This window comes from Klebsiella sp. WP8-S18-ESBL-06 (genome assembly GCF_014169755.1).
Lineage (GTDB): Bacteria > Pseudomonadota > Gammaproteobacteria > Enterobacterales > Enterobacteriaceae > Kluyvera > Kluyvera ascorbata_B.
The window spans coordinates 4584635-4815320 of the sequence record NZ_AP022256.1 but is presented as its reverse complement, the minus strand read 5'-3'; the positions used below and the strand labels follow the sequence as shown (position 1 = coordinate 4815320).

Here is a 230686-nt window from a genome sequence, read left to right as displayed (position 1 = left end):
GCGGGCGAATTCGGCGCAGAAGTGGTTGGTGCTCTCGACAATGGCCTGTGCGCAGCTTAGGCCGCCGTTAACGCCCGCCAACAGGTGTTGGCGCAGCGAGGCGTCGGTCGCCAGCGAACGGTGTGCTTCAAGAATGGCGCTGGCGGTGCTGTCGCTGTCCAACAGGCGCAGTTCCAGCGTTCTGACCAGCCGGGTCAGCCCGGCGTCCAGCGCAGATTGCTCCTGTTCCGGACTTTGAGCCGATGGCAGATCGCTGAGGTTATTGAGATCCAGCGCGGCCAGGCGGGTTAAGGTACCGCCCGCGCTGCCGCTGCAAACGGGCTGAGCGCGGAACAGCGTTGGGTTCAGCCGGGTTAACGATTCTGGCAGGGGGGCCTGCTCAATGCTGTCAGCCTGCGCCAGCGGTGCGTCGCACAGCGGGAACTCGTCTTTTAGCCAGACGGAAAGGCGCTGGTGGGCGGCCTGTTCATCGCTGCCGTGAATGATGAGCTGGCAGCTATCGCCCGCCAGGGTATCGGTGCCAATCAGCGCCAGTGCGCTTTTGGCGTTGCCTTTACGGTCGGTGCGCAGGTTATGCCATTCAATATCACAGCGAAACGTGTTGCACAGCGTCTCAACATGGCTGGCCGGACGGGCGTGAACGCCGTTCGGTAATTCACAGACAAATTCAATAACCAACGCCATAGCCTTCTCTCCCAATCATTCGTTATAGGCAACAGAATAGGGGGCTTGCCATCGGCATCGCTATCTGACAATTATGCCAAAAACTGGACAAATGTATGGTCTGCTGGAAAATGAGAGCAACCTCACAGGTTGCTCTCTTCCCCTATAAAGAAGGGAAGCGGGTGAACTTTTGAGGTCGCTCGCATTTTTCTTCTGACATTACAAAAATCCAGTAAATGCACTTTTTATCCACTGTCTGCCCCGTCGCCAATTGCCTATTGTTTGTCACAACACCTTAATGGACATGGGCCAAAGAAGCCCAGGAGCGACTGATGAAAGAATTGGTGCACATACTCAAAAACACCCGTCAGCACTTAATGACTGGCGTGTCGCATATGATCCCGTTTGTGGTTGCGGGCGGCATTTTGCTGGCGGTCTCCGTCATGCTGTACGGCAAGGGGGCCGTACCGGATGCTGCTACCGATCCTAACCTGAAAAAGTTGTTTGATATTGGCGTCGCGGGCCTGACGCTGATGGTGCCATTCCTCGCGGCCTATATCGGTTACTCCATCGCCGAGCGCTCCGCGCTGGCACCGTGCGCCATCGGCGCATGGGTGGGCAACAGCTTTGGCGCGGGCTTCTTTGGCGCGCTGATCGCCGGGATTATCGGCGGTATCGTCGTCTACTACCTGAAGAAAATTCCGGTGCACAAAGTGTTGCGCTCGGTGATGCCTATCTTCGTGATTCCTATTGCCGGCACCTTCATTACCGCAGGGGTCATGATGTGGGGGCTGGGTGAACCGGTTGGTCTGCTGACCACCAGTCTGACCCACTGGCTGCAAGGGATGCAGCAGGGCAGTATCGTCGTGCTGGCGGTGATCATGGGCCTGATGCTGGCGTTCGATATGGGCGGCCCGGTGAATAAAGTCGCCTACGCCTTCATGCTGATCTGCGTGTCGCAGGGGGTGTATACCGTGGTGGCGATTGCCGCGGTGGGGATCTGCGTGCCGCCGCTGGGTCTGGGGCTGGCGACGCTGATTAACCGTAAGAATTTCAATAATGAAGAACGTGAAGCCGGTAAAGCGGCGCTGGTGATGGGCTGCGTGGGCGTGACCGAAGGGGCGATTCCGTTCGCCGCCGCCGACCCGCTGCGCGTTATCCCGTCAATCATGCTGGGCTCCGTTTGTGGTGCGGTAACCGCGGCGTTAATGGGTGCGCAGTGCTACGCCGGCTGGGGCGGTTTGATTGTCCTGCCAGTGGTGGAGGGCAAGCTGGGTTATCTGCTGGCAATTGTGGTAGGGGCGGTCGTCACCGCCGTCAGCGTCAACCTGCTGAAGAGTCTGGCACGTAAGAACAAAAAAGCGACGGTCGAAAAAGAAGACGACCTGGATTTAGATTTCGAAATTAACTGATTGAGAAGGTAGAGATTATGACCAATATTATTGCGGTAACGGCCTGTCCTTCCGGCGTAGCACACACGTACATGGCCGCAGAAGCGCTGGAAAGCGCGGCGAAATCAAAGGGCTGGAACGTGAAGGTCGAAACACAGGGGTCGATTGGTCAGGAAAATGAGCTGACGCAGAGCGATGTGGCGGCAGCAGATATGGTGATTCTGACCAAGGATATCGGCATTAAGTTTGAAGAGCGCTTTGCCGGTAAAACCATTGTGCGGGTGAATATTAGCGACGCAGTGAAGCGTGCTGACGCTATTATGAATAAAATTGAGGCACACTTAGCGCAGAGCGCCTAAGCATAACCTCGATACCATAGGTACCGACAGACTGGCGGGCGCGAAAGATTTTTGCGCCCGCCAGCGTTTATTTTCTGCAAGGAGGGGACGATGGCGGCAACGAGCGGACGAATGTTAGTGGCGGTAACCGCCTGCGTAAGCGGCGTGGCCCATACCTATATGGCGGCTGAACGTCTGGAAAAGCTCTGTCAGCAGGAAAAGTGGACGATAAAAATTGAAACCCAGGGCGCGCTGGGGATTGAAAATGCGCTTACGGAAGAGGATATCCGCCGCGCCGATGCCGTGCTGTTGATTACCGATATTGAACTGAACGGCAGCGATCGTTTTACGCAAAGCCGCTATGTACAATCAGGCATCAGCGCCTTTTTACGCGAGCCGCAGAAGGTCATGAGCGCGGTGCGTAAGCTGCTTTCCGCGCCGCAGCAGACGCATATTATTCTGACATAGTCAGTTGGCTGTGGTACTGGCGGCGGTACTCCGACGGCGAGCGCGCGGTGTTTTTGCGAAACAGTCGGCAGAAGTAATTGCTGTCTATAAATCCGCAGGCGTGGGCAATCTCTTTGACCTTTAAATCATACCCCTTCAATAGCCGCCTGGCGTGCTCCAGGCGGGTATGATTGAGGTATTCATTAAACCCCATAATGCCGCTTTTCTGGAACAGGTGTGACAGATAGTTTGGCGAAATATAGAACGCTTGCGCTACCGATTCACGGGTGAGCGGCTCGGCAAAATGGGTATCAATATACTCGCGAATCGCATCGAATAGCGCCTGGCTGCGTGAGGCAGTTTGGATCTGGCTGCTGAGCAGGTCGGCACAGTGGCTGACCAGGCTGGTGGCAATCAGCCGGGCGGTTTGCTGTTCCTGCGGCTGCATCTGGATTTCGCTCATGGTTTGCAGAAGGAAAGAGCCAATGCGTGGCCCGCGACGGGCGACGTGCTGTTTTGCGAGGTTTTGCAACCGCATGCCGTCCCACTGCTGAACGCTAAAGCCCAGCTGTTGCTTGCCAAACAGGATGCTGAGGGTGGTGGCGGAGGACTGCCACTGGGGAAAGTTCCAGCCGCCCGCAGGTACGTAAAGCGCCTCGAGCGCGTTCATGCAGGGGGCGTCATCACCCAGCCCTGCGTCGGCGAGCTGCCCCTCCAGCAGGATCTCCAGACGCGGAAAATCGACCTTAAACGCCATTTCTGGCAAAGGCGTGTGGTTAACCGCGAAATGAATTTTTTGCAGTGGCGTAATGCCGGAAGCAATCTGGGAAAGCAGCGGATTGATGTCGTAAAACATGAGGCTCCCTGTCGTGATGAACAACGAAGAAACCTTAACCGAGGGGATAAAAAAAGGCCACAAAGAATGTGGCCTTTTCAGATTGCTGACAAACCTGTTGGCGCGGTGCCGGATGGCGTCGCAAGCGACTTATCCGGCCTACAAAGGATGTCGGCAATCCACGTAGGCCCGATAAGCGCAGCGCCTTCCGGCAACGTACGCGGAATTAACCGGTGTTACGCATACCCGCCGCGACGCCGGCGATGGTGACCATCAGCGCCTGTTCGACGTTATGGTCTGGTTCCAGACCTGCTTCTTCCGCTTTACGCGAGCGATGCAGCAGTTCGGCCTGCAGGACGTTCAGCGGGTCGGTATAGATGTTACGTAGCTGGATAGATTCGGCGATCCATGGCAGATCGGCCATCAGGTGTGCATCGTTAGCGATATCCAGTACCACTTTGATATCGGCTTCCAGCTGCTCGCGCAGCTCGGCGCCCAGCGCCCACAGCTCAGGTTTCACCAGACGCTGATCGTAGTATTCCGCCAGCCACAGGTCCGCCTTCGAGTAGACCATTTCCAGCATACCCAGACGGGTAGAGAAGAACGGCCAGTCGCGGCACATCGTTTCCAGCGCGTTTTGCTTACCGTCTTCCACCACTTTTTGCAGCGCGGCACCGGCACCCAGCCAGGCGGGCAGCATCAGGCGGTTTTGCGTCCAGGCAAAGATCCACGGAATGGCTCGCAGAGATTCAACGCCGCCGGTCGGACGTCGTTTGGCCGGACGAGAACCCAGCGGCAGTTTACCCAGCTCTTGCTCCGGCGTAGCGGAACGGAAGTAAGGCACGAAATCTTTGTTTTCACGCACGTAGCCGCGGTACATCTCGCACGAGATGTCGGACAGCTCGTCCATAATGCCGCGCCATTCTTCTTTTGGCTCCGGCGGCGGCAGCAGGTTTGCTTCCAGAATAGCGCTGGTATACAGCGACAGGCTGCTGACGGTGACTTCCGGCAGACCGTATTTGAAACGGATCATTTCGCCCTGTTCCGTCACGCGCAGGCCGCCTTTCAGGCTCCCCGGCGGCTGTGACAGCAGCGCGGCATGGGCCGGCGCGCCGCCGCGCCCGATAGAACCGCCGCGGCCGTGGAACAGCGTCAGCTCAATGCCTGCTTTTTCGCAGGTTTTGATCAATGCGTCCTGTGCCTGATATTGCGCCCAGGAGGCTGCCATTACGCCCGCATCTTTTGCTGAGTCGGAATAGCCAATCATCACCATCTGTTTGCCCTGAATGAAGCCGCGATACCAGTCGATGTTGAGCAACTGGGTCATCACGTCATCGGCGTTGTTCAGGTCGTCCAGCGTTTCGAACAGCGGAGCGACCGGCAGTGCGAAGGTGATCCCGGCTTCTTTCAGCAGCAGATGAACCGCCAGCACGTCGGACGGCGTTTTGGCCATTGAGATCACGTAAGCGGCGACGGAACCCTGCGGCGCGTCGACGATCGCTTTACAGGTTTTGAGCACTTCGAGGGTATCGTTGCTCGGCTCCCAGCTGCGTGGCAGCAGCGGACGCTTAGAATTCAGTTCACGGATCAGGAATGCCTGTTTGTCGGCTTCAGACCAGCTTTCATAGTCGCCAATGCCGAGGTAGCGGGTGAGCTCGCCCAGCGCTTCGGTATGACGGGTGCTTTCCTGGCGGACGTCAATACGTACCAGCGGGACGCCAAAACACTTCACACGACGCAGGGTGTCGAGCAGTTCGCCGTTGGCGATAATGCCCATACCGCAGGCCTGTAGTGATTTATAACAGGCGTACAGCGGGTCCCACAGCTGTTCGTTCTGGCTGATCAGTCCCGCCGGTTTTGGCAGACGCTGGCCTTTGAGACGCGCTTCCAGCCAGGCCTGGGTGGCCATCAACTGACTGCGCAGGGTTTTCATCAGGTAGCGGTACGGTTCGGTTGCGCCTTCTTCGCCAACCAGCTCGCGCAGCTCGTCGGTGCATTCCACCATCGACAGCTCGGAGATCAGCACCTGAATATCTTTCAGGAACAGGTCGGTGGCTTTCCAGCGACTTAACAGCAGGACGTGACGGGTAATTTCTGCGGTGACGTTCGGGTTGCCGTCGCGGTCGCCGCCCATCCAGGAGGTAAAGCGTACCGGAACGAAGTCGACCGGCAGGCGATAGCCAAGGTTCTCTTCGAGCTGTTCGTTAAGTTCGCGCAGATAGTTAGGCACGCCTTCCCATAGGCTGTTTTCAACCACCGCAAAGCCCCATTTTGCTTCATCAACCGGGCTTGGACGATGCTTACGAATTTCATCCGTATGCCATGACTGGGCAATCAGCTGGCGCAGGCGGCGCATAATCTGGTTGCGTTCGTAGTCGGCAATATCGTTATTATCGAGCTGTTTCAAGCAGTTGTTGATTTCACCCATCTTGTGAATCAGCGTACGACGCGTGATTTCGGTTGGGTGGGCAGTCAGCACCAGCTCCAGTGACAGGGATTCAACCGCCTGTTTAATGGTGGTTTCGTTGAGATCGGGTTGGTCTTTGAGTTTGCGTAGAGTGCGGGCAATCACTTCCGGGTTGCTTGCCGCTTCGCCTTTCGGCGAAATGCTGTGGTACTGTTCGGCGGTGTTGGCCAGGTTAAGGAACTGGCTGAACGCGCGGGCGACCGGCAGCAGTTCATCGTTAGACAGGTTCTGCAGCGTGCTGAGCAGCTCCTGGCGATTGGCTTCGTTGCCCGCACGAGAAGATTTGGACAACTTACGGATCGTTTCTACACGGTCAAGAATGTTCTCACCAAGCGCATCCTTGATGGTATCGCCTAGCACTTTACCGAGCATACTGACATTACTACGCAACGCGGAATATTGTTCGTTCATTAACCCAGACACCCCATCTCATTTTATTTTGTTATATCCCGCCCTTTGGAACGAAAGGCCGGAATAAAGACACCTCTTTTATAAAGCCACGTAAAAACCCTTACGTCAATTGCTGCGAAATCGCTTCAGCAAACGAATAAATCGCGGCAATTTACGAAAGTTAATTCGCTTCGTGCCAGATAAGAAATGCTTATGAAAATGTGAGGGAGATCGCGGCTTAGAGATGCCGGATGGCGCTGCGCTTATCCGGCCTACGGGCGGGGGTAGGCCCGGTTGGCGTAGCGCCACCGGGCAAGATTCATTAGTGCCAGCAGAAGTGATGCACCACCTGGGTAATTAACTCGCGCGTCGGCTTAATAAAGCGGGTTTCCAGGTATTCGTCCGGTTGGTGTGCCTGGTTGATCGAGCCCGGGCCGAGGACGATTGTCGGGCACAGGGTCTGGATAAACGGCGCTTCGGTGCAGTAGTTCACGACGTCGGTTTTGGTACCGAGCAGTTTTTCCAGCACTTCAACCAGCTGGTGATCCGGCGGGCATTCGTAGCCAGGGATAGGCGCGTGCAGTTCGCTGACCGTCAGGCGCCCAGGCCACTGCGCGCTGACCGGCTCGAGCGCTTCATCCAGCAGACCGTTGAGATCGCCCAGCGTCATGCCCGGCAGCGGACGGATATCCATGTGCAGCTCACAGCAGGCGCAGATGCGGTTGGAGGCATCGCCACCATGAATGCTGCCGAGGTTTAGTGTTGGGTATGGCACGGTGAAGGCATCATAGTGATAGCGTTCTTTTAGCGAATCGCGCAGCTGCATCACGCGGCCAATGGCGTCATGCATGATTTCAATAGCGTTGACGCCGCGCGCCGGATCGCTGGAGTGGCCAGACTGGCCCATCACGCGAATGGCGTTCGACATATGGCCTTTGTGTGCGCGCACCGGCTGTAAGGACGTCGGCTCGCCGATGATGGCGCAGTCAGGACGGAGCTCGGTGGACTCGGAGAAGTAACGCGCCCCCGCCATGCTGGTCTCTTCATCTGCCGTTGCCAGAATGTACAGCGGTTTTTTCAGCGTCGTCACATCCACATCACGCAGCGCATCGAGAATAAAAGCGAAGAAACCTTTCATGTCGGCGGTGCCGAGGCCGTAGAGCTTGTTGTCGTGTTCGGTCAGGGTGAACGGATCGCGAGTCCAGCGCCCGTCATCAAACGGTACCGTGTCGGTATGACCGGCGAGCAGCAGCCCACCCGCGCCGTGGCCGGTGCTGGCCAGCAGGTTGAATTTATTGCGCGTGCCGGGGACCGGCTGCACCTCAACATTGAAGCCTAAAGAGGAGAACCAGTCTGCCAGCAGAGTGATTAAAGACGCATTACTCTGATCGAGCGCTTCTTCGGTTGCGCTGATGGACGGGGTGGCGATCAACGCACGGTAAATCTCGATAAATGGTGGTAAATTGTTTTTCATTGTTGACACACCTCGGGTCGTGATAGTATCAATATTCATGCAGTATTTGTGAATAAAAATACATTATCATTAGGCGTAAGAAAACCCACCAACGGTAGGGTGAAGTGACGACGCTTAATCAGGCAAACAGACATAAGAAGGTAAACGGCCCCGATGTTGAATACGCTGATTGTGGGCGCGAGCGGCTACGCTGGCGCAGAGCTTGTGACCTATGTGAATCGCCATCCTCATATGAACATAACCGCTTTGACGGTCTCAGCGCAAAGCAATGATGCAGGAAAGTTAATCTCAGATTTGCATCCACAGTTAAAAGGGATTGTCGATCTGCCGCTGCAGCCGATGTCCGATATCAGCGAATTTAGCGCGGGCGTAGACGTGGTGTTTCTCGCCACCGCGCATGAAGTCAGCCACGATCTGGCGCCGCAGTTCCTCGCGGCGGGCTGCGTGGTGTTCGACCTCTCCGGGGCGTTCCGCGTCAATGACGGTGCCTTCTACGAAAAATATTACGGTTTTACCCATCAGTACCCCGAACTGCTGGAGCAGGCGGTGTACGGTCTGGCGGAGTGGAACGCGGATAAACTGAAAGAGGCAACGCTTATCGCGGTGCCGGGCTGCTACCCCACGGCGGCGCAGCTTTCCCTGAAACCGTTGATTGATGCCGATCTGCTGGATCTCTCTCAGTGGCCGGTGATCAATGCGACCAGCGGCGTGAGCGGTGCTGGGCGTAAAGCAGCGATCTCCAACAGCTTCTGCGAAGTTAGCCTGCAGCCGTACGGCGTATTTACCCACCGCCATCAGCCGGAAATTGCCAGCCATTTAGGCGCCGAGGTGATTTTTACCCCGCATCTGGGCAACTTCCCGCGTGGGATTCTGGAAACCATTACCTGCCGTCTGAAACCGGGCGTAAGCCAGGCGCAGGTGGCGGACGCTTTACAACAGGCCTACGGCGACAAGCCGATGGTGCGTTTATACGAGAAGGGCGTTCCGGCGCTGAAAAACGTGGTGGGCCTGCCGTTCTGCGACATCGGTTTTGCCGTTCAGGGCGAACACCTGATCGTGGTAGCAACCGAAGATAACTTATTGAAAGGCGCCGCCGCACAGGCCGTGCAGTGTGCCAATATCCGTTTCGGCTTTGCTGAGACGCAGTCTCTTATTTAAGGTGTGACGATGATGAATCCATTAATTATCAAACTGGGCGGCGTGTTACTGGATAGCGAAGAGGCGCTGGAGCGTCTGTTTACCGCGCTGGTTAACTACCGCGAGTCGCATCAACGCCCGCTGGTGATTGTTCACGGCGGCGGCTGCGTGGTGGACGAACTGATGAAACAGCTCAACCTGCCGGTAAAAAAGAAAAATGGCCTGCGCGTCACGCCAGCCGACCAGATTGACATCATCACCGGCGCACTGGCGGGTACCGCCAACAAAACGCTGCTGGCATGGGCGAAGAAACATGATATCGCCTCCGTTGGCCTGTTCCTCGGCGACGGCGACAGCGTGAAGGTCAGCAAACTGGATGAAGAGCTGGGCCACGTGGGCCTGGCGCAGCCGGGTTCGCCGAAGCTGATTAATCTGCTGCTGGAAGGCGGTTTCCTGCCGGTGGTGAGCTCAATTGGCGTGACCGACGAAGGGCAACTAATGAACGTCAACGCTGACCAGGCGGCAACCGCGCTGGCGGCAACGCTGGGCGCCGACTTGATTCTGCTCTCCGATGTGAGCGGTATTCTCGACGGTAAAGGCCAGCGTATTGCCGAAATGACGGCGGCGAAGGCTGAACAGCTGATCGACCAGGGCATTATTACCGATGGAATGATTGTGAAGGTGAACGCGGCGCTTGATGCGGCGCGTACGCTGGGTCGCCCGGTGGATATCGCTTCATGGCGTCACGCGGAGCAATTGCCGGCGCTGTTTAACGGCACGCCGATTGGTACGCGTATTCTGGCTTAAACATTTGTGTGCCGGATGGCGGCGTAAACGCCTTATCCGGCCTGCGTGAACAGAACCTGTAGGCCGGATAAGCGTAGCGCCATCCGGCAGTGAAATCGAAGAAATTAAGGAAGCATGTTATGGCACTTTGGGGTGGGCGTTTTACTCAGGCAGCGGATCAGCGGTTCAAACAGTTCAATGACTCTTTACGCTTTGATTATCGCCTGGCGGAGCAGGATATCGTTGGCTCTGTTGCCTGGTCCAAAGCGCTGGTGACGGTTGGCGTGCTGACCGCTGACGAACAGTCTCAGCTGGAAAGCGCGCTGGGCGTGCTGCTGGAAGAGGTTCGCGCCAATCCGCAGCAGATTCTGGAAAGCGATGCTGAAGATATCCATAGCTGGGTAGAAGGCAAGCTGATCGACAAAGTGGGTCAGCTGGGTAAAAAGCTGCACACCGGCCGTAGCCGTAACGATCAGGTGGCGACTGACCTGAAGCTGTGGTGCAAAGATACCGTTGCAGAGCTGCTGGTGGCTAACCGTCAGCTGCAAAGTGCGCTGGTTGAGACGGCGCAGGCGAATCAGGACGCAGTGATGCCGGGCTATACTCACCTGCAGCGCGCGCAGCCGGTGACGTTTGCCCACTGGTGCCTGGCCTACGTTGAGATGTTGGCCCGTGACGAGAGCCGTCTTCAGGATACCCTGAAGCGTCTGGACGTTAGCCCGCTGGGCTGCGGCGCGCTGGCGGGGACCGCGTATGAAATCGACCGTGAACAGCTGGCCGGCTGGCTGGGCTTTGCTTCTGCAACCCGCAACAGCCTGGACAGCGTTTCCGACCGTGACCACGTGCTGGAGCTGCTTTCCAACGCCTCTATCGGCATGGTGCACCTGTCACGCTTCGCCGAAGATCTGATCTTCTTTAATACCGGGGAAGCCGGTTTTGTTGAGCTGTCCGATCGCGTGACCTCAGGCTCTTCTCTGATGCCGCAGAAGAAAAACCCGGACGCGCTGGAGCTGATCCGCGGTAAATGCGGACGCGTGCAGGGTGCGCTGACCGGCATGATGATGACCCTTAAAGGGCTGCCGCTGGCCTATAACAAAGACATGCAGGAAGACAAAGAAGGCGTGTTCGATGCGCTGGATACCTGGATGGACTGTCTGCACATGGCGGCGCTGGTGCTGGACGGCATTCAGGTGAAACGCCCGCGCTGCCAGGAAGCCGCGCAGCAGGGTTATGCTAACGCGACTGAACTGGCGGATTATCTGGTTGCCAAGGGCGTCCCGTTCCGTGAAGCACACCATATTGTGGGTGAAGCCGTCGTCGAAGCCATTGCACAGGGTAAACCGCTGGAAGATCTGGCGCTGGCTGATTTGCAAAAATTCAGCGCGGTGATTGGCGAAGATGTCTATCCGATTCTGTCGCTGCAATCCTGCCTCGATAAGCGTGCGGCGAAAGGCGGCGTATCACCGAAACAGGTGGCGCAGGCGATTAGCGACGCAAAGGCTCGCCTTGCGTAGCCATGTTTTGTAGGCCTGATAAGCGTAGCGCCATCAGGCACTAATATCAGTAGCCCGGCCAAGCGTAAGCAACGCCGGGTTTTTTATGCGTAAAAAAAGCGGGCCACGGGGCCCGCAAACGTTCATGTTGGCTTTATTTAGTCGAGTTTTGAGAGAAACTCAGAAATCGGCGCGATGACTTCAAGGGTTAAACAAGGACCGCGCGGTTTCTGTGGTTTATTATTAAACAGAATCCTTGATAGGGATAATCATTAATTGCTATTCTATCTATCGCCATGAACTATCGTGGCGATGGAGGATGAATAATGAATATTCGCGATCTTGAATACCTGGTGGCGTTAGCTGAACACCGGCATTTCCGCCGGGCGGCAGATTCCTGCCACGTCAGCCAGCCAACTCTGAGCGGGCAGATTCGAAAACTGGAAGATGAACTGGGCGTGATGCTGCTGGAGCGTACCAGCCGCAAGGTGCTGTTTACCCAGGCCGGACTGCTGCTGGTGGACCAGGCGCGTACGGTGTTACGCGAGGTCAAAGTGCTGAAGGAGATGGCTAGCCAACAGGGGGAGACGATGTCCGGCCCGCTGCATATCGGCCTGATCCCGACCGTTGGCCCGTACCTGCTGCCCCACATAATCCCGATGCTGCACCAGACGTTCCCGAAGCTCGAAATGTATCTGCATGAAGCGCAAACCCATCAGCTGCTGGCGCAGCTCGATAGCGGTAAGCTGGATTGCGCCATTCTGGCGCTGGTCAAAGAGAGCGAAGCCTTTATTGAGGTGCCGCTGTTTGATGAGCCGATGCTGCTGGCGATCTATGAAGATCACCCGTGGGCCGAGCGCGATCGCGTGCCGATGTCGGATCTGGCCGGTGAGAAACTGCTGATGCTGGAAGATGGCCACTGCCTGCGCGATCAGGCCATGGGCTTCTGTTTTGAAGCCGGTGCGGATGAAGATACTCACTTCCGCGCGACCAGTCTGGAAACCCTGCGCAATATGGTGGCGGCAGGCAGCGGGATTACCCTACTGCCGGCGTTGGCCGTGCCGCCGGAGCGGAAACGCGATGGTGTGGTCTACCTGCCGTGCATTAAGCCGGAACCGCGCCGCACCGTGGGGCTGGTGTATCGACCGGGTTCGCCGCTGCGCAGCCGCTATGAGCAGCTGGCAGAGGCCGTCCGTGAGACGATGGACGGCCATTTCGAAAAGACGTTAAAAAAGGCGATTTAAGCCGTTTAGCGCAGCGACCCGATAGGCTTCTGCCATGGTCGGGTAGTTAAAGGTGGTGTTAACGAAGTACTCAATGGTGTTACCGCCACCTTTCTGCTCCATAATCGCCTGGCCGATGTGAATAATTTCGGCCGCGCGTTCCCCAAAGCAATGAATGCCGAGGATTTCTTTCGTCTCCCGATGGAACAGGATCTTCAGGCTTCCTACGCTCATGCCCACGATTTGCGCTCGCGCCAGATGTTTAAACTGGGCGCGGCCCACTTCATACGGCACCTTCATCGCGGTCAGCTGCTGTTCGGTTTTGCCGACGGAGCTGATTTCAGGAATGGTATAGATCCCGGTCGGGATATCTTCAATCAGGTGAGCGGTCGCTTCGCCTTTCATCAGCGCCTGTGCAGCAATACGTCCCTGATCGTAGGCGGCGGAGGCCAGGCTTGGATAGCCGATGACGTCGCCGACGGCGTAAACGTGCGGCAGCGCGGTCTGGTACAGGCTATTGACCTTCAACTGACCGCGGCCATCGGCCTGCAGGCCGATGTTTTCCAGCGACAGCGAGTCGGTGTTGCCGGTACGGCCGTTGGCGAACAGCAGACAGTCGGCTTTTAGCTTTTTGCCGGACTTCAGGTGCATAATCACGCCGTCGTCCACGCCTTCAATTTTCTCGTACTCTTCGTTGTGGCGAATGACCACACCGCTATTCCAGAAGTGGTAAGACAACGAGTCTGACATCTCCTGGTCGAGAAACGCCAGCAGGCGGTCGCGGGTGTTGATCAGGTCAACCTTCACGTCCATACCGCGGAAGATAGACGCGTATTCGCAGCCGATAACCCCGGCGCCATAAATAATGACGTGGCGAGGTTCATGGTGCAAGCTCAGGATAGAGTCGCTGTCATAAATGCGCGGGTGAGTGAAATCGACATCGGCCGGACGATACGGGCGCGAGCCGCAGGCGATCACGAACTTGTCAGCGGTTAATGTTTCAACCGACCCATCCGGGCATTCCAGCGCGATGGTATGTTCGTCGACGAAACGGGCGTCGCCCTGCAGCATTTCGCAGTGATTGCGCTCATAAAAACCCTGACGCATACGAGTCTGCTGATTGATTACGCTATCGGCATGATTCAGGATGTCGGCAAAGGAAGAGCGGAGAAGTCGGCTGTGGTCGCTGTAGAGAGGGTTCTGGTTGAATTCGATAATACGGCTGACGGCGTGGCGAAGGGCTTTGGAAGGAATGGTACCCCAGTGGGTACAGCCGCCGCCGACATTATGATAACGCTCAATAACGGCGACACGGGCTCCCTGCTTCACCAGACCCATAGCAGCACCTTCGCCGCCGGGGCCGGAACCAATTACTATTGCATCATAATCGTAGGAATGTGGCATGGTAAGGCTTACCTGTTCTTATACATAAAAGCAACAGAATCATAACATCATCGAAGTAATAACCCAATTATCGTTGGGCTTTTTTCATACGAAATAGCATAAATAGCATGTAAACAATCATTAACAAAGCTGCGTAAGTCGATTCGTTTTAATCTCTGGTATAGTGCCAGCAGGTCATGTGGAAGGATTCAGTCATCGTGATGGGTGTTAGAGCGCAACAAAAAGAAAAAACCCGGCGGTCGCTGGTAGAAGCGGCATTCAGTCAACTTAGTGCCGAACGTAGTTTTGCCAGCCTGAGCCTGCGCGAAGTCGCGCGTGAGGCAGGAATTGCGCCAACCTCTTTTTATCGCCACTTCCGCGATGTGGATGAGCTGGGGCTGACGATGGTCGATGAAAGCGGCCTGATGCTGCGTCAGCTGATGCGTCAGGCGCGCCAGCGGATTGCCAAAGGCGGTAGCGTTATTCGTACCTCCGTTTCGACTTTTATGGAATTTATCGGCAATAATCCAAACGCCTTCCGCCTGCTTCTGCGCGAACGTTCAGGAACGTCCGCTGCATTTCGCGCGGCGGTAGCGCGTGAAATTCAGCATTTCATTGCGGAACTTGCTGACTATCTGGAAATCGAAAACCATATGCCGCGTGCCTTCACGGAAGCGCAGGCCGAGGCGATGGTAACCATTGTATTTAGCGCAGGGGCCGAGGCGCTGGACGTGAGCCCTGAACAGCGCCGGCAGTTGGAAGAACGGCTGGTGCTGCAATTACGGATGATCTCAAAAGGCGCGTACTACTGGTATCGCCGTGAACAAGAGAAGACGACACATCAGTCCGAATAAGGTGGTAAACGAGCAATGAAACTGTCAGGTCAAGAAAAGGGTACGCTGCTGCTGGCGCTGTTGGCTGGCTTATCGATTAACGGCACGTTTGCAGCCCTGTTTAGCTCCATCGTACCTTTCTCCGTTTTTCCCATTATCTCGCTGGTGCTGACGGTTTACTGTCTGCATCAACGCTATCAGAACCGTACGATGCCGGTGGGGTTGCCAGGCCTTGCTGCTGCCTGCTTCATTCTGGGCGTGCTGCTGTATAGCACCGTGGTGCGTGCCGAGTATCCGGACATCGGGTCTAACTTCTTCCCGGCGGTACTGTCGGTAGCGATGGTCTTCTGGATCGGTTACCGGATGCGTAACCGCAAACACGAGTCCTAATCAGTAGGCCGGATAAGCGCAGCGTCATCAGGCGCTGACGGAGCAGATTGCCGGATGGCGGCTTCGCTTATCCGGCCTACGTTAAGTCTTACTTCTTCGTGAGCAGTACGCCGCATTCCATATGGTGGGTGTATGGGAACTGGTCGAACAGCGCCAGGCGGCTAACGTTATGCGTCTGGCTCAAGGTTTCCAGGTTCTGGCATAGCGTCTGCGGGTTACAGGAGATGTACAGAATATTCGGGTACCCCTGCACCATTTTCTCGGTTTCACTATCCAGCCCGCTGCGCGGTGGGTCGACGAAAATCGTTTCGCACTGATAGCTTTTCAGATCGATGCCCTGCAGGCGGTTAAACTCACGCACGCCGTTCATCGCCTGCGTAAACTCCTCTGCCGCCATGCGGATAATCTGCACGTTGTCGATCTGGTTGGCGGCGATATTGTACTGCGCGGCCGCAACCGACGGCTTGGCGATTTCAGTGGCCAGCACGCGGTTGAAGTTGCGCGCCAGCGCCAGCGAGAAGTTACCGTTACCGCAGTACAGTTCCAGCAGGTCGCCGCGTGAATTTTGCGTGGCGTTGAGTGCCCACTCCAGCATGTGAATGTTCATCGCAGCATTCGGCTGCGTGAAGCTATTCTCCACCTGACGGTAGATCATTTCTTTGCCTGCCACCGGCAGGCGTTCATCGATATAGTCCTGATCCAGTTCGATTTTTGTTTTCGTCGCGCGGCCAATCAGATGCATGTTAAGCCCTTTGGCCCGCAGCGCGTCACGTAGCGCTTCAGCCTCTTCACGCCACTCGTCATCCAGCTTTTTATGGTACAGCAGCGAGACTACCGCCTGATGGCTTAGGGTGGTGAGGTAGTCAATCTGGAACAGCTTATGGCGAAGCGCGTGGTTGCCGCGCACGCCCTCGAGCATGGCGGTCATCAGCGTGTTAATCAGCTCGCTGGCCGCCGGGAACGTGTCGACGCGAATACGGCTTTTGCTCTGCTGGTCGAACATGATGTGATACAGGTCATCACCATCGTGCCAGATGCGGAATTCGGCGCGCATGCGGTAGTGGCTGACCGGCGAGCGGAACACCTCCGGCGCGGGCGCGCTAAACGGCGCCATCATCGTTTGCAGGCGAGTGACTTTCTCGGCGAGCTGAGCGTCGTACTGTTCGGTAGGGAGGTGTTCGGGGGTCATGATGCATCCTGAATAATAAAAGTACGCGGGGATTGTAGGGCCTGCTCAGGGGATGTCCAGTACCGAGACAGGTGAAAATCATAAATAGCAGTCTGGACATCTATATGTAACTAAATGTAGCATCCCCGTACCGGTCCTGTGAGTTAAAAGGGAATCCAGTGTGAATCTGGGGCTGACGCGCAGCGGTAAGGAAGGTGGGAAACGAATGCACCCGATGCAGACACTGCGGCTTGCCGTGGGAAGTCCTCGTTTTCCGATGTCGCCTCCAAGCCCGAAGACCTGCCGGATGACGTCGCATGGGGTTTTATCGTCGCGAACAACGTATAAAGCCTGCGGCATCCTTTTTATGTTTCGGATGCTTTAAAAATGATTAAAAAAGCTTCGCTGCTGACGGCGTTATCCGTCACGGCATTTTCTGGCTGGGCGCAAGACAGCAATTCAGACACGCTGGTGGTGACCGCCAACCGCTTCCAACAACCTGTTAATACCGTTCTGGCTCCTACGGATATTGTTACGCGTGATGATATTCAGCGCTGGCAATCTAAAGATCTGAACGACGTTATGCGCCGCCTGCCGGGCGTTGATATCGCTCAGAATGGCGGTATCGGGCAGAGCGCTTCTCTTTATGTCCGCGGTACCGAAGGACGCCACGTGCTGGTGCTGATTGACGGCGTGCCTATGGCGCGTGCGGGCATTTCCAATGGCATTGATATTGGGCAGATTCCGGTATCGCTGGTGCAGCGCATTGAGTATATCCGTGGGCCGCGTTCAGCGGTGTACGGGTCTGGCGCGATCGGCGGTGTCGTCAACATTATTACCTTGACCGACGATGAGCACGCTCAGATTAATGCCGGTGCGGGTACTAACGGCTATCAGACTTATGATGGCGCGGTGAACAAACGCTTTGGCGACACGCTGGTGACGGCGGCTGGGGCTTACCAGACGACTCACGGCTTCAACGTTCAGCCGGATTCCCCTTACAGCGGTGATAGCGACCGTGACGGCTATCGCAATAAACTGTTCTGGGGCGGCGTACAGCATAAGTTCGACGATAACTTCTCCGGCTTTTTCCGTGGCTATGGCTATACCGCTAACAGCGATTACGATCAGGGTTCTTATGGGTATGCGGGCGGTAACGACGAGGCGCAGAACTATACGCAGTCCTGGGATACGGGCCTGCGCTACAGCTCGGGTATTTACTCTTCCCAGTTGATTGCGAACTACCAACACCTGAAAAATTACAACTACAGCAACGATCTCGGCCGCTATGCCGGGGATGCGACGCTGGACAATATGGAACAGCGTTATATCCAGTGGGGGAATAACGTTGAAGTTGGGCACGGGGCGATTAGCGGCGGCGTCGACTGGAAACAGGAAAAACTGACGTCCAGCAGCACCACGTTATCGGATGTCTATAAGCGCGATACGACCGGGCTATACCTGACCGGGCAGCAGCAGCTTGGCGACGTCACCTTAGAAGCTTCCGGACGTGAAGATCATGATGAGCAGTTCGGCTGGCACGGCACCTGGCAAACGGCCGCAGGCTGGCAGTTTGTCGATGGCTATCGGGCCACGCTCTCTTATGGTACTGGCTTCCTGGCACCTTCTCTGGGGCAACAGTTTGGGGCGACGCGCTTTGCTTCATCCTATGGGCCGGGCATTGCCGCTAACCCTGACCTGAAACCGGAAGAGTCTAAGCAATGGGAAGCGGGTCTTGAAGGGTTAACCGGTCCGCTGGACTGGCGTCTGTCGGCTTATCATTACGAAATCCAGAACCTGATTGACTACAAAAACAATCAGTACATCAACGTGAAGTCGGCCACCATTAAGGGGCTTGAATGGACGGGGAATATCGCCACCGGTCCAGTGGAGCATCATCTGACGCTGCAATTCGTCGATCCACGTGATGACCAAACTGACAAGGTGCTTTATCGCCGCGCTAAGCAGCAGGTGAAGTATGAGCTGACTGGACAGGTTTACGATCTTGGCTGGAATGTCATGTATCAGTACCTGGGTGAGCGCTACGATAATGATTATGACAATAATCGTGATGTAAAAATGGGCGGCGTGAGCTTATGGGACATCGGATTATCGTATCCGGTCACCTCACACCTGACAGTTCGTGGTAAAATAGCCAACCTGTTCGATAAAGATTACGAGACAGTTTATGGCTACCAAACTGCAGGACGGGAATACACCTTGTCTGGCAGCTACACCTTCTGAACCACGTCCCACCGTGCTGGTATTTGATTCCGGCGTAGGTGGGCTGTCGGTCTACGATGAGATCCGGCATCTCTTGCCGGATCTTCATTACATCTATGCGTTCGATAACGTCGCTTTCCCGTATGGCGAGAAGAGTGAAGAGTTTATCGTTGAGCGCGTTGTTGAAATCGTCACTGCGGTACAGCAGCGTTATCCATTAGCGCTGGCCGTCATCGCCTGTAACACGGCGAGCACGGTATCGCTGCCCGCGCTGCGTGAGCGCTTCGGCTTCCCCGTTGTGGGCGTAGTCCCGGCCATTAAACCGGCGGCGCGTCTTTCGGCGAACCGTATCGTCGGGCTGCTGGCAACGCGAGGGACGGTGAAGCGTCCTTATACGCATGAGCTGATCGCCCGCTTTGCTAACGAATGCCGTATAGAGATGCTCGGTTCTGCAGAGCTGGTGGAGCTGGCTGAAGCGAAGCTGCACGGCGAACCGGTGCCACTCGACGAGTTGAAGCGCATTCTTCGCCCATGGCTTCGTATGCCGGAGCCGCCGGATACCGTCGTGCTCGGCTGCACCCACTTCCCGCTATTACAAGAGGAACTGCTGCAGGTGTTGCCGGAGGGTACCCGACTGGTGGATTCCGGTGCGGCGATTGCGCGTCGAACGGCTTGGTTGCTTGAGCATGAGGCACCGGATGCGAAATCCAGTGAACCGAATCTGGCCTACTGCATGGCGCTCACGGCGGAAACTGAGCAACTTTTACCCGTTTTACGCCGTTATGGCTTTGAAACGCTCGAAAAACTGCCTGTTTCATCCTGATTTGTTCAAAAAAGAGACGCTTGAAAAGTTTTTTTAAAACAGGGCTTGTCAACGTCTCAGAACTCCCTATAATGCGCCTCCACTGACACGGAACAACGGATTATAAGCCGCCGGGTCAGCGAGGTTCTCTTGAGAATCTCAACAGAGAAAAGCGAAATTAAATGCTTGACTCTGAAGCGGGAAAGCGTAATATGCACATCCCGCGCCGCTGAGAAAAGCGAAGCGGCACTGCTCTTTAACAATTTATCAGACAATCTGTGTGGGCACTCGAAGATACGGATTCTTAACGTCGCAAGACGAAAAATGAATACCAAGTCTCTGAGTGAACACGTAATTCATTACGAAGTTTAATTCACGAGCATCAAACTTAAATTGAAGAGTTTGATCATGGCTCAGATTGAACGCTGGCGGCAGGCCTAACACATGCAAGTCGAACGGTAGCACAGAGAGCTTGCTCTTGGGTGACGAGTGGCGGACGGGTGAGTAATGTCTGGGAAACTGCCCGATGGAGGGGGATAACTACTGGAAACGGTAGCTAATACCGCATAACGTCGCAAGACCAAAGTGGGGGACCTTCGGGCCTCACACCATCGGATGTGCCCAGATGGGATTAGCTAGTAGGTGGGGTAACGGCTCACCTAGGCGACGATCCCTAGCTGGTCTGAGAGGATGACCAGCCACACTGGAACTGAGACACGGTTCAGACTCCTACGGGAGGCAGCAGTGGGGAATATTGCACAATGGGCGCAAGCCTGATGCAGCCATGCCGCGTGTATGAAGAAGGCCTTCGGGTTGTAAAGTACTTTCAGCGAGGAGGAAGGCATTAAGGTTAATAACCTTAGTGATTGACGTTACTCGCAGAAGAAGCACCGGCTAACTCCGTGCCAGCAGCCGCGGTAATACGGAGGGTGCAAGCGTTAATCGGAATTACTGGGCGTAAAGCGCACGCAGGCGGTTTGTTAAGTCAGATGTGAAATCCCCGGGCTCAACCTGGGAACTGCATTTGAAACTGGCAAGCTTGAGTCTCGTAGAGGGGGGTAGAATTCCAGGTGTAGCGGTGAAATGCGTAGAGATCTGGAGGAATACCGGTGGCGAAGGCGGCCCCCTGGACGAAGACTGACGCTCAGGTGCGAAAGCGTGGGGAGCAAACAGGATTAGATACCCTGGTAGTCCACGCCGTAAACGATGTCTATTTGGAGGTTGTTCCCTTGAGGAGTGGCTTCCGGAGCTAACGCGTTAAATAGACCGCCTGGGGAGTACGGCCGCAAGGTTAAAACTCAAATGAATTGACGGGGGCCCGCACAAGCGGTGGAGCATGTGGTTTAATTCGATGCAACGCGAAGAACCTTACCTACTCTTGACATCCAGAGAACTTAGCAGAGATGCTTTGGTGCCTTCGGGAACTCTGAGACAGGTGCTGCATGGCTGTCGTCAGCTCGTGTTGTGAAATGTTGGGTTAAGTCCCGCAACGAGCGCAACCCTTATCCTTTGTTGCCAGCGGTCCGGCCGGGAACTCAAAGGAGACTGCCAGTGATAAACTGGAGGAAGGTGGGGATGACGTCAAGTCATCATGGCCCTTACGAGTAGGGCTACACACGTGCTACAATGGCATATACAAAGAGAAGCGACCTCGCGAGAGCAAGCGGACCTCATAAAGTATGTCGTAGTCCGGATTGGAGTCTGCAACTCGACTCCATGAAGTCGGAATCGCTAGTAATCGTAGATCAGAATGCTACGGTGAATACGTTCCCGGGCCTTGTACACACCGCCCGTCACACCATGGGAGTGGGTTGCAAAAGAAGTAGGTAGCTTAACCTTCGGGAGGGCGCTTACCACTTTGTGATTCATGACTGGGGTGAAGTCGTAACAAGGTAACCGTAGGGGAACCTGCGGTTGGATCACCTCCTTACCTTAAAGAAACGTTCTTTGAAGTGCTCACACAGATTGTCTGATGAAAAATAGCAGTAAAGAATCTCTGCAGGCTTGTAGCTCAGGTGGTTAGAGCGCACCCCTGATAAGGGTGAGGTCGGTGGTTCAAGTCCACTCAGGCCTACCAAATTCGTCCCGCGAATTTGAGGGAGATTCATAAACGATGGGGCTATAGCTCAGCTGGGAGAGCGCCTGCTTTGCACGCAGGAGGTCTGCGGTTCGATCCCGCATAGCTCCACCATCTTTACTGCAACAATACAAGAAAACTTCAGAGTGTACCTGAAAAGGTTCACTGCGAAGTTTTGCTCTTTAAAAATCTGGATCAAGCTGAAAATTGAAACGACACACTGTGTCTGTTCTCCGTAATAAGAACAGATAAGCGGTGTGTTCGAGTCTCTCAAATTTTCGCAACACGGTGGTGTTTTACGAAACATCTTCGGGTTGTGAGGTTAAGCGACTAAGCGTACACGGTGGATGCCCTGGCAGTCAGAGGCGATGAAGGACGTGCTAATCTGCGATAAGCGTCGGTAAGGTGATATGAACCGTTATAACCGGCGATTTCCGAATGGGGAAACCCAGTGTGATTCGTCACACTATCATTACGTGAATACATAGCGTAATGAAGCGAACCGGGGGAACTGAAACATCTAAGTACCCGAGGAAAAGAAATCAACCGAGATTCCCCCAGTAGCGGCGAGCGAACGGGGAACAGCCCAGAGTCTGAATCAGCTTGTGTGTTAGTGGAACGGTCTGGAAAGTCCGACGGTACAGGGTGATAGTCCCGTACACCAAAATGCACAGGTTGTGAACTCGAAGAGTAGGGCGGGACACGTGGTATCCTGTCTGAATATGGGGGGACCATCCTCCAAGGCTAAATACTCCTGACTGACCGATAGTGAACCAGTACCGTGAGGGAAAGGCGAAAAGAACCCCGGCGAGGGGAGTGAAAAAGAACCTGAAACCGTGTACGTACAAGCAGTGGGAGCCTCTTTATGGGGTGACTGCGTACCTTTTGTATAATGGGTCAGCGACTTATATTCTGTAGCAAGGTTAACCGAATAGGGGAGCCGAAGGGAAACCGAGTCTTAACTGGGCGTTAAGTTGCAGGGTATAGACCCGAAACCCGGTGATCTAGCCATGGGCAGGTTGAAGGTTGGGTAACACTAACTGGAGGACCGAACCGACTAATGTTGAAAAATTAGCGGATGACTTGTGGCTGGGGGTGAAAGGCCAATCAAACCGGGAGATAGCTGGTTCTCCCCGAAAGCTATTTAGGTAGCGCCTCGTGAACTCATCTTCGGGGGTAGAGCACTGTTTCGGCTAGGGGGTCATCCCGACTTACCAACCCGATGCAAACTGCGAATACCGAAGAATGTTATCACGGGAGACACACGGCGGGTGCTAACGTCCGTCGTGAAGAGGGAAACAACCCAGACCGCCAGCTAAGGTCCCAAAGTCACAGTTAAGTGGGAAACGATGTGGGAAGGCTCAGACAGCCAGGATGTTGGCTTAGAAGCAGCCATCATTTAAAGAAAGCGTAATAGCTCACTGGTCGAGTCGGCCTGCGCGGAAGATGTAACGGGGCTAAACTGTGCACCGAAGCTGCGGCAGCGACACTCTGTGTTGTTGGGTAGGGGAGCGTTCTGTAAGCCGTTGAAGGTGTCCTGTGAGGGGTGCTGGAGGTATCAGAAGTGCGAATGCTGACATAAGTAACGATAATGCGGGTGAAAAACCCGCACGCCGGAAGACCAAGGGTTCCTGTCCAACGTTAATCGGGGCAGGGTGAGTCGACCCCTAAGGCGAGGCCGAAAGGCGTAGTCGATGGGAAACAGGTTAATATTCCTGTACTTGGTGTTACTGCGAAGGGGGGACGGAGAAGGCTATGTTAGCCGGGCGACGGTTGTCCCGGTTTAAGCATGTAGGCGGGAAGTTTAGGTAAATCCGGACTTCTTTTAACGCTGAGGTGTGATGACGAGGTACTACGGTACTGAAGTAACAAATGCCCTGCTTCCAGGAAAAGCCTCTAAGCATCAGGTAACATCAAATCGTACCCCAAACCGACACAGGTGGTCAGGTAGAGAATACCAAGGCGCTTGAGAGAACTCGGGTGAAGGAACTAGGCAAAATGGTGCCGTAACTTCGGGAGAAGGCACGCTGATATGTAGGTGAAGTGGTTTACCCATGGAGCTGAAATCAGTCGAAGATACCAGCTGGCTGCAACTGTTTATTAAAAACACAGCACTGTGCAAACACGAAAGTGGACGTATACGGTGTGACGCCTGCCCGGTGCCGGAAGGTTAATTGATGGGGTTAGCGGCAACGCGAAGCTCTTGATCGAAGCCCCGGTAAACGGCGGCCGTAACTATAACGGTCCTAAGGTAGCGAAATTCCTTGTCGGGTAAGTTCCGACCTGCACGAATGGCGTAATGATGGCCAGGCTGTCTCCACCCGAGACTCAGTGAAATTGAACTCGCTGTGAAGATGCAGTGTACCCGCGGCAAGACGGAAAGACCCCGTGAACCTTTACTATAGCTTGACACTGAACACTGGTCCTTGATGTGTAGGATAGGTGGGAGGCTTTGAAGCGCGGACGCCAGTTCGTGTGGAGCCAACCTTGAAATACCACCCTTTAATGGCTGGTGTTCTAACGTAGACCCGTAATCCGGGTTGCGGACAGTGTCTGGTGGGTAGTTTGACTGGGGCGGTCTCCTCCTAAAGAGTAACGGAGGAGCACGAAGGTTAGCTAATCCTGGTCGGACATCAGGAGGTTAGTGCAAAGGCATAAGCTAGCTTGACTGCGAGAGTGACGGCTCGAGCAGGTGCGAAAGCAGGTCTTAGTGATCCGGTGGTTCTGAATGGAAGGGCCATCGCTCAACGGATAAAAGGTACTCCGGGGATAACAGGCTGATACCGCCCAAGAGTTCATATCGACGGCGGTGTTTGGCACCTCGATGTCGGCTCATCACATCCTGGGGCTGAAGTAGGTCCCAAGGGTATGGCTGTTCGCCATTTAAAGTGGTACGCGAGCTGGGTTTAGAACGTCGTGAGACAGTTCGGTCCCTATCTGCCGTGGGCGCTGGAGAATTGAGGGGGGCTGCTCCTAGTACGAGAGGACCGGAGTGGACGCATCACTGGTGTTCGGGTTGTCATGCCAATGGCATTGCCCGGTAGCTAAATGCGGAAGAGATAAGTGCTGAAAGCATCTAAGCACGAAACTTGCCCCGAGATGAGTTCTCCCTGACCCTTTAAGGGTCCTGAAGGAACGTTAAAGACGATGACGTTGATAGGCTGGGTGTGTAAGTGTAGCGATACATTGAGCTAACCAGTACTAATGAACCGTGAGGCTTAACCTTACAACGCCGAAGATGTTTTGGCGAAATTGAGACGATTTTCAGCATTGATTACAGATTAGATTAACCGGCGAAAAGCGGGTTAATAACAGAATTTGCCTGGCGGCCGTAGCGCGGTGGTCCCACCTGACCCCATGCCGAACTCAGAAGTGAAACGCCGTAGCGCCGATGGTAGTGTGGGGTCTCCCCATGCGAGAGTAGGGAACTGCCAGGCATCAAATTGCAGTAAACCGGGATGAATAATCCGGGTAGTGACAAAGAAATTCGGTGGAGCGGTAGTTCAGTCGGTTAGAATACCTGCCTGTCACGCAGGGGGTCGCGGGTTCGAGTCCCGTCCGTTCCGCCACTTATTCAACGTTAAGCCTGCTAAATTAGCAGGCTTAATGATAAGAAAATTTAGGGGCGTAGCTCAGTTGGTAGAGCACCGGTCTCCAAAACCGGGTGTCGCGAGTTCGAGTCTCTCCGCCCCTGCCATATATAATCCTTTGCTTAGGCAAAGGATTTTTTTTGCCAAAAATTTACCTTCCTGACGGGCCCATCGTTCTCCTCCGGGCCACCTATTCAGTCTTTACTTAAAATACATTGGTTTTCAATATGTCGCGAATTTGCGCCTGTTTGTCGCTATTTTGCAGCCATATCGCATATAAAGGTCGTAGAATGGCCGTACCATCGGTAACGGGATAGAGATCGTTCTGCTCCTGTGCCCACGACACGGGCAACCAGGTGCAACCTTTTAACGGTAATAGCTGGAGTCGGGCCAGGCTTGCCGAACTGGTGGTCAGCAGCGGGATATCGTCACTGCTAATTAGCCCTGCTTCGTGCTGCTGGAAATCTGCGCCCCACTCCAGACGCAGGTAGTTCAGATCTGCCCTGGTTGTCTCCGGCGTTGCACAGTACAGCTCAAGTGCAAAATGTCCCAGCAGCTGGCTGCTGAATTCATCCATTTTTGGCGCTTCGGTGGTCAGTAACAGATCGAGCTGGCGCTCGTGTAGCTGTTTAACCAGCGACTGGCGTTGGGCGATCCGCGCTTCAAACTGTAGCGTACCGTCGGCCTGATAAAGCCGGGATAGCCAGGCGTTAAGCATACACTCCCATAGCGAAGCGCTAGCACCAATGGAAAACTCATTGTGCCGCGAGGTGTTAGCCACCTCCTTACGCGCGGCCTGCCACGTGCTCATCAGCGTTTCTGCGTAGGGAAGGAGTTTTTCTCCCGCCGCGGTCAAACGAATATTATTGCGATGGCGGGTAAACAGATTGACCCCAAGCTGATTTTCTAACTGACGGATTCGAAAGCTCACCGCAGATTGTGTCAGATAGAGCGCTTCTGCGGCTCGCCCGAAGTGGCGAGTTCTGCTCACTTCGAGGAAAGTTTTCAGCAATTCGGTATCCACAGCTTTCTCCGCAAAATTTTTTGTCGTAATGATTTAAATCTTTTGTTTTACACTCTGTCAAGCGTATCTAATACTCCGCGCCATAAATAGCTCGGCCAAAGAATTAGGAGCGTGTAGGATGGCGGAAAGCTTTACGACGACTAATCGTTTTTTCGATAATAAAAATTATCCGCGCGGGTTCTCTCGTCATGGTGATTTCACCATCAAAGAGGCGCAGCTGCTTGAGCGTTATGGCTTTGCCTTTAACGAACTCGATCTTGGCAAACGCGAGCCGGCAACCGAAGAAGAGCAGCAGTTTGTCTCGGTCTGCCGTGGTGAACGTGAGCCGGCAACGGATGCTGAACGCGTATGGACCAAGTATGTCACGCGCATCAAGCGTCCGAAGCGTTTCCACACCCTGTCCGGCGGTAAGCCGCAGGTGGAAGGCGCTGAAGACTACACTGACAGCGACGATTAATAAAAAAGGGGCCTGGGCCCCTTTTTTATTGTAGTAAAGTTTGAAGATGGGCGAGCATTCTGTCGATGCCGCGATAGCTCAACGCTTCCTGCAAATGATGTCTGGCAATATCCTCTGCCCCCTCCATATCCGCCAGCGTGCGCGAAACCTTTAACAGACGCTGCCAGGCGCGGATCGACAGCCCAAGCTGTGTCAACGTCTGCTCTAGCCACAGAGCGTCCGCTTCTACCAGCGCACAGTATTGCCGGATCTCGCTGCCGCTGAGCTGCGCATTTAGCTTCCCTTGTCGCGCATTCTGACGCTGCTGCGCTGTGATGACCCGCTGTTGTACCGTCAGGCTGCTTTCCCCTACGCGGGCCGATTGGCTCAGTAAGCCCGGCGGCGGTAGTGGAATTTCCAGGGAGAGATCGAACCGGTCGAGAAACGGACCAGACAGCCGATTGAGGTAGCGCAGCGTCTGTTCTGGCGTGCAGCGGTTATGCTGCCCCTCATAGTGACCGGTAGGGCTAGGATTCATCGCAGCAATCAGTTGAAAGCGAGCAGGATAGGTAATTTTGGCCCGCGTACGTGAAATGTGGATTTTGCCAGACTCAATCGGCTCGCGCAGCGCATCCAGCACCCGGCGCTCAAATTCCGGTAGCTCATCGAGGAACAGAATCCCGTTGTGGGCCAGCGAAATCTCTCCCGGGGCGGGAATCGACCCGCCGCCAACCATAGCCGTCAGCGATGCGCTATGGTGAGGTGCACGAAAGGGGCGATGGCGCCATTCACGCTGAATGCGATAGGCATTTTCCAGACTGATAATTGCCGCGCTCTCAAGCGCCTCGCTGTCGCTAAGCGGCGGGAGTAGCCCGCGCAGACGGGTGGCAAGCATGGTTTTACCCGTACCAGGTGGGCCAACGAGCAGCAAATTGTGACCGCCCGACGCGGTGATCTCCAGCGCCCGTTTCCCCTGCTGCTGGCCGATCACATCGCTTAAATCTTCGCAGCTGGCGGGGGCCATCATGCCCTCTGGTGGAGGCTGCCTGAGCGTTTGTTTTCCTTCAAGAAATGCGCAGACTTCAAGAAGGTGGCTGGCAATCAGGCAATCGCTGCCGCCAAGCAGGCCGACCAACGGCGCGTTATCCTCGGCAAGCACAATCTGGCGACCTGAATGTATGGCTTCCATCGCCGCCGATAGCGCCCCAGGAATACCGCGTAGCGCGCCCGTGAGCGCCAGTTCACCCACAAACTCATACTGCCCTAGTTTCTGGCTATTAAGCTGCTCAGAGGCCGCCAGAAGCGCAATAGCGATAGGTAAATCATACCGCCCTCCTTCTTTAGGAAGATCGGCCGGCGCGAGGTTAATGGTGATCTTCTTCGCCGGAAAGGTATAACCGCTGTTGATGATGGCGCTGCGAACCCGGTCGCGCGCCTCTTTGACGGTGGTTTCCGGCAGCCCGACCATGACCAGGCCCGGCAGACCCTGGCTGATATGCACTTCGATAGTAATCAGCGGTGCGCTGACGCCCAGCGCGGCGCGCGTATAGACAACGGATAGCGACATAATTCCTCCCTGAAGATCGCTATTATGTGCGATGCAGTCGTTCCATTAATCTGCTTAATTTGATTATTACGTGGCGTATTCCATAATTTTCACCGACATTCAGCGCATTTCATTAATTTTGGAATCGAGTCCGAATGTTGCTCATATGACGTCAACTTCGCCTCTGCTCAGTCGTTGCGTAGGGAGCAAAAGGTGAAATATTTTCATTTCATAAATTCTCTATATAAAACAAATTGTTTTCATTAAATCCTTAGCGCGGTAAGCAATGCCGTCATAAAAAAAACTTGTGCTTTTTGTGATGTCTGTGGTAACTCTGTAGGTATTCCTTCGAACAAGATGCAAGAACAGACAAAAATGAAAGCCCTTCTACGAGTGATTAGCCTGGTCGTGATTAGCGTGGTGGTGATTATTATCCCACCGTGCGGGGCTGCACTTGGACGAGGAAAGGCTTAGAAATCAAGCCTTAACGAACTAAGACCCCCGCACCGAAAGGTTCGGGGGTTTTTTTATGACCTAAAAACAATAACGGGAGGCAGAACGTGACACGTAGCATAAAATTCTGTTTCTCACGATCTACGGCGGGGAACTAACTATGAATGGCGCACAGTGGGTGGTACATGCGTTGCGAGCGCAGGGTGTTGAAACGGTATTTGGTTATCCTGGTGGAGCCATCATGCCGGTTTACGACGCACTGTATGACGGCGGCGTAGAGCACCTGCTGTGTCGACACGAACAGGGCGCGGCAATGGCGGCCATCGGCTATGCGCGTGCTACCGGTAAAACCGGCGTTTGCATCGCCACTTCCGGCCCGGGCGCAACCAACCTGATCACCGGTCTGGCCGATGCGTTACTCGATTCCGTGCCCGTTGTGGCCATCACCGGTCAGGTCGCCGCACCGTTAATCGGTACGGATGCTTTTCAGGAAGTGGACGTTCTCGGTTTGTCGCTGGCCTGCACCAAACACAGTTTCCTGGTGCAATCCCTGGAAGAGCTGCCGCGCGTAATGGCAGAGGCGTTCCAGGTGGCAAACTCAGGCCGTCCTGGCCCGGTTCTGGTCGACATTCCGAAGGACGTGCAGGTGGCACAGGGCGATCTGGAACCGTTCTTCTCCACCGTAGAAAGCGACGATGCTTTCCCTCACGCCGAAATGGCGCAGGCCCAGCAGATGCTGGCGCAGGCGCATAAACCGATGCTGTATGTCGGCGGCGGCGTGGGAATGGCGCAGGCGGTACCGGCGCTGCGCGAATTTATGGCCGTCACACAAATGCCAGCGACCTGTACCCTGAAGGGATTGGGCGCAGTGCCAGCCGATTACCCGTTCTACCTCGGTATGTTGGGTATGCACGGTACCAAGGCGGCAAACCTGGCGGTGCAGGAATGCGACCTGCTGATCGCCGTTGGTGCCCGCTTTGACGATCGCGTGACCGGCAAGCTGAATACCTTCGCGCCGCACGCCAGGGTTATCCATATGGATATCGACCCGGCGGAAATGAACAAGCTGCGCCAGACGCATGTGGCATTACAGGGCGACCTGAATGCGCTGCTGCCTGCGCTGCAACAGCCGCTGGCTATCGACGCATGGCGCCAGCACAACGCGGCGATGCGCGCCGAGCACGCCTGGCGTTACGACCATCCTGGTGAGGCAATCTATGCGCCGCTGCTGCTCAAGCAGCTGTCGGACCGTAAACCGGCCGATAGCGTGGTGACCACCGACGTTGGGCAGCACCAGATGTGGTCGGCTCAACATATGACCTACACCCGCCCGGAGAATTTCATCACTTCAAGCGGTTTAGGCACCATGGGCTTCGGTCTGCCGGCCGCCGTTGGCGCACAGGTGGCGCGACCTGACGACACGGTTATCTGTATCTCCGGTGACGGCTCCTTCATGATGAACGTGCAAGAGCTGGGCACCGTGAAACGTAAGCAGTTACCGCTGAAGATAGTCTTACTCGACAACCAGCGTTTAGGGATGGTTCGACAATGGCAGCAGCTGTTCTTCCAGGAACGTTACAGTGAAACCACCCTGACCGATAACCCCGATTTCCTCATGCTGGCCAGCGCCTTCGGCATCCCTGGTCAACACATCACCCGTAAAGACCAGGTTGAAGCGGCACTCGACACCATGCTGGCAAGCGAAGGCCCGTACCTGCTTCATGTCTCAATCGACGAACTTGAGAACGTCTGGCCTCTGGTGCCGCCTGGCGCCAGTAACTCACAAATGCTGGAGAAATTATCATGATGCAACATCAGGTCAACGTGCAGGCCCGCTTCAACCCGGAAACCTTAGAACGCGTGTTACGTGTGGTCCGTCATCGCGGTTTTCAGATTTGCTCGATGAATATGGAGGCGGCCAGCGATGCGCAGAATATAAATATCGAATTGACCGTTGCCAGCCCGCGGTCAGTCGACTTACTGTTTAGTCAATTAAATAAACTGGTGGACGTGGCTTCGGTTGCCGTTCAGCAGTGTACAAGCACATCACAACAACAGATTCGCGCCTGAGCGCAATAGGAAGAGAAATGACGACGAAAAAAGCGGATTACATCTGGTTCAACGGTGAGATGGTTCGTTGGGAAGACGCGAAGGTTCACGTGATGTCCCACGCGCTGCACTACGGTACCTCTGTATTCGAAGGCATCCGTTGCTACGACTCCCACAAAGGCCCGGTTGTTTTCCGCCACCGTGAGCACATGCAGCGCCTGCGTGATTCCGCCAAAATCTATCGCTTCCCGGTCTCTCAGAGCGTGGATGAACTGATGGAAGCCTGCCGCGCCGTACTGCGCAAAAATAATCTGACCAGCGCCTATATCCGTCCGCTGGTGTTTGTCGGCGATGTCGGTATGGGCGTTAACCCGCCGGACGGCTACAGCACCGACGTGATCATCGCGGCGTTCCCGTGGGGCGCCTATCTGGGCGCTGAAGCGCTGGATCAAGGGATCGATGCGATGGTTTCTTCCTGGAACCGCGCTGCGCCGAACACCATTCCAACTGCCGCGAAAGCAGGCGGCAACTACCTTTCCTCACTGTTGGTCGGTAGCGAAGCGCGCCGCCACGGCTATCAGGAAGGGATCGCGCTGGATGTGAACGGCTATCTGTCTGAAGGCGCGGGTGAAAACCTGTTTGAAGTGAAAGACGGCATTCTGTTTACGCCACCGTTTACCTCTTCGGCGCTGCCGGGTATTACCCGCGATGCGATCATCAAGCTGGCGAAGGATATCGGAATTGAAGTTCGCGAGCAGGTGCTGTCTCGTGAATCGCTGTACCTGGCGGATGAAGTCTTTATGTCCGGCACCGCCGCTGAAATCACCCCGGTGCGCAGCGTTGACGGTATCCAGGTCGGCGAAGGCCGCTGTGGCCCGGTCACTAAACGTATTCAGCAAGCATTCTTTGGCCTCTTTACCGGTGAAACCGAAGATAAATGGGGCTGGTTGGATCAGGTTAATCAATAAGATAAATAATGGGGCGGCACGCACCGCCTCATTAACGAGACAGAGACTGGGAGTACAAAAGCATGCCTAAATATCGTTCCGCCACTACCACTCACGGCCGCAATATGGCGGGCGCCCGCGCGCTGTGGCGCGCCACCGGGATGACGGATGCCGACTTCGGTAAGCCGATTATCGCCGTCGTGAACTCGTTTACCCAGTTCGTGCCGGGCCACGTTCACCTGCGCGACCTTGGTAAACTGGTTGCCGAGCAGATCGAAGCTGCCGGCGGCGTGGCTAAAGAATTCAATACCATTGCGGTGGATGACGGTATCGCCATGGGCCACGGGGGTATGCTTTATTCACTGCCGTCCCGCGAGCTGATTGCCGACTCCGTTGAGTACATGGTTAACGCCCACTGTGCCGATGCAATGGTCTGCATCTCGAACTGCGACAAAATCACCCCGGGGATGCTGATGGCCTCCCTGCGCCTGAATATTCCGGTGATCTTCGTTTCCGGCGGCCCGATGGAGGCCGGTAAAACCAAATTATCCGACAAAATCATCAAGCTCGACCTGGTCGATGCGATGATTCAGGGCGCGGATCCGAAAGTTTCCGACTCGCAGAGCGAGCAGGTTGAACGTTCCGCCTGCCCAACCTGCGGCTCCTGCTCCGGGATGTTTACCGCCAACTCGATGAACTGCCTGACCGAAGCGCTGGGACTGTCTCAGCCGGGCAACGGTTCGCTGCTGGCCACCCACGCTGACCGTAAAGAACTGTTCCTCACTGCAGGCCAGCGCATCGTTGAGCTGACCAAACGCTACTACGAACAGGATGATGCCTCCGCGCTGCCGCGCAACATCGCATGCAAAGCGGCATTCGAAAATGCCATGACGCTGGATATCGCCATGGGCGGTTCCACCAACACCGTTCTGCACCTGCTGGCAGCGGCGCAGGAAGCCGAAATCGACTTCACCATGAGCGATATCGACAAGCTGTCCCGCAAGGTTCCGCAGCTGTGTAAAGTGGCGCCAAGCACTCAGAAATACCATATGGAAGATGTGCACCGCGCCGGTGGCGTGCTGGGGATCCTCGGCGAACTGGACCGCGCCGGCCTGTTGAACCGTGACGTGAAAAACGTGCTCGGTCTGACCCTGCCGCAGACGCTGGAACAGTACGACATCACCGTTACCCAGAATGAAGCGGTGAAAAAAATGTTCCGTGCTGGCCCGGCGGGCATCCGTACCACCCAGGCGTTCTCGCAGGACTGCCGTTGGGACACGCTGGATGACGATCGCGCCGAAGGCTGCATCCGCTCGCTGGAACATGCCTACAGCAAAGACGGCGGTCTGGCGGTACTCTACGGTAATTTCGCGGAAAACGGCTGCATCGTGAAAACGGCGGGCGTGGATGACAGCATCCTCAAATTCACCGGCCCGGCAAAAGTGTACGAAAGCCAGGACGACGCGGTTGAGGCCATCCTCGGCGGCAAAGTGGTTGAAGGCGACGTTGTTGTCATTCGTTACGAAGGGCCGAAAGGTGGGCCGGGCATGCAGGAAATGCTCTACCCGACCACCTTCTTGAAATCCATGGGTCTCGGCAAAGCCTGTGCGTTGATCACCGACGGGCGTTTCTCCGGCGGCACATCTGGCCTGTCTATCGGCCACGTTTCCCCGGAAGCGGCCAGCGGCGGCAACATCGCGATCATTGAAGATGGCGACATGATTGCTATCGATATCCCGAACCGTGGCATTCAGCTGCAGCTGAGCGATGCGGAAATTGCCGCGCGTCGTGAAGCGCAGGAAGCTCGCGGTGACCAGGCGTGGACGCCGAAAAATCGTGAACGTCAGGTCTCCTTTGCCCTTCGCGCTTATGCCAGCCTGGCAACCAGCGCCGACAAAGGTGCGGTACGCGATAAATCGAAACTGGGGGGTTAATCACCATGGCGGAATCTCAGCCCCTATCCGGCACCCCTGAGGGTGCCGAGTATCTCAGAGCGGTGCTGCGCGCACCGGTCTACGAAGCCGTGCAGGTCACGCCGCTGGAGAAAATGGACAAACTCTCTTCGCGGCTTGATAACGTAATTCTGGTCAAGCGTGAAGACCGTCAGCCTGTGCACAGCTTTAAGCTGCGCGGTGCTTACGCGATGATGGCAGGACTGACGGCGGAACAGAAGGCGCACGGCGTGATTACCGCGTCTGCGGGTAACCATGCGCAGGGCGTAGCGTTTTCTTCCGCTCGTCTGGGCCTGAAGTCGCTGATCGTTATGCCGGTGGCCACTGCCGATATCAAAGTCGATGCCGTGCGCGGTTTCGGCGGTGAGGTGCTGCTGCACGGTGCCAACTTTGATGAAGCCAAAGCGAAAGCGATTGAACTGGCGCAGCAGCAGGGCTTCACCTGGGTGCCGCCTTTCGATCACCCGATGGTGATTGCCGGGCAGGGCACGCTGGCGCTTGAACTGCTGCAGCAGGATGCCCACCTCGATCGCGTGTTTGTCCCGGTGGGCGGCGGCGGGCTGGCGGCGGGCGTTGCGGTGCTGATCAAACAGCTGATGCCGCAGATCAAAGTGATCGCCGTGGAAGCAGAAGATTCGGCCTGCCTGAAGGCGGCGCTGGACGCGGGGCATCCGGTGGATCTGCCGCGCGTGGGTCTGTTTGCGGAAGGCGTGGCGGTGAAGCGTATTGGCGATGAAACCTTCCGCCTGTGTCAGGAATACCTCGACGACATCATTACCGTTGATAGCGATGCTATCTGCGCGGCGATGAAAGACCTCTTCGAAGATGTCCGTGCGGTAGCCGAGCCTTCCGGGGCGCTGGCGCTGGCGGGGATGAAGAAATACATCGCCCAGCACAATATTCGCGGTGAACGTCTGGCGCACGTGTTGTCCGGTGCGAACGTTAACTTCCACGGTCTGCGCTATGTCTCCGAACGTTGCGAGCTGGGGGAACAACGTGAAGCCTTGCTGGCGGTGACCATCCCGGAAGAGAAGGGAAGTTTCCTTAAATTCTGCCAGCTGTTGGGTGGCCGTTCGGTAACGGAGTTTAACTACCGCTTTGCCGATGCCAAAGACGCCTGCATTTTTGTCGGCGTACGCCTGAGCCGTGGTCTGGAAGAGCGCAAGGAAATCCTTAGCTTGCTGCACGATGGTGGCTACAGCGTGGTGGACCTGTCCGACGACGAAATGGCGAAGCTGCACGTGCGGTATATGGTTGGCGGTCGTCCCTCCAAACCACTGAAGGAGAGATTGTTCAGCTTCGAGTTTCCGGAATCGCCGGGGGCACTGCTGAAGTTCCTCTACACGCTGGGCACGCACTGGAATATCTCACTGTTCCACTATCGTAGCCATGGTACCGACTACGGACGCGTGCTGGCCGCCTTTGAGCTGGGCGACAATGAGCCGGACTTTGAAACCCGACTCAATGAACTGGGCTATGAGTGTCACGACGAGACAAATAACCCGGCATTCCGCTTCTTCCTGGCGGGCTAATAGCTGCTTAACAGGAGATAACCTGCCAGGGTTATCTCCTTTTTTCTGCTTTATTTATCGTGACCTGCCGAATTATTTTTCTGTCAACGCATCCTATCCATAAAAATGTGACCTAATTCATAATAAAAAGCTCACCGCGTTGCGCCAGCCTGCGCACATCTTTTGGGAGCAATATTTGTCGCTCGCTGACTACACCTGAATTAACATTGGCTGTAGTTAATTCTTAGTGGTTGGAGAGGATATTCGGATGAGAACGGATATAATTGATGCCCAGAATGAAAGTGCGCAAGGATGTGAATATTTTACGTCTCAGCTCACATTTCTGGATAAACACTATAATAATTCCACAGACTTTTTTTCTTCGATATTTTTGCTGCTGAAAGAGCAAGGCTACGTCCGGGACTCTTTTCTTGACGCCATCATCGCCCGTGAAAAGGCGTACCCTACCGCGCTGCCCACGCTGCCGGTGGCTCTTGCGCTTCCTCATACCGATCCTCAGCACGTTATTCACCCCTTCATCTCCGTAACACGGTTGTCTACGCCTATTGCATGGCAGGAGATGGGCAATGATGACAACACGCTTTATGTTCATTTTATTGTTTTACTAGGTTTTGTTGACCACAGCAGCCACCTGACAGCGCTGCAAAAGCTTATGGACTGCCTTGCGGATGAAGAGGTCGTTCAGGCCCTACGCGAAATAGACGATGTAGAAACCTTTCTCTGTACCCTCACATCAAGACTGCAATTAGATAAGGATTTATAAGATGAAAAAAGTCATTGTTGCATGTGGAAGCGGCGTTGCTACCTCACAAACGGTTGCCAGTAAAGTAACCCGCTTATTGAATGAACGTCAGCAGTCGCATATCAAAGTTGAAGTCATCGACCTGAAATCGCTTGATAGTCATATAAAAGATAGTGCGGCTTATATCGCTATCACCAAAGTTGATAAGCAATATCCTATCCCGGTAATTAACGGAATTGCCTTTCTGACCGGCATGGGGATGGAGCAGGAATTACAAAAGGTCATTGATGCCTGTAAATAAGGTGTAGCTCTTTAATCCGTATGACCTGCTCCCCGTTGATTAGTACACCCCGATGTTAGTAATGTCTTCATAAGCCACATGAGGACATCCCCATGAAGAAGCGTTTTTCCGACGAACAGATCATCAGTATTCTCCGCGAAGCCGAAGCTGGGGTACCCGCCCGTGAACTCTGCCGCAAGCATGCCATTTCCGATGCCACGTTTTACATCTGGCGTAAGAAGTATGGCGGTATGGAGGTGCCTGAAGTTAAGCGCCTGAAGTCGCTTGAGGAAGAGAACGCCAGACTCAAGAAGCTGCTTGCCGAAGCCATGCTGGATAAAGAGGCGCTTCAGGTGGCTCTTGGGCGAAAGTACTGACGACAGACCAGAAGCGGGAAGCCGTGATGTTGATGTGTGATGCGACCGGTCTGTCGCAACGTCGTGCCTGCAGGCTTACAGGTTTATCCCTGTCGACCTGCCGCTATGAGGCTCACCGTCCGGCTGCTGATGCGCATTTATCAGGGCGCATCACTGAGCTGGCACTGGAGCGCAGGCGTTTTGGCTACCGTCGTATTTGGCAGTTGCTGCGCCGTGAAGGGCTTCATGTTAATCATAAGCGCGTGTACCGGCTTTATCACCTCAGTGGCCTGGGCGTAAAACGCAGAAGACGTCGTAAAGGGCTGGCAACAGAACGTCTGCCGCTGCTCCGTCCGGCGGCGCCCAATCTGACCTGGTCGATGGATTTCGTCATGGATGCACTTTCCACCGGTCGCAGGATCAAGTGTCTTACCTGCGTCGATGATTTCACAAAGGAATGCCTGACGGTCACTGTTGCCTTTGGGATTTCAGGCGTTCAGGTCACGCGTATTCTGGACAGCATTGCACTGTTTCGAGGCTATCCGGCGACGATAAGAACTGACCAGGGGCCGGAGTTCACTTGCCGTGCACTGGATCAATGGGCCTTTGAGCATGGTGTTGAGTTGCGCTTAATCCAGCCGGGCAAGCCAACGCAGAACGGATTTATTGAGAGCTTTAACGGACGATTTCGCGATGAATGTTTGAATGAGCACTGGTTCAGCGATATCGTTCATGCCAGGAAAATTATTAATGACTGGCGGCAGGATTATAACGAATGCCGCCCGCACTCCACGCTGAATTATCAGACACCGTCTGAATTTGCAGCGGGCTGGAGAAAGGGTCATTCTGAGAATGAAGATTCCGACGTTACTAACTGAGTGTTGTATCTAATCGTGGGGGCAGGTCACGTATACTCGTCGTCTTTCAAGCCGCGGGGGCGTTGGCTGCGTTCTTTCACCCGAATCACTTACTAAAGTAAGCTCATCGGGATTCTCTCACTTGCCGCCTTCCCGCAACTCGAAAGCCATAGAGTATATAATTATTTTAGTGGAGAAGTGCTATGGACTTTCTTGGTGTAGTCATAAATTATATTCTGAATTTAGGCGCGCCGGTTTTTGTGCCCTTTATTATGTTATTAGCCGGGCTGGTGGTGCGGATGAAATTCCGCGATGCGGCCTCGGCGGCTATCACACTGGGCGTCGCCTTCGTTGGGATGAGCATGCTGATTGGCTTTATGGTCGACGCCATCGGTGTTGCCGCACAGACCATGATGAACCGTACCGGCCTTGAGTTAAGCATCGTCGATGGCGGCTGGACGACGATGGCGAATATCTCCTGGGCCTGGCCTTATGCGTTCGCCATGTTCCCGCTTCAGGTTGGCGTCAACATCGTGATGTTGATGCTGAACAAGACCAATACCTTCAACGCCGACCTCTGGAACGTGTGGGGGAAAATCTTTACCGCGTTTATCGTGGTGAGCGTCACCACCCCATTGTTTGGCCCGGTCTGGAGTCTGGTACTGGCGTTCCTCGTTGCCGCCTTCCAGATCATTATGGAATTGAACGCGGGGGATATTCACCAGCATCGTATCGAGAAACTCACGGGGATCCCGGGAGTGACCTGTACGCACCGTATGGTCTTCTTTGGTGCCATCTATTACCCGTTCGATCTGCTGCTGCGCAAAATACCGGTCTGCAATAAACCAATGGATGCCAGCGCGCTGCGCGCCAAAGTCGGGGTCTTTGCCGAAAACCACATCATTGGTTTTATTCTGGGGATCCTGTTTGGCGTGATTGCGGGCTACAGTGTTGCCAAAACGCTGATGCTGGGCGTACAGGCTTCGACGGCGCTGGTGCTGTTCCCGATGATTTCCAAGCTCTTTATGCAGGCCCTGTCGCCGATCTCTGAGGCCATCAGCGACTATATGAACAAGAAATTCTCCGGGCGTAAGCTGTTCGTGGGTATTGACTGGCCGTTTATGGGCGGTGCGAGCGAAATCTGGTTTGCTATTATCGTCGCCATCCCGTTCACCCTGCTGTGGGCGCTGATTCTGCCGGGAAATAAGATCCTGCCGTTTGCTGGCATCATCAATATTGCGCTGATTGTTCCGGCCTATCTGGTGACACGCGGTAACACGCTGCGCATGGTTATCCTGAGCATTATTGGCGTGCCATTCTTCCTGTTTGTTGGCACGCAGTTCGCACCAATGATTACCGACCTTGGGCTGGCCACTAAAGCTATCACCATCCCGGCAGGGCAGCTGATTTCGAACAGCTCGATTGATGCCCCGGTCTTCACCTATGCCTTCTCCTTCCTGTTCAAATTCCTGGAAGGCAACTTCATCCCGCTGGTGTTCGCGCTGTGGTGGGGCTGCGGCTACTTCTTTTACTCCCGCGAATTGCGTCGTGAAAGCAATCTTGCGCAGCAGGAAGCCGAACAGCAGGCGAAGGTTCAGCAGGCGTAACTCTGGGTTTCATGTTCACGTCTGGCGGCAGGTGCCGCCGCCAGGCTTTTCATTGCAGGAGAGTTAGCATGGCTATGGATAAACGCGTGGTTGCAGTGCTGGATGCCATTGTGAACGATCCCGGTATCACAGGGACGAAGCTTGAAGCGCAGTTTTGCCTGACGCGCAAACAGTTGAGCTATACGTTGAAAAAGGTGAATGACTACCTGGAGTCGAACCACTTCGACCGGATCAACCGCCTGAAAACCGGGAAGCTGAATATCCCACGCCATGTGATTGAGCATTTTCGTCAGAATCAGACCTCGGAAACCGAGCATCGCTACCTCTACTCGGAAGAAGAACGTGGGCAGATGATTATCTTTATGCTGCTGACCCGCAACGAACGGCTGTCATTGTTGCATCTCTCTTCTTCACTTAGCGTTAGCCAGAATACGATTATCAACGATCTGAAAAAAGTGCGTACCGAGGTTATTGAGCACGGGCTGGAGATAAGCTACGACCGAGGCAACGGCTACCATATTCTGGGTGAGGAGCTGGAAAAACGCTATCTGCTGCTGAATTGTTTACGCCGGGTTCTGGAAATTCCGGTTGCCAAAAATATCCTCGCTCAATACAACAACGTTATGAGCGATTATCTGGAAAAGGTCGGCAACGTTTTCAGTGAAATTGAAAAGCGTTTTAAAATTCAGTTTACCGACCGCCAGCTTCAGGAGCTTATTTATTTTATCTGCTTTGTCCTGCATCGTATTGATTCAGGGAAAAGCCTGGTCAATATTCCGATCAGCTACGCTGATATTATTGGCAGCAGAGAATTTACCCTGATGCAGAGCGTTATCAGTAAAATCAATATCAATAGCGAAAATGAACTGGTTTTCCTGACGGCACTGATCCAAAGCTCAAATATTCAAAGTATTGCCGATAAATATTTTCACCTCGATACGCTACTGCTTGAAAGCGTAGTCGCGGTGGTCGACAGCTTTGAAAAAATAAGCTGCGTCACGATCAAAGAGAAAAATGAGCTGATTGAGAAAATCTATCAGCATTGGAAACCGGCCTATTACCGTATTCGCTATCATCTGAGCAACACCAGCAGCGTTTACGATCTGGTGGTGAAAGAGTTCAGCCATCTGCATGAGATGGTTCGCCGCGCGGCGGTGCCGTTTGAGACGGTACTGCACTGCGAAATTCCTGATGAAGAGATGGCGTTTTTAACGGTGCTCTTTGGCGGTTGGTTGACCCGCGAGGGGGTTATCCATCAGATTAAAATCCAGAAAACGGCGGTCGTGGTGTGTGAAAATAGCGCGACCATTTCCACTTATCTCTTCCTGACGTTGCAGGTACTTTTCCCGGAGCTGCACTTTACCGAAGTGATGTCACGACGCGAGTTTGAGCGCTATACCGGGCACTACGATGTGGTTTTCTCGACCACGCACCTGAACACCAGCAAGATGGTGTTTGTGGTGAATCCGTCCATCAGCAGCATTCATAAAAGTGCGTTCCGCAATCATGTGATCGGCGCGCTACAGGGTGTGGACCCGAATATCATTCAGATAGAGCAACTGCTGCTTATCTTCGAACGCTTCGGCAATATTATCGATCATAAAGGGCTACAGCGTGCGCTCGCTAGCTATATCTATGATGAGAACAGCGCCGTGAGTGCGGCAGGCAGCATTGAGCCGCCGACGCCATCGCTGACGGACCTACTGCAGCGCGAGCACGTTCAGTTCGTCACCTCGCTGCCGGACAGCTGGCAGCAGGCTATTACTCAGGCGTCGTCATCGCTGCTGGTGTGTGGCGTGATTGAACCACGCTATCTGCAAATCATGCTCAATAAAATCGCCGATGAACAGCCCTATATCATGCTGGCCGATGGCGTGATTATTGCTCACGCTGGTGTTGATGATGGCGCGCTGGATACGGGTATGGCGTTATTACGCTTACCTTCTAAGATTGATTTTGCGGGTTATATGCAGGCCGATATTATTATTGTTCTGGCGACCAACAACCCACAAAAACATCTTAAGGCATTGGCGCAATTAAATGAATTTCTCGAGTTTTATGACGGCGGCAATGTTATTCGCCGCGCGCAGGATGAATATGCGCTGATAAACAAACTTTTCCATCATCAGTAATTATTAATTAAAAATCGTTGCAGTCAGAAAACGGCAACGTTATTTCCCGGCAATGATTGTCGCGACATCGCTCGCCCCTATAATCGTATACAGGATAAATATTATGTTAGACATTCAGAAAAAACACGTCGTTGAAATGGCCAGAACCGCTCAGCAATGGGGACTGTGTAAACATAAAGCAGGTAATTCCAGCGTACGGGATAAAGAGACGGGATTTATTCTGGTAACCCCAACTACGATCGACAAAATGGATTTAACGCCGCGCGATATTGTGGTGATGGACGTTGAAGCTAATGTCATTGAAAGTGAAGCTGGATTGCGTCCTACCAGCGAATGCCTGATGCATATCGAAATTTATAAGGCGCGTCCTGACGTTTTCGCCATCTCCCACACGCACTCTCTCTATGCCACCTCATTTGCCGTGTTGAATAAACCGATCCCGGCGGTGGTGTACGAATGCGCGATCCTCAACCTGAAAGACGGGGTGATTCCGGTTGCGCCTTATGGCCGCCCAGGTACGCCCGCGCTGTCGAACAGCGTCATCGAACCTATCCAGCGCGCCGACGCCATTCTGATGGAAAAACATGGCGCAATCGGCGTGGATAAAGATCCGTACGAAGCGGTGCTGAAGTCTGCCTATCTGGAAGAGATGGCGCAGATTTACTACCACGCGCTGGTCATTAACGGCGGTAAGGAGCCCGAATCTTTCGCGCCGGAAGAGCTGCAGCGCTGGGCCTACCCGTCACAAATCAAATTTGCCCGCTAATTGAGATGCCCGCCCGTGCGGGCGGGACATTCATGGAGAGAACGCATGAAAAAATTTTTGAATCAGGCGGAGGACTTTATCCCGGAGATGCTGGAAGGCATCTATCTGGCGCACCCCGATGCTTTTCGTTTGGTGAACGATGATCCGCACTGCCTGGTGGCCGCACGCCCGGTACCTGGCAAGGTCGGAATTGTCACCGGCGGTGGCTCGGGGCATCTGCCGCTGTTTCTGGGCTATGTGGGGCAGGGCATGCTGGACGGCTGCGCGATTGGCGATGTGTTTCAGTCGCCCTCGCCGGCGCAAATTTTGGCCGTCACCCAAGCGGTGGACCGCGGGGCTGGCGTGCTCTATCTGTACGGCAACTACAACGGCGATATTTTTAATTTTGATATGGCCGCGGAAATGGCCGATATGGAGTGCGATATTCGCACCGCGACGGTAGTCGCTGCCGATGATTCGGCGGGCGCCGTGCCTGGGGGTGGAGAGGCGGCAACCCGACGTGGCGTCGCGGGTATTTTCTTTGTCTACAAATGCGCGGGGGCGTCGGCGGCCAGAATGGATGATCTGGAAACCGTCCAGCGCATTGCGCAAAAGGCGGGCGAGCGCGTGCGTACGTTGGGCGTGGCGCTGTCGCCGTGCATCGTACCGCGTATCGGCAAGCCGGGGTTTCATATTGGCGATCGCGAAATGGAGATTGGCATGGGCATTCATGGTGAAAGTGGTATTCGCCGTGGCCCACAGCTAAACGCAGAATCGATCGCCGAAGAGATGATGTCCTGGCTGCTGGCGGATTCGCCCTGCCAGCAGGGGGATGAAGTGGCCGTCTTGATCAATGGCCTTGGTGCTACGCCGCTGGAAGAGTTGTATCTGATGTATCGCCACGTGCACCAGATTCTGGCAGAAAGCCACATGCGCGTTTTCCGCGTATGGATTGGCGAGTTTGCTACGGCGATGGAGATGACCGGTATGTCTATCAGTCTGATGCCGGTGGATGAAGAGCTGAAAACACTGCTCAATGCCGGGGCCGATACGCCGATGTTTCGGCAGTTTTCGGCTTAAGGAGGCGTGATGACCATAGATACGCAGAGTCTGCGGCCGCTTTTTACTGAATGGGCCCGAATCATGGAGGCTAACAAAACGGTGCTGACCGAGTTGGATAGCGTGGTTGGCGACGGTGATTTGGGGCTGACCATGAGCGATGGTTTCGCGGCGGCGGCGCGCTACGCGCAGCAGAGCGACGAACGTGACGTAGGGCGATTTTTCTATATGGCGGGCAAGGTGATGGCTTCGGCGGTGCCGTCGACCATGGGCACGCTAATGGCTTCCGGACTGATGCAGGCAGGTAAGTCGTTTAAAGGTCGGGAGGTGCTGGGCTTTACGGATGCCGGCGCGCTGTTTCAGGCCTGGTACGATGGCGTGCAGCAGCGTGGTAAAGCGCAGCCGGGAGAAAAAACTTTTCTTGATGGTATGGCCCCTGCGCTGGTGGCGCTGCACGCCAGCGATGAACCGCAGACGGCAGCGAGGAAAGCACTGTTGCTGGCGCAGCAGGGCGTGCAGCAGACGACGGGCATGCTGGCAAAGCATGGCCGTGCGGCGATTCACGGTGAACGGTCGCGCGCATTTGTCGACCCTGGTGCAATGGTCGCGCAGCTCCTGATCCAGGGCTATTTTAACTTCGTACAGGCTATGTGTCCGTCAGACGGACTGTAAGTAAGGAGCCAAAATTATGTTGAAAGAAGTGGTGAAAATCAGCAATCAGCACGGCATTCACGCGCGTCCAGCTGGGGTGCTGGCCAAAGTCTGCGCGCAGTATCAATCGCGGATCGAGATGATCTACGACGGTAAGGTTATCAAGGGAAAAAGCATTATGAGTATTTTGGGGGCCGGTATTAAAGGTAAAGGATCGCTGGAGATCATCTGTAGCGGCAGCGATGAGCGAGAAGCGATGGCGAAGCTGAAAGTGCTGTTTGCGGAAGGTTTCGGTTTTGACTAGGCACGGGGCGGTGAAAAAAGGGTTCATGTTTTCACATGAACCCAGCGCCTGATGGCGCTTCGCTTATCAGGCCTACAAATTTCAATGTGTAGGCCGGGTAAGGCGTAGCCACCACCCGGCATCAGTGAACTACAGCGTGATGACGTCGAATTCGACTTCGGTATTCACGTCAGCATCGTAATCCACTTCGTCGAGGCCAAAACCGAACAGGTTCAGGAATTCCTGCTTGTACCCTGCATAGTCAGTTTCTTGCGCCAGGTTTTCGGTGGTGATCAGCGGCCACAGGTCGCGACATGCCTGCTGAATGTCTTCGCGCAGTTCCCAGTCATCCATACGGATACGCTGGTTGTCATCAAGCGCCACTTTGTCGCCATACAGGCTGGTGGTCATCAGACGGTTGATCTGCTCGATACAGCCTTCATGAATCCCCTGTGCTTTCATCAGTTTGAAGACCATGGAGATGTACAACGGCATTACCGGAATGGCGGAAGACGCCTGAGTGATAACGGACTTCAGTACGGCAACGTTCGCGGAACCGTGCAGCGGAGCCAGCTGGTTACGCAGTTCGCCCGCGGCGCGATCGAGGTCTTCTTTTGCTTTGCCCAGCGCGCCGTGCCAGTAGATTGGCCAGGTCAGGTCGGTACCGATGTAGGAGTAGGCTACGGTTTTCACGCCGTCAGCCAGCACACCGGCTTCGCTCAGCGCGCCCATCCACAGTTCCCAGTCTTCGCCGCCCATAACGGTGACGGTGTTCTGCACTTCTTCTTCGGTTGCCGGCTCAATGCTGGCGGTGATGATCTGATCTTTGTTGGTATCGATCGCTTTAGAGGTGTAAACCTCACCGATTGGCTTCAGCGCAGAACGGACGATTTCACCGGTTTTCGGCATTTTACGCACCGGGGAAGCCAGTGAGTAAACCACCAGGTCAATCTGACCCAGGTCTTCTTTGATCAGTTTGATGACTTCATCGCGGCATTCATCAGAGAACGCGTCGCCGTTGATGCTCTTGGCATACAGGCCTTCACGTTTTGCTGCCTCATCGAAGGCAGCAGAGTTATACCAGCCCGCGGAACCCGGTTTGGTTTCCGTGCCTGGTTTTTCGAAAAATACGCCGATAGTGGCGGCACCGCTGCCAAACGCGGCGGAAATTCTGGACGCCAGGCCATAACCGGTGGAAGCACCGATGACCAGCACGCGGGAAGGGCCGTTAGCGATTTTCCCGTTTTTCTTCACATAATCGATCTGTTTTTCCACATTGACTTTGCAGCCAGTCGGATGGGTCGTTGTACAGATGAATCCACGAATTTTTGGTTTGATTATCATAATGATGGCTAATTAAGTTTGTATTTTCGCTGTCAAGTGCGCAATGACACCGTCTGTTCTGGCTTGCTTAACATAATGGTTAACAAGCCCCCCACTGCACCTCTGTTTTCAGCACCTTAAAACTCAATGAGGAGGAGGTCTGACAAACATCGGCCACGGAACCGGCTGATCCGCCGGGCATTCTCAGTCATGCAAATTCCGCTTATCTATTATGGCACGGGGCATTATACAGAAAAGGAGCGTCAATACTGAATCTACCACTGATTTTCGCCGTCCGGCGCTGTGTCCAATGGCGCAACGGGATGCATGTAAGAACATGCACCCCGTTGAATGATGGCGATAATCAGTTAGCCCCGCTGGGCAAATTCGGCCATAAACTGCAGGATCAGCGCCATGGAGACGGCGCCGGGATCGCAGTGCCCGATGGCCCGCTCGCCCAGATTCTTTGCCCGTCCGAAGCGGGCAACCATGGCCGCGGTTTTTTCCGATCCCACCATAGCCGCCTGTGCGCAGTGGGATAGCGATTCAGACAACGGTAGCGCAACGTCAGCGTTGGCTCGCTCAGACGCTGCGGCCAGTGCATCGACCATCGTTTTATCACCGGGCTTTGCGCCGCCGCGTTGGTGGATGGCCTGCATGCCTATCGCCAGCCACTCGGCCAGCGCGGCAGCATCAAAGTCAGTCTGGCCCATCATCCCTTTTCCTCCAGTGCGGAAGAGGGTGCCGAAAATGGCCCCGGAAGCGCCGCCCATGCTGGTCATCAGCCGCGTCCCGCTATGCAAAAGACAGTCGCCGATATCGGCGGGTGCAAAATCGGCGGATGTGAGTAAAGCGTGTAGCGCGGTAAAGCCGCGCTTGATGCCAATACCGTGGTCGCCATCGCCAATGACCTGATCGAGCGCGGTCAGGCGTGGTTCACTGGCGATCATTCCCTCACAGACATACCGTAGGCAAGCGGTGAATTGCGTTACATTCATCTTATTTTCTCCAGCCGAGCGTATTAATGGGGTAGTCATACAGACGCTGCATTTCCGCATCTAGCCGCAGCAGGCTGAGTGAGAAGCCAGACATCTCCAGCGAGGTACAGAAATGTCCCACCTGCACGTCATAGGTGGTGATGTCACGTTCTGCCAACGCCATACCGACTTTACGGGCTACCACCATCAGCTCGGTGTTGCTCAGCGCCCCCAGATTATTGATGCTGACGCAGACCTTATCGCCCCGATCAAACGGCAGGTCATCGCCCAGTCGTGCGATCATCATCTCCACCAGTTCATCGGTCTGCGGCAGGGGAATGCGGCACAGCCCGGGCTCGCCGTGTATACCAATTCCCAGTTCGATCTCATTTTCTGCCAGGCTAAAATTAAAGGTGTCGGACTGCGGTAAAGCGCAGCCGCTGAGCGCCACGCCGAGGGTACGCGTATTGTGGTTGGCTTTCCGCGCCAGCGCTTCCAGCGCGGGCAGCGTGTAATGCTCAAACTGTGCTGCCGCCCCCGCCAGCTTGTATAAAAATGCCAGCCCGCCGACGCCACGACGGTCAAACATTCTTTCTGGCGGTGCAGAGGCAATATCATCGGTGGCGCGAACGGTACGGCATTCAATGCCTTCTTCCGCGAGGATCTCGGTGGCGATATCAAAATTCATGCCGTCGCCGGAGTAGTTCCCGTAAAGAAACAGTACGCCGTTGCCCTGATGAACGGCGCGGCTGGCCTCAATAATCTGATCGGGAGAGGGCGAGGTGAAAACCTCGCCGAGCGCGCAGGCGTCGATCCCGCCTTCACCGACAAACCCGGCGAAGGTGGGTTCATGGCCGCTGCCACCGCCGCTGACGATAACGGTCTGCGCCGCTGATTCTACCGTTCGATAGACCGCGCAGTATTCCGCCAGAGGGTGGAGTTTCCCCATCCCCGCATATACGAGCCCCTGCATGATTTCGCTGCGGATATTATCGGTGTTGTTGAACAGCTTTTTGGGTTTCTGCATTGTTACTCCCTCTCGTAAGGTACTGTTTCTTTACAGACGATTTTACCTGCGACGCTCGTTTTCCCCTGGCACCTTTGATACCAATTAATCTCCCGACGAAGGGGCATTATTTCAGGTTGCGCTTAGCGGGAATTGGCGATAGTTATGAAGCGAGTGATGACACTATTCAGCGAGGCAGGCAGATGGCGGGACGCTTTCAGGGATTTGCACAAGAAGGGCTCGATTTTCTTCAGCAGGTGCGAATAGAGAACGATAAAACATGGTTTGAAGAGCACCGATTTATCTACGAACGCAGCATTCTCACGCCTTTTCGCGCGCTGGTGGACGATTTAGCACCGACGATGCTGGAGATAGACCCGCAGCTTGAGACGCGGTCGGCGATTGGCAAAACGCTGTCGCGCATTCATCGTGACACGCGTTTCTCGCACGATAAATCGCTGTACCGCAGCCGGATGTGGCTCACTTTCAAACGTTCGGCGAAAAACTGGACCGATGCGCCAGCATACTTTTTTGAAATCAGTCCAGATACCTTGCGCTATGGGCTGGGCTACTACAGCGCCAGCAGGCCGACCATGGATCTGTTCCGTCATACGCTGCAACAACGTCCGCAGCAGTTTTTGTCGGTGGCCGAGTGCTGCGGCGCGCCGTTTGAGCTGGTGGGTGAAAGTTACAAACGGCTGCGGGCTAAGGGCCTCGATCCGACGATTTCCGACTGGTATCACCGCAAATCCTTTGCTGCAATGGCGACGGATACCGACGTGGAAAAACTGTTCCACGCCGATCTGGTCACGCAGTTAGCCGACGGCTTTCGCCAGCTGGAGCCGCTGTACCAGTGGCTGATGACGGTAGAAACGATGAAGCAGATTGACCCGGAAGACCTGTAGTCATCACTTTCCGTCGTCGATTTTTCTCTCGAGGACGATCTTCCAGAACGCATCGATCAGCGGTTCATGCAGCCGCTTTTTCGGCGCGCAGACGCCCAGCTCGAACGGCGTTTTCTCGTCGCTGCGCTCTAAAATCATCACGCGGTTACGTACCGGCTCCGGGCTGTTTTCCAGCACCACTTCCGGCAGTAGCGCCACGCCGCAGCCCAGCGCCACCATTGAAACCATCGCCTCGTGGCCGCCCACCGTAGCGTAAATCGATGGGTTGCTGATTTTATGACGGCGGAACCACAGCTCAATGCGGCGGCGTACCGGCCCCTGATCGGCCATGATAAACGGTACCGTCGACCAGTCGGGTTTCTCGACGGAAACCTGATTACGCACCGGGCAAGGCAGCGCCGGGGCAATCAGGACGACCGCCAGATTCTCTAACATGGAAAACGCTACCGCGCCGGGCAGCGTCTCGGGCTTACCGGCAATCGCCAGATCGGCCTCGCCGGTGACCACTTTGTCCATCGCATCGGCGGCGTCGCCGGTGGTGAGCTTGATTTCCACCGACGGATGTTCGGCGCGGAAGCGGTCGAGGATTGGCGGCAGATGGCTGTACGCGGCGGTCACCGAACAGAAAATATGTAATTCACCCGACAGCGACGGCCCTTGTTGGTCAAGCGTGTGGCGCAGCTGCTGGTATTGCAGCAGCGTCTGCTGGGCGAATACGCGCAGCTCTTCGCCCGCTTCGGTCAGCGTGACCGTACGGTTATCGCGTACAAACAGCGGCTGACCGAGGTCTTCTTCCAGGCGCTGAATTTGTCGGGAGAGCGTGGAGGGGCTGACGTGCATCGCCCGCGCGCTGCGGCCAAAGTGGCGGCTATCCGCCAGATGCAGGAACATTTTCAGATCGCGTAAATCCACGAATTCTACTCCCTCTTTTAACGTTGCAGAAATTGCAATGTGACGTTGTGAATATATCAATTTCCGCAATAAATTTCCTGTTGTAATGTGGGTACATTCTCGCTGAAACGCGAACCGAACAATAAGACAGTACAACATCACGAGGTACCACCATGGCTAACTACTTTAATACACTGAACCTGCGCCAGCAGCTGGCGCAGCTGGGCAAATGTCGCTTTATGGGTCGCGACGAATTCGCCGATGGCGCAAGCTACCTTCAGGGTAAAAAAGTGGTCATCGTCGGCTGTGGCGCACAGGGTCTGAACCAGGGCCTGAACATGCGTGACTCCGGTCTGGATATCTCCTACGCTCTGCGTAAAGAAGCCATTGCTGAGAAGCGTGCTTCCTGGCGTAAAGCGACTGAAAACGGCTTCAAAGTGGGCACCTACGAAGATCTGATCCCGCAGGCTGACCTGGTGGTTAACCTGACCCCGGACAAGCAGCACTCTGACGTAGTACGTTCCGTACAGCCGCTGATGAAAGACGGCGCGGCGCTGGGTTACTCCCACGGCTTCAACATCGTGGAAGTGGGCGAGCAGATCCGTAAAGACATCACCGTTGTGATGGTGGCGCCGAAGTGTCCGGGTACTGAAGTGCGTGAAGAATACAAACGTGGTTTCGGCGTTCCAACCCTGATCGCCGTTCACCCGGAAAACGATCCGAAAGGCGAAGGCATGGCTATCGCCAAAGCGTGGGCCGCAGCTACCGGCGGTCACCGTGCGGGTGTACTGGAATCCTCCTTCGTGGCAGAAGTGAAATCTGACCTGATGGGCGAGCAGACTATCCTGTGCGGTATGCTGCAGGCCGGTTCTCTGCTGTGCTTCGACAAGCTGGTGGCAGAAGGCACCGACCCGGCTTATGCGGAAAAACTGATTCAGTTCGGCTGGGAAACCATCACCGAAGCGCTGAAGCAGGGCGGCATCACCCTGATGATGGACCGTCTGTCTAACCCGGCGAAACTGCGTGCTTACGCGCTGTCCGAACAGCTGAAAGAGATTATGGCGCCGCTGTTCCAGAAACACATGGACGACATCATTTCCGGCGAATTCTCCTCCGGCATGATGGCTGACTGGGCCAACGATGATAAGAAACTGCTGACCTGGCGTGAAGAGACCGGCAAAACCGCGTTCGAAACCGCTCCGCAGTTTGAAGGTAAAATCGGTGAGCAGGAGTACTTCGATAAAGGCGTTCTGATGATTGCGATGGTGAAAGCGGGCGTTGAGCTGGCGTTCGAAACCATGGTTGATTCCGGCATCATCGAAGAATCTGCTTACTACGAATCACTGCATGAACTGCCGCTGATCGCCAACACCATTGCCCGTAAGCGTCTGTACGAAATGAACGTGGTTATCTCTGATACCGCAGAATACGGTAACTACCTGTTCTCTTATGCTTGCGTACCGCTGCTGAAAGAGTTCATGACCACTCTGCAGACCGGCGATCTGGGCAAAGCGATTGCCGAAGGTGCGGTAGACAACGCGCAACTGCGCGACGTGAACGAAGCGATTCGCAGCCACGCTATCGAGCAGGTTGGTAAGAAACTGCGCGGTTACATGACCGATATGAAACGCATTGCCGTTGCTGGCTAAATAGGATGTCGGGTGGCGCTTGCGCTTACCCGACCTACGCACAGCAGATGTAGGCCGGGTAAGGCGTAGCCGCCATCCGGCAAAAAAATCCCGGCGCCTGAACGCTCCGGGATTTTTTATTAGTTACGGTACAGCACCTTAATGATGTGATAACCGAACTGGGTATGCAGCGGGCCGGTCGGCTCCAGCACCGGGCAGGAGAAGACGACTTTATCGAACGCCGGAACCATCTGGCCCTGACGGAATTCACCTAAATCACCGCCGCGTTTGCCTGATGGGCAGATGGAATGCTTTTTCGCCAGCTTGCCGAAGTCTGCGCCGTTTTTAATCTGCTCCAGCAGATCCAGGGCCAGTTTCTCTTCTTTAACAAGGATATGCAGTGCTGCTGCTGTTTTCGCCATGATTGTGCCTTCAAAAGGGGGTCAATGAGGCTGGCGATTTTAGCATGGCTTATCGGCGATACAGCACTTTGATGATGTGGTAGCCAAATTTGGTCTTGACCGGTCCGTAGGGTTTCAGCAGCGGACAGCTGAAAACGGCGGCATCAAATGGTCCCACCATCATCCCCTGTTTAAATTCACCCAGATCGCCGCCGTTGCGCCCGGAAGGGCAGCGAGAGTAGCGTTTCGCCAGATGATCGAAGCTGATACCACGATCCAGTTTGCTCAGGATCTCCAGAGCCAGTTTTTCTTCTTTTACCAGGATATGCAGGGCTGCCGCGCTCTTTGTCATGGGCTCTATCTCGTCGTGGGGGGCTATCCAATACTTTACCATCTGGCGGGTAAATCTCCGCCTGACTTTCTGCTACAATCCACACCCCCGTGTTTACAGATTGAGCAATCCCTTTATGCGTTTGAACCCCGGACAACAACAAGCCGTCGAATTCGTCACCGGACCTTGCCTGGTGCTGGCGGGGGCGGGTTCCGGTAAAACTCGCGTTATCACCAATAAAATCGCCCATCTGATCCACGCCTGTGGCTATCAGGCGCGGCACATTGCCGCGGTGACCTTTACCAATAAGGCCGCGCGCGAGATGAAAGAGCGCGTAGCGCAAACGCTGGGGCGCAAAGAAGCGCGTGGGCTGATGATTTCCACGTTCCACACCCTGGGGCTGGATATCATCAAGCGTGAATATGCCGCGTTGGGAATGAAGTCGAACTTCTCGCTGTTTGACGATACTGACCAGACCGCGCTGCTCAAAGAGCTGACCGAAGGGCTGATCGAAGATGACAAGGTGGTGTTTCAGCAGCTGATCTCGACGATCTCCAACTGGAAAAACGATCTGATGACGCCAGCGCAGGCGGCGGCCAGTGCGAAAGGCGAGCGCGATCGTATCTTTGCCCACTGCTATAGCCTGTACGATGCGCATATGAAGGCGTGCAACGTGCTGGACTTTGACGATCTGATCCTGCTGCCGACGCTGCTATTGCAGCGCAATGAAGAAGTGCGCGAGCGCTGGCAAAACAAAATTCGCTACCTGCTGGTGGATGAGTACCAGGACACTAACACCAGCCAGTATGAGCTGGTGAAACTGCTGGTGGGGCAGCGCGCCCGTTTTACCGTGGTGGGTGATGACGATCAGTCTATCTACTCGTGGCGCGGCGCGCGTCCGCAGAACCTGGTGCTGTTGAGCCAGGATTTCCCGGCGCTGCGGGTCATCAAGCTGGAGCAGAACTACCGTTCGTCCGGGCGTATTCTGAAGGCGGCCAACATTCTGATCGCGAACAACCCACACGTGTTTGAAAAGCGTCTGTTCTCCGAACTGGGCTACGGACCGGAGCTGAAGGTACTGAGCGCTAATCATGAAGAGCACGAGGCGGAGCGCGTCACCGGTGAGCTGATCGCCCACCACTTTGTGAACAAAACGCAGTATAAGGATTACGCCATCCTTTACCGTGGCAACCACCAGTCGCGGGTGTTTGAAAAATTCCTGATGCAGAACCGCATCCCGTACAAAATTTCCGGCGGCACGTCGTTTTTCTCGCGCCCGGAAATTAAAGATCTGCTGGCTTATCTGCGCGTGCTGAGCAACCCGGATGACGACAGCGCGTTCCTGCGTATCGTCAACACGCCGAAACGCGAGATCGGCCCCGCGACGCTGCAAAAGCTCGGCGAATGGGCGATGACCCGTAACAAAAGCCTGTTTACCGCCAGCTTCGATATGGGGCTGAGTCAGACGCTCAGCGGGCGTGGCTATGAATCGCTGACCCGCTTTACCCAGTGGCTGGGGGAAATTCAGCGCCTGGCAGAGCGTGAGCCGATTGCCGCCGTACGCGATCTTATTCACGGCATTGATTACGAATCCTGGTTGTTTGAAACCTCGCCTAGCCCGAAAGCCGCCGAAATGCGTATGAAAAACGTCAACACGCTGTTCAGCTGGATGACGGAGATGCTCGAAGGCAGCGAGCTGGAAGAGCCGATGACCCTCACGCAGGTGGTTACCCGCTTTACCCTGCGCGATATGATGGAGCGCGGTGAAAGTGAGGAAGAGCTGGACCAGGTACAGCTAATGACCCTGCACGCCTCAAAAGGGCTGGAGTTTCCTTATGTCTTCCTGGTTGGCATGGAGGAGGGGCTGTTGCCGCACCAGAGCAGCATCGATGAAGATAACGTCGACGAAGAGCGTCGCCTGGCCTATGTGGGCATTACCCGCGCGCAGAAAGAGCTGATTTTTACCCTGTGCAAAGAGCGCCGTCAGTATGGTGAGCTGGTGCGTCCGGAGCCGAGCCGTTTCCTGCTGGAACTGCCGCAGGATGATGTCATTTGGGAGCAGGAGCGGAAGGTCATTACCGCCGAAGAGCGGATGCAGAAAGGGCAGAGCCATCTGGCAAACCTGAAAGCCATGATGGCGGCAAAGAAAGCGAAATCGTAGGCCGGATAAGCGTCAGTGCCATCCGGCAATGCGATGAACTTTAGCGTACTTCCAGCGGCCAGTGGATATAGCTTTGCCACTGGCGCTCTTGTTCCACCATCTCACGCCCGAGCGGGTGCGCGTCCAGCCAGCCATCCGGCAGGGTGACCGTCAGATTGTCGCCGTCGGCGGTAAGCGTAATGTCTGGCAGAAGGTCGTCGCGGCGACGGCTGGCAAACAGAATCGCCAGGCGCAGCAGACGACAGAGGTGCTCGGCTACGCGCGGCGGTACGGCGTTCTGCTGGTGCAGCGACGGCAGGTTGACGGCGCTGGTCTGGTTAAGCAGCAGCGTCGCAAGCAGCTTTTTCTGTGCAGGCGTGAAGCCCGGCAGATCGAGGTTACGCACCAGATAGGCGGCGTGCTGCGGCGCTTGTTTGAAATCGACGCTGAGGCCAATCTCGTGCAACGCACAGGCGCTGAGCAGAAGTTCGCGGCTCAGCGGCTCCAGTTCCCAGCTTTTAGCGACCTGATCGGCAAAATTCGCTGCCAGATGTTCCACACGGCTGGCCTGTTCAATATCAACCATAAAACGGCGCTGAATATTGCGCAGCGTGCGGCTGCGGATATCTTCATCGACCGCCAGATGCAGCATGCCGTAGACCAGCCCTTCGCGCAGTGCGCCGCCGGCTAGCGTCATGCACTGGATATTCAGTTCGGTGAAAATGGCAATAAGGATGGCTAGCCCGCTTGGGAAAACCAGCGCCCGCTCCAGCGTCAGCCCTTCAATTTCCAGCTCTTCCAGACGGCCGCATTGAATCGCGCGCTGTTTCAGCTGCTGCAGCTTAGCGAGGGTGATGCGTTCATCCATTCCCTGCGCCATCATAATTTCTTGTAATGCCTGAACCGTACCGGAGGCACCAACGCAGACCTTCCAGCCGTGATGACGCAGCTCATCGGCGACCGGTTTCAGCACGTCGCGGGCGGCGCGTTCGGCTTCATCGAAATGTTCCTGCGCGAGGTTGCGGTCGGTGAAGTAGCGCTCAAGCCAGGTCACGCAGCCCATCGACAGGCTGAACAGCGAGGTGGTTTGCGCGCCGGTGCCGGTGACCAGTTCGGTGCTGGCACCGCCGATATCGACCACTAAACGACGATCGTCGCCGCCGGTGGTGTGCGCCACGCCCTGATAAATCAGGCGCGCTTCTTCTTCGCCGCGGATAACCTGCACCGGGCAACCGAGAATGTCCTGCGCTTTGGCAATGAAGACATCGGCATTAACGGCCAGACGCAGCGTTGCGGTTGCGACGATGCGGATTTGCGTCGGGGGAATATCCTGTAGCCGTTCGGCGAACAGGCGCAGGCACTGCCAGCCCCGCTCCATGGCTTCCGTCGACAGGATGTTATCCTGGCTCAGCCCGGCGGCCAGACGCACTTTACGCTTGATGCGGGTGAGCGTCTGGATGCTTCCCGCCACCTCGCGCACAATCAGCATATGAAAACTATTGGAACCGAGATCGATAGCTGCATATAGCGAGGTGGAAGTGAGCATAGCGTTTCTTTAACCTGAACGACGACGATTACGTGGCGCGCCTGAACGACGCGGGCCGTTACCCTGACGAACGCGCGTCAGACGCAGCGGCTTCGGCAGTTCGGTTAACAGCGCATCCGGATTGTACTTACTGACCGGAATAGAATGACCGGTGTAGGCTTCAATGGCCGGCAGGTTCAGCGCATACTCTTCACATGCGAGGCTGATCGAGTGACCGCTAGCGCCCGCGCGACCGGTACGGCCGATACGGTGAACGTAATCTTCGCAATCATCCGGCAGGTCGTAGTTAAAGACGTGCGTTACGGCTGGGATGTGCAGACCACGCGCTGCGACGTCGGTTGCGACCAGAATATCGAGATCGCCACGGGTGAATTCTTCGAGAATACGCAGGCGTTTTTTCTGTGCAACGTCACCGGTCAGCAGACCAACGCGGTGACCATCGGCTGCCAGGTGGCCCCAGATGTCTTCACAGCGGTGCTTGGTGTTGGCGAAGATGATCGCGCGGTCAGGCCACTCTTCTTCCAGCAGCGTTTGCAGTAAACGCATTTTCTCTTCGTTGGAAGGGTAGAACAGCTCTTCTTTAATACGGTGACCCGTTTTCTGCTCTGGTTCGACTTCCACGTATTCGGCGTTGTTCATTTGCTCGAACGCCAGTTCACGTACGCGATAGGACAGGGTGGCAGAGAACAGCATATTCAGGCGTTGGGTAGCCGGCGGCATGCGGCGGAATAGCCAACGAATGTCTTTAATAAAGCCGAGATCGTACATGCGATCGGCTTCGTCCAGCACCACCACCTGAATCGCGCCCAGGTTGATGTGGTTCTGTTTTGCATAATCAATCAGACGACCGGTGGTGCCGATAAGAATATCGACGCCGCTTTCCAGCACTTTCAGCTGTTTGTCATAGCCGTCACCGCCGTAGGCCAGGCCCAGTTTCAGGCCGGTTGCCTGAGCCAGCGGCTCGGCATCAGCGTGAATCTGTACCGCCAGCTCACGGGTTGGCGCCATAATTAAGGCGCGCGGTTGATTCACCTGGCGGTCAGCAACTGCCGGGTGAGAAAGAAGATAATGAAACGTTGACGTCAGGAACGCCATCGTTTTTCCGGTACCGGTTTGCGCCTGTCCAGCCACATCACGTCCAGCAAGCGTCAGCGGCAAAGCCAGCGCCTGAATGGGCGTGCAATTATAAAACCCTTTGGTTTCAAGGGCTTCAACCACTTTAGGGTGCAGGGCGAAGTCGGAAAACTTCTGTTCAGTTAAATGTGTTTTGCTCATAGTGTGGTAGAATATCAGCTTACTATTGCATTAAGAAAGCGTATCCGGTGAAATAACGTCAACCTTTGTTGGCGAAGTCAACATCAACACCTCGTTGGTTAATGCTACACCAACACACCAGGCTTATTCCTGTGGAGTTAAATATGAGCGATAAAATTATTCACCTGACTGACGACAGTTTTGACACGGACGTACTCAAGGCTGACGGGCTGACACTCGTCGATTTCTGGGCAGAGTGGTGCGGTCCGTGCAAAATGATCGCCCCGATTCTGGATGAAATCGCTACGGAGTATCAGGGTAAACTGACCGTTGCGAAACTGAACATCGATCAGAACCCGGGCACTGCACCGAAGTATGGCATCCGCGGTATCCCTACGCTGCTGCTGTTCAAGAATGGCGAAGTGGCTGCAACCAAAGTTGGCGCGCTGTCTAAAGGCCAGCTGAAAGAGTTCCTCGACGCCAACCTGGCGTAAGTTATTCTCCTCGGGCGTCCCGTGTTCTTAATTTAAGCAGAACTCTGGACGCCCGGCTTTAGTCGTGCTAAGTTAAGTTTGACTTCGTTTTAAACATACCTTGTTTGAATCTTGTTTGACCCAAACCTCCCGTCGCGTTTAGCCACGTTCAGAGGTTGAAAAATTCCAGGCTTGTCACTCTTTCCGTCTTGTCGTTTCAGTTCTGCGTACTTTCCTGTGACCAGGCAGCGAACAGACATGAGTTGATGGCCGTAAACAGGCACGGATGACCCTGCCATACCATTCACAAATTAAGTTCGAGATTTACCCCGAGTTTAAGAACCCACACCATTATGAATCTTACCGAATTAAAGAATACGCCGGTTTCTGAGCTGATCACTCTCGGCGAAAATATGGGGCTGGAAAACCAGGCTCGTATGCGCAAGCAGGACATTATTTTTGCCATCCTGAAGCAGCACGCGAAGAGTGGCGAAGATATCTTTGGCGACGGTGTGCTGGAGATACTGCAGGATGGATTTGGTTTCCTCCGCTCCGCAGACAGCTCCTACCTCGCCGGCCCTGATGATATCTACGTTTCCCCCAGCCAAATCCGTCGTTTCAACCTCCGCACTGGTGACACCATCTCTGGTAAGATTCGTCCTCCGAAAGAGGGTGAGCGTTACTTTGCGCTGTTGAAAGTTAATGAAGTTAACTACGACAAGCCGGAAAACTCGCGCAACAAGATCCTGTTCGAGAACTTAACCCCGCTGCACGCAAACTCTCGTCTGCGTATGGAGCGCGGCAACGGTTCTACCGAAGACTTAACCGCTCGCGTACTGGATCTGGCCTCGCCGATCGGTCGCGGCCAGCGTGGTCTGATCGTGGCACCGCCGAAAGCCGGTAAAACCATGCTGCTGCAGAACATCGCGCAGAGCATCGCTTACAACCACCCAGACTGCGTGCTGATGGTGCTGCTGATTGACGAACGTCCGGAAGAAGTGACCGAGATGCAGCGTCTGGTGAAAGGTGAAGTTGTCGCTTCTACCTTCGACGAACCCGCATCTCGCCACGTTCAGGTTGCGGAAATGGTTATCGAGAAAGCGAAACGTCTGGTTGAACACAAGAAAGACGTTATCATTCTGCTCGACTCCATCACCCGTCTGGCACGTGCGTACAACACCGTCGTTCCGGCTTCAGGTAAAGTCCTGACCGGTGGTGTGGACGCCAACGCCCTGCACCGTCCGAAACGTTTCTTCGGTGCGGCACGTAACGTGGAAGAGGGCGGCAGCCTGACCATCATCGCGACGGCGCTGATCGATACCGGCTCTAAAATGGATGAAGTTATCTATGAAGAGTTTAAAGGTACCGGCAACATGGAACTGCACCTCTCTCGTAAGATTGCGGAAAAACGCGTCTTCCCGGCTATCGACTACAACCGTTCTGGTACCCGTAAAGAAGAGCTGCTCACCACGCCTGAAGAGCTGCAGAAAATGTGGATCCTGCGCAAAATCATCCATCCAATGGGCGAGATCGATGCGATGGAGTTCCTCATCAACAAACTGGCAATGACCAAAACCAACGACGATTTCTTCGATATGATGAAACGCTCGTAAGATTCGGTTTTTTGCCGACAAACGCCACACAATTGTGTGGCGTTTTTGTTTTTAGGAGTTTCGCCGATAGGGCTACGCTTTTTTTTCACGGACAATTGCGGTTTACGGCTACAATAATAGCTAGTTCGCAAAATCGGTTATAAATCAGGCGAGTTTCCCCAATATTCGTCAGCCTTGCTCTTCTGATGAGTTGCTATCGTGGGTATACTTTCGCTACTAATATTCGCAGCGAGTATAAATTGTGAGTTTACTGACCGTCGGTACTGACTTGCTCAGTATCTTTTTGTTCACCACCGTGTTTCTTTTTTTCGCCCGTCGGGTGGCAAAAAAGATCGGTTTGGTGGATAGACCTAATTTTCGTAAACGTCACCAGGGGATTATCCCGCTTGTGGGCGGCATCTCTGTGTATGCCGGGATCTGCTTAACTTTTGCGATTGCCAATTACTATATACCTCACGCCTCACTGTATCTCGCCTGTGCTGGCGTGCTGGTACTGGTGGGGGCGCTAGACGACCGCTACGATATCAGTGTCAAAATTCGCGCCACCATCCAGGCGCTGATTGGCATCATCATGATGACCGCTGGCGGCCTCTATTTGCGCAGCCTGGGCTACATCTTTGGCTCATGGGAGCTGGTGCTCGGCCCGTTTGGCTTCTTCCTGACGCTGTTTGCGGTGTGGGCCATCATCAATGCATTCAACATGGTTGACGGTATCGACGGGCTGCTTGGCGGCCTGTCGAGCGTCAGCTTTGGCGCAATTGGTCTTATTCTGTGGTTTGATGGGCAGACGAGCCTGGCGATGTGGTGTTTCGCGATGATTGCCGCCATTCTGCCTTATATCATGCTGAACCTGGGCGTACTGGGGCGTCGCTATAAAGTGTTTATGGGCGATGCCGGCAGTACGCTGATCGGCTTCACGGTCATCTGGATCCTGCTGGAAACTACCCAGGGTACGCATCACCCGATTAGCCCGGTGACTGCGCTGTGGATTGTGGCGATCCCGCTAATGGATATGGTCGCCATCATGTACCGCCGACTGCGTAAAGGCATGAGCCCGTTCTCGGCTGACCGTCAGCACATCCACCATCTGATCATGCGTGCAGGCTTTACCTCTCGTCAGGCTCTGGTCCTGATCACGCTTGCCGCTGCGCTGCTTGCGGGTATCGGCGTGGCCGCCGAATACACGCGCGTTGTGCCAGAATGGGCCATGCTGATACTGTTCCTGATGGCTTTCGGTCTTTATGGCTACTGCATCAAGCGAGCCTGGAAAGTGGCGCGCTTTATTAAACGCGTGAAGCGCAGAATGCGCCGGAACAGTGAAAAAAATCCAAAATTAACCAAGTAAAACTGGGGTAGTAATGACACAACCATTACCGGAAGCACAGTCAGCAAGTGCGGAGAATGAACTGGATATTCGTGGCCTGTTTCGCGCGTTGTGGTCGGGGAAACATTGGATTGTCGGCCTTGCGGTGCTGTTTGCCGCCGTGGTGCTGATTTATACCTTTTTTGCCCGGCAGGAATGGAGCACCACGGCGATCACCGATCGGCCAACGGTCAATATGCTGGGTGGCTACTATTCTCAGCAGCAGTTCCTGCGCAATCTGGACGCGAAGGTCAACCCGACGACCGCGACGCCGCCTTCGGTGATGGATGAAGTCTACAAAGAGTTCATCATGCAGCTGGCCTCCTGGGACACCCGCCGTGACTTCTGGTCGCAGACCGACTATTACAAACAGCGGATGGTGGGGAATTCCCGCGCCGATGCGGCGCAGCTGGATGACCTGATTAACGATATTCAGTTTACTCCCGGCGATGCACAAAAGAGCGTGAGCGACAGCATTAAGCTGACGGCGGAAACCGCCGCAGATGCCAATAACCTGCTGCGCCAGTACATCGCGTTTGCCAGCGAACGTGCAGCAGGACATCTGAACGATGAACTCAACGGCGCCTGGGCTGCGAGAACGATTCAAGTGAAAGCGCAGGTGAAGCGTCAGGAAGAGGTTGCCCAGGCGATTTTCAACCGCCGTCTGCATAGCATTGAAGCGGCGCTGAAAATTGCGCAGCAGCACAATATTAACCGCAGCGTGACGGACGTTCCGGCCGATGAGTTACCGGATTCCGAGCTCTCTTTACTGGGTCGTCCAATGCTGCAGGCGCGTCTGGAAAACCTGCAGGCCGTGGGGCCGACGTTTGACCTCGATTACGATCAGGGCCGGGCGATGCTGACGACCCTCAACGTAGGGCCGACGCTGTCGAAAAGTTTCCAGACTTACCGGTATTTGCGTACGCCTGAGGAGCCGGTAAAACGTACCAGCCCGCGGCGCGTATTCCTGATGGTCATGTGGGGCATCGTCGGCGCATTGGTGGGTGCCGGGGTGGCATTGGCGCGTCGTCGCACGTAGTAAATACCCATCAATGATGAAGGGCGATGGGCCTGGTTCATCTATAGAAGAGAATCGATGTGAAAGTTCTGACTGTATTTGGCACACGTCCGGAGGCGATCAAAATGGCGCCTCTGGTCCATGCGCTAGCAAAGGATCCTCATTTTGAGGCAAAAGTATGCGTCACCGCACAGCATAGGGAAATGCTTGATCAGGTGCTACACCTCTTCTCCATCGTTCCGGACTATGACCTCAACATCATGAGTCCAGGACAGGGTTTGACCGAAATAACCTGTCGTATTCTGCAGGGGTTAAAGCCGGTTCTGGAATCCTTTAAGCCGGACGTCGTGTTAGTGCACGGTGACACGACGACCACGGCCGCCGCTAGCCTGGCGGCCTTTTATCAGCGTATTCCCGTTGGTCATGTGGAAGCGGGCCTGCGCACCGGCGATCTTTACTCGCCGTGGCCGGAAGAAGCCAACCGTACGCTTACCGGGCATCTGGCGATGTATCACTTTGCGCCAACTGAAAACTCGCGCCAGAACCTGCTGCGAGAGAATCTGTCGGACACGCGTATTTTCGTCACCGGCAATACGGTGATTGATGCCCTGTTCTGGGTGCGCGATCGGGTGATGGGCGACGAGGCGCTGCGCGCCGATCTCGAGCAGCGCTACCCGTTCCTGAACAATGGCAAAAAGATGATTCTGGTTACCGGCCATCGCCGCGAAAGCTTTGGCCAGGGCTTTGAACAAATCTGTCACGCGCTGGCTGAAGTCGCGGCGTCGAACCCGGACGTGCAGATTGTTTATCCGGTACACCTGAACCCGAACGTCAGTGAACCGGTGAACCGCATTCTGGGCCATATTGATAATGTGATACTGATCGAACCGCAGGACTATCTGCCGTTCGTCTGGCTGATGAATCACGCCTGGCTCATTCTGACCGACTCTGGCGGTATTCAGGAGGAAGCCCCGTCGTTGGGCAAGCCGGTACTGGTAATGCGCGAAACCACCGAACGGCCGGAGGCGATTGATGCCGGTACGGTGCGCCTGGTGGGCACGGATAGCCAACGCATTGTGGACGAAGTCACGCGCCTGCTGCGCGATGATGAAGAATATCAAAGGATGAGCCGGGCCCATAACCCCTACGGGGATGGCCGGGCATGCGAACGTATTTTAGCTGCATTAAAAAATAATCAGGTAACGCTATGAGTTTTTCAATCCTCTCGGTGATCGGTCTGGGCTATATCGGCCTCCCTACTGCGGCAGCCTTTGCCTCGCGGCAAAAACAGGTGGTGGGCGTAGACATTAATCAGCACGCGGTGGACACCATCAACCGCGGTGAAATTCATATTGTCGAACCCGATCTCGACAGGGTCGTTAAAACGGCGGTGGCCGACGGATATTTGCGTGCGACCACCGTACCAGAAGCCGCCGATGCTTACCTGATTGCCGTGCCGACGCCGTTTAAAGGCGACCACGAGCCGGATATGGTTTACGTGGAGGCCGCCGCGCGCTCCATTGCGCCGGTGCTGAAAAAAGGGGCGCTGGTTATTCTCGAGTCGACCTCTCCGGTAGGCGCAACCGAGCAGATGGCCGGTTGGCTGGCTGACATGCGCCCTGACCTGACTTTCCCACAGCAGGTGGGCGAGCAGGCGGATATCAACATCGCCTATTGTCCGGAGCGCGTGCTGCCGGGTCAGGTGATGGTCGAACTGATTAAAAATGACCGCGTGATCGGCGGGATGACGCCGGTGTGTTCCGCGCGCGCCAGCGAGTTGTATAACATTTTCCTTGAAGGTGAATGCGTGGTGACCAACGCCCGCACCGCCGAGATGTGCAAACTGACGGAAAACAGCTTCCGCGACGTTAACATCGCTTTTGCTAACGAACTGTCGCTGATTTGCGCCGATCAGGGGATTAACGTCTGGGAATTGATTCGCCTTGCTAACCGCCACCCGCGCGTCAATATCCTCCAGCCGGGCCCGGGCGTGGGCGGCCACTGTATCGCCGTCGACCCCTGGTTTATCGTGGCGCAGAACCCGGACCAGGCGCGCCTGATCCGCACCGCGCGCGAAGTGAACGATCACAAGCCGTTTTGGGTTATCGACAAGGTCAAAGCCAACGTCGCCGACTGCCTGGCCGCCAGCGACAAACGCGCCAGCGAATTGAAAATTGCCTGCTTCGGGCTGGCCTTTAAACCCAATATTGACGACCTGCGCGAGAGCCCGGCCATGGAGATCGCCGAGCTGATCGCCCAGTGGCACAGCGGCGAAACGCTGGTGGTGGAGCCGAATATTCATCAACTGCCGAAAAAGCTCGAGGGACTGTGCTCGCTGGTATCGCTAGAACGCGCGCTGGCCAGCGCCGACGTGATCGTCATGCTGGTTGACCATACCCAGTTTAAAGCGATCGGTAGCGAAGCGATTACCCAGCAGTACATCGTTGATACGAAAGGAGTCTGGCGTTGAAACGGATTCTGGTTACCGGCGGCGCGGGCTTTATTGGCTCCGCAGTCGTTCGCCATATCATTAGCCAGACGTCGGACAGCGTGGTGGTGGTGGATAAGCTCACCTATGCTGGCAATCTGGCCTCGTTGGCACCGGTGGCGCAGGATGCGCGCTTTGCCTTTGAACAGGTTGATATCTGCGATCGCCCGGCGCTGGACCGTATTTTTGCGCACTACCGCCCGGACGTCGTGATGCACCTGGCGGCGGAGAGCCACGTCGATCGGTCTATCGATGGCCCGGCGGCGTTTATTGAAACCAATATTGTCGGCACCTACACGCTGCTGGAAGCCGCACGTGGCTGGTGGTCGACGTTGGATGACGCGGGCAAGTCGGCGTTCCGTTTCCACCATATTTCCACCGATGAAGTGTATGGCGATCTGCATTCAACGGATGATTTCTTTACCGAAACCACGCCGTATGCGCCTAGCAGCCCTTACTCCGCATCAAAAGCCAGCAGTGACCATCTGGTGCGCGCCTGGCTGCGTACCTACGGCCTGCCGACGCTGATTACCAACTGCTCAAATAACTACGGCCCGTATCACTTCCCGGAAAAACTGATCCCGCTGACGATTCTTAATGCGCTGGCCGGCAAGCCGCTGCCGGTGTACGGCAACGGACAGCAGATTCGCGACTGGCTGTACGTCGACGATCACGCGCGCGCGCTTTACCTTGTCGCCACCGAAGGCGGCATCGGTGAAACCTACAATATCGGCGGTCACAACGAGCGTAAAAATATTGAGGTGGTCGAGACCATCTGCACGCTGCTGGAAGAGCTGGTGCCGAACAAGCCGCAGGGTATTGCGCATTACTATGACCTGATTACCTTTGTCGCCGATCGTCCCGGCCACGATTTACGCTACGCCATCGATGCGGCGAAAATCGCCCGCGAACTGGGCTGGATGCCGGAAGAGACGTTTGAAAGCGGCATGCGTAAAACGGTGCAGTGGTATCTCGCTAATGAAAGCTGGTGGCAGCAGGTACTGGACGGCAGCTACCAGGGCGAGCGTTTAGGTCTGAAGGGCTAATCTCCCCAAGGAGGACAAGCAATGAAAGGCATTATTCTTGCCGGCGGCTCAGGCACGCGCCTGCATCCGATCACCCGCGGCGTGTCGAAACAGCTGCTGCCGATTTACGATAAGCCCATGATTTACTACCCGCTGTCGGTGCTGATGCTGGCGGGTATTCGTGAGATTCTGATCATCACCACGCCGGAAGATAAGAGCTACTTCCAGCGCCTGCTGGGCGACGGGAGCGAGTTTGGCATTTCGTTACAGTATGCTGAACAACCAAGCCCCGACGGTCTGGCGCAGGCGTTTATCATTGGCGAAACCTTCCTGAACGGCGAGCCGTCTTGCCTGGTGCTTGGCGATAATATCTTTTTCGGCCAGGGCTTCAGCCCGAAGCTGCGTAACGTGGCAGCGCGCAGCGAAGGCGCGACGGTGTTTGGCTACCAGGTCATGGACCCGGAACGTTTTGGCGTGGTGGAGTTTGACGATAACTTTCAGGCACTGTCGCTGGAAGAGAAACCGAAGCAGCCGAAATCAAACTGGGCGGTGACCGGGCTCTATTTCTACGATAGCAACGTGGTGGAGTACGCCAAACGCGTGAAGCCTTCTGAGCGCGGTGAACTCGAGATCACCTCGATTAATCAGATGTATCTGGATGACGGCAAGCTGACCGTGGAACTGCTGGGCCGTGGTTTTGCCTGGCTGGATACCGGCACGCACGACAGCCTGATTGAAGCGAGTATGTTCGTACAGACGGTCGAAAAGCGGCAGGGTTTTAAAATTGCCTGTCTGGAAGAGATCGCCTGGCGCAACGGCTGGCTCGACGATGAAGGCGTAAAACGCGCCGCCGCCGGGCTGGCGAAAACCGGTTATGGCCAATACCTGCTGGAGCTGCTCCGTGCCCGTCCGCGCCAATATTGACCCCCTTGTGTGGGAAAATCAGTTTTTCGGCGTGAACAGCGCCATTGTTCGCTTTGCCGATGACGCGCCGTCGCTGACCGCCGAACGGCTGGCGGGCTGGTCGCGCGTGCAGGCCAAAATTGCCGCGCACCAGGTGGCGCAGCTGGATGCGCTGCAGGCGCTGGGCTTTCAACTGGTGGAAGGTGAAGTCGATTTGGCGCTGCCCGTCACGCCGGTGACCTGCCCGCAGGCGCAGGTGGCCAGCGAGTCGGATATCCCGGAATTACGGGCGCTGGCGGCACAGGCGTTTGCGTTAAGCCGCTTTCGTGCGCCGTGGTACGCCGCCGACGCCAGCGGCCGTTTCTACGCGCAGTGGATAGAAAATGCGGTCAAAGGCACCTTTGATAATCAGTGTCTGGTGTTTCGCGATGAACAGGGTGCTATCCGCGCCTTCGTTTCCCTACGAGAATTAAACGCCTGCGACGCGAGAATCGGCCTGCTGGCCGGGCGCGGCGCGGGCGCAGAATTGATGCAGGCCGCAATACGCTGGGCGTATACTCGCGGCCTGACGACGCTTCGGGTGGCCACGCAGGCCGGCAATACCGCAGCACTTCAACGCTATATTCACAGCGGCGCTAACGTGGTTAGCACCGCGTACTGGCTATACAGGTGACACCATGATTCCATTTAACGCCCCACCGGTTGTGGGTACTGAACTCGATTACATGCAATCCGCGATGGGCAGCGGCAAACTGTGCGGCGATGGCGGCTTTACCCGCCGCTGCCAGCAGTGGATGGAGCAGCGCTTCGGTAGCGCCAAAGTCCTGCTGACGCCGTCCTGCACTGCGTCGCTGGAGATGGCAGCAATCCTGCTGGATATCCAACCGGGCGATGAAGTGATTATGCCGAGCTACACCTTCGTCTCTACCGCCAACGCCTTCGTGCTGCGCGGGGCGAAGATTGTGTTCGTGGATGTGCATAAAGAGACGATGAACATCGATGAGACGCTGATTGAAGCGGCGATCACCGACAAAACGCGCGCCATTGTGCCGGTGCACTACGCGGGCGTGGCCTGTGAAATGGACACCATCATGGCGCTGGCGAAGAAGTACAATCTGTTCGTCGTTGAAGATGCCGCGCAGGGCGTGATGTCGACCTACAAAGGTCGCGCGCTGGGTTCCATTGGCCATATTGGCTGCTTTAGCTTCCACGAAACCAAAAACTACACCGCGGGCGGTGAAGGCGGCGCGACGCTGATTAACGATCGCGCACTGGTTGAACGGGCGGAAATCATTCGTGAGAAGGGCACTAACCGTAGCCAGTTTTTCCGTGGGCTGGTGGACAAATACACCTGGCGCGATATCGGTTCCAGCTATCTGATGTCTGACTTGCAGGCCGCCTATCTGTGGGCGCAGCTGGAAGCCGCAGACCGTATCAACAAACAGCGTCTCTCCCTTTGGCAGCGCTACTACGACGCGCTGCTGCCGCTGGCACACGCCGGGCGTATTGACCTGCCGGTTGTGCCGCAGGAGTGTGGCCATAACGCGCACATGTTTTACATCAAGCTGCGCGATGTTGAAGATCGCGGTGCGCTGATTAACTGGCTGAAGGAGGCGGAGATTCTGGCAGTGTTCCACTACATTCCGCTGCACTCCTGCCCGGCGGGCGAGAAATTCGGTGAGTTCCACGGCGAAGATCGCTACACCACGAAAGAAAGTGAGCGGTTACTACGCTTACCGCTGTTCTACAACCTGTCGCCGGTCGATCAGCGCACGGTTATCAATACGCTACTGAGCTATTTCGCCTGATATGTCGTTGGCAAAAGCTTCGATGTGGACCGCCGCGTCCACGCTGGTCAAAATTGGCGTTGGCCTGCTGGTAGTCAAGCTGCTGGCGGTATCGTTTGGCCCTTCGGGCGTGGGTCAGGCGGGTAACTTCCGCCAACTGGTGACCGTGCTTGGCGTGCTCGCCGGAGCGGGTATTTTCAACGGGGTGACGAAACTGGTCGCCCAGCATCACGACGAGCCGACGCGTTTGCGTCAGGTCGTGGGCACCTCCTCGGCGATGGTGCTGGCTTTCTCCACGCTGCTGGCCGTGATTTTTCTGCTGGCGGCCGCGCCGATAAGCCGCGGTCTTTTCGGCCATGCGGACTATCAGGGGCTGGTGCGTCTGGTGGCGCTGGTGCAGATGGGGATCGCCTGGGCGAACCTGCTGCTGGCGCTGATGAAAGGCTTTCGCGATGCGGCCGGTAATGCGCTGTCGCTGATTGCCGGTAGCCTGATTGGCGTGGTGGCGTACTATGCCTGCTATCGGCTTGGCGGCTATCAGGGCGCGCTGTTGGGGCTGGCGCTGGTGCCGGCGCTGATTGTCATTCCGGCGGCGATCATGCTGACCCGACGCCGTGCCATCCCGTGGGGCTATCTCAAGCCACAGTGGGACACCGCGCTGGCCAGTCAGTTGGGTAAGTTTACCCTGATGGCGCTGATGACGTCGGTCACCATGCCGGTGGCCTACGTGATGATGCGAAACCTGATGGCAGCGCACTACAGCTGGGATGAAGTCGGTATCTGGCAGGGCGTCAGCAGTATCTCAGATGCCTATTTGCAGTTTATTACCGCCTCATTCAGCGTTTATCTGCTGCCGACGCTGTCGCGCCTGACGGCCAAAGCAGAAATCTCGCGGGAAATCGGCCGATCGCTGAAATTTGTCCTGCCCGCCGTGGCTGCCGCGAGCCTGACCGTCTGGCTGCTGCGTGATTTTGCCATCTGGCTGCTGTTCTCGTCGAAGTTTGTTGCCATGCGTGACCTGTTCGCGTGGCAGCTGGTGGGCGATGTATTGAAAGTAGGCGCTTACGTTTTTGGTTATTTAGTCATCGCGAAGGCATCGCTGCGTTTCTACATTCTGGCCGAGCTGAGCCAATTTGCGCTGCTGACGGCGTTTTCCCAGTGGTTGATTCCGGTACACGGCGCGCTGGGGGCGGCACAGGCTTACATGGCGACCTATATTGTTTATTTCACGCTGTGTTGCAGCGTATTTTTAATTTGGCGTAAACGGCAATGACCGAACTGATACATGTCCTGGGATCGGATATCCCTCATCACAACCAGACGGTGCTGCGGTTTTTTGCCGATGAACTGGCCGCAGAGCCCGCGCACGCCCGTCAGTTTATGGTGGTGAGCAAGGACGACGGCCTGGCGGCCGCATTTCCTTCGCTGATGATTGAACGCTACGCCGATAAATCGGCGCTGGCGAAAGCCGTGGTGACGAAGGCGAAAGCCAATCGCCAGCAGCGGTTTTTCTTCCACGGGCAGTTTAATACTGGCATCTGGCTGGCGCTGTTGAGCGGGGGCCTGAAGCCGTCGCAGGTGAGCTGGCATATCTGGGGGGCCGATCTTTATGAAGTCTCCCGCGGCCTGAAGTTCCGCCTGTTTTATCCGCTGCGGCGCATGGCGCAAGGGCGCGTAGGGCGCGTAGGGCGCGTGTTTGCTACCTGCGGCGATCTGAGCTATTTCGGCAATATGCATCCGCAGGTGCCCGGTGAACGGCTCTATTTCCCGACGCGTATGGACCCGACGCTCAATGCGCTGGCCGATCCTACGCCGCGAGAAGGTAAGCTGACCATTCTGGTGGGCAACTCTGGCGATCGCAGCAATGAACACATTGCCGCCCTGAAGGCCGTGCATCAGCAGTTTGGCGATACGGTTAACGTCATTGTGCCGATGGGCTACCCGGCGAATAACGACGTCTATATTGCTGAAGTAGACAGCGCCGCTCAGGCATTGTTTAGTCAGGAAAATGTACAGATTCTGCGCGAAAAGCTGGAATTTGATGCCTACCTTGCGCTGTTACGCCGCTGCGATCTGGGCTATTTTATTTTTGCGCGCCAGCAGGGCATCGGCACGCTGTGTCTGCTGATTCAGGCGGGGATCCCCTGCGTGCTGAACCGGCAGAATCCGTTCTGGCTGGATATGGCCGAGCAAAATATCCCGGTGCTGTTTACCGACGACGCGCTGACCGTACCGGTGGTGCGCGAAGCCCAGCGTCAGCTGTCGCTGGTGGATAAAAATGCGATTGCCTTTTTCAAACCGAATTATCTGGCGCCGTGGCATCGGGCGCTGCAACTGGCGGCGGGGGAAGCGGTATGAGCGAAATGCAGTTTACCGGGCTGTTTGTCGTCTGGCTGCTGTCGACGCTGTTTATCGGCACGTTGACCTGGTTTGAGTTCCGCCGCGTGCGCTTTAACTTCAACGTCTTTTTTTCGTTGTTGTTCCTGCTGACCTTTTTCTTCGGCTTCCCGCTGACCTGTACGCTGGTGTTCCGTTTCGGCGTGGGCGTTTCACCACCCGATGTGCTGTTGCAAACGCTGCTGATCTCCGTGTGTTTCTACGCGGTGTATTACGTCACCTACAAAACCCGGCTGCGCTCTGCCCATTCACAGGTGCCGCGTCGCCCGCTGTTCACGATGAACCGCGTTGAGACGCATATTACTTGGGTGCTGCTGATGGGGATCGCGCTGTTCACCGTCGGCACTTTCTTCCTGCATAACGGCTTCCTGCTGTTTAAGCTGCATTCGTACAGCCAGATTTTTTCCAGCGAGGTGTCCGGCGTCGCGCTTAAACGTTTCTTTTACTTCTTTATTCCAGCGATGCTGGTGGTCTATTTCCTCAAGCCCAGCTGGAAGCGGTGGATTGGCTTCCTGATTGCTACCGTCGCCTTCGGGCTGCTGACCTACGCCATTGTCGGCGGTACGCGGGCAAATATTATTATCGCTTTTGCCATCTTCCTGTTTATCGGCATCATTCGCGGCTGGATTTCACTGTGGATGCTGGCGGCGGCCGGGGTAATGGGTATTGTCGGCATGTTCTGGCTGGCGCTGAAGCGCTACGGTATGAACGTGAGCGGCGATGAAGCGTTTTATACCTTCCTCTACCTGACGCGCGATACCTTCTCGCCGTGGGAAAACCTGGCACTGCTGCTGCAAAACTACGACAAAATCGATTTTCAGGGGCTGGCACCGATGGTGCGCGACTTCTATGTGTTCATTCCCAGCTGGCTGTGGCCGTCGCGTCCGAGCATTGTGCTGAACACGGCGAACTACTTTACGTGGGAGGTTCTTAACAACCACTCCGGGCTGGCGATTTCCCCCACGCTGATTGGTTCGCTGGTGGTGATGGGCGGCATGTGGTTTGTCCCACTGGGCGCCGTGGCGGTAGGGCTGATAATCAAGTGGTTCGACTGGCTTTATATGCTCGGCAATCGGGAAAACAACCGCTATAAGTCGGCTATTTTGCACAGCTTTTGCTTCGGCGCGATCTTCAACATGATTGTGCTGGCGCGTGAAGGCCTGGATGCCTTCGGTTCTCGCGTCGTTTTCTTTATGGTGATTTTTGGATTCTGTTTGCTGGTGGCAAAACTGTTGTACTGGTTGTTTGAGCGCGCGGGGCTGATTCATCAGCGGTTAAGACGCCCTTCGCACGTTGGAGAAGCATAAGATGGCTGAATCACAGACCGCACCGACCTACGCCGTGCGTGGGATAAACCTGATCGGCTGGCGCAATATGCAGCACGCGCTGGACTATCTGTATGCGGGCGGTACCCTGAAGCAAGGAACGCTGGTGGCGATTAATGCCGAGAAGATCCTGACGCTGGAAGATAACCCTGAAGTACGGGCGCTGATTAACGCCGCCGAGTTTAAGTATGCCGACGGTATTTCCGTGGTGCGTTCAATCCGCAAGAAATATGCGCAGGCCAACGTGTCGCGCGTGGCGGGCGCCGACCTGTGGGAAGCACTGATGGCACGCGCGGGAGCGGAAGGCACGCCGGTATTTTTAGTCGGCGGCAAGCCGGACGTGCTGGCCGAAACGGCGCAAAAACTACGACAGCAGTGGAACGTGAATTTGGTCGGGACGCAGGACGGCTACTTTACCGCCGACCAGCGCCAGGCGCTGTTTGCGCGTATTCGCGACAGCGGGGCGAAGATCGTGACCGTGGCAATGGGGTCTCCTAAGCAGGAGCTTCTGATGCGCGACTGCCGTCAGGTGCATCCGGACGCGCTTTATATGGGCGTTGGCGGCACCTATGACGTTTTTACCGGCCACGTGAAGCGTGCGCCGAAGGTGTGGCAGAACCTGGGGCTGGAGTGGCTGTACCGCCTGCTGTCTCAGCCAAGCCGCATCAAGCGTCAGCTGCGGCTGCTGCGCTACTTACGCTGGCATTACACCAATAATCTCTGAATTTTCTGCGCGTTACCGTGAATGTATTGCGTATTTTCTGCGTAATACATTCACAAGCCCGATACTTTATCCCTCATTTATATTTGCCATTTAATCGAATTTGTTAAACCATTCCCATGCCCTGACGATGTATCCGTATTTTTACTGATACGTCCGCATCCGAAAGACATCTTTTTTTATAAAAATAAAACCGGCATCGACCGGACACATGCAAACACAAGAGGATTTATGGCAGAGAAGAAACCGGAGCTCCAGCGCGGTCTGGAAGCCCGTCATATCGAATTGATTGCCCTTGGCGGCACCATCGGCGTGGGCCTGTTTATGGGCTCGGCAAGCACCCTGAAGTGGGCCGGACCGTCGGTGCTGCTGGCCTATATTCTGGCGGGGGTTTTTGTCTTCTTCATTATGCGGTCGATGGGCGAAATGCTGTTCATTGAGCCGGTAACCGGCTCGTTCGCCGTTTATGCGCACCGTTATATGAGCCCGTTCTTTGGTTATCTTACCGCCTGGTCATACTGGTTTATGTGGATGGCGGTGGGGATCTCGGAAATTACCGCCATTGGGGTGTACGTCCAGTTCTGGTTCCCGGAAATGGCGCAGTGGATCCCGGCGCTCATTGCCGTGGGGCTGGTGGCGCTGGCGAACCTGGCCGCGGTGCGCCTGTACGGTGAAATCGAGTTCTGGTTCGCGATGATCAAGGTGACCACCATCATCGTCATGATCGTGATTGGCCTCGGCGTCATTTTCTTTGGCTTCGGCAACGGCGGCCACTCAATTGGTTTCAGCAACCTGACCGAACACGGAGGCTTCTTTGCGGGCGGCTGGAAGGGCTTCCTGACGGCGCTGTGCATCGTGGTGGCGTCATACCAGGGCGTGGAGCTTATCGGCATGACCGCCGGTGAAGCGAAGAACCCGCAGGTGACGCTGCGCAGTGCGGTTGGCAAAGTGCTGTGGCGTATCCTGATTTTTTACGTGGGTGCGATTTTCGTTATCGTTACCATCTTCCCATGGAATGAAATTGGCACCAACGGCAGCCCATTCGTGCTGACCTTTGCCAAAATTGGTATCACCGCTGCGGCCGGTATCATCAACTTTGTGGTGTTGACGGCCGCGCTGTCCGGCTGTAACAGCGGGATGTACAGCTGCGGGCGTATGCTCTATGCGCTGGCGAAAAACCGTCAGCTGCCAGCGGCGATGGCGAAAGTCAGCAAAAGCGGCGTACCGGCGGCCGGGGTGAGCGTATCCATTGTGGTTCTGCTGATTGGCTCCTGTCTGAACTACGTCATTCCGAATCCGCAGCGCGTCTTCGTGTACGTGTATAGCGCCAGCGTGCTGCCGGGGATGGTGCCGTGGTTTGTGATTCTGATTAGCCAGCTGCGCTTCCGTCGTGCGCACAAGGCGGCGATTGCCAGCCACCCGTTCCGCTCGATTATGTTCCCGTGGGCCAACTACTTGACCATGGCGTTCCTGATTTGCGTGCTGATCGGCATGGGCTTCAATGACGATACCCGTATGTCGCTGTTTGTGGGCGCGCTGTTTTTGGCCATCGTTACCGTGGTTTATAAGGTTTTTGGTATGGGCAAGGGCGTTGACGTGCAAAAATTGCAGAAATAAGCAACAAAACGCACAAACCATGAGCAAACGATAATTTTCTTTAAAAAGGCACTAGACAGCGGGGTAGGAAGTCCGTATTATCCGACCCCGCAACGGCGCTAAGCGCCCGTAGCTCAGCTGGATAGAGCGCTGCCCTCCGGAGGCAGAGGTCTCAGGTTCGAATCCTGTCGGGCGCACCATTTACCCGGTGCTGGAGCTGCGGTGGTTTTTATAACCGCGTAAAAGATTTGCAGTGGTGGCTATAGCTCAGTTGGTAGAGCCCTGGATTGTGATTCCAGTTGTCGTGGGTTCGAATCCCATTAGCCACCCCATTATTTGATAGAGTTGTGAATTTGCGAAGGTGGCGGAATTGGTAGACGCGCTAGCTTCAGGTGTTAGTGTCCTTTGGATGTGGGGGTTCGAGTCCCCCCCCTCGCACCACGACTTTAACGAATTGAACTAAAAATTCAAAAAGCAGTATTTCGGCGAGTAGCGCAGCTTGGTAGCGCAACTGGTTTGGGACCAGTGGGTCGGAGGTTCGAATCCTCTCTCGCCGACCAATTTTGAACCCCGCTTCGGCGGGGTTTTTTGTTTTCTGCTATCTCATGCACTTTCTGCCGCAATAAACGTTCTGTCGACATCATTCCTGGTAAATACAATAACGTCAGGCGTCTCACTTTTTTGTCTTATCACCCATTCTTTGCTGTGTGCCTTTATTTTGTGCCAGCGGCATAGGTTTCATATTATCTTTCAGACGAGTTTTCCCTGGCCGTGTGAAAGCCAATAGTGCCGTGATGGCGCCCCTGGAGAGTCGTTGCCGGGAAAACGATGGCCCCCCTATTCAAATATCATGCTAAGACATGCTTCGTGTTTCCCAGCGTTCTTTATCTATGCTTTTTATTATTGGCGAGATATGTATTCATTAGATAAAAATAATGAAGGCGACGTATTTATGTGCGCTATTTATATGCCGCGACGGCGAAAAAAAACGTTCATTTTTCTGTAACGGAAGGTGTCATCGCCGAAGATCCTGTGACATAATGCGCCGCGTAGATGCTCATTCCATCTCTTATGTTCGCCTTGTGCCTCATAAACTCAGGAATGACGCAGAGCCATTGACGGTGCTTATCGTCCACTGACAGATGTCGCGTATGCCTCATCAGACACCATGGACATAACGTTGAGTGAAGCACCCATTAGTTGTCGAATTAAACCTGTTTAACGCCTGCTCCCAAAAGAGCAGGCGTTTTTTTATGGCAAAAGGCAAATCGGTCGAAAAAAAAGGGGCCAGATGGCCCCTTTTGAGATAGGTAAGCGTTACGCCGGCGGATTGTTTTGCAGCGTCAGCATCAGACCGTCGCGGCGCATGGCGGCGGCTTCTTCCGGCTGCTTCAAGCGGTCGAGCGTATCGGCAAGCCATGCATAGTCGAAGGCGTCAGGGCGCTGTTTGAGCGCGGCGCGGAAGGCCAGGCTCGCTTCTTGCCATTCGCCGTGCTTCATCAGCGATTGCCCCAGCGTACTCCACAGCAGTGGGCGGTCGCCCACGGTTTTGATCTGCTGGCGCAGCAGTTTTTCCATCTGCTCCGGATTATTGGTGCGCAGACGCGGGATCAGCATCACCAGACGATCGTCATATTGACGTTTCAGCCCATCGATGATGATCTGCTGGGCGGTGTCATGATCGTCACACTCAATCAGATGATCCGCCATGGCCACCTGCAGGGCAACCTGATGACGGGTTTTACGGCTCTGATTTTTCCACCACTCGCGCAACCCTTCGCTGCCGCCATCGGCGCGGGCTTGATCCATCAGGCCAATCCACGCCTGCTGCTCCAGCGCCGCACGGTGGGCGTCATCTCCGACGTTGGCTTTCGCCATCGATGGGATGATATCCAACAGCGAACTCCATGCACCGGTTTCAATATAGGCCTGCTCGGCCAGACGCAGCACTTCCGGATGGCGCGGCGCGACCTCCAGCAGCTTATCAATGCCGTGGCGTGCGGCGTGGGTTTCATGGCGCGCCAGCTGCAAGCGTACGCGGGTAATTTCCACGGGAATCAGGTCATTACCGGCGTTTTCAGCGGCGCGCTGCAGATGTTGGTTCGCACGGGCTTCATCACCACGCTGCTGCGCAGCTTCGGCCGCCAGCAGGTAGTTCACCACCGGTTGCTCAGCGTGATCGGCATTTTTCGACATCAGCTTTTCAACCTGCTGATAGTCGCCTTCCGCCAGCTTCAGCAGGGCTTGTTCCGTTTGTTTACGCGCCCGACGGCGTTTACGGCCAACGAACCAGCCGCGGGTGTGGGCGCTGGTGCGGAAGATGCGGCGTAAAATCCACTCTATGGCGAACAGCACGACCATCATCAGAATCATGATGATAACCAGACCGGTAACGCTGGTTTCAATATTGTAGTTATCGGTCTGAATCAGCACGTAGCCCTGGTGGCCTGCGATCATCGGGCCTATCACCACGCCGGCGATCAGCAGCGCAAAGAGCAAAAGAACTTTAAGCATCGATTACTCTCCTTGCGGTGCGGCAGGGGTGGGCGGCACGGGCGCGGCCTGGGCGGCGGCAGGTGGCTCTGCCGACGGCTGCTCGACGGCGGGCTGCGCCATCAGATTACGCACGCGGGTCTGCATCAGTTTTTCCAGAATCGGCTGGCTTTGCAGCGTTTCCGGTACGTCCATCGCGATGCTCTGCTGGCTGAGCTGGTCTATCTCGCTCAGGAAGGTTTTCGTCGCCGCGTCTTCGGTATCGTAGTACGCGCGTACCCAGGTGGAGACGTTATCCAGCGCCTGCTTGTAGGTTTCTTGCTGATGGCGCGGTACCGCCTGCGCGGCGGCCAGCAGCTGCGCGCGGATATTTTCGCGCAGATAGATATCCTGGTTTGGCGCCAGCAGCGGGACGGCGGTTTCATCGCGGCGGCGAATGGTAATAAAGCTGTCCATAAAGTTCTGCCAGCTTTTTTGCAGATTGACGCGCCATTCGCTCAGCGACGCCGACAGCTCGCTGTCATCGCTGTCCATCGGGGAGTCGTCGGTATTGTTGTCCGCAAGGCGCAGATTATCGACCTGGTTTGCCAGCTGGTTCACTTTCAGAATAATGCCATCGAAGTCGACCTGTGAAACGGCCGAAAGGCTGGCGATGTCTTCAGTGATGGCGCGGCGCGCGGTAATCAGGCTGGGATCGTTCATGTCCGCCAGGCTGGCATCAGCGCTTTTCAGCAGCGCAGCGGCGGTGGTCACGTCCTGGTCGCTCCACAGCTTACGCCCGGCCAGCTTCACGAGGAAATCGGCCTGGGCCAGTAGCCAGGTTTTTGAATCGGTGCCGGAGATGGCGGCCACTTTTTGCTGCACTTCATCCAGCTGTTTGGCCATCGCGCTCTGCTGGGCTTTTGCCTCTTCCAACTGCGTGGCCTGCTGTTTAAGGGTGGTTTCCAGCGCCTCTTTTTGCGCGTCCTGCGTTTTTTGCAGGGCGATAAGCTGATTGGCGAGCGTATCGCTGGCGGTGGATTGATTGACGGCCTGCTGTTTGCCCCAGCCGTACAGGCCGACGCCGGCAGCCAGCGCGATGGCAATGGCAACGGCGCTCAGCACCAGACTGGTTTTCCCGCCGGTATTTTTCTTCTCAGCATTTTCTGGCTTACGAGTCTCGGGCTGCGGCGTGGTGGTCACGACGTCTTCGGACTCTTCAACCACGGCGGAGTTTTCTTTTTGTTCCGTCATTATGGCTTCCAATTTTGAGAGTTATTGTAATGCGCGCAGCAGCGCATCGTTGTCTGCGCTATCGGCAACCTGAATATCCTGCCAGCCCATTTCCCGGGCCAGTTTTGCAATGCGCTCACTCACCACCAGTAACCGGCACTTGAGCAACCAGCTTTCCCGGTACCAGAGGGGAATCAGCGACCAAAGTTGTTGCAGCATTTCGCCGCTGGTCACCACGAGGGTCGAGACTTCCCGCGACTGCCAGCGCATGGCTTCTTCCGCGCCGTCATAGTGAATGGCGCTGCGCTGATAACATTCACATAAGGTGACGTCGGCGCCGCGGGCGGTCAGCGTTTCGGCTAACAGCTCCCGGCCGCCATTGCCGCGAAGAATCAGCGCTTTCTTCCCGGCAATATTTTGTAATTCAGGTAATTGTAGCAACACTTCGCTGATTTCCCGATCTAAAGGGTATCGTACGTCAATGCCGATAGCCTGATGCAGGGCCAGCGCGGTGGTGCGACCAATCGCAAAATAGCGTGGCGCGGTGGGCCAGCTAAGACGCTGCTGCTGCAGATGCGCATGGGCGAAACTCACCGCATGCTGTGAGAGCACGAACGCGAGATCTCCGTTGCCGAGCGCGCCGAGCGCCTGGCCGAGCTGGTTCAGCTCGCGACCGGGAGTAAACTCAATCAGCGGGAAGCTCCAGGCAACTCGCCCCAGCGCGCGCAAACGGCTCACGAGCTCTTCACTTTGCGGGGAGGGACGGGTCACCAGAATGGTCATTCGGCGGTGTCTCCGTCGTAGACGGCGGCAAGGATGGCGCGCGCGCCGTTATTGAGCAGTTCGTCGGCCAGCTCAATGCCCATCCGCTCGGCGTCTTCGGGTTTACCGCGACGTTCACCGCATACCATCTGGCTGCCGTCGGGCGCACCGACCAGCGCACGTAGCCACAGCTCGCCGTCAAGCAGTTCGGCATAGCTGCCGATAGGTACCTGACAGCCGCCTTCCAGTCGGGTGTTCATGGCGCGCTCGGCGCAGACGCGCACGGCCGTTTCTGTGTGGTTCAGAGGCGCGAGCAGCGCGCGGGTTTCGGCGTCGTCGAGGCGGCATTCGATACCGACGGCGCCCTGACCAACCGCCGGTAATGATTCTTCCGGCGACATTGGCTGGCGAATACGTGACTCGAGAGCAAGGCGTTTCAGGCCGGCGACAGCGAGGATAATGGCATCGTAGTCGCCGTTATCGAGTTTACTCAGGCGCGTGCCCACGTTACCGCGCAGCGAGCGAATAACCAGGTCCGGGCGACGCCGTGCGAGCTGGCACTGGCGGCGCAGGCTGGAGGTGCCGACAATGCTGCCTGCCGGGAGATCGTCCATGCAGGCGTAATGGTTAGAGACAAAGGCATCGCGGGGGTCGTCACGCTCACAGATGGTGACCAGGCCAAGCCCTTCAGGGAACTCGACCGGAACGTCTTTCATCGAATGCACGGCAATATCGGCGCGGTTTTCAAGCAGGGCGAGCTCAAGCTCTTTGACAAAAAGTCCTTTACCGCCCACCTTCGCCAGCGGGGTATCAAGGATAATATCGCCGCGGGTCACCATTGGCACGAGCGTCACCGTTAGCCCAGGATGGCTGGCCTCCAGGCGTTCTTTTACATAGTGCGCTTGCCAGAGCGCGAGCGGGCTTTGGCGTGTGGCAATTCTCAAAACTTTGTCTAACATGCTTGTTACCGTCATCTATCGTCCGTTGTTCATCCTAACATTGTTGCCTTAATGATGTTAGTTTTCAGGGATTCATACCCTGAACAATTCGCGATGCAGGAAACGTGCCTTCCGCATAAATGAAGAGGTGCATAAACGGGGTTGTGTTTACCGTTTATTACTGGCACTGTCTTGATCGTATGCCGGGGTTTACAGCAGCATTCAATGCTACACTGGTTGTAGTGCAACATTCTTTACGGTCAACCGGCAAGGTGTTAAATTGATCACGTTTTAAACCATTTTTTGTCCAGAATTCGATAATCACAACGGCGGACAAAAACGGTAACGGTTCTTCTTGTTGAAATATTAAAGCCTCCGTATCGGTACCCATCTAAGATGCACCGGGGCTTTGAACATCAGGCGATATGTCTTGTACCTCTATATTGAGACACTGAAACAGAGACTGGATGCCATCAATCAACTGCGTGTGGATCGCGCGCTTGCTGCCATGGGCCCTGCTTTCCAGCAGGTATACAGTCTGCTGCCGACATTACTACATTATCATCATCCGCTGATGCCGGGTTACCTTGACGGTAACGTTCCCAAGGGCATCTGCCTCTACACGCCTGATGAAACCCAACGCCATTATCTTGACGAGCTCGAACTGCATCGCGGTATGCCGCCGCAGACCACCGCGAAAGGCGAACTGCCGATTACCGGCGTGTACTCGATGGGCAGCACCTCGTCCGTCGGCCAGAGCTGTTCCTCCGACCTCGACATCTGGGTCTGCCACCAATCGTGGCTCGATAATGACGAACGCCAATTGTTACAGCGCAAATGCAGCCTGCTGGAAAGCTGGGCGGCATCGCTGGGCGTTGAAGTCAGCTTCTTCCTGATCGACGAAAACCGCTTCCGCCATAACGAGAGCGGCAGCCTGGGTGGGGAAGACTGCGGTTCAACGCAGCATATTTTACTGCTCGACGAATTCTACCGTACGGCGGTACGCCTGGCGGGCAAGCGTATTCTGTGGAATATGGTGCCGTGCGAAGAAGAAGATCATTACGACGACTACGTGATGACCCTCTACGCCCAGGGCGTGTTGACGCCGAACGAATGGCTTGACCTCGGTGGATTGAGCTCGCTCTCTGCCGAAGAGTACTTTGGTGCCAGCCTGTGGCAGCTGTATAAGAGTATCGACTCGCCGTATAAAGCGGTGCTGAAAACCCTGCTGCTGGAAGCCTACTCCTGGGAATACCCCAATACGCGCCTGCTGGCGAAAGACATCAAGCAGCGTCTGCACGACGGCGAGATCGTCTCCTTCGGTCTTGATGCCTACTGCATGATGCTGGAGCGCGTGACCGAATACCTGAAGGCGATCGACGACGAAACCCGTCTCGATCTCGTCCGCCGTTGCTTCTACCTCAAAGTGTGCGAAAAGCTTAGCCGCGAGCGCGCCTGCGTCGGCTGGCGTCGTGAGGTGGTTGGGCAATTGGTGAAAGAGTGGGGCTGGAGCGAAGAACGCCTGGCGATGCTCGACAACCGCGCCAACTGGAAAATCGATCAGGTGCGTGAAGCGCACAACGAGCTGCTCGATGCCATGATGCAGAGCTACCGTAATCTGATCCGCTTTGCGCGCCGTAACAACCTCAGCGTTTCCGCCAGCCCGCAGGATATCGGCGTGCTGACGCGTAAACTGTACGCCGCGTTTGAAGCGCTGCCGGGTAAAGTGACGCTGGTGAACCCACAGATCTCCCCGGATCTTTCCGAGCCGAATCTGACCTTTATCTATGTGCCGCCGGGGCGCGCCAACCGTACGGGCTGGTATCTTTATAACCGCGCGCCGAACATGGAATCGATCGTCAGCCATCAGCCGCTCGAATATAACCGCTATCTCAACAAGCTGGTGGCCTGGGCCTGGTTTAACGGACTGTTGACCTCGCGTATGCGCCTGTTTATTAAGGGCAACGGTATTGTTGATCTGGCGAAACTGCAGGAAATGGTTGCTGACGTGTCGCACCACTTCCCGCTGCGTCTGCCGGCGCCAACGCCGAAAGCGTTGTACAGCCCGTGCGAAATTCGCCATCTGGCGATTATCGTCAACCTCGAGTACGACCCGACGGCGGCCTTCCGCAATCAGGTGGTGCATTTCGACTTCCGTAAGCTCGACACCTTTAGCTTTGGCGAAGACCAGAAATGCCTGGTTGGCAGCGTCGATCTGCTGTACCGCAACTCGTGGAACGAAGTGCGTACCCTGCACTTCAACGGCGAGCAGGCGATGATTGAAGCGCTGAAAACCATTCTGGGCAAAATGCACCAGGACGCCGCGCCGCCGGATAGCGTGGAAGTGTTCTGCTACAGCCAGCATCTGCGCGGTCTTATTCGTACTCGCGTACAGCAGCTGGTGTCAGAATGCATTGAACTGCGCCTCTCCAGCACCCGTCAGGAAACCGGGCGTTTTAAAGCGCTGCGCGTCTCCGGCCAGACCTGGGGCCTGTTCTTTGAACGTCTGAACGTGTCGGTGCAGAAGCTGGAAAACGCCATCGAGTTCTACGGCGCCATTTCGCACAACAAGCTTCACGGCCTGTCGGTACAGGTTGAGACTAACCATGTGGAATTACCGCCGGTGGTCGACGGTTTTGCCAGCGAAGGGATTATCCAGTTCTTCTTTGAAGAGTCGGGTGAGGACCAGGGCTTTAATATCTATATTCTCGACGAAAGCAACCGTGCCGAGGTGTATCACCACTGCGAGGGCAGCAAAGAGGAGTTGGTGCGCGATGTCAGCCGCTTCTACTCGTCGTCGCACGATCGCTTTACCTACGGCTCAAGCTTTATCAACTTTAACCTGCCGCAGTTCTATCAGATTGTGAAGGTCGACGGCCGCGCGCAGGTGATTCCGTTCCGCAGTCAGGCGGTTGTGCCACCGCCGTCGAACCACGATAGCGATAACGCCCCGCTGTTACAGCAGTATTTCTCGTGAGAGTCATGCCGGATGGCGTCTTCGCCTTATCCGGCCTACTCGGTTTGTGCTTTTTGTTGGCCGGATAAGGTGTTTACACCGCCATCCGGCAATCCACCTTAGCGGAAGCTCACCTCTTCGCCCGCCTGCTGTGTCGCCGCCTGTTCCAGCAGGTCCCAGAACGTTTCGCCGCTGCGATCGCACACCCATTCGTCACCCTTCAGGTCAAAATGGTAGCCGCCCTGCTTGGTTGCTAACCACACCTGGTGCAGCGGCTCCTGACGGTTAATAATGATCTTGCTGCCGTTTTCAAAGCTGATGGTTAGCACGCCGCCGTTGATTTCGCAGTCGATATCGCTGTCGCCGTCCCAGTCGTCCAGACGCTCTTCGATGGTCAGCCACAGGGTGTCTGCAAGGCGATGGAATTCACTGTCGTTCATTGTTGTTTCCCGTTATTTAGTGATGGCGGCAGTATAGCGTGAAACAAATCACGTTGCAGTCAGGTGCTTAACGCTTGCTTTTGCGCCTTCTCCTGCGATGATAGAAAATAGAAAGCATTGAACTACAGGCATCCTCAGAATGAATAAGATTTTTCGACCGCTGGCATTGTTACTCGCACTGTTTAGCCTTGCTGGCTGCGGCCTGAAAGGCCCGCTCTATTTTCCTCCGGCCGATAAGACGGCGGCACCGCCGACCAAATCCGCCACGCCTCCAGTGCAAAGCGCGACGCCGGACCGTAACGATCGCGCCAATAGCGGCGGCCCAACGCAGGTTAATAACTAATATCATCGTGCTGTACCGCGCAACTGGAGTAGATGATGCAGTTCTCTAAAATGCATGGCCTCGGCAACGATTTCATGGTCGTCGACGCGGTAACGCAGAACGTTTTTTTCTCGCCTGAGCTGATCCGCCGTCTGGCGGACCGGCATCTTGGCGTGGGTTTCGATCAGCTGTTGATCGTCGAGCCGCCTTACGATCCGGACCTGGATTTCCACTACCGCATCTTCAACGCTGACGGTAGCGAAGTTTCCCAGTGCGGCAACGGCGCGCGCTGCTTTGCGCGCTTTGTGCGCCTGAAAGGCCTGACCAATAAACGTGATATCCGCGTCAGTACCGCTAACGGGCGCATGGTATTAAGCGTAACGGAAGACGATCTGGTGCGCGTGAATATGGGTGAGCCCAACTTCGAGCCTGCACAGGTGCCGTTCCGCGCGAACAAAGCGGAAAAGACCTATATTATGCGGGCGGCCGAACAGACAGTATTGTGCGGCGTGGTCTCCATGGGGAACCCACACTGCGTGATTCAGGTCGACGATGTTGAGACGGCGGCGGTTGAAACGCTGGGGCCGGTGATGGAAAGCCATGAACGTTTTCCAGAACGCGCTAACATTGGTTTCATGCAGGTTGTGCAGCGGGATCATATTCGTCTGCGCGTTTACGAACGCGGGGCGGGTGAAACCCAGGCCTGCGGAAGCGGCGCGTGTGCGGCTGTGGCCGTCGGCATTCAGCAAGGTCTGCTGGCGGAAGAAGTGCGCGTGGAATTGCCGGGCGGGCGTCTTGATATCGCCTGGAAAGGACCGGGCCAACCGTTGTTTATGACTGGCCCGGCGGCACATGTCTATGACGGATTTATTCACCTATGAAACAGGTTGGGGAAGAACAGCAGGACGCTATCGCCGCGCTAAACGACAGCGCGGTGGTGGACTATCTGCTGCAACATCCTGAATTCTTTATTCGTAATGCTGCAGCCGTTGAGCAAATGCGTGTCCCGCACCCGGTGCGGGGCATGGTCTCGCTGGTCGAGTGGCATATGGCGCGTTCGCGTAACTATATCGCGATGCTTGAAGAGAACATGGGCCAGCTGATGGAGCAGGCAACGGCTAACGAAGGCCTGTTTTATCGTCTGCTGCATTTGCAAAACCGGCTGGCCTGCGCGGAAAGCCTGGATGATTTGCTGCTGCGCTTTCACCGATGGGCGCGTGAGCTCGGGCTGGCAGGCGCATCTATCCGGCTGTTTTCCGATCGCTGGCGGCTTGGCGCACCGTCGAAATATACCGATCTCGTCCTTTCCCGTCAGGCATTTGAGCCACTGCGTATCCAGCGTTTAGGCCAGGGCAACCATTATCTGGGAACCCTCAATGGTCCGGAGCTGTTGCTGGTATTACCGGATGCCAAGGCGGTGGGATCGGTGGCCATGTCGATGATGGGCAGCGACGGCGATCTGGGCGTTATCCTCTTCAGCAGCCGCGACCCGCACCACTATCAGCCGGGGCAAGGCACACAGCTATTACAGGAGATCGCCCTGATGCTGCCCGGGCTGCTGGAACGCTGGATAGAACGCGTATGACGGACTCCGAACTGGGGCTCTCTGTCGCCCGTTTCCTCCGCTATCTGGGCGTAGAACGGCAGCTCAGCCCGATTACCCTACTTAACTACCAGCGTCAGCTTGATGCCATTATTGAACTGGCCGCAGAGATGGGCCTGCAGAATTGGCAACAATGTGATGCTGCGATGGTGCGTAGTTTTGCGACCCGCAGTCGCCGTAAAGGGCTGGGCGCGGCAAGCCTGGCGCTACGCCTGTCTGCCTTACGCAGCTTCTTTGACTGGATGGTCAGCCAGGGCGTACTGCCCGCCAACCCGGCAAAAGGCATCGCCGCGCCAAAAGCGCCGCGCCACCTGCCGAAGAATATCGACGTCGACGACGTTAATCGTCTATTGGACATCGATCTTAATGATCCGCTGGCGGTGCGCGACCGCGCAATGCTGGAGGTCATGTACGGCGCAGGCCTGCGTCTGTCCGAGCTGGTGAATCTGGATATCAAACATCTGGACCTCGACACCGGCGAAGTGTGGGTCATGGGCAAAGGCAGCAAAGAGCGCCGTCTGCCGATTGGCCGCAACGCCGTCGCGTGGATAGAACACTGGCTCGATCTACGGGGCCTGTTTGGCAGCGACGAGGACGCGCTATTCCTCTCTAAGCTCGGCAAGCGAATTTCGGCGCGTAACGTGCAAAAACGCTTTGCCGAATGGGGCGTGAAGCAGGGGCTGAATAGCCACGTGCACCCGCACAAGCTGCGCCACTCGTTCGCTACCCATATGCTTGAATCGAGCGGCGATCTGCGCGGCGTACAGGAACTGCTGGGCCACGCCAACCTGTCGACCACCCAAATCTATACCCATCTTGATTTTCAACACCTTGCATCGGTGTACGATGCGGCGCATCCGCGCGCCAAACGGGAGAAATAATGCGTTTTTATCGACCGCTGGGCACGATTGCCGCGTTGACGTTTGACCTTGACGATACCCTGTATGATAACCGTCCGGTGATTGACCGTACGATGCAGGAGTCGCTGAATTTTGTGCGCGGCTACCATCCGGCGCTGGCGCACTTTGATGCCATAATGCTCCAGCGGTGGCGCGATGCGCTGTTGCAAACCGAACCGGAAATTTATCACGACGTCACCGAATGGCGCTGGCGTGCGCTGGAGTCCGGCATGCGCCAACTGGGGCTAACGGCGGCGGAAGCCAAAGCCGGTGCCGATGCGGCGATGGCTAACTTTGCGCAGTGGCGTAGCCGGGTTGACGTACCTCAGGAGACTCACGACACGCTGAAAAAGCTGGGCGAAAAATGGCCGCTGGTGGCGATCACCAACGGTAACGCTCAGCCCGAGCTGTTTGGCCTGAGCGACTATTTTGAATTTGTACTGCGCGCTGGCCCGGACGGGCGGTCGAAGCCGTTTGCCGATATGTACCATCTGGCCGCCGAGCGCCTAAACGTGCCGCTTGGCGCTATTTTGCACGTGGGCGATGATCTCACCACCGACGTGGCGGGCGCCGTGCGCTGCGGGATGCAGGCCTGCTGGATTAAGCCAGAAAACGCCGACCTGATGCAGACCGCCGATAGCCGTTTATTGCCGCATGTCGAGATTTCCCGGTTGGCATCTCTGACCTCGCTGATATAATCATCAGCAACTCTGTATAAAATTCCAGGGGTCTGACGGGACCCCGATTCTTTCCGGCGGTGCCAATGGACGTTTCTTACCTGCTCGACAGCCTCAACGATAAACAGCGCGAAGCCGTCGCGGCGGAGCGGACCAACATGCTGGTGCTCGCCGGCGCTGGCAGCGGCAAGACGCGCGTGCTGGTGCATCGTATCGCCTGGCTGCAGAGCGTTGAAAACTGCTCACCGTACTCGATCATGGCCGTCACCTTTACCAACAAAGCGGCGGCGGAAATGCGCCACCGTATTGGCGAGCTGATGGGTACCTCGCAGGGCGGCATGTGGGTGGGCACTTTCCACGGGCTGGCGCACCGTCTGCTGCGCGCCCATCATCTGGACGCCAACCTGCCGCAGGACTTTCAGATCCTCGACAGTGAAGATCAGCTGCGCCTGCTTAAGCGCCTGATTAAAGCCATGAATCTGGATGAGAAGCAGTGGCCGCCGCGTCAGGCGATGTGGTTTATCAACAGCCAGAAAGACGAAGGGCTACGTCCGCACCATCTGCAAAGCTACGGTAACCCGGTCGAGCAAACCTGGCAGAAGGTGTACCAGGCCTATCAGGAAGCCTGCGATCGCGCCGGGCTGGTGGATTTTGCCGAGCTGCTGCTGCGCGCCCATGAGCTGTGGCTTAACAAGCCACATATTCTTCAGCACTATCGAGAACGTTTTACCAATATCCTGGTGGACGAATTCCAGGATACCAACAACATTCAGTACGCGTGGATCCGCCTGCTGGCGGGCGATACCGGCAAAGTGATGATCGTTGGCGACGATGACCAGTCGATCTACGGCTGGCGCGGCGCGCAGGTGGAGAACATCCAGCGCTTCCTCAACGATTTCCCCGGCGCGGAAACCATCCGCCTGGAGCAGAACTACCGTTCGACCAGCAATATCCTCAGCGCGGCGAACGCCCTGATTGAGAACAACAACGGGCGTCTGGGCAAAAAGCTGTGGACCGACGGCGCCGACGGTGAACCGATCTCCCTCTACTGCGCGTTCAACGAACTCGATGAAGCCCGCTTTGTGGTCAACCGGATTAAAACCTGGCAGGACAACGGCGGCGCGCTGACCGAATGCGCCATTCTTTACCGCAGCAACGCCCAATCGCGCGTGCTGGAAGAGGCGTTGTTACAGGCCAGTATGCCGTACCGTATTTACGGCGGCATGCGCTTCTTCGAACGCCAGGAAATCAAAGATGCGCTTTCTTATTTGCGCCTGATTGCCAACCGTAACGACGACGCAGCGTTTGAGCGCGTGGTCAATACGCCGACGCGCGGTATCGGCGATCGCACGCTGGACGTGGTGCGTCAGACTTCCCGCGACCGCCAGCTGACGTTGTGGCAGGCGTGCCGCGAGCTGCTGCAGGAGAAAGCGCTGGCGGGCCGTGCGGCGAGCGCATTACAGCGTTTTATGGAGCTGATTGACGCGCTGGCGCAGGAAACTGCCGATATGCCGCTGCATGTGCAGACCGATCGCGTGGTGAAAGACTCCGGCCTGCGCACAATGTACGAGCAGGAAAAAGGCGAGAAGGGCCAGACCCGCATCGAAAACTTAGATGAACTGGTGACGGCTACGCGCCAGTTCAGCTACAACGAAGAAGACGAAGATTTAATGCCGCTGCAGGCATTCCTTTCCCACGCGGCGCTGGAAGCCGGGGAAGGGCAGGCCGATACCTGGCAGGACGCCGTGCAGCTGATGACCCTGCACTCGGCGAAAGGTCTGGAATTCCCGCAGGTGTTTATCGTCGGTATGGAAGAGGGGATGTTCCCCAGCCAGATGTCGCTGGATGAAGGCGGCCGCCTGGAAGAGGAACGTCGTCTGGCCTACGTCGGCGTGACGCGTGCGATGCAGAAGCTGACGCTGACCTACGCTGAAACCCGCCGTCTGTATGGCAAAGAGGTGTATCATCGTCCGTCGCGCTTTATTGGTGAACTGCCGGAAGCGTGCGTTGAAGAGGTACGCCTGCGCGCCACCGTGAGCCGCCCGGTGAGCCATCAGCGGATGGGTACGCCGATGGCGGAAAACGACACCGGCTACAAGCTCGGCCAGCGCGTACGCCATGCGAAATTTGGCGAGGGTACCATCGTTAACCTGGAAGGCAGCGGCGAACACAGCCGCCTGCAAGTTGCGTTCCAGGGGCAGGGAATTAAATGGCTGGTCGCGGCCTACGCCCGGCTGGAAACGGTATAACTTTCAGAAAAATATAATCATTTTGTAACGATCTGCTAGCCTTACGGAAGAGAAGGTAATTAATCCCGGTTAGCGTTTCGTTGCGTGTTGACGTCGTTTTTTTGCTGGCGTAACATGCGCGCACGATTACGCTAAGAGGACAAAGCCTTGGACACACCCAGTAGATGCTGGCTCACCTTCCTGTCATCCAGGAACAACTCCTAAGGCTATCCTCTTATGCTGATAGCCTTAGCGGTTGTCAGCGACCTGTATTTTATCCCGTCGCATTGAGTCAGGCTGTTTAATGGTCTGAAACCCCTGTAGTTTCTGTGTGCCCACCGGCTGTCCGATAATTTTTTGCATTGGGAGTCCCGGTCATGCTGAGCGCATTTCAACTGGAAAACAATCGTTTAACGCGTCTTGAGGCGGATGAGATCGATCACCTCGCCAGCTCGGTTTGGGTAGATTTGGTCGAGCCGGACGACGATGAACGAAACCGTGTGCAAAAGGATTTGGGCCAGAACCTGGCTACGCGCCCCGAACTGGAAGACATCGAAGCATCCGCACGTTTTTTTGAAGACGAAGACGGCCTGCATATTCACTCCTTCTTCTTCTATGAAGATGCGGACGATCACGCAGGTAACTCCACCGTCGCATTCACCATCCGCGAAGGGCGTCTGTTTACGCTGCGCGAGCGCGAGCTGCCGGCATTCCGCCTGTATCGTATGCGTGCGCGTAACCAGTCGATGGTTGATGGCAACGCCTACGAGCTGCTGCTTGACCTGTTCGAAACCAAAATCGAACAGCTGGCGGATGAAATTGAAAACATCTACAGCGATCTGGAAAAGCTGAGCCGCGTCATTATGGAAGGGCATCAGGGCGATGAGTATGACGAAGCGCTCTCGACGCTGGCGGAGCTGGAAGATATCGGCTGGAAGGTTCGCCTGTGTCTGATGGATACCCAGCGCGCGCTGAACTTTCTCGTGCGTAAGGCGCGTTTACCGGCCAGTCAGCTCGAACAGGCGCGCGAAATTTTGCGCGATATCGAGTCGCTGTTGCCACACAACGAATCGCTGTTCCAGAAGGTTAACTTCCTGATGCAGGCGGCGATGGGCTTCATCAACATCGAACAGAACCGCATTATCAAGATCTTCTCGGTGGTGTCCGTGGTGTTCCTGCCGCCGACGCTGGTGGCTTCAAGCTATGGGATGAACTTTGAGTTTATGCCAGAGCTGCGCTGGAGCTTTGGCTATCCGGGGGCGATTATCTTTATGATTCTGGCGGGGCTTGCGCCGTACCTGTACTTCAAACGTAAGAACTGGCTGTAAATGTCGTGCCGGATAAGCGCATCGCCATCCGGCAACGTCTTAGCCCTGACGCCCTCGTCTTTGCGTATAAATTGCATCCATCACGAAAATCGCCAGCGCGACCCAGATAAACGCGAAGGTGACCATCTTGTCCGCCCCCGGTACTTCACCGTAGAACGTGACCGCCAGCAGGAACATCAGCGTAGGGCCAATGTACTGGAAGAACCCCAGCGTCGACAGGCGCAGGCGGGTTGCGGCGCCGGTAAAGCACAGCAGTGGAATGGTTGTCACCACGCCTGCGGCAATCAGCAGCAGGTTCAGAGACCACGGGTTATTGCCCATATGGCTGGTTGCGCTGTCGGCGATACCAAACAGATAAATCGCCGCCACCGGCAGTAGCCAGAGCGTTTCAAACAGCATACCCGTCTGCGCATCGACGGCGATTTTCTTACGCACCAGGCCGTAAAAGGCGAAGCTGAACGCCAGGCCCAGGGCGATAATAGGCAGCGAGCCGAAGGTCCACAGCTGCACCAGTACGCCGCAGATGGCCAAAATGACCGCCAGCCACTGCATACGGCGGAAGCGCTCGCCGAGGAAAATCATCCCCAGCAGGATATTCACCAGCGGGTTAATGAAGTAGCCGAGGCTGGCTTCCAGCATGTGATGATTGTTAACTGACCAGATAAACAGCAGCCAGTTACCGCCGATCAGCACCGCAGAGAGCGCCAGCAGAAAGACCTTTTTGGGCGTTTTCAGCAGCGTTCTCACCTGTGACCACTGACGGCTGATGCTAATCAAGGCCACCATAAAGAAAAATGACCAGATGACGCGGTGCGTCAGGATTTCATCGGCAGGGACATAGTAAATCAGCTTAAAATAGGCGGGCGCAATGCCCCAGATAAAATAGGCGGCAAGGGCGAGCAGTACGCCCTGCCGCGTCTGTTTGGGATCCATGTGAAACATCCATTACGAAAAAGTCGCGCAATTTTACGCGATTCTGGCGGTTATCCCACCATATAAGTCGCCGTAGCGCTGGCGATATGCGTTTTCTCTTCGTTGTGCAACTCGACGCGGGCAACCGCCACTTTGTTTCCGGCGCGCAGCAGCGTGCTGCTGGCGGTAAAGCGCGTGCCGCGGCCCGGGCGCAGGTAGTCGACCCGCAGGTCAATGGTGCCCATCTTCGACAGCCGCTGGCGCAGCTCGTCTTCGTTGATGGTATCGTGGCGCGTTAACGTACTGCCTACGCACACCAGACCGGCGGCGACGTCCAGCGCCGAGGCGATGACCCCGCCGTGCAAAATGCTTTGCGCCCAGTTCCCTACCATCATCGGCTGATTATTAAAGCTCAGCTGTGCGAAGGCTTTTTCATAGACCTCCAGCTCCAGATTCAAAGCGCGATTGAACGGCATATGGTAGACAAAGATTTCCCCAACCAGCTTGAGCGCGTCGGCGGCGGTGAGTTCAGCAGACATAATGACCTTATTTTGTTTGTTAATAAAATGTTGATTTTATGCCCTTCGGGTGTTGATTTCTACTTTCAGAAAGGTTTGATGAGCAAGAACCGTGTAAAAAGGTAGAATGCGTGTCATTTTATTATTCATTATTTTTATATATCTCAGGGGAAAGTGACTGATGCGACTCTCAAGGAGTGGGTTATTGGCGCTGCTGCTGCCTGTTTCGGCGTTGGCGCAGGAAGCGACAATTAAAGAAGTTCATGATGTTCCGGCGGTGCGCGGCAGCATTATTGCTAATCTTTTGCAGGAGCATGAAAATCCATTCACGCTCTACCCCTATGAAAGTAACTATCTGCTGTACACCTGGACCAGCGATCTCAACAAAGAAGCCATTCGCTCGTACGACTGGGCTGAAAACGCACGTAAGGATGAGGTGAAGTTTCAACTGAGTATGGCCTTCCCGCTGTGGCGCGGCATTCTGGGCGATAACTCGGTGCTGGCGGGTTCCTATACCCAGCGCTCCTGGTGGCAGCTTTCCAACAGCGGCGAGTCTGCACCGTTTCGCGAAACCAACTATGAGCCGCAGCTTTTCCTCGGCTTTGCCACCGACTACCGCTTTGCCGGCTGGACCCTGCGTGACGTCGAGTTTGGCTTCAACCATGACTCTAACGGCCGCTCTGATCCTACCTCGCGTAGCTGGAACCGACTATACACGCGTCTGATGGCGCAAAACGGCAACTGGCTGGTGGAAGTGAAGCCCTGGTACGTGGTTGGCGATACCGACGATAACCCAGATATCACCAAATACATGGGCTACTACCGGCTGAAAATTGGCTATCAGCTGGGCGATGCGGTGCTGAGCGCACAGGGACAATATAACTGGAACACCGGCTACGGCGGCGCGGAGCTGGGCGTGAGCTACCCCATCAGCAAACACGTGCGCCTGTACACACAGGTCTATAGCGGCTACGGTGAATCACTGATCGACTATAACTTTAATCAGACCCGCGTGGGCGTGGGTGTGATGCTTAACGATCTGTTTTAACTGCATATCCGCCGGTTTGTTGCGAGCACGGCCGAAGGAATTCGTCTAAAACATTGCAGTTTGGCACGCAGGCGCTGAAAATAGCGCCTGTTTTTATTTTCAGGTGAATGGGGTCAACGTGGCACAGGCGGAAGTTTTAAATCAGGAATCGCTGGCTAAACAGGTTTTGCAGGAGACCTTTGGCTATCAGCAATTCCGCCCGGGCCAGGAAACCATCATCGATACCGTACTGAGCGGGCGCGACTGTCTGGTCGTGATGCCTACCGGTGGCGGTAAATCCCTGTGTTATCAGATTCCTGCGCTGGTAATGGATGGCCTCACGGTGGTGGTTTCGCCGTTGATTTCGCTGATGAAAGATCAGGTCGATCAGCTGCTGGCCAACGGGGTAGCGGCGGCGTGCATTAACTCCACGCAAACCCGCGAGCAGCAGCAAGAGGTGATGGCCGGCTGCCGTAACGGGCAGGTTCGTCTGCTCTACATTGCCCCGGAACGCCTGATGCTGGATAACTTCCTCGATCACCTGGCGCACTGGAATCCGTCGATGCTGGCGGTGGATGAAGCCCACTGTATCTCCCAATGGGGGCATGATTTCCGCCCGGAATACGCTGCGCTGGGCCAGCTGCGACAGCGCTTCCCCGCGCTACCGTTTATGGCGTTGACCGCCACCGCTGATGACACGACCCGCAGCGACATCGTTCGGCTGCTCGGGCTTAACGACCCGCTGATTCAAATCAGCAGCTTTGATCGGCCGAATATTCGCTATATGTTGATGGAGAAGTTTAAACCGCTCGATCAACTGATGCGCTACGTGCAGGAGCAGCGCGGTAAGTCCGGCATTATCTACTGCAACAGCCGCTCGAAGGTAGAAGACACCGCCGCGCGTCTGCAAAGCCGCGGTATCAGCGCGGGTGCCTATCATGCCGGGCTGGAAAACGACGTACGTGCCGACGTGCAGGAAAAATTCCAGCGCGACGATCTGCAAATTGTCGTGGCGACCGTTGCGTTCGGCATGGGTATCAACAAGCCCAACGTGCGGTTTGTGGTGCATTTTGATATTCCACGCAATATCGAATCCTACTACCAGGAGACCGGCCGTGCCGGACGAGACGGTCTGCCTGCGGAAGCGATGCTGTTTTACGATCCGGCGGATATGGCGTGGCTGCGCCGTTGCCTGGAAGAAAAACCCGAGGGCATGCTGCAAGACATTGAGCGCCATAAGCTTAATGCCATGGGAGCCTTTGCTGAGGCGCAGACCTGCCGACGCCTGGTGTTGCTCAACTACTTCGGTGAAGGGCGCCAGGAGCCGTGCGGCAACTGCGATATCTGTCTCGACCCGCCGAAACAGTACGACGGCGTACAGGACGCACAGATTGCTCTGTCAACGATTGGCCGGGTTAACCAGCGCTTTGGTATGGGCTATGTGGTTGAAGTGATTCGCGGCGCCAACAGCCAGCGTATCCGCGAGTTCGGCCACGATAAGCTTAAAGTCTACGGTATGGGGCGTGATAAAAGCCATGAACACTGGGTCAGCGTCATTCGTCAGCTGATTCACCTCGGCTTCGTCACCCAAAATATCGCCCAGCATTCAGCCCTTCAGCTTACCGATGCGGCACGCCCGGTGCTGCGCGGTGAAGCGCCGCTCCAGCTTGCGGTGCCGCGTATTGTGGCGCTGAAGCCGCGCGTCATGCAGAAAGCGGCGGTCGGTAACTACGACAAGCAGCTGTTTGCCAAGCTGCGTAAGCTACGTAAAGCCATCGCTGATGAAGAAAACATCCCGCCGTACGTGGTCTTTAACGACGCGACGCTGATTGAAATGGCCGAACAGATGCCGATATCACCGAGTGATATGCTGAGCGTTAACGGCGTGGGGACACGCAAACTGGAGCGCTTTGGTCGGGAGTTCCTGGCGCTGATTCGCGCTCACGTCGACGGCGATGATGAAGAGTAGTCAGGCGGCGGAAAAAGTGTCAGGATAGTTACCCACTGTACTATTTTCCGCGAATGTATCGCCCCGTTTGGTAGGTCTATCATGATAACGCTGTTTCTCACCGTCGCGCTGGTGCACATCATTGCCTTGATGAGCCCGGGGCCAGATTTCTTTTTTGTTTCCCAAACAGCCGTCAGCCGCTCGCGAAAAGAAGCGATGATGGGCGTACTGGGAATTACCTGCGGCGTGATGGTTTGGGCTGGCGTGGCGCTGCTCGGTCTGCATCTGATTATCGAAAAAATGGCGTGGCTGCATACCATTATTATGGTCGGTGGCGGCCTGTATCTATGCTGGATGGGCTATCAGATGCTGCGCGGGGCGTTAAAGAAAGAAAAAGTATCGGCGGAAGCTGAACCGCTGGTTGAACTGGCGCAGGGTGGGCGAAGCTTTATGAAGGGGCTGCTGACCAATCTGGCTAACCCAAAAGCGATTATCTACTTTGGCTCGGTGTTCTCGCTATTCGTTGGCGACAGCGTTGGCGCAGGCGCGCGTTGGGGGATTTTCGCGTTGATTATCATTGAAACGCTGGCCTGGTTCACGATTGTCGCCAGCCTGTTCGCACTGCCCGCAATGCGTCGCGGCTATCAGCGTGCGGCGAAGTGGATTGACGGCGTGGCGGGCACCCTGTTTGCGGGCTTTGGCATTCACCTGATTATTTCGCGCTAACCGCGTTGTCCCACCCGACGACGTGTTTCCGGGTGGGCTGCGTTATTTCAGCGAGTGAGCTGCTGTAGTTCATCGGCTGAAAGGCCGGTGATTTCCATAATCATGCTATTGTCGAGACCTTTAGCCAGCATTGCTTTCGCAACATCCTGCATGGCGGCAAATTTACCTTCCTGAATACCTTCCTTTCGCCCAATCAGCTTCAACTCTTCTGCCATGGTCATAAATTTATCTCCATGCTCCGGCACGCGCTGTGCCAGCCCATACAATAATTTCTGAACGTTTCGAGCTTGTCCCGCCTGTACCATGTAGTTTATCAGGATGGTTATTTGTTGTCCGCTCAACAGTCCTGATATGAACAGTTTGGCGAGTTTATCCTCTAGCTGTGCCATATCACGGAGACGGATATGCTTTTGTACCAGCGTAAGCGCGGCCATACTGCGATGTTGCATAATTTCTTCATCAGGAATAGTGGTGATATCGACGAGCGGAAAAGCATGGCTGTAAAGCTGGAGCGCCGCATTCGGATCGTGAAATTCATCCAGCCAGTTCAGCGTCCAGGGGTAGGGGCTGCGCTTGCCGTGATAGAACAGAATAGGGATTACTAGCGGCAGTTTCTTATGACCCGCATTGAGATGCTGCTGCATCGCCGCTACGGCGTAGCGTAGCAAGCGGAAAGCCATATGTTTGTCCGGCGAGCTCTGGTGCTCAATAAGAACATGGATATAGCCGCACCCGGTCATTGTTTGTAGGGAATAGATAATATCGTTGTAATAAGGACGCAGGTCGTCCTCAATAAAACTCCCTGACTCTAAGCGCAGCGTCTCCAGTTTGCACCGTTTTATTAGCGCCGGCGGTAGGTGAATCTCGATAAAATCCCGCGCGGTTTCCACGCGGGACAGGAAGGTTTTGAAGACCGCGTCATGCGGTGAAGCAGCTTCCGCCATCGTCCGTCATCCTTGAATTAGAAGGTCTGGCGGTATTCTGGCACCGACGTGTCCGCGTCAATAACGGAAATTTAAAACCGTTTCCGGCTATGCGTGCGGCCTCGTACCAATTTGGCGGCCAGCAACGCTGGTGACAAAAAAACTGCGAGCCGCGTTCACGCGTGCCGTGCCGACGCCAGCAGCGCCCCTACCAGCATAAACAGTGAACCAAACGCCTTATTCAACGCTTTCATCTGCTTCGGCCCTTTAATCCACGCCGAAATACGCTGCGCCAGCGTAGCGTAGCCAATCATCACGATGATATCGACCACGATGGTGGTCACGCCGAGTACCAGATACTGCATGACCTGCGGCTGATGCGGCACGATAAACTGCGGGAACAGCGCGGCAAGAAATACGATGCTTTTCGGGTTAGTCAGATTTACGAATATCGCGCGCTGGAACAGCTTGCCCCGCGACTGTGTTTTCGCCAGCGTTTTCAAGTCGATAGCGCCCGCTGCCCGCCACTGTTGGATACCGAGCCAAATCAGGTATGCCGCGCCCGCCCACTTCAGCACTTCAAACGCCAGCACCGAGCGGGAAAACAGCGTCCCCAGTCCTACGCCAACCAGCACGATATGAATCGCCAGACCGGTCTGCAGCCCGGCAATTGACGCCGCTGCGCCGCGGTAGCCGTGGTTGATGGAGGTTGTCATGGTATTGATCGCACCTGAGCCCGGTGACAGGCTGAGAATTATGGATGTTAGCAGGTAGGCGAACCACCATTCGAAGGTCATGAGAAACTCCCTGATTGTCTGTTTTTATGCCACAATACGCTAATGTGCAGACGTTGTGTTATACGTCACAAAAAAACAATTTTCAGCGGTTAACAGGGGTGGAAGCCCGATGTTTCAACAGCAAAAGGATTGGAATACCAGAGAAAACGCGTTCGCTGCGTTTACCACCGGGCCGTTAATGGATTTCTGGCGCGGGCGGGAAGAGGCAGAGTTTAGCGGCGTCGATTGCGTTCCGGTACGATTTGTTCGCTTCAGTTCGGACCAGCATGACCGGGTTATCGTGGTTTGCCCTGGGCGAATTGAAAGCTATGTGAAGTATGCGGAACTGGCGTACGATCTCTTCCACAGCGGTTTTGATGTACTGATTATTGACCATCGCGGTCAGGGGCGTTCCGGGCGTATGCTTTCGGATCCTCATCGTGGGCACGTGGCGAACTTTAGCGACTACGTCGACGATCTGGCCGCCTTCTGGCAGCAAGAGGTGCTGCCCGGGCGCTGGCGCCAGCGGTTTATTCTGGCTCACTCCATGGGGGGCGCGATTGCAACGCAGTTTTTGCAACGCTATCCGCAGGGCTGTGATGCCGTCGCGCTTTGCGCGCCGATGTTCGGTATTATCATGCGTCTGCCGGAATGGGTGGTACGGCCGCTTCTCGATTGGGCTGAGGGCCATCAGCGTCTTCGGGAAGGGTATGCCATGGGTACGGGTCGCTGGCATGCGCTGCCGTTCGGTCTCAACGTGCTGACCCATAGCCGCGAACGCTATCGGCGCAACGTGCGTTTTTACGCCGATGAACCCCGGCTACGCGTAGGCGGGCCGACGTACCACTGGGTCAGAGAAGGCATTCTGGCCGGGGAGCAAATCCTTGCCAACGCGGTGAACGACACGTTCCCGGTGCTGCTGATTCAGGCAGAAGAAGAACGCGTTGTGGATAACCGTATGCACGACCGTTATTGCGCACTTCGCGCCGAAGCGGGCCATCCCTGCGAGGGGGGTAAACCGCTGGTGATCGAAGGTGCCTACCATGAGATCCTTTTTGAAAAGGACACTATGCGCTCAGTCGCGCTCAATGCCATCGTCGATTTTTTCCATCGGCACCCTTAATTCGGCGTCAGCGCCGCACTTTTTAGAGGTTAAATTCGTTTATGTACCAGGTAGTCGCGTCCGATCTAGATGGCACCTTACTCTCCCCTGACCACCACTTAACGCCGTACGCCAAAGAGACGTTGCAGCTGCTGACCGAGCGCGGTCTGAACTTTGTGTTCGCCACCGGGCGTCACTATATCGACGTCGGGCAAATCCGCGATAACCTGGGGATCAAATCTTACATGATCACCTCCAACGGCGCGCGCGTGCACGACGCCGACGGCAAACAGGTTTTCGCCCACAACCTCGATCGCGATATTGCCGCCGATCTGTTTGGTATCGTCCACGGCAACCCGGATATCGTGACCAACGTCTATCGTGAAGACGAATGGTTTATGAATCGCCATCGTCCGGAAGAGATGCGTTTTTTCAAAGAAGCGGTGTTCAACTACACCCTCTATGAGCCGGGTATGCTGGAACCGGAAGGCGTGAGCAAGGTCTTCTTTACCTGCAACGATCACGAAACGCTGCTGCCGCTGGAACAGGCGATCAACGCTCGCTGGGGCGACCGCGTCAACGTCAGCTTCTCCACCCTGACCTGTCTGGAAGTAATGGCCGGCGGTGTCTCAAAAGGCCATGCGCTGGAAGCCGTTGCAAAAGCGATGGGCTATACGCTGAAAGACTGCATCGCGTTTGGCGATGGTATGAACGATGCGGAAATGCTGTCGATGGCCGGTAAAGGCTGCATTATGGAAGGGGCGCACCAGCGTCTGAAAGATCTGCATCCAGACCTTGAGGTCATTGGTTCGAATGCCGATGACGCGGTGCCGCACTATCTGCGTAAGCTGTATCTCGATTAATTATTGACGAGTGTCTGTTTTGTAGCCAGTTGTCAACTTCCATCTCCGCTACAATGAATGTTCATTTTCCAATCGGACATTCATTGTGGCGCTCCTGATTATTACCACGATTCTGTGGGCTTTCTCGTTTAGCTTTTACGGCGAATATCTTGCCGGGCATGTTGATAGCTACTTTGCGGTGCTGGTGCGCGTGGGGCTGGCGGCGCTGGTGTTTCTGCCGTTCCTGCGTACGCGCGGGCACAGTCTGAAAACCGTGGGGCTGTATATGCTGGTGGGCGCGATGCAGCTTGGCATTATGTATATGCTGAGTTTCCGCGCATACCTGTATCTGACCGTATCGGAGCTGCTGCTGTTTACCGTGCTAACGCCGCTCTATATCACGCTGATTTATGACCTGATGAGCGGTCGTCGCCTGCGCTGGAGCTACGCTTTTAGCGCGCTGCTGGCGGTGATTGGCGCGGGGATTATCCGCTACGACCATGTCACCCACCATTTCTGGACCGGCCTGGTGCTGGTGCAGCTCTCTAATATCGTTTTCGCTATCGGTATGGTGGGCTACAAACGGCTGATGGAAACCCGCCCGATGCCGCAGCATAACGCATTTGCCTGGTTCTATCTTGGCGCGTTTCTGGTGGCGGTGGTGGCCTGGACGCTGCTTGGCAATGCGCAGAAAATGCCGCAGACGCTACCGCAGTGGGGCATCCTGGTGTTTCTTGGCGTGGTGGCGTCGGGAATTGGCTACTTCATGTGGAACTACGGTGCTACGCAGGTAGATGCAGGCACCCTCGGCATCATGAACAATATGCACGTACCTGCGGGCTTGCTGGTGAATCTGGCTATCTGGCACCAGCAGCCCCACTGGCCGACCTTCCTTACAGGCGCTGCTGTGATCCTGGCCTCGCTATGGGTGCATCGGCACTGGATCGTTCGGCATTCTTCACAAACGGCAGATGATCGCAAGCGTGGTTCCGCGCTGAGCGAATAAACGCGTCCACGACCGGCTGACGCTGTTCGCCGTCGCGCACGGCGGCGTATAGCCGGCTCCACAGCCCTTCACCCAGGGTTTTGGTGACCACCAGACCCTGGCGCTCGAAGCTTTCCACCACCCAGTGCGGCAGGGCGGCAATGCCCATCCGCGCGGCCACCATCTGAATCAACAGCAGCGTGTTATCGACGCTTTTCAACTGCGGGCTGATCCCCGCTGGCTGCAGGAAGTGACGCCAGATATCCAGGCGCTGACGCTGCACCGGGTAAATCAGCAGCGTTTCCGCCGCCAGGTCTTCCGGCGTCACGCGTGCTTTGGTCGCCAGAGGGTGATCCGGTGAGAGAATCAGGCGCACTTCATAATCAAACATCGGTGAATAGTGCAGGCCGCTGCGTGGCAGAATATCGGATGTCAGGACAATATCGAGCTCGCTTTGCTGTAACGCTGGCTGCGGGTCGAAGGTGACGCCGGACTTAAAGTCCATCTCCACCTGCGGCCACTGTTTGCGGAAATTCTCAAGTGCAGGCGTCAGCCACTGAATACAGCTGTGGCATTCGATAGCAATACGCAGCGTTGCCTGCTGCGGCTCGTGGCAGGCCTGCAGCGCCTGCGCGATTTGCGGCAGCACCTGATTAGCCAGCTGCAACAGAATCTCGCCCTGCGGCGTGAAGCGCAGCGGCTGACTCTTGCGGACAAACAGTCGAAAGCCGAGGCGCTGCTCCAGATCGCTGAACTGGTGAGAAAGGGCGGATTGCGTCTGATGCAGCGTTGCCGCGGCAGCCGCGAGCGATCCGCTGTTTCGCAACGCCTGGAGCGTTTTCAGATGTTTAATTTCAATCATGAAAGTCCTTCACTTCGGCATGAACAATTTGCGCTTGAGGATTATACAGTACCTGTCGATTATGGATGTGTAAACATCTGGATGGCTAAATACTGAAAATTCCATGAGAGGCATATGATGACTATTCAAAACCACACCCTCGGTTTTCCTCGCGTTGGCCTGCATCGCGAGCTGAAAAAAGCGCAAGAGAGCTACTGGGCGGGGAACGCCTCCCGTGAAGATCTGCTGACCGTGGGCCGCGAACTGCGGGCCCGTCACTGGGAGCAGCAAAAACAGGCGGGCGTTGACCTGCTGCCGGTCGGCGATTTTGCCTGGTACGATCACGTACTGACGACCAGCCTGCTGCTGGGCAATGTCCCGGCTCGCCACCAGAACAAAGACGGCTCCGTTGATATTGATACGCTCTTCCGCATTGGGCGCGGCCGCGCGCCAACCGGCGAGCCTGCTGCGGCGGCCGAAATGACCAAATGGTTTAACACCAACTACCACTACATGGTGCCGGAATTCACCAAAGGCCAGCAGTTCAAGCTGACCTGGACTCAACTGCTGGATGAAGTGGACGAAGCGCTGGCGCTCGGCCACAAGGTGAAGCCTGTGCTGCTGGGGCCGATAACCTACCTGTGGCTGGGCAAAGTAAAGGGCGAGCCATTCAACCGCCTGAGCCTGCTGAACGATATTCTGCCGGTTTACCAGCAGGTGCTGGCCGAGCTGGCAAAACGCGGTATTGAGTGGGTGCAAATCGATGAACCAGCGCTGGTGCTGGAGCTGCCGCAGGCGTGGCTGAATGCCTTCAAACCGGCATACGATGCGCTTGCCGGGCAGCTGAAGCTACTGTTGACGACCTACTTTGAAGGCGTCACGCCGAACCTGGACACCATCGCCGCGCTGCCGGTTCAGGGGCTGCACGTCGACTTTGTCCACGGCAACGATGATGTGGGCGAACTGCATCAACGCCTGCCTGCAGACTGGCTGCTCTCCGCTGGCCTGATCAATGGTCGTAACGTCTGGCGCGCCGATCTCAGCGAAAAATACGCGCAAATTAAAGATATCGTCGGCAAGCGAGCGCTGTGGGTTGCCTCTTCTTGCTCGCTGTTGCATAGCCCCATCGATCTGAGTGTGGAAACCCGACTGGATGCGGAAGTGAAGAGCTGGTTTGCCTTCGCCCTGCAAAAATGTGGCGAACTGGCACTGCTGCGTGATGCGCTGAACAGCGGTGACACGACGGGTATTGTTGAGTGGAGCGCGCCGATTCAGGCTCGTCGTCACTCGACCCGCGTGCATAACCCGGCGGTTGAAAAACGGCTGGCGGCAATTACCGCACAGGATAGCCAGCGAACCAGTGCGTACCCGACCCGTGCGGCCGCGCAGCGTGAGCGCTTTAATTTACCCGCGTGGCCGACCACCACAATTGGTTCGTTCCCGCAAACGACCGAGATACGCGGCCTGCGTCTGGACTTTAAAAAGGGCAATCTCGATGCAAACCGCTATCGCACCGGAATTGCTGAACACATTAAGCAGGCGATTATTGAACAAGAGCGTCTGGGCCTCGACGTACTGGTGCACGGCGAAGCCGAGCGTAATGACATGGTGGAGTACTTTGGGGAGCACCTGGACGGCTTCGTCTTCACCCAGAATGGCTGGGTGCAGAGCTATGGCTCCCGCTGCGTGAAGCCGCCAGTGGTGATTGGCGACGTAAGCCGCCCGGAACCGATAACCGTGGAGTGGGCGAAGTACGCGCAGACGCTGACCGACAAACCGGTAAAAGGGATGTTGACTGGCCCAGTGACCATTCTTTGCTGGTCGTTCCCACGCGAAGATGTGACCCGCGAAACCATCGCCAAACAAATTGCGCTGGCGCTGCGCGACGAAGTGGCAGATCTCGAGGCGGCGGGGATTGGTATTATCCAGATTGATGAACCGGCGCTGCGTGAAGGGCTGCCGCTGCGTCGCAGTGATTGGGCTGCCTATCTGGCGTGGGGCGTGGAGGCCTTCCGTATCAACGCCGCAGTGGCGAAGGATGAAACCCAGATCCACACCCATATGTGTTACTGCGAGTTCAACGACATTATGGATTCCATTGCCGCGCTTGATGCTGATGTGATTACTATCGAAACCTCGCGTTCCGACATGGAGCTGCTGGAGTCGTTTGAGGCGTTCGATTATCCAAACGAGATCGGGCCGGGTGTCTACGATATTCACTCGCCGAACGTCCCGAGCGTGGAGTGGATTGAAGCGCTGTTGAAGAAAGCGGCGCAGCGTATTCCGGCGGAGCGCTTGTGGGTAAACCCGGACTGCGGCCTGAAGACGCGCGGCTGGCCGGAAACGCGAGCGGCGTTGGCAAATATGGTGAAGGCGGCGCAGAATTTGCGTCAGGGATAAAAAAACGGAGGCGGTTGCCTCCGTTTTCTTTTTACTGAAATGTTAGCCTTTCTTGCCGTTGTACTGTGCGAACCACGCCAGCATGCGCTGCCAGCCGTCTTTCGCCGACTCCTCGTGATAGCTCGGGCGGTAGTCAGCGTTGAAGGCATGGCCCGCATCTGGATAAACCACGATTTCCGCTTTGGCGTTTGCTGCCCGCAGCGCCTGACGCATGGTTTCCACCGAATCGAGTGAAATACCGGTATCTTCACCGCCGTACAGACCTAGCACCGGCGCATTGAGATCGACGGCGATATCGACCGGATGTTTAGGGCTATTCAGCGTTTTGTCTCCCGTCAGACGACCGTACCAGGCGACGGCCGCTTTCAACTGCGGGTTGTGCGCGGCGTACAGCCACGTAATGCGCCCGCCCCAGCAGAAGCCGGTGATCGCCAGGCGGTTGGCATCGCCGCCGTTGCGGGCCGCCCAGCTGGCGACGTGGTCGAGATCGGCCAGCACCTGCGCATCGGGAACTTTGGTCACCAGGCCGCTGAACAGCGAGGGGATGTCATCATAATCATTCGGATCGCCCTCGCGGAAATAGAGCTCCGGGGCGATGGCCAGATACCCTTCCAGCGCCAGCCGGCGGCAGATATCGCGGATGTGTTCATGGACGCCAAAAATCTCCTGCACTACGATGATTACCGGTAGCGGCGCATCGCTGTGCTTTGGCCGCGCGTGATAGGCTGGCAGCATATCGCCCTGTGACGGAATAGAGGTTTCACCCGCCGTAATGGCCTCTCCGGGCGTATGAACGGTTGTTGAGGCATGAGGTGAAGCAGCAGGGGCAAATCCAGGTTGTTTGTTGGTTGTCATGGCATTCTCCGTACCCTTTTAAATAAACGCATAGCCAAATAACAGTGCCTCAATGCGACGTATTTTTGTGCAGCAGGAATTAACAATAACTTGTTAATGTGATGTAAATCACTAATTAAGTGGAATTGAATGTAATAATTTTAGTTCTTAGTGATGGTAGTCACGAAAAAGAGTCATGGTCTTCTATAAAGTACATTTTTGCTTCTTCTGACAAAACTGAACCACAGAGGAGTTCTTTATGTCCAAGTCTGATGTTTTTCATCTCGGCCTCACTAAAAACGACCTACAAGGGGCGACGTTAGCTATCGTCCCCGGTGACCCGGAGCGTGTGGAAAAGATCGCCGCGCTGATGGAAAAGCCGGTCAAACTGGCATCGCATCGTGAATTTACCTCCTGGCGTGCTGAACTCGACGGCAAGCCGGTTATCGTGTGCTCAACCGGTATCGGTGGCCCATCAACCTCTATCGCCGTAGAAGAGCTGGCACAGCTCGGTATTCGTACCTTCCTGCGTGTCGGTACAACGGGCGCTATCCAGCCAAATATCAACGTCGGTGACGTTCTGGTCACCACCGCATCGGTCCGTCTGGACGGTGCAAGCCTGCACTTTGCGCCGATGGAATACCCGGCGGTTGCCGATTTCGCCTGTACTACCGCGCTGGTTGAAGCCGCAAAAGCCGTTGGCGCGACCACCCACGTGGGCGTAACGGCGTCTTCTGATACCTTCTATCCTGGCCAGGAGCGCTATGACACCTTCTCTGGCCGCGTAGTAAGAAACTTCAAAGGCTCCATGGAAGAGTGGCAGTCAATGGGCGTGATGAACTACGAAATGGAATCCGCTACGCTGCTGACCATGTGTTCAAGCCAGGGTCTGCGTGCCGGGATGGTGGCGGGCGTTATCGTCAACCGCACCCAGCAGGAAATTCCGAATGCAGAGACCATGAAGCAGACCGAAAGCCACGCGGTGAAAATCGTGGTGGAAGCGGCGCGCCGTCTGCTGTAATTCTGGTTTTCCCCCGACAAAAGGCCGACTCGTTCGGCCTTTTTCTTTTTGCGTGGACGCTCGCAGGAAACTGCTTTAAAACTGGACGTTTATACAGCACAATTCTATTTTTTGCAGATAACCGGTTTAGGCAGGGGGCATTGTGGATATTGCCGTGGTGATTTATGCGCTGGTAGCGCTTGCGGGCATGGTGATTGGCTGGCTGGCGGCGAGCTATCGCGTGGCGCAGCAGCGGGCAGAACGGCTGGCGGAAGAGCGTGATATTTACGGCGAACTGAGCGCGGCGAAACAGCAGATAGCCCAGAATGCCCACTGGCGCGAAGAGTGCGAGCTGCTGAATAACGAGCTACGCAACCTGCGGGAAATCAACTCGTCGCTAGAGGTCGACCTGCGCGAGGTGACCACGCTGCTGGAAACCACCCGCCAGCACGGCGATGAAAAATATCGCCTGATGCTTAACAGCGAGCAGCGACTGAGCGAGCAGTTTGAAAACCTTGCCAACCGTATCTTCGAGCAAAGCAACCGCCGCGTGGATGAACAGAACCGGCAGAGTCTGCACGGCCTGCTCACGCCGCTGCGCGAGCAGCTCGATGGTTTTCGCCGTCAGGTGCAGGAAAGCTTCGGCCAGGAGGCGCGCGAGCGTCATACCCTGGCGCATGAAATTCGCAATCTTCAGCAGTTGAACGCGCAGATGGCGCAGGAAGCGGTCAATCTGACGCGGGCGCTGAAAGGCGACAATAAAACCCAGGGCAACTGGGGTGAGGTGGTGCTGATCCGCGTGCTGGAGGCCTCTGGCCTGCGCGAAGGGCACGAATACGAAACCCAGGTGAGTATCGCGACCGATAGTCATTCACGCATGCAGCCGGACGTGATCGTCCGCCTGCCGCACCGTAAAGACGTGGTGGTGGATGCCAAAATGACCCTGGTGGCCTACGAGCGCTACTTTAACGCCGACGATGACTACACCCGCGAAGCGGCGCTGCAGGAGCATATCGCAGCGGTACGTAATCATATCCGCCAGCTGGGGCGTAAAGATTATCAGCAACTGCCGGGTCTGCGTTCGCTGGACTATGTGCTGATGTTTATCCCCGTTGAGCCGGCGTTTCTGTTGGCCCTGGATCGCCAGCCCGAACTTATCAGCGAGGCGCTGAAAAATAACATTATGCTGGTTAGCCCCACCACGCTGCTGGTGGCGCTGCGTACGATTGCCAACCTGTGGCGCTATGAACATCAGAGCCGCAATGCGCAACATATTGCTGAACGCGCCAGCCGCTTATATGACAAAATGCGGCTCTTCGTGGATGACATGTCGGCTATTGGCCAGAGTCTCGATAAAGCGCAGGATAACTACCGCCAGGCGATGAAAAAACTCACTACCGGGCGCGGCAATCTGCTCACGCAGGCGGAAGCCTTCCGCCATCTTGGCGTTGAGGTGAAGCGCGAGATTAATCCGGATTTGGTCGAGCAGGCTACGGCGCAGGACGATGATTTTCGTCTGCGCGACGACACGGACTCCAATGATGACAATTCGTTAGCCGCAGAACGCCGCTAACCCGGCCGCGCAGCGGATTTCGTAACGGGGTGGAATCGTAGGGCAATTGCGCCCAATCTGTTACACTCCATGAACATTTTCTTGATAAGCAGGCATAGAGATGGTTGAGGATTCACAAGAAACGACGCACTTTGGCTTTCAGACAATCGCCAAATCTCAGAAAGAAGACATGGTGGCGCATGTATTCCATTCTGTCGCCGCAAAATACGATGTCATGAATGACCTGATGTCATTCGGTATTCATCGTCTATGGAAGCGTTTTACCATTGATTGCAGCGGCGTGCGCCGTGGACAGACGGTCCTCGATCTGGCGGGCGGTACCGGCGACCTGACGGCAAAATTCTCGCGTATGGTCGGTGAAACCGGCCGCGTTGTGCTGGCGGATATTAACGACTCCATGCTGAAAATGGGGCGCGAAAAGCTGCGTAACATCGGCGTGGTGGGCAACGTGGAATATGTTCAGGCGAACGCAGAAGCGCTGCCGTTCCCGGATAACACCTTCGATCTGATCACTATCTCCTTCGGCCTGCGCAACGTCACCGACAAAGACAAAGCGCTGCGCTCTATGTACCGCGTGCTGAAACCGGGTGGACGCCTGCTGGTGCTCGAGTTCTCCAAACCGGTTTTCGACCCGCTGAGTAAGGCCTACGATGCCTATTCGTTCCACATTCTGCCGCGTATCGGTGAAGCGGTGGCCAATGACGCAGACAGCTATCGCTATCTGGCGGAGTCTATTCGTATGCATCCGGATCAGGACACACTGAAAGCGATGATGCAGAACGCCGGGCTGGAAAACGTTGACTACTACAACCTGACGGCAGGGATTGTCGCGCTGCACCGCGGCTATAAATTCTGATAAGTGGGGGGCCGTATGCCTTTAAAACCCTTAATGACCGGCAGCATCGAGACCGCTATTAACGCGCTGCTGTGGCGCGAAAAAGCGTTAAAGCCTGCCCGTCAGCGCCTTATCGGGAAAGTACTGCGCATTGAGCTCAAAGAATTTTCCTCGCCGCTGGTGCTGGTCTTCAGCGAGCGTCAGGTCGACGTGCTGGGCGCGTGGGAAGGCGAGGCTGATTGCACCGTCATCACCCGCCTCAGCGTGTTACCACAGCTGCGCAATCGCCAGCAGTTGACCGCTCTTATCCGCAATAACGATTTGGAAGTGCAGGGCGATCTCCAGGTGGTACAAAACCTGGTATCGCTGGCCGATCTTGCCGAGTTTGACCCGGCCGAGCTGCTTGCGCCCTATACCGGCGATATCGCCGCCGAGGGCGTCAGCAAACTGCTGCGCGGCGGGGCGAAGTGCTTACAGCACGGTCTGGCGCGTCAGCAGCGCTATGTGGCTGAAACGCTGACCGAAGAGTGGCGTCTGGCGCCGGGTGCCCTGGAAGTTGCCTGGTTTGCGGAAGAGACGGCGGCGGTCGAGCGTGAGCTTGCGGCGCTGACCAAACGGTTGGAAAAACTGGAGGGGAAATGACGCCAGGAGAATTACGGCGCCTGTACTTTATCATCCGCACCTTTTTGAGCTACGGGCTTGATGAGCTCATACCCAAAATGCGCATCACGCTGCCGCTGCGTATGGGGCGTCGGCTGCTGTTCTGGATGCCGAACCGCCACAAGGATAAGCCGCTGGGCGAGCGTCTGCGCCTGGCGCTACAGGAGCTTGGCCCGGTATGGATTAAATTCGGGCAAATGCTCTCTACCCGCCGCGACCTTTTCCCTCCTCAGATTGCCGATCAGCTCATCATGCTGCAGGACCGCGTGGCGCCGTTTGACGGAAAGCTGGCAAAACAGCAGATTGAAAGATCCATGGGCGATATTCCTGTGGAAAGCTGGTTTGACGATTTTGATATTGAGCCGCTGGCCTCTGCCTCCATTGCCCAGGTGCATACCGCGCGTTTAAAAGAAAACGGCAAAGAGGTGGTGATTAAGGTTATCCGCCCGGATATCCTGCCGGTGATTAAAGCGGACATGAAGCTGATTTACCGCCTGGCGCGCTGGGTTCCCCGCCTGCTGCCGGACGGCCGTCGCCTGCGCCCGTTAGAAGTGGTGCGCGACTATGAAAAAACGCTGATCGACGAGCTGAACCTGCTGCGTGAAGCGGCAAACGCCATCCAGCTAAGGCGTAACTTTGAAAACAGCCCGATGCTGTACGTGCCGGAAGTGTATTCAGATTATTGTCGTGTCGACATGCTGGTGATGGAGCGTATCTACGGCATCCCGGTGTCGGATATCGAAACGCTTGAGAAGCAGAATACCAACATGAAGCTGCTTGCCGAGCGCGGCGTGCAGGTGTTTTTCACCCAGGTATTCCGCGACAGCTTCTTCCATGCCGACATGCATCCAGGCAATATTTTTGTCAGCTATGAACATCCGGAAGACCCGCAGTATATTGGCATCGATTGCGGCATCGTTGGTTCATTGAATAAAGACGATAAACGCTATCTGGCTGAAAACTTTATCGCTTTCTTTAATCGCGACTACCGTAAAGTGGCCGAGCTGCACGTTGATTCCGGCTGGGTACCGCCGGACACGAACGTTGAGGAGTTCGAGTTTGCCATTCGTACCGTCTGCGAACCCATCTTTGAAAAGCCGCTGGCAGAAATCTCTTTTGGTCACGTGTTGCTGAACCTGTTTAACACCGCGCGGCGCTTCAACATGGAAGTACAGCCACAGCTTGTGTTACTGCAAAAGACATTACTTTACGTAGAAGGGGTAGGACGTCAGCTCTATCCTCAGTTAGATTTATGGAAGACGGCAAAACCATTCCTTGAGTCGTGGATCAAAGATCAGGTCGGTATTCCGGCACTGTTCCGCGCGCTGAAGGATAAAGCGCCGTTCTGGATCGAAAAAATGCCGGAGCTGCCTGAACTGGTGTACGACAGCCTGCGTCAGAGCAAGCAGGTACAGGTGAGCCTGGAGAAGCTTTCTCAGGAAATGGCGACGCACCGTACCCGTCAGGGGCAGTCGCGCTATCTCTTTGGTATAGGCGCGGTTTTACTCCTGAGCGGTACAGTATTACTGATTCAACGCCCGGAATGGGGGCTGACACCCGCGTGGCTTATGGCTGGAGGGCTGGTGGTATGGCTCGCAGGGTGGCGGAAGACGCGCTGAATTATGCGTCGCTAACAGGGCGCTGCATAACGTATAATGCGCGCTGATTATTTCATCATCTATCAGAGGAACTTGTATGGGTGGTATTAGTATTTGGCAGTTGCTGATTATCGTCGTTATCGTGGTTCTGCTTTTCGGGACTAAAAAGCTGAGCTCGCTGGGATCTGACTTAGGTGCGTCCATCAAAGGCTTTAAGAAAGCGATGAGTGATGAAGACGATAGCAAGCCTAAAGCAGACCAGGATGCAGATTTCACTGCAAAATCAATTACTGATAAGCAGGAAAGTGCGAAGAAAGACGAAGCGAAACGCCACGACAACGAGCAGGTGTAATGCGTGTTTGATATTGGTTTCAGTGAACTGCTGCTGGTGTTCGTGATTGGCCTGATTGTTTTAGGGCCAAAACGTTTACCGGTGGCGGTGAAAACGGTGGTGGGCTGGATTCGGGCGCTGCGCTCGCTGGCGACCACCGTGCAAAACGAACTGACGCAGGAGCTTAAACTCCAGGAGTTTCAGGACAGCCTGAAAAAAGTGGAGAAAGCGAGTCTGGATAGCCTGACGCCTGAGCTGAAGGCTTCCATGGACGAACTGCGTGAAGCGGCAGAGTCGATGAAGCGGTCTTACTCGATTAACGACCCTGAAAAGGCGAGTGACGAGGCCAATACCATTCATAACCCAGTGGCAAAGGATAAGACTGCCGAGCCTCCGCAGGCCGCTGAGTCTCAGCCGGCGTCCACTGAGGGCGCGACGGCGAAGCCTGTCGACGCACCGGCCGAGGAAGCCGAGCGGGTTAAACCGGCAGAGAAAGAGCACATTTCTGCGGCCGCTGCGCCTGAATCCACCCCCGCATCGAGTGATAAATCGTAAACATGAGCGTAGAAGATACCCAACCGCTGATCGCTCATTTGATTGAGCTGCGCAAGCGCCTGCTCAACTGCATTATTGCGGTCATCGTCATTTTTCTGGCGTTGGTTTACTTCGCCAATGATATCTATCAGCTGGTTTCCGCACCGCTGATCAAACAAATGCCGGTCGGCGCGACGATGATCGCCACCGACGTCGCATCGCCGTTCTTCACCCCGATCAAGCTGACCTTTATGGTTTCGCTGATCCTTTCTGCGCCGGTGATTTTGTACCAGGTCTGGGCGTTCGTGGCGCCAGCGTTGTACAAACATGAGCGCCGTCTGGTGGTGCCGCTGCTGATTTCCAGCACCCTGCTGTTTTACATCGGCATGGCGTTTGCGTACTTTGTGGTGTTTCCGCTGGCCTTTGGCTTCCTGACGCACACGGCGCCGGAGGGCGTGCTCGTCTCCACCGACATTAAGAGCTACCTCGACTTCGTCATGTCGCTGTTCATTGCCTTCGGCGTGTCGTTTGAGGTGCCGGTCGCTATCGTACTGCTCTGCTGGGTTGGCGTGACCACGCCGGATGACCTGCGTAAGAAGCGCCCGTACGTGCTGGTCGGCGCGTTCGTGGTCGGTATGCTGTTGACGCCGCCGGACGTATTCTCGCAGACGCTGCTGGCTATCCCGATGTACTGCCTGTTTGAAGTGGGCGTGTTCTTCTCCCGCTTCTACGCCGGGAAGCGGCTCACGCGTGATGAAGACGCGGAAGCGGAACACACTGAAGAATAATCACCAACCGCCCGCCAGGGCGGTTGTCGTATGGGAGCCATGATGTTTGATATCGGGGTCAATCTGACCAGTTCACAGTTCGCCCGCGATCGCGATGAGGTCGTCGCCCGAGCGCTCGCCGCCGGCGTGCATGGCATGCTGCTGACCGGCACCAACCGTCACGAGAGCGAAGAGGCGCAGCGGCTGGCAGAACGCTTTACGGGCTGTTGGTCAACCGCAGGCGTGCATCCGCATGATAGCAGCAGCTGGTCGCCGGCGGTGGCAGAGGTTATTTATGCGCTGCTGAACAAGCCTCAAGTCGTGGCGGTGGGGGAGTGTGGTCTGGACTTTAACCGCAACTTCTCAACGCCCGCGGAGCAGGAAGTCGCCTTTAGCGCCCAGCTAGCGATAGCCGCCGAACTGGGAATGCCAGTTTTTCTGCACTGTCGTGACGCCCATGAACGTTTTCTGACGCTGCTGGAACCGTGGCTCGACCATCTGCCGGGTGCGGTGCTGCACTGCTTCACCGGCACGCGCGAGGAAGCACAGGCCTGCCTGGATCGCGGGCTGCTGATCGGTATTACCGGTTGGGTTTGCGACGAGCGCCGCGGGCTGGAGCTGCGCGAGCTGTTGCCGATGATTCCGGCCGATCGCCTGCTGCTGGAGACCGATGCGCCGTACCTGCTGCCGCGTGACATGGCACCGAAACCGGCTTCACGCCGTAACGAGCCTGCGTTTGTCACCCATATTCTGGCGCGCGTGGCCGAGTGGCGTGCAGAAGAGGCACAATGGCTGGAAGCCGTCACCGACAACAACGCCAGAAGGCTGTTTAATATCGATTTTTAGTTCAGGCTTTACGGAAGTCAGTATTTTTGACGCTTTGCTTAACCTGTTTATTCAGCAGGTTCAGCAACAGCATTGAGCGTGCTTCGCCGTCGGGCTCGGCAAAAATAGCCTTCAGCCCTTCGAACGCGCCTTCGGTAATCACCACGCAATCGCCGGGATAAGGCGTTTCCGGGTCAGTGATATCTTCAGGCTGGTAGATAGAAAGCTGATGGATCACCGATGATGGTACCGTGGCCGGGCGCGCGCCAAAACGGACAAAATGGCTAACGCCGCGGGTGGCGTTAATCGTGGTGGTGTGGATGACTTCCGGGTCAAACTCCACGAACAGATAGTTCGGGAACAGCGGCTCACTGACTGACGTGCGCTTACCGCGCACCATTTTTTCCAGGGTGATCATCGGCGTCAGGCAGTTGACCGCCTGTCTCTCAAGATGTTCCTGGGCACGCTGAAGTTGCCCGCGTTTGCAGTACAGTAAATACCAGGCTTGCATAATCACTCTTTCCACTTGTTAGCGCGGAAGCATAACAAAAGTGCAGCCAGATCGCGATGTTGATTGTTACAGCTTTAATTCACGCTAATTTAACAAAAATACAGCATCAAAGGACCATTCGCCGTATACTAGGGCGCTTACCAGGAGGCCAATAATTACCCCATGAAATACCATGACCTACGCGACTTTCTGACGTTACTCGAACAGCAGGGCGAACTAAAACGTATTAGCCTCCCGGTTGATCCCCATCTGGAAATGACCGAAATTGCTGACCGCACGCTGCGTGCCGGTGGGCCTGCGCTCCTGTTTGAGAATCCCAAAGGTTATGACATGCCGGTGCTTTGCAACCTGTTCGGCACGCCGCGTCGCGTGGCGATGGGGATGGGGCAGGAAGATGTCAGCGCGCTGCGTGAAGTGGGTAAGCTATTAGCCTTTCTGAAAGAGCCGGAGCCGCCTAAGGGCTTCCGCGATCTGTTTGACAAGCTGCCGCAGTTCAAGCAGGTGCTGAATATGCCAACCAAACGCCTGCGGGGCGCACCTTGTCAGCAAAAAATTATGACCGGCGACGATGTCGATCTCTCGCGCATACCGGTGATGACCTGTTGGCCGGAAGATGCGGCACCGCTGATTACCTGGGGGCTGACGGTTACCCGCGGCCCGCACAAAGAACGGCAGAATCTGGGCATTTATCGCCAACAGGTGATTGGCAAAAACAAACTGATTATGCGCTGGCTGTCGCATCGCGGCGGCGCGTTAGATTTCCAGGAGTGGTGTGCTGCGCACCCCGGTGAACGTTATCCGGTGTCAGTAGCGTTGGGAGCCGATCCGGCCACGATTCTGGGGGCTGTGACCCCGGTGCCGGATACGCTTTCTGAATATGCGTTTGCCGGGCTGCTGCGCGGCACAAAAACTGAAGTTGTGAAGTGTGTGTCTAACGATCTGGAAGTGCCGGCCAGCGCCGAAATTGTGCTGGAAGGCTACATTGAACCGGGCGAGATGGCACCAGAAGGCCCGTATGGTGATCATACTGGCTACTATAACGAGGTGGATAACTTCCCGGTCTTTACCGTCACCCATATTACTCAGCGCGAAGACGCTATCTACCACTCCACGTATACTGGACGCCCACCGGATGAGCCAGCGGTGCTGGGCGTAGCGCTGAACGAAGTTTTCGTTCCGATTCTGCAAAAACAGTTCCCGGAGATTGTCGATTTCTACCTGCCGCCGGAAGGGTGTTCTTATCGCCTTGCCGTTGTCACCATGAAAAAACAGTATGCGGGGCACGCAAAACGCGTAATGATGGGCGTATGGTCGTTTTTACGCCAGTTTATGTACACAAAATTCGTGATTGTCTGCGATGATGACGTTAACGCACGCGACTGGAACGATGTGATATGGGCGATCACTACCCGCATGGATCCCGCGCGGGATACGGTGCTGGTAGAGAACACGCCGATCGATTATCTGGACTTCGCCTCGCCGGTTTCCGGCCTGGGGTCGAAAATGGGGCTGGACGCCACCAACAAATGGCCTGGGGAAACCCAGCGCGAATGGGGCCGTCCAATCAAGAAAGATCCCGCCGTTACGGCGCGTATTGATGAGATCTGGGACGAGCTGGCCATTTTTCCCGACAATAAATGATAACCCACCCCGGAAGGCTTATGCCGTGGCCCTCGTGGCGACAGCATGAGTGAGGATGGGGAAGAAGACCCGACAGAGGGAGCGCATGACAACCTTAAGCTGTAAAGTGACCTCGGTGGATGCCATTACTGATACGGTATACCGCGTTCGTTTAGTACCCGAAGCTGCCTTCTCATTTCGTGCCGGGCAGTATCTGATGGTGGTGATGGATGAGCGCGACAAGCGTCCGTTCTCTATGGCCTCTACGCCGGATGAACAGGCGTTTATCGAGCTGCACATCGGCGCTTCTGAGCTGAACCTGTACGCCATGGCCGTTATGGACCGCATTCTGAAAGACCGCGAAGTGGTGGTGGATATTCCGCACGGCGAAGCCTGGCTGCGTGAGGAAGACGATCGCCCGCTGGTGCTGATTGCCGGCGGTACCGGCTTCTCCTACGTGCGTTCTATTCTGCTGACCGCGCTGGCGCGTAATCCGAATCGCGACGTCGCTATCTATTGGGGTGGTCGTGAAGAGAAGCATCTCTACGACCTGTCCGAGCTGGAGGCGTTGTCGGTTAATCATCCGAACCTGCGCGTGGTGCCGGTGGTGGAGCAGCCGGAAGAGGAGTGGCGCGGGCGTTCTGGCACCGTGCTCACGGCGGTGCTTCAGGATTATGGCACGCTGGCCGAACACGATATCTATATTGCCGGGCGTTTTGAAATGGCGAAAATCGCCCGTGACCTGTTCTGCAACGAGCGTCAGGCGCGTGAAGATCGTCTGTTTGGCGATGCGTTTGCCTTTATCTGATAGGCAATAAAAAACCCGCCCCTGACAGGCGGGAAGAACGGCAACTAAACTGTGTTGTTGGTTATTGTCGGCCGGGCAAGCGAAGCGCCCCCGGCAAAGACGCCGGATGGTGACGCGGGCGCGTTCTATCCGGCCTACAGTATGGTTCGCCCCGGCCTTGTTCGCCGGGGCGTTCTTTTATACGCGCTCGATAACCGTCGCGATCCCCTGACCTAAGCCAATGCACATCGTCGCCAGACCAAACTGCACGTCTTTGCGCTCCATCAGATTAAGCAGCGTGGTGCTGATACGCGTACCGGAACAGCCTAACGGGTGGCCCAGTGCGATCGCGCCGCCGTTGAGGTTGATCTTCTCGTCAATTTGCTCCATCAGCCCCAGATCCTTAATACACGGTAGGATCTGCGCGGCAAACGCTTCGTTCATCTCAAACAAACCGATATCGCTGGTGCTCAGGCCCGCTTTTTTCAGCGCCAGCTTCGACGCCGGAACCGGACCATAGCCCATGATCGACGGGTCGCAGCCAACGACCGCCATTGAGCGAATACGCGCACGCGGCGTTAACCCCAGTTCGCGGGCGCGGCTTTCGCTCATCACCAGCATGGCGGATGCGCCGTCGGAGAGTGCGGATGACGAACCCGCGGTGACCGTGCCGGTGACCGGGTCAAATGCCGGTTTCAGCGTCGCGAGCGCTTCAACGGTCGTTTCCGGACGGATCACTTCATCGTAGTTAAACTGCTTCAGCACGCCGTCTGCGTCGTGACCGCCGGTGGGAATGATTTCATTCTTAAAGGCGCCGGACTGTGTGGCGGCCCAGGCGCGCGCGTGGGAGCGTGCGGCGAAGGCATCCTGCATTTCACGGCTGATGCCGTGCATGCGTGAGAGCATCTCAGCGGTCAGGCCCATCATCCCCGCCGCTTTCGCCACGTTGCGGCTCATGCCCGGATGGAAATCAACGCCGTGGCTCATCGGCACGTGGCCCATATGTTCTACGCCGCCCACCAGGCAGACCTGCGCATCGCCGGTCATAATCATGCGCGCAGCGTCGTGTAGCGCCTGCATCGAAGAACCACACAGACGGTTCACGGTGACAGCCGGAACCGAATGCGGGATTTCTGCCAGCAGCGACGCGTTGCGGGCAATGTTGAAGCCCTGCTCCAGCGTCTGCTGTACGCAGCCCCAGTAAATGTCGTCGAGAGCCGCCGCTTCCAGCGCCGGGTTGCGCGCCAGCAGGCTGCGCATCAGATGCGCGGAGAGATCCTCGGCGCGCACGTTGCGGAATGCGCCCCCTTTGGAACGGCCCATCGGGGTACGAATTGCATCAACAATAACAACCTGTTCCATCGTGACTCCTTAAGCCGTTTTCAGCTCACCAGCCGGGCGGGCTGGCTCAACCGGGGGATAATACGCTTCGTTATGGCGCGCTTTATCGCGCAAGCCTGCCGGAACTTCATACAGCGGCCCAAGATGCTGATACTGCTGCGCCATATCGAGATACTTCGCGCTGCCGAGCGTATCCAGCCAGCGGAACGCACCGCCGTGGAACGGAGGGAAGCCCAGGCCATAGACCAGCGCCATATCCGCTTCTGCCGGACTGGCGATAATGCCTTCTTCCAGACAACGCACCACTTCGTTGACCATCGGGATCATCATACGGGCGATAATCTCTTCATCGCTGAAGTCGCGCTTCGGCTGGCTGACATCGGCCAGCAGGCTGTCTACTACGGCATCTTCTTCTTTCTTCGGTTTACCCTTGCTGTCGGCTTTATAGCGCCAGAAACCAAGACCGTTTTTCTGACCAAAACGGCTGGCTTCAAATAGCGCATCGATGGCGTCACGGTAATCTTTCTGCATCCGCTGCGGGAAACCGGCGGCCATTACCGCTTGTGCATGGTGCGCGGTATCAATCCCGACCACATCGAGCAGATAGGCCGGCCCCATTGGCCAGCCGAACTGTTTCTCCATGACCTTATCCACTTTGCGGAAGTCGGCGCCATCGCGCAGCAGCTGGCTGAAGCCGGCAAAGTACGGGAACAGTACGCGGTTGACGAAGAACCCCGGGCAGTCGTTAACCACGATCGGCGTTTTGCCCATTTTGCTGGCCCAGGCGACTACTTTCGCAATGGTGCTGTCGGTGGTTTTCTTGCCGCGAATGATCTCGACCAGCGGCATACGGTGCACCGGGTTAAAGAAGTGCATACCGCAGAAGTTTTCCGGGCGCTCCAGCGCGTCGGCCAGCTCGCTGATAGGAATGGTCGAGGTGTTCGATGCCAGCACGGTGTCCGGGCGCACCTTCTGCTCGGTTTCCGCGAGCACCGCTTTTTTTACCTTCGGGTTTTCCACCACGGCTTCGACAACGACATCAACGCGATCGAAACCGGCGTAGTCCAGCGTGGGCTGAATAGTGGCGATGACGCCAGCCAGCTTCAGGCCGTCAATTTTGCCGCGTTCGAGCTGTTTGTTGAGCAGCTTGCTGGCTTCTGTCATGCCGAGAGTCAGCGATTTTTCGCTGATATCCTTCATGATCACCGGCACGCCCTTCCAGGCGGACTGGTAAGCGATCCCGCCACCCATGATGCCTGCGCCAATCACGGCGGCATGTTTCGGCGGTTCGGTGTTTTTGGTCAGTTTCTTCGCCTGACCTTTGACGAATTGGTCGTTGAGGAAAATACCGACCAGCGCACGGGCTTCATTAGAATGGGCCAGTGGAACAAAACTTTTGTTTTCAAGATTCAGCGCTTCTTCGCGGCCAAAGCGTGCTGCCGCTTCAATGGTTTTCACCGCAGTGATCGGCGCCGGATAGTGTTTACCCGCCGTTTGCATCACCATGCCCTTGGCGATGGTAAAGCTCATGGTGGCTTCAATCTTGCTGAGCTTGAGCGGCTCAAGCTTCGGCTGACGCTTCGCTTTCCAGTCCAGGTCGCCGTTGATAGCCTGACGCAGTACTGCCAGCGCGCCATCGAACAGTTTTTCGGGTTTAACGACGCCGTCAACCAGGCCAATTTTCAGCGCCTGTTCTGCGCTGACGTCTTTACCGGCGGCAATGATTTCCAGCGCGCTATCAGCGCCCAGTAGGCGCGGCAGACGAACGGAGCCGCCGAAGCCAGGCATAATACCGAGCTTGGTTTCCGGCAGACCGATGCGCAGATCCAGGGTCGCCAGGCGATAGTCGGTGGCCAGCACGCATTCGCAGCCGCCGCCCAGCGCATAGCCGTTGACGGCGGAAATCGTCGGTACCGGCAGGTCTTCCAGACGGTTAAATACGCTGTTCGCGAAATGCAGCCACTGGCTGAACTGTTCTTCAGGTACCAGGAACAGCGAAAGGAATTCGGTGATATCCGCGCCGACAATAAAGGCCGCCTTCTCGGAGCGCAGCAGCAGCCCCTTCAGCTCTTTTTGTTTTTCGAGGACGTCGAGCGCCTTGCCGAGGCTGGCTACGGTTGCGGTATCGAGTTTGTTCACTGAGCCAGGGGCATCGAACACCAGTTCGGCAATGCCATCTTCTAGCCAGTTGAGGTACAGGGTGTCGCCTTTGTAGAGCATGTCAGTCTCCTGAATCCAGCAATATGATCTGGTCATACCAGATAAACTCGAGTGTGTATTTTGTGTTAAATAAATGCAAATAAGACTTTAAATATTTGCTGGTCGGATCACGTCCGGGGGAAATCACGCAGGGTGGGTGAGGTGTGCTACTATGCGGAGACTAAAGGGCAATAAATTCAGAAGGGTAAATAATGGAATCACTGGCCGCACTCTATAAAAATCATATTGTTACCTTACAAGAGCGGGCGCGTAACGCACTTGAGCGTTTTAAGCTTGATGCGCTGCTTATCCACTCTGGCGAGCTGATGAATGTTTTTCTGGATGACCACCCGTACCCGTTTAAAGTCAACCCGCAGTTCAAAGCATGGGTACCGGTGACCCAGGTGCCAAACTGCTGGCTGCTGGTGGATGGGGTGAATAAACCCAAGCTGTGGTTTTACCTGCCGGTAGACTACTGGCACAACGTAGAGCCGCTGCCAACGTCGTTCTGGACGGAAGACGTTGAGGTGATCGCGCTGCCGAAAGCGGATGGCATTGGCAGCCAGCTGCCGGCGGCCCGCGGCAATATTGGCTATATCGGTCCGGTTCCGGAGCGTGCGCTGGGGCTCGGCATTGCGGCAAACAACATCAACCCGAAAGGGGTGATTGATTACCTGCACTACTATCGCGCCTATAAAACCGATTACGAGCTGGCGTGCATGCGTGAAGCGCAGAAGATGGCGGTTAACGGCCACCGTGCGGCGGAAGAGGCATTCCGTTCAGGCATGAGCGAGTTTGATATCAATCTGGCGTATCTGACGGCGACGGGCCATCGCGATACCGATGTTCCATACAGCAACATTGTGGCGCTGAATGAACATGCTTCCGTACTGCACTACACCAAGCTGGATCACCGCGTGCCGTCAGAAATACGCAGCTTCCTGCTGGATGCGGGGGCGGAGTACAACGGTTATGCGGCCGACCTGACCCGCACCTGGTCGGCACACAGCGATAACGACTATGCGCATCTGGTAAAAGATGTGAATGCCGAGCAGCTGGCGCTGATTGCGACCATGAAGGCCGGCACCAGCTATGTTGATTATCACATTCAGTTCCATCAGCGGATTGCCAAACTGCTGCGTAAGCACCAGATCGTCACTGATATGAGCGAAGAAGCGATGGTTGAGAACGATCTGACCGGGCCGTTTATGCCGCACGGTATTGGTCACCCTCTGGGCCTGCAGGTGCACGACGTCGCCGGCTTTATGCAGGATGATAGCGGGACGCATCTGGCTGCACCGTCTAAATACCCGTACCTGCGCTGTACTCGCGTACTGCAGCCGGGCATGGTCTTGACCATCGAGCCGGGCTTCTACTTTATTGAGTCCCTGCTGGCGCCGTGGCGCGAAGGCCAGTACAGCAAACATTTCAACTGGAAGAAAATTGAAGCGTTGAAGCCGTTCGGCGGTATTCGTATTGAAGATAACGTGGTGATCCACGAGAACAATATCGAAAACATGACGCGCGATCTGAAACTGGCGTAATGGAAAGCTGGCGAATACCGGCCGAGCCGGTCACCTTCGTTGAAGAGATCAAAAAGAGTCGTTTTATCACGCTGTTGGCACATACCGACGGCGTGGAAGCGGCCAAAGCATTTGTTGAGTCGATTCGCGCCGAGCACCCTGATGCCCGCCACCACTGCGTGGCGTGGGTCGCGGGCAGGCCGGACGATTCGCAGCAGCTAGGTTTCTCTGATGATGGTGAACCCGCTGGCACGGCCGGTAAGCCGATGCTGGCGCAGCTGATGGGCAGCGGCGTTGGCGAAATTACCGCCGTGGTGGTGCGCTACTACGGCGGTATCCTTTTAGGCACCGGAGGGTTGGTGAAGGCCTACGGTGGCGGAGTTCAGCAGGCGCTTAATCTACTGACTACGCAGATCAAAACGCCGCTAACCGAATATACTCTGTTATGCGAATACGGGCAGTTGGCGGGCGTTGAGGCGCTGGTTGGGCAGTATGCCGGCCAGATCGTGGACAGCGACTATCAGGCGTCCGTTATGCTCCGTGTGGCGCTTCCGCAGGCAAAAGTGCCTGATTTTTCCGCAAAGCTGGCGGATTTTAGTCGTGGTTCATTGCATTTGTTAGCGATTGACGAATAATCCCCCTCCTGACTTTTTAGATTATCAAAGGACGCGCCGGAAATGCATTTTCGTGCCATTACTCGAATTGTTGGACTTCTGGTCATCTTATTCTCGGGGACGATGATCCTGCCGGGTTTAGTGGCTCTGATTTACCGCGATGGCGCCGGGCGCGCATTTACCCAGACATTCTTCGTGGCGCTAGCGATTGGTTCGCTGCTGTGGTGGCCGAACCGCCGGGAGAAGGGCGAACTGAAATCGCGTGAAGGATTTCTGATTGTTGTCCTGTTCTGGACCGTGCTGGGCAGCGTGGGTGCGCTGCCGTTTATCTTCTCTGAACAGCCTAACCTCACGGTAACCGATGCGTTCTTTGAATCGTTCTCGGGGTTAACCACGACCGGTGCGACCACGTTGGTGGGGCTGGACTCATTGCCTCACGCGATACTCTTCTACCGGCAGATGCTGCAGTGGTTTGGTGGGATGGGGATCATTGTGCTGGCGGTGGCGATTCTCCCTATCCTCGGCGTCGGTGGGATGCAGCTGTATCGGGCGGAAATGCCCGGGCCGCTGAAAGATAATAAAATGCGCCCGCGTATTGCCGAAACGGCGAAAACCCTATGGCTTATGTATGTGCTGCTCACCGTTGCCTGCGCGCTGGCCCTCTGGTTCGCCGGAATGCCGGCGTTTGACGCCATCGGCCATAGCTTTGCTACCATCGCCATCGGCGGCTTCTCTACCCATGACGCGAGCGTGGGCTTCTTTAATAGTCCAACCATCAATACCATTATTGCGGTCTTCCTGCTGATCTCCGGCTGTAACTACGGCCTGCACTTCTCTTTATTAAGCGGACGTAGCCTGAAGGTGTACTGGCGCGATCCGGAGTTCCGCATGTTTATCGGCGTGCAGCTGACGCTGGTGGTGATCTGTACGCTGGTGCTGTGGTTCCACAATATTTATGCATCGGCGGTGACCACGCTTAACCAGGCGTTCTTTCAGGTGGTATCAATGGCGACGACCGCAGGGTTCACCACCGACAGTATCGCGCGCTGGCCGTTATTCCTGCCGGTACTGCTGCTGTGTTCCGCCTTTATTGGCGGCTGCGCCGGTTCCACCGGTGGTGGCCTGAAGGTCATTCGTATTCTGCTGCTGTTCAAACAGGGGAACCGTGAGCTGAAGCGTCTGGTCCACCCGAACGCGGTGTATAGCATCAAGCTCGGCAACCGTGCGCTGCCGGAACGTATTCTTGAAGCGGTATGGGGATTCTTCTCTGCCTATGCGCTGGTGTTTATTGTCAGCATGCTGGCGATTATCGCCACCGGCGTGGATGACTTCTCGGCGTTTGCCTCGGTTGTGGCGACGCTGAACAACCTCGGGCCAGGGCTGGGCGTGGTAGCGGATAACTTTGCCAGCATGAACCCGGTGGCGAAGTGGATCCTGATCGCGAACATGCTGTTTGGTCGTCTGGAGGTCTTCACCTTGCTGGTGCTTTTTACCCCGACATTCTGGCGCGAATAACAGGAGTTAGCGTTGAAAACATTAATGCTCTTTTCTACCCGTGATGGGCAGACGCGCGAAATTGCCGCCCATCTTTGCTCGCAGCTGAGCGAGCTTGATGTCGAGACGGCGATGGTGGACTTACACCGTACGGATAGCGTGGACTGGGCGCAGTATGACCGGGTGATTATCGGCGCTTCCATTCGCTATGGGCATTTTCATCCAGCGCTTGACCGTTTTGTGAAAAAGCATGCGGCCGCGCTGCAGGCGATCCCTGGCGCATTCTTTGCGGTAAACCTGGTTGCGCGTAAGCCAGAGAAGCGTTCGCCGCAGACCAATAGCTACACGCGTAAGTTCCTGCTGCGTTCTCCATGGCAGCCGGATGCCTGTGCGGTATTTGCGGGCGCCTTACGTTATCCGCGCTACGGCTGGTTCGACCGCTTTATGATCCGTTTGATAATGAAGATGACCGGCGGGGAAACGGATACACGCAAAGAAGTGGTATATACCGACTGGGAGCAGGTGTCCGCGTTTGCTAAGGAAATCGCGCAACTTTCGCGCAAATAGGGCGCTAATTCGGCTGATTGCCTGGAAAGTGAGCGAACAAAAAGTTTTTTAATATTTATGCTTGCGGGTTCTCATTTTCTCCCTATAATGCGGCCCCACTGAGACGGAACAACGGCAAACAAGCCGCCGGGTCAGCGAGGTTCTCCTGAGAATCTCGGCAGAGAAAAGCGAAATTAAACGCTTGACTCTGAAAGAGGAAAGCGTAGTATACGCCACCTCAGCGACAGGCGCTAAAGCGCGTCGCAACTGCTCTTTAACAATTTATCAGACAATCTGTGTGGGCACTCGAAGATACGGATTCTTAACGTCGCAAGACGAAAAATGAATACCAAGTCTCTGAGTGAACACGTAATTCATTACGAAGTTTAATTCACGAGCATCAAACTTAAATTGAAGAGTTTGATCATGGCTCAGATTGAACGCTGGCGGCAGGCCTAACACATGCAAGTCGAACGGTAGCACAGAGAGCTTGCTCTCGGGTGACGAGTGGCGGACGGGTGAGTAATGTCTGGGAAACTGCCCGATGGAGGGGGATAACTACTGGAAACGGTAGCTAATACCGCATAACGTCGCAAGACCAAAGTGGGGGACCTTCGGGCCTCACACCATCGGATGTGCCCAGATGGGATTAGCTAGTAGGTGGGGTAACGGCTCACCTAGGCGACGATCCCTAGCTGGTCTGAGAGGATGACCAGCCACACTGGAACTGAGACACGGTCCAGACTCCTACGGGAGGCAGCAGTGGGGAATATTGCACAATGGGCGCAAGCCTGATGCAGCCATGCCGCGTGTATGAAGAAGGCCTTCGGGTTGTAAAGTACTTTCAGCGAGGAGGAAGGCGTTAAGGTTAATAAACTTAGCGATTGACGTTACTCGCAGAAGAAGCACCGGCTAACTCCGTGCCAGCAGCCGCGGTAATACGGAGGGTGCAAGCGTTAATCGGAATTACTGGGCGTAAAGCGCACGCAGGCGGTTTGTTAAGTCAGATGTGAAATCCCCGGGCTCAACCTGGGAACTGCATTTGAAACTGGCAAGCTTGAGTCTCGTAGAGGGGGGTAGAATTCCAGGTGTAGCGGTGAAATGCGTAGAGATCTGGAGGAATACCGGTGGCGAAGGCGGCCCCCTGGACGAAGACTGACGCTCAGGTGCGAAAGCGTGGGGAGCAAACAGGATTAGATACCCTGGTAGTCCACGCCGTAAACGATGTCTATTTGGAGGTTGTTCCCTTGAGGAGTGGCTTCCGGAGCTAACGCGTTAAATAGACCGCCTGGGGAGTACGGCCGCAAGGTTAAAACTCAAATGAATTGACGGGGGCCCGCACAAGCGGTGGAGCATGTGGTTTAATTCGATGCAACGCGAAGAACCTTACCTACTCTTGACATCCAGAGAACTTAGCAGAGATGCTTTGGTGCCTTCGGGAACTCTGAGACAGGTGCTGCATGGCTGTCGTCAGCTCGTGTTGTGAAATGTTGGGTTAAGTCCCGCAACGAGCGCAACCCTTATCCTTTGTTGCCAGCGGTCCGGCCGGGAACTCAAAGGAGACTGCCAGTGATAAACTGGAGGAAGGTGGGGATGACGTCAAGTCATCATGGCCCTTACGAGTAGGGCTACACACGTGCTACAATGGCATATACAAAGAGAAGCGACCTCGCGAGAGCAAGCGGACCTCATAAAGTATGTCGTAGTCCGGATTGGAGTCTGCAACTCGACTCCATGAAGTCGGAATCGCTAGTAATCGTAGATCAGAATGCTACGGTGAATACGTTCCCGGGCCTTGTACACACCGCCCGTCACACCATGGGAGTGGGTTGCAAAAGAAGTAGGTAGCTTAACCTTCGGGAGGGCGCTTACCACTTTGTGATTCATGACTGGGGTGAAGTCGTAACAAGGTAACCGTAGGGGAACCTGCGGTTGGATCACCTCCTTACCTTAAAGAAACGTTCTTTGAAGTGCTCACACAGATTGTCTGATGAAAAGTAAATAGCAAGGCGTCTTGCGATTGAGACTTCAGTGTCCCCTTCGTCTAGAGGCCCAGGACACCGCCCTTTCACGGCGGTAACAGGGGTTCGAATCCCCTAGGGGACGCCACTTGCTGGTTAGTGTGAGTGAAAGTCGCCGACCCCAATATCTCAAAACTTACCTTCGGGTGACGTTTGAGATATTTGCTCTTTAAAAATCTGGATCAAGCTGAAAATTGAAACGACACACTGTGTCTGTTCTCCGTAATAAGAACAGATAAGCGGTGTGTTCGAGTCTCTCAAATTTTCGCAACACGGTGGTGTTTTACGAAACATCTTCGGGTTGTGAGGTTAAGCGACTAAGCGTACACGGTGGATGCCCTGGCAGTCAGAGGCGATGAAGGACGTGCTAATCTGCGATAAGCGTCGGTAAGGTGATATGAACCGTTATAACCGGCGATTTCCGAATGGGGAAACCCAGTGTGATTCGTCACACTATCATTACGTGAATACATAGCGTAATGAAGCGAACCGGGGGAACTGAAACATCTAAGTACCCCGAGGAAAAGAAATCAACCGAGATTCCCCCAGTAGCGGCGAGCGAACGGGGAACAGCCCAGAGTCTGAATCAGCTTGTGTGTTAGTGGAACGGTCTGGAAAGTCCGACGGTACAGGGTGATAGTCCCGTACACCAAAATGCACAGGTTGTGAACTCGAAGAGTAGGGCGGGACACGTGGTATCCTGTCTGAATATGGGGGGACCATCCTCCAAGGCTAAATACTCCTGACTGACCGATAGTGAACCAGTACCGTGAGGGAAAGGCGAAAAGAACCCCGGCGAGGGGAGTGAAAAAGAACCTGAAACCGTGTACGTACAAGCAGTGGGAGCCTCTTTATGGGGTGACTGCGTACCTTTTGTATAATGGGTCAGCGACTTATATTCTGTAGCAAGGTTAACCGAATAGGGGAGCCGAAGGGAAACCGAGTCTTAACTGGGCGTTAAGTTGCAGGGTATAGACCCGAAACCCGGTGATCTAGCCATGGGCAGGTTGAAGGTTGGGTAACACTAACTGGAGGACCGAACCGACTAATGTTGAAAAATTAGCGGATGACTTGTGGCTGGGGGTGAAAGGCCAATCAAACCGGGAGATAGCTGGTTCTCCCCGAAAGCTATTTAGGTAGCGCCTCGTGAATTCATCTTCGGGGGTAGAGCACTGTTTCGGCTAGGGGGTCATCCCGACTTACCAACCCGATGCAAACTGCGAATACCGAAGAATGTTATCACGGGAGACACACGGCGGGTGCTAACGTCCGTCGTGAAGAGGGAAACAACCCAGACCGCCAGCTAAGGTCCCAAAGTCACAGTTAAGTGGGAAACGATGTGGGAAGGCTCAGACAGCCAGGATGTTGGCTTAGAAGCAGCCATCATTTAAAGAAAGCGTAATAGCTCACTGGTCGAGTCGGCCTGCGCGGAAGATGTAACGGGGCTAAACTGTGCACCGAAGCTGCGGCAGCGACCTCTGTGTTGTTGGGTAGGGGAGCGTTCTGTAAGCCGTTGAAGGTGTCCTGTGAGGGGTGCTGGAGGTATCAGAAGTGCGAATGCTGACATAAGTAACGATAATGCGGGTGAAAAACCCGCACGCCGGAAGACCAAGGGTTCCTGTCCAACGTTAATCGGGGCAGGGTGAGTCGACCCCTAAGGCGAGGCCGAAAGGCGTAGTCGATGGGAAACAGGTTAATATTCCTGTACTTGGTGTTACTGCGAAGGGGGGACGGAGAAGGCTATGTTAGCCGGGCGACGGTTGTCCCGGTTTAAGCATGTAGGCGGGAAGTTTAGGTAAATCCGGACTTCTTTTAACGCTGAGGTGTGATGACGAGGTACTACGGTACTGAAGTAACAAATGCCCTGCTTCCAGGAAAAGCCTCTAAGCATCAGGTAACATCAAATCGTACCCCAAACCGACACAGGTGGTCAGGTAGAGAATACCAAGGCGCTTGAGAGAACTCGGGTGAAGGAACTAGGCAAAATGGTGCCGTAACTTCGGGAGAAGGCACGCTGATATGTAGGTGAAGTGGTTTACCCATGGAGCTGAAATCAGTCGAAGATACCAGCTGGCTGCAACTGTTTATTAAAAACACAGCACTGTGCAAACACGAAAGTGGACGTATACGGTGTGACGCCTGCCCGGTGCCGGAAGGTTAATTGATGGGGTTAGCGGCAACGCGAAGCTCTTGATCGAAGCCCCGGTAAACGGCGGCCGTAACTATAACGGTCCTAAGGTAGCGAAATTCCTTGTCGGGTAAGTTCCGACCTGCACGAATGGCGTAATGATGGCCAGGCTGTCTCCACCCGAGACTCAGTGAAATTGAACTCGCTGTGAAGATGCAGTGTACCCGCGGCAAGACGGAAAGACCCCGTGAACCTTTACTATAGCTTGACACTGAACACTGGTCCTTGATGTGTAGGATAGGTGGGAGGCTTTGAAGCGCGGACGCCAGTTCGTGTGGAGCCAACCTTGAAATACCACCCTTTAATGGCTGGTGTTCTAACGTAGACCCGTAATCCGGGTTGCGGACAGTGTCTGGTGGGTAGTTTGACTGGGGCGGTCTCCTCCTAAAGAGTAACGGAGGAGCACGAAGGTTAGCTAATCCTGGTCGGACATCAGGAGGTTAGTGCAAAGGCATAAGCTAGCTTGACTGCGAGAGTGACGGCTCGAGCAGGTGCGAAAGCAGGTCTTAGTGATCCGGTGGTTCTGAATGGAAGGGCCATCGCTCAACGGATAAAAGGTACTCCGGGGATAACAGGCTGATACCGCCCAAGAGTTCATATCGACGGCGGTGTTTGGCACCTCGATGTCGGCTCATCACATCCTGGGGCTGAAGTAGGTCCCAAGGGTATGGCTGTTCGCCATTTAAAGTGGTACGCGAGCTGGGTTTAGAACGTCGTGAGACAGTTCGGTCCCTATCTGCCGTGGGCGCTGGAGAATTGAGGGGGGCTGCTCCTAGTACGAGAGGACCGGAGTGGACGCATCACTGGTGTTCGGGTTGTCATGCCAATGGCATTGCCCGGTAGCTAAATGCGGAAGAGATAAGTGCTGAAAGCATCTAAGCACGAAACTTGCCCCGAGATGAGTTCTCCCTGACTCCTTGAGAGTCCTGAAGGAACGTTGAAGACGACGACGTTGATAGGTCGGGTGTGTAAGTGTAGCGATACATTGAGCTAACCGATACTAATGAACCGTGAGGCTTAACCTTACAACGCCGAAGATGTTTTGGCGAAATTGAGACGATTTTCAGCATTGATTACAGATTACATCAGAACGCAGAAGCGGTCTGATAACAGAATTTGCCTGGCGGCCGTAGCGCGGTGGTCCCACCTGACCCCATGCCGAACTCAGAAGTGAAACGCCGTAGCGCCGATGGTAGTGTGGGGTCTCCCCATGCGAGAGTAGGGAACTGCCAGGCATCAATTAAGTGAAGAAGCCCATCCTGACGGATGGGCTTTTTTGCGTCTGTGTTTTATGGGATGCGGCATTGTGGATATTGCCGGATGGCGGCTTCGCCTTATCCGGCCTACGCTTTCTACATTGCCAGATGTCCTCCTGCTCCATATAACCGCAAGCCTTCCCCACGCAGATACGGTAAACTATCGCCGATTTAGCATCAGGAAAGCAGCCATGACCTACTCCTTAAAACCCTGGAATACCTTCGGCATTGACCATTGTGCAAAGCACATCGTAAGCGCTGAAAATGAACAACAACTACTCAGCGCCTGGCAGCAAGCAACCCGCGACGGGCTGCCGGTGATGATCCTGGGTGAAGGAAGCAACGTCCTGTTTCTGGAAGATTATTCTGGTACCGTGATCCTTAATCGCCTGAAAGGTATCGACGTCAGTGAAACCGCTGATGCCTGGCATCTGCATGTAGGTGCCGGCGAAAACTGGCATCAGTTGGTTCGCTACGCGCTGGATAACGATATGCCCGGGCTGGAAAATCTGGCGCTGATCCCCGGTTGCGCAGGCTCGTCCCCCATTCAGAACATCGGCGCTTATGGCGTCGAGTTGCGGCACGTTTGCGAATACGTCGACTGCATTGAGCTGGCCACCGGTGAGCATAGACGCCTCACCGCTGAAGAGTGTCAGTTTGGCTACCGCGATAGCATCTTTAAACATGCTTATCAGGACCGCTTCGCAATTGTTGCCGTTGGCTTCCGCCTGGCTAAAGAGTGGCAGCCGGTATTAACCTACGGCGATCTTACCCGCCTGGATCCGCAAACCGTCACCCCGCGTGAGGTTTTCGATTCAGTCTGTCATATGCGTATGACCAAGCTGCCGGATCCCAAAGTGAATGGTAATGCGGGTAGCTTCTTTAAAAACCCGGTTGTCAGCGCGGAATATGCACAAACGCTGTTGGCAAACTTCCCTAAGGCACCTCATTATCCGCAGACGGATGGCAGCGTTAAGTTGGCTGCCGGCTGGCTTATCGATCAGTGTCAGCTAAAAGGCCACGTTGAGGGAGGCGCTGCGGTTCACCAGCAGCAGGCGCTGGTACTGGTCAATATCGACAATGCGCAAAGTGATGATGTCGTAAAACTGGCACACTATGTCCGTCATCAGGTAGGTGACAAATTTAACGTCTGGCTGGAGCCAGAGGTACGCTTTATTGGCCACGCGGGTGAAGTGAACGCAGTTGAGGTGATTCAATGAAAGATAATACGGTGCCATTAACCCTTATCTCTTTGCTGGCCGACGGTGATTTTCACTCCGGAGAGCAGCTGGGTGAGATGCTGGGAATGAGCCGCGCGGCGATTAATAAACATATCCAGACCCTGCGCGATTGGGGCGTTGATGTTTTTACCGTGCCTGGTAAAGGCTATAGTCTGCCGGAACCGATCCAACTGCTGGATACGCAGCGTATTCGCAGCGCGGTTGATTATGGCGACGTTGCCGTTCTTCCGGTGATTGATTCAACCAACCAGTATCTGCTGGATCGCATCGGCGAGCTGAAGTCCGGCGATGCCTGCGTGGCTGAATACCAGCAGGCAGGCCGCGGCCGCCGTGGACGTAAGTGGTTCTCGCCGTTTGGTGCTAACCTCTATCTCTCTATGTACTGGCGATTAGAGCAGGGGCCAGCCGCCGCGATTGGTCTGAGTCTGGTAATTGGCATTGTGATGGCGGAAGTGCTTCAGGATCTTGGTGCGGATAAAGTCCGAGTGAAATGGCCGAACGACCTTTATCTGAATGACCGTAAATTATCGGGGATACTCGTTGAACTAACGGGGAAAACCGGCGATGCTGCACAAATCGTTATTGGCGCGGGCATCAACCTTGTCATGCGTCAGGTTGAAAATGATGTGATTAACCAGGGCTGGATCAACTTGCAGGAAGCGGGGATCACCATCGATCGTAACGTGCTGGCCGCGCGCCTGATTAACGAACTGCATCATGCGCTGCAGGTCTTTGAACAGGAAGGTCTGGCACCTTATCTCTCACGTTGGGATAAGTTAGATAACTTTATTAATCGACCGGTAAAACTCATTATTGGTGATAAAGAAATCTTCGGTATTTCTCGAGGCATCGATGCTCAGGGGGCATTATTACTTGAGCAGGATGGGGTGATAAAACCCTGGATGGGCGGCGAAATATCGCTACGCAGCGCAGAATAAAAAAGGGAGCTTCGGCTCCCTATTTTTTATTCGATTTATTTCCGCAAACGTACCTGCTCAACGGAATGGTTCGCGCTTTTTGTCAAAATAAGACTTGCTCGCTCGCGCGTTGGAAGAATATTTTCGTTTAAATTCCGAAGGTTAATTTCGTTCCACAGCGAGGTGGCAACGTTAATTGCCTCTTCTTTTGAAAGCTGTGCGTAATTGTGGAAATAAGAATCCGGATCGGTAAAGGCCCCTTCACGGAATTTCAGGAAACGATTGATGTACCACGACTGTAATAATTTTTCCGGAGCGTCAACATATATAGAAAAATCAACGAAGTCGGAAACAAATACATGATGTGGATCGTGCGGATAATCCATCCCGCTTTGCAGTACATTTAACCCTTCGAGAATTAAAATATCCGGGTGGGTGACCGTCTTATCGCCATCGGGGATCACATCATAGATCAGATGTGAATAGACCGGGGCGGTGACGTTCGGCACGCCTGACTTCAGGTCAGAAACGAACTTGACCAGTCGATGCATATCATATGACTGCGGAAAACCCTTTTTCTTCATCAGCCCACGTTCTTTCAGCACTTCGTTAGGGTGCAGGAAACCGTCGGTGGTGATCAGCTCAACGCGACGATGCTCGGGCCAGCGGCTGAGCAGCGCCTGCAGTACGCGGGCGGTCGTGCTTTTACCTACCGCCACGCTGCCGGCGATGCTAATGATGTAGGGAATGCGTTGGCCGTTGGTGCCGAGGAACTGTTCCAGCACCGCCTGGCGGCGCAGGTTAGAACTAATATAGAAGTTCAGTAGACGTGACAAAGGCAAATAGATCTCCGCCACTTCCTCCAGCGACAGATCTTCGTTGATACCTTTTAAGCGCGTAATTTCGCCCTCAGTCAGGGTCATTGGCACTGAATCGCGCAGCGCCGCCCACTGGCTACGATTGAACTGTAGATAAGGTGTCATTAACGTTTGCTCTTGTTTTCTCATAAGCATGTTCTGGCTACCACGCTGACTGCACGCGACGCTTCACATTCAGTTAATCAGGACAATGGGCAGGAGGTTAACACCAGGTGGAAGAGAAAAAGAAGAAAAAATCCAAATTAGTCGTGCTTTCGTGAGAAAACACCGCTCTTTGTTACGGATGCTGTTTTCCTGAGTAAGGTTGAAGTGACAATGAAGAAGCGTAGGTGATATCGCTTTATTGCTATGAAGCGGCCGCTGACCGAAGTCTCGACGCTGTGTGGCTCCCGAAATAGGGGCTAACGGTACGAATAGGGGCGAATTATTGTGCTATTTTTAGCCGGCAAAACGCCATTTTGCTGAGTTTTTACGCGCGAACGCACAAAACGTGAGCGATAGAACATTTTATGCAAATTTTTAGTTGCATGTCGCCGCATGTCTCCCTAGAATGCGCGCTACTTGATGCCGACTTAGCTCAGTAGGTAGAGCAACTGACTTGTAATCAGTAGGTCACCAGTTCGATTCCGGTAGTCGGCACCATCAGGTGGGGTTCCCGAGCGGCCAAAGGGAGCAGACTGTAAATCTGCCGTCACAGACTTCGAAGGTTCGAATCCTTCCCCCACCACCACTTTCAGGCTAAGCATTGCGAGGCCAGAGTTGGTTGGTAAAATAACTAACTCAAACAAAGGAAAGGGAGAAATCTCTTTCCTTTGGCACAGAAAGAACTGGGTAGCCGAGTTTTAGGATGCGGGCATCGTATAATGGCTATTACCTCAGCCTTCCAAGCTGATGATGCGGGTTCGATTCCCGCTGCCCGCTCCAGACGTGCTGATATGGCTCAGTTGGTAGAGCGCACCCTTGGTAAGGGTGAGGTCCCCAGTTCGACTCTGGGTATCAGCACCACTTCTCTTCTCCCTCCCGTTTCTCTCTGTTCAAATTCAAGCATTCAACAATTCAGGCGTTTTGTCTGGTTGATGTGGTGATATCACCGATTTATCCGTGTATTAGAGGGACTATCGATGTCTAAAGAAAAATTTGAACGTACCAAACCGCACGTCAACGTCGGTACTATCGGCCACGTTGACCATGGTAAAACTACCCTGACCGCTGCAATCACTACCGTACTGGCTAAAACCTACGGCGGTGCTGCTCGTGCATTCGACCAGATCGATAACGCGCCGGAAGAAAAAGCGCGTGGTATCACCATCAACACTTCTCACGTTGAATATGACACCCCGACTCGTCACTACGCACACGTAGACTGCCCGGGCCACGCCGACTATGTTAAAAACATGATCACCGGTGCTGCGCAGATGGATGGCGCGATCCTGGTTGTTGCTGCGACTGACGGCCCGATGCCGCAGACTCGTGAGCACATCCTGCTGGGTCGTCAGGTAGGCGTTCCGTACATCATCGTGTTCCTGAACAAATGCGACATGGTTGATGACGAAGAGCTGCTGGAACTGGTAGAAATGGAAGTTCGTGAACTTCTGTCTCAGTACGATTTCCCGGGCGACGACACGCCGATCGTTCGTGGTTCTGCTCTGAAAGCGCTGGAAGGCGACGCTGAGTGGGAAGCGAAAATCATCGAACTGGCTGGCTTCCTGGATTCTTACATTCCGGAACCAGAACGTGCTATCGATAAGCCGTTCCTGCTGCCGATCGAAGACGTATTCTCCATCTCCGGTCGTGGTACCGTTGTTACCGGTCGTGTAGAACGCGGTATCATCAAAGTTGGCGAAGAAGTTGAAATCGTTGGTATCAAAGACACCGCTAAGTCTACCTGTACCGGCGTTGAAATGTTCCGCAAACTGCTGGACGAAGGCCGTGCGGGTGAGAACGTTGGTGTTCTGCTGCGTGGTATCAAACGTGAAGAAATCGAACGTGGTCAGGTACTGGCTAAGCCGGGTTCTATCAAGCCGCACACCAAGTTCGAATCTGAAGTGTACATCCTGTCCAAAGACGAAGGCGGCCGTCATACTCCGTTCTTCAAAGGCTACCGTCCGCAGTTCTACTTCCGTACGACTGACGTGACTGGCACCATCGAACTGCCGGAAGGCGTAGAGATGGTCATGCCGGGCGACAACATCAAAATGGTTGTTACCCTGATCCACCCGATCGCGATGGACGATGGTCTGCGTTTCGCAATCCGTGAAGGCGGTCGTACCGTTGGCGCGGGCGTTGTTGCCAAAGTAATGAGCTAATTGCTGATAACATTTGACGCAATGCGCAATAAAAGGGCATCATTTGATGCCCTTTTTGTACGCTGTCGAACCAGAACCTGGCTCATCAGTGATTATCTTTGCCATAATCATTGCTGAGACAGGCTCTGTAGAGGGCGTTTAGTCCGAAACTTATTTCGGTTTGGATCGCCTCGCAATCGCGGGGTGGAAATGTTTGTAGAATACTTCTGACAGGTTGGTTTATGAGTGCGAATACCGAAGCTCAAGGGAGCGGGCGCGGCCTGGAAGCGATGAAGTGGGTCGTTGTTGCCGTATTGCTGATTGTAGCAATTGTGGGTAACTACCTTTATCGCGACATGATGCTGCCGCTGCGTGCGCTGGCCGTAGTAATTATTATTGCTGCAGCGGGTGGTGTCGCGCTGTTGACGACGAAAGGCAAAGCGACCGTTGCGTTTGCTCGTGAAGCGAGAACGGAAGTTCGTAAGGTGATTTGGCCGACTCGCCAGGAAACGCTGCACACTACGCTGATCGTTGCTGCGGTCACTGCGGTAATGTCACTGATCCTGTGGGGACTGGATGGTATTCTGGTTCGCCTGGTATCCTTTATCACTGGCCTGAGGTTCTAAGATGTCTGAAGCACCTAAAAAGCGTTGGTACGTCGTTCAGGCGTTTTCCGGTTTTGAAGGTCGTGTAGCGACTTCGCTGCGCGAGCATATCAAATTACATAATATGGAAGAGCTGTTTGGCGAAGTCATGGTGCCGACCGAAGAAGTGGTCGAAATCCGTGGCGGCCAGCGTCGCAAAAGCGAACGTAAATTCTTCCCGGGCTACGTGCTCGTTCAGATGGTGATGAACGACGCAAGCTGGCACCTGGTGCGCAGCGTTCCGCGCGTCATGGGCTTCATCGGCGGTACCTCTGACCGTCCGGCGCCAATCAGCGATAAAGAAGTCGATGCCATCATGAACCGTCTGCAGCAGGTTGGCGATAAGCCGCGTCCGAAAACACTGTTTGAGCCGGGTGAAATGGTTCGCGTTAACGACGGTCCGTTTGCTGACTTCAACGGCGTGGTCGAAGAAGTGGATTACGAGAAGTCCCGCCTGAAAGTGTCCGTTTCTATCTTCGGTCGTGCGACCCCGGTAGAGCTGGACTTCGCTCAGGTTGAGAAAGCGTAAGACTGCGATCAAAAAAGCATCGATCTAATCGTTGCATAGGGCGCGAAATTGACATACAATTTCGCGCCTTTTGTTTTTATGGGCCACGGCCTGTAAAGCGATTTTTATTCACGGGGAGCCTCCTTGAGGCGCTATTACCCAATTAGAGGATTTTAGAATGGCTAAGAAAGTCCAGGCCTACGTCAAGCTGCAGGTTGCAGCTGGTATGGCAAACCCGAGTCCGCCGGTTGGTCCTGCTCTGGGTCAACAGGGTGTTAACATCATGGAATTCTGCAAAGCGTTCAACGCGAAGACTGATTCCATCGAAAAAGGTCTGCCGATCCCGGTTGTTATCACCGTTTACGCTGACCGTTCTTTCACCTTCATTACCAAAACGCCTCCGGCAGCAGTACTGCTGAAGAAAGCGGCTGGTATTAAGTCTGGTTCCGGTAAGCCGAACAAAGACAAAGTAGGTAAAATTTCCCGCGCTCAGCTGCAGGAAATCGCGCAGACCAAAGCTGCCGACATGACTGGTGCCGACATTGAAGCGATGACTCGCTCCATCGAAGGTACTGCACGTTCCATGGGCCTGGTAGTGGAGGACTAAGAAATGGCTAAACTGACCAAGCGCATGCGTGTGATCCGTGAGAAAGTTGATGCGACCAAACAGTACGACATCAACGAAGCTATCTCTCTGCTGAAAGAACTGGCTACTGCTAAATTCAACGAAAGCGTTGACGTTGCCGTTAACCTCGGCATCGACGCTCGTAAATCTGACCAGAACGTACGTGGTGCAACTGTACTGCCGCACGGTACTGGCCGTTCTGTTCGCGTTGCCGTATTTACCCAGGGCCCGAACGCTGAAGCAGCTAAAGCTGCTGGCGCTGAGCTGGTAGGTATGGAAGATCTGGCTGACCTGATCAAAAAAGGCGAAATGAACTTCGACGTTGTTATTGCTTCCCCGGATGCAATGCGCGTTGTTGGCCAGCTGGGCCAGGTTCTGGGCCCGCGCGGCCTGATGCCAAACCCGAAAGTTGGTACCGTAACCCCTAACGTTGCTGAAGCGGTTAAGAACGCTAAAGCAGGTCAGGTTCGTTATCGTAACGACAAAAACGGCATCATCCACACCACCATCGGTAAAGTGGACTTTGACGCTGACAAACTGAAAGAAAACCTGGAAGCTCTGCTGGTTGCGCTGAAAAAAGCAAAACCGACTCAGGCGAAAGGCGTGTACATCAAGAAAGTTAGCATCTCCACCACCATGGGTGCAGGTGTTGCAGTTGACCAGGCTGGCCTGAGCGCTGCTGCAAACTAATGCCTTTACGTGGGCGGTGATTTTGTCTACAATCTTACCCCCACGTTTGCTAACAAAAGTTAGCGGCTAAAAGATTTGTTCGTTGGAGCCTGGCCTATCCAGGCCTCCGTCGAAGACCGCAGGTGTTTCGCAAGAAACTTAATCCCCTGCGTAGACGGTGACAGAACGCTAAGATTATTTTTTTAAAGTACTCTTTGGCTTGTTTCTGCTCACCGTATTAAGACGCTCTTCTCGTTGAGTAGAGTGAAGTGAGTTCCAGAGCATAAGCTCTGGCAAACATCCAGGAGCAAAGCTAATGGCTTTAAATCTTCAAGACAAACAAGCGATTGTTGCTGAAGTCAGCGAAGTAGCCAAAGGCGCGCTGTCTGCAGTAGTTGCGGATTCCCGTGGCGTAACTGTAGACAAAATGACTGAACTGCGTAAAGCAGGTCGTGAAGCTGGCGTATACATGCGTGTTGTTCGTAACACCCTGCTGCGCCGCGTCGTTGAAGGTACTCAGTTCGAGTGCCTGAAAGACACGTTTGTTGGTCCGACCCTGATTGCATACTCTATGGAACACCCGGGCGCTGCTGCTCGTCTGTTCAAAGAGTTCGCGAAAGCGAATGCAAAATTTGAGGTCAAAGCCGCAGCCTTTGAAGGTGAGTTAATCCCGGCATCGCAGATCGATCGCCTGGCAACTCTGCCGACCTACGAAGAAGCAATTGCACGCCTGATGGCAACCATGAAAGAAGCTTCGGCTGGCAAACTGGTTCGCACTCTGGCTGCTGTACGCGATGCGAAAGAAGCTGCTTAATCGCAGTTGTCTTTGTAAAGTATTTGCTTACGTATAAACTTATTCTGATTTTCAGGAACAATTTAAATGTCTATCACTAAAGATCAAATCATTGAAGCAGTTGCAGCTATGTCCGTAATGGACGTTGTAGAACTGATTTCTGCAATGGAAGAAAAATTCGGTGTTTCTGCTGCTGCTGCTGTAGCTGTAGCTGCTGGCCCGGCTGAAGCTGCTGAAGAAAAAACTGAATTCGACGTAATTCTGAAAGCTGCTGGCGCTAACAAAGTTGCTGTCATCAAAGCAGTACGTGGCGCAACTGGCCTGGGTCTGAAAGAAGCTAAAGACCTGGTAGAATCTGCTCCGGCCGCTCTGAAAGAAGGCGTGAGCAAAGATGACGCTGAAGCACTGAAAAAATCTCTGGAAGAAGCTGGCGCTGAAGTTGAAGTTAAATAAGCCAACTTTTCTAGTTGAAGCCTGAGAAATCAGGCCGATGGCTGGTGACTTTTTAGTCACCAGCCATTTTGCGCTGTATGGCGCCAGTAGCATTTCACACTGTTTGACTACTGGTTGTCCTGACAATGCACGTTTCTATCGACGACTTAATATATTGCGACAGGGTGCTCGCTCTGTGTAAATCGCAATGAAATGGTTTAAGCGTGATAGCAACAGGTATTGCGGAAAGTGTTCCATTTTCCGGTCAACAAAATAGTGTTGCACAAACTGTCTGCCCATGGACAGATGCGTCGACTTGTCAGCGAGCTGAGGAACCCTATGGTTTACTCCTATACCGAGAAAAAACGTATTCGTAAGGATTTTGGTAAACGTCCGCAAGTACTGGATGTCCCATATCTCCTTTCTATCCAGCTTGACTCGTTCCAGAAGTTTATCGAGCAAGATCCTGAAGGCCAGTATGGTCTGGAAGCGGCTTTCCGTTCCGTATTCCCGATTAAAAGCTACAGCGGTAATTCCGAGCTGCAATACGTCAGCTACCGTCTGGGCGAGCCTGTCTTTGACGTTCAGGAATGTCAGATCCGTGGCGTGACCTATTCCGCACCGCTGCGCGTCAAACTGCGTCTGGTGATCTACGAGCGCGAAGCGCCGGAAGGCACCGTAAAAGACATTAAAGAACAAGAAGTCTACATGGGCGAAATTCCGCTCATGACCGACAACGGTACCTTTGTTATCAACGGTACTGAGCGTGTTATCGTTTCTCAGCTGCACCGTAGCCCAGGCGTCTTCTTTGACTCCGATAAAGGTAAAACCCACTCTTCGGGTAAAGTGCTGTATAACGCGCGCATCATTCCTTACCGTGGTTCCTGGCTGGACTTCGAATTCGATCCGAAGGACAACCTGTTCGTACGTATCGACCGTCGCCGTAAACTGCCTGCGACCATCATTCTGCGTGCGCTGAACTACACCACTGAGCAGATCCTTGACCTGTTCTTTGAGAAAGTCGTTTTCGAGATTCGCGACAACAAGCTGCAGATGGAGCTGATTCCAGAGCGTCTGCGTGGCGAAACTGCGTCGTTTGATATCGAAGCCAACGGTAAAGTGTACGTTGAAAAAGGTCGCCGTATTACCGCGCGCCACATTCGCCAGCTGGAAAAAGACGATATCAAACATATCGAAGTTCCGGTTGAGTACATCGCTGGCAAAGTCGCTTCTAAAGACTACGTTGACGAATCCACCGGCGAGCTGATCTGCCCGGCGAACATGGAGCTGAGCCTGGATCTGCTGGCTAAGCTGAGCCAGTCTGGCCACAAGCGTATCGAAACGCTGTTCACCAACGATCTGGACCACGGTGCGTACATTTCTGAAACGATTCGTGTCGACCCAACTAACGATCGCCTGAGCGCGCTGGTAGAAATCTACCGTATGATGCGCCCGGGTGAGCCGCCGACTCGTGAAGCGGCTGAAAGCCTGTTTGAGAACCTGTTCTTCTCCGAAGACCGCTATGACCTGTCTGCGGTTGGTCGTATGAAGTTCAACCGTTCTCTGCTGCGTGACGAGATCGAAGGTTCCGGTATCCTGAGCAAAGACGACATCATCGAAGTGATGAAGAAGCTCATCGATATCCGTAACGGTAAAGGCGAAGTCGATGATATCGACCACCTCGGCAACCGTCGTATCCGTTCCGTAGGCGAAATGGCGGAAAACCAATTCCGCGTTGGCCTGGTACGTGTTGAGCGTGCGGTGAAAGAGCGTCTGTCTCTGGGCGATCTCGATACCCTGATGCCTCAGGATATGATCAACGCTAAGCCGATTTCCGCAGCAGTGAAAGAGTTCTTCGGCTCCAGCCAGCTGTCTCAGTTTATGGACCAGAACAACCCGCTGTCTGAGATTACGCACAAACGTCGTATCTCCGCACTCGGCCCGGGCGGTCTGACCCGTGAACGCGCAGGCTTCGAAGTTCGAGACGTACACCCGACTCACTACGGTCGCGTATGTCCAATCGAAACGCCTGAAGGTCCGAACATCGGTCTGATCAACTCCCTGTCCGTGTACGCACAGACTAACGAATACGGCTTCCTTGAGACTCCGTACCGTAAAGTGACCGACGGTGTTGTCACCGACGAAATTCATTACCTGTCTGCTATCGAAGAAGGCAACTACGTTATCGCTCAGGCGAACTCCAACCTGGATGACGAAGGCCACTTTGTAGAAGACCTGGTAACTTGCCGTAGCAAAGGCGAATCCAGCCTGTTCAGCCGTGACCAGGTTGACTACATGGACGTATCCACCCAGCAGGTGGTATCCGTCGGTGCGTCCCTGATCCCGTTCCTGGAACACGATGACGCCAACCGTGCATTGATGGGTGCGAACATGCAACGTCAGGCCGTTCCAACTCTGCGTGCTGATAAGCCGCTGGTTGGTACCGGTATGGAACGTGCTGTTGCCGTTGACTCCGGTGTTACTGCAGTTGCTAAGCGTGGCGGTACCGTTCAGTACGTCGACGCATCCCGTATCGTTATCAAAGTTAACGAAGACGAGATGTATCCGGGCGAAGCGGGTATCGACATCTACAACCTGACCAAATACACCCGTTCTAACCAGAACACCTGTATTAACCAGATGCCTTGCGTGTCTCTGGGTGAGCCAATCGAGCGCGGCGACGTGCTGGCAGATGGCCCGTCCACCGACTTGGGTGAACTGGCGCTGGGTCAGAACATGCGCGTGGCATTCATGCCATGGAACGGTTACAACTTCGAAGACTCCATCCTCGTATCCGAGCGTGTTGTTCAGGAAGACCGTTTCACCACCATCCACATTCAGGAACTGGCGTGTGTGTCCCGTGACACCAAGCTGGGGCCAGAAGAGATCACCGCTGACATCCCTAACGTGGGTGAAGCTGCGCTCTCCAAACTGGATGAATCCGGTATCGTTTACATTGGTGCAGAAGTCACCGGTGGCGACATTCTGGTTGGTAAGGTAACGCCGAAAGGTGAAACCCAGCTGACCCCAGAAGAGAAGCTGCTGCGTGCAATCTTCGGTGAGAAAGCGTCTGACGTTAAAGACTCTTCCCTGCGCGTACCAAACAGCGTTTCCGGTACTGTTATCGACGTTCAGGTCTTTACTCGCGATGGCGTAGAAAAAGACAAACGTGCGCTGGAAATCGAAGAGATGCAGCTGAAGCAGGCTAAGAAAGACCTGTCTGAAGAACTGCAGATCCTCGAAGCTGGCCTGTTCAGCCGTATCTACGCTGTGCTGGTTGCCGGTGGTGTTGAAGCTGAGAAGCTCGACAAGCTGCCGCGCGATCGCTGGTTAGAACTCGGCCTGACCGACGAAGAGAAACAGAATCAGCTGGAACAGCTGGCTGAACAGTACGACGAACTGAAGCACGAGTTTGAGAAAAAACTCGAAGCGAAACGCCGCAAAATCACCCAAGGCGACGATCTGGCACCGGGTGTGCTGAAGATTGTTAAGGTATACCTGGCCGTTAAACGCCGTATCCAGCCTGGTGACAAAATGGCAGGTCGTCACGGTAACAAGGGTGTAATTTCTAAGATCAACCCGATCGAAGATATGCCGCACGATGCTAACGGTACGCCGGTAGATATCGTACTGAACCCGCTGGGCGTACCATCGCGTATGAACATCGGTCAGATCCTTGAAACCCACCTGGGTATGGCTGCGAAAGGTATCGGCGATAAGATCAACGCCATGCTGAAACAGCAGCAGGAAGTCGCGAAACTGCGCGAATTCATCCAGCGTGCTTACGATCTGGGTACCGACGTTCGTCAGAAAGTCGACCTGAACACCTTCACCGATGATGAAGTGCTGCGTCTGGCTGAAAACCTGAAGAAAGGTATGCCAATCGCAACGCCGGTATTCGACGGTGCGAAAGAAGCGGAAATTAAAGAACTGCTGCAACTGGGTGGTCTGCCATCTTCTGGTCAGATTACCCTGTTCGACGGCCGTACCGGTGAACAGTTCGAGCGTCAGGTAACCGTAGGTTACATGTACATGCTGAAACTGAACCACCTGGTCGACGACAAAATGCACGCGCGTTCTACCGGTTCTTACAGCCTGGTTACTCAGCAGCCGCTGGGTGGTAAGGCGCAGTTCGGTGGTCAGCGCTTCGGGGAGATGGAAGTGTGGGCGCTGGAAGCATACGGCGCCGCCTACACCCTGCAGGAAATGCTCACCGTTAAGTCTGATGACGTGAACGGCCGTACTAAGATGTATAAGAACATCGTAGATGGCAACCATCAGATGGAACCGGGCATGCCGGAATCCTTCAACGTACTGTTGAAAGAAATCCGCTCGCTGGGCATCAACATCGAACTGGAAGACGAGTAATCCTCGCTCAAACAGGTCACTGCTGCCGGGGTAACCCCCGGCAGTGGATTGTGCTAACTCCGACGGGAGCAAATCCGTGAAAGATTTATTAAAGTTTCTGAAAGCGCAGACTAAAACCGAAGAGTTTGATGCGATCAAAATTGCTCTGGCTTCGCCAGACATGATCCGTTCATGGTCTTTCGGTGAAGTTAAAAAGCCGGAAACCATCAACTACCGTACGTTCAAACCTGAGCGTGACGGCCTTTTCTGCGCCCGTATCTTTGGGCCGGTAAAAGATTACGAGTGCCTGTGCGGTAAGTACAAGCGCCTGAAACACCGCGGTGTGATCTGTGAGAAGTGCGGCGTTGAAGTGACCCAAACCAAAGTGCGTCGTGAGCGCATGGGCCACATCGAGCTGGCATGTCCGACTGCCCACATCTGGTTCCTGAAATCGCTGCCGTCCCGTATCGGTCTGCTGCTCGATATGCCACTGCGTGATATCGAACGCGTACTGTACTTCGAATCTTATGTGGTTATCGAAGGCGGTATGACCAACCTGGAACGTCAACAGATCCTGACTGAAGAGCAGTATCTGGACGCGCTGGAAGAGTTCGGTGACGAATTCGACGCGAAGATGGGTGCGGAAGCTATCCAGGCCCTGCTGAAAAGCATGGATCTGGAGCAAGAGTGTGAAACTCTGCGCGAAGAGCTGAACGAAACCAACTCCGAAACCAAGCGTAAAAAGCTGACCAAGCGTATCAAGCTGCTGGAAGCGTTCGTACAGTCTGGTAACAAACCAGAGTGGATGATCCTGACCGTTCTGCCGGTTCTGCCGCCAGATCTGCGTCCGCTGGTTCCGCTGGATGGTGGTCGTTTCGCAACGTCGGATCTGAACGATCTGTATCGTCGCGTCATTAACCGTAACAACCGTCTGAAGCGTCTGCTGGATCTGGCTGCGCCGGACATCATCGTTCGCAACGAAAAACGTATGCTGCAGGAAGCGGTCGACGCCCTGCTGGATAACGGTCGTCGCGGTCGTGCGATCACCGGTTCTAACAAACGTCCTCTGAAATCTTTGGCCGACATGATCAAAGGTAAACAGGGTCGTTTCCGTCAGAACCTGCTCGGTAAGCGTGTTGACTACTCCGGTCGTTCTGTCATCACCGTAGGTCCATACCTGCGTCTGCATCAGTGCGGTCTGCCTAAGAAAATGGCACTGGAGCTGTTCAAACCATTCATCTACGGCAAACTGGAACTGCGTGGCCTGGCCACCACCATCAAAGCCGCGAAGAAAATGGTTGAGCGCGAAGAAGCTGTCGTTTGGGATATCCTGGACGAAGTGATCCGCGAACACCCGGTCATGCTGAACCGTGCACCAACACTGCACCGTCTGGGCATCCAGGCGTTTGAACCGGTACTGATCGAAGGTAAAGCTATCCAGCTGCACCCGCTGGTTTGTGCGGCATATAACGCCGACTTCGATGGTGACCAGATGGCTGTTCACGTACCGCTGACGCTGGAAGCCCAGCTGGAAGCGCGTGCGCTGATGATGTCTACCAACAACATCTTGTCTCCAGCGAACGGCGAGCCAATCATCGTTCCGTCTCAGGACGTGGTATTGGGTCTGTACTACATGACCCGTGACAAAATCAATGCCAAAGGCGAAGGCATGGTGCTGACTGGCCCGAAAGAAGCGGAACGTCTGTACCGCTCTGGCCAGGCTGAACTGCACGCTCGCGTTAAAGTTCGTATCACTGAATACGAAAAAGACGAGAACGGCGAGTTCGTAGCCAAAACCACGCTGAAAGACACTACCGTTGGTCGTGCCATTCTGTGGATGATCGTACCTAAAGGTCTGCCGTTCACTATCGTGAACCAGCCGCTGGGTAAAAAAGCGATCTCCAAAATGCTGAACACCTGTTACCGCATTCTGGGCCTGAAACCGACCGTTATCTTTGCTGACCAGACCATGTACACCGGCTTTGCGTATGCAGCCCGTTCTGGTGCGTCTGTTGGTATCGATGACATGGTTATCCCAGAGAAGAAATACGAGATCATCTCTGAAGCGGAAGCCGAAGTTGCTGAGATCCAGGAGCAGTTCCAGTCTGGTCTGGTTACCGCGGGCGAACGCTATAACAAAGTTATCGATATCTGGGCCGCGGCGAACGATCGTGTATCCAAAGCGATGATGGACAACCTGCAAACTGAAACCGTGATTAACCGTAACGGCGAAGAAGAGCAGCAGGTTTCCTTTAACAGCATCTACATGATGGCCGACTCCGGTGCGCGTGGTTCTGCAGCACAGATTCGTCAGCTGGCAGGTATGCGTGGTCTGATGGCGAAGCCGGATGGCTCCATCATCGAAACGCCAATCACCGCGAACTTCCGTGAAGGTCTGAACGTACTCCAGTACTTCATCTCCACCCACGGTGCGCGTAAAGGTCTGGCGGATACCGCACTGAAAACAGCGAACTCCGGTTATCTGACGCGTCGTCTGGTTGACGTGGCACAGGACCTGGTTGTTACTGAAGACGATTGCGGCACGCTGGAAGGCATCACCATGACCCCGGTTATCGAGGGTGGTGACGTTAAAGAGCCGCTGCGCGATCGCGTACTGGGTCGTGTAACCGCTGAAGACGTTCTGAAGCCGGGTACGGCGGATATCCTGGTTCCACGCAACACCCTGCTGAACGAACAGTGGTGTGACCTGCTAGAAACCAACTCCGTTGACTCCGTCAAAGTACGTTCCGTTGTATCCTGTGACACCGACTTTGGTGTATGTGCGCACTGCTACGGTCGTGACCTGGCGCGTGGCCACATCATCAACAAAGGTGAGGCTATCGGCGTTATCGCGGCACAGTCCATCGGTGAGCCGGGTACACAGCTGACGATGCGTACGTTCCACATCGGTGGTGCGGCATCTCGTGCGGCTGCTGAATCCAGCATCCAGGTGAAAAACAAAGGTAGCATTAAGCTCAGCAACGCGAAGTCGGTTGTGAACTCCAGCGGTAAACTGGTTATCACTTCCCGTAACACCGAGCTGAAGCTGATCGACGAATTCGGTCGTACCAAAGAGAGCTATAAAGTGCCTTACGGCTCTGTTATGGCGAAAGGTGATGGCGAACAGGTTGCCGGCGGCGAAACCGTTGCAAACTGGGATCCGCACACCATGCCGGTTATCACCGAAGTAAGCGGTTTTGTTCGCTTCACTGACATGATCGACGGCCAGACCATTACTCGTCAGACCGACGAGCTGACCGGCCTGTCTTCTCTGGTGGTTCTGGATTCTGCAGAGCGTACTGCCGGTGGTAAAGACCTGCGTCCGGCGCTGAAAATTGTTGATGCCCAGGGCAACGACGTTCTGATCCCAGGCACCGATATGCCTGCTCAGTACTTCCTGCCGGGCAAAGCGATTGTTCAGCTGGACGATGGCGTTCAGATCAGTTCTGGTGACACCCTGGCCCGTGTTCCGCAGGAATCCGGCGGTACCAAGGACATCACCGGTGGTCTGCCGCGCGTTGCCGACCTGTTCGAAGCACGTCGTCCGAAAGAGCCGGCAATCCTGGCTGAAATCAGCGGTATCATTTCCTTCGGTAAAGAAACCAAAGGTAAACGTCGTCTGGTTATCACCCCGGTAGACGGTAGCGATCCGTACGAAGAGATGATTCCGAAATGGCGTCAGCTCAACGTGTTCGAAGGTGAACGTGTAGAACGTGGTGACGTGGTTTCCGACGGTCCGGAAGCACCGCACGACATCCTGCGTCTGCGTGGCGTACATGCTGTAACTCGTTACATCGTTAACGAAGTGCAGGACGTATACCGTCTGCAAGGCGTTAAGATTAACGATAAGCACATCGAAGTTATCGTTCGTCAGATGCTGCGTAAAGCCACCATCGAAAGCGCGGGTAGCTCCGACTTCCTGGAAGGCGAGCAGGTTGAATACTCCCGCGTCAAGATTGCTAACCGCGAACTGGAAGCGAACGGCAAAGTGGGTGCAACCTTCTCCCGCGATCTGCTGGGTATTACCAAAGCGTCTCTGGCAACCGAGTCGTTCATCTCTGCGGCCTCGTTCCAGGAGACCACTCGCGTGCTGACCGAAGCAGCCGTTGCGGGCAAACGCGACGAACTGCGCGGTCTGAAAGAGAACGTTATCGTGGGTCGTCTGATCCCGGCCGGTACCGGTTATGCGTACCACCAGGATCGCATCCGTCGCCGCGCGGCGGGTGAAGTTTCTGTCGCGCCGCAGGTTAGCGCTGAAGAAGCGACCGCGAGCCTGGCAGAGCTGCTGAACGCAGGTCTGGGCGGTTCCGACAACGACTAATCGTTCACGCTAGTGCGATAAGTTGAAAAGGCCACTCTTCGGAGTGGCCTTTTTTATTGCTGCTCCGTAATTGCCGGATGGCGGCTTCGCCTTATCCGGCCTACAAATGCTACAAATGCAAAAGGCACCCTGGTGGGTGCCTTTTTTATTCCGTCATCGTGCGTTTAGCTCACCAGAGGAATACGGCGGTACAGTTCAATCATGTCGGTGGCCAGATCCTGGATAACCATCGCATTCATCAGGTGATCCTGAGAATGAACGGTAATCAGGTTAACCGGCAGCTTGCCCGTGCCTTCGTCGATGCCGATCAGCTGCGTCTGGATACCGTGTGCCAGCTTCACGAACTCGCGGGACTCTTCCATCGCTTTTTCTGCGCCTTCGAAGTCACCCTTACGCGCGAGCTGCAGCGCGGTTAATGTGGAGCTACGTGCGGCACCGGCGTTCACCAGCAGTTCCATGATGATTGATTCTAAATCTTCCACGTCTTCCTCACTCCATTAACTTAAGGGCTTTCTCAAGCACGACATCGCCTTTCATCATGCCGTAATCCATCATATCGATGACCGCGACTTTCTTGCCCAGCGGGTCGGCCAGCGCCTGTAGCTTAGCCTGCTCATACTTGACCTGTGGGCCGAGCAGAACGATGTCTGCCTCGTTGATATTCGCTTTGAATTCGGCCACCGGTACGGCTTTAATTGAGACTTCAACCCCTTTTTTCTGAGCTGCGTCCTTCATGCGTTGAACCAGCATGCTGGTGGACATACCTGCAGCGCAGCATAAAACGATATTCTTCATAATGCTCCCTCATGACCCGTGATTAACCATGTTTATCGCGAGCTGAAACGATCAACAACCGCTTTGCAGCGATTGTGTGTAAGGCATCACAAAGATTGTCGCAAAAGTCTGAAACCGGTTACATTTTTTAGCGTGGCGCAAAGACAAAAAAAACCGCAGCGCGGGTCTTTCGTTATCGAGGGGGAAAGTCAGGAGGTTGAGGTACGTTCGATGCGATTTTTCCCCTGGCGTTTGGCGCGATAAAGCGCTTCGTCAACGCTCGAGACCAGGTGATCCAACGTCTCCATATGCCATTCGCCCAGCCCGGCGCTGAAAGTGACATGCAGGCCTTCTTCACGCCATGACCGGTTAGCCACGTTCAACCGCCATAGCTCCAGCAGGGCGGCGGCTTCGGCAACGTGTTCGGCGGTGAAAATAACCGCAAACTCTTCGCCACCGTAGCGATACAACGATAGACCATGCGCCTGCAGGATAGCGATCCCTTCACGGGCAACGCTGCGCAGGACAATATCCCCGCTCAGATGACCCCAGGCATCGTTAATGGATTTGAAGTTATCGATATCGACCAGCGCGAGTGCGAACGACTGTCGCTCGTTCATCAGCTTAGCGATGTCGGTATCGAAGGCCCAGCGGTTCTTACAGCCGGTCAGCGAGTCGACGGTCGCCTGGCGCACGTAGGCCCGCTCGCGCGCTTTATTCGTCTCAATCGCTTTATGCAGCATCACCTCCAGGCCCGGCGCTCGTTGGGTATCACCTGTCTTGATGGCGTTAATGATATTCATCAGGATGCCGCGTGAGGCGTGCCGCAGGTACAGGCCGAAGGTAATGATAATCAGACCTGCCAGCGCGAAGCCCCACGAGATGATGATACTTTCATGCTGCGCCAGCATGCTGAGGGTATGGCCGGAAACTTTATAGATCACAAACCAGTCAGGGTTGGTGAAGGAATAGTAGTAATACCAGGTACGACTAGGTTTATCGAACACTTCTCCTTCGCCAGCGGTCATGCCGTTAAGCAGTTGTTCAGACACGACCGTCTGGAACAGCTTGCCGCTGTCCGGATGCAGCAGCGCCTGTCCCTGGCGGTTGACGATGAAGAACTCGCCTTGCACCGGCGAGCGCATCTGCCGCAGCGTATGGCTCATGGCGGTGAGATCAAAGTGGAACGCCAGCGTGCCTTTTAGTTTGCCGTCGGTCGAAATAACCGGTTTTGCCAGCGTCACGGTCTGTTGCTGCGTGAAGAAATCGGTGTAGGGCTGGGTATAGCGGCTGAAGATCCCGACATCGCCCTGATGCACGAACCACGGGCGGGTTGAGGCATCAAAAACCGGCGCATTCGGGCGCTCAATCGCCTGCGGTGCGCGCAGGTAATGGCCTTGCGTATCGGCGATCGACAGCGAAGAGACGGTGGGCATCATGGACAGCAGCTGCATCATGGATTGCAGCCCTTGCTCGGGGTCGATATTGACGAGTCTGTTCAGCTCATCATTACGGGCTAAAAAGGTTGTCGCACGCCCCAGAATATAATCGTTTTCATGCAGAATGGATTCCGTGTAATTGACCGCAAGGTTATGGGTGAAATTGCGGTTAATACTGTGATAATCACGAATAATATCATTGCGTTGAATGATAGTGACCAGCGTGGCAATAATCACAAAGCACAGGATAATGCCGGCAAAACTGATAAAAATAGGCGCTGTAAACGACAGCCGCCTGCTGTGAGAACTCATCATGGTTTCCATTCCCGGAGTGAATTGCAGAAAACCAGAGAGAGCAGGTACCGCAATCGTATACACATATTTATGACTCAATAATTATACTTTATCGATGTAAACATGAGTATTTAATCTATATGTATAGATTAAATTGCTAGTAAATACCGTTTTTTATGAAATATTCGTTTGTTGAGGTTGGGTGAAGGGCGGCGCTTGAAGCACGTCGCCCTGAATCAGTGTAGCTCACTTTTAGCGCGGTGCGCTTCGTCCGAGCCAACTGTCCCAGTCTTTCCATACCGGCTGTAGCCCGCGCGCGGTTAACGCGTTGGCGACTTCGGCAGGGGTTCTGGCATCGTGCGGCGAGAACTGTTCCAGTTCCGGGCGATCGTCGGCGTAGCCGCCGGGCTGGGTTTTGGAAAAGGCGCTGACGTTATTGATGGCTAGCGGGATCACGCGGTCACGGAACCAGGGAGACTCGCGGGTGGACAGCGATAGTTCGGTATCCGGTGAGAACAGACGAAAGGCGCAAATCGTCTGTACCAGCTGCCGTTCATCCATCAGCGATGCCGGCTCGATGCCGCCCGCGCAGGGCCGCAGACGCGGGAAGGAGATTGAATAGCGGCTTTTCCAGTAGCGCTGCTGAAGCCACATCAGGTGCTCGGCGACCATAAAACAGTCGACCCGCCAGCTGTCAGACAGGCCTATCAGCGCACCGAGGCCAATTTTATCCATGCCTGCCTGGCCCAAACGGTCCGGCGTATCGAGACGCCAGAAAAAGTCCTGCTTTTTGCCTTTCAGGTGATGCTGAGCGTACATTCCTTCGTGATAGGTCTCCTGATAAACCATCACGCCATCCAGCCCCAGCGCCTTCAGCTCGGCGTATTCCTCGGTCGCCAGCGGCTGAACTTCCATGTGCAGTGACGCAAACTGTCGGCGAATAGCCGGAAGGTGGCGGCGAAAATAGTCCATCCCGACTTTTGCCTGATGTTCACCGGTGACCAGCAGCAGATGCTCAAAACCCAGCTCACGGATGGCCGTGCACTCCCGAGCAATTTCTGCGTTATCCAGCGTTTTACGCTTGATACGGTTGCTCATTGAGAAACCGCAGTAGGTGCAGTCGTTGGCGCAGAGATTTGAGAGATACAGCGGAACGTAAAAGCTCACGGTGTTGCCAAAGCGCTGACGGGTGAGCTTCTGCGCCCGCTGTGCCAGCGGCTCCAGATAGTCGGCGGCGGCAGGCGAGAGCAGCGCCATCAAATCATCGCGGCTAAGCTGCGAAGCGTTGAGGGCGCGTTCCACGTCAGCGGCGGTTTTCCCGTTGATACGCAGGCGGATGTCGTCCCACTCCAGCTGTCGCCAGCGGTCGGTGAAGGTATTCATGCCAGTGCCTCCAGAAATCCCGTCAACGGGCTGGTGGCCTGCGCGAGCGAGCTTTTGCTGCCGGGGACGGCCTGGCGCGCCAGAAGGCCCGCTTCAACCGCCAGACGGAAAGCGGTGGCCATCATCACCGGATCGTCCGCCACGGCAATCGCCGTGTTGACCAGCACCGCGTCGGCGCCCATTTCCAGCGCCTGCGTGGCGTGGCTGGGGACGCCGATGCCTGCATCAACCACCACCGGCACGGTCGCCTGTTGGATAATAATCTCCAGCATCGCTTTGGTTTCCAGCCCCTGGTTGGAGCCGATAGGCGCGCCGAGCGGCATCACCGCCGCGCAGCCCACGTCTTCCAGCCGCTTGCACAGTACCGGATCCGCACCGCAGTAGGGCAGCACCACAAAGCCCTGTTTCACCAGCGCTTCGGCAGCTTTTAGCGTTTCAATCGGATCCGGCAATAGCCAGCGGGCATCCGGGTGGATTTCTAATTTGAGCCAGTTTGTGCCCAGCGCTTCACGCGCCAGTTGGGCGGCGAAAATCGCCTCTTCAGCGGTTTTCGCTCCGGAGGTGTTAGGCAGCAGCGTCACGCCCGCGTCGATAAGCGGGGCCAGAATGGCATCGTTATGCTGGCGCAAATCCACGCGCTTCATCGCCAGCGTCACCAGCTGGCTGCCGGAGGCGCGAATCGCCTCGACCATCAGCTGCGATGAGGCAAATTTTCCGGTACCGGTGAACAGATGTGAATCAAACGTTTTGTCGGCAATACGTAACATATCAACCCCCTGCAATAACCTGAAAAAGCAGGATCTGGTCGCCTTCCTGCACGATTTGCTGCTGCCACTGCTCGCGCGGCAGGATCTGCTGATTGAGCGCCAGCGCCGCGCCCGGTTTGAGCTGATTAAGCTCGGTGAGCAGCCCGCTGACGGTTTGTCCCTCGGCGCACTGCATCGGCTCATCATTGAACTGAATCTGCATGTTGCCCTCCGCATACCGGGCAGCCATTGGCCCGACGCAGCGCAAGGCTGCGCCATTGGCTGGTTTTACCGTCAAACAGGCGTAACTCGCCGCTGGGCGTCGCAATGCCGCTAAGCAGTTTGATGGCTTCCAGCGCCTGCAAGGTGCCCATCACGCCGACAACCGGGCCGACGATACCGGCGGTACGGCAGTTGCGCTCAGGTTCGACATCATCCGGCCACAGGCAGCGGTAACAACCTTGTTCCCACGGTGGCGTGAGCACCATCAACTGGCCGCCGAAACCGACGGCGCTGGCGGTCACCAAAGGCGTATTCAGCGACACGCAGGCGGCGTTAATTTCCTGACGCGTGGCCATGTTGTCGGTACAGTCGAGCACCACGTCGGCCCGCTCGACAGCGTGCCGCAGCGCATCGCCCGTCAGCCGCTGCTCAAGGACGACCAGCTCGCTGTCCGGGTTAAGACGCGCCAGATGGCGTTCCGCCGCCAGCGCTTTCGGGCGAGCAATGTCGTCGGTGGTGAACAATATTTGCCGTTGCAGATTGCTCAGATGAACGTCGTCATCGTCCGCCAGCGTCAGCGTACCGACGCCCGCTCCCGCCAGATATAGCGCGGCAGGCGAGCCTAATCCGCCCAGACCGACAATCAGCACATGGCTGTCGAGCAGTTTTTGTTGGCCCTCAATAGCGATATCGCCGAGCAGGATCTGCCGGCTGTAGCGCATAAAGTCGCGGTCATTCATCGCCGACTCCCGCTATGTCGAGCAGCTGCGCTGTGGCTGCCTGCCAGTCAGCCGCCTGGGTAATGGCGCTGACCACGGCAATGCTGCCGACGCCGGTTGCCAGCACTGCGGGCGCACGTTCCAGGCTGATGCCGCCAATGGCGACGGTCGGGTAATCTGCCAGTCGTTCAATATGACTTGCCAGCTGCGTCAGCCCCTGCGGGGCGGAAGGCATCTGCTTGGTTTGCGTGGGGAAGACGTGGCCGAGTGCGATATAAGAAGGCTTAGCCGCCAGCGCGACGTCGATCTCCATATCATCGTGAGTGGAGACACCCAGGCGCAGCCCCGCCGCCTGAATCGCCGTCAGATCGGTGGTTTCAAGATCTTCTTGGCCCAGATGCACGCCGTAAGCGTTGTGCTTAATCGCCAGCCGCCAGTAGTCGTTGATAAACAGACGGGCGTCATAGCGACGCCCCAGTTCAATGGCGGCCATGACGTCGGCTTCGACCTCTTCATCACGCTTATCTTTAATGCGCAGTTGGATCGTGCGCACGCCCGCCTGCAGCAGGCGTTCAATCCACGCCACGCTGTCCACCACCGGGTAAAGCCCGAGGCGGAACGGCACGGTCGGGAAATCAGGCTGGTACATTATGCCTCCTCTTTTTTGAGGTAGATTTCACCGCCTTTGGCGCGGAAGTTCTCCGACATATCTGCCATTCCCACTTCAATAGTCTGCGCGGCGGCGTAGTCGCGTACTTCCTGGCTGATTTTCATTGAGCAGAACTTCGGCCCGCACATTGAGCAGAAATGGGCGACTTTGCCGGACTCCTGCGGCAGGGTTTCATCGTGATAAGCGCGGGCAGTGAACGGGTCGAGCGCGAGGTTAAACTGGTCTTCCCAGCGGAATTCGAAGCGCGCTTTCGACATCGCGTTGTCGCGGATCTGCGCACCCGGGTGCCCCTTCGCCAGGTCGGCGGCGTGGGCGGCAATCTTGTAGGTAATCAGCCCTTGCTTCACGTCTTCTTTGTTCGGCAGGCCGAGGTGCTCTTTTGGCGTCACGTAGCACAGCATCGCGCAGCCAAACCAGCCGATCATCGCCGCGCCAATGCCGGAGGTGAAGTGGTCATAGCCCGGCGCGATATCTGTCGTCAACGGCCCTAAGGTGTAGAACGGCGCTTCGTGGCAGCTCTCCAGCTCTTCGGTCATGTTGCGTTGGATCATATGCATCGGCACATGCCCTGGGCCTTCAATCATCACCTGCACGTCGTATTCCCAGGCGATTTTGGTCAGCTCGCCCAGCGTATGCAGTTCGGAGAACTGCGCTTCGTCGTTGGCATCCTGAATCGAACCCGGGCGCAGGCCGTCACCGAGAGAGAGCGAGACGTCGTAGGCGGCGCAGATTTCACAAATTTCGCGGAAATGTTCAAACAGGAAGTTTTCTTTGTGATGCGAGAGGCACCATTTCGCCATAATTGAACCGCCGCGCGAGACAATTCCGGTCAGGCGTTTAGCGGTCATCGGCACGTAGCGCAGCAGTACGCCGGCATGGATAGTGAAGTAGTCGACGCCCTGTTCGGCCTGTTCCAGCAACGTATCGCGGAACGCTTCCCAGGTGAGATCTTCGGCGATCCCGTTGACCTTCTCCAACGCCTGGTAGATCGGTACGGTGCCGATCGGCACCGGGCTGTTACGCAGGATCCACTCGCGGGTTTCGTGAATATAGCGACCGGTGGAGAGGTCCATCACCGTATCTGCGCCCCAGCGGGTCGACCACACCAGTTTTTCGACCTCTTCTTCGATAGAGGAAGTGACCGCCGAGTTACCGATGTTGGCATTCACCTTCACCAGGAAGTTGCGGCCGATGATCATCGGCTCGGATTCCGGGTGGTTGATGTTGGCGGGAATAATCGCCCGGCCCGCAGCGACTTCATCACGCACGAATTCCGGGGTGATATTTTCCGGTAGACGAGCGCCAAAGTTCATCCCCGGATGCTGGTGGCGCAGTACTTCACTACGAATACGCTCGCGGCCCATGTTTTCACGGATGGCGATAAACTCCATCTCCGGCGTGACGATCCCCTGACGGGCGTAGTGCAACTGGGTCACGCGCTTTCCGGCTTTGGCGCGCTTTGGCGTCAGCAGGCCGCTGAAACGCAGCCCGTCCAGGCCATCGTCGGCCAGGCGCTCTTTGGTGTAAGCGGAGCTGCGGTCGTCTAATTCTTCGCTGTCGTTACGCGCCGCAATCCACGGCTGGCGCAGTTTCGCCAGGCCCTGCTGGACGTTAATCGCCACGTCAGGATCGCCATACGGCCCGGAGGTGTCGTACACCGGCACGGCTTCGTTGTCTTCAAATTGCGGGTTGTCTTTGCTGCCGCCAATCAGCGTCGGGCTCAGCTGGATTTCGCGCATCGGAATGCGGATATCCGGCTGCGAACCGGTAATATAAATGCGTTTTGAGTTAGGGAAGGCGGTCCCTTCCAGGGTATCGATAAAGTGTTGGGCTTGCGCGCGCTGTTCGCGGCGTGATGGTTTAGTAGTGGCAGACATAGCTCATTCCAAAAAAGTAAGGACGTGGCTTGTCAGACGACGGATGAAGCAAGAGAGGCGATCGCCCAGGGGCGATACGGTTGTAGATTGACTCTTGTTCCCTTCGCAGGTCTTAACCTGATCAGGTTCCGCGGATCCCGAATTAACGGTCTCAGCCCGTGCTTGCGCACTGGGCACTCCGACAAGAAGTAACCTCAGATGAGAGGTAATGAATGTAAACTACTCGTTAATGCAGTAAATCTCAAGCCGGGCGTTTCATTTCGCCCCCATCGAGCACATTAAACGTCAGCATGATGAGCTGATCTTCCAGTAAAAAACGTGCCTCCAGCGCTTCGCCAATATCAGACAGCGCCTGCTGGAAGGCATAAACGTTATCCTGGTCGATGGCGTTTTCCAGCGTGGAATCGTAGTAGTCCATAATTTGCTGGGTGTTAGCATCCAGCAGCGGCCAGATTTTTCCGGCGTTTAAAAGCGGACTCTCGCCTTCCATTTTATGGATAATGCGTTCATAAATACTGAAATGACCGGCAGAAAGATAATCGACCAGACGCTGACAAAAGTCATCCAGCGCTTTCTCGTTAAGACGCATGAACGATTCTTTGCCAGGCTTAAGGCCAACCAGATTGTAGTAAGCCACGAGCAGGTGCTTACGAATATTCAGCCAGCGGTCGACCAGTCTATGGTGTCCTTTTACACGCTCTGTCAGGCTCTCTAACTGGTTTAACATAGGTTGACTCCCGCATCGGTAAGTGAAAATCTGCTCACGTCAATATGTAAATATTATGTTAATAACATGCCTGTGAAGCAAAGGTAGCGCAAGAGATATGGATCGTATAATTGAAAAATCGGATCGCGGCTGGTGGATCGTTAGTCACGAACAAAAATTATGGCTGCCGGCAGGCGAATTACCATATGGCGAAGCGGTAAATTTCGATCTTGTGGGTCAGCGCGCACTGCGGATTGGTGAATGGCAAGGGGAGCCGGTCTGGCTGGTTCAGCAGGCGCGCCGTCATGATATGGGGTCGGTTCGCCAGGTGTTGGATCAGGACGTTGGGCTGTTCCAGTTGGCCGGGCGCGGCGTGCAGCTGGCGGAGTTTTACCGCTCGCATAAATTCTGCGGCTACTGCGGTCACACAATGCACCCAAGTAAAACAGAATGGGCGATGCTGTGCAGCCACTGCCGCGAACGCTACTACCCGCAAATCGCCCCCTGCATTATTGTTGCTATTCGTCGTGATGATTCCATTCTGCTGGCCCAGCACGTTCGCCATCGCAACGGCGTGCATACCGTGCTGGCCGGTTTTGTTGAAGTGGGCGAAACCTTAGAGCAGGCGGTTGCGCGTGAAGTGATGGAAGAGAGCGGCATCACGGTGAAAAACCTGCGCTACATTACCTCGCAGCCGTGGCCGTTCCCGCAGTCGCTGATGACGGCGTTTATGGCGGAATACGACAGCGGCGACATCGTCATCGACCCGAAAGAGCTGCTCAATGCCAACTGGTATCGCTATGACGACCTTCCGCTTTTACCGCCGCCGGGCACCGTGGCGCGTCGGCTGATTGAAGATACGGTGGCAATGTGTCGGGCCGACTACGACTGACATGTTACAATGGGCGCATCAACGCTAAAGGAATGTAAAAATGACCGAACTGAAGAACGATCGTTATCTGCGTGCGCTGCTGCGCCAGCCCGTTGATGTGACCCCGGTATGGATGATGCGCCAGGCGGGCCGCTATTTACCGGAGTACAAAGCTACGCGCGCGCAGGCAGGGGACTTTATGTCGCTGTGTAAAAACGCAGAGCTGGCCTGCGAGGTGACGCTGCAGCCGCTGCGCCGCTTCCCGCTGGATGCGGCGATCCTCTTCTCGGATATTCTGACCATTCCCGATGCAATGGGGCTGGGGCTGTACTTCGAAGCCGGGGAAGGTCCGCGCTTTACCTCGCCCATCACCCGCAAAGCTGATGTGGAAAAGCTGCCGATTCCGGATCCGGAGGGTGAGCTGGGCTACGTCATGAACGCGGTGCGCACCATCCGCCGTGAGCTGAAGGGTGAAGTCCCGCTGATCGGCTTTTCCGGCAGCCCGTGGACGCTGGCGACCTACATGGTGGAAGGCGGTAGCAGCAAAGCCTTCACCGTGATTAAAAAGATGATGTATGCCGATCCGCAGGCGCTGCATCTGCTGCTGGATAAGCTGGCGCAGAGCGTCACGCTGTACCTGAACGCGCAGATCAAAGCTGGCGCGCAGTCGGTGATGATTTTTGACACCTGGGGCGGGGTGTTGACCGGCCGCGATTATCAGCAGTTCTCTCTGTACTACATGCACAAAATTGTCGATGGCTTACTGCGTGAAAACGACGGCCGCCGCGTGCCGGTGACGCTGTTCACCAAGGGCGGCGGTCAGTGGCTGGAAGCGATGGCGGAAACCGGCTGTGACGCACTGGGCCTCGACTGGACGACCGATATCGCCGATGCGCGTCGCCGCGTAGGCCACAAAGTGGCGCTGCAGGGCAATATGGACCCGTCTATGCTGTATGCGCCAGCGGCGCGCATTGAAGAAGAAGTGGCGACGATTCTGGCCGGTTTTGGTCAAGGCGAAGGCCACGTCTTCAATCTGGGCCACGGCATTCATCAGGACGTGCCGCCGGAACACGCGGGCGTCTTTGTTGAAGCGGTGCACCGTCTGTCGGCGCCGTATCATCGCTAATGGATCTCGTGTCGCTGTGCGCGCAGCAGCTTGAACTGGCCTCTTCAGCGATCCGCGAGGATCGCCTGCAAAACGATCCGCCGGATCTGATCGGCGGGGCGGACGTGGGCTTTGAGCAGGGCGGCGAAGTGACGCGGGCCGCGATGGTTTTACTGAAATACCCTTCGCTGGAGCTGGTTGAATACCAGGTGGCGCGCATCGCCACGACCATGCCTTACATTCCAGGCTTTCTCTCCTTTCGTGAAACTCCCGCGTTGATGGCCGCCTGGCAGCAGCTCTCGCACAAGCCCGATCTGCTGTTCGTTGACGGTCACGGCATCTCTCACCCGCGCCGTCTGGGCGTCGCCAGCCATTTTGGCCTGCTGGTGGATGTGCCGACGATTGGCGTGGCGAAGAAACGCTTGTGCGGCCAGTTTGAGCCGCTCGCTGCCGAACCCGGAGCGTTAGCGCCGTTGCTGGATAAAGGCGAACAGCTGGCATGGGTCTGGCGCAGCAAAGCGCGCTGTAACCCGTTGTTTATCTCCACGGGCCACCGCGTGAGTCTGGATAGCGCGCTGGCGTGGGTACAACGCTGCATGAACGGCTATCGCCTGCCGGAACCTACGCGCTGGGCAGATGCGGTGGCATCTGAACGCCCGGCTTTTACGCGGCTTGCAGCAAAAATGCCCCATATCGGGTAAACTGCGTCTAATTTCCGTATTTGAGAGCTCATCATGTTACAAAACCCGATTCATCTGCGTCTGGAGAAGCTGGAAAGCTGGCAGCACGTCACCTTTATGGCTTGCCTGTGCGAACGCATGTACCCGAACTACGCCATGTTCTGCAAAGAGTCGGAATTTGGTGAGCCACAGCTGTACCGCCGCATTCTCGATCTCATCTGGGAAACCCTGACGGTCAAAGACGCGAAGGTAAACTTCGACAGCCAGCTTGAAAAGCTGGAAGAGGCGATTCCGGCGGCAGACGACTACGACATGTACGGCGTCTATCCGGCGATCGATGCCTGTGTTGCATTGAGCGAATTAATACATTCGCGTCTGAGCGGTGAAACGCTCGAACATGCGATTGAAGTCAGTAAGAGTTCGATTACCACCGTCGCCATGCTGGAAATGACCCAGGCCGGTCGCGAAATGACCGATGAAGAGCTGCGTTTGAACCCCGCTGTAGAGCAGGAATGGGACATTCAGTGGGAGATTTTCCGCCTTTTGGCCGAATGTGAAGAACGCGATATTGAACTGATTAAAGGGCTGCGCGCAGACCTCCGAGAGGCCGCTGAAAGCAATATTGGTATAATTTTTCAGCAATGAGACAATAAAACGTGATTTACCGCCTGAATTGTCACGCCTGAAGGCTTCACATCTGCCCCCCGTCTGGTCTACATTTGGAGGGCGAAAAAAAGTGGCTATCGGTGCGTGTATGCAGGAGAGTGCTTTTCTGGCATTTTCGTCGCACTCGATGCTTAGCAAGCGATAAACACATTGTAAGGATAACTTATGAACAAGACTCAACTGATTGATGTAATTGCGGACAAGGCTGAACTGTCTAAAACCCAGGCTAAAGCTGCTCTGGAATCCACCCTGGCTGCTATTACTGAGTCTCTGAAAGAAGGCGATGCTGTACAACTGGTTGGTTTCGGTACCTTCAAAGTGAACCACCGCGCTGAGCGTACTGGCCGCAACCCGCAGACCGGTAAAGAAATCAAAATCGCTGCAGCTAACGTGCCGGCATTTGTTTCTGGCAAAGCACTGAAAGACGCTGTTAAGTAAGACTGCGTGGCAGTGAACAGTTTTAAAGAAGGGGCGGTTTCGCCCCTTTCGTTCATCTGGCGCCGTTTTGCGGGGCTTGCGGGTGTCTTATTGCTGACCGCCTGTAGCCACAACAGCGCGCTGCCTCCCTTTACCGCTAGCGGCTATGCGGATACCCAGGGCGCGGTGCGCATCTGGCGTAAAGATAGCGGCGGCGAAACGCACCTGCTTGCCGCATTTAGCCCGTGGCACAGTGGCAGCACCTCAACCAGCGAGTACCGTTGGCAGAACGACATGCTGCAGCTGATTGAACTGAACATCTACGGCAAACCTGCCGAACATATTCGCGCCCGCTTCGACCGTAACGGCGAACTGAGCTTTATGCAGCGTGAAGTCGACGGGCAGAAGCAGCAGCTCTCCAGCGACCAGGTGGCGCTCTATCGCTATCGCGCCGAACAGATCCGCCAGACCAGCGACGCGCTGCGGCTGGGGAAAGTGGTGCTGCGTCAGGGGCGTTGGCACGCCGATTTATCGGTAACGACCTGCGAAGGCGAGACGGTAAAACCCGACTTCGATGCCCGCGCGTTAGGGCATATTGCCAGCCGTCAGAGCCGCTCTTCCGCCGAGGTCAGCATCGCCTGGCTGGAAGCCCCGGAAGGCTCCCAGCTGCTGCTGGTGGCGAATGAAGACTACTGTACCTGGCAGCCGACAGAAAAAAGCTTCTGAGCCTTACCCGCGGTGCATGCCACCCCTATGCCCGCCGCCGCTGTACCCGCCGCCCCGGCAGCCATCGCCTGCGCCGCCGTGGCGGGGAATACCGGCCTGTGCCATCGCAACATCAAACTTCACCCGCTGCTGATCCAGCTTCTGGCTTAAGCCTTCCATCTCCTGCGCGACCGCTTCAATTTTCGCGCTATCGGGTTTCTCTGCCGTCAGCAGCGCGTTGTACTCATAGCGCTTTGAGGTCAACTGCTGGCGCAGCGCGCTGGTCTGGTTGTAGAAATCGTTGTGCAGCTTCTGGGCGGTCGCCTGCTGCGCATCGGTTAGTTGACTGTAGCCACCGCCGTTGCCGGCATTATTGTTCCAGTGATGGGGGCCCGCGAGCGCCGCGCCGCTGGTGAAGGTCAGTGCGGCAAAAGCGAAGAGTGCAAAAGCCAGATTCTTGTTCCGTTTCATGGTGAATTCTCCTGTAGTGTGGTCATCTTAGTCATTGCATCTTCTGTGCCAGCTTGTCATCGCCCGCACACTGCGGCGCGGGCCTCGATGGCTTGCGATCGGCGAGTAAAAATGACCCGCATTGTGTATCCAGGCGAGTCATTTTTACCCGTTTAACTCGCCCATTTGTGCGCGCGGGCCGGGCTGCGGGCGCGGAAAGATGGCATGATTTCTGCTGAGGGATAGCAACGCAAAAACCAAGGAAGCCCCATGAACCCAATACGATTATCCAGGGATACGATTGCTACGGGCCTGAGCTGGCTGCTGACCGGCGTGATTGTGCTGGTGGTATGTCTGTTCTCCGCGCTGATCGTGCGTGACTATGGCCGCGAGAACGCCGCCGCCCAGCAAACGCTGCTGGAAAAAGGCAGCGTGCTGATTCGTGCGCTGGAGTCCGGCACCCGCGTTGGCATGGGAATGCGTATGCATCACGCCCAACTGCAGGCCATGCTGGAGGAGATGGCCTGGCAGCCTGGGGTGCTGTGGTTTGCCGTTGTCGACGAGCAGGGGAAGGTGATGGCCCATAGCGATCCCGAGCAGGTGGGGAAAATTCGCTATACCCCGGATGAGATGCGCGCGCTGCAGGCGGGTGAGCAGACACGCTGGCGACGCATTGCGGCGCCGGAGCCCGCGCTGGAAATTTATCGCCAGTTTCGCCCGCTCGATCCGGCCCGTGGCCATCATATGCGCATGATGACGCGCCGGGAGTCGGCCGAAGTGCCGCAGATTATTTTTATCGCTTTTGATGCCCGCGAGCTCGACGCCGAGCGCGCGCGCGGGCTGCGTAATATGGTCGTGATGCTGTGCGCCGCCGCGCTGGTGATGCTGGCGACGCTTCTTGCCCGCTTCTGGTTTCGTCGTTATCAGCGTTCGCAGCGGCTGCTACAGGACGCCACCCACCGTCGAGAAAAGCTGGTGGCGCTGGGGCATCTGGCGGCCGGGGTCGCGCATGAAATTCGTAACCCGCTTTCATCCATTAAAGGGTTAGCGAAGTATTTTGCCGAGCGAACCCCGGCAGGCGGCGAGTCGCACGAGCTGGCGCAGGTGATGGCGAAAGAGGCCGATCGCCTGAATCGGGTGGTGAGCGAGCTGCTGGAGCTGGTGAAGCCTGCACATTTAAAATGGCAGCCAGTGGATTTAAATGAAGTGGTTGCCCATTCGCTTCAGCTGGTCAGCCAGGATGCGCTAAGCCGGGCGGTAACGCTGAATTTTAGCGCTCAACCTGGCTTGTGCCGTATTCAGGCCGACCCGGACAGGCTCAACCAGGTGCTGCTGAACCTTTATCTTAACGCCATTCAGTCCATTGGCCGCGATGGCTCGATTACGGTAGCGCTCAGCGAGGCGGGCGACGGGCGGGTGATGTTGAGCGTCACGGACAGCGGCAAAGGGATGACGGAAGAACAAAAACAGGCCATTTTCACGCCATACTTCACGACCAAAGCCGACGGTACCGGGCTCGGGCTGGCGGTGGTACAGAATATTGTTGAGCAACACGGCGGAACGATTCAGGTGACGAGCGCGCCAGGCAAGGGCGCAACGTTTACCCTCTACCTGCCGGCCAACGGGCAACAAAAGGATGAACAAGGATGACGGCAGAGAACGTGACGATTCTGGTGGTCGATGACGACACCAGTCACTGCACAATCTTACAGGCGCTGCTGCGGGGCTGGGGATATGAAGTGTCGCTGGCCCATAACGGGCGACAGGCGTTTGAACAGGTACGCGAGCGGGTGTTCGATCTGGTGCTCTGCGACATCCGCATGGCGGAAATGGACGGCATTGAAACGCTGAAAGAGATTAAAGCCTACAACCCGTCGATTCCGGTGCTGATCATGACCGCCTACTCTAGCGTGGGGACAGCGGTTGAGGCGCTCAAGTCCGGTGCGCTGGATTACCTGGTGAAACCGCTCGATTTCGATAGCCTGCAGCAGACGCTGGTGGCGGCTTTAGCACACACACGCCAGCCGGAAAGCGCGGCGGTGGAATCTGCGCCGCAGTCTGGCATGGTGGGCGATAGCCCGGCCATGCGGGCGCTGTTACACAATATTGCGCTGGTGGCGCCGTCGGATGCGACGGTGCTCATTCACGGCGAATCGGGCACCGGTAAAGAGCTGGTGGCGCGCGCGCTGCATGCCCTCAGCCTGCGCGGCGATAAGCCGCTGGTGACGCTGAACTGCGCGGCGCTCAATGAGGCGCTGCTGGAATCGGAACTGTTTGGCCACGAGAAGGGCGCATTTACCGGCGCTGATAAACGCCGGGAAGGGCGTTTTGTCGAAGCCGACGGTGGCACGCTGTTTCTTGATGAGATTGGCGATATTTCGCCGCTGATGCAGGTGCGCCTGCTGCGGGCTATCCAGGAGCGTGAGGTGCAGCGCGTTGGCAGCAATCAGACCCTTTCCGTCGATGTACGGCTGATTGCCGCTACCCATCGAGACCTGGCTGAAGAGGTGAATGCCGGGCGCTTTCGCCAGGATCTCTACTACCGCCTGAACGTGGTCGCCATCGAGATGCCGCCGCTGCGCCTGCGCCGTGAGGATATTCCTCAGCTGGCACATCATTTTCTGCGGCGCTACGGCGAACGAAACCGTAAGTCGGTACAGGGCTTTACCCCGCAGGCGATGGATTTGCTGATTCACTATGACTGGCCGGGAAATATCCGCGAGCTGGAAAACGCGGTGGAACGGGCGGTTGTGCTGCTGACGGGAGAGTATATTTCTGAGCGCGAGCTGCCGCTGGCGATTGTCGGGACGCCGGTTCCGGCATGCTCATCGGCTGATGACGTCATTCAGCCGCTGGTGGAAGTTGAAAAAGAGGTGATTCTGGCGGCGCTGGAAAAAACGGGCGGCAATAAAACCGAAGCCGCCCGTCAGTTAGGTATTACGCGCAAAACGCTGCTGGCTAAGCTCAGCCGTTAGTTTTGCTCACGTTCGATGGCGCGCCAGCCGATGTCGTTACGGCTGAAGCTGCCGTCCCAGCGGATGTCGGTCATCAGGGCGTAGGCGCGTTTCTGCGCTTCCGCCACGGTGTTGCCCAGCGCGGTGGCGCACAGCACGCGACCGCCGTTGGTCAGCACGCGATCGTCAGCAGACAGTTTGGTACCCGCGTGGAACACTTTACCGTCAGCGACGTCTTCCAGCGGCAGACCGTGGATCTCATCGCCGGTATTGTAATTACCCGGATAACCTCCGGCGGCAATGACCACGCCCAGCGAGGCGCGTTCGTCCCACTCGGAGGTTTTCTCATCCAGCTTGCCGTCACAGGCGGCGAGGCACAGCTCCACCAGATCGGACTTCATGCGCAGCATGATCGGCTGGGTTTCCGGATCGCCGAAGCGGCAGTTAAACTCGATAACCTTCGGGTTGCCCTGATTGTCGATCATCAGGCCCGCGTACAGGAAGCCGGTATAGGTGTTACCTTCCGCTGCCATGCCTTTCACCGTTGGCCAGATGATGCGTTCCATGGTGCGCTGGTGGACTTCGTCAGTCACTACCGGAGCAGGGGAGTAGGCACCCATCCCGCCGGTGTTCGGGCCGGTGTCGCCATTGCCCACGCGCTTGTGGTCCTGGCTGGTGGCCATCGGCAGCACGTGCTCACCGTCGACCATGACAATAAAGCTCGCTTCTTCACCGTCGAGGAACTCTTCAATCACGATGCGGTGGCCCGCGTCGCCAAACGCGTTGCCGGCCAGCATGTCATGAACCGCGGCTTCGGCTTCCTCCAGCGTCATCGCCACGATAACGCCTTTCCCGGCAGCCAGGCCATCGGCTTTGATAACGATCGGCGCGCCTTTCTCGCGCAGGTAAGCCAGCGCAGGTTCGATTTCGGTGAAGTTCTGGTACTCCGCCGTTGGGATCTGGTGGCGCGCGAGGAAATCTTTGGTGAAGGCTTTAGAGCCTTCCAGCTGCGCGGCGCCTTCGGTTGGGCCGAAGATTTTCAGACCGGCGGCGCGGAAGGCATCAACCACGCCAATCACCAGCGGCGCTTCCGGGCCAACGATGGTCAGATCGATCTTCTCGTTCTGGGCAAAGGCCAGCAGCGCTGGAATATCGGTTACGCCGATGGCCACGTTTTGCAGCGTGGGTTCCAGCGCGGTGCCCGCATTGCCCGGGGCGACAAATACTGTTTCGACTTTTGGCGACTGCGCCGCTTTCCACGCCAGGGCGTGCTCGCGCCCGCCGTTGCCAATCACTAATACTTTCATCGTCTGCTCCGTGGATTAATGGCGGAAGTGGCGCATATCGGTAAATACCATCGCAATGCCGTGTTCATTGGCGGCGGCAATCACTTCGTCATCGCGAATAGAACCACCCGGCTGGATCACGCAGGTCACACCGGCGGCAGCAGCGGCATCAATCCCGTCGCGGAACGGGAAGAAAGCGTCAGAAGCCATTGCAGAACCTTTCACTTCCAGGCCTTCGTCGGCCGCTTTGATCCCGGCGATTTTCGCGGAGTAAACGCGGCTCATCTGGCCTGCGCCAATACCGATGGTCATATTGCCTTTGGCATAAACGATGGCGTTGGATTTCACGAACTTCGCCACTTTCCAGCAGAACAGCGCATCGCGCAGCTCCTGCTCGGTCGGCTGGCGTTTGGTCACTACGCGCAGTTCAGCTTCGCTCACCATACCCAGGTCACGGTCCTGAACCAGCAGGCCGCCGTTTACGCGCTTGAAGTCCAGGCCCGGAACGCGCTGCGCCCATTGGCCGCAGACCAGCACGCGAACGTTCTGCTTGGCAGCGGTAATGTTCAGTGCTTCTTCGGTGGCGGACGGGGCGATGATCACTTCCACGAACTGGCGGGAGATGATCGCCTGCGCGGTTTCAGCATCCAGTTCGCGGTTGAAGGCGATGATGCCGCCGAACGCGGAGGTCGGGTCGGTTTTATACGCACGGTCGTAAGCGTCGAGAATAGAAGTGCTTACCGCCACGCCGCACGGGTTGGCGTGTTTGACGATCACACAGGCTGGCTCGTTGAATTCCTTCACGCACTCCAGCGCCGCATCGGTATCAGCGATGTTGTTGTAGGAAAGTGCTTTGCCCTGTACCTGCTGCGCGGTGGCAACGGAGGCTTCTTTGACGTTCTCTTCTATATAGAAGGCAGCCTGCTGGTGGCTGTTCTCGCCGTAGCGCATATCCTGCTTCTTAATGAAGTTCAGGTTCAGCGTACGTGGGAAGCGACCGGCGGCTTCTTTGCTTTCGCCGTGGTAAGCCGGAACCATGCTGCCGAAGTAGTTGGCAATCATGCTGTCGTAAGCGGCAGTGTGTTCGAAGGCTTTAATCGCGAGATCGAAACGGGTGTCGAGGGTCAGAGAACCGTCGTTGGCATCCATCTCTTTAATAATGGCGTCGTAGTCGCTGCTCTTCACAACGATAGCCACATCTTTATGGTTCTTCGCGGCGGAGCGCACCATGGTCGGGCCGCCGATATCGATGTTCTCTACTGCATCTTCCAGCGAGCAGCCTTCGCGTGCGACGGTCTCGGCGAACGGATACAGGTTAACGACAACCATATCGATAGGAGCAATGTGGTGTTGTTCCATAATGGCATCATCCTGGCCGCGACGACCGAGGATGCCGCCGTGGACCTTCGGATGCAGGGTCTTCACGCGTCCATCCATCATTTCCGGGAAACCGGTGTAATCGGAAACTTCGGTTACCGGCAGACCTTTCTCTGCTAACAGGCGCGCAGTGCCACCTGTAGACAGCAGCTCCACACCACGTGCGGAAAGTGCCTGGGCGAATTCGATGATACCGGCCTTGTCAGAAACACTGAGCAGAGCGCGGCGGACTGGACGACGTTGTTGCATGGTAAATCCCCTGGATTTGACTATTACAGAGAGCGTTAGGTGAATTCTTGGCTAAAAACTCAGCTAACGCCCCTTACGGGGCATCCTTGTTTTGCGGGGGCATTGTAACGAAAACGTTTGCGCAACGCTCGCGAATTTTTCTCTTTACCTCAATTCCATTATTTCATCTCTATAGATGAGGGATAAAACCAGGTGACTCTCGACAGAGATCCTTATTTTTGTGGATAACTCTGTGTGTAAATGGGTATAAGGCGGGGTTCTGCTGTGGAATGCAGCAGTCAGTCATTTTTCTGCAATTTAAGGGTTGCGGCCTCAGGGAAACTCCCTATAATGCGCCTCCATCGACACGGCGGATGTGAATCACTTCACAGCAACTAGCCGGTTAGGTTGAAGAGAAAAAATCCTGAAAATCAGGGTTGACTCTGAAAGAGGAAAGCGTAATATACGCCACCTCGCAACAGTGAGCGAAAGCCGTGTTGCACTGCTCTTTAACAATTTATCAGACAATCTGTGTGGGCACTCGAAGATACGGATTCTTAACGTCGCAAGACGAAAAATGAATACCAAGTCTCTGAGTGAACACGTAATTCATTACGAAGTTTAATTCACGAGCATCAAACTTAAATTGAAGAGTTTGATCATGGCTCAGATTGAACGCTGGCGGCAGGCCTAACACATGCAAGTCGAACGGTAGCACAGAGAGCTTGCTCTTGGGTGACGAGTGGCGGACGGGTGAGTAATGTCTGGGAAACTGCCCGATGGAGGGGGATAACTACTGGAAACGGTAGCTAATACCGCATAACGTCGCAAGACCAAAGTGGGGGACCTTAGGGCCTCACACCATCGGATGTGCCCAGATGGGATTAGCTAGTAGGTGGGGTAACGGCTCACCTAGGCGACGATCCCTAGCTGGTCTGAGAGGATGACCAGCCACACTGGAACTGAGACACGGTCCAGACTCCTACGGGAGGCAGCAGTGGGGAATATTGCACAATGGGCGCAAGCCTGATGCAGCCATGCCGCGTGTATGAAGAAGGCCTTCGGGTTGTAAAGTACTTTCAGCGAGGAGGAAGGCGTTAAGGTTAATAACCTTAGCGATTGACGTTACTCGCAGAAGAAGCACCGGCTAACTCCGTGCCAGCAGCCGCGGTAATACGGAGGGTGCAAGCGTTAATCGGAATTACTGGGCGTAAAGCGCACGCAGGCGGTTTGTTAAGTCAGATGTGAAATCCCCGGGCTCAACCTGGGAACTGCATTTGAAACTGGCAAGCTTGAGTCTCGTAGAGGGGGTAGAATTCCAGGTGTAGCGGTGAAATGCGTAGAGATCTGGAGGAATACCGGTGGCGAAGGCGGCCCCCTGGACGAAGACTGACGCTCAGGTGCGAAAGCGTGGGGAGCAAACAGGATTAGATACCCTGGTAGTCCACGCCGTAAACGATGTCTATTTGGAGGTTGTTCCCTTGAGGAGTGGCTTCCGGAGCTAACGCGTTAAATAGACCGCCTGGGGAGTACGGCCGCAAGGTTAAAACTCAAATGAATTGACGGGGGCCCGCACAAGCGGTGGAGCATGTGGTTTAATTCGATGCAACGCGAAGAACCTTACCTACTCTTGACATCCAGAGAACTTAGCAGAGATGCTTTGGTGCCTTCGGGAACTCTGAGACAGGTGCTGCATGGCTGTCGTCAGCTCGTGTTGTGAAATGTTGGGTTAAGTCCCGCAACGAGCGCAACCCTTATCCTTTGTTGCCAGCGGTCCGGCCGGGAACTCAAAGGAGACTGCCAGTGATAAACTGGAGGAAGGTGGGGATGACGTCAAGTCATCATGGCCCTTACGAGTAGGGCTACACACGTGCTACAATGGCATATACAAAGAGAAGCGACCTCGCGAGAGCAAGCGGACCTCATAAAGTATGTCGTAGTCCGGATTGGAGTCTGCAACTCGACTCCATGAAGTCGGAATCGCTAGTAATCGTAGATCAGAATGCTACGGTGAATACGTTCCCGGGCCTTGTACACACCGCCCGTCACACCATGGGAGTGGGTTGCAAAAGAAGTAGGTAGCTTAACCTTCGGGAGGGCGCTTACCACTTTGTGATTCATGACTGGGGTGAAGTCGTAACAAGGTAACCGTAGGGGAACCTGCGGTTGGATCACCTCCTTACCTTAAAGAAACGTTCTTTGAAGTGCTCACACAGATTGTCTGATGAAAAGTAAATAGCAAGGCGTCTTGCGATTGAGACTTCAGTGTCCCCTTCGTCTAGAGGCCCAGGACACCGCCCTTTCACGGCGGTAACAGGGGTTCGAATCCCCTAGGGGACGCCACTTGCTGGTTAGTGTGAGTGAAAGTCGCCGACCCCAATATCTCAAAACTTACCTTCGGGTGACGTTTGAGATATTTGCTCTTTAAAAATCTGGATCAAGCTGAAAATTGAAACGACACACTGTGTCTGTTCTCCGTAATAAGAACAGATAAGCGGTGTGTTCGAGTCTCTCAAATTTTCGCAACACGGTGGTGTTTTACGAAACATCTTCGGGTTGTGAGGTTAAGCGACTAAGCGTACACGGTGGATGCCCTGGCAGTCAGAGGCGATGAAGGACGTGCTAATCTGCGATAAGCGTCGGTAAGGTGATATGAACCGTTATAACCGGCGATTTCCGAATGGGGAAACCCAGTGTGATTCGTCACACTATCATTACGTGAATACATAGCGTAATGAAGCGAACCGGGGGAACTGAAACATCTAAGTACCCCGAGGAAAAGAAATCAACCGAGATTCCCCCAGTAGCGGCGAGCGAACGGGGAACAGCCCAGAGTCTGAATCAGCTTGTGTGTTAGTGGAACGGTCTGGAAAGTCCGACGGTACAGGGTGATAGTCCCGTACACCAAAATGCACAGGTTGTGAACTCGAAGAGTAGGGCGGGACACGTGGTATCCTGTCTGAATATGGGGGGACCATCCTCCAAGGCTAAATACTCCTGACTGACCGATAGTGAACCAGTACCGTGAGGGAAAGGCGAAAAGAACCCCGGCGAGGGGAGTGAAAAAGAACCTGAAACCGTGTACGTACAAGCAGTGGGAGCCTCTTTATGGGGTGACTGCGTACCTTTTGTATAATGGGTCAGCGACTTATATTCTGTAGCAAGGTTAACCGAATAGGGGAGCCGAAGGGAAACCGAGTCTTAACTGGGCGTTAAGTTGCAGGGTATAGACCCGAAACCCGGTGATCTAGCCATGGGCAGGTTGAAGGTTGGGTAACACTAACTGGAGGACCGAACCGACTAATGTTGAAAAATTAGCGGATGACTTGTGGCTGGGGGTGAAAGGCCAATCAAACCGGGAGATAGCTGGTTCTCCCCGAAAGCTATTTAGGTAGCGCCTCGTGAATTCATCTTCGGGGGTAGAGCACTGTTTCGGCTAGGGGGTCATCCCGACTTACCAACCCGATGCAAACTGCGAATACCGAAGAATGTTATCACGGGAGACACACGGCGGGTGCTAACGTCCGTCGTGAAGAGGGAAACAACCCAGACCGCCAGCTAAGGTCCCAAAGTCACAGTTAAGTGGGAAACGATGTGGGAAGGCTCAGACAGCCAGGATGTTGGCTTAGAAGCAGCCATCATTTAAAGAAAGCGTAATAGCTCACTGGTCGAGTCGGCCTGCGCGGAAGATGTAACGGGGCTAAACTGTGCACCGAAGCTGCGGCAGCGACACTCTGTGTTGTTGGGTAGGGGAGCGTTCTGTAAGCCGTTGAAGGTGTCCTGTGAGGGGTGCTGGAGGTATCAGAAGTGCGAATGCTGACATAAGTAACGATAATGCGGGTGAAAAACCCGCACGCCGGAAGACCAAGGGTTCCTGTCCAACGTTAATCGGGGCAGGGTGAGTCGACCCCTAAGGCGAGGCCGAAAGGCGTAGTCGATGGGAAACAGGTTAATATTCCTGTACTTGGTGTTACTGCGAAGGGGGGACGGAGAAGGCTATGTTAGCCGGGCGACGGTTGTCCCGGTTTAAGCATGTAGGCGGGAAGTTTAGGTAAATCCGGACTTCTTTTAACGCTGAGGTGTGATGACGAGGTACTACGGTACTGAAGTAACAAATGCCCTGCTTCCAGGAAAAGCCTCTAAGCATCAGGTAACATCAAATCGTACCCCAAACCGACACAGGTGGTCAGGTAGAGAATACCAAGGCGCTTGAGAGAACTCGGGTGAAGGAACTAGGCAAAATGGTGCCGTAACTTCGGGAGAAGGCACGCTGATATGTAGGTGAAGTGGTTTACCCATGGAGCTGAAATCAGTCGAAGATACCAGCTGGCTGCAACTGTTTATTAAAAACACAGCACTGTGCAAACACGAAAGTGGACGTATACGGTGTGACGCCTGCCCGGTGCCGGAAGGTTAATTGATGGGGTTAGCGGCAACGCGAAGCTCTTGATCGAAGCCCCGGTAAACGGCGGCCGTAACTATAACGGTCCTAAGGTAGCGAAATTCCTTGTCGGGTAAGTTCCGACCTGCACGAATGGCGTAATGATGGCCAGGCTGTCTCCACCCGAGACTCAGTGAAATTGAACTCGCTGTGAAGATGCAGTGTACCCGCGGCAAGACGGAAAGACCCCGTGAACCTTTACTATAGCTTGACACTGAACACTGGTCCTTGATGTGTAGGATAGGTGGGAGGCTTTGAAGCGCGGACGCCAGTTCGTGTGGAGCCAACCTTGAAATACCACCCTTTAATGGCTGGTGTTCTAACGTAGACCCGTAATCCGGGTTGCGGACAGTGTCTGGTGGGTAGTTTGACTGGGGCGGTCTCCTCCTAAAGAGTAACGGAGGAGCACGAAGGTTAGCTAATCCTGGTCGGACATCAGGAGGTTAGTGCAAAGGCATAAGCTAGCTTGACTGCGAGAGTGACGGCTCGAGCAGGTGCGAAAGCAGGTCTTAGTGATCCGGTGGTTCTGAATGGAAGGGCCATCGCTCAACGGATAAAAGGTACTCCGGGGATAACAGGCTGATACCGCCCAAGAGTTCATATCGACGGCGGTGTTTGGCACCTCGATGTCGGCTCATCACATCCTGGGGCTGAAGTAGGTCCCAAGGGTATGGCTGTTCGCCATTTAAAGTGGTACGCGAGCTGGGTTTAGAACGTCGTGAGACAGTTCGGTCCCTATCTGCCGTGGGCGCTGGAGAATTGAGGGGGGCTGCTCCTAGTACGAGAGGACCGGAGTGGACGCATCACTGGTGTTCGGGTTGTCATGCCAATGGCATTGCCCGGTAGCTAAATGCGGAAGAGATAAGTGCTGAAAGCATCTAAGCACGAAACTTGCCCCGAGATGAGTTCTCCCTGACTCCTTGAGAGTCCTGAAGGAACGTTGAAGACGACGACGTTGATAGGTCGGGTGTGTAAGTGTAGCGATACATTGAGCTAACCGATACTAATGAACCGTGAGGCTTAACCTTACAACGCCGAAGATGTTTTGGCGAAATTGAGACGATTTTCAGCATTGATTACAGATTAGATTAACCGGCGAAAAGCGGGTTAATAACAGAATTTGCCTGGCGGCCGTAGCGCGGTGGTCCCACCTGACCCCATGCCGAACTCAGAAGTGAAACGCCGTAGCGCCGATGGTAGTGTGGGGTCTCCCCATGCGAGAGTAGGGAACTGCCAGGCATCAATTAAGTGAAGAAGCCCATCCTGACGGATGGGCTTTTTTGCGTCTGTGTTTTATGGGATGCGGCATTGTGGATATTGCCGGATGGCGGCTTCGCCTTATCCGGCCTACGGACCTACAGTTTGTGACGCAAATGCAGTAGCGGATAAGGCCGGCCATGGTCATCCGTCTCCGATCGCCCGGTAACATCAAATCCCATCCTCTGATAGAACCCTAAGGCCTGCGCATTCTGCTCGTTCACATCCGTCGTTAAATCGGCAATCAGCGACAGCGCATGTTCAACCAGTTGACGCCCAACACCGCTACCACGCACATCAGGATCGACAAACAGCGCCTCCAGGTGATGCTCTGACAGCAGCATAAATGCTACCGGCGTATCATTAGCATTCGCAGCCACCCATAGCGGGGCACCGGGCAAAAACGCGCGTACCTGTGTTTCAATCGCTGTTCTGTCCTGCGCGGAAAGAAAATGATGCGTGGCATCAACCGAACGGCACCAGATCGCGATCAGCTGTTCGCCTTCATGGTGCACTGAACGTCGTATAATCACTTTAATATCCCTCTCAGAATCGTTTCCGCATTCTACCGCAGGGTAATTGAAACTTTCTCACCTTGAACATGCAGGCTCGACATTTTGTTGAATTCTGGGTATCGTTAGCTGTCTGGATGTCTAAACGTTTATACGTATGCTGTGAGGTAATAAGGTTATGCCGATTCGGGTGCAGGACGAGCTACCAGCCGTCAATTTCTTGCGTGATGAGAACGTCTTTGTAATGACGACATCGCGTGCTACAGGTCAGGAAATTCGTCCTCTGAAGGTGCTGATCCTGAACCTGATGCCGAAGAAGATAGAGACAGAAAACCAGTTCTTACGCTTGCTATCAAACTCGCCGCTACAGTTGGACATCCAGCTGCTGCGCATCGATGCGCGTGAATCGCGTAATACGCCAACCGAGCATTTGAACAACTTTTACTGTAATTTCGACGACATTCGCGACCAGAATTTCGATGGTCTGATCGTCACCGGCGCGCCGCTCGGCCTGGTTGAGTTTAACGACGTCGCCTACTGGCCGCAGATCCAGCAGGTGCTGGAGTGGGCAAAAGATCACGTCACCTCGACGCTCTTTGTCTGTTGGGCGGTACAGGCCGCACTCAATATTCTCTACGGAATACCAAAGCAAACTCGCGACGATAAACTTTCCGGCGTCTATGAGCATCATATTCTTCATCCACATGCCCTGCTGACTCGCGGATTTGATGATACTTTCCTGGCGCCGCATTCTCGCTACGCGGACTTCCCGGCGAAACTGATTCGCGATTTTACCGACCTGGAAATTCTTGCAGAAACTGCGGAGGGTGATGCTTACCTGTTTGCCAGTAAAGATAAACGTATTGCCTTCGTTACCGGTCATCCGGAGTACGACGCACATACGCTGGCGAGCGAGTTTTTCCGCGACGTGGATGCGGGTCTGGACCCACAGGTCCCCTATAACTACTTTCCGAAAGATGACCCGCAAAACAAACCGCATGCCACCTGGCGCAGCCATGGCAATTTGCTGTTTGCGAACTGGCTCAACTACTACGTCTACCAGATCACACCGTACGATCTGCGGAATATGAACCCCACGCTGGATTGATCCGCTACTCTTCACGATCCTAAAGCGTTTCAGCATTCTTAAACAGGCACCTTCGGGTGCCTTTTTTATTTTCGAAAACTACCCCACATAAATATGAATTTTTAAATTCAATCCAATCAATACGTTGCGATTAATTTTAATTAAAAATGGAAATCGTTTTTGATTTTTTATTTTTTGCGATTAGGCTTAAAAACATTGAGCGAAAACGACGCAACGATCGTCCGTTCATCAGTCGGGGAAACTATTCGGATCACTAATGAGGAGCTGCACCATGACACAACAGGCCACAACAACCGATGAACTGGCTTTTCTGAAGCCTTCTGGCGAGCAGGAAAAGCAGGTTTTGACGGCGGAAGCGGTGGAGTTTCTGACCGAACTGGTGACCCGATTTACGCCAAAGCGCAATAAACTGCTGGCCGCACGTATTCAGCAGCAGCAGGATATTGACGACGGCAAACTTCCTGATTTTATTTCGGAAACAGCTTCCATTCGTGAAGGTAACTGGCAGGTGCGCGGCATTCCTGCCGACCTGCAGGATCGTCGCGTTGAAATTACCGGGCCCGTTGAACGCAAAATGGTGATCAATGCCCTGAACGCCAACGTGAAAGTGTTCATGGCTGATTTTGAAGACTCGCTGGCTCCGGACTGGAACAAGGTGATTGAAGGGCAGATCAACCTGCGCGACGCCGTCAACGGCACCATCAGCTATACCAACGAAGCGGGCAAAATCTATCAGCTTCAACCGAACCCGGCGGTGCTGGTTTGCCGCGTGCGTGGCCTTCACCTGCCCGAAAAGCACGTGACCTGGCGCGGCGAAGCGATCCCGGGCAGCCTGTTCGATTTTGCGCTGTATTTCTTCCACAACCACAAAGCGCTACTGGCAAAAGGCAGTGGCCCTTATTTCTACCTGCCGAAAACGCAGGCCTGGCAGGAAGCCGCCTGGTGGAATGATGTCTTCTGCTATACCGAAGACCGTTTCAACCTGCCGCGCGGCACCATCAAGGCTACGCTGCTGATTGAAACGCTGCCTGCCGTCTTCCAGATGGACGAAATTCTGCACGCCCTGCGTGACCATATTGTTGGTCTGAACTGCGGGCGCTGGGACTACATCTTCAGCTACATCAAAACGCTGAAGAACCACCCGGATCGCGTGCTGCCGGACCGCCAGGTGGTCACGATGGATAAACCCTTCCTCAGCGCCTATTCACGACTGCTGATTAAAACCTGCCACAAGCGCGGCGCGTTTGCGATGGGCGGCATGGCGGCGTTTATCCCGAACAAAGACGCTGAGCGTAATGCGCAGGTGCTGAATAAAGTCAAAGCCGATAAAGCGCTGGAGGCCAACAACGGTCACGACGGCACCTGGGTGGCCCACCCGGGGCTGGCGGATACCGCCATGGCTGTGTTTAACGAGGTGCTGGGCAATCGTCAAAATCAGCTCAGCGTTTCCCGCGCCGATGATGCGCCGATAACCGCTGAACAGCTGCTGGCGCCGTGCGACGGTGAGCGAACCGAAGAGGGGATGCGCGCCAATATTCGCGTTGCGGTGCAGTACATCGAAGCGTGGATTTCTGGCAACGGCTGCGTACCGATTTATGGCCTGATGGAAGATGCGGCGACCGCTGAAATCTCGCGTACCTCCATCTGGCAGTGGATCCATCATCAGAAAACGCTCAGCAACGGCAAACCGGTGACCAAGCCGCTGTTCCGCCAGATGCTGGCGGAAGAACTGCAGGTGATTAAAGACGAACTGGGCGAAGCCCGCTTCAACGGCGGACGCTTCGACGATGCGGCGCGCCTGATGGAGCAGATCACCACCTCTGATGAACTCATCGACTTCTTAACTCTGCCGGGCTACCGCCTGCTGGCGTAACTCATTCACCACATAACAATATGGAGCATCTGCACATGAAAACCCGTACTCAACAAATCGAAGAATTACAACAAGAATGGACACAGCCGCGTTGGGAAGGCATCAAGCGCCCGTACAGCGCAGAAGAAGTGGTGAAGCTGCGCGGTTCCGTTAATCCGGAATGTACGCTGGCACAGCTAGGCGCGGCCAGAATGTGGCGTCTGCTGCACGGTGAATCGAAGAAAGGCTATGTGAACAGCCTCGGCGCGCTGACCGGTGGTCAGGCCTTACAGCAGGCGAAGGCCGGTATTGAAGCCGTGTATCTTTCCGGCTGGCAGGTGGCGGCAGATGCGAACCTCGCTTCCAGCATGTACCCGGATCAATCGCTCTACCCGGCCAACTCGGTGCCCGCGGTGGTCGATCGGATCAATAACACTTTTCGTCGTGCGGATCAGATCCAGTGGGCAAACGGTATTGAGCCGAACGATCCGCGCTATGTGGATTACTTTCTGCCGATCGTCGCCGATGCAGAAGCGGGTTTTGGCGGCGTGCTGAACGCCTTTGAACTGATGAAATCGATGATTGCGGCCGGTGCAGCGGCAGTGCACTTCGAAGATCAGCTGGCGTCAGTGAAGAAATGCGGTCATATGGGCGGCAAGGTGCTGGTCCCCACGCAGGAAGCGATTCAGAAACTGGTGGCCGCGCGCCTGGCCGCCGACGTGATGGGGGTTCCGACGCTGCTGATTGCGCGTACCGATGCTGATGCGGCGGATTTGATTACCTCCGACTGCGACCCGTACGACAGCGGTTTCATCACCGGCGAACGGACCAGCGAAGGTTTCTACCGTACCCAGGCGGGTATTGAGCAGGCCATTAGCCGTGGTCTGGCCTACGCGCCGTACGCTGACCTGGTGTGGTGCGAAACCTCGACGCCGGATCTTGAGCTGGCCAAACGCTTCGCGGATGCCATCCACGCGAAGTACCCGGGCAAGCTGCTGGCCTACAACTGCTCGCCATCGTTTAACTGGCAGAAAAAACTGGATGATAAGACCATCGCCAGCTTCCAGCAGCAGTTGTCTGAGATGGGCTACAAATACCAGTTCATTACCCTGGCCGGCATCCACAGCATGTGGTTCAACATGTTCGACCTGGCGCACGCCTACGCGCAGGGCGAAGGGATGAAGCACTACGTTGAAAAGGTTCAGCAGGCAGAGTTCGCGGCGGCGAAAGATGGCTACACCTTTGTTTCTCACCAGCAGGAGGTGGGCACCGGCTACTTCGATAATGTCACCACCATTATTCAGGGCGGAACCTCCTCGGTGACCGCGCTGACCGGTTCGACCGAAGAGTCGCAGTTCTGATTAATGCCCGGTGGCGCAGCGCTTACCGGGCCTACAACGATATGTAGGCCGGATAAGCGAATGCGCCATCCGGCATGACTCTATGCCGGATGGGGAACAATGATGACGCGAGGCCTGGAATTACTGATTGCGCAGACCATTTTGCAGGGATTTGATGCCCAGTACGGGCGTTTTCTGGAAGTTACCTCCGGCGCACAGCAGCGTTTTGAACAGGCCGACTGGCACGCCGTACAGCAGGCGATGAAAAGCCGAATTCATCTGTATGACCATCACGTGGGGTTGGTGGTCGAACAGCTGCGCTGCATCACCGATGGCAAAAGTACCGACGCGGATGTCCTGCTTCGCGTCAAGGCGCAGTACACCCGTTTGCTACCGGATTACCCGCGCTTCGAGATTGCGGAGAGCTTTTTTAACTCCGTGTATTGCCGGTTATTTGACCACCGCTCGTTAAGTCCCGAGCGGTTATTTATTTTCAGTTCGCAGCCGGAGCGCCGCTTTCGGGCGATCCCCCGGCCGCTGGCGAAAGACTTCTTTCCCGACGCCGGTTGGGAGGCGGTGATTTTCAAAATGCTGAGCGATCTGCCGCTGCGCCTGCCGTGGCAGAATAAATCTCGCGACGTCGGGTATATCATGGCGCACCTTGGCGAAACGCTGGACGCAGAAACCCTGCGTCAGTCCCACCTGCACATTGCGAACGAGCTGTTTTATCGTAACAAAGCGGCCTGGCTTATCGGTAAGCTCATTACCCCCTCTGGCACGCTACCGTTCCTGATCCCCATTCATCGTACCGATGAAGGGGAGCTGTTTGTTGATACCTGCCTGACGACGACCGAAGAGGCCAGTATTGTCTTCGGCTTCGCGCGCTCCTATTTTATGGTTTACGCACCGCTGCCCGCCGCACTGGTGGAGTGGCTGCGTGAAATCCTGCCTGGCAAAACCACCGCCGAGCTGTATATGGCCATTGGCTGTCAGAAACATGCCAAAACCGAAAGCTATCGCGAATACCTGACCTATATCGCCAGCACCGACGAGCGGTTTATTGAAGCGCCGGGCATTCGCGGTATGGTGATGCTGGTGTTCACGCTGCCGGGTTTTGATCGCGTGTTTAAAGTCATTAAAGACCGTTTTGCGCCGCAAAAAGAGATGACCGCCGCGCACGTCCGCGCCTGCTACCAGTTGGTCAAAGAGCATGACCGCGTGGGGCGGATGGCGGATACCCAGGAGTTTGAAAACTTCGTGCTGGATAAGCGGCAGATAGATCCGGCGCTGATGGCGCTGTTATTGCAGGAAGCACCGGCGAAAATCGTCGATATGGGGGATAAAATCGCGATCAGCCATCTGTATATTGAGCGGCGGATGGTGCCGCTTAATCTCTGGCTGGAGCAGGTTGAAGGGCAGCTGCTGCGCGATGCAATTGAAGAGTATGGCAATGCCATTCGCCAGCTCGCTGCGGCCAATATTTTTCCCGGTGACATGCTGTTTAAGAACTTCGGCGTCACCCGGCACGGGCGCGTGGTGTTCTACGACTACGATGAAATTTGCTATATGACAGAGGTAAATTTCCGCACGATCCCGCCGCCGCGCTACCCGGAAGACGAGCTGGCCAGCGAACCGTGGTACAGCGTCTCGCCGGGCGATGTCTTCCCGGAAGAGTTTCGCCACTGGCTGTGCGCCGACCCGCGTATCGGGCCGCTGTTTGAAGAGATGCACGCCGAACTATTCAGCGCTGACTATTGGCGTGGCCTGCAGACGCGTATCAAGAATGGGCATGTAGAGGACGTTTACGCCTACCGCCGCCGCCAGCGGTTTAGCGTGCGTTATGAACTTGACCGTAGGCCGGATAAGGCGCTTGCGCCACCATCCGGCAATGCGCGCCGTTCTGCCTGATGGCGCTACGCTTATCAGGCCTGCCGAAAATGCCCCCTCTGGGGCATTTTGTTTATTTAATGCCGCCGTACGCCAGCGTCACCTCTTTCGCCGCCTTAATCACCATTGCGCCAAACTCGGTGACCCGGTCGTCGGTAATGCGCGAAATCGGCCCGGAAATGGAGATGGCCGCAAACGGTTCGCGGTGCTCGTCGTAAATGCAAGACGCCACGCAGCGCAGCCCCAGCGCATGTTCTTCATCATCAAACGAATAGCCACGCTTGCGCGTCTGGGCCAGGTCGTCCTTCAGATGTACCGGCGACACCAGCGTGGCGTGGGTGTAGGCGTGCAGGCCTTTACGGTGCAGCAGCCCGGTGACCTGCTCTTCACTCAGCTGGGATAAAAACGCTTTACCCGCGCCGGAGGCGTGCATCGGCAGCTTACCGCCAATCGGCGCGGACATCCGCATCAGCTGCGTACACTGCACCTGATCGATAATGATGGCCTGATGGTCGCTCTTATCGAGTACCGCCAGGTTAACCGTCTCGCCGGAATCTTCCATCAGCTGACGCAGAATGGGGTGGACAATCGCCAGCAGGTTGCGGCTTTGCAGAAAACTGCTGCCGACGATAAAGGCGTGCGCGCCTACCGCCCAGTGGCCCAGTTCGCCGACCTGACGCACGAAGCCAAGCTGCTGCATGGTCGTCAGCAGACGGTGGGTAGTGGAATTGGGAAGCCCGGCCTGCTGCGCAAGTTCGGTCAGCGCCACGCTGCTGTGTGATTCGGCAATCCACTCCAGCAGCTTCAGGCCGCGCGTCAGCGACTGCACCTGGCCTGTTGCGGCGGCGGCGGTAGCAGGGGCGGGTTTTCTACCGCGTTTAGCAGGAACGTTGGCGACCATCGCAACTCCTTTCTGTATCGTGGAAATAGTTTTCGTTTTTATTGATTATAATACAACCTCCGATTCTACTGCTCCGATGAGTCATGCTGAACATGTCTCATGTAGACGGTTGTTTCCTTTTCCGCCACCCCAGTTTATGCCAGTATGCTTTATTACCTTTTTTCTGGGTTTCGTTGAGCGTGGTCGGGAGTGCGTGTGAGCAGCAAAGTTGAACAATTACGTCGGCAGTTAAATGAACGTATCCTGGTTCTGGACGGGGGCATGGGCACCATGATCCAGGGCTATCGTTTAAGCGAGCAGGATTTTCGCGGTGAACGCTTTGCCGACTGGCCCTGCGACCTGAAGGGTAACAACGACCTGCTGGTACTCAGCAAGCCGGAGGTGATTTCGGCTATCCACAACGCCTACTTCGAGGCGGGTGCGGATATCATCGAAACCAATACCTTTAACTCGACGACCATCGCCATGGCGGATTACCAGATGGAATCCCTGTCGGCGGAAATCAACTTTGCGGCGGCGAAGCTGGCGCGCGCGGCGGCAGACGAATGGACCGCACGTACGCCGAATAAACCGCGCTACGTTGCGGGCGTGCTTGGCCCGACTAACCGCACGGCTTCTATTTCACCGGACGTCAACGATCCGGCCTACCGTAACATCACCTTCGATCAACTGGTGGCAGCGTATCGCGAATCCACCAAAGCGCTGGTGGAAGGCGGTAGCGACCTGATCCTGATTGAAACCGTCTTTGACACCCTCAACGCCAAAGCGGCGGTGTTTGCCGTTAAAGAAGAGTTTGAAGCGCTGGGCGTCGACCTGCCGATCATGATTTCCGGCACCATCACCGACGCCTCTGGCCGCACGCTCTCCGGTCAAACCACCGAAGCGTTTTACAACTCGCTGCGCCACGCCGATGCACTGACTTTTGGTCTGAACTGCGCTTTAGGCCCGGACGAGCTGCGCCAGTATGTGCAGGAGCTGTCGCGCATTGCCGAATGCTACGTTACCGCGCACCCGAACGCCGGGCTGCCGAACGCCTTTGGCGAATACGATCTCGATGCCGACACCATGGCGACACAAATTCGCGAATGGGCGGAAGCAGGCTTCCTCAACGTGGTCGGCGGCTGCTGCGGCACCACGCCGGAACACATCGCCGCGATGAGCCGCGCGGTTGATGGCTTGCCGCCGCGCAAACTGCCGGAAATCCCGGTGGCCTGCCGCCTGTCTGGCCTCGAACCGCTGAACATTGGCGATGACAGCCTGTTTGTGAACGTCGGCGAACGGACCAACGTTACCGGCTCCGCGAAGTTTAAGCGCCTGATCAAAGAAGAGAAATACAGCGAAGCGCTGGACGTCGCCCGCCAGCAGGTGGAAAGCGGCGCACAGATTATCGATATCAACATGGATGAGGGGATGCTCGACGCCGAAGCGGCGATGGTACGTTTCCTTAACCTGATTGCCGGTGAGCCGGACATTGCCCGCGTGCCGATTATGATCGACTCCTCAAAATGGGACGTCATCGAAAAAGGGCTGAAGTGCATTCAGGGCAAAGGCATCGTCAACTCCATCTCGATGAAAGAGGGCATTGAACCGTTTATCGAGCATGCGAAAAAAGTACGTCGCTACGGTGCGGCAGTGGTGGTGATGGCCTTTGATGAAGTCGGCCAGGCCGATACCCGCGCGCGTAAAATTGAGATTTGCCGCCGGGCGTACAAAATTCTGACCGAAGAAGTCGGCTTCCCGCCGGAAGACATCATCTTCGACCCGAACATCTTTGCCGTGGCAACCGGCATTGAAGAGCACAACAACTACGCGCAGGACTTTATCGGTGCCTGTGAAGACATCAAACGCGAACTGCCGCACGCGCTGATCTCCGGTGGCGTCTCCAATGTGTCGTTCTCGTTCCGTGGTAACGATCCGGTTCGTGAAGCCATTCACGCGGTGTTCCTCTACTACGCCATTCGCAATGGCATGGATATGGGGATCGTCAACGCCGGGCAGCTGGCTATCTATGACGACCTGCCCGCCGAGCTGCGCGATGCGGTTGAAGATGTGATCCTTAACCGTCGTGACGATGGCACCGAGCGTCTGCTGGAGCTGGCCGAGAAATATCGCGGCAGCAAAACCGACGACAGCGCAAACGCACAGCAGGCGGAATGGCGCAGTTGGGATGTGAAAAAGCGCCTCGAATACTCGCTGGTGAAAGGCATAACCGAATTTATTGAGCTGGATACCGAAGAGGCTCGCCAGCAGGCCGCGCGCCCTATCGAGGTGATTGAAGGGCCGCTGATGGACGGCATGAACGTGGTCGGCGACCTGTTCGGCGAGGGCAAAATGTTCCTGCCGCAGGTGGTGAAATCCGCCCGCGTGATGAAACAGGCGGTGGCCTATCTTGAGCCGTACATTGAGGCCAGCAAAGAGAAAGGCTCCAGCAACGGCAAAATGGTCATCGCGACGGTGAAAGGCGATGTGCACGACATCGGCAAAAACATCGTTGGCGTGGTGTTGCAGTGTAATAACTACGAAATCATCGACCTTGGCGTGATGGTGCCGGCGGACAAAATTCTCAAAACCGCCAAAGAGGTCAATGCGGATTTGATTGGCCTGTCCGGGCTGATTACTCCGTCGCTGGACGAAATGGTTAACGTGGCGAAAGAGATGGAGCGCCAGGGCTTTACCATTCCACTGCTGATTGGCGGCGCGACGACCTCGAAAGCGCACACGGCGGTGAAAATTGAGCAGAACTACAGCGGCCCGACGGTTTACGTGCAGAACGCCTCGCGTACCGTTGGCGTCGTCGCCGCGCTGCTCTCTGACACCCAGCACGATGACTTTGTCGCGCGCACGCGTAAAGAGTACGAAACCGTGCGTATCCAACACGGGCGTAAGAAACCGCGTACCCCGCCGGTGACGCTGGCTGCCGCGCGTGAAAACGATCTGGCGTTTGACTGGGACAGCTACACGCCGCCGGTGGCGCACCGTTTGGGCGTGCAGGAAGTGGAAGCCAGCATTGAAACCCTGCGCAACTACATCGACTGGACGCCGTTCTTTATGACCTGGTCGCTGGCCGGCAAGTTCCCGCGCATCCTTGAAGACGAAGTCGTGGGTGAAGAGGCGAAGCGCCTGTTTAAAGACGCGAACGACATGCTGGATCAGCTCAGCGCCGAGAAAACCCTCAACCCGCGCGGCGTGGTAGGCCTGTTCCCGGCCAACCGCGTGGGCGATGACGTGGAAATCTATCGCGACGAAACGCGTACCCATGTGCTGACCGTCAGCCGCCATCTGCGCCAGCAGACCGAGAAAGTCGGCTTTGCTAACTACTGCCTGTCTGACTTTGTGGCGCCGAAAACCTCCGGCAAAGCCGACTATATTGGTGCTTTCGCCGTGACCGGCGGCCTGGAAGAAGATGCGCTGGCCGAGGCGTTTGAAGCGCAGCACGACGACTACAACAAGATCATGGTGAAAGCGATTGCCGACCGTCTGGCGGAAGCCTTTGCCGAGTATCTGCATGAGCGCGTGCGTAAGGTTTACTGGGGCTATGCACCGAACGAAAACCTGAGTAACGACGAGCTGATCCGTGAAAACTACCAGGGGATTCGCCCGGCGCCGGGCTACCCGGCCTGCCCGGAGCACACCGAGAAGGGCACTATCTGGGAATTGCTGGATGTCGAAAAACACACCGGCATGAAGCTGACGGAATCCTTCGCCATGTGGCCCGGAGCGTCCGTTTCTGGCTGGTACTTCAGTCATCCGGACAGCAAGTACTACGCCGTGGCGCAAATTCAACGCGATCAGGTGGAAGACTACGCGCAGCGTAAAGGAATGAGCGTGGCGGAAGTGGAACGCTGGCTGGCGCCAAACCTCGGCTACGATGCCGATTAATTCACAAAATCGTCATCTTTCCTTACAACAAACAGGGCGCTCAATGAGCGCCCTGTCTCTTTCTGGCGCGTAAACCCTTATACTGAAAGGAGGCTCGCCTGCGCGGCTTGCCGGATGGCGGCGTAAACGCCTTATCCGGCCTACGGGGAAATTCTGTCGGCCTGATAAAGGTACTACGGGTTTGTAGGCCTGATAAGCGCAGCGCCATCAGGCATGATGCCAACACCGCTTGCCTCTGGAACCTATAACAATAAGGAGAACCCGATTCCGTGTTAACGCTGCTACACCTGCTTTCCGCCGTCGCCCTGCTGGTGTGGGGAACCCATATCGTCCGTACCGGCGTGATGCGCGTCTTCGGCGCGCGCCTGCGTACCGTACTGAGCCGTAGCGTAGAGAAAAAGCCGCTCGCTTTCTGCGCGGGTATTGGCGTGACGGCGCTGGTGCAGAGCAGCAACGCCACCACCATGCTGGTGACGTCGTTTGTTGCTCAGGACCTTGTCGCGCTGACGCCAGCATTGGTTATCGTGCTCGGGGCCGACGTCGGGACCGCGCTGATGGCGCGAATCCTGACATTCGATCTTTCGTGGCTGTCGCCGCTGCTGATTTTTATCGGCGTGACCTTCTTCCTGGGTCGTAAACAAACCCGAGAAGGCCAGCTTGGCCGCGTCGGCATCGGCCTTGGCCTGATACTACTGGCGCTGGAGCTGATCGTTCAGGCGGTCACGCCGATCACCCAGGCCAACGGCGTGCAGGTGATCTTCGCCTCGCTGACCGGCGATATTCTGCTGGATGCGCTGATTGGCGCGGTGTTCGCCATCATCAGTTATTCCAGCCTGGCCGCCGTGCTGCTGACCGCGACATTGACCACCGCTGGTGTGATTTCCTTCCCGGTTGCGCTGTGTCTGGTGATTGGCGCCAACCTCGGTTCCGGCCTGCTGGCGATGCTCAACAACAGCGCCGCCAACGCCGCCGCGCGCCGTGTGGCGCTGGGAAGCCTGCTGTTTAAGCTGGTGGGCAGCCTGCTGATTCTGCCGTTCGTTCACGTGCTGGCCGACACGCTGCACAAGCTTCCGCTGGCGGAATCAGAGCTGGTTATCTATTTCCACGTCTTCTACAACCTGATTCGCTGCGTGGCGATGGTACCGTTCGCCGAACCGATGGCGCGTTTGTGTAAACGTATGATCCGCGATGAACCAGAGCTGGAGGGCAGCCTGAAGCCGAAGCATCTGGACGTGACCGCGCTCGACACCCCTACGCTGGCGCTGGCCAATGCCGCGCGCGAAACCCTGCGCATCGGCGATGCCACCGAGCAGATGCTGGAAGGGCTCAAAAAGGTGATGAACGGCGAGCCGCGCGAAGAGAAAAACCTGCGCAAGCAGGCGGACGATATCAACGTGCTCTACACCGCCATCAAGCTCTATCTGGCGCGAATGCCGAAGGATGAACTGGCGGAAGAGGAGTCTCGCCGCTGGGCGGAGATTATCGAGATGTCGCTCAACCTGGAGCAGGCGTCGGATATTATTGAGCGAATGGGCAGCGAAATTGCCGATAAATCGCTGGCTGCGCGCCGCGCGTTTTCCGTAGAAGGCCTTAAAGAACTGGACGCGCTGTACGAACTGCTGCTCGGTAACCTGCAGCTGGCAATGTCGGTCTTCTTCTCCGGCGACATGACCAGCGCCCGCCGTCTGCGCCGCAGCAAGCACCGTTTCCGTATCATGAACCGCCGCTATGCGCATGCGCACGTCGATCGACTGCATCAGCAGAACGTGCAGAGTATTGAGACCAGTACCCTGCATCTGGCGCTGCTGGGGGATATGCAGCGGCTGAACTCGCTGTTCTGTTCGGTGGCCTACAGCGTGCTGGAGCAGCCGGACGAAGACGACGAGCGCGATGATTACTAACGGAATCCGCGCCGGATAGCGCTGCGCTTATCCGCCCTGCAGGTCGCGTTCACTGCAGGCCGGATAAGGTTATCGCGCCGCTATCCGGCAATAGCGTTTAGAAGCGGTGGCCGGCTTCCAGCGCGATCGCGTCTTCTCCGGCGGTAAACACGTAGGTGGTGTTTGGCCCGCCGAGCGTGGCATGACCCTGCGCGACCTCAATCCAGTTGCCCTCCGGCAGCCCAATCACCGTTAATTCTGGCGCGACGACCAGCAGCTCGCGAATACGCTGTTCACGGGTTTCACCCTTATGACCTTCAGGCAGTGCGTTGGTGAAGTGGGGGTTAATCTGCAGCGGGAACAGGCCCAGTGCATCAAAGCCCTGCGGATCGACAATGGGCATATCGTTGGTGGTCCGAATGGTCGGGCAGGCCAGATTCGCCCCTGCGCTCCAACCGATATACAGCGCGCCGCGTTTGACCACGTCAACAATTGGCGTCAGCAGGCCGCGTTGACGGCTCTCTTTAAGCAACTGGAAGGTATTGCCGCCGCCGACAATGATCAGTTCGGCGTTTTCAATTGCCGATACCGGGTCCGCCACGGTATGAATGCCGGTGACCGACACGCCCAGCGGAGCCAGCACGGCAGCGGTTTTTGCCGTGTACTCATCCCAGGTCTGCGTGACGCCAGCAAAGGGAATAAACACCGCGCGGCGGCGGCCGTTCAGCCGTGCCTCAATTAACGGCAGCGCGTGTTCCAGCCAGGCTTTGCCCGACAGCGTTGAGTTACTCAGCAGAAGTAAGTCCATCATTTCTCCTATTAATCAGAAAACTATCAATCAGGGCGGCATGTTATCATCCTGTGCCGGTCAGCTTACTGATGCAGTTCACGGTGTTGCAGGCGGTGTGCTGAAAGTGAGCTTTGGCTACGCCTCCGGCAGACGCTCTTTGATGCGCGTTACCCCGCTCTGGCAAACGCCGCTGCCTCTGCAATCAGCGCATCGTCCGGGCGCACGCCGGTATACATGACAAACTGCTCCACCGCCTGGAGGGCAATCACTTCAGCACCGCTAATCGTCTTTTTCCCCAGGCGTTGGGCGAGTTGAATCACCGGCGTTTCTGCGGGCAAAGCCACCACGTCAAAGACCACGCTGGCGCGTGTCACCATGGCTTCACTGTAAGCAAGCTGCGTGCTCTCTTTACCGCCCGCCATACCGATAGGCGTGACGTTAACCAGAATGTCGATACCCTCAGCTTCCGGCCGTGGCTGCCACCGGAAGCCGTACTGTTTTGCTAACGCCGTGCCGTTAACCTCATTACGAGCCGCAATAATGACATCGCTAAATCCCGCGTCGCGGAAAGCGGCAATCACCGCTTTGCCCATGCCGCCACTGCCCTGAATCATTACCCGGGCAGAGGTATCCAGACGATGGCTGGCGATCAGGCTTTTCACCGCGATGTAGTCGGTATTGAATCCGGTCAGGTGGCCATCGTCATTGACGATAGTATTCACTGAGTCGATGGCGTTTGCCGACGGATCGATAGCATCCAGAAACGGCATGCAGCTCTCTTTAAACGGCATAGAGACCGCGCAGCCACGAATACCCAGGGCGCGTACGCCTTTCACTGCGGCTTCAATATCCTGGGTGGTAAACGCCTTATAGATAAAGTTAAGTGCCAGCTTTTCATACAGAAAATTATGGAAACGGGTGCCGAAGTTGCCGGGGCGTCCGGCCAGCGACATGCACAGTTGGGTATCACGGTTAATCATGAGCGTGTCCTCGTACTAAATAGTCAGCGGTGGCCCGGTCGGTCACCAGTGTGTTGATGTGTTTACCGCGCAGCGCGCCAAGAATGGCGTCGTACTTCTCTTCTCCGGCCGCAATGCCAACGATGTCACGTGCCTGGCGTAGCGTGGAGAGCGGGATAGAAAGCGTTTTCTCGTGCATGTCGGTGAGCACCGTTGCGCCATCGCTATCGAAAAAGCGTGAGCAGATGTCGCCAGCCACCCCGCGGGCAATCAGTTCATCGCTTTGCGCGTTACCGTAAAATGCCTGCCAGTTGGCACCATGACGAATCGCCGGCGAGCCGATGCCCACCAGCGCGACGTCGAGCTTCTGCCAGTAGCCCGCCAGCGTTTGATAATGCTGTGACTGCATGATGCCGTTGCGAATCGTCGGGTTATCCAGCAGGGCCGGAAAGTCCGCGAGGTAAGACTCCGCCTTCAGACGTTCAGCGGCAGCGTAGGTGAGCGTGTTGACGTGGTAACGGCTCGGCAGCTTGCCCGACGGTCCTCCGACGATCGGAACACAGACATGTTGGCGCGGCTGGCTGGCGGTGGGGAGGGCCTCGACCAGCATGCTGACCGCGCGACCCCAGCCGAAGCCAATGATGGCGTTAGCCGAGAGCAGGCGCTCCACCAGCGGTGCGCCATAGGCTCCGAGCTCGGCTTCCTGCGGGGCGACGGCGGCCTCCTTCAGGCCAAATATCTGTTTAAGCTGCTCTTCTAACCACAGGCTGTCGTTGTAGTCATAGTTAATGGCGATAGTCACCACCCCCAGCTCGCGCCCGCGTTTGAGCAGGCGGCTGATGGTGGTGCGATAAATCCCCAGCGACTGCGCAATTTGCGCCTGCGTCATCTCCTGTTCATAGTAGAGCTGAGCAATTTTCACGATAAGACGGATATCGTCGCTGTTTTCCATCGAAGGGGCTCCTGCACATATGTGCAAAACGTCGTGGTCAGGGTATGGATCTGGTATAGCGCCGCTGTATAAGGAGTTCAAGCGTATTTGCTCGATATGTTCGGTTGGGTAATTGCACGTTTGTGCAAAGCTGGCGTGATATGTACAACGATTTGCGACGGACTATTTTTTCTCACCCGTAAGGTAAGGTATATTCCGCTGCCAAAGGAGAATTTATGCTGCCAGACTCATCAACCCGATTAAATAAATACATCAGCGAAAGCGGTATCTGTTCGCGTCGCGAAGCGGATCGCTTTATCGAACAGGGCAACGTCTTTATCAACGGTAAACGCGCCACCATTGGCGACCAGGTTATGCCGGGCGACGTTGTGAAGGTCAACGGTCGGTTGATTGAGCCGCGTGAAGCGGATGATTTAGTGCTGATTGCGCTGAATAAACCTGTCGGCATCGTCAGCACGACCGAAGACGGCGAGCGCGATAACATTGTGGATTTTGTTAACCACAGCAAACGCGTCTTCCCGATAGGCCGTCTGGACAAAGACTCCCAGGGGCTGATTTTTCTCACCAACCACGGCGATCTGGTGAATAAGATTCTGCGCGCCGGCAACGACCACGAAAAAGAGTATCTGGTCACGGTTGATAAGCCGGTCACCGATGAGTTTATTCGCGGCATGGGCGCGGGCGTACCGATTCTCGGCACCGTGACCAAAAAGTGCAAAGTGAAGAAAGAAGCGCCGTTTGTCTTCCGTATTACCCTCGTGCAGGGGCTGAATCGCCAGATTCGCCGCATGTGTGAACACTTTGGCTATGAAGTCACGAAGCTTGAGCGTACGCGCATTATGAACGTGAGCCTCACGGGTATCCCGCTGGGCGAGTGGCGCGATCTGACGGACGATGAGCTGATTGACCTGTTTAAGCTGATTGAGAACTCCTCTTCCGAGGCGAAACCAAAAGCCAAGGCCAAGCCGAAAACCGCGGGGATCAAACGCCCGGTGGTGAAGATGGAAAAAACCAGCGAGAAACCGGCGCGCCCGGCGGGCAACGGTAAACGTTTCACCGCACCGGGGCGGAAAAAGAAAGGGCGTTAACGCCTGCCGCGTGTCGGCGTGTTCGCCGACCAGGAAAATGAACTCTCGGTATCCGGTTTATAAGCCTGCTGTTTCTTTAACTGGCGGGCTTTTTTCGCTTCCGCTTCGCGCTGTACCATCAGCTTATCGATGTACTCCTTTTTCACGCCGTTAGTTTCCGCGTTCGTCAACGGGCGGCCATGTGCGATGCGCGCGCGGTCGAGCAGGGTTTTCAGCTCGCGCTGTTCGCGCTCGGTCATCTCTTTTTGCGTAATGCGGGGGAGTGCCATAGGGAGTGCCCTCAATCGGATAGTTAACCCAGTGTACGGCAAAGGGGCAAATCTTTGTAGGCCGGATAAGGCGTTGACGCCGCCATCCGGCAAGGTGCGTTATTTAGCCCGATGGCGCTCCGCTTATCGGGCCGACTCTCGAGCGTTATTTGTCTTTTTTATCTTCGATTGGCTTTCCTGACCAGTATCCCGCCAGCAGCGATCCCGACAGGTTATGCCACACTGAGAACAGCGCGCCAGGCAGTGCAGCCAGCGGGCCGAAGTAGATTTTACCCAGCGCTGCCGCGAGGCCAGAGTTTTGCATGCCGACTTCAATCGCCAGCGTGCGGCAGGTCGACTCATCAAAGCCGAACAGCCGTCCGCCCCAATAGCCGCCGAGCAGACCGATTGTGTTATGCAGAATGACCGCGATAATCACCACAAACCCTACCGATGCGATATGCGCAGCAGAACCGGCTACCACGGCGCTGATGATGGCCAGAATGCACACCATGGAAAAGGCGGGCAGGAAAGGCTCGACCGCTTTAACCACGCGGGGGAACAGATGGTGAATGACCAGGCCCAGCGCAATCGGAATGACCACAATCTGCAATATACTCAACAGCATTCCCATCACGTCGACCTGAATATGCGCATCAACGTACAGGCGCGTCAGCAGCGGCGTCGCGATCACGCCGACCAGCGTGGAGACCGACGAGATGGTAACGGACAACGCCACGTCACCTTTCGCCAGATAGATCATCACGTTAGATGCCGTGCCGCTGGCGACGCTGCCGACCAGCACCATCCCGGCAGAAAGCTCCGGCGGCATATGGAAAATCAGCGCCAGCAGCCAGGCGGCAAGCGGCATCACCAGGTAATGCAGAAATATCCCCGCAGCCACCGGCGCCGGGCGCGATAACACACGTTTGAAATCGTCAATCTTCAGGTGCACGCCCATGCCGAACATAATCAGCATCAGCAGCGAGGGGACCTGCGGGCCAATCGGCGTGAAGGTCGTGGGGGTGAAATAAGCGATAACGGAGAGCAGCAGCGCCCAAAGCGGGAACAGCCGGGTGAGAACGGCGAGCATGTTGTATTCCTTGCGATTTAAAGATGTTGTGTTGTTATAAAAAAGCCGGGTTCGAGCCCGGCTATAGTTATTGTTTATCGCGTGATGGGATATTATTCAAACAAATTATGTTCATGTTGCGCTGCGGAGATTTTCCCAGCTTAGCCCGAAACGAGCGAGATATTTGCGCAGGCGGTCTGCATCGTTGGGATTGGCTTTTTTCTGCCGCGAGACGGCAAACAGTTCGCGTCCGGCTTCCGACAGCGACGCGCAGCGGCGGCACACTTCCAGTACCGTTTCTAACTGGCGGCGATCGAACAGGTCAATGTCCATATTCAGTTCAGGCTGCGGAGTGGCTATCTGCCAACTCTCCTTTAGCAGCGCAATCTCTTCTTCGACAAGGGATAAGGTGATGCGACCTTGTTCGGCAAGCGTCGCCATGCGCGCGATGGATGAACTTAGCTCGCGAAAGTTGCCGCGCCATTGCGCCTGTGGGGAGCAGGCAAATGCCAGATAGGAAGCGCGGGCTTCTTTATCGAAACGGATTTGCGTCTGTTTGCTGCTGGAGAAACGTTGCAGCTCATACTCGACGTTCGGCGCGATATCTTCCCGCCGCTGCGCCAGACCGGGCAGGGCGAAGCACCACATGTTGATACGCGCGTAGAGATCCTCGCGAAAACGGCCTTCAGCGACCCATTGCCGCATGTCGCGATGGGTGCCGGCAATCAGCTGAAAATCGCTGCGTACTTCTTTGTCTGACCCAAACGGGAAAAAGGTTTTTTCTTCAATTGCTTTGAGTAGCATGGCCTGCTCATCCAGCCCTAATTCGGCGATCTCATCGAGAAACAGCACGCCGCCATTGGCCTCTCGCAGTAATCCGCTACGCGCCGTGAGCGCACCGGTAAAGGCTCCCTTCACGTGACCGAACAGCGTGGACATCGCATTGTCGCCGCGCAGGGTCGCGCAGTTAACCGCCACCAGTTTTCCCGCTACCAGATGCCGCGACTGGCGTAGCTGGAAAATGCGTTTCGCGAGGAAGGATTTGCCCGCGCCGGTAGGGCCGGTGAGCAGGATCGGGTCGGTCGAACGCAGAGCGACCCGCTCAATGCGATCGATCAGTTTATTGAAGGTGGCGTTGTGCGTATCAATCCCGGCTTTCAGAAAAGAGACCGACTGCTGCTGTTCGCGCTGAAAACGACTGGTGAGCGTGGCGTAGCGGCTTAAATCGAGATCGATAACCGAGCAGACGCCAGCGGCGACGGCCTCATCGGATGAACCGCGTGGCGCCGGGCCGGTTTGCAGCAGGCTGGCGGGCAGGTAGCGCGCTTCCGTCAGCAAAAACCAGCAGATTTGTGCCACGTGAGTGCCGGTGGTGATGTGCACCAGATACTCTTCGTTTTCCGTATCAAATTCATAATGCGTGGCAAAGTCGAGAAACGCGGCGTAGACCTCTTCAAAGTCCCACGGATCGTTAATGGTGACGGCATGCGGGCGAACCTGGGTGTGCGGCGAAAGCAGCGCGACGTCTTCAATCAACCGTTGCGCCATGCTCTCATCGCGTGGCTGGTGGAGGAGTTCCAGCCTGTCGACAGGGAAATCGGGTTGTTGGCATAGCCCAACCGTGGGTCGCCACTTCTTAAACCGATTGGCCCGCTTGCCGCGCTTATCGAGCACCGTTCCCAATACGCCAATCACTACCCGTCGCTTCTTCATGGTTTATCCAAAAAGATAAATAAGAGAATAAAAGATAAAAAAATTAACCCGTCGAGACAACCGCCATTATTGGCGTTAATAATTAAAATTATAAAAATCAATTAATTAAAAATTAAATATGCCTGTTTTAATTCCTGGCACGCTTCTGGCAATAACTCTTACGTCAATCACGCTGAAAGCGCAGGGGGTTAAACCCCGCCGGCACGTCAGGAACGGTACAGGCTGTTTTCCGGGCGCGTTCCGTCAGCCGATGACACACAGTGGGTTCGATTCCCAATTTCATCCCCGAATGAAAACGGGTTGTTAATCATAGAAATAAAGCGGAGTGATGTGCAGTTAGCACGCTCCAGAACAGGCTGCCGGTAATGATGCCGTGTGACAGGCAAAAGGGAATTCCCCTGTCGCTTCGCCCCTGCACCCGCGCCTGACTCACAATAAGGAATAAAAAATGATGAAAAAAATCACTATTCGTAAAGGCCAGCTTGGCCTGTTATCCCGACAGGGTGATTACTATCAGGTACTGGATGCAGGTGAACACCGTTTGCCATGGTTTAACACTCCGGACGTTCTGGTAATCAATACCGATGGCAGCGAAATTCCGGAAGCGCTCGCGGAGTATTTACGTCGCTTCCAGCCTACATGGGTGGAGCAGTACTGTGTGGTAGCTGATTTAACCGATACTGAAGCAGGTGCGCTGTATGTGAACGGCGTCTTGCAGGAAATTTTGCCACCGGCAACGCGCCGTCTGTACTGGCAGGCCGATGAAGCGCTGAAGCTGGTACGGATGGATACACGTCAGGTTTTGGTTCCTGTTGACGTGATGAACGCAGTATTACAGCCACGTCGCAGCGGTGCGGTGAAAGGTCGCGAAGCTATCTTAACGGTGCAGGTCCCGGCGTGGCACGTCGGTGTGCTGAAAATTGACGGTGAGACACAGGCATTACTGTCGCCAGGTCTGACGGCATACTGGAAGGTAAACCATCTGATTGAAGCGGAAGTGGTGGATACCCGTTTGCAGGTGCTGGAGGTTGGCGGCCAGGAGATACTGACCAAAGATAAGGTCAACCTGCGTTTAAACCTGGCGGCGAACTGGCGTTATAGCGATGTGTTGCTGGCATTTGGTCAACTGACTAAACCGCTGGATCACCTTTACCGTGAATTGCAGTTTGCGCTGCGTGAAGCGGTGGGAACGCGCACGCTGGACGAATTGCTGGAAGATAAGCAGGCGATCGATGAAGTGGTGAGCGCGCAGGTGAAAGCCCGTATGACGCCGTTTGGTATTGAGGTGGCTTCACTGGGGGTGAAGGATATTGTCCTGCCCGGCGATATGAAGGCTATTTTATCGCAACTGGTTGAAGCGGAAAAATCCGCCCAGGCCAACGTGATCCGACGTCGTGAAGAGACGGCCGCCACGCGATCGCTGTTAAATACGGCAAAAGTGATGGAAAACAACCCGGTAGCGCTGCGCTTAAAAGAACTGGAAACCCTCGAAAGAGTTGCTGAGCGTATCGATAAAATCTCGGTGTTCGGGGGCCTGGATCAGGTGCTGCACGGCCTTGTGAACATAAAAGGATAAGAATAATGAGCGACAACACAGTGGACAGCGCAATGCGTGCAAGGGTATTGCGCCAGCTAAAAGAGGTTGAGCAGCGTTATGGCGTCAGGGTGCTGTATGCCTGTGAATCCGGCAGCCGTGGCTGGGGATTTGCCTCGCCGGACAGCGACTACGACGTGCGATTTCTCTATGTTCATCCCCCTGAATGGTATCTGCGGGTCGAAGCGCCACGCGATGTTATCGAGCTGCCGATAGATGATGAGCTGGACGTGTGCGGCTGGGAATGGCGCAAGGCGCTGGGGTTACTCAAAGGCGCAAACCCGACGCTTATCGAGTGGCTGGATTCGCCAGTTGTCTATCAGCATGATGAAGTGACCGTTTCGGCGCTGAAAGCGTTGGTGCCCAAATGGTTTTCTCCGCTACGTGCCCGCTGGCACTACTACTCGATGGCGCGGAAAAACTTCCGTGGTTATTTGCAAGGTGACGATGTGCGATTGAAGAAGTACTTCTACGTCATTCGGCCGCTGCTGGCTGTACGTTGGGTGGAAGCAGGCAAGGGCGTACCGCCGATGCGTTTTGCCGAGCTGCTGGCGGGAAGTGAACTGGATGCGCCATTGCGTCAGGAAATCGACGAATTGCTGGCGCGCAAACAGCGGTCAGGTGAGGCTGAGTATGGTCCGCGTCGTCCATTGTTACATGCGTTTATCCGCGGCGAACTGGAGAGAGGAGAAATCCCGCCGACCTTACCAGACAGCCGGGAAGGGGATGTCCGGGCGCTGGACAGACTGTTATATGATACGGTGATGCGCTGAAAATGCCCGATGGCCTAAGAACCATCGGGCGTTGACGTCTACTTATTCGAACAAATTATGGTGCAGCTTCTGTACCACCTGCTCGGCTTCCGCACCCGGCACCAGGAAGCACAGGTTATGGCTGGACGCGCCGTAGCAAATCATTCGAATGTTGAACGGCTCCAGTACGCCGAACACCTCTTTACCCACGCCGCAGGCTTTGGACAGGTCGTTGCCAATCAACGCCACCAGCGCCAGGCCTTCTTCGACTTCCACGCGGCACAGCGCCGACAGTTCCATCAGCAGCGACTGCGTCAGCAGGGTGTCGCCGGTTGACGTCGAGCCGGTCGTGTCGAGCGTCAGCGCAACGCTGACCTCTGAGGTGGTGATCAGATCCACCGAAATATTATGGCGCGCGAGGATGCCGAATACCTCCGCGAGGAAGCCGCGTGAGTGCAGCATGTTGAGGCTGTGCAGCGTCAGCAGCGTTTGCTTACGGCGCAGCGCCAGCGCGCGGAACAGCGGCGGATTGGCGGTTTCGTTGCACACCAGCGTGCCGCCCGCTTTGGGATCTTTACTGGAGCCGACAAACACAGGAATGTCGCTGCGTACGGCTGGCAGCAACGTGGCCGGATGCAGAACCTTCGCGCCGAAGGTCGCCAGCTCGGCGGCCTCTTCAAAGGCAATTTCATCAATACGTTTCGCCGCAGGCACCACGCGCGGATCGGTGGTGTAGATACCGGGAACATCGGTCCAGATATCGACGCGGGTGGCGTGCAGCGCTTCGCCAAGCAGGGCGGCAGTGTAATCGCTGCCGCCGCGGCCCAGCGTGGTGGTACGACCCTTGCTTTCGCTGCCGATAAAGCCCTGAGTGATCACCAGGCCTTCTTCAAGACGTGGCGCTAACTGCTGCGCGGCCAGTTCGGCCAGCGCGGCCACGTCCGGCTCGGCGCGGCCAAAGCGGTCGCTGGTGCGCATGACTTTACGCACGTCGAACCACTGCGCCTGAACCTGACGTTCACGCAGAATTTCAACGAATAATAAGGTCGACATCAGCTCGCCGTGGCTCACCAGTTCGTCGGTCAGCGCGGTAGACGTTTCTGCGCAGGCGGCTTCCGCCAGCGTCGCGAGATTTTCCAGCAGGCGTTCAATTTCATCGCGAATGACGGCAGGGTTTGCCAGCCGTTCCAGCACGGCGTACTGAATGGCGCGAATGGCGTCCAGCTTAGCCACGCGTTCGGCTGGCTCCAGCCCTTCGGCCAGCGCAACCAGCAGGTTGGTGACGCCTGCGGAGGCAGACAGCACGACGAGACGCACGTTGGCGTCGGAAAGCACCACATCGGCGCTACGATTCATAGCGTCAAAATCGGCTACGCTGGTACCGCCAAACTTGGCGACGACTACTGCTGCTGTCATATGAACCTCGTGTCAGGGGATTTTTATTATTCAGCCTTGGCACAAGGGAAGAGCGAAAGACGGGTGGGCGCAGAGCGATAAACAACTACGATTTCACCCAGAAGTGCTCCACCACTTGCGAAACGCCCGACTGCGAACGCTTCTGGTGACAACCCAGGGGATTCAGCCCCTGTAGCCGATGTTGAACGTAACCTGTTGTTCAGCCATCTCGGCGTTGCTCCCCTTCAGGTGTTTTCACAGGATGGGTTCCTCCAACACCGTATACCTGGGCAACGCGCCTCTTCTGGCCTGCGCATGCGCAGGTAGTACATTTATAAATAAAGGGTTAGCGGGTCGCTTGTCAACGCTGGGGTTATGCGGATTTTTCATGCGCCATAGCCCCACAGTAATGCGGCTTATGAAGGCTATACTTTTGTCTGTTTTATGCGCAATTTTCTCATCCCTTAGGGGGATGACATTAAAACCATCACAATTTTTTGTGACAGGCGCTACAATCGAGGACAGTTACGATTTTTAAATCAGAAGGGTATTGCTAATGAAAAACATTAACCCAACGCAGACCGCTGCGTGGCAGGCACTACAGAAACACTTCGATGAAATGAAGGACGTTACCATTGCGCAACTGTTCGCCGAAGATGGCGACCGTTTCAGCAAGTTTTCCGCCACCTTCGACGATCAGATGCTGGTCGATTTCTCCAAAAACCGCATCACCGAAGAGACCCTGGCTAAGCTGCTGGATCTGGCCAAAGAGACCGATCTGAGCGGTGCCATCAAGTCCATGTTCTCTGGCGAAAAGATCAACCGCACCGAAGACCGTGCCGTGCTGCACGTGGCGCTGCGTAACCGTAGCAATACCCCGATTATCGTTGACGGCAAAGACGTGATGCCGGAAGTGAACGCCGTGCTGGAGAAGATGAAAGCTTTCTCTGAAGCGATCATCTCCGGTCAGTGGAAAGGCTATACCGGCAAATCCATCACTGACGTGGTGAACATCGGTATCGGCGGCTCTGACCTCGGCCCCTTCATGGTGACCGAAGCGCTGCGCCCGTACAAAAATCACCTGAACATGCACTTCGTTTCTAACGTCGATGGCACCCACATCGCCGAAGCGCTGAAAAACCTGAACCCGGAAACCACGCTGTTCCTGGTGGCGTCTAAAACCTTCACCACTCAGGAAACCATGACCAACGCCCACAGCGCGCGCGACTGGTTCCTGGCAAGCGCAGGCGACCAGAAGCACGTGGCAAAACACTTCGCCGCGCTGTCTACCAACGGTAAAGCGGTGTCTGAATTCGGTATCGATACGGCCAACATGTTCGAGTTCTGGGACTGGGTTGGCGGCCGCTACTCTCTGTGGTCCGCGATTGGTCTGTCTATCATTCTGTCCGTGGGTTACGACAACTTCGTTGAGCTGCTCTCCGGCGCGCACGCGATGGACAAGCACTTCTCCACCACGCCGGCGGAGAAAAACCTGCCGGTACTGCTGGCGCTGATCGGCATCTGGTACAACAATTTTTACGGTACCGAAACTGAAGCGATTCTGCCGTACGACCAGTACATGCACCGCTTTGCCGCGTACTTCCAGCAGGGCAACATGGAGTCCAACGGCAAGTACGTTGACCGTAACGGCAACAAGGTTGAACACCAGACTGGCCCAATCATCTGGGGCGAGCCGGGCACCAACGGCCAGCACGCGTTCTATCAGCTGATTCACCAGGGGACCAAAATCGTTCCGTGCGATTTCATCGCCCCGGCCATCAGCCACAACCCGCTGACTGACCACCATCCGAAGCTGCTGTCTAACTTCTTTGCCCAGACCGAAGCGCTGGCGTTTGGTAAATCTCGCGAAGTGGTTGAGCAGGAATACCGTGACCAGGGTAAAGACCCAGCAACCCTGGACTACGTGGTACCGTTCAAAGTGTTCGAAGGCAACCGTCCAACCAACTCCATCCTGCTGCGCGAAATTACCCCGTACAGCCTGGGTGCGCTGATTGCCCTGTACGAGCACAAAATCTTCACCCAGGGCGCTATCCTGAACATCTTCACCTTCGACCAATGGGGCGTAGAGCTGGGTAAACAGCTGGCTAACCGCATCCTGCCGGAGCTGAACGATGATAACGCCATCGACAGCCACGATAGCTCCACCAACGGTCTGATCAACCGTTATAAATCCTGGCGCGCGTAAGGTTATATATTCTCAATGCCGGCATCATGCCGGCATTTTTTTGTCAGATAATTCCGTATATCCTCATTTTCTGAATTATATTGATATTGAGCATAATCCTAAATATCACCTATCCCAGATGTATGTTTCGGATTAACCGTATATTGCCATTCTTAAGTTAATAGATAACACGCTGTTATTTATTGATATTTTATTTTCTTGTCTTTCATTTTCATATTTTCCGAAAAAACCTCCCATTATTTCCCATCACCGAATTCCGTTCATTTGGTTGTGTATACTCGATGACGCCTGAATATTCTCAGGTACATATCCATTCATCTAATGAAGGGAATACGTATGAAGAAAATCCTCTATGGCATTTTTGCCATATCGGCGTTTGCTGCGGCAAGCGCCAGCGCGGCACCGATTGAAACAGGTGAAGCAGCTGGTGCAGCAGCAACGTCAGTGTCGGCCGGGAGTTCAACCGCCACCAGCGCCAGCACCGTAGGTTCTGCGGTCGGTATGGCGCTGGCAGCGGCTGGCGGTGATGGTTCCAACACCGGGACCACCACCACGACCAGTACGACAACCACCACCCGTACTCAATAAAAAACGGTACGTTAATCCTAACCACACTTCGGTGTGGTTATTTTGCCCCTGGAGAAGCGTCGTGAAGCGACTTGTTATTCCCCTTATTTGCCTGTTGCTTCAGGCGTGTTCACCCAGCACCAAGGGACTGGGGAAATCGCTTTGGCAAAGCGTATCCGGTGAGTCGGGCGTACAGCTTACCGACGATGAAATCCAGACCATGCCATACGCCAGCCAATATATGCAGCTTAACGGCGGACCGCAGATCTTCGTGGTGCTGGCGTATTCCGAGGAAGGTCAGCAGAAATGGCTGACGCAGGACCGGGCAATGCTGGTGACACAGCATGGACGCCTGGTAAAAACCAAGCTGGCGGGCGACAACCTGCTCACGATGAATAATCTCGACAACGACCCGCTGGCCCGCCCGAACCAGATAACCGACGGCGCGCGCTGGACGCGGACCATGGGCTGGACCGAGCACCAGCAGGTGCGCTATGCCACCGCCACGTCCACCTTCCACTGGGATGGCAACGACACGCTGATCCTCTCGGGCCAGGACACCACCGTACGTGTGCTGGAAGAAGAGGTGAGCACTTCTGAAGCGAGCTGGCGCAACCGCTACTGGGTCGACAGCGAAGGGCAAATTCGCCAGTCGGAACAATATCTCGGCGCAGGAACCTTCCCGGTGAAAACCATGCTTATCAAGGCGGCGAAATCATGAAAAAACCGTTAATTATCGCCGCCATGCTCAGCGCTATCTCCTTTGCCGCTCAGGCGGCAGGTACCGTCGAGGTTCATATGGCGGGCGTTGAAAAGCCGCTGACCTTAACCCACGCCGAACGGCTGGCCGACCTGGTCGGGCAACCGAGGCTGGCGGGAAGCTGGTGGCCCGGCGCGGCGATCGCCTCTCCGCTGGCAACTGCGCAAGCCGAGCGTGAACATCAGGCGCTGCTGGCAGAACTGGCCGCGCTTGCGGCGGATGAGGGCGGCAGCGAGGCGGGGGCGATAAATGCCCTGCGCAACCAACTGCAGGCCATCCCGGTGACCGGGCGTTTATTAGTGCCGCTGGACCCTGACACCGTACGGGTCCGCAGTAAAAATAACCCGCCACTCGAAGGTCATTACACCCTGTGGCTGGGGCGTGAACCTTCCACCATCACGCTGGTGGGTCTGGTGGATAAACCGGGAAAAATCCCTTTCACGCCGGGGCGCGACGCGGCCAGCTACCTCGATGATATCAGCCTGCTCAGCGGCGCGGATCGCAGCTACGCCTGGGTGATTTACCCGGACGGGCGCACGCAAAAAGCGCCGGTGGCGTACTGGAATAAGCGGCACGTTGAACCGATGCCCGGCAGCATTTTGTTTGTCGGCTTTGCCGACTCACGGTGGACGAAAAAATACGAAGCGCTGAACGCTGAAATCCTTCGCTCCCTGTCGCAGCGGAGACCTGAATAATGAAAAAAGCTTGTCTTTACAGCCTGCTGGCCCTGTCGGTTAGTGCGGCGTGCCATGCGGAAACGTTTCCCGCCCCTATCGACCCCTCGCAGTCAGACTTTGGCGGCGTAGGCCTGCTGCAAACCCCAACGGCGCGCATGGCGCGCGACGGCGAGTTCAGCCTGAACTATCGCGATAACGATCAGTACCGCTATTACTCCGCCTCCGCCCAGCTTTTCCCGTGGCTGGAAACCACGCTGCGCTATACCGATGTGCGCACCAAAGACTACAGCAGCGTGGATGCCTTCTCCGGCTCGCAAACCTACAAAGATAAAGCCTTCGACGTGAAGCTGCGCCTGTGGGAAGAGAGCTACTGGATGCCGCAGGTGGCGGTCGGCGCGCGCGATATCGGCGGTACCGGCCTGTTTGACTCGGAATATATTGTTGCCAGCAAAGCCTGGGGGCCGTTCGACTTTACTCTCGGCTTAGGCTGGGGCTATCTCGGCACCAGCGGTAACGCCACCAACCCGTTCTGCTCCTACAGCGACAAATACTGCTACCGCGATAATCGCTATCGTAAAGCGGGCTCGGTTGATGGCAGCCAGATGTTCCATGGCCCGGCGGCTTACTTTGGCGGTATTGAGTACCAGACGCCGTGGCAGCCGCTGCGTCTGAAGCTGGAGTATGAAGGTAACAACTACCAGCAGGACTTTGCTGGCAAGCTCGATCAGAAGAGCAAAATTAACGTCGGCGCTATTTATCGCGTTACCGACTGGGCCGATGTGAACCTCAGCTACGAACGTGGCAATACGGTGATGTTCGGCTTTACCCTGCGCACCAACTTTAACGATCTGCGTCCGTCCTATAACGACAACGCGCGCCCGACCTATCGACCTCAGCCGCAGGACCCTATCCTCCAGCATTCGGTAGTGGCAAACCAGTTGACCCAGCTTAAGTACAACGCGGGCTTTGCGGCGCCGAAAATTCAGGTGCAGGGCGACACGCTGTACGTCACCGGTGAGCAGGTGAAGTATCGTGATTCGCGGGAAGGGATCGAACGCGCCAATCGGATCATCGCCAACGATCTTCCGGAAGGGATCCGCACGATCCGCATTACCGAGACGCGGCTGAATCTGCCGGAAGTGACCACGGAAACCGATGTAGCAAGCCTGCAACGGCATCTCGACGGGGAGCCGCTGGGGCAGGAGACGCCGCTGGTGCAAAAACGCGTCGCGCCGAGCGTGCCGGATAAAACCGAGCAGGGCTGGTATATCGACAAATCGCGCTTTGATTTCCATATCGATCCGGTGCTGAGCCAGTCGATCGGCGGGCCGGAAAGTTTCTATATGTATCAGGTCGGCGTCATGGGCTCGGCTGACTGGTGGGTGACTGACCACCTGCTGACCAGCGGTAGCCTGTTCGCTAACCTCGCCAATAACTACGGCAAGTTTAATTACACCAACCCGCCGAAGGATTCGGCGCTGCCGCGCGTGCGTACGCACATCCGCGAATACGTGGAAAACGATGTCTACGTGAATAACCTGCAGGCCAACTACTTCCAGTATCTGGGCAATGATTTCTACGGCCAGGTCTACGGCGGCTATCTGGAAACCATGTACGGCGGCGCGGGGGCGGAAGTGCTCTATCGTCCGGTGGACAGCAACTGGGCCTTTGGCCTGAACGCCAACTACGTGAAGCAGCGTGACTGGCGCAGCGCGCAGGACATGATGAAGTTTACCGACTACAGCGTGAAGACCGGGCACCTGACCGCCTACTGGACGCCGTCGTTTGCTCAGGATGTGCTGGTGAAAGCCAGCGTCGGGCAGTATCTGGCGGGAGATAAAGGCGGCACGCTGGATATCTCGAAACACTTCGACAGCGGCATTGTGGTTGGCGCATACGCCACCATTACCAACGTCTCTGCGGATGAGTATGGCGAAGGGCAGTTCACCAAAGGGGTCTATGTGAATATCCCGATGGATCTCTTCACCTCCGGCCCAACCCGCAGCCGCGCGGTTGTTGGCTGGACGCCGCTGACGCGCGACGGTGGTCAGATGCTGGGACGTCAGTTCGAGCTGTACAACATGACCGGCGATAAGAGCCAGAACTTCCGCTGACGACTGCCTCGTGGGTTCAATGCGCGACGCTGTCGACGAGCACGGCGTCGCGTGGAAACGACTTGTCCACCATAATGCTGATAATCTCTTTGTCGGTATGCGTCATCGGGTGAACCACCAGCCGGCACAAATTATTGATGGTTTGCTCTACGTCGCGGCATACAATGCCGTCGTTAGCGCTGGCGCAGCTGTTCTGCATTGCCATCAGCACCGCTTTGAAGGCGCTGGAAACCACCGAAGACACTTTCATCGCACAGCTATTAGACGCGCCGTCGCAAATCATGCCGGTAATGTCGCTAACCATGTTGGTAATCGCGGCGTTGATGACATCGGGATCGCGGGTGAACAGCCAGGCCATGCCTGCCGCCGAGCCCATGGCCGCCGTCGAGGCGGCGCAAAGCGCGGACAGACGGGTATAGCGCGAGTGGATGGAGATGGCCGTCAGGTGCGATAGGGCCAGCGCGCGCGCCAGAGTGTCTTCATCGGCATTGAGATGGTTTGCGACGGTCACGACTGGCATCGTCGCGGTTATCCCCTGGTTGCCGGAGCCGAAGTTAGACATCGCAATGACCGGTGCGCCGCCCATGCGGGCATCGGAGGCGGCAACGGTATCAATGATCACTTTGCTCATCAGATCGTTGCTCATCAGCCCTTTATTCACCGCATCGGCGAAAGCGCCGTTAATATTCAGACCGTATTTTTTGCGTTTACCTTCCTGCGACAGCGCCGAGTTCAGGCGGCCTGCTTCGAGGATAAACGCGATCTCTTCCGCGGGTGCTGCGGTAATAAAATCGAACGCGTCCCGCAGGCTGAAGGTTGGCAGCGCGTGAGGGTTCGCGGCCTTCCCGTCAGGCTGTTCCAGCGCCAGCGGTTCATCGTTCAGATAGAGCGCCACCACGTTCGTGTGGGTGCCTTTGACCACCACGCGGCAGGACTGCCCGGCGGCGAGCAGCGTCAGGTCGAGGTGAATAAAATCGGACGTGTCCTCCACGTTAATCGTGACGTTGCCTGTGTTGATTAACGCGTTGGCTAATTCAACGTGGTGCTCGGTAATCCCTTCCAGCGCACGTAAGCCTTTATCAGCATGACCGCCAAAGGCGCCAATGGCGGCGGCCAGGCTTACGCCCGAAACGGTCGTGCCAGGAATGGTGACGCCCATGGCGTTTTTATACAGATTGGCGGAAATAAATCCGCTGATGCGCTCGCAGGGGCCGGGCAGATAGCGGGCGGCATAGGCTGCGGTAAATGCGATAGCCACCGGTTCGGTGCAGCCTAATGCAGGCGTAACTTCTTGCTTGAGCCACTGGATAAAAAGGGAAGGAGAGACGTAACGCATGCGGTGATGCCCCCAAATAAACCTGTTATTTATAAGGTTAATTTAGGTGCTTTTATGAGGAAAAACTTACTCTATTTTTCCTTACCAGAGGCAATATAAAGAAAATTATTCTCTTTAAGCCGTTTCTCACGCAAAAATGCACCAAGGTACCGCCTCAGATACCCGATCCGGGCTTGAATAACCGGATACGACGGGCCGCATGGCGGTGAAAAGTTGACCAGAAAAACTAGATCTGGATCACACTTTTGCGCTATACAAAGATCTCGGCCCAGCGAAAGAGGTGCTTGCTATGACGTCACTGACTCGCCCACGCGTAGAGTTTATCTCCACAATTTTGCAGACCGTCCTGAACCTGGGCTTGCTCAGCCTGGGCCTGATCCTGATTGTTTTTCTTGGTAAAGAGACGGTACATCTGGCCGATGTACTGTTTGCGCCGGAGCGCACCAGCAAGTACGAACTGGTGGAGGGGCTGGTGGTCTACTTCCTCTATTTCGAATTTATCGCGCTGATTGTGAAGTACTTTCAGTCAGGCTTCCATTTTCCCCTGCGCTATTTTGTCTATATTGGCATCACCGCGATTGTGCGGCTGATTATCGTCGACCATAAGTCTCCGCTGGATGTGCTGATTTATTCTGCCGCCATTCTGCTGCTGGTGATTACGCTGTGGCTGTGTAACTCGAAGCGCCTCAAACGCGAGTAGGCCTGATAAGCGCAGCGCCATCGGGCAATATCGCGCAGGTTGCCGGACGGGGGCGTTGAAGTATCCGACCAGCTTCCGATAGACAGGCAAAAAAAGAGGCGCTCCGAAGAGCGCCAAACAGTCACAAGTTAGGGTTCGTACAAGTTGAGGATGATAACAGTGGCATTAACGATGAAACTTAGCCCTTCACGCCGCCGGCCGTGAGGCCGTTTACCAGCCAACGCTGCGCGAGCAGGAAGACGACGGTAATAGGGATGGCGGAAAGGACAGCCGCTGCGGCAAAGTCGCCCCACAGATAGTTTTGTGGGTTGAGGTATTGCTGCATACCCACGGCCAGGGTGTAGCTGTTCACATCACGCAGCAAGAGCGATGCAACCGGTACTTCGGTAATGGCGGCGATAAACGACAGGATAAACACCACCGCCAGAATAGGTACGGAGAGCGGCAGCAGTACCAGGCGGAAAGCCTGCCACGGCGTCGCGCCGTCCAGTGAGGCCGCTTCTTCCAGCGAACTGTCGATCGTTTCGAAATAGCCTTTAATCGTCCACACGTGCAGCGCAATACCGCCGAGGTAGGCGAAGATCACGCCACCGTGGGTGTTCAGACCGATAAACGGAATGTACTGACCCAGACGGTCAAACAACGCGTACAGGGCAACCAGCGACAGCACCGCCGGGAACATCTGGAAAATCAGCATGCCTTTCAGCAGCGTCGCTTTGCCCGGAAAGCGCATACGGGCAAAGGCGTAGGCGCAGGTCGTGGACAGCGTCACGATACCGATGGCGGTGATGCCGGCGATTTTCACCGAGTTCCACAGCCACAGCAGCACCGGGAACGGTGGCGGCGTGACGCGACCGTCGGCGTGCTCAACGCTGAAGCCCAGCGCCAGTTTCCAGTGCTCCCAGGAGATTTTTTCTGGAATCAGGCTGCCGGTGGCGAAGTTCCCTTCGCGCAGCGAGATAGCAATAACCATCAGCAGCGGGAACATAATCGCCGCGATGAAAATCAGCAGCAGCAGGTGCGTGGTAAAGAGACGCAGTTTCTGAGATTTGGGTTGTACCATAGCCATGTTCGTTGTCTCCCTTAATCAAACTTCATGCGCGTGGCTTTCAGGTTCACGATAGCCAGTGCCCCTACCAGCAAGAAGATCAGCGTGGCAATCGCCGCCGCCAGGCCGAAGTCCTGACCGCCGCCGCCTTCGAAGGCGATACGGTAGGTGTAGCTCACGAGCAGGTCGGTATAGCCGGCCGGTGTGGTGGTGCCGAGTCTATCCGGACCGCCGTTGGTCAACAGCTGAATCAGCACGAAGTTGTTAAAGTTAAAGGCGAAGCTGGCAATCATCAGCGGCGTCAGCGGCTTAATCAGCATCGGGAACGTAATTTTAAAGAAGTTCTGGAACGGACCGGCGCCATCCATTGCCGAGGCTTCGTACAGGTCGTCCGGAATCGCTTTCAGCAGGCCCATGCACAGAATCATCATGTACGGGTAACCCAGCCAGGTGTTAACGATAACAATCATCGAGCGGGCGGTGGTCGGATCGCTGAACCAGGCCGGTTTGATACCGAACAGCGCGCTCAGCATCATGTTGATTTCACCAAAGCTCTGGTTGAACAGCCCTTTGAAAATCAGAATCGAGATAAAGGACGGCACGGCGTATGGCAGAATCAGCAGCACGCGGTAAATGGCTTTGCCCTTCAGCGCTTCCCATTGCACCAGACAGGCCAGCACCATGCCAACGGCCACGGTCAGAATAACGGTCAGCACCGAGAAGACGATGGTCCAGACGAAGATAGCGAAGAACGGCTTCTGGATGCCCTCGTCGGTAAAGACGCGGGTGAAGTTGTCCCAGCCGATGCTGACGGTGTAGCCCGGGCTCAGCTGTTCGCTGCCCCAGCTGCCGTCGGCGTTAACGCTCTGATAGAAACCAATATCGCTGTTAGGGCGATATTTGACGCCGCTCTGGTTGTTGGTCAGCAGGCCGTCGTCGGCCAGCGTATACAGCGGCTGGGTGCCAGAGAACTGGCGCAGTGAGCTCATGGTCACTTTGCTTTCATCCGGCAGTACCGCGGTGAGCTGATTCAGCGCCTGGCGGTTCTGGGTAACGACGCGCAGCGGCGCGTGCTCGCCGGTTGGCAGGGCGTCGGTTTCTTTTAACTGCAGCTTCTGCTCGCCGCCAATTTTAAAAGCGTCGGACAGATAATTTTTACCACTTTCGCCGTCGGTGAGGGCCAGCTGCCACTCATCGCCCGCCGGGAAGAGGGTGAAGTTATAGGTTTTGCCCGCCTGATAAGAACGGTCCATCAGCACCTGCTGGGCGCGCTCGAAGGTGAGCTGGTTGGTGCTGCTGTAGTTGGTAAAGGCGATGGCGATGGTACAAATCAGCGGGAACAGGACGAACAGCCCCATCCCGGCCATGCCCGGGTAAACGTAGCGCCAGGCGTAGGTTTTACGGTTGGCAAAAATATACAGGCCCGCTGAGCTTAAAATCAGCGTCATGATGGCGAACAGGTACTCCCCTTGTGCGTACATTAAAACTACAAGGTAACCCACCAGCAGGCCCAGCAGACCAATCACTGACCATTTCAGCGTGTCGCTTTGCCACCAATGATTCTTTTTAATGACATCCATGGGGATCTTCCTCTACAACGGTGAAACTTCCTGGCCGGAGAAGTGCCGGATGGCGGCATAAATGCCTTATCCGGCCTACAATCCTCCGTAGGCCTGATAAGCGAAGCGCCATCAGGCACATCGACAGCATTACTTGGTGATACGACCCTGTGCGTCTTTCAGTGCAGCATCGACGGTCTGACGACCGCTGGCGGCGTTGATGACGGCGGTACGAACGGCATACCAGAATGCAGACATCTGCGGGATGTTCGGCATGATTTCGCCTTTCTGGGCGTTATCCATAGTGGCCGCGATACGCGGGTCTTTGGCTAACTGATCCTGGAAGGATTTCAGCGCAACGGCACCCAGCGGCTTGTCCTTGTTCACTTCTGCCAGGCCCTGATCGGTCAGCAGGTAGTTTTCGAGGAACTCTTTCGCCAGCTCTTTGTTCGGGCTCGCGGCGTTGATACCGGCGCTCAGAACACCGACGAACGGTTTAGACGGCTTGCCTTTGAAGGTTGGCAGCAGCGTCACGCCGTAGTTGATTTTGCTCTTGTCGATGTTTGACCACGCCCACGGACCGTTGATGGTCATCGCGGTATCGCCTTTGTTGAAGGCGGCTTCAGCGATGGAGTAATCGGTATCGGCGTTCATGTGTTTGTTTTTGATCAGGTCAACCAGGAAGGTCAGGCCCGCTTTCGCGCCAGCGTTGTCCACGCCCACGTCTTTGACGTCGTACTTGCCGTTCTCAAATTTGAACGCGTAGCCACCGTCGGCGGCAATCAGCGGCCAGGTGAAGTACGGTTCTTGCAGGTTAAACATCAGCGCAGATTTACCTTTCGCCTTCAGCGCTTTATCCAGCGCAGGAATTTCTTCCCAGGTTTTCGGCGGGTTAGGCACGAGGTCTTTGTTGTAAATCAGGGAGAGCGCTTCTACTGCAATCGGGTAAGCAATCAGCTTGCCGTTGTAGCGTACGGCGTCCCAGGTGAACGGATAGAGTTTGTCTTGGAAGGCTTTGTCCGGGGTGACTTCCGCCAGCAGACCAGACTGCGCGTAGCCGCCAAAGCGGTCATGCGCCCAGAAGATGATATCCGGGCCGTCGCCGGTTGCAGCAACCTGTGGGAATTTTTCTTCCAGCTTATCCGGATGTTCTACGGTCACTTTAATGCCCGTATCTTTCTCGAATTTCTTACCTACCTCGGCCAGGCCGTTATAGCCCTTGTCGCCGTTGATCCAGATAACCAGCTTTCCCTCATCAATTTTTGCCAAAGCAGAGGCGGAAAACATCATCGTGGTCAATGCGGACAGCGCGAGGATGCGAGCGCCAGTTTTGATTTTCATATATCCCGTCCTTTCTAGGTGATGTACTCGTGGATACACAGAGGTGGTTTAACGTCGTTGAGTTTCCTTTTTTAGCAACCCCTTTCCATCCTCCTGACCTCTACGCCCCGAGGGTGATTAATGTGATCGCTGTAACATAAACCCCGGTTATGAGTCCCAGCGCACAAAAAAAAGCGCCGTTTTTTGTCGGCCCCGTCACGATTTTCGTTCGGAGGCTGCGCCGCCGGGGGCAGAGCGCGCCTTCTCATCCTCCCGTCTCCTCCCCCATAAAAAACAGGGGGGGTGGAGGATTCACCTCAATGATGTGTGTTGCATAGTCAGGTTCATCTTGAATGTGTCGTTTGGTGACAAGTTGTAACGAGGGAGAAGGGCATGGCGAACGTACAGCTACGCAATGTAACGAAAGCCTGGGGCGACGTGGTGGTATCAAAAGATATCAACCTCGATATCCAGGAAGGGGAGTTCGTGGTGTTTGTCGGGCCGTCCGGCTGCGGCAAATCGACGTTGCTGCGTATGATCGCGGGTCTCGAAACCATCACCAGCGGCGATCTGTTCATCGGTGAAACCCGCATGAACGATGTTCCGCCCGCCGAACGCGGCGTGGGGATGGTGTTCCAGTCTTATGCGCTGTACCCCCATTTATCCGTTGCCGAGAACATGTCTTTTGGCCTGAAGCTGGCCGGCGCTAAAAAAGAAGTGATCAACCAGCGCGTTAATCAGGTTTCTGAAGTTCTGCAATTAGCCCATCTGTTGGAACGTAAACCGAAGGCCCTGTCCGGCGGTCAGCGTCAGCGTGTCGCTATCGGCCGTACGCTGGTGGCCGAGCCGCGCGTGTTCCTGCTGGATGAACCCCTTTCTAACCTGGACGCCGCGCTGCGCGTACAGATGCGTATTGAAATCTCCCGTCTGCATAAACGTCTGGGCCGCACGATGATTTACGTGACCCACGATCAGGTCGAAGCCATGACCCTGGCCGACAAAATCGTGGTGCTGGACGCGGGTCGCGTTGCGCAGGTCGGTAAACCGCTTGAGCTGTATCACTATCCGGCCGATCGCTTTGTCGCGGGCTTTATTGGTTCGCCGAAGATGAACTTCCTGCCGGTCAAAGTCACCGCCACCGCCATCGAACAGGTCCAGGTTGAGCTGCCAAACCATCAGCAAATCTGGCTGCCGGTTGAGAGTAACAACGTGCAGGTTGGCGCCAACATGTCGCTGGGCATTCGCCCGGAGCACCTGATGCCGAGCCACATCGCCGATGTGACGCTGGAAGGCGTGGTGCATGTTGTCGAGCAACTGGGCAACGAAACGCAAATTCATATCCAGATCCCCGCCATTCGTCAGAACCTGGTTTACCGCCAGAACGACGTGGTGTTGGTAGAAGAGGGTGCCACATTCGCCATTGGCTTGCCGCCAGAGCGCTGTCATCTGTTCCGTGAGGATGGCACCGCATGTCGTCGGCTGCATAAAGAGCCCGGCGTTTAAAGGCCCCATAAAAAGCAAACATCTAACCCCCACGTCGCTAGCGATAAGGCGATACGGGGTGAAATGTTAAAAAAGAAAAGCAATGATCTCAGGAGATAGAATGATGATTACTCTGCGCAAACTCCCCGTGGCGGTTGCCGTCGCAGCAGGCATTATGTCTGCTCAGGCAATGGCCGTAGATTTTCATGGCTACGCGCGTTCCGGCATCGGCTGGACGGGTAGCGGTGGCGAACAACAGTGTTTCCAGGCAACCGGTGCTCAAAGTAAATACCGTCTGGGTAACGAATGTGAAACCTATGCCGAATTGAAATTAGGCCAGGAAGTGTGGAAAGAAGGCGATAAGAGCTTCTACTTCGACACCAACGTGGCTTACTCCGTCGCACAGCAGAACGACTGGGAACCGACTGACCCAGCGTTCCGTGAAGCGAACGTCCAGGGTAAAAACCTGATCGACTGGCTGCCAGGCTCCACCATCTGGGCCGGTAAGCGTTTCTACCAGCGTCATGACGTTCACATGATCGACTTCTACTACTGGGATATCTCGGGTCCTGGTGCCGGTATCGAAAACGTCGATCTGGGCTTCGGTAAACTGTCTCTGGCAGCGACCCGTTCTCAGGAAGCCGGTGGTTCTTACATCTTCACCAGCAACAACACCTACAAGAACTACAAAGATACCGCCAACGACGTGTTTGACGTTCGTTTAGCCGGTCTGGAAACCAACCCGGACGGCGTGCTGGAGCTGGGCGTTGACTACGGTCGTGCGAACTACACCGACGGCTACAGCCTCGCTGACGGCGCGTCAAAAGACGGCTGGATGTTCACTGCAGAACACACTCAGAGCATGCTGAAAGGCTACAACAAGTTTGTTGTTCAGTACGCAACTGACGCGATGACCACGCAAGGTAAAGGCCTGTCTCAGGGTTCTTACACCGGTAATAGCTACAACCCGGATACCGAAATCGGTATTGTAAACAACAAGATCAATAACGATGGCGACATGTGGCGTATCCTCGACCACGGCGCAATCTCCCTGGGCGACAAAGTTGACCTGATGTACGTCGGTATGTACCAGAATATCGACCGTGACGACGGTAACGGCACCAAGTGGTGGACCGTCGGCGTTCGTCCAATGTACAAATGGACGCCAATCATGAGTACCCTGATGGAAGTGGGTTACGACAACGTGAAGTCTCAGCGTACCGGCGACACCAACAACCAGTACAAAATCACCCTGGCGCAACAGTGGCAGGCTGGCGACAGCATCTGGTCCCGTCCGGCCATCCGCGTGTTCGCAACCTACGCGAAGTGGGATGAGAAATGGGGTTATGACAACGGTATTGCTTACAAAGATACCAGCGCGAAAACCTACAGCCGTGGCGACAGCGATGAGTGGTCCTTCGGTGCTCAGATGGAAATCTGGTGGTAATTCAGCACTAACCTGACGTAACAACCGACGAGGGGCATAAGCCCCTCTGTTCCTTGAGGTTTAGCGCGCTATTGCCTGGCTACCGCTAGAACTCCGCATTCTGAGGTCATCATAATGAAAATGAAAAAAAGTCTCGTTGCTCTCTGCTTATCTGCTGGATTAATGGCGAGCGTCCCGGGTATCAGCCTCGCCGACGTCAACTATGTGCCACAAAACACCAGCGCCGCCCCGACGATTCCAACCTCTGCGCTTCAGCAGCTGACCTGGACGCCGGTCGACCAATCCAAAGTGCAGTCCACACAGCTTGCGACCGGCGGTCAGAGCCTGAACGTTCCTGGTATCACCGGCAACGTGGCGGCCTACAGCGTCCCGGCTAACATCGGTGAACTGACGCTGACCCTGACCAGTGAAGTCAACAAGCAAACTAACGTATTTGCGCCAAACGTGCTGATTCTCGATCAGAACATGACGCCTTCTGCCTTCTTCCCTAGCAGCTACTTCACCTACCAGGCACCGGGCGTGATGAGCGCCGACCGTCTGGAAGGGGTGATGCGCCTGACGCCAGCGCTGGGCCAGCAGAAGCTGTATGTCCTGGTCTTTACGACCGAGAAAGATCTCCAGCAGACCACGACTCTGCTGGACCCGGCAAAAGCCTACGCGAAAGGCACCGGTAACGCCGTACCGGATATTCCGGACCCGGTAGCCAAACACATTACCGACGGCTTAGTGAAGCTGAAAGTGAAAACCAACAGCAGCTCCAGCGTGCTGGTTGGCCCGCTGTTCGGCTCTTCCGGCCCGGCGCCGGTCACCGTCGGCAACACGGCGGCACCGGCCTACAGCGCGCCAGCGGCAGCCCCAGTTGCAGCACCTGCGCCAGCGCCAGCGGCGAAGGCGGAACCGATGCTGGATGATACGGAAAGCTATTTCAACAACGGAATTAAACAGGCGGTAGCGAAAGGGGATATCGATAAAGCCCTCAAGCTGATGAATGAAGCCGAGCGCCTGGGCTCTAAATCTGCTCGTTCCACCTTTATCGGCGCTGTAAAAGGCAAGGGGTAAGTTCTCCCCGCAGCGCTGATGTTTAGGCGAAGCCTTTCGGTGTGCCCTTGTGGGCGCACCTTTTTTATCGCGCAACGCAAACTGTTGCACTGCTGTTGCGCTAATGATCGTATTTGACCATTCCTGCACCCCCTCACGCGACTTTCTGCGATACAATGGCGAAACGCTTTGTATTGGAGAGACAGGCATGTCGCACTCTGCACTGACGCAACTACGCGCGCTGCGCTATTTTGACGTCATTCCCCCGCTTGAACCCGCTCAGCGCGACTGGCTGATGCTGGAAGATTCCATGACCAAACGGTTTGAGCAGTTCGGGAAACCCGTCAGCGTCACGCTATTAAATGAAGAATTTGTCAGCCGCGACGCGCTGGCGGCTGAGCAGCATCTGCTGCCAGAAGAGGCTCGCTATTGGCTGCGGGAAATATTATTGTGCGTCGGCGGTGAACCGTGGCTTGCCGGGCGCACCGTGGTGCCAGAGTCGACCCTCTGCGGGCCGGAGCTGGCGCTGCAAAACCTGGGGCAAACGCCGCTGGGTCGCTACCTGTTTACGTCGTCAACGCTGACGCGAGATTTTATTGAGATAGGTCGTCATGATGCGCTGTGGGGGCGTCGTTCCCGCCTCCGCTTAAGCGGTAAACCGCTGCTGTTAACCGAGCTGTTTTTACCGGCATCGCCGCTGTACTGAGAGGAAAAAAAGAATGGAGTGGAGTCTGAAGCAGAATAAGCTGCTGGCCTACCATCGGCTGATGCGCACGGACAAACCGATCGGCGCGCTGCTGCTGCTGTGGCCGACGCTGTGGGCGCTGTGGGTCGCCTCGCCGGGTGTGCCGCCGCTGTGGATCCTGGCGGTCTTTGTGGCGGGCGTATGGCTGATGCGCGCCGCGGGCTGCGTAGTGAACGACTATGCGGATCGTAAATTTGACGGTCACGTCAAACGGACGGCAAATCGACCGTTGCCGAGCGGGGCGGTCACGGAGAAAGAGGCCCGTACGCTGTTTATCGTGCTGGTGGCGCTTTCCTTCCTGCTGGTGCTGACGCTCAACGCGATGACCATTTTACTGTCAATCGCGGCGCTGGCGCTGGCGTGGGTTTACCCGTTTATGAAGCGTTATACCCACCTGCCGCAGGTGGTGCTGGGGGCGGCGTTTGGCTGGTCGATTCCGATGGCCTTCGCGGCGGTGAGCGAGACGCTGCCGCTGAGCTGCTGGCTGATGCTGCTGGCGAATATTCTGTGGGCGGTGGCTTACGACACGCAGTACGCGATGGTAGACCGTGACGATGACGTGAAAATCGGCATCAAATCCACGGCGATTTTGTTCGGCGACAATGACCGCCTGATTATCGGTATTTTGCAGGCATGCGTGCTGGTGCTGATGGTGGCGATTGGCTGGCTCAACGGCCTGCACTGGGCGTTCTACTGGTCGATACTGATCGCCGGTGCGCTGTTTGTGTACCAGCAGAAACTGATTCGCCACCGCGAGCGCGGCCCGTGCTTCCAGGCGTTTATGAACAATAACTACGTGGGGCTGGTGCTGTTTATTGGCCTGGCGATGAGCTACTGGCAGTTTTAAATGCGGCCTGTAAACGCCTTATTCGGGCTACGCTGCCACTCGCGTGTGTAGGCCTGATAAGCGCAGCGCCATCAGGCGTGGCATTCGGTCACCACGCGATAAAAAAATCCCCGGCTTTCTGACCGGGGATTTTTGTTTTTACTGCGCCGCCTCTTCCTGCGTTACGCTCTCAATCGTCAAGCGCACGTCCGAGGTAATCAGGCCCGCCATCATCTGGTAAACCTTCATCGTCTCTTCCGGCTCGGCGTCACCGCTGTCGCTGATATAACCCTCATCGCGGAGCGTCAGCACCAGCGAGGAGAACACCGCTTTATCAAAGAACTCCGGCGAGTTGATGCCGTGCAGCACCGACAAACGCTGTGCCAGCGTACGGCTCTCTTTCTCCAGTGTGCTGCGGTTCATCGACGGGTTGCCGCTCAGCAGCCAGAAGGTGATCGCATAGCGCTGCAGCGTTTCGCGTGCGCCAGCGGCCAGCAGTTGCAGCGTGCGGGAGTGCGAAGCGTTAATCCGCAGGTTGCCGTTCTGCTCGGTAATCAGCTCCTGACGGACCATTTCGGCAATCAGGGTGTCCATCACCGACGGCAGCGCCTCGCGATCCCAGCGCAGGAACAGCTCAGCTTTGAGCATCGGGTACAGCGTACCAATGATGCTCAGCACCTGCTCGCGAGAGATCTCACGATGCTGGGTCATGATGGCCGCCAGCAGCGACGGCATGATCAGCATGTGCGCGATGTTGTTGCGGTAATAGGTCATCAGCACCGCCTGCTCGCGCGGCAGAATAATGATGTCGCCGATAGTGTCTTTCTCGACTTCGAACTTATTCATCTGCAGAGCATGGTCGATAAGCTCGCTGGCGGTGGCTTTCGGCGCGGTGGCATCCGGTGAATACGGCGCATTGCGCATCAGTGCCAGGTAGCATTCTACCTGCTGCGTCAGCTGCTCGCGGGTGAGCGAACGCTGGCGCGAGGCCAGCAGCGCGGTGCAGCACAGGTTCATCGCGTTCGCCGCACCGGCGTTGTTAATACGCACCATCAGCTCGCCTGCCAGCTTGTTGACGGTCGGCGTCAGCCATGCCGGACGCACGGCTTCGATTGGGTCGATAGACTCGCGCCATTCCGGCACGTGGTGGTTCAGGTAGGTCATCAGCGGCATCGGTTCGCCGAAGTTGACATAGCCCTGGCCGAGGTTGCGCAGCTTGCTCAGCCCGCGCAGCATCTGCGGCAGGCTCTCTTTTTCTTTCGTCGCGCCGCGCAGCTCTTTGGCGTAGGTACCCACTTCCATCACGTGCTCGTAGCCGATGTAAATCGGCACCAGGGTGATAGGTCGGGAACCGCCGCGCAGCAGCGCCTGAATGGTCATCGACAGGGTGCCGGTTTTCGGGTCCAGCAGACGGCCGGTACGCGAGCGCCCGCCTTCCACGAAGTACTCGACGGAATAGCCGCGGCTGAACAGCTCGCCAAGGTATTCACGGAACACGGTGGAGTAAAGCTTGTTACCCTTAAAGGTACGGCGAATAAAGAACGCGCCCAGACGACGGAAAATCGGACCGGCTGGCCAGAAGTTCAGGTTGATACCGGCGGCAATATGCGGCGGCACCAGGCCCTGATGATAGAGCACGTAAGAGAGCAGCAGGTAGTCCATGTGGCTACGGTGGCAGGGCACATAGACAATTTCATGGCCGTCGTGCGCCAGCTGGCGTACGCGCTCGGCGTTATGGACGTTAATGCCTTGGTACAGACGGTTCCAGGTGAAGCTGAGGATACGGTCAGTCAGGCGAATCATCTCGTAGGAGAAGTTGGCCGCAATCTCTTCCATTAGCGCAATCGCATTCTGCTGTGCTTTTTCATGGGAGATTTTTTTGCTGCGCGCTTCATCTTCGACCGCTTTCGCAATGGCTTTCGAAGCCAGCAGCTTTTTGAACAGGTCGTGACGTGCCGGCAGGCGCGGGCCAACCGCAGCCAGGCGCTGACGGGCAAAGTGCATGCGGGCAACGCGTGCTAGCTTCTGGGCGATGATTTTATCGGTGCCGTGTTCGTCGGCCATGCGGCGCAGCGACACAGACGGCGAGAAGCGCACGAAGCTATCGCGACCAAGCCAGGAGACGGCGAAGAATTTCTGGAAGCCGTTGAGCATACGCAGCGGCGGATTTTCCTCGCCTTTTTCGCGGCCCGGAGAGCGCCCGAACATCACGGAAACCGGCACCATTTGCACATCCAGGTCCGGATTGCTGCGGTGCAGATCGAGATAGTTGTGGAACAGCTTGATCGACTCTTCCTTTGGCGTGTAGTAAGTGAACACGCGCGGGCCGCCGTGAATAAACACGTAGCGCGGCAGCAGAGTGCCGTCGATTTCCAACGGTTCAAGCGGATCGGGTAAATCATGCGCCAGGCACTGGGCGCGCAGCGTCAGCAAGTCGGCCTTAGAGTTATAAGGCAGGACGTACATAATCGGGCGCGACGTATCGAGCCCCAGTTCCTGGGCAGGTTCTGCCGGAATAGACTTGCTTTTTACCAGTACGCTTAATGGTAAATTCAGTAATTTGTAGTAAATTCGTGGCCAGCCGGACATAAACGATGTAAAGCCTCTGGTTAATCATGCAAATGCGCGGCAAGAATATCAGAAAGTCAGCAGAATTTCTGTTCTACCGCTGCATAACTCGCATTGTCATTGACGTAATAACAAAAAAGGTTCTTGAGATGGCCAATAATACCACCGGGCTCACCCGAATCATCAAAGCAGCGGGCTATTCCTGGAAAGGATTTCGCGCGGCGTGGATCAACGAAGCCGCATTCCGCCAGGAGGGCGTCGCGTCGGTGCTGGCGATTATCATCGCCTGCTGGTTGGATGTCGATGCGATTACCCGCGTGCTGCTTATCGGTTCCGTCCTGTTGGTGATGATAGTGGAAATTCTCAATAGTGCGCTGGAAGCCGTAGTCGATCGCATTGGCTCGGAGTATCACGAACTGTCCGGACGGGCAAAAGACATGGGGTCGGCGGCGGTGCTGCTGGCGATTTTTGTCGCGCTGATCACCTGGGGCATGCTGCTGTGGGCGCATTTCCACTAAAGCTGTGAAAACTGCCTGATTTCGTGCGTTTTATGGTTTCAAAATAGACACTAGCTGTATATACTCACAGCATAACTGTATATACACCCAGGGGGCGGAATGAAAGCGTTAACGACCAGGCAGCAAGAGGTGTTTGATCTCATCCGGGATCATATCAGCCAGACGGGCATGCCGCCGACGCGTGCGGAAATTGCTCAGCGCTTGGGGTTCCGTTCCCCGAACGCGGCTGAAGAGCACCTGAAAGCGCTGGCGCGTAAAGGTGTCATTGAGATTGTATCCGGCGCTTCTCGCGGTATCCGCCTGCTGGTGGAAGAAGAAGAGGGCCTGCCGCTGGTGGGCCGCGTCGCGGCGGGTGAGCCGTTGCTGGCGCAGCAGCATATCGAAGGTCATTATCAGGTCGATCCCTCGCTGTTTAAACCCAGCGCCGACTTCCTGCTTCGCGTCAGCGGCATGTCGATGAAAGACATCGGTATTATGGACGGCGACCTCCTTGCCGTGCATAAAACGCAGGACGTGCGTAACGGCCAGGTTGTGGTCGCGCGCATTGATGAAGAAGTGACGGTGAAACGCCTGAAAAAACAGGGTAACGTCGTCGAACTGCTGCCGGAAAACAGCGAATTTAAACCTATCGTGGTCGATCTGCGCCAGCAGAATTTCTCGATCGAAGGACTGGCCGTTGGCGTTATTCGCAACGGCGAATGGCTGTAACACCCGCTTTCTCATGACGGCGATACGCCCCGTATCGCCGTCTTTTTCCTTTTTGGTCGACACTCATGCCGCTACTTACCTCCGCCGATAAGGCCCTGTGGCGCCTTGCGCTACCCATGATTTTCTCCAACATTACCGTCCCGTTGCTCGGACTGGTGGACACCGCCGTGATTGGTCATCTCGATAGCCCTGTTTATCTGGGCGGCGTGGCGATTGGCGCGACCGCGACCAGCTTCCTGTTTATGCTGCTGCTGTTTTTGCGCATGAGCACGACCGGTCTGACGGCACAGGCGTTTGGTGCGAAGGATCCGCAGGCGCTAGCTCGCGCGCTGGTGCAGCCGCTCATGCTGGCGCTGGGGGCCGGGCTGCTGATTATTCTGCTGAAAACGCCACTGATCAATCTGGCGCTCTCCATCGTTGGCGGCAGCGGCGAGGTGCTGGAGCAGGCGCGGCGTTTTCTGACCATCCGCTGGCTCAGCGCCCCCGCGGCGCTGGCTAACCTTGTGCTGCTGGGCTGGCTGCTGGGCGTACAGTACGCTCGTGCGCCGGTTGTTTTACTGGTGGTGGGCAATGTCCTGAATATCGTGCTCGACCTATGGCTGGTGATGGGGCTGCACATGAGCGTACAGGGGGCGGCGCTGGCGACGGCGCTTGCCGAATACGCCACGCTGCTGGTCGGGCTGGTGATGGTCCGCAAGGTGCTGGTGATGCGGGGCATCAGTTGGCTGATGCTGAAAAACGCCTGGCGCGGCAACATTCGCCGTCTGCTGGCGCTGAACCGCGACATTATGCTGCGTTCCCTGCTGTTACAGCTGTGCTTTGGTGCGGTGACCGTTTTCGGTGCGCGCCTCGGCGGCGACGTGGTGGCGGTAAACGCGGTGCTGATGACCATGCTGACGTTTACAGCCTATGCGCTGGACGGCTTTGCCTACGCGGTGGAGGCCCATTCCGGGCAGGCTTTCGGGGCGCGCGATGGCAGCAAGCTGCTGGAGGTCTGGCACGCCGCATGCCGTCAGGCGGGCGTGGTCGCGCTGGCGTTTGCGCTGGTGTACGCGCTGCTGGGGCAACAGATTGTCGCGCTGTTAACGTCGCTACCTGAACTGCAGCAGCTTGCCGATCGCTATGTGCTCTGGCAGGTTGTGCTGCCGGCGATCGGCGTGTGGTGCTATTTGCTGGACGGGATGTTTATCGGCGCAACGCGCGGCGCTGAAATGCGAAACAGTATGGCGGTGGCCGCCTTAGGCTTTGCGCTAACGCTGCTGGCGCTGCCGCTGCTCGGCAACCACGTGCTGTGGCTGGCGCTGGCTGTATTCCTCGCGCTGCGCGGGCTGTCGCTGGCGTATATCTGGCGTCGCCATTGGCGAAACAATAGCTGGTTTTCCTGAGAAATGGTTAAAGATTCCGAATAGTGAAATGAACCCAGAATGACTGACTACAATTAACCTCACGCTTAGCGAAAAAGAACGTGTCTCTTTCGCTATTCACTCACTGACGATCGAGGATTCGACGATGAATAAAGACGAAATCGGCGGTAACTGGAAACAGGTTAAAGGTAAAGTGAAAGAGCAATGGGGCAAACTCACCGACGATGATATGACGGTGATCGAAGGCAAACGCGACCAACTGGTCGGTAAAATTCAGGAACGCTACGGATACGCGAAAGATCAGGCGGAAAAAGAGGTCGACAGCTGGGATAAACGCCACAATATCCGCTGGTAACGCGCTTCTCCTGCCCGGAGTACACGGATGTACTCCCCCCGCTAATCGCTCGGTTAGCGGGCCTTTTTCTTCAACTGAATGGTATGGTCGTGATGACAGTGCTCATGCGCGCGGCAGGCTTCAACCTCGACGCAGGCAGAGCATAGGCCATGGGCCTCAATGACGTTGTGGCGTAGGGCAAAGCCCATTTTCGCCGCCAGCGTATGCATGATATCTTCCACCCCTTCTGCACACTCTTCTTTCACCACGCCGCAGCGATCGCAGATAAACATCGCGGAGGTATGCGTCGGCTGATCGAACAGATGACAGAGCACGTAGCTGTTGGCGGATTCCACCTTGTGTACGAAGCCTTGCTCAAGCAGAAACTCCAGCGCGCGATAGACGGTTGGCGGTTTGGCCTGGGGTTCTTTCTCGCGCAGCAGGTCCAGCAGGTCATAGGCGCTAATCGCCCCTTCCTGCAGGCTCATCAGGCGCAACACTTCCAGACGTTGCGGAGTCAGGCGCACGCCGCGTTGCGCGCACAGCTTCTCAGCCTGCGCTAACAGTTCTTGCGTGGTGGTCTTATCCATTGGCGTCCTCGAGTTACGGGTGAAATAAACCCCTACTTTACCATGTTATGCCGGAAACACCGAGTTTCCACAGGTGTGCTATAGGTGTGTTATAGCAGGTGAACTTCACACTCAGGATGAAAAATGATGAAAAGACCCGACTGTATTCGCCATTGGCGCGATGTTGAAGGACCCGACGACTCCACTTATCCCGACAGCGACGAGCGTTTTGCCATCGGTGCGCCGCTGGCCCGTGCGCTGGGGCTCAGGCATATCGGCATTCACCACGAACGATTACCGCCCGGCCGCCGCACCTCGTATCCGCACGCCGAAAGCGACGAGGAAGAGTTTATCTATGTGCTGGAAGGCTATCCACAGGCGTGGATTAACGGCTATTTGTGGAAACTTGTACCGGGTGACAGCGTTGGTTTTCCGGCCGGAACCGGCGTATGCCATACCTTCATCAACAACACCAGCGAAGAGGTACGGCTGCTGGTGGTGGGTGAAGCCAACAAAAAGCATAACCGTATTTACTACCCGCTGAACGCTGCTTATGCCGTCACGCGCGAAGACCGCTGGGTGGATCACCCACCGCAATTTTTTGGCCCGCACGACGGAAAACCTGGGCGAAAGTAATCTTATCTTCTATAAAAGATTAGGGTGCTTATTAATAATAACCAGCTTGTAGAAAATTTCAGTTAAGGGAATAGAACGCTTTTTGTCCCGTTATTCACAGCAATAGTTCGCCCCCGTTCAGGTGATAACGAAGGGGGGATTGTTTCATAACGACAATAAGACGAGCAAACTGTGAAAAAAAACGACAAATTTTCGCTGATGGGGATCGCTGTCTCTTTCATTATGGCAGGGCCGGCAGAGGCGGCAAACGGCTGGGTTGAGGCCCGAAGCGATGCGATGGGTGGCACGGGGGTGGCTTCGGCGCCGTACGCCAGCGGGGCGCTGATTAACCCCGCGCTGCTGGCCAGGTCGCAGCCTGACGACGCGGTGACGCTGGTTTTTCCGACGATCGGCGCGCAGGTATCCGATAAGGACGATCTGCGCAGCGAAATCGACGATATCAGCGACGATGTGAATGGCTACCGTAAAGCGCTCAACGGTGTGAATCCGGTGCAGCTGTTTGTCCCCGGCAGCCCGGGTTATCGTCAGGTGTCCGGCGCGGCGGGGGATCTGGCGGATCGGCTATCATCCCTGAAGGGCAAAACTGCCAGCGCGAAAGCGGGGGCAGGGATGGTGGTGGCAGTGCCGAATGATGTACTGGCGGTGGCGTTTGTGGCAAAGGCCAACGCGCGCGCGCCTCAGCTCGTATATCGACCAGGGTGACATCGACACGCTGCGCCGCGTGCAGGCGGTGCCGGCCAGCGTGCTGATGGTCGATCCCAACAATCTGAAATCACAGGGATTTGGCCGCGCAGCGATCGTCTCTGACTACGGCGTGGCGATGGCCCGTCAGTTTAATCCTGGCGGCGTACCGATTTCACTGGGCGTTACGCCGAAGCTCCAGCAAACCTGGCTCTATAACTACACCGTCTCTATCTACAACTTCAGCAGCGACGACATCAACAGCAGCCGCTATCGCAATGATGATACGGGCTTTAACGTCGATGCCGGGATGACTGCCGATTTTGGCGAGAGCTGGACGGTGGGGCTCAGCGGGCAAAACCTGTTCTCGCGCGATATTGATACCAAAGAAGTGGCCGGCGTGCGCGATACCTACCAGATACGTCCACTGGTGACCGCTGGGGTGGCCTGGCACACCGATCTCGTGACCTTAAGCGTCGATGGTGATTTGACGCAAACCAAGGGCTTTAAAAGTGAAGAGGCGTCGCAGTACGTAGGCGTTGGCGCAGAAGTGCGCCCGCTGGACTGGCTGGCGGTGCGCGCGGGTTATCGCGCTGATGTAAAAAATAACGACAGCAACGTCTTTACTGGCGGCGTCGGCTTTGTGCCCTTTAATCGGGTGCACGTCGATCTGATGGGACTGTACGGCGAAGAGCAAACCTGGGGGGCGGGGATGCAGCTTAGCGTCATGTTCTGACCACGGATCTTGTAGGCCGGATAAGGCGTTTACGTCGCCATCCGGCAACGTGCGCTGGACCGCCTGATGGCGCTGTGCTTATCAGGCTTACCCCAGCTGCCAGCGTGTTACCCACCGGGGATTCGCTACATCCGCGCTCAAGGTTTGTGCTATAGTAGCCGCCCATTTTTCCGGATGCTTAAATAATCACCATGTTGTCAGAATCCTCGACCGCTACTTTCCCCGCTCACCGTTTCTCCATCGCGCCGATGCTCGACTGGACCGACAGGCACTGCCGCTACTTCTTGCGCCTGCTGTCCCGGCACACGCTGCTGTATACCGAAATGGTGACGACCGGGGCAATTATTCACGGTAAGGGCGATTACCTGGCGTATAGCGAAGAAGAGCATCCGGTTGCCCTGCAGCTTGGGGGCAGCGACCCGGCGGCGCTGGCGCAGTGTGCTGCGCTTGCGCAGGAACGCGGCTATAACGAAATCAACCTTAACGTCGGTTGCCCGTCCGATCGCGTACAGAACGGTATGTTTGGCGCCTGCTTGATGGGCAACGCGCAGCTGGTGGCAGACTGCGTCAAGGCGATGCGCGACGTGGTGTCCATTCCGGTGACGGTGAAAACCCGTATTGGTATTGACGATCAGGACAGCTATGAATTCCTCTGCGATTTCATCGACACGGTTTCCGGCCGCGGCGAATGTGAGATGTTTATCATCCACGCCCGTAAAGCCTGGCTTTCAGGCCTGAGCCCGAAAGAGAACCGCGAAATTCCGCCGCTGGACTACCCGCGAGTGTATCAGCTCAAGCGCGATTTCCCGCATCTGACGATGTCCATCAACGGTGGCATTAAATCGCTGGAAGAGGCCAGGGCGCATCTGGAACATATGGACGGCGTGATGGTGGGCCGTGAAGCCTATCAAAACCCGGGTATCCTGGCGTCGGTCGATCGTGAAATCTTCGGCGCCACCGACGTTGATGCCGACCCGGTGGCGGTGGTGCGCGCGATGTATCCGTACATCGAGCGTGAGCTGAGCAACGGCACCTATCTTGGACATATCACTCGTCACATGCTGGGGCTGTTCCAGGGCATCCCCGGTGCGCGCCAATGGCGTCGCTATCTGAGCGAAAACGCGCACAAGGCCGGGGCCGATATTAACGTACTGGAGCATGCGCTGAAGCTGGTGGCCGATAAGCGCTAAATTTTTCGCTAAAATCTGGTCAAATTCACCACGCCCTGCGCATTGTCGCGGGGCGTTTTTGTTGATAATCAATAAGTTATTTTTGGCACGGTTTTTGTAATAGTGACATCAGAGAAACGTGTATTTTCCGGGGGCACGACCATGCTGGAACTGTTATTTGTGATTGGCTTTTTTGTGATGCTGCTGGTGACGGGGATTTCCCTGCTTGGCATTCTCGCCGCACTCGTTGTGGCGGCGGTACTGATGTTCGTCGGCGGATTGTTTGCGATGATGATCAAGCTGCTGCCGTGGTTAATTCTGGCGGTGGCAGCGGTGTGGATTATCCGGGCGATCAAGGGGCCGAAAAATCCACCGTACCGCAGCAATTACCGGAGGTATTGAGGGGTGTGTCACAACCTCGATATTTTTGCATAAATCTCCGTAGGATCCGCGTAATAAATCTGTCACTATTACCGCCGATAACGAATTCATCGCGCTGTACCCTACATACAGCCGAACTAAAAAAAGAAAGGGCTTCCTGCGGGAAGCCCTAGTCTTTTGTGCAGTGAAAACACTTAAGGAATCAGCAGGCTTGAGCCTTGCGTTACCCGGCTTTCCAGAATCTCATGCGCGCGACGCGCTTCCTTCAGCGGGTACTTCTGACTTTCCGCCACGTCTACCTTGATAATGCCGCTGGCGATCAGTGAGAACAGTTCGTGGCTGGCCTCTTTCAGCTCGTCGTAGGTGGTGATATAGCCGTAGAGGGAAGGACGGGTCACGAACAGCGAGCCTTTCTGATTGAGGATCCCCAGATTCACGCCGGTCACCGGGCCGGATGAATTGCCGAAGCTGACCATCAGACCGCGACGCTGCAGGCAGTCGAGCGAGGCCTCCCAGGTATCTTTCCCCACCGAGTCGTACACCACCGGCAGCTTTTTACCGCCGGTTATCTCTTTGACGCGTTCGGCAATGTTCTCTTCACGGTAGTTAATCACCTGCCAGGCACCTGCCTGCAGCGCGCGCTTCGCTTTCTCTGCGCTGCCGACGGTGCCAATCAGCTTCGCTCCCAGCGCTTTCGCCCACTGGCAGGCAATCAGCCCCACACCGCCCGCCGCAGCGTGGAACAGGAACGGTTCGCCGGGCTTAATTTCATAGGTTTTACGCAGCAGATAGTAGACGGTTAACCCTTTGAGGAAGGAAGCTGCAGCCTGTTCATAGGAGATGGCTGCCGGAAGCAGAGCCACTTTATCCGCCGCGACGTTGTGCACCGAGCTGTAAGCGCCAAGGCCCGACTGCGCGTAGACCACGCGATCGCCTATCTTGATGTGCTTAACGTTGCTGCCCACCTGGCTGACTACGCCAGCGGCTTCGGTACCCAGGCCACTCGGCAGCGATGGCGGCGGATAGAGCCCGCTGCGAATATAGGTATCAATGTAGTTGATGCCGATAGCTTTGTTTTCTACCTGCACTTCGTTCTCGGCAGGGGCGTTAGGGGTGAATTCAACGGCGTTGAGCACGTCCGGGCCGCCATGTTTGCTAAATTCAATACGGGTTGCCATGCTTCCTCCTGAACAATTATGTGGTAATCTTTCGACCCACTCTTTATCTCGGTAATACCATTCACTATGGCAGCAAATAAACCCTTCAACAAACCTCAAGCCGAAGCTCGCGACCGCGATCCGCAGGTGGCAGGGCTGAAAGTACCGCCGCACTCGATTGAAGCGGAACAGTCGGTGTTGGGCGGTTTGATGCTGGATAACGAGCGCTGGGACGACGTCGCTGAACGCGTGGTTGCGGAGGATTTCTACACCCGTCCGCACCGCCATATCTTTACGGAGATGGGGCGTTTACAGGAAGGCGGCAGCCCGATAGACCTGATTACGCTCGCGGAATCGCTGGAGCGACAGGGGCAACTGGACAGCGTCGGCGGCTTCGCCTATCTGGCGGAATTGTCAAAAAATACGCCAAGTGCGGCAAACATCAGCGCTTATGCCGACATTGTTCGCGAACGTGCAGTCGTTCGCGAAATGATCTCGGTGGCCAATGAAATTGCCGAAGCCGGTTTCGACCCGCAGGGGCGCACCAGCGAGGACCTGCTGGATCTCGCTGAATCCCGGGTGTTTAAAATCGCCGAGAGCCGCGCCAATAAAGACGAAGGCCCGAAAAACATTACCGATGTGCTCGACGCTACCGTCGCGCGTATCGAACAGCTATTCCAGCAGCCGCACGACGGCGTTACCGGGGTGAACACCGGCTACGACGATCTCAACAAGAAAACCGCTGGTTTACAGCCGTCGGATCTGATTATCGTCGCTGCTCGTCCATCGATGGGTAAAACGACATTTGCAATGAACCTCGTCGAAAATGCGGCGATGTTGCAGGATAAACCGGTCCTTATCTTCTCTCTCGAGATGCCCTCGGAACAGATTATGATGCGTTCTCTGGCCTCGCTGTCGCGGGTGGACCAGACCAAAATCCGTACCGGCCAGCTCGATGATGAAGACTGGGCGCGCATCTCTGGCACCATGGGGATACTGCTGGAAAAACGCAATATTTACATTGACGACTCTTCCGGCCTGACGCCGACGGAAGTGCGCTCCCGCGCGCGCCGTATCGCTCGTGAGCACGGCGGCATCGGGCTTATCATGATCGACTACCTCCAGCTGATGCGCGTGCCGTCGCTCTCTGACAACCGTACGCTGGAAATCGCCGAAATATCACGTTCACTCAAAGCGTTAGCGAAAGAATTACATGTGCCGGTGGTGGCGCTGTCGCAGCTTAACCGCTCTCTGGAACAGCGCGCGGACAAGCGCCCGGTCAACTCCGACCTGCGTGAATCCGGCTCCATCGAGCAGGATGCTGACTTAATCATGTTTATCTATCGTGATGAGGTTTATCACGAAAACAGTGACTTAAAAGGCATCACTGAGATTATCATCGGTAAACAGCGTAACGGCCCGATCGGCACGGTGCGCCTGACGTTTAACGGCCAGTGGTCGCGCTTCGATAACTACGCTGGCCCGCAGTACGACGACGAATAACAACGCTGAATCTGGTGACTCAAGCAAATACTTATCAAGGAATAAAAATGCAAGCGGCTACTGTAGTCATTAACCGCCGCGCTCTGCGACACAACCTGCAACGTCTGCGCGAACTGGCGCCTGCCAGCAAGCTGGTTGCGGTGGTGAAAGCGAACGCTTACGGACACGGCCTCCTCGAGACCGCGCGAACGCTCCCCGACGCCGATGCTTTTGGCGTTGCCCGCCTGGAAGAGGCGCTGCGCCTGCGTGAGGGCGGCATCACCCAGCCGATTCTGCTGCTGGAAGGCTTCTTTAACGCGACCGACCTGCCGACGATTGCCGCACAGCATCTGCATACCGCCGTGCATAACATGGAACAGCTTGAGGCGCTGGAAAGCGCCGAACTGAGCGAACCGGTCGCCGTCTGGATGAAGCTCGACACCGGCATGCACCGTCTGGGCGTACGCCCGGAAGACGCCGAGGCCTTCTACCAGCGCCTGAGCGCCTGCAAAAACGTGCGCCAGCCGGTGAACGTCGTCAGCCACTTTGCTCGTGCCGACGAACCGGAATGCGGCGCGACCGAAAAGCAGCTCGCGATTTTCACCGCCTTTACCGACGGCAAGCCCGGCCTGCGTTCCATCGCGGCCTCCGGCGGCATTTTGCTGTGGCCGCAATCGCACTTTGACTGGGCGCGCCCGGGCATCATCCTCTACGGCGTATCGCCGCTGGAGCAAAAGCCCTGGGGGCCGGATTTCGGTATGCAGCCGGTCATGTCGCTGACCTCAAGCCTGATTGCGGTACGCGAGCATAAAGCGGGCGAACCTGTCGGCTACGGCGGTACCTGGATCAGCGAACGCGATACCCGTCTTGGCGTGGTGGCGATGGGCTACGGCGATGGTTACCCGCGCGCTGCGCCGTCCGGTACGCCGGTGCTGGTCAACGGCCGCGAAGTGCCGCTGGTTGGCCGCGTCGCCATGGATATGATTTGCGTCGATTTAGGTCCGCAAGCGCGGGACAAAGCCGGCGATCCGGTGACGCTGTGGGGCGAGGGCCTGCCGGTTGAACGCATTGCCGAAATCACGAAAGTGAGTGCTTACGAACTTATTACGCGCCTGACGTCTCGGGTGGCGATGAAGTATATCGATTAGTGCTGTAGGGTGCCGGATGGCGCTTGCGCTTATCCGGCCTACATCGCGCATGGCTCGTGGGCCGGGTGGTGGCTGAGTTTATTTGGCCTCCATGGCGCAGAGGTCGTAGGCCGGATAAGGCGTTTACGCCGCCATCCGGCAATCTTTTCATCAACCGCTCGACCTTCCTTCCTATCCGGTTTATTGTGTTATTTCCTGCCTTCTGTAAACCTGGAGAACCATCGCGTGTTTCAAAAAGTTGACGCCTATGCGGGCGACCCTATCCTTTCTTTAATGGAACGTTTTAAAGAGGATCCGCGCAGCGACAAAGTTAACCTCAGCATCGGCTTGTATTACAACGAAGATGGCATCATTCCGCAGCTACAGGCGGTAGCGGATGCCGAAGCGCACCTTAACGCGCAGCCGCACGGCGCTTCGCTGTACCTGCCGATGGAAGGGCTGAACAGCTATCGTCACACCGTGGCACCGCTGCTGTTTGGCGCGGAGCACCCGGTTCTTCAGCAACAGCGCGTGGCCACCATTCAAACCCTCGGCGGCTCCGGCGCGCTGAAGATTGGCGCAGACTTCCTCAAACGCTATTTCCCGGACTCCGGCGTCTGGGTCAGCGATCCGACGTGGGAAAACCACATCGCTATTTTTGAGGGGGCAGGCTTCACCGTTGGCACCTATCCGTGGTTCGACAACGAGACCAACGGCGTACGCTACGATGCGCTGCTGGAGGCGCTGAATGCGCTGCCGCCGCGCAGCATCGTGCTGCTGCATCCGTGCTGCCATAACCCAACCGGCGCGGATCTCACCCCTGCGCAATGGGACGGCGTGGTTGACGTGCTGAAGGCGCGCGACCTGATTCCGTTCCTTGATATTGCCTACCAGGGCTTTGGTGCGGGGATGGACGACGACGCGTATGCTATTCGCGCAATTGCCGATGCGGGCCTGCCGGCGCTGGTCAGCAACTCGTTCTCAAAAATCTTCTCCCTTTACGGCGAGCGCGTTGGCGGCCTCTCGGTTATCTGCGACGACAGCGAAACGGCGCTGCGCGTGCTGGGCCAGCTAAAAGCTACCGTCCGCCGCAACTACTCCAGCCCGCCAAACTTTGGTGCGCAGGTGGTTGCCGCGGTGCTCGGCGACGAGCAATTGAAGGCAAACTGGTTGGCGGAAGTCGAAAGCATGCGTACGCGCATTCTCGACATGCGCCAGGCGTTGGTGAACGTGCTGAAACAAGAGATGCCGAACGGTAATTTCGATTACCTGCTTAAGCAGCGTGGGATGTTCAGCTATACCGGGCTGAGCGCCGCTCAGGTCGATCGTCTGCGCGATGAGTTCGGTATTTACCTGATCGCCAGCGGGCGTATGTGCGTGGCGGGACTGAACAGCCGCAACGTCCAGCGCGTGGCAAAAGCCTTTGCTGCTGTGATGTAAGCAAGTGCTCACTCTGGTTCGGAACGTTATGCTGAGCCAGAGTGATTCTTAAGAAGCAAAATGTGATCACCCTATTTATTTCAGGATTAATCTTAGAAATTCCTTTCTTTCACCCCCCTCAGACGGTAAGGTCCCAGAGGCTTTATTTGAAGTAGCACTCACTTTATTACAATAACGACTCGACGAATTAAGGGAAAACATGCGCAAGATCACGCAAGCTCTCAGTGCCGTCTGCTTGTTATTTGCACTGAATTCAACGGTGACGGCTCACGCTTCGTCACCTTCTCCGCTTTACCCCGGTACCGATGTGGCGAAACTGGCTGAACAGGCGCCAATCCACTGGGTATCCGTGGCGCAGATTGAAAACAGTCTGCTGAGCCATCCGCCGATGGCCGTCGGCTTTGATATCGACGATACCGTGCTGTTCTCCAGCCCCGGCTTCTGGCGCGGGCAGAAAACGTATTCTCCGGACAGCCAGGACTACTTAAAGAATGCCGAGTTCTGGGAAAAAATGAATAACGGCTGGGATGCGTTCAGCATTCCAAAAGAGGTCGCCCGTTCGCTGATTGCCATGCACATCAAGCGCGGCGACAGTATCTATTTCATTACCGGGCGCAGCCAGACCAAAACCGAGACGGTGTCGAAGACCCTGCAGGATGATTTCCTGATCCCCGGGGCGAGCATGAACCCGGTTATTTTTGCCGGTGACCATCCCGGTCAGAACACGAAGACCCAGTGGCTGAAAGAGAAAAATATCAGGGTGTTCTACGGTGATTCCGATAACGATATCACCGCCGCGCGTGAAGTGGGAGCCCGCGGTATCCGCGTCCTGCGCGCCTCTAACTCAACCTATCGCCCACTGCCGCAGGCGGGTGCGTTTAACGAAGAAGTGATCGTTAACTCCGAGTACTAGCGCTTATCCGGCCCACAATGTGTTCCGAACACCCCATCAATAAATGATGCTTTTTTAGTCAAAATCAGGCGCGGAAAGGTTTATCCTTTCGGCGTCTTGTTGCACACTTAGATGATGTTTTTTTGCTCAGAACAGTTGGCGAGACTAAGGGGTATAACAATGACCAGTTCGGAACTGCTGCAGTATTGCATGGCGAAACGTGGCGCAGAACAAAGCGTACACAGCGATTGGAAGGCGACACAGATTAAAGTGGCCGACGTACTTTTTGCGATGGTAAAGGATGTAGAAGACCGCCCGGCGGTGTCGTTGAAAACCAGCCCTGAGCTGGCAGAACTGCTGCGCGAACAGCATAAAGACGTGCGCCCAAGTCGCCATCTGAATAAAGCGCACTGGAGCACCGTGTACCTCGACGGTACGCTGCCGAACTCGCAGATTTACTATCTGGTGGACGCCTCCTACCAGCTGGCGGTGGATCTGCTGCCGGAAGCGCTCCGACAGCAGATGTACTCCTAGCTATTTCAACAGCGGTTTCAGGAAACGAGCGGTATGCGACGCTTCACAGTTCGCCACCGTCTCCGGCGTGCCTGACACGAGAATTTCCCCGCCGCCGCTGCCGCCTTCCGGGCCAAGGTCGACAATCCAGTCCGCCGTTTTGATGACGTCCAGGTTGTGCTCAATCACCACGATGGTGTTGCCCTGGTCGCGCAGCTGATGCAGCACTTCCAGCAGCTGCTGGATATCGGCAAAGTGCAGGCCGGTGGTCGGTTCGTCCAGAATATAGAGCGTTTGGCCGGTGCCGCGTTTTGACAGCTCGCGCGCCAGCTTCACGCGCTGGGCTTCACCACCGGAAAGCGTCGTCGCCGACTGGCCAAGACGAATGTAGGTCAGGCCGACGTCCATCAGCGTTTGCAGCTTACGCGCCAGCGCCGGTACGGCATCAAAGAACTCACGCGCCTCTTCGATGGTCATATCCAGCACTTCGTGGATGGTCTTGCCTTTGTACTTAATCTCCAGCGTTTCACGGTTATAGCGTTTACCTTTGCACTGGTCGCACGGCACGTAGATATCCGGCAGGAAGTGCATTTCAACTTTGATAACGCCATCGCCCTGACAGGCTTCGCAGCGCCCGCCGCGAACGTTAAAGCTGAAACGGCCCGGCGTATAGCCGCGTGAACGCGATTCCGGCACGCCCGCAAACAGCTCACGCACTGGCGTAAAGACGCCGGTGTAGGTAGCCGGGTTTGAACGAGGAGTACGACCGATCGGGCTTTGGTCGATATCGATAACCTTATCGAAGTGCTCCAGCCCCTGCACGTCGCGATATGGCGCGGGCTCAGCGATGGTGGCACCGTTCAGCTGGGTTTGCGCGATCGGGAACAGAGTATCGTTAATCAGCGTTGATTTCCCTGAACCGGACACGCCGGTAATGCAGGTAAACAGGCCTACCGGCAGCGTCAGCGTCACGTCCTTCAGGTTGTTACCCGATGCGCCGGTCAGCTTCAGCACTTTTTCCGGATCGGCCGGTACACGTTGTTTTGGCACTTCAATTTTGCGTTTTCCGCTCATGAACTGGCCGGTTAACGACTCCGGTACCGCCATAATGTCGTCCAGCGTGCCTTCCGCTACCACCTGGCCGCCGTGTACGCCAGCGCCAGGACCAATATCGATCACGTGGTCGGCGGCGCGAATCGCGTCTTCGTCGTGTTCGACGACGATAACCGTGTTGCCGAGGTTACGCAGGTGAATCAAGGTGCCGAGCAGGCGTTCGTTATCGCGCTGGTGCAGGCCGATAGACGGCTCATCCAGCACGTACATCACGCCAACCAGCCCGGCGCCGATCTGGCTTGCCAGGCGGATACGCTGCGCTTCGCCGCCGGAGAGGGTTTCCGCCGAGCGGGAGAGCGTCAGGTAGTTCAGGCCGACGTTAACGAGGAACTTCAGACGATCGCCAATCTCTTTCAGAACTTTTTCAGCGATTTTTGCCCGCTGGCCGGAAAGCTTCAGGTTATTGAAGAAGTCCATCGCGTGACCGATGCTCATGTCTGAGATAGTCGGTAGCGGGGTATTTTCAACGTACACGTGGCGCGCTTCGCGGCGCAGACGGGTACCGTTGCAGCTGGCGCATGGACGGTTGCTGATGAATTTCGCCAGCTCCTCGCGCACCGCGCTGGACTCCGTCTCTTTATAGCGACGCTCCATGTTGTGCAGCACGCCTTCGAACGGATGACGGCGCACGGAGGTATCACCGCGATCGTTGATGTACTTGAATTCAATCGACTCTTTGCCAGACCCGTACAGAATGGCTTTCTGCGCGGCCGCGTCCAGGCTTTCCCACGGCGCTTCTACGTCGAACTGATAGTGGTCCGCCAGCGACTTAAGCATCTGGAAGTAATAGAAGTTACGGCGATCCCAGCCGCGGATTGCGCCGCCGGCCAGCGATAGCTCGGGATTCTGAATCACGCGGTCCGGATCGAAATACTGCTGTACGCCCAGCCCGTCACAGGTCGGGCAGGCGCCCGCCGGGTTGTTGAACGAGAACAGGCGCGGCTCAAGCTCGCGCATGCTGTAGCCGCAAATCGGGCAGGCGAAGTTGGCGGAGAACAGCAGCTCTTCCGCTTTCGGATTGTCCATATCGGCGACCACGGCCGTGCCGCCGGAAAGCTCCAGCGCGGTCTCAAATGACTCTGCCAGGCGCTGGGCCAGATCGTCACGGACCTTAAAGCGGTCGATGACCACTTCAATGGTGTGTTTCTTTTGCAGCTCAAGCTTCGGTGGATCGGACAGGTCGCAGACCTCGCCGTCAATACGCGCGCGGATGTAGCCCTGGCTTGCCAGGTTTTCCAGCGTTTTGGTGTGCTCGCCCTTACGCTCTTTGATGATCGGCGCCAGCAGCATCAGGCGTTTGCCTTCCGGCTGCGACAGCACGTTATCGACCATCTGGCTAACGGTTTGCGCCGCCAGCGGCACGTCGTGATCCGGACAACGCGGCTCGCCGACGCGTGCGTACAGCAAACGAAGGTAGTCGTGAATTTCGGTGATAGTACCTACCGTTGAACGCGGGTTGTGCGAGGTCGATTTCTGCTCGATAGAAATCGCCGGCGACAGGCCTTCAATATGATCGACGTCCGGCTTTTCCATCAACGACAGGAACTGACGCGCGTAGGCAGAAAGCGATTCTACGTAGCGACGCTGTCCCTCGGCGTAGAGGGTGTCGAATGCCAGTGAGGATTTGCCAGAACCCGAAAGCCCGGTCACGACAATCAGTTTGTCGCGAGGGATGACGAGGTTGATGTTTTTGAGATTATGGGTGCGGGCGCCCCGAACTTCGATCTTATCCATTCACCTTTCCCGGTAGAAGATACACGGATTGCCTGGTTTGTTTGAAGGACAAACGGCAGAAACGGCTAATTATGACACAATTTAACCTGAATGAATATACAGT

The 230686-nt window shown here is 55.7% G+C and carries 189 protein-coding genes, 14 tRNA genes, 9 rRNA genes, 3 pseudogenes and 3 riboswitches (1 of these 218 only partly in view); of the genes and pseudogenes, 152 read left to right on the top strand and 63 right to left on the bottom strand.

Annotation, left to right across the window (positions count from 1 at the left end; all coding sequences use genetic code 11):
• Nucleotides 1-684 carry the start of a phosphoenolpyruvate--protein phosphotransferase gene (ptsP, locus tag H7R76_RS23010; RefSeq protein WP_182966575.1) on the bottom strand. 1818 nt of this gene lie to the left of the window's left edge, so 684 of the gene's 2502 nt are visible here — the first part of the coding sequence; its start codon is at nucleotides 682-684; the stop codon falls past the left edge of the window.
• A 311-nt stretch (nucleotides 685-995) separates the two neighbouring features.
• Here ptsP and H7R76_RS23005 point away from each other — a divergent pair, with 311 nt between their 5' ends.
• From H7R76_RS23005 to H7R76_RS22995, 3 genes are all read left to right on the top strand, one after another.
• Entirely contained in the window at nucleotides 996-2075 is a 1080-nt protein-coding gene (locus tag H7R76_RS23005; RefSeq protein WP_106929391.1) for a PTS fructose transporter subunit EIIC, read from the top strand.
• 17 nt (nucleotides 2076-2092) lie between these two features.
• The gene (locus tag H7R76_RS23000; RefSeq protein ID WP_106929393.1) at nucleotides 2093-2413 is read left to right on the top strand and encodes a PTS fructose-like transporter subunit IIB; all 321 of its coding nucleotides are present in this window, start codon (nucleotides 2093-2095) and stop codon (nucleotides 2411-2413) included.
• A 90-nt stretch (nucleotides 2414-2503) separates the two neighbouring features.
• Nucleotides 2504-2860, top strand: a complete 357-nt coding sequence (locus tag H7R76_RS22995; RefSeq protein ID WP_223878958.1) for a PTS fructose-like transporter subunit IIB — start codon at nucleotides 2504-2506, stop codon at nucleotides 2858-2860.
• On the opposite strand, the gene H7R76_RS22990 is transcribed toward H7R76_RS22995, so the two are convergent.
• From H7R76_RS22990 to argE, 3 genes are all read right to left on the bottom strand, one after another.
• Nucleotides 2847-3695, bottom strand: a complete 849-nt coding sequence (locus H7R76_RS22990; protein ID WP_106929395.1) for a helix-turn-helix transcriptional regulator — start codon at nucleotides 3693-3695, stop codon at nucleotides 2847-2849. The two genes, H7R76_RS22995 and H7R76_RS22990, sit on opposite strands and share 14 nt — an antisense overlap.
• A gap of 205 nt (nucleotides 3696-3900) precedes the next feature.
• Nucleotides 3901-6552 (bottom strand): phosphoenolpyruvate carboxylase, encoded by a 2652-nt coding sequence (gene ppc / locus H7R76_RS22985; protein WP_106929397.1) that lies wholly within the window; start codon nucleotides 6550-6552, stop codon nucleotides 3901-3903.
• Between the two features lie 301 nt (nucleotides 6553-6853).
• Complete coding sequence (gene argE, locus H7R76_RS22980; protein WP_106929399.1) at nucleotides 6854-8005, bottom strand: acetylornithine deacetylase; 1152 nt, start codon at nucleotides 8003-8005, stop codon at nucleotides 6854-6856.
• Between the two features lie 153 nt (nucleotides 8006-8158).
• On the opposite strand from argE, the gene argC reads away from it, so the two are divergent.
• The 4 genes from argC to oxyR all read left to right on the top strand — a co-directional run bounded on the left by argC (nucleotide 8159) and on the right by oxyR (nucleotide 12665).
• Nucleotides 8159-9163, top strand: coding sequence for an N-acetyl-gamma-glutamyl-phosphate reductase (gene argC / locus H7R76_RS22975; RefSeq protein ID WP_106929400.1), 1005 nt, complete (start codon nucleotides 8159-8161; stop codon nucleotides 9161-9163).
• A 9-nt stretch (nucleotides 9164-9172) separates the two neighbouring features.
• Complete coding sequence (argB, locus tag H7R76_RS22970) at nucleotides 9173-9949, top strand: acetylglutamate kinase (protein WP_106929402.1); 777 nt, start codon at nucleotides 9173-9175, stop codon at nucleotides 9947-9949.
• A gap of 119 nt (nucleotides 9950-10068) precedes the next feature.
• The gene (gene argH, locus H7R76_RS22965; RefSeq protein ID WP_106929404.1) at nucleotides 10069-11442 is read left to right on the top strand and encodes an argininosuccinate lyase; all 1374 of its coding nucleotides are present in this window, start codon (nucleotides 10069-10071) and stop codon (nucleotides 11440-11442) included.
• Nucleotides 11443-11747: 305 nt separating this feature from the next.
• Nucleotides 11748-12665: a DNA-binding transcriptional regulator OxyR gene (oxyR, locus tag H7R76_RS22960; RefSeq protein WP_106929406.1), complete on the top strand. Its 918-nt coding sequence runs from the start codon at nucleotides 11748-11750 to the stop codon at nucleotides 12663-12665.
• Here the strand turns inward: oxyR and sthA are convergent.
• A complete protein-coding gene (gene sthA / locus H7R76_RS22955; RefSeq protein ID WP_106929407.1) occupies nucleotides 12648-14048 on the bottom strand; it encodes a Si-specific NAD(P)(+) transhydrogenase in 1401 nt (466 codons plus the stop codon). The two genes, oxyR and sthA, sit on opposite strands and share 18 nt — an antisense overlap.
• Before the next feature lie 197 nt (nucleotides 14049-14245).
• Here sthA and fabR point away from each other — a divergent pair, with 197 nt between their 5' ends.
• Together fabR and H7R76_RS22945 are read left to right on the top strand one after the other, a co-directional pair.
• Complete coding sequence (gene fabR, locus H7R76_RS22950; protein ID WP_106929409.1) at nucleotides 14246-14881, top strand: HTH-type transcriptional repressor FabR; 636 nt, start codon at nucleotides 14246-14248, stop codon at nucleotides 14879-14881.
• Between the two features lie 15 nt (nucleotides 14882-14896).
• On the top strand, nucleotides 14897-15250 hold the full coding sequence (locus H7R76_RS22945; protein WP_106929411.1) for a YijD family membrane protein: 354 nt from the start codon (nucleotides 14897-14899) through the stop codon (nucleotides 15248-15250).
• Nucleotides 15251-15338: 88 nt separating this feature from the next.
• Here H7R76_RS22945 and trmA read toward each other — a convergent pair whose 3' ends face one another.
• Nucleotides 15339-16439, bottom strand: coding sequence for a tRNA (uridine(54)-C5)-methyltransferase TrmA (gene trmA / locus H7R76_RS22940; RefSeq protein ID WP_182966572.1), 1101 nt, complete (start codon nucleotides 16437-16439; stop codon nucleotides 15339-15341).
• A gap of 114 nt (nucleotides 16440-16553) precedes the next feature.
• Nucleotides 16554-16740: riboswitch (cobalamin riboswitch) on the top strand.
• Nucleotides 16741-16805: 65 nt separating this feature from the next.
• On the opposite strand from trmA, the gene btuB reads away from it, so the two are divergent.
• The 9 genes from btuB (at nucleotide 16806) to H7R76_RS22895 (ending at nucleotide 25217) form a co-directional block, all read left to right on the top strand.
• Nucleotides 16806-18662: a TonB-dependent vitamin B12 receptor BtuB gene (gene btuB, locus H7R76_RS22935; RefSeq protein ID WP_182966570.1), complete on the top strand. Its 1857-nt coding sequence runs from the start codon at nucleotides 16806-16808 to the stop codon at nucleotides 18660-18662.
• The gene (murI, locus tag H7R76_RS22930; protein ID WP_182966568.1) at nucleotides 18607-19464 is read left to right on the top strand and encodes a glutamate racemase; all 858 of its coding nucleotides are present in this window, start codon (nucleotides 18607-18609) and stop codon (nucleotides 19462-19464) included. The genes btuB and murI overlap by 56 nt, the downstream gene beginning before the upstream one ends.
• A gap of 369 nt (nucleotides 19465-19833) precedes the next feature.
• Nucleotides 19834-21373, top strand: a 16S ribosomal RNA gene (locus H7R76_RS22925).
• A 70-nt stretch (nucleotides 21374-21443) separates the two neighbouring features.
• Nucleotides 21444-21520, top strand: a tRNA-Ile gene (locus H7R76_RS22920).
• 38 nt (nucleotides 21521-21558) lie between these two features.
• Nucleotides 21559-21634: transfer RNA gene (locus H7R76_RS22915), tRNA-Ala, on the top strand.
• Between the two features lie 206 nt (nucleotides 21635-21840).
• Nucleotides 21841-24746: ribosomal RNA gene (locus H7R76_RS22910) — 23S ribosomal RNA — on the top strand.
• Nucleotides 24747-24841: 95 nt separating this feature from the next.
• Nucleotides 24842-24957, top strand: a 5S ribosomal RNA gene (gene rrf / locus H7R76_RS22905).
• Together the 16S, 23S and 5S rRNA genes with 4 tRNA genes alongside form the textbook arrangement of a ribosomal RNA operon.
• 55 nt (nucleotides 24958-25012) lie before the next feature.
• Nucleotides 25013-25089 (top strand) — tRNA-Asp (locus tag H7R76_RS22900).
• Between the two features lie 52 nt (nucleotides 25090-25141).
• A tRNA-Trp gene (locus tag H7R76_RS22895) sits at nucleotides 25142-25217 on the top strand.
• 98 nt (nucleotides 25218-25315) lie between these two features.
• Here H7R76_RS22895 and hdfR read toward each other — a convergent pair.
• Nucleotides 25316-26134: an HTH-type transcriptional regulator HdfR gene (gene hdfR / locus H7R76_RS22890; protein WP_106929765.1), complete on the bottom strand. Its 819-nt coding sequence runs from the start codon at nucleotides 26132-26134 to the stop codon at nucleotides 25316-25318.
• A 118-nt stretch (nucleotides 26135-26252) separates the two neighbouring features.
• Here hdfR and H7R76_RS22885 point away from each other — a divergent pair, with 118 nt between their 5' ends.
• Entirely contained in the window at nucleotides 26253-26591 is a 339-nt protein-coding gene (locus H7R76_RS22885; RefSeq protein WP_064549235.1) for a MaoP family protein, read from the top strand.
• A 25-nt stretch (nucleotides 26592-26616) separates the two neighbouring features.
• Here H7R76_RS22885 and H7R76_RS22880 read toward each other — a convergent pair whose 3' ends face one another.
• Nucleotides 26617-28137, bottom strand: coding sequence for a YifB family Mg chelatase-like AAA ATPase (locus H7R76_RS22880; RefSeq protein WP_182966566.1), 1521 nt, complete (start codon nucleotides 28135-28137; stop codon nucleotides 26617-26619).
• Between the two features lie 354 nt (nucleotides 28138-28491).
• Here H7R76_RS22880 and ilvL point away from each other — a divergent pair, with 354 nt between their 5' ends.
• The 15 genes from ilvL (at nucleotide 28492) to H7R76_RS22805 (ending at nucleotide 43782) form a co-directional block, all read left to right on the top strand.
• On the top strand, nucleotides 28492-28590 hold the full coding sequence (gene ilvL, locus H7R76_RS22875; protein ID WP_015966468.1) for an ilv operon leader peptide: 99 nt from the start codon (nucleotides 28492-28494) through the stop codon (nucleotides 28588-28590).
• Between the two features lie 139 nt (nucleotides 28591-28729).
• Complete coding sequence (gene ilvG, locus H7R76_RS22870) at nucleotides 28730-30376, top strand: acetolactate synthase 2 catalytic subunit (protein ID WP_106929767.1); 1647 nt, start codon at nucleotides 28730-28732, stop codon at nucleotides 30374-30376.
• Nucleotides 30373-30639 carry an acetolactate synthase 2 small subunit gene (gene ilvM / locus H7R76_RS22865; RefSeq protein WP_106929769.1) on the top strand — a complete coding sequence of 89 codons (267 nt, stop codon included), beginning with the start codon at nucleotides 30373-30375 and terminating at the stop codon, nucleotides 30637-30639. Before ilvG ends, ilvM begins: the two co-directional genes overlap by 4 nt.
• 17 nt (nucleotides 30640-30656) lie before the next feature.
• Nucleotides 30657-31586 carry a branched-chain amino acid transaminase gene (locus H7R76_RS22860; protein ID WP_106929772.1) on the top strand — a complete coding sequence of 310 codons (930 nt, stop codon included), beginning with the start codon at nucleotides 30657-30659 and terminating at the stop codon, nucleotides 31584-31586.
• Nucleotides 31587-31648: 62 nt separating this feature from the next.
• Complete coding sequence (gene ilvD / locus H7R76_RS22855) at nucleotides 31649-33499, top strand: dihydroxy-acid dehydratase (protein WP_106929773.1); 1851 nt, start codon at nucleotides 31649-31651, stop codon at nucleotides 33497-33499.
• 5 nt (nucleotides 33500-33504) lie between these two features.
• On the top strand, nucleotides 33505-35049 hold the full coding sequence (gene ilvA / locus H7R76_RS22850; RefSeq protein WP_106929775.1) for a threonine ammonia-lyase, biosynthetic: 1545 nt from the start codon (nucleotides 33505-33507) through the stop codon (nucleotides 35047-35049).
• Nucleotides 35050-35296: 247 nt separating this feature from the next.
• Nucleotides 35297-35812, top strand: a complete 516-nt coding sequence (locus tag H7R76_RS22845; RefSeq protein ID WP_182966564.1) for a PTS sugar transporter subunit IIA — start codon at nucleotides 35297-35299, stop codon at nucleotides 35810-35812.
• A gap of 1 nt (nucleotide 35813) precedes the next feature.
• The gene (locus H7R76_RS22840; RefSeq protein ID WP_035896401.1) at nucleotides 35814-36092 is read left to right on the top strand and encodes a PTS sugar transporter subunit IIB; all 279 of its coding nucleotides are present in this window, start codon (nucleotides 35814-35816) and stop codon (nucleotides 36090-36092) included.
• 92 nt (nucleotides 36093-36184) lie between these two features.
• Nucleotides 36185-37305, top strand: a protein-coding gene (locus H7R76_RS22835) for an IS3-like element ISSen4 family transposase (RefSeq protein WP_096147877.1) whose coding sequence is annotated in 2 segments (ribosomal slippage) — nucleotides 36185-36443 and nucleotides 36443-37305 — 1122 coding nt in all. Because the reading frame shifts where the segments join, the coding sequence is not laid out codon by codon here.
• 182 nt (nucleotides 37306-37487) lie between these two features.
• A complete protein-coding gene (locus tag H7R76_RS22830; RefSeq protein ID WP_182929707.1) occupies nucleotides 37488-38891 on the top strand; it encodes a PTS galactitol transporter subunit IIC in 1404 nt (467 codons plus the stop codon).
• 68 nt (nucleotides 38892-38959) lie between these two features.
• Nucleotides 38960-41023: a BglG family transcription antiterminator gene (locus H7R76_RS22825; RefSeq protein WP_182929706.1), complete on the top strand. Its 2064-nt coding sequence runs from the start codon at nucleotides 38960-38962 to the stop codon at nucleotides 41021-41023.
• Nucleotides 41024-41126: 103 nt separating this feature from the next.
• A complete protein-coding gene (locus tag H7R76_RS22820; RefSeq protein WP_182929705.1) occupies nucleotides 41127-41789 on the top strand; it encodes a class II aldolase/adducin family protein in 663 nt (220 codons plus the stop codon).
• Between the two features lie 45 nt (nucleotides 41790-41834).
• Nucleotides 41835-42848, top strand: a complete 1014-nt coding sequence (locus H7R76_RS22815; protein ID WP_106929787.1) for a dihydroxyacetone kinase subunit DhaK — start codon at nucleotides 41835-41837, stop codon at nucleotides 42846-42848.
• A 9-nt stretch (nucleotides 42849-42857) separates the two neighbouring features.
• Nucleotides 42858-43499 (top strand): dihydroxyacetone kinase family protein, encoded by a 642-nt coding sequence (locus H7R76_RS22810; protein ID WP_106929789.1) that lies wholly within the window; start codon nucleotides 42858-42860, stop codon nucleotides 43497-43499.
• 16 nt (nucleotides 43500-43515) lie between these two features.
• Entirely contained in the window at nucleotides 43516-43782 is a 267-nt protein-coding gene (locus H7R76_RS22805; protein ID WP_106929791.1) for an HPr family phosphocarrier protein, read from the top strand.
• A 129-nt stretch (nucleotides 43783-43911) separates the two neighbouring features.
• Here H7R76_RS22805 and fabV read toward each other — a convergent pair whose 3' ends face one another.
• The 3 genes from fabV to H7R76_RS22790 all read right to left on the bottom strand — a co-directional run bounded on the left by fabV (nucleotide 43912) and on the right by H7R76_RS22790 (nucleotide 47088).
• A complete protein-coding gene (gene fabV, locus H7R76_RS22800) occupies nucleotides 43912-45105 on the bottom strand; it encodes an enoyl-ACP reductase FabV (protein ID WP_106929793.1) in 1194 nt (397 codons plus the stop codon).
• A gap of 347 nt (nucleotides 45106-45452) precedes the next feature.
• The gene (gene dhaL / locus H7R76_RS22795; RefSeq protein ID WP_106929795.1) at nucleotides 45453-46082 is read right to left on the bottom strand and encodes a dihydroxyacetone kinase subunit DhaL; all 630 of its coding nucleotides are present in this window, start codon (nucleotides 46080-46082) and stop codon (nucleotides 45453-45455) included.
• Between the two features lies 1 nt (nucleotide 46083).
• Complete coding sequence (locus H7R76_RS22790; protein WP_182966562.1) at nucleotides 46084-47088, bottom strand: dihydroxyacetone kinase subunit DhaK; 1005 nt, start codon at nucleotides 47086-47088, stop codon at nucleotides 46084-46086.
• Nucleotides 47089-47270: 182 nt separating this feature from the next.
• Here H7R76_RS22790 and H7R76_RS22785 point away from each other — a divergent pair, with 182 nt between their 5' ends.
• Nucleotides 47271-47972 carry a DUF2461 domain-containing protein gene (locus H7R76_RS22785; RefSeq protein WP_106929799.1) on the top strand — a complete coding sequence of 234 codons (702 nt, stop codon included), beginning with the start codon at nucleotides 47271-47273 and terminating at the stop codon, nucleotides 47970-47972.
• A gap of 3 nt (nucleotides 47973-47975) precedes the next feature.
• On the opposite strand, the gene ilvY is transcribed toward H7R76_RS22785, so the two are convergent.
• Entirely contained in the window at nucleotides 47976-48884 is a 909-nt protein-coding gene (gene ilvY, locus H7R76_RS22780; protein WP_106929801.1) for an HTH-type transcriptional activator IlvY, read from the bottom strand.
• 152 nt (nucleotides 48885-49036) lie between these two features.
• On the opposite strand from ilvY, the gene ilvC reads away from it, so the two are divergent.
• Nucleotides 49037-50512, top strand: coding sequence for a ketol-acid reductoisomerase (ilvC, locus tag H7R76_RS22775; RefSeq protein WP_182966560.1), 1476 nt, complete (start codon nucleotides 49037-49039; stop codon nucleotides 50510-50512).
• A 119-nt stretch (nucleotides 50513-50631) separates the two neighbouring features.
• Here ilvC and ppiC (H7R76_RS22770) read toward each other — a convergent pair whose 3' ends face one another.
• Nucleotides 50632-50913 (bottom strand): peptidylprolyl isomerase PpiC, encoded by a 282-nt coding sequence (gene ppiC, locus H7R76_RS22770; RefSeq protein ID WP_001140251.1) that lies wholly within the window; start codon nucleotides 50911-50913, stop codon nucleotides 50632-50634.
• Between the two features lie 49 nt (nucleotides 50914-50962).
• A complete protein-coding gene (ppiC, locus tag H7R76_RS22765) occupies nucleotides 50963-51244 on the bottom strand; it encodes a peptidylprolyl isomerase PpiC (protein ID WP_106929805.1) in 282 nt (93 codons plus the stop codon).
• 115 nt (nucleotides 51245-51359) lie between these two features.
• On the opposite strand from ppiC (H7R76_RS22765), the gene rep reads away from it, so the two are divergent.
• Entirely contained in the window at nucleotides 51360-53384 is a 2025-nt protein-coding gene (gene rep / locus H7R76_RS22760; RefSeq protein WP_106929807.1) for a DNA helicase Rep, read from the top strand.
• 40 nt (nucleotides 53385-53424) lie between these two features.
• Here rep and gppA read toward each other — a convergent pair whose 3' ends face one another.
• Both gppA and rhlB read right to left on the bottom strand, forming a co-directional pair.
• Entirely contained in the window at nucleotides 53425-54909 is a 1485-nt protein-coding gene (gppA, locus tag H7R76_RS22755) for a guanosine-5'-triphosphate,3'-diphosphate diphosphatase (protein WP_182929700.1), read from the bottom strand.
• A 9-nt stretch (nucleotides 54910-54918) separates the two neighbouring features.
• Nucleotides 54919-56184: an ATP-dependent RNA helicase RhlB gene (gene rhlB, locus H7R76_RS22750; RefSeq protein WP_106929811.1), complete on the bottom strand. Its 1266-nt coding sequence runs from the start codon at nucleotides 56182-56184 to the stop codon at nucleotides 54919-54921.
• A 143-nt stretch (nucleotides 56185-56327) separates the two neighbouring features.
• On the opposite strand from rhlB, the gene trxA reads away from it, so the two are divergent.
• The 20 genes from trxA to H7R76_RS22650 all read left to right on the top strand — a co-directional run bounded on the left by trxA (nucleotide 56328) and on the right by H7R76_RS22650 (nucleotide 73432).
• Nucleotides 56328-56657 (top strand): thioredoxin TrxA, encoded by a 330-nt coding sequence (gene trxA / locus H7R76_RS22745; protein WP_106929813.1) that lies wholly within the window; start codon nucleotides 56328-56330, stop codon nucleotides 56655-56657.
• A 162-nt stretch (nucleotides 56658-56819) separates the two neighbouring features.
• The gene (locus H7R76_RS22740) at nucleotides 56820-56903 is read left to right on the top strand and encodes a rho operon leader peptide (protein ID WP_106929928.1); all 84 of its coding nucleotides are present in this window, start codon (nucleotides 56820-56822) and stop codon (nucleotides 56901-56903) included.
• 86 nt (nucleotides 56904-56989) lie between these two features.
• Complete coding sequence (rho, locus tag H7R76_RS22735; protein ID WP_035895778.1) at nucleotides 56990-58249, top strand: transcription termination factor Rho; 1260 nt, start codon at nucleotides 56990-56992, stop codon at nucleotides 58247-58249.
• A 241-nt stretch (nucleotides 58250-58490) separates the two neighbouring features.
• Nucleotides 58491-59594, top strand: coding sequence for a UDP-N-acetylglucosamine--undecaprenyl-phosphate N-acetylglucosaminephosphotransferase (wecA, locus tag H7R76_RS22730; protein WP_106929815.1), 1104 nt, complete (start codon nucleotides 58491-58493; stop codon nucleotides 59592-59594).
• 13 nt (nucleotides 59595-59607) lie between these two features.
• A complete protein-coding gene (wzzE, locus tag H7R76_RS22725) occupies nucleotides 59608-60651 on the top strand; it encodes an ECA polysaccharide chain length modulation protein (protein WP_182929699.1) in 1044 nt (347 codons plus the stop codon).
• A gap of 59 nt (nucleotides 60652-60710) precedes the next feature.
• Nucleotides 60711-61841, top strand: a complete 1131-nt coding sequence (wecB, locus tag H7R76_RS22720; RefSeq protein ID WP_106929819.1) for a non-hydrolyzing UDP-N-acetylglucosamine 2-epimerase — start codon at nucleotides 60711-60713, stop codon at nucleotides 61839-61841.
• Complete coding sequence (wecC, locus tag H7R76_RS22715) at nucleotides 61838-63100, top strand: UDP-N-acetyl-D-mannosamine dehydrogenase (protein ID WP_106929821.1); 1263 nt, start codon at nucleotides 61838-61840, stop codon at nucleotides 63098-63100. Before wecB ends, wecC begins: the two co-directional genes overlap by 4 nt.
• Nucleotides 63097-64164: a dTDP-glucose 4,6-dehydratase gene (gene rffG / locus H7R76_RS22710; RefSeq protein WP_182966558.1), complete on the top strand. Its 1068-nt coding sequence runs from the start codon at nucleotides 63097-63099 to the stop codon at nucleotides 64162-64164. Before wecC ends, rffG begins: the two co-directional genes overlap by 4 nt.
• 21 nt (nucleotides 64165-64185) lie before the next feature.
• Nucleotides 64186-65067 carry a glucose-1-phosphate thymidylyltransferase RfbA gene (gene rfbA, locus H7R76_RS22705; protein WP_106929825.1) on the top strand — a complete coding sequence of 294 codons (882 nt, stop codon included), beginning with the start codon at nucleotides 64186-64188 and terminating at the stop codon, nucleotides 65065-65067.
• Nucleotides 65045-65719, top strand: a complete 675-nt coding sequence (gene rffC, locus H7R76_RS22700) for a dTDP-4-amino-4,6-dideoxy-D-galactose acyltransferase (RefSeq protein WP_182929697.1) — start codon at nucleotides 65045-65047, stop codon at nucleotides 65717-65719. Before rfbA ends, rffC begins: the two co-directional genes overlap by 23 nt.
• A gap of 4 nt (nucleotides 65720-65723) precedes the next feature.
• Nucleotides 65724-66854 (top strand): dTDP-4-amino-4,6-dideoxygalactose transaminase, encoded by a 1131-nt coding sequence (gene rffA, locus H7R76_RS22695; RefSeq protein ID WP_106929829.1) that lies wholly within the window; start codon nucleotides 65724-65726, stop codon nucleotides 66852-66854.
• A gap of 1 nt (nucleotide 66855) precedes the next feature.
• Nucleotides 66856-68106: a lipid III flippase WzxE gene (gene wzxE / locus H7R76_RS22690; RefSeq protein WP_106929831.1), complete on the top strand. Its 1251-nt coding sequence runs from the start codon at nucleotides 66856-66858 to the stop codon at nucleotides 68104-68106.
• The gene (locus H7R76_RS22685) at nucleotides 68103-69191 is read left to right on the top strand and encodes a TDP-N-acetylfucosamine:lipid II N-acetylfucosaminyltransferase (RefSeq protein ID WP_182966556.1); all 1089 of its coding nucleotides are present in this window, start codon (nucleotides 68103-68105) and stop codon (nucleotides 69189-69191) included. The genes wzxE and H7R76_RS22685 overlap by 4 nt, the downstream gene beginning before the upstream one ends.
• Complete coding sequence (gene wzyE, locus H7R76_RS22680; protein ID WP_106929836.1) at nucleotides 69188-70537, top strand: ECA oligosaccharide polymerase; 1350 nt, start codon at nucleotides 69188-69190, stop codon at nucleotides 70535-70537. The genes H7R76_RS22685 and wzyE overlap by 4 nt, the downstream gene beginning before the upstream one ends.
• Before the next feature lies 1 nt (nucleotide 70538).
• The gene (gene wecG, locus H7R76_RS22675) at nucleotides 70539-71279 is read left to right on the top strand and encodes a lipopolysaccharide N-acetylmannosaminouronosyltransferase (protein WP_106929838.1); all 741 of its coding nucleotides are present in this window, start codon (nucleotides 70539-70541) and stop codon (nucleotides 71277-71279) included.
• Nucleotides 71280-71507: 228 nt separating this feature from the next.
• Nucleotides 71508-72893 (top strand): bifunctional threonine/serine APC transporter ThrP, encoded by a 1386-nt coding sequence (gene thrP / locus H7R76_RS22670; RefSeq protein ID WP_106929840.1) that lies wholly within the window; start codon nucleotides 71508-71510, stop codon nucleotides 72891-72893.
• A gap of 102 nt (nucleotides 72894-72995) precedes the next feature.
• Nucleotides 72996-73072 (top strand) — tRNA-Arg (locus H7R76_RS22665).
• A gap of 56 nt (nucleotides 73073-73128) precedes the next feature.
• Nucleotides 73129-73204 (top strand) — tRNA-His (locus H7R76_RS22660).
• A 23-nt stretch (nucleotides 73205-73227) separates the two neighbouring features.
• Nucleotides 73228-73313, top strand: a tRNA-Leu gene (locus H7R76_RS22655).
• Between the two features lie 42 nt (nucleotides 73314-73355).
• A tRNA-Pro gene (locus tag H7R76_RS22650) sits at nucleotides 73356-73432 on the top strand.
• Between the two features lie 757 nt (nucleotides 73433-74189).
• Here the strand turns inward: H7R76_RS22650 and hemY are convergent.
• Genes hemY through hemC form a run of 4 tightly spaced genes read right to left on the bottom strand, consistent with a single transcriptional unit; the run spans nucleotide 74190 to nucleotide 78298 of the window.
• On the bottom strand, nucleotides 74190-75386 hold the full coding sequence (gene hemY, locus H7R76_RS22645) for a protoheme IX biogenesis protein HemY (RefSeq protein WP_106929842.1): 1197 nt from the start codon (nucleotides 75384-75386) through the stop codon (nucleotides 74190-74192).
• Nucleotides 75387-75389: 3 nt separating this feature from the next.
• The gene (gene hemX, locus H7R76_RS22640; RefSeq protein WP_106929844.1) at nucleotides 75390-76598 is read right to left on the bottom strand and encodes a uroporphyrinogen-III C-methyltransferase; all 1209 of its coding nucleotides are present in this window, start codon (nucleotides 76596-76598) and stop codon (nucleotides 75390-75392) included.
• 21 nt (nucleotides 76599-76619) lie between these two features.
• Entirely contained in the window at nucleotides 76620-77360 is a 741-nt protein-coding gene (gene hemD / locus H7R76_RS22635) for a uroporphyrinogen-III synthase (RefSeq protein ID WP_182966554.1), read from the bottom strand.
• Nucleotides 77357-78298, bottom strand: coding sequence for a hydroxymethylbilane synthase (gene hemC / locus H7R76_RS22630; protein ID WP_182966552.1), 942 nt, complete (start codon nucleotides 78296-78298; stop codon nucleotides 77357-77359). Before hemC ends, hemD begins: the two co-directional genes overlap by 4 nt.
• A gap of 409 nt (nucleotides 78299-78707) precedes the next feature.
• On the opposite strand from hemC, the gene cyaA reads away from it, so the two are divergent.
• A complete protein-coding gene (cyaA, locus tag H7R76_RS22625; protein ID WP_182966550.1) occupies nucleotides 78708-81254 on the top strand; it encodes a class I adenylate cyclase in 2547 nt (848 codons plus the stop codon).
• A 98-nt stretch (nucleotides 81255-81352) separates the two neighbouring features.
• Here cyaA and cyaY read toward each other — a convergent pair whose 3' ends face one another.
• A complete protein-coding gene (cyaY, locus tag H7R76_RS22620; protein WP_106929852.1) occupies nucleotides 81353-81673 on the bottom strand; it encodes an iron donor protein CyaY in 321 nt (106 codons plus the stop codon).
• Between the two features lie 139 nt (nucleotides 81674-81812).
• Between cyaY and lptM the strand changes: the two genes are divergently transcribed.
• The 8 genes from lptM to corA all read left to right on the top strand — a co-directional run bounded on the left by lptM (nucleotide 81813) and on the right by corA (nucleotide 88730).
• A complete protein-coding gene (gene lptM / locus H7R76_RS22615; RefSeq protein ID WP_182966548.1) occupies nucleotides 81813-82016 on the top strand; it encodes an LPS translocon maturation chaperone LptM in 204 nt (67 codons plus the stop codon).
• Between the two features lie 35 nt (nucleotides 82017-82051).
• Nucleotides 82052-82876: a diaminopimelate epimerase gene (gene dapF / locus H7R76_RS22610; protein WP_106929856.1), complete on the top strand. Its 825-nt coding sequence runs from the start codon at nucleotides 82052-82054 to the stop codon at nucleotides 82874-82876.
• Nucleotides 82873-83580: a DUF484 domain-containing protein gene (locus H7R76_RS22605; protein ID WP_106929858.1), complete on the top strand. Its 708-nt coding sequence runs from the start codon at nucleotides 82873-82875 to the stop codon at nucleotides 83578-83580. The genes dapF and H7R76_RS22605 overlap by 4 nt, the downstream gene beginning before the upstream one ends.
• The gene (gene xerC / locus H7R76_RS22600; RefSeq protein WP_106929860.1) at nucleotides 83577-84479 is read left to right on the top strand and encodes a tyrosine recombinase XerC; all 903 of its coding nucleotides are present in this window, start codon (nucleotides 83577-83579) and stop codon (nucleotides 84477-84479) included. Before H7R76_RS22605 ends, xerC begins: the two co-directional genes overlap by 4 nt.
• The gene (gene yigB, locus H7R76_RS22595) at nucleotides 84479-85195 is read left to right on the top strand and encodes a 5-amino-6-(5-phospho-D-ribitylamino)uracil phosphatase YigB (RefSeq protein ID WP_106929862.1); all 717 of its coding nucleotides are present in this window, start codon (nucleotides 84479-84481) and stop codon (nucleotides 85193-85195) included. The genes xerC and yigB overlap by 1 nt, the downstream gene beginning before the upstream one ends.
• A gap of 65 nt (nucleotides 85196-85260) precedes the next feature.
• Nucleotides 85261-87423: a DNA helicase II gene (gene uvrD / locus H7R76_RS22590; RefSeq protein ID WP_182929690.1), complete on the top strand. Its 2163-nt coding sequence runs from the start codon at nucleotides 85261-85263 to the stop codon at nucleotides 87421-87423.
• 147 nt (nucleotides 87424-87570) lie between these two features.
• Entirely contained in the window at nucleotides 87571-87627 is a 57-nt protein-coding gene (gene ysgD, locus H7R76_RS24985) for a YsgD/CorL family protein (RefSeq protein ID WP_218007475.1), read from the top strand.
• A gap of 152 nt (nucleotides 87628-87779) precedes the next feature.
• Nucleotides 87780-88730, top strand: coding sequence for a magnesium/cobalt transporter CorA (gene corA, locus H7R76_RS22585; RefSeq protein WP_106929866.1), 951 nt, complete (start codon nucleotides 87780-87782; stop codon nucleotides 88728-88730).
• A gap of 39 nt (nucleotides 88731-88769) precedes the next feature.
• Here corA and rarD read toward each other — a convergent pair whose 3' ends face one another.
• Nucleotides 88770-89663, bottom strand: a complete 894-nt coding sequence (rarD, locus tag H7R76_RS22580; protein ID WP_182966546.1) for an EamA family transporter RarD — start codon at nucleotides 89661-89663, stop codon at nucleotides 88770-88772.
• 50 nt (nucleotides 89664-89713) lie between these two features.
• Nucleotides 89714-90181, bottom strand: a complete 468-nt coding sequence (gene yigI, locus H7R76_RS22575) for an acyl-CoA thioesterase YigI (protein WP_106929870.1) — start codon at nucleotides 90179-90181, stop codon at nucleotides 89714-89716.
• Nucleotides 90182-90341: 160 nt separating this feature from the next.
• Between yigI and pldA the strand changes: the two genes are divergently transcribed.
• From pldA to rhtC, 3 genes are all read left to right on the top strand, one after another.
• Complete coding sequence (gene pldA, locus H7R76_RS22570; RefSeq protein WP_106929872.1) at nucleotides 90342-91208, top strand: phospholipase A; 867 nt, start codon at nucleotides 90342-90344, stop codon at nucleotides 91206-91208.
• Nucleotides 91209-91326: 118 nt separating this feature from the next.
• Nucleotides 91327-93156 (top strand): ATP-dependent DNA helicase RecQ, encoded by a 1830-nt coding sequence (gene recQ, locus H7R76_RS22565; RefSeq protein ID WP_182966544.1) that lies wholly within the window; start codon nucleotides 91327-91329, stop codon nucleotides 93154-93156.
• 81 nt (nucleotides 93157-93237) lie between these two features.
• Complete coding sequence (rhtC, locus tag H7R76_RS22560; protein ID WP_182929687.1) at nucleotides 93238-93861, top strand: threonine export protein RhtC; 624 nt, start codon at nucleotides 93238-93240, stop codon at nucleotides 93859-93861.
• 47 nt (nucleotides 93862-93908) lie between these two features.
• Here the strand turns inward: rhtC and H7R76_RS22555 are convergent, their stop codons facing one another.
• Complete coding sequence (locus H7R76_RS22555) at nucleotides 93909-94805, bottom strand: Rpn family recombination-promoting nuclease/putative transposase (protein ID WP_182929686.1); 897 nt, start codon at nucleotides 94803-94805, stop codon at nucleotides 93909-93911.
• Nucleotides 94806-94960: 155 nt separating this feature from the next.
• On the bottom strand, nucleotides 94961-95581 hold the full coding sequence (gene rhtB, locus H7R76_RS22550) for a homoserine/homoserine lactone efflux protein (RefSeq protein ID WP_182966541.1): 621 nt from the start codon (nucleotides 95579-95581) through the stop codon (nucleotides 94961-94963).
• Between the two features lie 109 nt (nucleotides 95582-95690).
• Here rhtB and pldB point away from each other — a divergent pair, with 109 nt between their 5' ends.
• From pldB to H7R76_RS22535, 3 genes are all read left to right on the top strand, one after another.
• The gene (gene pldB / locus H7R76_RS22545) at nucleotides 95691-96683 is read left to right on the top strand and encodes a lysophospholipase L2 (RefSeq protein WP_106929880.1); all 993 of its coding nucleotides are present in this window, start codon (nucleotides 95691-95693) and stop codon (nucleotides 96681-96683) included.
• Between the two features lie 41 nt (nucleotides 96684-96724).
• Nucleotides 96725-97525, top strand: coding sequence for a sugar/pyridoxal phosphate phosphatase YigL (gene yigL / locus H7R76_RS22540; protein ID WP_106929882.1), 801 nt, complete (start codon nucleotides 96725-96727; stop codon nucleotides 97523-97525).
• Between the two features lie 85 nt (nucleotides 97526-97610).
• Complete coding sequence (locus H7R76_RS22535) at nucleotides 97611-98510, top strand: carboxylate/amino acid/amine transporter (protein WP_106929884.1); 900 nt, start codon at nucleotides 97611-97613, stop codon at nucleotides 98508-98510.
• Here H7R76_RS22535 and metR read toward each other — a convergent pair.
• Complete coding sequence (gene metR / locus H7R76_RS22530; protein WP_182966539.1) at nucleotides 98398-99351, bottom strand: HTH-type transcriptional regulator MetR; 954 nt, start codon at nucleotides 99349-99351, stop codon at nucleotides 98398-98400. The genes H7R76_RS22535 and metR overlap by 113 nt on opposite strands.
• Before the next feature lie 117 nt (nucleotides 99352-99468).
• On the opposite strand from metR, the gene metE reads away from it, so the two are divergent.
• Nucleotides 99469-101730 carry a 5-methyltetrahydropteroyltriglutamate--homocysteine S-methyltransferase gene (gene metE / locus H7R76_RS22525; RefSeq protein WP_182968071.1) on the top strand — a complete coding sequence of 754 codons (2262 nt, stop codon included), beginning with the start codon at nucleotides 99469-99471 and terminating at the stop codon, nucleotides 101728-101730.
• 42 nt (nucleotides 101731-101772) lie between these two features.
• Here metE and H7R76_RS22520 read toward each other — a convergent pair whose 3' ends face one another.
• Entirely contained in the window at nucleotides 101773-102585 is an 813-nt protein-coding gene (locus tag H7R76_RS22520) for a dienelactone hydrolase family protein (RefSeq protein WP_106929888.1), read from the bottom strand.
• A 238-nt stretch (nucleotides 102586-102823) separates the two neighbouring features.
• On the opposite strand from H7R76_RS22520, the gene udp reads away from it, so the two are divergent.
• The 9 genes from udp to tatD all read left to right on the top strand — a co-directional run bounded on the left by udp (nucleotide 102824) and on the right by tatD (nucleotide 110708).
• A complete protein-coding gene (gene udp / locus H7R76_RS22515; protein ID WP_182929684.1) occupies nucleotides 102824-103585 on the top strand; it encodes a uridine phosphorylase in 762 nt (253 codons plus the stop codon).
• A gap of 187 nt (nucleotides 103586-103772) precedes the next feature.
• Nucleotides 103773-105137 (top strand): DNA recombination protein RmuC, encoded by a 1365-nt coding sequence (rmuC, locus tag H7R76_RS22510; protein ID WP_502711075.1) that lies wholly within the window; start codon nucleotides 103773-103775, stop codon nucleotides 105135-105137.
• A gap of 100 nt (nucleotides 105138-105237) precedes the next feature.
• Entirely contained in the window at nucleotides 105238-105993 is a 756-nt protein-coding gene (gene ubiE, locus H7R76_RS22505; RefSeq protein WP_106929894.1) for a bifunctional demethylmenaquinone methyltransferase/2-methoxy-6-polyprenyl-1,4-benzoquinol methylase UbiE, read from the top strand.
• Between the two features lie 15 nt (nucleotides 105994-106008).
• Nucleotides 106009-106614 (top strand): ubiquinone biosynthesis protein UbiJ, encoded by a 606-nt coding sequence (gene ubiJ / locus H7R76_RS22500; RefSeq protein ID WP_106929896.1) that lies wholly within the window; start codon nucleotides 106009-106011, stop codon nucleotides 106612-106614.
• On the top strand, nucleotides 106611-108251 hold the full coding sequence (ubiB, locus tag H7R76_RS22495) for a ubiquinone biosynthesis regulatory protein kinase UbiB (protein ID WP_106929898.1): 1641 nt from the start codon (nucleotides 106611-106613) through the stop codon (nucleotides 108249-108251). Before ubiJ ends, ubiB begins: the two co-directional genes overlap by 4 nt.
• Before the next feature lie 76 nt (nucleotides 108252-108327).
• Complete coding sequence (gene tatA / locus H7R76_RS22490) at nucleotides 108328-108582, top strand: Sec-independent protein translocase subunit TatA (RefSeq protein ID WP_106929900.1); 255 nt, start codon at nucleotides 108328-108330, stop codon at nucleotides 108580-108582.
• A gap of 3 nt (nucleotides 108583-108585) precedes the next feature.
• Nucleotides 108586-109116 carry a Sec-independent protein translocase protein TatB gene (gene tatB, locus H7R76_RS22485; RefSeq protein WP_182929681.1) on the top strand — a complete coding sequence of 177 codons (531 nt, stop codon included), beginning with the start codon at nucleotides 108586-108588 and terminating at the stop codon, nucleotides 109114-109116.
• A 2-nt stretch (nucleotides 109117-109118) separates the two neighbouring features.
• Nucleotides 109119-109883, top strand: coding sequence for a Sec-independent protein translocase subunit TatC (gene tatC, locus H7R76_RS22480; protein ID WP_106929904.1), 765 nt, complete (start codon nucleotides 109119-109121; stop codon nucleotides 109881-109883).
• 30 nt (nucleotides 109884-109913) lie between these two features.
• The gene (tatD, locus tag H7R76_RS22475; protein ID WP_182966535.1) at nucleotides 109914-110708 is read left to right on the top strand and encodes a 3'-5' ssDNA/RNA exonuclease TatD; all 795 of its coding nucleotides are present in this window, start codon (nucleotides 109914-109916) and stop codon (nucleotides 110706-110708) included.
• Between the two features lies 1 nt (nucleotide 110709).
• Here the strand turns inward: tatD and rfaH are convergent, their stop codons facing one another.
• Entirely contained in the window at nucleotides 110710-111198 is a 489-nt protein-coding gene (rfaH, locus tag H7R76_RS22470; RefSeq protein ID WP_106929908.1) for a transcription/translation regulatory transformer protein RfaH, read from the bottom strand.
• Nucleotides 111199-111360: 162 nt separating this feature from the next.
• Between rfaH and ubiD the strand changes: the two genes are divergently transcribed.
• A complete protein-coding gene (ubiD, locus tag H7R76_RS22465; protein WP_106929910.1) occupies nucleotides 111361-112839 on the top strand; it encodes a 4-hydroxy-3-polyprenylbenzoate decarboxylase in 1479 nt (492 codons plus the stop codon).
• A gap of 85 nt (nucleotides 112840-112924) precedes the next feature.
• A complete protein-coding gene (gene fre, locus H7R76_RS22460; protein ID WP_182929679.1) occupies nucleotides 112925-113626 on the top strand; it encodes an NAD(P)H-flavin reductase in 702 nt (233 codons plus the stop codon).
• A 177-nt stretch (nucleotides 113627-113803) separates the two neighbouring features.
• On the opposite strand, the gene fadA is transcribed toward fre, so the two are convergent.
• Both fadA and fadB read right to left on the bottom strand, forming a co-directional pair.
• The gene (fadA, locus tag H7R76_RS22455; RefSeq protein WP_182929678.1) at nucleotides 113804-114967 is read right to left on the bottom strand and encodes an acetyl-CoA C-acyltransferase FadA; all 1164 of its coding nucleotides are present in this window, start codon (nucleotides 114965-114967) and stop codon (nucleotides 113804-113806) included.
• Between the two features lie 9 nt (nucleotides 114968-114976).
• Nucleotides 114977-117166: a fatty acid oxidation complex subunit alpha FadB gene (fadB, locus tag H7R76_RS22450; RefSeq protein ID WP_182966533.1), complete on the bottom strand. Its 2190-nt coding sequence runs from the start codon at nucleotides 117164-117166 to the stop codon at nucleotides 114977-114979.
• 191 nt (nucleotides 117167-117357) lie between these two features.
• On the opposite strand from fadB, the gene pepQ reads away from it, so the two are divergent.
• The 10 genes from pepQ to birA all read left to right on the top strand — a co-directional run bounded on the left by pepQ (nucleotide 117358) and on the right by birA (nucleotide 128966).
• The gene (gene pepQ, locus H7R76_RS22445; protein WP_182966531.1) at nucleotides 117358-118689 is read left to right on the top strand and encodes a Xaa-Pro dipeptidase; all 1332 of its coding nucleotides are present in this window, start codon (nucleotides 117358-117360) and stop codon (nucleotides 118687-118689) included.
• Nucleotides 118689-119303, top strand: a complete 615-nt coding sequence (locus H7R76_RS22440) for an IMPACT family protein (RefSeq protein ID WP_182929675.1) — start codon at nucleotides 118689-118691, stop codon at nucleotides 119301-119303. Before pepQ ends, H7R76_RS22440 begins: the two co-directional genes overlap by 1 nt.
• Nucleotides 119304-119345: 42 nt before the next feature.
• Nucleotides 119346-120797, top strand: a complete 1452-nt coding sequence (gene trkH, locus H7R76_RS22435) for a Trk system potassium transporter TrkH (RefSeq protein WP_182966529.1) — start codon at nucleotides 119346-119348, stop codon at nucleotides 120795-120797.
• A gap of 12 nt (nucleotides 120798-120809) precedes the next feature.
• Complete coding sequence (hemG, locus tag H7R76_RS22430; RefSeq protein WP_106929926.1) at nucleotides 120810-121343, top strand: menaquinone-dependent protoporphyrinogen IX dehydrogenase; 534 nt, start codon at nucleotides 120810-120812, stop codon at nucleotides 121341-121343.
• Nucleotides 121344-121730: 387 nt separating this feature from the next.
• A 16S ribosomal RNA gene (locus tag H7R76_RS22425) occupies nucleotides 121731-123270 on the top strand.
• An 85-nt stretch (nucleotides 123271-123355) separates the two neighbouring features.
• Nucleotides 123356-123431 (top strand) — tRNA-Glu (locus H7R76_RS22420).
• Nucleotides 123432-123650: 219 nt separating this feature from the next.
• Nucleotides 123651-126556 (top strand): 23S ribosomal RNA (locus H7R76_RS22415).
• Between the two features lie 94 nt (nucleotides 126557-126650).
• Nucleotides 126651-126766 (top strand): 5S ribosomal RNA (gene rrf / locus H7R76_RS22410).
• Nucleotides 126767-126978: 212 nt separating this feature from the next.
• The gene (gene murB, locus H7R76_RS22405) at nucleotides 126979-128007 is read left to right on the top strand and encodes a UDP-N-acetylmuramate dehydrogenase (RefSeq protein WP_182929674.1); all 1029 of its coding nucleotides are present in this window, start codon (nucleotides 126979-126981) and stop codon (nucleotides 128005-128007) included.
• Nucleotides 128004-128966, top strand: a complete 963-nt coding sequence (birA, locus tag H7R76_RS22400) for a bifunctional biotin--[acetyl-CoA-carboxylase] ligase/biotin operon repressor BirA (protein ID WP_182966527.1) — start codon at nucleotides 128004-128006, stop codon at nucleotides 128964-128966. The genes murB and birA overlap by 4 nt, the downstream gene beginning before the upstream one ends.
• 35 nt (nucleotides 128967-129001) lie before the next feature.
• On the opposite strand, the gene coaA is transcribed toward birA, so the two are convergent.
• A complete protein-coding gene (gene coaA / locus H7R76_RS22395) occupies nucleotides 129002-129952 on the bottom strand; it encodes a type I pantothenate kinase (RefSeq protein ID WP_065358485.1) in 951 nt (316 codons plus the stop codon).
• 437 nt (nucleotides 129953-130389) lie between these two features.
• Between coaA and H7R76_RS22390 the strand changes: the two genes are divergently transcribed.
• From H7R76_RS22390 to rpoC, 13 genes are all read left to right on the top strand, one after another.
• Nucleotides 130390-130465: transfer RNA gene (locus H7R76_RS22390), tRNA-Thr, on the top strand.
• Nucleotides 130466-130468: 3 nt separating this feature from the next.
• Nucleotides 130469-130553: transfer RNA gene (locus H7R76_RS22385), tRNA-Tyr, on the top strand.
• Between the two features lie 119 nt (nucleotides 130554-130672).
• Nucleotides 130673-130747 (top strand) — tRNA-Gly (locus H7R76_RS22380).
• Nucleotides 130748-130752: 5 nt separating this feature from the next.
• Nucleotides 130753-130828: transfer RNA gene (locus H7R76_RS22375), tRNA-Thr, on the top strand.
• A 116-nt stretch (nucleotides 130829-130944) separates the two neighbouring features.
• Nucleotides 130945-132129 carry an elongation factor Tu gene (gene tuf, locus H7R76_RS22370; RefSeq protein ID WP_047407352.1) on the top strand — a complete coding sequence of 395 codons (1185 nt, stop codon included), beginning with the start codon at nucleotides 130945-130947 and terminating at the stop codon, nucleotides 132127-132129.
• A gap of 221 nt (nucleotides 132130-132350) precedes the next feature.
• The gene (gene secE / locus H7R76_RS22365; RefSeq protein WP_064546531.1) at nucleotides 132351-132734 is read left to right on the top strand and encodes a preprotein translocase subunit SecE; all 384 of its coding nucleotides are present in this window, start codon (nucleotides 132351-132353) and stop codon (nucleotides 132732-132734) included.
• A gap of 1 nt (nucleotide 132735) precedes the next feature.
• Nucleotides 132736-133281, top strand: coding sequence for a transcription termination/antitermination protein NusG (nusG, locus tag H7R76_RS22360; protein ID WP_003862341.1), 546 nt, complete (start codon nucleotides 132736-132738; stop codon nucleotides 133279-133281).
• A 157-nt stretch (nucleotides 133282-133438) separates the two neighbouring features.
• Nucleotides 133439-133867 (top strand): 50S ribosomal protein L11, encoded by a 429-nt coding sequence (rplK, locus tag H7R76_RS22355; RefSeq protein WP_012133815.1) that lies wholly within the window; start codon nucleotides 133439-133441, stop codon nucleotides 133865-133867.
• 3 nt (nucleotides 133868-133870) lie between these two features.
• Nucleotides 133871-134575 carry a 50S ribosomal protein L1 gene (gene rplA, locus H7R76_RS22350; RefSeq protein ID WP_106930771.1) on the top strand — a complete coding sequence of 235 codons (705 nt, stop codon included), beginning with the start codon at nucleotides 133871-133873 and terminating at the stop codon, nucleotides 134573-134575.
• 295 nt (nucleotides 134576-134870) lie between these two features.
• Nucleotides 134871-135368 carry a 50S ribosomal protein L10 gene (gene rplJ, locus H7R76_RS22345; RefSeq protein WP_001207203.1) on the top strand — a complete coding sequence of 166 codons (498 nt, stop codon included), beginning with the start codon at nucleotides 134871-134873 and terminating at the stop codon, nucleotides 135366-135368.
• A 66-nt stretch (nucleotides 135369-135434) separates the two neighbouring features.
• Nucleotides 135435-135800 carry a 50S ribosomal protein L7/L12 gene (gene rplL / locus H7R76_RS22340; RefSeq protein ID WP_006176746.1) on the top strand — a complete coding sequence of 122 codons (366 nt, stop codon included), beginning with the start codon at nucleotides 135435-135437 and terminating at the stop codon, nucleotides 135798-135800.
• 318 nt (nucleotides 135801-136118) lie between these two features.
• A complete protein-coding gene (gene rpoB / locus H7R76_RS22335; RefSeq protein ID WP_106930769.1) occupies nucleotides 136119-140147 on the top strand; it encodes a DNA-directed RNA polymerase subunit beta in 4029 nt (1342 codons plus the stop codon).
• A 76-nt stretch (nucleotides 140148-140223) separates the two neighbouring features.
• The gene (rpoC, locus tag H7R76_RS22330) at nucleotides 140224-144447 is read left to right on the top strand and encodes a DNA-directed RNA polymerase subunit beta' (protein ID WP_106930767.1); all 4224 of its coding nucleotides are present in this window, start codon (nucleotides 140224-140226) and stop codon (nucleotides 144445-144447) included.
• Nucleotides 144448-144611: 164 nt separating this feature from the next.
• On the opposite strand, the gene H7R76_RS22325 is transcribed toward rpoC, so the two are convergent.
• The 10 genes from H7R76_RS22325 to rsd all read right to left on the bottom strand — a co-directional run bounded on the left by H7R76_RS22325 (nucleotide 144612) and on the right by rsd (nucleotide 153298).
• Nucleotides 144612-144929, bottom strand: coding sequence for a PTS lactose/cellobiose transporter subunit IIA (locus H7R76_RS22325; protein ID WP_182966525.1), 318 nt, complete (start codon nucleotides 144927-144929; stop codon nucleotides 144612-144614).
• Nucleotides 144930-144936: 7 nt separating this feature from the next.
• Entirely contained in the window at nucleotides 144937-145242 is a 306-nt protein-coding gene (locus tag H7R76_RS22320) for a PTS sugar transporter subunit IIB (RefSeq protein WP_064546542.1), read from the bottom strand.
• Between the two features lie 188 nt (nucleotides 145243-145430).
• Complete coding sequence (locus H7R76_RS22315; protein WP_182968069.1) at nucleotides 145431-146972, bottom strand: sensor domain-containing diguanylate cyclase; 1542 nt, start codon at nucleotides 146970-146972, stop codon at nucleotides 145431-145433.
• 234 nt (nucleotides 146973-147206) lie between these two features.
• Complete coding sequence (thiH, locus tag H7R76_RS22310; RefSeq protein ID WP_106930763.1) at nucleotides 147207-148337, bottom strand: 2-iminoacetate synthase ThiH; 1131 nt, start codon at nucleotides 148335-148337, stop codon at nucleotides 147207-147209.
• Nucleotides 148334-149104, bottom strand: coding sequence for a thiazole synthase (thiG, locus tag H7R76_RS22305; RefSeq protein WP_057102429.1), 771 nt, complete (start codon nucleotides 149102-149104; stop codon nucleotides 148334-148336). The genes thiH and thiG overlap by 4 nt, the downstream gene beginning before the upstream one ends.
• 1 nt (nucleotide 149105) lies before the next feature.
• Nucleotides 149106-149306, bottom strand: coding sequence for a sulfur carrier protein ThiS (gene thiS, locus H7R76_RS22300; RefSeq protein ID WP_003033088.1), 201 nt, complete (start codon nucleotides 149304-149306; stop codon nucleotides 149106-149108).
• On the bottom strand, nucleotides 149287-150045 hold the full coding sequence (locus tag H7R76_RS22295) for a HesA/MoeB/ThiF family protein (protein ID WP_048214116.1): 759 nt from the start codon (nucleotides 150043-150045) through the stop codon (nucleotides 149287-149289). Before H7R76_RS22295 ends, thiS begins: the two co-directional genes overlap by 20 nt.
• Nucleotides 150038-150673, bottom strand: coding sequence for a thiamine phosphate synthase (gene thiE, locus H7R76_RS22290; protein ID WP_182966523.1), 636 nt, complete (start codon nucleotides 150671-150673; stop codon nucleotides 150038-150040). Before thiE ends, H7R76_RS22295 begins: the two co-directional genes overlap by 8 nt.
• Nucleotides 150673-152571: a phosphomethylpyrimidine synthase ThiC gene (thiC, locus tag H7R76_RS22285; RefSeq protein WP_182934533.1), complete on the bottom strand. Its 1899-nt coding sequence runs from the start codon at nucleotides 152569-152571 to the stop codon at nucleotides 150673-150675. Before thiC ends, thiE begins: the two co-directional genes overlap by 1 nt.
• 81 nt (nucleotides 152572-152652) lie before the next feature.
• A riboswitch (TPP riboswitch) is annotated at nucleotides 152653-152762 on the bottom strand.
• Between the two features lie 50 nt (nucleotides 152763-152812).
• A complete protein-coding gene (rsd, locus tag H7R76_RS22280; protein WP_182966521.1) occupies nucleotides 152813-153298 on the bottom strand; it encodes a sigma D regulator in 486 nt (161 codons plus the stop codon).
• Nucleotides 153299-153395: 97 nt separating this feature from the next.
• Here rsd and nudC point away from each other — a divergent pair, with 97 nt between their 5' ends.
• From nudC to H7R76_RS22250, 6 genes are all read left to right on the top strand, one after another.
• Nucleotides 153396-154169, top strand: a complete 774-nt coding sequence (gene nudC / locus H7R76_RS22275; RefSeq protein WP_106930755.1) for an NAD(+) diphosphatase — start codon at nucleotides 153396-153398, stop codon at nucleotides 154167-154169.
• Between the two features lie 40 nt (nucleotides 154170-154209).
• Nucleotides 154210-155274: a uroporphyrinogen decarboxylase gene (hemE, locus tag H7R76_RS22270; RefSeq protein ID WP_106930753.1), complete on the top strand. Its 1065-nt coding sequence runs from the start codon at nucleotides 154210-154212 to the stop codon at nucleotides 155272-155274.
• Nucleotides 155274-155954, top strand: coding sequence for a deoxyribonuclease V (gene nfi / locus H7R76_RS22265; RefSeq protein ID WP_182966519.1), 681 nt, complete (start codon nucleotides 155274-155276; stop codon nucleotides 155952-155954). Before hemE ends, nfi begins: the two co-directional genes overlap by 1 nt.
• A gap of 33 nt (nucleotides 155955-155987) precedes the next feature.
• On the top strand, nucleotides 155988-156578 hold the full coding sequence (locus H7R76_RS22260; RefSeq protein ID WP_106930749.1) for a YjaG family protein: 591 nt from the start codon (nucleotides 155988-155990) through the stop codon (nucleotides 156576-156578).
• Between the two features lie 186 nt (nucleotides 156579-156764).
• A complete protein-coding gene (gene hupA / locus H7R76_RS22255) occupies nucleotides 156765-157037 on the top strand; it encodes a nucleoid-associated protein HU-alpha (RefSeq protein WP_001044509.1) in 273 nt (90 codons plus the stop codon).
• A gap of 12 nt (nucleotides 157038-157049) precedes the next feature.
• The gene (locus H7R76_RS22250; RefSeq protein WP_106930775.1) at nucleotides 157050-157742 is read left to right on the top strand and encodes a DUF1481 domain-containing protein; all 693 of its coding nucleotides are present in this window, start codon (nucleotides 157050-157052) and stop codon (nucleotides 157740-157742) included.
• 3 nt (nucleotides 157743-157745) lie between these two features.
• Here the strand turns inward: H7R76_RS22250 and zraP are convergent, their stop codons facing one another.
• Nucleotides 157746-158192, bottom strand: a complete 447-nt coding sequence (zraP, locus tag H7R76_RS22245; RefSeq protein ID WP_106930747.1) for a zinc resistance sensor/chaperone ZraP — start codon at nucleotides 158190-158192, stop codon at nucleotides 157746-157748.
• A gap of 249 nt (nucleotides 158193-158441) precedes the next feature.
• On the opposite strand from zraP, the gene zraS reads away from it, so the two are divergent.
• Both zraS and zraR read left to right on the top strand, forming a co-directional pair.
• Nucleotides 158442-159821 (top strand): two-component system sensor histidine kinase ZraS, encoded by a 1380-nt coding sequence (gene zraS, locus H7R76_RS22240; protein WP_182929666.1) that lies wholly within the window; start codon nucleotides 158442-158444, stop codon nucleotides 159819-159821.
• Nucleotides 159818-161146 carry a sigma-54-dependent response regulator transcription factor ZraR gene (gene zraR, locus H7R76_RS22235; protein WP_182966517.1) on the top strand — a complete coding sequence of 443 codons (1329 nt, stop codon included), beginning with the start codon at nucleotides 159818-159820 and terminating at the stop codon, nucleotides 161144-161146. Before zraS ends, zraR begins: the two co-directional genes overlap by 4 nt.
• On the opposite strand, the gene purD is transcribed toward zraR, so the two are convergent.
• The gene (gene purD / locus H7R76_RS22230) at nucleotides 161143-162432 is read right to left on the bottom strand and encodes a phosphoribosylamine--glycine ligase (RefSeq protein WP_182929664.1); all 1290 of its coding nucleotides are present in this window, start codon (nucleotides 162430-162432) and stop codon (nucleotides 161143-161145) included. The genes zraR and purD overlap by 4 nt on opposite strands.
• 15 nt (nucleotides 162433-162447) lie before the next feature.
• Nucleotides 162448-164037, bottom strand: a complete 1590-nt coding sequence (gene purH, locus H7R76_RS22225) for a bifunctional phosphoribosylaminoimidazolecarboxamide formyltransferase/IMP cyclohydrolase (protein ID WP_182966516.1) — start codon at nucleotides 164035-164037, stop codon at nucleotides 162448-162450.
• Nucleotides 164038-164659: 622 nt separating this feature from the next.
• Between purH and H7R76_RS22220 the strand changes: the two genes are divergently transcribed.
• The 4 genes from H7R76_RS22220 to rrf (H7R76_RS22205) all read left to right on the top strand — a co-directional run bounded on the left by H7R76_RS22220 (nucleotide 164660) and on the right by rrf (H7R76_RS22205) (nucleotide 169696).
• Nucleotides 164660-166198, top strand: a 16S ribosomal RNA gene (locus tag H7R76_RS22220).
• Between the two features lie 85 nt (nucleotides 166199-166283).
• Nucleotides 166284-166359: transfer RNA gene (locus H7R76_RS22215), tRNA-Glu, on the top strand.
• A gap of 219 nt (nucleotides 166360-166578) precedes the next feature.
• Nucleotides 166579-169485, top strand: a 23S ribosomal RNA gene (locus H7R76_RS22210).
• Nucleotides 169486-169580: 95 nt separating this feature from the next.
• Nucleotides 169581-169696, top strand: a 5S ribosomal RNA gene (gene rrf, locus H7R76_RS22205).
• 116 nt (nucleotides 169697-169812) lie between these two features.
• On the opposite strand, the gene H7R76_RS22200 is transcribed toward rrf (H7R76_RS22205), so the two are convergent.
• The gene (locus H7R76_RS22200) at nucleotides 169813-170253 is read right to left on the bottom strand and encodes an acetyltransferase (RefSeq protein WP_182930681.1); all 441 of its coding nucleotides are present in this window, start codon (nucleotides 170251-170253) and stop codon (nucleotides 169813-169815) included.
• A gap of 151 nt (nucleotides 170254-170404) precedes the next feature.
• Here H7R76_RS22200 and metA point away from each other — a divergent pair, with 151 nt between their 5' ends.
• From metA to aceK, 4 genes are all read left to right on the top strand, one after another.
• Entirely contained in the window at nucleotides 170405-171334 is a 930-nt protein-coding gene (gene metA, locus H7R76_RS22195) for a homoserine O-acetyltransferase MetA (RefSeq protein WP_106928645.1), read from the top strand.
• A gap of 271 nt (nucleotides 171335-171605) precedes the next feature.
• Nucleotides 171606-173207 carry a malate synthase A gene (gene aceB / locus H7R76_RS22190; RefSeq protein ID WP_182934532.1) on the top strand — a complete coding sequence of 534 codons (1602 nt, stop codon included), beginning with the start codon at nucleotides 171606-171608 and terminating at the stop codon, nucleotides 173205-173207.
• Nucleotides 173208-173242: 35 nt separating this feature from the next.
• Nucleotides 173243-174547 carry an isocitrate lyase gene (aceA, locus tag H7R76_RS22185; protein ID WP_182966514.1) on the top strand — a complete coding sequence of 435 codons (1305 nt, stop codon included), beginning with the start codon at nucleotides 173243-173245 and terminating at the stop codon, nucleotides 174545-174547.
• Nucleotides 174548-174649: 102 nt separating this feature from the next.
• A complete protein-coding gene (gene aceK / locus H7R76_RS22180; RefSeq protein WP_106928659.1) occupies nucleotides 174650-176434 on the top strand; it encodes a bifunctional isocitrate dehydrogenase kinase/phosphatase in 1785 nt (594 codons plus the stop codon).
• 52 nt (nucleotides 176435-176486) lie between these two features.
• On the opposite strand, the gene iclR is transcribed toward aceK, so the two are convergent.
• A complete protein-coding gene (iclR, locus tag H7R76_RS22175; protein WP_182929660.1) occupies nucleotides 176487-177314 on the bottom strand; it encodes a glyoxylate bypass operon transcriptional repressor IclR in 828 nt (275 codons plus the stop codon).
• A 195-nt stretch (nucleotides 177315-177509) separates the two neighbouring features.
• Between iclR and metH the strand changes: the two genes are divergently transcribed.
• Nucleotides 177510-181193, top strand: a complete 3684-nt coding sequence (gene metH / locus H7R76_RS22170) for a methionine synthase (protein WP_182929659.1) — start codon at nucleotides 177510-177512, stop codon at nucleotides 181191-181193.
• Nucleotides 181194-181299: 106 nt separating this feature from the next.
• On the opposite strand, the pseudogene H7R76_RS25310 reads toward metH, so the two are convergent.
• A pseudogene (locus H7R76_RS25310) lies at nucleotides 181300-181411 on the bottom strand (hypothetical protein); the annotation flags it as partial.
• Nucleotides 181412-181462: 51 nt separating this feature from the next.
• Between H7R76_RS25310 and H7R76_RS22165 the strand changes: the two are divergent.
• Entirely contained in the window at nucleotides 181463-183094 is a 1632-nt protein-coding gene (locus H7R76_RS22165; protein ID WP_106928635.1) for a Na/Pi cotransporter family protein, read from the top strand.
• 97 nt (nucleotides 183095-183191) lie between these two features.
• On the opposite strand, the gene pepE is transcribed toward H7R76_RS22165, so the two are convergent.
• From pepE to H7R76_RS22150, 3 genes are all read right to left on the bottom strand, one after another.
• Nucleotides 183192-183881: a dipeptidase PepE gene (gene pepE / locus H7R76_RS22160; protein WP_182968067.1), complete on the bottom strand. Its 690-nt coding sequence runs from the start codon at nucleotides 183879-183881 to the stop codon at nucleotides 183192-183194.
• A 149-nt stretch (nucleotides 183882-184030) separates the two neighbouring features.
• Nucleotides 184031-184843 carry a shikimate 5-dehydrogenase gene (locus H7R76_RS22155; protein ID WP_182966512.1) on the bottom strand — a complete coding sequence of 271 codons (813 nt, stop codon included), beginning with the start codon at nucleotides 184841-184843 and terminating at the stop codon, nucleotides 184031-184033.
• Nucleotides 184836-185774, bottom strand: coding sequence for a sugar-binding transcriptional regulator (locus H7R76_RS22150; RefSeq protein ID WP_182966510.1), 939 nt, complete (start codon nucleotides 185772-185774; stop codon nucleotides 184836-184838). Before H7R76_RS22150 ends, H7R76_RS22155 begins: the two co-directional genes overlap by 8 nt.
• Before the next feature lie 215 nt (nucleotides 185775-185989).
• Between H7R76_RS22150 and rluF the strand changes: the two genes are divergently transcribed.
• Entirely contained in the window at nucleotides 185990-186862 is an 873-nt protein-coding gene (gene rluF / locus H7R76_RS22145; RefSeq protein WP_182929657.1) for a 23S rRNA pseudouridine(2604) synthase RluF, read from the top strand.
• On the opposite strand, the gene H7R76_RS22140 is transcribed toward rluF, so the two are convergent.
• The 3 genes from H7R76_RS22140 to rtcR form a co-directional block, all read right to left on the bottom strand.
• A complete protein-coding gene (locus H7R76_RS22140) occupies nucleotides 186859-187131 on the bottom strand; it encodes a YjbD family protein (RefSeq protein ID WP_106928625.1) in 273 nt (90 codons plus the stop codon). The genes rluF and H7R76_RS22140 overlap by 4 nt on opposite strands.
• Before the next feature lie 145 nt (nucleotides 187132-187276).
• Nucleotides 187277-188203 (bottom strand): ketopantoate/pantoate/pantothenate transporter PanS, encoded by a 927-nt coding sequence (gene panS / locus H7R76_RS22135; RefSeq protein WP_182966508.1) that lies wholly within the window; start codon nucleotides 188201-188203, stop codon nucleotides 187277-187279.
• 111 nt (nucleotides 188204-188314) lie between these two features.
• Entirely contained in the window at nucleotides 188315-189895 is a 1581-nt protein-coding gene (gene rtcR / locus H7R76_RS22130) for an RNA repair transcriptional activator RtcR (RefSeq protein ID WP_182929655.1), read from the bottom strand.
• Between the two features lie 448 nt (nucleotides 189896-190343).
• Here rtcR and H7R76_RS22125 point away from each other — a divergent pair, with 448 nt between their 5' ends.
• Together H7R76_RS22125 and H7R76_RS22120 are read left to right on the top strand one after the other, a co-directional pair.
• The gene (locus H7R76_RS22125) at nucleotides 190344-191471 is read left to right on the top strand and encodes a slipin family protein (RefSeq protein WP_182966507.1); all 1128 of its coding nucleotides are present in this window, start codon (nucleotides 190344-190346) and stop codon (nucleotides 191469-191471) included.
• Nucleotides 191472-191476: 5 nt separating this feature from the next.
• Nucleotides 191477-192262: a nucleotidyltransferase domain-containing protein gene (locus H7R76_RS22120; RefSeq protein ID WP_182966505.1), complete on the top strand. Its 786-nt coding sequence runs from the start codon at nucleotides 191477-191479 to the stop codon at nucleotides 192260-192262.
• A gap of 42 nt (nucleotides 192263-192304) precedes the next feature.
• Here the strand turns inward: H7R76_RS22120 and lysC are convergent, their stop codons facing one another.
• Nucleotides 192305-193657 (bottom strand): lysine-sensitive aspartokinase 3, encoded by a 1353-nt coding sequence (lysC, locus tag H7R76_RS22115; protein WP_106928615.1) that lies wholly within the window; start codon nucleotides 193655-193657, stop codon nucleotides 192305-192307.
• 93 nt (nucleotides 193658-193750) lie between these two features.
• Nucleotides 193751-193948, bottom strand: a riboswitch (Lysine riboswitch).
• A 244-nt stretch (nucleotides 193949-194192) separates the two neighbouring features.
• On the opposite strand from lysC, the gene pgi reads away from it, so the two are divergent.
• The 5 genes from pgi (at nucleotide 194193) to H7R76_RS22090 (ending at nucleotide 199960) form a co-directional block, all read left to right on the top strand.
• On the top strand, nucleotides 194193-195842 hold the full coding sequence (pgi, locus tag H7R76_RS22110) for a glucose-6-phosphate isomerase (protein WP_182929652.1): 1650 nt from the start codon (nucleotides 194193-194195) through the stop codon (nucleotides 195840-195842).
• Between the two features lie 336 nt (nucleotides 195843-196178).
• The gene (gene yjbE / locus H7R76_RS22105) at nucleotides 196179-196430 is read left to right on the top strand and encodes an exopolysaccharide production protein YjbE (RefSeq protein WP_035895200.1); all 252 of its coding nucleotides are present in this window, start codon (nucleotides 196179-196181) and stop codon (nucleotides 196428-196430) included.
• Nucleotides 196431-196491: 61 nt separating this feature from the next.
• Nucleotides 196492-197130, top strand: coding sequence for a YjbF family lipoprotein (locus H7R76_RS22100; RefSeq protein ID WP_197975072.1), 639 nt, complete (start codon nucleotides 196492-196494; stop codon nucleotides 197128-197130).
• Nucleotides 197127-197864 (top strand): capsule biosynthesis GfcC family protein, encoded by a 738-nt coding sequence (locus H7R76_RS22095; RefSeq protein WP_106928609.1) that lies wholly within the window; start codon nucleotides 197127-197129, stop codon nucleotides 197862-197864. Before H7R76_RS22100 ends, H7R76_RS22095 begins: the two co-directional genes overlap by 4 nt.
• Nucleotides 197864-199960, top strand: a complete 2097-nt coding sequence (locus H7R76_RS22090; protein WP_182966503.1) for a YjbH domain-containing protein — start codon at nucleotides 197864-197866, stop codon at nucleotides 199958-199960. The genes H7R76_RS22095 and H7R76_RS22090 overlap by 1 nt, the downstream gene beginning before the upstream one ends.
• Nucleotides 199961-199976: 16 nt before the next feature.
• On the opposite strand, the gene H7R76_RS22085 is transcribed toward H7R76_RS22090, so the two are convergent.
• A complete protein-coding gene (locus H7R76_RS22085) occupies nucleotides 199977-201296 on the bottom strand; it encodes an L-cysteine desulfidase family protein (RefSeq protein WP_182966501.1) in 1320 nt (439 codons plus the stop codon).
• A gap of 289 nt (nucleotides 201297-201585) precedes the next feature.
• Here H7R76_RS22085 and psiE point away from each other — a divergent pair, with 289 nt between their 5' ends.
• Complete coding sequence (gene psiE / locus H7R76_RS22080; RefSeq protein ID WP_064546622.1) at nucleotides 201586-201996, top strand: phosphate-starvation-inducible protein PsiE; 411 nt, start codon at nucleotides 201586-201588, stop codon at nucleotides 201994-201996.
• A 178-nt stretch (nucleotides 201997-202174) separates the two neighbouring features.
• On the opposite strand, the gene malG is transcribed toward psiE, so the two are convergent.
• From malG to malE, 4 genes and pseudogenes are all read right to left on the bottom strand, one after another.
• Entirely contained in the window at nucleotides 202175-203065 is an 891-nt protein-coding gene (gene malG / locus H7R76_RS22075; RefSeq protein ID WP_106928603.1) for a maltose ABC transporter permease MalG, read from the bottom strand.
• A gap of 14 nt (nucleotides 203066-203079) precedes the next feature.
• Nucleotides 203080-204624 (bottom strand): maltose ABC transporter permease MalF, encoded by a 1545-nt coding sequence (gene malF, locus H7R76_RS22070; protein WP_106928600.1) that lies wholly within the window; start codon nucleotides 204622-204624, stop codon nucleotides 203080-203082.
• A 44-nt stretch (nucleotides 204625-204668) separates the two neighbouring features.
• A pseudogene (locus H7R76_RS25305) lies at nucleotides 204669-204743 on the bottom strand (hypothetical protein); the annotation flags it as partial.
• 10 nt (nucleotides 204744-204753) lie between these two features.
• Nucleotides 204754-205944 carry a maltose/maltodextrin ABC transporter substrate-binding protein MalE gene (gene malE / locus H7R76_RS22065; protein ID WP_106928598.1) on the bottom strand — a complete coding sequence of 397 codons (1191 nt, stop codon included), beginning with the start codon at nucleotides 205942-205944 and terminating at the stop codon, nucleotides 204754-204756.
• A 372-nt stretch (nucleotides 205945-206316) separates the two neighbouring features.
• On the opposite strand from malE, the gene malK reads away from it, so the two are divergent.
• From malK to ubiA, 5 genes are all read left to right on the top strand, one after another.
• Nucleotides 206317-207426, top strand: coding sequence for a maltose/maltodextrin ABC transporter ATP-binding protein MalK (gene malK / locus H7R76_RS22060; protein WP_106928597.1), 1110 nt, complete (start codon nucleotides 206317-206319; stop codon nucleotides 207424-207426).
• A gap of 100 nt (nucleotides 207427-207526) precedes the next feature.
• Nucleotides 207527-208852, top strand: coding sequence for a maltoporin (locus H7R76_RS22055; RefSeq protein WP_182966499.1), 1326 nt, complete (start codon nucleotides 207527-207529; stop codon nucleotides 208850-208852).
• 114 nt (nucleotides 208853-208966) lie between these two features.
• Nucleotides 208967-209911: a maltose operon protein MalM gene (gene malM / locus H7R76_RS22050; RefSeq protein ID WP_182929645.1), complete on the top strand. Its 945-nt coding sequence runs from the start codon at nucleotides 208967-208969 to the stop codon at nucleotides 209909-209911.
• Nucleotides 209912-210098: 187 nt separating this feature from the next.
• Nucleotides 210099-210596 (top strand): chorismate lyase, encoded by a 498-nt coding sequence (gene ubiC / locus H7R76_RS22045; protein WP_182929644.1) that lies wholly within the window; start codon nucleotides 210099-210101, stop codon nucleotides 210594-210596.
• A gap of 13 nt (nucleotides 210597-210609) precedes the next feature.
• Nucleotides 210610-211482: a 4-hydroxybenzoate octaprenyltransferase gene (gene ubiA / locus H7R76_RS22040; RefSeq protein WP_106928589.1), complete on the top strand. Its 873-nt coding sequence runs from the start codon at nucleotides 210610-210612 to the stop codon at nucleotides 211480-211482.
• A gap of 138 nt (nucleotides 211483-211620) precedes the next feature.
• Here the strand turns inward: ubiA and plsB are convergent, their stop codons facing one another.
• Entirely contained in the window at nucleotides 211621-214050 is a 2430-nt protein-coding gene (plsB, locus tag H7R76_RS22035; RefSeq protein WP_182966497.1) for a glycerol-3-phosphate 1-O-acyltransferase PlsB, read from the bottom strand.
• A gap of 128 nt (nucleotides 214051-214178) precedes the next feature.
• Here plsB and H7R76_RS22030 point away from each other — a divergent pair, with 128 nt between their 5' ends.
• The 4 genes from H7R76_RS22030 (at nucleotide 214179) to H7R76_RS22015 (ending at nucleotide 216974) form a co-directional block, all read left to right on the top strand.
• Complete coding sequence (locus tag H7R76_RS22030) at nucleotides 214179-214547, top strand: diacylglycerol kinase (RefSeq protein ID WP_106928585.1); 369 nt, start codon at nucleotides 214179-214181, stop codon at nucleotides 214545-214547.
• Nucleotides 214548-214646: 99 nt separating this feature from the next.
• Complete coding sequence (gene lexA / locus H7R76_RS22025; RefSeq protein ID WP_064546646.1) at nucleotides 214647-215255, top strand: transcriptional repressor LexA; 609 nt, start codon at nucleotides 214647-214649, stop codon at nucleotides 215253-215255.
• A gap of 65 nt (nucleotides 215256-215320) precedes the next feature.
• Nucleotides 215321-216640 carry an MATE family efflux transporter DinF gene (gene dinF / locus H7R76_RS22020; protein WP_182966495.1) on the top strand — a complete coding sequence of 440 codons (1320 nt, stop codon included), beginning with the start codon at nucleotides 215321-215323 and terminating at the stop codon, nucleotides 216638-216640.
• 124 nt (nucleotides 216641-216764) lie between these two features.
• On the top strand, nucleotides 216765-216974 hold the full coding sequence (locus H7R76_RS22015) for a CsbD family protein (RefSeq protein WP_106928582.1): 210 nt from the start codon (nucleotides 216765-216767) through the stop codon (nucleotides 216972-216974).
• Nucleotides 216975-217027: 53 nt separating this feature from the next.
• Here H7R76_RS22015 and zur read toward each other — a convergent pair whose 3' ends face one another.
• Nucleotides 217028-217543, bottom strand: coding sequence for a zinc uptake transcriptional repressor Zur (zur, locus tag H7R76_RS22010; RefSeq protein WP_106928580.1), 516 nt, complete (start codon nucleotides 217541-217543; stop codon nucleotides 217028-217030).
• A 126-nt stretch (nucleotides 217544-217669) separates the two neighbouring features.
• Here zur and H7R76_RS22005 point away from each other — a divergent pair, with 126 nt between their 5' ends.
• The 4 genes and pseudogenes from H7R76_RS22005 (at nucleotide 217670) to pspG (ending at nucleotide 221146) form a co-directional block, all read left to right on the top strand.
• Nucleotides 217670-218158: a cupin domain-containing protein gene (locus H7R76_RS22005; protein ID WP_182968063.1), complete on the top strand. Its 489-nt coding sequence runs from the start codon at nucleotides 217670-217672 to the stop codon at nucleotides 218156-218158.
• Between the two features lie 171 nt (nucleotides 218159-218329).
• A pseudogene (locus H7R76_RS22000) lies at nucleotides 218330-219575 on the top strand (conjugal transfer protein TraF).
• 191 nt (nucleotides 219576-219766) lie between these two features.
• Nucleotides 219767-220765, top strand: coding sequence for a tRNA dihydrouridine(20/20a) synthase DusA (dusA, locus tag H7R76_RS21995; RefSeq protein WP_182966493.1), 999 nt, complete (start codon nucleotides 219767-219769; stop codon nucleotides 220763-220765).
• Between the two features lie 141 nt (nucleotides 220766-220906).
• Nucleotides 220907-221146, top strand: coding sequence for an envelope stress response protein PspG (gene pspG / locus H7R76_RS21990; RefSeq protein WP_182929640.1), 240 nt, complete (start codon nucleotides 220907-220909; stop codon nucleotides 221144-221146).
• 173 nt (nucleotides 221147-221319) lie between these two features.
• On the opposite strand, the gene H7R76_RS21985 is transcribed toward pspG, so the two are convergent.
• Complete coding sequence (locus H7R76_RS21985; RefSeq protein WP_182929639.1) at nucleotides 221320-222303, bottom strand: quinone oxidoreductase; 984 nt, start codon at nucleotides 222301-222303, stop codon at nucleotides 221320-221322.
• 66 nt (nucleotides 222304-222369) lie between these two features.
• On the opposite strand from H7R76_RS21985, the gene dnaB reads away from it, so the two are divergent.
• From dnaB to H7R76_RS21960, 5 genes are all read left to right on the top strand, one after another.
• A complete protein-coding gene (gene dnaB, locus H7R76_RS21980; protein ID WP_182966491.1) occupies nucleotides 222370-223785 on the top strand; it encodes a replicative DNA helicase in 1416 nt (471 codons plus the stop codon).
• A 47-nt stretch (nucleotides 223786-223832) separates the two neighbouring features.
• Nucleotides 223833-224912 (top strand): alanine racemase, encoded by a 1080-nt coding sequence (alr, locus tag H7R76_RS21975; protein WP_182929637.1) that lies wholly within the window; start codon nucleotides 223833-223835, stop codon nucleotides 224910-224912.
• Between the two features lie 225 nt (nucleotides 224913-225137).
• Nucleotides 225138-226331: an aromatic amino acid transaminase gene (gene tyrB, locus H7R76_RS21970; protein WP_106928566.1), complete on the top strand. Its 1194-nt coding sequence runs from the start codon at nucleotides 225138-225140 to the stop codon at nucleotides 226329-226331.
• Between the two features lie 199 nt (nucleotides 226332-226530).
• Nucleotides 226531-227244, top strand: a complete 714-nt coding sequence (aphA, locus tag H7R76_RS21965; protein ID WP_182966489.1) for an acid phosphatase AphA — start codon at nucleotides 226531-226533, stop codon at nucleotides 227242-227244.
• A 159-nt stretch (nucleotides 227245-227403) separates the two neighbouring features.
• Entirely contained in the window at nucleotides 227404-227757 is a 354-nt protein-coding gene (locus H7R76_RS21960; RefSeq protein WP_106928562.1) for an MmcQ/YjbR family DNA-binding protein, read from the top strand.
• Here the strand turns inward: H7R76_RS21960 and uvrA are convergent, their stop codons facing one another.
• Complete coding sequence (uvrA, locus tag H7R76_RS21955; RefSeq protein ID WP_182929636.1) at nucleotides 227758-230583, bottom strand: excinuclease ABC subunit UvrA; 2826 nt, start codon at nucleotides 230581-230583, stop codon at nucleotides 227758-227760. It lies immediately after the preceding gene.
• Nucleotides 230584-230686: the final 103 nt, after the last annotated feature.

Bases quoted from the DNA above. Each gene is read 5' to 3' on its own strand.
- hemY (WP_106929842.1), bottom strand. From the start codon at position 75,386: ATGCTTAAAGTTCTTTTGCTCTTTGCGCTGCTGATCGCCGGCGTGGTG.
- ppiC (WP_106929805.1), bottom strand. From the start codon at position 51,244: ATGACAAAGAGCGCGGCAGCCCTGCATATCCTGGTAAAAGAAGAAAAA.
- rplK (WP_012133815.1), top strand. From the start codon at position 133,439: ATGGCTAAGAAAGTCCAGGCCTACGTCAAGCTGCAGGTTGCAGCTGGT.
- H7R76_RS22605 (WP_106929858.1), top strand. From the start codon at position 82,873: ATGAAACAGGTTGGGGAAGAACAGCAGGACGCTATCGCCGCGCTAAAC.
- pldB (WP_106929880.1), top strand. From the start codon at position 95,691: ATGTTTCAACAGCAAAAGGATTGGAATACCAGAGAAAACGCGTTCGCT.
- H7R76_RS22005 (WP_182968063.1), top strand. From the start codon at position 217,670: ATGAAAAGACCCGACTGTATTCGCCATTGGCGCGATGTTGAAGGACCC.
- H7R76_RS22810 (WP_106929789.1), top strand. From the start codon at position 42,858: ATGACCATAGATACGCAGAGTCTGCGGCCGCTTTTTACTGAATGGGCC.
- birA (WP_182966527.1), top strand. From the start codon at position 128,004: ATGAAAGATAATACGGTGCCATTAACCCTTATCTCTTTGCTGGCCGAC.
- malF (WP_106928600.1), bottom strand. From the start codon at position 204,624: ATGGATGTCATTAAAAAGAATCATTGGTGGCAAAGCGACACGCTGAAA.
- H7R76_RS22840 (WP_035896401.1), top strand. From the start codon at position 35,814: ATGAAAAAAGTCATTGTTGCATGTGGAAGCGGCGTTGCTACCTCACAA.
- ilvM (WP_106929769.1), top strand. From the start codon at position 30,373: ATGATGCAACATCAGGTCAACGTGCAGGCCCGCTTCAACCCGGAAACC.
- malK (WP_106928597.1), top strand. From the start codon at position 206,317: ATGGCGAACGTACAGCTACGCAATGTAACGAAAGCCTGGGGCGACGTG.
- H7R76_RS23000 (WP_106929393.1), top strand. From the start codon at position 2,093: ATGACCAATATTATTGCGGTAACGGCCTGTCCTTCCGGCGTAGCACAC.
- aceK (WP_106928659.1), top strand. From the start codon at position 174,650: ATGACGCGAGGCCTGGAATTACTGATTGCGCAGACCATTTTGCAGGGA.
- zraP (WP_106930747.1), bottom strand. From the start codon at position 158,192: ATGAAACGGAACAAGAATCTGGCTTTTGCACTCTTCGCTTTTGCCGCA.
- argC (WP_106929400.1), top strand. From the start codon at position 8,159: ATGTTGAATACGCTGATTGTGGGCGCGAGCGGCTACGCTGGCGCAGAG.
- thiE (WP_182966523.1), bottom strand. From the start codon at position 150,673: ATGTACCAGCCTGATTTCCCGACCGTGCCGTTCCGCCTCGGGCTTTAC.
- dusA (WP_182966493.1), top strand. From the start codon at position 219,767: ATGTTGTCAGAATCCTCGACCGCTACTTTCCCCGCTCACCGTTTCTCC.
- hemX (WP_106929844.1), bottom strand. From the start codon at position 76,598: ATGACGGAACAAAAAGAAAACTCCGCCGTGGTTGAAGAGTCCGAAGAC.
- lptM (WP_182966548.1), top strand. From the start codon at position 81,813: ATGAATAAGATTTTTCGACCGCTGGCATTGTTACTCGCACTGTTTAGC.
- H7R76_RS21985 (WP_182929639.1), bottom strand. From the start codon at position 222,303: ATGGCAACCCGTATTGAATTTAGCAAACATGGCGGCCCGGACGTGCTC.
- H7R76_RS22090 (WP_182966503.1), top strand. From the start codon at position 197,864: ATGAAAAAAGCTTGTCTTTACAGCCTGCTGGCCCTGTCGGTTAGTGCG.
- H7R76_RS22125 (WP_182966507.1), top strand. From the start codon at position 190,344: ATGATGAAAAAAATCACTATTCGTAAAGGCCAGCTTGGCCTGTTATCC.
- uvrA (WP_182929636.1), bottom strand. From the start codon at position 230,583: ATGGATAAGATCGAAGTTCGGGGCGCCCGCACCCATAATCTCAAAAAC.
- ubiC (WP_182929644.1), top strand. From the start codon at position 210,099: ATGTCGCACTCTGCACTGACGCAACTACGCGCGCTGCGCTATTTTGAC.
- thiS (WP_003033088.1), bottom strand. From the start codon at position 149,306: ATGCAGATTCAGTTCAATGATGAGCCGATGCAGTGCGCCGAGGGACAA.
- tatA (WP_106929900.1), top strand. From the start codon at position 108,328: ATGGGTGGTATTAGTATTTGGCAGTTGCTGATTATCGTCGTTATCGTG.
- rpoB (WP_106930769.1), top strand. From the start codon at position 136,119: ATGGTTTACTCCTATACCGAGAAAAAACGTATTCGTAAGGATTTTGGT.
- dapF (WP_106929856.1), top strand. From the start codon at position 82,052: ATGCAGTTCTCTAAAATGCATGGCCTCGGCAACGATTTCATGGTCGTC.
- fre (WP_182929679.1), top strand. From the start codon at position 112,925: ATGACAACCTTAAGCTGTAAAGTGACCTCGGTGGATGCCATTACTGAT.
- nfi (WP_182966519.1), top strand. From the start codon at position 155,274: ATGGATCTCGTGTCGCTGTGCGCGCAGCAGCTTGAACTGGCCTCTTCA.
- H7R76_RS22120 (WP_182966505.1), top strand. From the start codon at position 191,477: ATGAGCGACAACACAGTGGACAGCGCAATGCGTGCAAGGGTATTGCGC.
- murB (WP_182929674.1), top strand. From the start codon at position 126,979: ATGACCTACTCCTTAAAACCCTGGAATACCTTCGGCATTGACCATTGT.
- hemE (WP_106930753.1), top strand. From the start codon at position 154,210: ATGACCGAACTGAAGAACGATCGTTATCTGCGTGCGCTGCTGCGCCAG.
- rplL (WP_006176746.1), top strand. From the start codon at position 135,435: ATGTCTATCACTAAAGATCAAATCATTGAAGCAGTTGCAGCTATGTCC.
- ubiE (WP_106929894.1), top strand. From the start codon at position 105,238: ATGGTTGAGGATTCACAAGAAACGACGCACTTTGGCTTTCAGACAATC.
- wzxE (WP_106929831.1), top strand. From the start codon at position 66,856: ATGTCGTTGGCAAAAGCTTCGATGTGGACCGCCGCGTCCACGCTGGTC.
- wecG (WP_106929838.1), top strand. From the start codon at position 70,539: ATGGCTGAATCACAGACCGCACCGACCTACGCCGTGCGTGGGATAAAC.
- ubiB (WP_106929898.1), top strand. From the start codon at position 106,611: ATGACGCCAGGAGAATTACGGCGCCTGTACTTTATCATCCGCACCTTT.
- rmuC (WP_502711075.1), top strand. From the start codon at position 103,773: ATGGTGATTGGCTGGCTGGCGGCGAGCTATCGCGTGGCGCAGCAGCGG.
- trxA (WP_106929813.1), top strand. From the start codon at position 56,328: ATGAGCGATAAAATTATTCACCTGACTGACGACAGTTTTGACACGGAC.
- malE (WP_106928598.1), bottom strand. From the start codon at position 205,944: ATGAAAATCAAAACTGGCGCTCGCATCCTCGCGCTGTCCGCATTGACC.
- rhtC (WP_182929687.1), top strand. From the start codon at position 93,238: ATGATAACGCTGTTTCTCACCGTCGCGCTGGTGCACATCATTGCCTTG.
- tuf (WP_047407352.1), top strand. From the start codon at position 130,945: ATGTCTAAAGAAAAATTTGAACGTACCAAACCGCACGTCAACGTCGGT.
- fadB (WP_182966533.1), bottom strand. From the start codon at position 117,166: ATGCTCTACAAAGGCGACACCCTGTACCTCAACTGGCTAGAAGATGGC.
- H7R76_RS22990 (WP_106929395.1), bottom strand. From the start codon at position 3,695: ATGTTTTACGACATCAATCCGCTGCTTTCCCAGATTGCTTCCGGCATT.
- hupA (WP_001044509.1), top strand. From the start codon at position 156,765: ATGAACAAGACTCAACTGATTGATGTAATTGCGGACAAGGCTGAACTG.
- wzzE (WP_182929699.1), top strand. From the start codon at position 59,608: ATGACACAACCATTACCGGAAGCACAGTCAGCAAGTGCGGAGAATGAA.
- metE (WP_182968071.1), top strand. From the start codon at position 99,469: ATGACTATTCAAAACCACACCCTCGGTTTTCCTCGCGTTGGCCTGCAT.
- H7R76_RS22085 (WP_182966501.1), bottom strand. From the start codon at position 201,296: ATGCGTTACGTCTCTCCTTCCCTTTTTATCCAGTGGCTCAAGCAAGAA.
- H7R76_RS23005 (WP_106929391.1), top strand. From the start codon at position 996: ATGAAAGAATTGGTGCACATACTCAAAAACACCCGTCAGCACTTAATG.
- rffA (WP_106929829.1), top strand. From the start codon at position 65,724: ATGATTCCATTTAACGCCCCACCGGTTGTGGGTACTGAACTCGATTAC.
- nusG (WP_003862341.1), top strand. From the start codon at position 132,736: ATGTCTGAAGCACCTAAAAAGCGTTGGTACGTCGTTCAGGCGTTTTCC.
- rarD (WP_182966546.1), bottom strand. From the start codon at position 89,663: ATGGATCCCAAACAGACGCGGCAGGGCGTACTGCTCGCCCTTGCCGCC.
- yigB (WP_106929862.1), top strand. From the start codon at position 84,479: ATGCGTTTTTATCGACCGCTGGGCACGATTGCCGCGTTGACGTTTGAC.
- rtcR (WP_182929655.1), bottom strand. From the start codon at position 189,895: ATGAAGAAGCGACGGGTAGTGATTGGCGTATTGGGAACGGTGCTCGAT.
- rep (WP_106929807.1), top strand. From the start codon at position 51,360: ATGCGTTTGAACCCCGGACAACAACAAGCCGTCGAATTCGTCACCGGA.
- argE (WP_106929399.1), bottom strand. From the start codon at position 8,005: ATGAAAAACAATTTACCACCATTTATCGAGATTTACCGTGCGTTGATC.
- trkH (WP_182966529.1), top strand. From the start codon at position 119,346: ATGCATTTTCGTGCCATTACTCGAATTGTTGGACTTCTGGTCATCTTA.
- H7R76_RS22555 (WP_182929686.1), bottom strand. From the start codon at position 94,805: ATGGCGGAAGCTGCTTCACCGCATGACGCGGTCTTCAAAACCTTCCTG.
- thiC (WP_182934533.1), bottom strand. From the start codon at position 152,571: ATGTCTGCCACTACTAAACCATCACGCCGCGAACAGCGCGCGCAAGCC.
- wecC (WP_106929821.1), top strand. From the start codon at position 61,838: ATGAGTTTTTCAATCCTCTCGGTGATCGGTCTGGGCTATATCGGCCTC.
- btuB (WP_182966570.1), top strand. From the start codon at position 16,806: ATGATTAAAAAAGCTTCGCTGCTGACGGCGTTATCCGTCACGGCATTT.
- H7R76_RS22095 (WP_106928609.1), top strand. From the start codon at position 197,127: ATGAAAAAACCGTTAATTATCGCCGCCATGCTCAGCGCTATCTCCTTT.
- H7R76_RS22520 (WP_106929888.1), bottom strand. From the start codon at position 102,585: ATGACAACCAACAAACAACCTGGATTTGCCCCTGCTGCTTCACCTCAT.
- nudC (WP_106930755.1), top strand. From the start codon at position 153,396: ATGGATCGTATAATTGAAAAATCGGATCGCGGCTGGTGGATCGTTAGT.
- purD (WP_182929664.1), bottom strand. From the start codon at position 162,432: ATGAAAGTATTAGTGATTGGCAACGGCGGGCGCGAGCACGCCCTGGCG.
- H7R76_RS22015 (WP_106928582.1), top strand. From the start codon at position 216,765: ATGAATAAAGACGAAATCGGCGGTAACTGGAAACAGGTTAAAGGTAAA.
- coaA (WP_065358485.1), bottom strand. From the start codon at position 129,952: ATGAGAAAACAAGAGCAAACGTTAATGACACCTTATCTACAGTTCAAT.
- H7R76_RS22150 (WP_182966510.1), bottom strand. From the start codon at position 185,774: ATGGAAAACAGCGACGATATCCGTCTTATCGTGAAAATTGCTCAGCTC.
- gppA (WP_182929700.1), bottom strand. From the start codon at position 54,909: ATGCTCACTTCCACCTCGCTATATGCAGCTATCGATCTCGGTTCCAAT.
- ilvD (WP_106929773.1), top strand. From the start codon at position 31,649: ATGCCTAAATATCGTTCCGCCACTACCACTCACGGCCGCAATATGGCG.
- metR (WP_182966539.1), bottom strand. From the start codon at position 99,351: ATGATTGAAATTAAACATCTGAAAACGCTCCAGGCGTTGCGAAACAGC.
- yjbE (WP_035895200.1), top strand. From the start codon at position 196,179: ATGAAGAAAATCCTCTATGGCATTTTTGCCATATCGGCGTTTGCTGCG.
- pepE (WP_182968067.1), bottom strand. From the start codon at position 183,881: ATGGACTTACTTCTGCTGAGTAACTCAACGCTGTCGGGCAAAGCCTGG.
- rhlB (WP_106929811.1), bottom strand. From the start codon at position 56,184: ATGAGCAAAACACATTTAACTGAACAGAAGTTTTCCGACTTCGCCCTG.
- H7R76_RS22845 (WP_182966564.1), top strand. From the start codon at position 35,297: ATGAGAACGGATATAATTGATGCCCAGAATGAAAGTGCGCAAGGATGT.
- rplA (WP_106930771.1), top strand. From the start codon at position 133,871: ATGGCTAAACTGACCAAGCGCATGCGTGTGATCCGTGAGAAAGTTGAT.
- H7R76_RS22140 (WP_106928625.1), bottom strand. From the start codon at position 187,131: ATGGCACTCCCCCGCATTACGCAAAAAGAGATGACCGAGCGCGAACAG.
- fadA (WP_182929678.1), bottom strand. From the start codon at position 114,967: ATGGAACAGGTTGTTATTGTTGATGCAATTCGTACCCCGATGGGCCGT.
- uvrD (WP_182929690.1), top strand. From the start codon at position 85,261: ATGGACGTTTCTTACCTGCTCGACAGCCTCAACGATAAACAGCGCGAA.
- zur (WP_106928580.1), bottom strand. From the start codon at position 217,543: ATGGATAAGACCACCACGCAAGAACTGTTAGCGCAGGCTGAGAAGCTG.
- H7R76_RS22440 (WP_182929675.1), top strand. From the start codon at position 118,689: ATGGAAAGCTGGCGAATACCGGCCGAGCCGGTCACCTTCGTTGAAGAG.
- thiH (WP_106930763.1), bottom strand. From the start codon at position 148,337: ATGAATACCTTCACCGACCGCTGGCGACAGCTGGAGTGGGACGACATC.
- rsd (WP_182966521.1), bottom strand. From the start codon at position 153,298: ATGTTAAACCAGTTAGAGAGCCTGACAGAGCGTGTAAAAGGACACCAT.
- corA (WP_106929866.1), top strand. From the start codon at position 87,780: ATGCTGAGCGCATTTCAACTGGAAAACAATCGTTTAACGCGTCTTGAG.
- sthA (WP_106929407.1), bottom strand. From the start codon at position 14,048: ATGCCACATTCCTACGATTATGATGCAATAGTAATTGGTTCCGGCCCC.
- ilvL (WP_015966468.1), top strand. From the start codon at position 28,492: ATGAAAGCCCTTCTACGAGTGATTAGCCTGGTCGTGATTAGCGTGGTG.
- panS (WP_182966508.1), bottom strand. From the start codon at position 188,203: ATGCTCGCCGTTCTCACCCGGCTGTTCCCGCTTTGGGCGCTGCTGCTC.
- H7R76_RS22945 (WP_106929411.1), top strand. From the start codon at position 14,897: ATGAAACTGTCAGGTCAAGAAAAGGGTACGCTGCTGCTGGCGCTGTTG.
- pepQ (WP_182966531.1), top strand. From the start codon at position 117,358: ATGGAATCACTGGCCGCACTCTATAAAAATCATATTGTTACCTTACAA.
- ubiA (WP_106928589.1), top strand. From the start codon at position 210,610: ATGGAGTGGAGTCTGAAGCAGAATAAGCTGCTGGCCTACCATCGGCTG.
- H7R76_RS22815 (WP_106929787.1), top strand. From the start codon at position 41,835: ATGAAAAAATTTTTGAATCAGGCGGAGGACTTTATCCCGGAGATGCTG.
- H7R76_RS22805 (WP_106929791.1), top strand. From the start codon at position 43,516: ATGTTGAAAGAAGTGGTGAAAATCAGCAATCAGCACGGCATTCACGCG.
- lexA (WP_064546646.1), top strand. From the start codon at position 214,647: ATGAAAGCGTTAACGACCAGGCAGCAAGAGGTGTTTGATCTCATCCGG.
- malG (WP_106928603.1), bottom strand. From the start codon at position 203,065: ATGGCTATGGTACAACCCAAATCTCAGAAACTGCGTCTCTTTACCACG.
- aceA (WP_182966514.1), top strand. From the start codon at position 173,243: ATGAAAACCCGTACTCAACAAATCGAAGAATTACAACAAGAATGGACA.
- ilvC (WP_182966560.1), top strand. From the start codon at position 49,037: ATGGCTAACTACTTTAATACACTGAACCTGCGCCAGCAGCTGGCGCAG.
- H7R76_RS22860 (WP_106929772.1), top strand. From the start codon at position 30,657: ATGACGACGAAAAAAGCGGATTACATCTGGTTCAACGGTGAGATGGTT.
- purH (WP_182966516.1), bottom strand. From the start codon at position 164,037: ATGCAACAACGTCGTCCAGTCCGCCGCGCTCTGCTCAGTGTTTCTGAC.
- iclR (WP_182929660.1), bottom strand. From the start codon at position 177,314: ATGGTCGCCAACGTTCCTGCTAAACGCGGTAGAAAACCCGCCCCTGCT.
- trmA (WP_182966572.1), bottom strand. From the start codon at position 16,439: ATGACCCCCGAACACCTCCCTACCGAACAGTACGACGCTCAGCTCGCC.
- wzyE (WP_106929836.1), top strand. From the start codon at position 69,188: ATGAGCGAAATGCAGTTTACCGGGCTGTTTGTCGTCTGGCTGCTGTCG.
- H7R76_RS22880 (WP_182966566.1), bottom strand. From the start codon at position 28,137: ATGTCGCTATCCGTTGTCTATACGCGCGCCGCGCTGGGCGTCAGCGCA.
- plsB (WP_182966497.1), bottom strand. From the start codon at position 214,050: ATGTCCGGCTGGCCACGAATTTACTACAAATTACTGAATTTACCATTA.
- secE (WP_064546531.1), top strand. From the start codon at position 132,351: ATGAGTGCGAATACCGAAGCTCAAGGGAGCGGGCGCGGCCTGGAAGCG.
- H7R76_RS22260 (WP_106930749.1), top strand. From the start codon at position 155,988: ATGTTACAAAACCCGATTCATCTGCGTCTGGAGAAGCTGGAAAGCTGG.
- xerC (WP_106929860.1), top strand. From the start codon at position 83,577: ATGACGGACTCCGAACTGGGGCTCTCTGTCGCCCGTTTCCTCCGCTAT.
- dinF (WP_182966495.1), top strand. From the start codon at position 215,321: ATGCCGCTACTTACCTCCGCCGATAAGGCCCTGTGGCGCCTTGCGCTA.
- ilvG (WP_106929767.1), top strand. From the start codon at position 28,730: ATGAATGGCGCACAGTGGGTGGTACATGCGTTGCGAGCGCAGGGTGTT.
- H7R76_RS22685 (WP_182966556.1), top strand. From the start codon at position 68,103: ATGACCGAACTGATACATGTCCTGGGATCGGATATCCCTCATCACAAC.
- H7R76_RS21960 (WP_106928562.1), top strand. From the start codon at position 227,404: ATGACCAGTTCGGAACTGCTGCAGTATTGCATGGCGAAACGTGGCGCA.
- rplJ (WP_001207203.1), top strand. From the start codon at position 134,871: ATGGCTTTAAATCTTCAAGACAAACAAGCGATTGTTGCTGAAGTCAGC.
- thrP (WP_106929840.1), top strand. From the start codon at position 71,508: ATGGCAGAGAAGAAACCGGAGCTCCAGCGCGGTCTGGAAGCCCGTCAT.
- argH (WP_106929404.1), top strand. From the start codon at position 10,069: ATGGCACTTTGGGGTGGGCGTTTTACTCAGGCAGCGGATCAGCGGTTC.
- H7R76_RS22785 (WP_106929799.1), top strand. From the start codon at position 47,271: ATGGCGGGACGCTTTCAGGGATTTGCACAAGAAGGGCTCGATTTTCTT.
- zraS (WP_182929666.1), top strand. From the start codon at position 158,442: ATGAACCCAATACGATTATCCAGGGATACGATTGCTACGGGCCTGAGC.
- yigI (WP_106929870.1), bottom strand. From the start codon at position 90,181: ATGTCTGCTGAACTCACCGCCGCCGACGCGCTCAAGCTGGTTGGGGAA.
- rfaH (WP_106929908.1), bottom strand. From the start codon at position 111,198: ATGCAAGCCTGGTATTTACTGTACTGCAAACGCGGGCAACTTCAGCGT.
- tatC (WP_106929904.1), top strand. From the start codon at position 109,119: ATGAGCGTAGAAGATACCCAACCGCTGATCGCTCATTTGATTGAGCTG.
- H7R76_RS22055 (WP_182966499.1), top strand. From the start codon at position 207,527: ATGATGATTACTCTGCGCAAACTCCCCGTGGCGGTTGCCGTCGCAGCA.
- yigL (WP_106929882.1), top strand. From the start codon at position 96,725: ATGTACCAGGTAGTCGCGTCCGATCTAGATGGCACCTTACTCTCCCCT.
- zraR (WP_182966517.1), top strand. From the start codon at position 159,818: ATGACGGCAGAGAACGTGACGATTCTGGTGGTCGATGACGACACCAGT.
- ppc (WP_106929397.1), bottom strand. From the start codon at position 6,552: ATGAACGAACAATATTCCGCGTTGCGTAGTAATGTCAGTATGCTCGGT.
- H7R76_RS22820 (WP_182929705.1), top strand. From the start codon at position 41,127: ATGTTAGACATTCAGAAAAAACACGTCGTTGAAATGGCCAGAACCGCT.
- argB (WP_106929402.1), top strand. From the start codon at position 9,173: ATGATGAATCCATTAATTATCAAACTGGGCGGCGTGTTACTGGATAGC.
- rluF (WP_182929657.1), top strand. From the start codon at position 185,990: ATGCTGCCAGACTCATCAACCCGATTAAATAAATACATCAGCGAAAGC.
- udp (WP_182929684.1), top strand. From the start codon at position 102,824: ATGTCCAAGTCTGATGTTTTTCATCTCGGCCTCACTAAAAACGACCTA.
- H7R76_RS22295 (WP_048214116.1), bottom strand. From the start codon at position 150,045: ATGAATGACCGCGACTTTATGCGCTACAGCCGGCAGATCCTGCTCGGC.
- H7R76_RS22830 (WP_182929707.1), top strand. From the start codon at position 37,488: ATGGACTTTCTTGGTGTAGTCATAAATTATATTCTGAATTTAGGCGCG.
- hemD (WP_182966554.1), bottom strand. From the start codon at position 77,360: ATGACCATTCTGGTGACCCGTCCCTCCCCGCAAAGTGAAGAGCTCGTG.
- lysC (WP_106928615.1), bottom strand. From the start codon at position 193,657: ATGACAGCAGCAGTAGTCGTCGCCAAGTTTGGCGGTACCAGCGTAGCC.
- cyaY (WP_106929852.1), bottom strand. From the start codon at position 81,673: ATGAACGACAGTGAATTCCATCGCCTTGCAGACACCCTGTGGCTGACC.
- murI (WP_182966568.1), top strand. From the start codon at position 18,607: ATGGCTACCAAACTGCAGGACGGGAATACACCTTGTCTGGCAGCTACA.
- tatD (WP_182966535.1), top strand. From the start codon at position 109,914: ATGGGAGCCATGATGTTTGATATCGGGGTCAATCTGACCAGTTCACAG.
- H7R76_RS22030 (WP_106928585.1), top strand. From the start codon at position 214,179: ATGGCCAATAATACCACCGGGCTCACCCGAATCATCAAAGCAGCGGGC.
- H7R76_RS22315 (WP_182968069.1), bottom strand. From the start codon at position 146,972: ATGAGTTCTCACAGCAGGCGGCTGTCGTTTACAGCGCCTATTTTTATC.
- rfbA (WP_106929825.1), top strand. From the start codon at position 64,186: ATGAAAGGCATTATTCTTGCCGGCGGCTCAGGCACGCGCCTGCATCCG.
- dnaB (WP_182966491.1), top strand. From the start codon at position 222,370: ATGGCAGCAAATAAACCCTTCAACAAACCTCAAGCCGAAGCTCGCGAC.
- ubiJ (WP_106929896.1), top strand. From the start codon at position 106,009: ATGCCTTTAAAACCCTTAATGACCGGCAGCATCGAGACCGCTATTAAC.
- ubiD (WP_106929910.1), top strand. From the start codon at position 111,361: ATGAAATACCATGACCTACGCGACTTTCTGACGTTACTCGAACAGCAG.
- rho (WP_035895778.1), top strand. From the start codon at position 56,990: ATGAATCTTACCGAATTAAAGAATACGCCGGTTTCTGAGCTGATCACT.
- aphA (WP_182966489.1), top strand. From the start codon at position 226,531: ATGCGCAAGATCACGCAAGCTCTCAGTGCCGTCTGCTTGTTATTTGCA.
- fabV (WP_106929793.1), bottom strand. From the start codon at position 45,105: ATGATAATCAAACCAAAAATTCGTGGATTCATCTGTACAACGACCCAT.
- psiE (WP_064546622.1), top strand. From the start codon at position 201,586: ATGACGTCACTGACTCGCCCACGCGTAGAGTTTATCTCCACAATTTTG.
- H7R76_RS22790 (WP_182966562.1), bottom strand. From the start codon at position 47,088: ATGCAGAAACCCAAAAAGCTGTTCAACAACACCGATAATATCCGCAGC.
- pldA (WP_106929872.1), top strand. From the start codon at position 90,342: ATGCGACTCTCAAGGAGTGGGTTATTGGCGCTGCTGCTGCCTGTTTCG.
- H7R76_RS22155 (WP_182966512.1), bottom strand. From the start codon at position 184,843: ATGATTAACCGTGATACCCAACTGTGCATGTCGCTGGCCGGACGCCCC.
- aceB (WP_182934532.1), top strand. From the start codon at position 171,606: ATGACACAACAGGCCACAACAACCGATGAACTGGCTTTTCTGAAGCCT.
- ppiC (WP_001140251.1), bottom strand. From the start codon at position 50,913: ATGGCGAAAACAGCAGCAGCACTGCATATCCTTGTTAAAGAAGAGAAA.
- H7R76_RS22885 (WP_064549235.1), top strand. From the start codon at position 26,253: ATGGCGGAAAGCTTTACGACGACTAATCGTTTTTTCGATAATAAAAAT.
- rhtB (WP_182966541.1), bottom strand. From the start codon at position 95,581: ATGACCTTCGAATGGTGGTTCGCCTACCTGCTAACATCCATAATTCTC.
- H7R76_RS22825 (WP_182929706.1), top strand. From the start codon at position 38,960: ATGGCTATGGATAAACGCGTGGTTGCAGTGCTGGATGCCATTGTGAAC.
- pgi (WP_182929652.1), top strand. From the start codon at position 194,193: ATGAAAAACATTAACCCAACGCAGACCGCTGCGTGGCAGGCACTACAG.
- thiG (WP_057102429.1), bottom strand. From the start codon at position 149,104: ATGTTACGTATTGCCGACAAAACGTTTGATTCACATCTGTTCACCGGT.
- pspG (WP_182929640.1), top strand. From the start codon at position 220,907: ATGCTGGAACTGTTATTTGTGATTGGCTTTTTTGTGATGCTGCTGGTG.
- hemC (WP_182966552.1), bottom strand. From the start codon at position 78,298: ATGTTAGACAAAGTTTTGAGAATTGCCACACGCCAAAGCCCGCTCGCG.
- H7R76_RS22995 (WP_223878958.1), top strand. From the start codon at position 2,504: ATGGCGGCAACGAGCGGACGAATGTTAGTGGCGGTAACCGCCTGCGTA.
- oxyR (WP_106929406.1), top strand. From the start codon at position 11,748: ATGAATATTCGCGATCTTGAATACCTGGTGGCGTTAGCTGAACACCGG.
- dhaL (WP_106929795.1), bottom strand. From the start codon at position 46,082: ATGAATGTAACGCAATTCACCGCTTGCCTACGGTATGTCTGTGAGGGA.
- H7R76_RS22320 (WP_064546542.1), bottom strand. From the start codon at position 145,242: ATGAAGAATATCGTTTTATGCTGCGCTGCAGGTATGTCCACCAGCATG.
- alr (WP_182929637.1), top strand. From the start codon at position 223,833: ATGCAAGCGGCTACTGTAGTCATTAACCGCCGCGCTCTGCGACACAAC.
- malM (WP_182929645.1), top strand. From the start codon at position 208,967: ATGAAAATGAAAAAAAGTCTCGTTGCTCTCTGCTTATCTGCTGGATTA.
- ilvA (WP_106929775.1), top strand. From the start codon at position 33,505: ATGGCGGAATCTCAGCCCCTATCCGGCACCCCTGAGGGTGCCGAGTAT.
- metA (WP_106928645.1), top strand. From the start codon at position 170,405: ATGCCGATTCGGGTGCAGGACGAGCTACCAGCCGTCAATTTCTTGCGT.